This window comes from Microcoleus sp. AR_TQ3_B6, assembly GCF_036702785.1.
In the GTDB taxonomy this organism is placed as follows: Bacteria; Cyanobacteriota; Cyanobacteriia; order Cyanobacteriales; family Microcoleaceae; genus Microcoleus.
In genome coordinates, this window is the sequence record NZ_JAUBVJ010000003.1 from 40,737 (window position 1) to 211,922 (window position 171,186).

General features: G+C 46.5%; 149 protein-coding genes, 2 tRNA genes and 3 pseudogenes. 77 read left to right on the forward strand and 77 right to left on the reverse strand.

Annotated elements, in window-relative coordinates; translation table 11 throughout:
* Positions 1-705: hypothetical protein (locus QUB56_RS02490; protein WP_332952866.1), on the reverse strand; the 705-nt coding region annotated here is incomplete at its 3' end.
* Positions 706-820: 115 nt separating this feature from the next.
* Between QUB56_RS02490 and QUB56_RS02495 the strand changes: the two genes are divergently transcribed.
* Complete coding sequence (locus QUB56_RS02495; RefSeq protein WP_332952867.1) at positions 821-1,192, forward strand: hypothetical protein; 372 nt, start codon at positions 821-823, stop codon at positions 1,190-1,192.
* A gap of 239 nt (positions 1,193-1,431) precedes the next feature.
* A complete protein-coding gene (locus QUB56_RS02500; RefSeq protein ID WP_332952869.1) occupies positions 1,432-1,842 on the forward strand; it encodes a pre-16S rRNA-processing nuclease YqgF in 411 nt (136 codons plus the stop codon).
* 79 nt (positions 1,843-1,921) lie between these two features.
* On the opposite strand, the gene QUB56_RS02505 is transcribed toward QUB56_RS02500, so the two are convergent.
* The 3 genes from QUB56_RS02505 to QUB56_RS02515 all read right to left on the reverse strand — a co-directional run bounded on the left by QUB56_RS02505 (position 1,922) and on the right by QUB56_RS02515 (position 5,306).
* On the reverse strand, positions 1,922-2,521 hold the full coding sequence (locus QUB56_RS02505; RefSeq protein WP_332952871.1) for a hypothetical protein: 600 nt from the start codon (positions 2,519-2,521) through the stop codon (positions 1,922-1,924).
* A 139-nt stretch (positions 2,522-2,660) separates the two neighbouring features.
* A complete protein-coding gene (locus tag QUB56_RS02510; protein WP_332952874.1) occupies positions 2,661-3,131 on the reverse strand; it encodes a hypothetical protein in 471 nt (156 codons plus the stop codon).
* A gap of 594 nt (positions 3,132-3,725) precedes the next feature.
* Positions 3,726-5,306 (reverse strand): photosystem II high light acclimation radical SAM protein, encoded by a 1,581-nt coding sequence (locus tag QUB56_RS02515; RefSeq protein ID WP_332952875.1) that lies wholly within the window; start codon positions 5,304-5,306, stop codon positions 3,726-3,728.
* Between the two features lie 374 nt (positions 5,307-5,680).
* Here QUB56_RS02515 and QUB56_RS02520 point away from each other — a divergent pair, with 374 nt between their 5' ends.
* Together QUB56_RS02520 and QUB56_RS02525 are read left to right on the forward strand one after the other, a co-directional pair.
* On the forward strand, positions 5,681-6,070 hold the full coding sequence (locus tag QUB56_RS02520) for a DUF1830 domain-containing protein (RefSeq protein WP_332952876.1): 390 nt from the start codon (positions 5,681-5,683) through the stop codon (positions 6,068-6,070).
* A gap of 237 nt (positions 6,071-6,307) precedes the next feature.
* Positions 6,308-6,898, forward strand: coding sequence for a hypothetical protein (locus tag QUB56_RS02525; protein WP_332952878.1), 591 nt, complete (start codon positions 6,308-6,310; stop codon positions 6,896-6,898).
* Between the two features lie 139 nt (positions 6,899-7,037).
* Here the strand turns inward: QUB56_RS02525 and QUB56_RS02530 are convergent, their stop codons facing one another.
* The 7 genes from QUB56_RS02530 to purL all read right to left on the reverse strand — a co-directional run bounded on the left by QUB56_RS02530 (position 7,038) and on the right by purL (position 17,001).
* Positions 7,038-8,123: a DUF3474 domain-containing protein gene (locus QUB56_RS02530; protein WP_332952879.1), complete on the reverse strand. Its 1,086-nt coding sequence runs from the start codon at positions 8,121-8,123 to the stop codon at positions 7,038-7,040.
* Positions 8,124-8,851: 728 nt separating this feature from the next.
* Positions 8,852-10,318, reverse strand: a complete 1,467-nt coding sequence (gene purF / locus QUB56_RS02535; RefSeq protein WP_332952880.1) for an amidophosphoribosyltransferase — start codon at positions 10,316-10,318, stop codon at positions 8,852-8,854.
* 599 nt (positions 10,319-10,917) lie between these two features.
* A complete protein-coding gene (locus QUB56_RS02540) occupies positions 10,918-11,364 on the reverse strand; it encodes a hypothetical protein (protein ID WP_332952882.1) in 447 nt (148 codons plus the stop codon).
* A gap of 17 nt (positions 11,365-11,381) precedes the next feature.
* Positions 11,382-11,729, reverse strand: coding sequence for a DUF5615 family PIN-like protein (locus QUB56_RS02545; protein WP_332952884.1), 348 nt, complete (start codon positions 11,727-11,729; stop codon positions 11,382-11,384).
* A gap of 4 nt (positions 11,730-11,733) precedes the next feature.
* Positions 11,734-12,093: a DUF433 domain-containing protein gene (locus QUB56_RS02550; protein ID WP_332952886.1), complete on the reverse strand. Its 360-nt coding sequence runs from the start codon at positions 12,091-12,093 to the stop codon at positions 11,734-11,736.
* 379 nt (positions 12,094-12,472) lie between these two features.
* Positions 12,473-14,218, reverse strand: a complete 1,746-nt coding sequence (locus QUB56_RS02555) for a bifunctional serine/threonine-protein kinase/formylglycine-generating enzyme family protein (RefSeq protein WP_332952887.1) — start codon at positions 14,216-14,218, stop codon at positions 12,473-12,475.
* Positions 14,219-14,436: 218 nt separating this feature from the next.
* Complete coding sequence (purL, locus tag QUB56_RS02560; RefSeq protein ID WP_332952888.1) at positions 14,437-17,001, reverse strand: phosphoribosylformylglycinamidine synthase subunit PurL; 2,565 nt, start codon at positions 16,999-17,001, stop codon at positions 14,437-14,439.
* 178 nt (positions 17,002-17,179) lie between these two features.
* Here purL and QUB56_RS02565 point away from each other — a divergent pair, with 178 nt between their 5' ends.
* Positions 17,180-17,785: a pentapeptide repeat-containing protein gene (locus QUB56_RS02565; RefSeq protein ID WP_332952891.1), complete on the forward strand. Its 606-nt coding sequence runs from the start codon at positions 17,180-17,182 to the stop codon at positions 17,783-17,785.
* 9 nt (positions 17,786-17,794) lie between these two features.
* Here the strand turns inward: QUB56_RS02565 and QUB56_RS02570 are convergent, their stop codons facing one another.
* Positions 17,795-18,421 carry a Uma2 family endonuclease gene (locus tag QUB56_RS02570; RefSeq protein WP_332952892.1) on the reverse strand — a complete coding sequence of 209 codons (627 nt, stop codon included), beginning with the start codon at positions 18,419-18,421 and terminating at the stop codon, positions 17,795-17,797.
* A gap of 114 nt (positions 18,422-18,535) precedes the next feature.
* Between QUB56_RS02570 and QUB56_RS02575 the strand changes: the two genes are divergently transcribed.
* Positions 18,536-20,290 (forward strand): DUF3352 domain-containing protein, encoded by a 1,755-nt coding sequence (locus tag QUB56_RS02575; protein WP_332952893.1) that lies wholly within the window; start codon positions 18,536-18,538, stop codon positions 20,288-20,290.
* A 188-nt stretch (positions 20,291-20,478) separates the two neighbouring features.
* Here QUB56_RS02575 and mrdA read toward each other — a convergent pair whose 3' ends face one another.
* Positions 20,479-22,305 carry a penicillin-binding protein 2 gene (gene mrdA / locus QUB56_RS02580; protein WP_332952896.1) on the reverse strand — a complete coding sequence of 609 codons (1,827 nt, stop codon included), beginning with the start codon at positions 22,303-22,305 and terminating at the stop codon, positions 20,479-20,481.
* Between the two features lie 165 nt (positions 22,306-22,470).
* Positions 22,471-22,731: a hypothetical protein gene (locus QUB56_RS02585; protein WP_332952898.1), complete on the reverse strand. Its 261-nt coding sequence runs from the start codon at positions 22,729-22,731 to the stop codon at positions 22,471-22,473.
* Between the two features lie 130 nt (positions 22,732-22,861).
* Between QUB56_RS02585 and QUB56_RS02590 the strand changes: the two genes are divergently transcribed.
* Both QUB56_RS02590 and cysE read left to right on the forward strand, forming a co-directional pair.
* A complete protein-coding gene (locus QUB56_RS02590; protein WP_332952900.1) occupies positions 22,862-23,344 on the forward strand; it encodes a hypothetical protein in 483 nt (160 codons plus the stop codon).
* A gap of 209 nt (positions 23,345-23,553) precedes the next feature.
* A complete protein-coding gene (gene cysE / locus QUB56_RS02595; protein WP_332952901.1) occupies positions 23,554-24,360 on the forward strand; it encodes a serine O-acetyltransferase in 807 nt (268 codons plus the stop codon).
* A 98-nt stretch (positions 24,361-24,458) separates the two neighbouring features.
* On the opposite strand, the gene QUB56_RS02600 is transcribed toward cysE, so the two are convergent.
* Positions 24,459-25,040: an Npun_F5749 family FMN-dependent PPOX-type flavoprotein gene (locus QUB56_RS02600; RefSeq protein WP_332952902.1), complete on the reverse strand. Its 582-nt coding sequence runs from the start codon at positions 25,038-25,040 to the stop codon at positions 24,459-24,461.
* Between the two features lie 144 nt (positions 25,041-25,184).
* Here QUB56_RS02600 and QUB56_RS02605 point away from each other — a divergent pair, with 144 nt between their 5' ends.
* Positions 25,185-26,303 carry a tocopherol cyclase family protein gene (locus QUB56_RS02605; RefSeq protein WP_332952904.1) on the forward strand — a complete coding sequence of 373 codons (1,119 nt, stop codon included), beginning with the start codon at positions 25,185-25,187 and terminating at the stop codon, positions 26,301-26,303.
* Positions 26,304-26,350: 47 nt separating this feature from the next.
* Positions 26,351-26,851: a plastocyanin/azurin family copper-binding protein gene (locus QUB56_RS02610; protein WP_332952905.1), complete on the forward strand. Its 501-nt coding sequence runs from the start codon at positions 26,351-26,353 to the stop codon at positions 26,849-26,851.
* 88 nt (positions 26,852-26,939) lie between these two features.
* Here the strand turns inward: QUB56_RS02610 and clpS are convergent, their stop codons facing one another.
* From clpS to pflB, 4 genes are all read right to left on the reverse strand, one after another.
* A complete protein-coding gene (gene clpS / locus QUB56_RS02615) occupies positions 26,940-27,233 on the reverse strand; it encodes an ATP-dependent Clp protease adapter ClpS (RefSeq protein ID WP_006633998.1) in 294 nt (97 codons plus the stop codon).
* Between the two features lie 226 nt (positions 27,234-27,459).
* Entirely contained in the window at positions 27,460-30,090 is a 2,631-nt protein-coding gene (gene adhE / locus QUB56_RS02620; RefSeq protein WP_332952908.1) for a bifunctional acetaldehyde-CoA/alcohol dehydrogenase, read from the reverse strand.
* Positions 30,091-30,234: 144 nt separating this feature from the next.
* Complete coding sequence (gene pflA, locus QUB56_RS02625) at positions 30,235-30,975, reverse strand: pyruvate formate-lyase-activating protein (protein ID WP_332952909.1); 741 nt, start codon at positions 30,973-30,975, stop codon at positions 30,235-30,237.
* Positions 30,976-31,237: 262 nt separating this feature from the next.
* Positions 31,238-33,466 (reverse strand): formate C-acetyltransferase, encoded by a 2,229-nt coding sequence (gene pflB / locus QUB56_RS02630; RefSeq protein WP_332952911.1) that lies wholly within the window; start codon positions 33,464-33,466, stop codon positions 31,238-31,240.
* Positions 33,467-33,878: 412 nt separating this feature from the next.
* Between pflB and QUB56_RS02635 the strand changes: the two genes are divergently transcribed.
* Complete coding sequence (locus QUB56_RS02635; protein WP_332952912.1) at positions 33,879-36,614, forward strand: bifunctional acetate--CoA ligase family protein/GNAT family N-acetyltransferase; 2,736 nt, start codon at positions 33,879-33,881, stop codon at positions 36,612-36,614.
* A 431-nt stretch (positions 36,615-37,045) separates the two neighbouring features.
* Here QUB56_RS02635 and QUB56_RS02640 read toward each other — a convergent pair whose 3' ends face one another.
* Positions 37,046-37,648 (reverse strand): superoxide dismutase, encoded by a 603-nt coding sequence (locus QUB56_RS02640; protein WP_332952913.1) that lies wholly within the window; start codon positions 37,646-37,648, stop codon positions 37,046-37,048.
* 381 nt (positions 37,649-38,029) lie between these two features.
* Here QUB56_RS02640 and QUB56_RS02645 point away from each other — a divergent pair, with 381 nt between their 5' ends.
* A complete protein-coding gene (locus QUB56_RS02645; RefSeq protein ID WP_332952914.1) occupies positions 38,030-38,557 on the forward strand; it encodes a phosphate-starvation-inducible PsiE family protein in 528 nt (175 codons plus the stop codon).
* Positions 38,558-38,824: 267 nt separating this feature from the next.
* On the opposite strand, the pseudogene QUB56_RS02650 reads toward QUB56_RS02645, so the two are convergent.
* The 7 genes and pseudogenes from QUB56_RS02650 to QUB56_RS02680 all read right to left on the reverse strand — a co-directional run bounded on the left by QUB56_RS02650 (position 38,825) and on the right by QUB56_RS02680 (position 45,864).
* Positions 38,825-39,817, reverse strand: a pseudogene (locus tag QUB56_RS02650) (bestrophin family protein).
* Entirely contained in the window at positions 39,783-43,373 is a 3,591-nt protein-coding gene (locus tag QUB56_RS02655) for a nitric oxide synthase oxygenase (RefSeq protein WP_332952916.1), read from the reverse strand. Before QUB56_RS02655 ends, QUB56_RS02650 begins: the two are co-directional and overlap by 35 nt.
* 623 nt (positions 43,374-43,996) lie before the next feature.
* Positions 43,997-44,143 (reverse strand): TerD family protein, encoded by a 147-nt coding sequence (locus QUB56_RS02660; protein WP_332953112.1) that lies wholly within the window; start codon positions 44,141-44,143, stop codon positions 43,997-43,999.
* A pseudogene (locus QUB56_RS02665) lies at positions 44,121-44,243 on the reverse strand (TerD family protein); the annotation flags it as partial. The gene QUB56_RS02660 and the pseudogene QUB56_RS02665, both read right to left, overlap by 23 nt.
* Positions 44,244-44,788: 545 nt before the next feature.
* Complete coding sequence (locus tag QUB56_RS02670; protein ID WP_332952918.1) at positions 44,789-45,112, reverse strand: SpoIIE family protein phosphatase; 324 nt, start codon at positions 45,110-45,112, stop codon at positions 44,789-44,791.
* Positions 45,113-45,115: 3 nt separating this feature from the next.
* On the reverse strand, positions 45,116-45,313 hold the full coding sequence (locus QUB56_RS02675; RefSeq protein ID WP_332952920.1) for a hypothetical protein: 198 nt from the start codon (positions 45,311-45,313) through the stop codon (positions 45,116-45,118).
* Positions 45,313-45,864 carry a peroxiredoxin gene (locus QUB56_RS02680; protein ID WP_332952921.1) on the reverse strand — a complete coding sequence of 184 codons (552 nt, stop codon included), beginning with the start codon at positions 45,862-45,864 and terminating at the stop codon, positions 45,313-45,315. Before QUB56_RS02680 ends, QUB56_RS02675 begins: the two co-directional genes overlap by 1 nt.
* Positions 45,865-45,983: 119 nt before the next feature.
* Here QUB56_RS02680 and QUB56_RS02685 point away from each other — a divergent pair, with 119 nt between their 5' ends.
* Positions 45,984-47,321, forward strand: a complete 1,338-nt coding sequence (locus QUB56_RS02685) for a peptidylprolyl isomerase (RefSeq protein ID WP_332952923.1) — start codon at positions 45,984-45,986, stop codon at positions 47,319-47,321.
* Positions 47,322-47,430: 109 nt separating this feature from the next.
* Here QUB56_RS02685 and QUB56_RS02690 read toward each other — a convergent pair whose 3' ends face one another.
* Complete coding sequence (locus QUB56_RS02690) at positions 47,431-48,144, reverse strand: tetratricopeptide repeat protein (protein WP_332952925.1); 714 nt, start codon at positions 48,142-48,144, stop codon at positions 47,431-47,433.
* Positions 48,145-48,744: 600 nt separating this feature from the next.
* Here QUB56_RS02690 and QUB56_RS02695 point away from each other — a divergent pair.
* Positions 48,745-49,461, forward strand: a complete 717-nt coding sequence (locus tag QUB56_RS02695) for a pentapeptide repeat-containing protein (protein WP_332952926.1) — start codon at positions 48,745-48,747, stop codon at positions 49,459-49,461.
* 507 nt (positions 49,462-49,968) lie between these two features.
* Positions 49,969-50,700: a cytochrome c biogenesis protein CcdA gene (locus tag QUB56_RS02700; protein WP_445243300.1), complete on the forward strand. Its 732-nt coding sequence runs from the start codon at positions 49,969-49,971 to the stop codon at positions 50,698-50,700.
* Between the two features lie 130 nt (positions 50,701-50,830).
* Here QUB56_RS02700 and QUB56_RS02705 read toward each other — a convergent pair whose 3' ends face one another.
* A complete protein-coding gene (locus QUB56_RS02705; protein WP_332952927.1) occupies positions 50,831-50,959 on the reverse strand; it encodes a hypothetical protein in 129 nt (42 codons plus the stop codon).
* Between QUB56_RS02705 and QUB56_RS02710 the strand changes: the two genes are divergently transcribed.
* Complete coding sequence (locus QUB56_RS02710) at positions 50,953-52,365, forward strand: cytochrome c biogenesis protein (protein ID WP_332952928.1); 1,413 nt, start codon at positions 50,953-50,955, stop codon at positions 52,363-52,365. The genes QUB56_RS02705 and QUB56_RS02710 overlap by 7 nt on opposite strands.
* Positions 52,366-52,478: 113 nt before the next feature.
* Here the strand turns inward: QUB56_RS02710 and QUB56_RS02715 are convergent, their stop codons facing one another.
* Positions 52,479-53,708: a DUF4365 domain-containing protein gene (locus QUB56_RS02715; protein ID WP_332952929.1), complete on the reverse strand. Its 1,230-nt coding sequence runs from the start codon at positions 53,706-53,708 to the stop codon at positions 52,479-52,481.
* A 186-nt stretch (positions 53,709-53,894) separates the two neighbouring features.
* On the reverse strand, positions 53,895-54,314 hold the full coding sequence (queF, locus tag QUB56_RS02720; protein ID WP_332952930.1) for a preQ(1) synthase: 420 nt from the start codon (positions 54,312-54,314) through the stop codon (positions 53,895-53,897).
* Between the two features lie 144 nt (positions 54,315-54,458).
* Between queF and QUB56_RS02725 the strand changes: the two genes are divergently transcribed.
* Entirely contained in the window at positions 54,459-55,064 is a 606-nt protein-coding gene (locus QUB56_RS02725) for a hypothetical protein (RefSeq protein WP_332952931.1), read from the forward strand.
* Between the two features lie 84 nt (positions 55,065-55,148).
* On the opposite strand, the gene speD is transcribed toward QUB56_RS02725, so the two are convergent.
* A complete protein-coding gene (speD, locus tag QUB56_RS02730) occupies positions 55,149-55,571 on the reverse strand; it encodes an adenosylmethionine decarboxylase (RefSeq protein WP_332952932.1) in 423 nt (140 codons plus the stop codon).
* Positions 55,572-55,880: 309 nt separating this feature from the next.
* Here speD and QUB56_RS02735 point away from each other — a divergent pair, with 309 nt between their 5' ends.
* Positions 55,881-56,039: a hypothetical protein gene (locus QUB56_RS02735; protein ID WP_332952933.1), complete on the forward strand. Its 159-nt coding sequence runs from the start codon at positions 55,881-55,883 to the stop codon at positions 56,037-56,039.
* 69 nt (positions 56,040-56,108) lie between these two features.
* A complete protein-coding gene (locus tag QUB56_RS02740; RefSeq protein WP_332952934.1) occupies positions 56,109-61,031 on the forward strand; it encodes an ATP-binding protein in 4,923 nt (1,640 codons plus the stop codon).
* Positions 61,032-61,376: 345 nt separating this feature from the next.
* Here QUB56_RS02740 and QUB56_RS02745 read toward each other — a convergent pair whose 3' ends face one another.
* The 4 genes from QUB56_RS02745 to QUB56_RS02760 form a co-directional block, all read right to left on the reverse strand.
* Positions 61,377-62,438: a pentapeptide repeat-containing protein gene (locus tag QUB56_RS02745; protein WP_332952935.1), complete on the reverse strand. Its 1,062-nt coding sequence runs from the start codon at positions 62,436-62,438 to the stop codon at positions 61,377-61,379.
* Positions 62,439-63,915: 1,477 nt separating this feature from the next.
* On the reverse strand, positions 63,916-65,124 hold the full coding sequence (locus QUB56_RS02750; protein WP_332952936.1) for a histidine kinase: 1,209 nt from the start codon (positions 65,122-65,124) through the stop codon (positions 63,916-63,918).
* Positions 65,125-65,521: 397 nt separating this feature from the next.
* Positions 65,522-66,022, reverse strand: coding sequence for a BON domain-containing protein (locus tag QUB56_RS02755; protein ID WP_332952938.1), 501 nt, complete (start codon positions 66,020-66,022; stop codon positions 65,522-65,524).
* Positions 66,023-66,496: 474 nt separating this feature from the next.
* Positions 66,497-67,042, reverse strand: coding sequence for a hypothetical protein (locus tag QUB56_RS02760; protein WP_332952939.1), 546 nt, complete (start codon positions 67,040-67,042; stop codon positions 66,497-66,499).
* A 69-nt stretch (positions 67,043-67,111) separates the two neighbouring features.
* Between QUB56_RS02760 and QUB56_RS02765 the strand changes: the two genes are divergently transcribed.
* The 4 genes from QUB56_RS02765 to QUB56_RS02780 all read left to right on the forward strand — a co-directional run bounded on the left by QUB56_RS02765 (position 67,112) and on the right by QUB56_RS02780 (position 71,097).
* The gene (locus QUB56_RS02765) at positions 67,112-68,539 is read left to right on the forward strand and encodes an S-layer homology domain-containing protein (protein WP_332952941.1); all 1,428 of its coding nucleotides are present in this window, start codon (positions 67,112-67,114) and stop codon (positions 68,537-68,539) included.
* The gene (locus QUB56_RS02770) at positions 68,505-68,810 is read left to right on the forward strand and encodes a hypothetical protein (RefSeq protein ID WP_332952943.1); all 306 of its coding nucleotides are present in this window, start codon (positions 68,505-68,507) and stop codon (positions 68,808-68,810) included. Before QUB56_RS02765 ends, QUB56_RS02770 begins: the two co-directional genes overlap by 35 nt.
* Positions 68,811-69,218: 408 nt before the next feature.
* Positions 69,219-70,223 (forward strand): histidine kinase, encoded by a 1,005-nt coding sequence (locus tag QUB56_RS02775; RefSeq protein ID WP_332952944.1) that lies wholly within the window; start codon positions 69,219-69,221, stop codon positions 70,221-70,223.
* Between the two features lie 493 nt (positions 70,224-70,716).
* Positions 70,717-71,097: a hypothetical protein gene (locus tag QUB56_RS02780; protein ID WP_332952945.1), complete on the forward strand. Its 381-nt coding sequence runs from the start codon at positions 70,717-70,719 to the stop codon at positions 71,095-71,097.
* A gap of 446 nt (positions 71,098-71,543) precedes the next feature.
* Here the strand turns inward: QUB56_RS02780 and QUB56_RS02785 are convergent, their stop codons facing one another.
* Together QUB56_RS02785 and holA are read right to left on the reverse strand one after the other, a co-directional pair.
* Complete coding sequence (locus tag QUB56_RS02785) at positions 71,544-72,590, reverse strand: hypothetical protein (RefSeq protein ID WP_332952946.1); 1,047 nt, start codon at positions 72,588-72,590, stop codon at positions 71,544-71,546.
* A 229-nt stretch (positions 72,591-72,819) separates the two neighbouring features.
* On the reverse strand, positions 72,820-73,800 hold the full coding sequence (gene holA / locus QUB56_RS02790; RefSeq protein ID WP_332952948.1) for a DNA polymerase III subunit delta: 981 nt from the start codon (positions 73,798-73,800) through the stop codon (positions 72,820-72,822).
* Positions 73,801-73,976: 176 nt separating this feature from the next.
* Between holA and QUB56_RS02795 the strand changes: the two genes are divergently transcribed.
* Both QUB56_RS02795 and cbiE read left to right on the forward strand, forming a co-directional pair.
* Complete coding sequence (locus QUB56_RS02795) at positions 73,977-74,717, forward strand: DUF1868 domain-containing protein (RefSeq protein WP_332953118.1); 741 nt, start codon at positions 73,977-73,979, stop codon at positions 74,715-74,717.
* A gap of 233 nt (positions 74,718-74,950) precedes the next feature.
* Positions 74,951-76,267 (forward strand): precorrin-6y C5,15-methyltransferase (decarboxylating) subunit CbiE, encoded by a 1,317-nt coding sequence (gene cbiE, locus QUB56_RS02800; protein ID WP_332952951.1) that lies wholly within the window; start codon positions 74,951-74,953, stop codon positions 76,265-76,267.
* A 31-nt stretch (positions 76,268-76,298) separates the two neighbouring features.
* Here cbiE and QUB56_RS02805 read toward each other — a convergent pair whose 3' ends face one another.
* The 6 genes from QUB56_RS02805 to QUB56_RS02830 form a co-directional block, all read right to left on the reverse strand.
* Positions 76,299-77,183, reverse strand: coding sequence for a type II CAAX endopeptidase family protein (locus QUB56_RS02805; protein WP_332952954.1), 885 nt, complete (start codon positions 77,181-77,183; stop codon positions 76,299-76,301).
* Between the two features lie 99 nt (positions 77,184-77,282).
* Positions 77,283-78,323 carry a UDP-3-O-(3-hydroxymyristoyl)glucosamine N-acyltransferase gene (lpxD, locus tag QUB56_RS02810; RefSeq protein WP_332952956.1) on the reverse strand — a complete coding sequence of 347 codons (1,041 nt, stop codon included), beginning with the start codon at positions 78,321-78,323 and terminating at the stop codon, positions 77,283-77,285.
* Between the two features lie 566 nt (positions 78,324-78,889).
* Positions 78,890-79,204, reverse strand: a complete 315-nt coding sequence (locus QUB56_RS02815; protein ID WP_332952959.1) for a YkvA family protein — start codon at positions 79,202-79,204, stop codon at positions 78,890-78,892.
* A gap of 194 nt (positions 79,205-79,398) precedes the next feature.
* Entirely contained in the window at positions 79,399-79,557 is a 159-nt protein-coding gene (locus tag QUB56_RS02820) for a hypothetical protein (protein ID WP_332952961.1), read from the reverse strand.
* Complete coding sequence (locus QUB56_RS02825; RefSeq protein ID WP_332952962.1) at positions 79,554-79,919, reverse strand: Uma2 family endonuclease; 366 nt, start codon at positions 79,917-79,919, stop codon at positions 79,554-79,556. Before QUB56_RS02825 ends, QUB56_RS02820 begins: the two co-directional genes overlap by 4 nt.
* A gap of 960 nt (positions 79,920-80,879) precedes the next feature.
* Positions 80,880-81,995, reverse strand: a complete 1,116-nt coding sequence (locus tag QUB56_RS02830; protein ID WP_332952964.1) for an SPFH domain-containing protein — start codon at positions 81,993-81,995, stop codon at positions 80,880-80,882.
* A 316-nt stretch (positions 81,996-82,311) separates the two neighbouring features.
* Here QUB56_RS02830 and QUB56_RS02835 point away from each other — a divergent pair, with 316 nt between their 5' ends.
* The 5 genes from QUB56_RS02835 to QUB56_RS02855 all read left to right on the forward strand — a co-directional run bounded on the left by QUB56_RS02835 (position 82,312) and on the right by QUB56_RS02855 (position 88,166).
* Positions 82,312-82,632 carry a DUF433 domain-containing protein gene (locus QUB56_RS02835; protein ID WP_332952965.1) on the forward strand — a complete coding sequence of 107 codons (321 nt, stop codon included), beginning with the start codon at positions 82,312-82,314 and terminating at the stop codon, positions 82,630-82,632.
* The gene (locus QUB56_RS02840) at positions 82,625-82,960 is read left to right on the forward strand and encodes a DUF5615 family PIN-like protein (RefSeq protein WP_332952967.1); all 336 of its coding nucleotides are present in this window, start codon (positions 82,625-82,627) and stop codon (positions 82,958-82,960) included. Before QUB56_RS02835 ends, QUB56_RS02840 begins: the two co-directional genes overlap by 8 nt.
* 411 nt (positions 82,961-83,371) lie before the next feature.
* Entirely contained in the window at positions 83,372-83,572 is a 201-nt protein-coding gene (locus QUB56_RS02845) for a type II toxin-antitoxin system VapB family antitoxin (protein WP_332952969.1), read from the forward strand.
* A 147-nt stretch (positions 83,573-83,719) separates the two neighbouring features.
* Positions 83,720-83,968, forward strand: a complete 249-nt coding sequence (locus QUB56_RS02850) for a PIN domain-containing protein (RefSeq protein WP_332952971.1) — start codon at positions 83,720-83,722, stop codon at positions 83,966-83,968.
* A gap of 214 nt (positions 83,969-84,182) precedes the next feature.
* Positions 84,183-88,166 carry an SMEK domain-containing protein gene (locus QUB56_RS02855; RefSeq protein WP_332952972.1) on the forward strand — a complete coding sequence of 1,328 codons (3,984 nt, stop codon included), beginning with the start codon at positions 84,183-84,185 and terminating at the stop codon, positions 88,164-88,166.
* Between the two features lie 68 nt (positions 88,167-88,234).
* Here the strand turns inward: QUB56_RS02855 and QUB56_RS02860 are convergent, their stop codons facing one another.
* Positions 88,235-88,495: a helix-turn-helix domain-containing protein gene (locus QUB56_RS02860; RefSeq protein WP_332952974.1), complete on the reverse strand. Its 261-nt coding sequence runs from the start codon at positions 88,493-88,495 to the stop codon at positions 88,235-88,237.
* A 139-nt stretch (positions 88,496-88,634) separates the two neighbouring features.
* Here QUB56_RS02860 and QUB56_RS02865 point away from each other — a divergent pair, with 139 nt between their 5' ends.
* Both QUB56_RS02865 and QUB56_RS02870 read left to right on the forward strand, forming a co-directional pair.
* A complete protein-coding gene (locus tag QUB56_RS02865; RefSeq protein WP_332952976.1) occupies positions 88,635-88,856 on the forward strand; it encodes a hypothetical protein in 222 nt (73 codons plus the stop codon).
* Positions 88,849-89,301 carry a hypothetical protein gene (locus QUB56_RS02870; protein ID WP_332952977.1) on the forward strand — a complete coding sequence of 151 codons (453 nt, stop codon included), beginning with the start codon at positions 88,849-88,851 and terminating at the stop codon, positions 89,299-89,301. Before QUB56_RS02865 ends, QUB56_RS02870 begins: the two co-directional genes overlap by 8 nt.
* A 70-nt stretch (positions 89,302-89,371) precedes the next feature.
* Here the strand turns inward: QUB56_RS02870 and rlmD are convergent, their stop codons facing one another.
* Positions 89,372-90,784 carry a 23S rRNA (uracil(1939)-C(5))-methyltransferase RlmD gene (gene rlmD, locus QUB56_RS02875; RefSeq protein ID WP_332952979.1) on the reverse strand — a complete coding sequence of 471 codons (1,413 nt, stop codon included), beginning with the start codon at positions 90,782-90,784 and terminating at the stop codon, positions 89,372-89,374.
* A gap of 23 nt (positions 90,785-90,807) precedes the next feature.
* Here rlmD and QUB56_RS02880 point away from each other — a divergent pair, with 23 nt between their 5' ends.
* Together QUB56_RS02880 and QUB56_RS02885 are read left to right on the forward strand one after the other, a co-directional pair.
* On the forward strand, positions 90,808-91,170 hold the full coding sequence (locus tag QUB56_RS02880) for a hypothetical protein (protein ID WP_332952981.1): 363 nt from the start codon (positions 90,808-90,810) through the stop codon (positions 91,168-91,170).
* A 96-nt stretch (positions 91,171-91,266) separates the two neighbouring features.
* Positions 91,267-91,752, forward strand: coding sequence for an allophycocyanin subunit alpha-B (locus tag QUB56_RS02885; RefSeq protein ID WP_190746013.1), 486 nt, complete (start codon positions 91,267-91,269; stop codon positions 91,750-91,752).
* Between the two features lie 127 nt (positions 91,753-91,879).
* Here QUB56_RS02885 and QUB56_RS02890 read toward each other — a convergent pair whose 3' ends face one another.
* A complete protein-coding gene (locus QUB56_RS02890) occupies positions 91,880-92,263 on the reverse strand; it encodes a hypothetical protein (RefSeq protein WP_332952984.1) in 384 nt (127 codons plus the stop codon).
* A gap of 118 nt (positions 92,264-92,381) precedes the next feature.
* On the opposite strand from QUB56_RS02890, the gene QUB56_RS02895 reads away from it, so the two are divergent.
* The 3 genes from QUB56_RS02895 to QUB56_RS02905 are packed head-to-tail and all read left to right on the forward strand — an operon-like array spanning position 92,382 to position 93,442.
* On the forward strand, positions 92,382-92,762 hold the full coding sequence (locus QUB56_RS02895; protein WP_332952986.1) for a helix-turn-helix transcriptional regulator: 381 nt from the start codon (positions 92,382-92,384) through the stop codon (positions 92,760-92,762).
* A 32-nt stretch (positions 92,763-92,794) separates the two neighbouring features.
* Complete coding sequence (locus QUB56_RS02900) at positions 92,795-93,196, forward strand: helix-turn-helix transcriptional regulator (RefSeq protein WP_332952988.1); 402 nt, start codon at positions 92,795-92,797, stop codon at positions 93,194-93,196.
* Between the two features lie 18 nt (positions 93,197-93,214).
* A complete protein-coding gene (locus QUB56_RS02905; protein ID WP_332952990.1) occupies positions 93,215-93,442 on the forward strand; it encodes a hypothetical protein in 228 nt (75 codons plus the stop codon).
* Here QUB56_RS02905 and QUB56_RS02910 read toward each other — a convergent pair.
* The 3 genes from QUB56_RS02910 to QUB56_RS02920 all read right to left on the reverse strand — a co-directional run bounded on the left by QUB56_RS02910 (position 93,420) and on the right by QUB56_RS02920 (position 96,189).
* Positions 93,420-94,589: an RNA-guided endonuclease TnpB family protein gene (locus tag QUB56_RS02910; RefSeq protein ID WP_332952992.1), complete on the reverse strand. Its 1,170-nt coding sequence runs from the start codon at positions 94,587-94,589 to the stop codon at positions 93,420-93,422. The genes QUB56_RS02905 and QUB56_RS02910 overlap by 23 nt on opposite strands.
* A 71-nt stretch (positions 94,590-94,660) precedes the next feature.
* Positions 94,661-95,488: a nucleoside triphosphate pyrophosphohydrolase gene (gene mazG / locus QUB56_RS02915; protein WP_332952993.1), complete on the reverse strand. Its 828-nt coding sequence runs from the start codon at positions 95,486-95,488 to the stop codon at positions 94,661-94,663.
* Between the two features lie 71 nt (positions 95,489-95,559).
* A complete protein-coding gene (locus QUB56_RS02920; protein ID WP_332952995.1) occupies positions 95,560-96,189 on the reverse strand; it encodes a metal-binding protein in 630 nt (209 codons plus the stop codon).
* A gap of 72 nt (positions 96,190-96,261) precedes the next feature.
* On the opposite strand from QUB56_RS02920, the gene QUB56_RS02925 reads away from it, so the two are divergent.
* The 6 genes from QUB56_RS02925 (at position 96,262) to QUB56_RS02950 (ending at position 105,688) form a co-directional block, all read left to right on the forward strand.
* Positions 96,262-96,333, forward strand: a tRNA-Val gene (locus QUB56_RS02925).
* 192 nt (positions 96,334-96,525) lie between these two features.
* Positions 96,526-96,909, forward strand: a complete 384-nt coding sequence (locus QUB56_RS02930) for a hypothetical protein (RefSeq protein ID WP_332952997.1) — start codon at positions 96,526-96,528, stop codon at positions 96,907-96,909.
* A 136-nt stretch (positions 96,910-97,045) separates the two neighbouring features.
* Complete coding sequence (gene ygfZ / locus QUB56_RS02935; RefSeq protein WP_332953120.1) at positions 97,046-98,095, forward strand: CAF17-like 4Fe-4S cluster assembly/insertion protein YgfZ; 1,050 nt, start codon at positions 97,046-97,048, stop codon at positions 98,093-98,095.
* 108 nt (positions 98,096-98,203) lie between these two features.
* Complete coding sequence (locus QUB56_RS02940; protein ID WP_332952998.1) at positions 98,204-98,449, forward strand: hypothetical protein; 246 nt, start codon at positions 98,204-98,206, stop codon at positions 98,447-98,449.
* Between the two features lie 282 nt (positions 98,450-98,731).
* Entirely contained in the window at positions 98,732-104,665 is a 5,934-nt protein-coding gene (locus QUB56_RS02945) for a PAS domain S-box protein (RefSeq protein WP_445243302.1), read from the forward strand.
* 192 nt (positions 104,666-104,857) lie between these two features.
* The gene (locus QUB56_RS02950; RefSeq protein WP_332953000.1) at positions 104,858-105,688 is read left to right on the forward strand and encodes an alpha/beta hydrolase; all 831 of its coding nucleotides are present in this window, start codon (positions 104,858-104,860) and stop codon (positions 105,686-105,688) included.
* Positions 105,689-105,699: 11 nt separating this feature from the next.
* Here QUB56_RS02950 and QUB56_RS02955 read toward each other — a convergent pair whose 3' ends face one another.
* Positions 105,700-106,911: a transposase gene (locus QUB56_RS02955; RefSeq protein ID WP_332953002.1), complete on the reverse strand. Its 1,212-nt coding sequence runs from the start codon at positions 106,909-106,911 to the stop codon at positions 105,700-105,702.
* A gap of 148 nt (positions 106,912-107,059) precedes the next feature.
* On the opposite strand from QUB56_RS02955, the gene QUB56_RS02960 reads away from it, so the two are divergent.
* Both QUB56_RS02960 and xylB read left to right on the forward strand, forming a co-directional pair.
* The gene (locus QUB56_RS02960; protein WP_332953005.1) at positions 107,060-107,281 is read left to right on the forward strand and encodes a transposase; all 222 of its coding nucleotides are present in this window, start codon (positions 107,060-107,062) and stop codon (positions 107,279-107,281) included.
* Positions 107,282-107,320: 39 nt separating this feature from the next.
* Positions 107,321-108,766, forward strand: a complete 1,446-nt coding sequence (gene xylB / locus QUB56_RS02965) for a xylulokinase (protein WP_332953007.1) — start codon at positions 107,321-107,323, stop codon at positions 108,764-108,766.
* A gap of 582 nt (positions 108,767-109,348) precedes the next feature.
* Here the strand turns inward: xylB and QUB56_RS02970 are convergent.
* Both QUB56_RS02970 and QUB56_RS02975 read right to left on the reverse strand, forming a co-directional pair.
* Positions 109,349-110,131, reverse strand: a complete 783-nt coding sequence (locus tag QUB56_RS02970) for an FkbM family methyltransferase (protein ID WP_332953008.1) — start codon at positions 110,129-110,131, stop codon at positions 109,349-109,351.
* Between the two features lie 244 nt (positions 110,132-110,375).
* Positions 110,376-110,882, reverse strand: coding sequence for a hypothetical protein (locus QUB56_RS02975; protein ID WP_332953009.1), 507 nt, complete (start codon positions 110,880-110,882; stop codon positions 110,376-110,378).
* A gap of 137 nt (positions 110,883-111,019) precedes the next feature.
* On the opposite strand from QUB56_RS02975, the gene QUB56_RS02980 reads away from it, so the two are divergent.
* From QUB56_RS02980 to QUB56_RS03000, 5 genes are all read left to right on the forward strand, one after another.
* The gene (locus QUB56_RS02980; protein WP_332953011.1) at positions 111,020-111,262 is read left to right on the forward strand and encodes a hypothetical protein; all 243 of its coding nucleotides are present in this window, start codon (positions 111,020-111,022) and stop codon (positions 111,260-111,262) included.
* 314 nt (positions 111,263-111,576) lie between these two features.
* Positions 111,577-112,659, forward strand: a complete 1,083-nt coding sequence (locus QUB56_RS02985) for an ATP-dependent 6-phosphofructokinase (protein ID WP_332953013.1) — start codon at positions 111,577-111,579, stop codon at positions 112,657-112,659.
* 273 nt (positions 112,660-112,932) lie between these two features.
* On the forward strand, positions 112,933-113,355 hold the full coding sequence (locus QUB56_RS02990) for a thioesterase family protein (RefSeq protein ID WP_332953014.1): 423 nt from the start codon (positions 112,933-112,935) through the stop codon (positions 113,353-113,355).
* 250 nt (positions 113,356-113,605) lie between these two features.
* Complete coding sequence (locus QUB56_RS02995) at positions 113,606-115,054, forward strand: slr1306 family protein (RefSeq protein WP_332953015.1); 1,449 nt, start codon at positions 113,606-113,608, stop codon at positions 115,052-115,054.
* A 337-nt stretch (positions 115,055-115,391) separates the two neighbouring features.
* Positions 115,392-116,882, forward strand: a complete 1,491-nt coding sequence (locus QUB56_RS03000; protein WP_332953017.1) for a GTP-binding protein — start codon at positions 115,392-115,394, stop codon at positions 116,880-116,882.
* A 199-nt stretch (positions 116,883-117,081) separates the two neighbouring features.
* Here the strand turns inward: QUB56_RS03000 and QUB56_RS03005 are convergent, their stop codons facing one another.
* Both QUB56_RS03005 and QUB56_RS03010 read right to left on the reverse strand, forming a co-directional pair.
* Positions 117,082-117,771, reverse strand: coding sequence for a hypothetical protein (locus QUB56_RS03005; protein ID WP_332953020.1), 690 nt, complete (start codon positions 117,769-117,771; stop codon positions 117,082-117,084).
* A 143-nt stretch (positions 117,772-117,914) separates the two neighbouring features.
* Positions 117,915-118,757, reverse strand: a complete 843-nt coding sequence (locus QUB56_RS03010) for a TlyA family RNA methyltransferase (protein ID WP_332953022.1) — start codon at positions 118,755-118,757, stop codon at positions 117,915-117,917.
* Positions 118,758-119,021: 264 nt separating this feature from the next.
* Here QUB56_RS03010 and QUB56_RS03015 point away from each other — a divergent pair, with 264 nt between their 5' ends.
* Positions 119,022-119,219 carry a hypothetical protein gene (locus tag QUB56_RS03015; RefSeq protein WP_332953024.1) on the forward strand — a complete coding sequence of 66 codons (198 nt, stop codon included), beginning with the start codon at positions 119,022-119,024 and terminating at the stop codon, positions 119,217-119,219.
* 1,457 nt (positions 119,220-120,676) lie between these two features.
* On the opposite strand, the gene apcB is transcribed toward QUB56_RS03015, so the two are convergent.
* Positions 120,677-121,186 (reverse strand): allophycocyanin subunit beta, encoded by a 510-nt coding sequence (apcB, locus tag QUB56_RS03020; RefSeq protein ID WP_332953025.1) that lies wholly within the window; start codon positions 121,184-121,186, stop codon positions 120,677-120,679.
* Positions 121,187-121,525: 339 nt separating this feature from the next.
* Here apcB and glnA point away from each other — a divergent pair, with 339 nt between their 5' ends.
* Positions 121,526-122,947, forward strand: coding sequence for a type I glutamate--ammonia ligase (gene glnA / locus QUB56_RS03025; RefSeq protein WP_332953027.1), 1,422 nt, complete (start codon positions 121,526-121,528; stop codon positions 122,945-122,947).
* A 109-nt stretch (positions 122,948-123,056) separates the two neighbouring features.
* Here glnA and QUB56_RS03030 read toward each other — a convergent pair whose 3' ends face one another.
* A complete protein-coding gene (locus QUB56_RS03030; RefSeq protein WP_332953029.1) occupies positions 123,057-123,497 on the reverse strand; it encodes a hypothetical protein in 441 nt (146 codons plus the stop codon).
* A gap of 76 nt (positions 123,498-123,573) precedes the next feature.
* Between QUB56_RS03030 and QUB56_RS03035 the strand changes: the two genes are divergently transcribed.
* The 5 genes from QUB56_RS03035 to QUB56_RS03055 all read left to right on the forward strand — a co-directional run bounded on the left by QUB56_RS03035 (position 123,574) and on the right by QUB56_RS03055 (position 128,336).
* Positions 123,574-123,900, forward strand: a complete 327-nt coding sequence (locus QUB56_RS03035) for a hypothetical protein (protein ID WP_332953032.1) — start codon at positions 123,574-123,576, stop codon at positions 123,898-123,900.
* A 485-nt stretch (positions 123,901-124,385) separates the two neighbouring features.
* A complete protein-coding gene (locus tag QUB56_RS03040) occupies positions 124,386-124,568 on the forward strand; it encodes a hypothetical protein (protein ID WP_332953033.1) in 183 nt (60 codons plus the stop codon).
* Positions 124,569-124,794: 226 nt separating this feature from the next.
* Entirely contained in the window at positions 124,795-125,697 is a 903-nt protein-coding gene (locus QUB56_RS03045; protein ID WP_332953035.1) for a ferritin-like domain-containing protein, read from the forward strand.
* A gap of 880 nt (positions 125,698-126,577) precedes the next feature.
* Positions 126,578-127,783 (forward strand): transposase, encoded by a 1,206-nt coding sequence (locus QUB56_RS03050; protein ID WP_332953037.1) that lies wholly within the window; start codon positions 126,578-126,580, stop codon positions 127,781-127,783.
* 49 nt (positions 127,784-127,832) lie between these two features.
* Entirely contained in the window at positions 127,833-128,336 is a 504-nt protein-coding gene (locus QUB56_RS03055; RefSeq protein ID WP_332953038.1) for a YbjN domain-containing protein, read from the forward strand.
* A 60-nt stretch (positions 128,337-128,396) separates the two neighbouring features.
* Here the strand turns inward: QUB56_RS03055 and QUB56_RS03060 are convergent, their stop codons facing one another.
* From QUB56_RS03060 to QUB56_RS03070, 3 genes are all read right to left on the reverse strand, one after another.
* Positions 128,397-128,855: a divergent PAP2 family protein gene (locus QUB56_RS03060; RefSeq protein ID WP_332953040.1), complete on the reverse strand. Its 459-nt coding sequence runs from the start codon at positions 128,853-128,855 to the stop codon at positions 128,397-128,399.
* A gap of 14 nt (positions 128,856-128,869) precedes the next feature.
* A complete protein-coding gene (crtE, locus tag QUB56_RS03065) occupies positions 128,870-129,796 on the reverse strand; it encodes a geranylgeranyl diphosphate synthase CrtE (RefSeq protein WP_332953041.1) in 927 nt (308 codons plus the stop codon).
* A gap of 204 nt (positions 129,797-130,000) precedes the next feature.
* Complete coding sequence (locus QUB56_RS03070) at positions 130,001-130,561, reverse strand: LysR family substrate-binding domain-containing protein (protein ID WP_332953122.1); 561 nt, start codon at positions 130,559-130,561, stop codon at positions 130,001-130,003.
* 98 nt (positions 130,562-130,659) lie between these two features.
* On the opposite strand from QUB56_RS03070, the gene QUB56_RS03075 reads away from it, so the two are divergent.
* Positions 130,660-132,093 (forward strand): tyrosine-type recombinase/integrase, encoded by a 1,434-nt coding sequence (locus QUB56_RS03075; protein ID WP_332953043.1) that lies wholly within the window; start codon positions 130,660-130,662, stop codon positions 132,091-132,093.
* An 88-nt stretch (positions 132,094-132,181) separates the two neighbouring features.
* Here QUB56_RS03075 and QUB56_RS03080 read toward each other — a convergent pair whose 3' ends face one another.
* Positions 132,182-132,565 carry a LysR family transcriptional regulator gene (locus tag QUB56_RS03080; RefSeq protein ID WP_332953044.1) on the reverse strand — a complete coding sequence of 128 codons (384 nt, stop codon included), beginning with the start codon at positions 132,563-132,565 and terminating at the stop codon, positions 132,182-132,184.
* A gap of 110 nt (positions 132,566-132,675) precedes the next feature.
* On the opposite strand from QUB56_RS03080, the gene QUB56_RS03085 reads away from it, so the two are divergent.
* Together QUB56_RS03085 and QUB56_RS03090 are read left to right on the forward strand one after the other, a co-directional pair.
* Positions 132,676-133,164 carry a GNAT family N-acetyltransferase gene (locus QUB56_RS03085; RefSeq protein ID WP_332953046.1) on the forward strand — a complete coding sequence of 163 codons (489 nt, stop codon included), beginning with the start codon at positions 132,676-132,678 and terminating at the stop codon, positions 133,162-133,164.
* 93 nt (positions 133,165-133,257) lie between these two features.
* Positions 133,258-134,031 (forward strand): methyltransferase domain-containing protein, encoded by a 774-nt coding sequence (locus QUB56_RS03090; RefSeq protein ID WP_332953048.1) that lies wholly within the window; start codon positions 133,258-133,260, stop codon positions 134,029-134,031.
* Positions 134,032-134,287: 256 nt separating this feature from the next.
* On the opposite strand, the gene QUB56_RS03095 is transcribed toward QUB56_RS03090, so the two are convergent.
* The 4 genes and pseudogenes from QUB56_RS03095 to folD form a co-directional block, all read right to left on the reverse strand.
* Positions 134,288-135,049, reverse strand: coding sequence for a calcium-binding protein (locus tag QUB56_RS03095; protein WP_332953050.1), 762 nt, complete (start codon positions 135,047-135,049; stop codon positions 134,288-134,290).
* Positions 135,050-135,125: 76 nt separating this feature from the next.
* Positions 135,126-135,314, reverse strand: a pseudogene (locus QUB56_RS03100) (bifunctional 5,10-methylene-tetrahydrofolate dehydrogenase/5,10-methylene-tetrahydrofolate cyclohydrolase); the annotation flags it as partial.
* A gap of 148 nt (positions 135,315-135,462) precedes the next feature.
* Positions 135,463-136,224 (reverse strand): calcium-binding protein, encoded by a 762-nt coding sequence (locus QUB56_RS03105; RefSeq protein WP_332953052.1) that lies wholly within the window; start codon positions 136,222-136,224, stop codon positions 135,463-135,465.
* A gap of 76 nt (positions 136,225-136,300) precedes the next feature.
* Positions 136,301-137,179: a bifunctional methylenetetrahydrofolate dehydrogenase/methenyltetrahydrofolate cyclohydrolase FolD gene (gene folD, locus QUB56_RS03110; protein WP_332953055.1), complete on the reverse strand. Its 879-nt coding sequence runs from the start codon at positions 137,177-137,179 to the stop codon at positions 136,301-136,303.
* 144 nt (positions 137,180-137,323) lie between these two features.
* Between folD and QUB56_RS03115 the strand changes: the two genes are divergently transcribed.
* The 7 genes from QUB56_RS03115 to QUB56_RS03145 all read left to right on the forward strand — a co-directional run bounded on the left by QUB56_RS03115 (position 137,324) and on the right by QUB56_RS03145 (position 145,191).
* The gene (locus QUB56_RS03115; protein ID WP_332953056.1) at positions 137,324-137,749 is read left to right on the forward strand and encodes a DNA-binding protein; all 426 of its coding nucleotides are present in this window, start codon (positions 137,324-137,326) and stop codon (positions 137,747-137,749) included.
* 227 nt (positions 137,750-137,976) lie between these two features.
* Positions 137,977-138,417 carry an NUDIX hydrolase gene (locus QUB56_RS03120; protein ID WP_332953058.1) on the forward strand — a complete coding sequence of 147 codons (441 nt, stop codon included), beginning with the start codon at positions 137,977-137,979 and terminating at the stop codon, positions 138,415-138,417.
* Positions 138,418-138,553: 136 nt separating this feature from the next.
* Positions 138,554-140,818, forward strand: a complete 2,265-nt coding sequence (locus QUB56_RS03125; RefSeq protein WP_332953061.1) for a family 2 encapsulin nanocompartment cargo protein terpene cyclase — start codon at positions 138,554-138,556, stop codon at positions 140,816-140,818.
* Positions 140,819-140,946: 128 nt separating this feature from the next.
* Positions 140,947-142,353, forward strand: a complete 1,407-nt coding sequence (locus tag QUB56_RS03130; protein ID WP_332953063.1) for a family 2B encapsulin nanocompartment shell protein — start codon at positions 140,947-140,949, stop codon at positions 142,351-142,353.
* A 400-nt stretch (positions 142,354-142,753) separates the two neighbouring features.
* Positions 142,754-143,005, forward strand: coding sequence for a hypothetical protein (locus QUB56_RS03135; RefSeq protein ID WP_332953065.1), 252 nt, complete (start codon positions 142,754-142,756; stop codon positions 143,003-143,005).
* Positions 143,006-143,020: 15 nt separating this feature from the next.
* Positions 143,021-144,427 carry a family 2B encapsulin nanocompartment shell protein gene (locus tag QUB56_RS03140; RefSeq protein WP_332953067.1) on the forward strand — a complete coding sequence of 469 codons (1,407 nt, stop codon included), beginning with the start codon at positions 143,021-143,023 and terminating at the stop codon, positions 144,425-144,427.
* Positions 144,428-144,804: 377 nt separating this feature from the next.
* The gene (locus QUB56_RS03145; RefSeq protein ID WP_332953069.1) at positions 144,805-145,191 is read left to right on the forward strand and encodes a hypothetical protein; all 387 of its coding nucleotides are present in this window, start codon (positions 144,805-144,807) and stop codon (positions 145,189-145,191) included.
* A 453-nt stretch (positions 145,192-145,644) separates the two neighbouring features.
* Here QUB56_RS03145 and QUB56_RS03150 read toward each other — a convergent pair whose 3' ends face one another.
* Positions 145,645-146,190, reverse strand: a complete 546-nt coding sequence (locus QUB56_RS03150) for a LeuD/DmdB family oxidoreductase small subunit (protein ID WP_332953071.1) — start codon at positions 146,188-146,190, stop codon at positions 145,645-145,647.
* A 705-nt stretch (positions 146,191-146,895) separates the two neighbouring features.
* Here QUB56_RS03150 and QUB56_RS03155 point away from each other — a divergent pair.
* The 3 genes from QUB56_RS03155 (at position 146,896) to QUB56_RS03165 (ending at position 152,937) form a co-directional block, all read left to right on the forward strand.
* Positions 146,896-147,771 (forward strand): hypothetical protein, encoded by an 876-nt coding sequence (locus QUB56_RS03155; RefSeq protein WP_332953072.1) that lies wholly within the window; start codon positions 146,896-146,898, stop codon positions 147,769-147,771.
* Positions 147,772-148,712: 941 nt separating this feature from the next.
* The gene (locus QUB56_RS03160) at positions 148,713-150,806 is read left to right on the forward strand and encodes an ATP-binding protein (RefSeq protein ID WP_332953074.1); all 2,094 of its coding nucleotides are present in this window, start codon (positions 148,713-148,715) and stop codon (positions 150,804-150,806) included.
* A 454-nt stretch (positions 150,807-151,260) separates the two neighbouring features.
* Positions 151,261-152,937 carry an AarF/ABC1/UbiB kinase family protein gene (locus tag QUB56_RS03165; RefSeq protein ID WP_332953076.1) on the forward strand — a complete coding sequence of 559 codons (1,677 nt, stop codon included), beginning with the start codon at positions 151,261-151,263 and terminating at the stop codon, positions 152,935-152,937.
* Between the two features lie 309 nt (positions 152,938-153,246).
* On the opposite strand, the gene QUB56_RS03170 is transcribed toward QUB56_RS03165, so the two are convergent.
* Positions 153,247-153,762 (reverse strand): hypothetical protein, encoded by a 516-nt coding sequence (locus QUB56_RS03170; RefSeq protein ID WP_332953078.1) that lies wholly within the window; start codon positions 153,760-153,762, stop codon positions 153,247-153,249.
* A 182-nt stretch (positions 153,763-153,944) separates the two neighbouring features.
* On the opposite strand from QUB56_RS03170, the gene QUB56_RS03175 reads away from it, so the two are divergent.
* Positions 153,945-155,405, forward strand: a complete 1,461-nt coding sequence (locus QUB56_RS03175; protein ID WP_332953080.1) for a glycosyl hydrolase 108 family protein — start codon at positions 153,945-153,947, stop codon at positions 155,403-155,405.
* Positions 155,406-155,545: 140 nt separating this feature from the next.
* Entirely contained in the window at positions 155,546-156,619 is a 1,074-nt protein-coding gene (locus QUB56_RS03180; protein WP_332953082.1) for a hypothetical protein, read from the forward strand.
* 458 nt (positions 156,620-157,077) lie between these two features.
* On the opposite strand, the gene QUB56_RS03185 is transcribed toward QUB56_RS03180, so the two are convergent.
* Positions 157,078-157,150, reverse strand: a tRNA-Glu gene (locus tag QUB56_RS03185).
* A gap of 84 nt (positions 157,151-157,234) precedes the next feature.
* Positions 157,235-158,281, reverse strand: coding sequence for a M42 family peptidase (locus QUB56_RS03190; protein WP_332953084.1), 1,047 nt, complete (start codon positions 158,279-158,281; stop codon positions 157,235-157,237).
* Positions 158,282-158,456: 175 nt separating this feature from the next.
* Here QUB56_RS03190 and QUB56_RS03195 point away from each other — a divergent pair, with 175 nt between their 5' ends.
* Both QUB56_RS03195 and QUB56_RS03200 read left to right on the forward strand, forming a co-directional pair.
* Positions 158,457-158,846, forward strand: coding sequence for a hypothetical protein (locus tag QUB56_RS03195; RefSeq protein WP_332953086.1), 390 nt, complete (start codon positions 158,457-158,459; stop codon positions 158,844-158,846).
* A gap of 45 nt (positions 158,847-158,891) precedes the next feature.
* Positions 158,892-160,610: an ATP-binding protein gene (locus QUB56_RS03200; RefSeq protein ID WP_332953087.1), complete on the forward strand. Its 1,719-nt coding sequence runs from the start codon at positions 158,892-158,894 to the stop codon at positions 160,608-160,610.
* Positions 160,611-160,947: 337 nt separating this feature from the next.
* On the opposite strand, the gene QUB56_RS03205 is transcribed toward QUB56_RS03200, so the two are convergent.
* On the reverse strand, positions 160,948-161,187 hold the full coding sequence (locus QUB56_RS03205; protein WP_332953090.1) for a hypothetical protein: 240 nt from the start codon (positions 161,185-161,187) through the stop codon (positions 160,948-160,950).
* Positions 161,188-161,465: 278 nt separating this feature from the next.
* On the opposite strand from QUB56_RS03205, the gene QUB56_RS03210 reads away from it, so the two are divergent.
* Both QUB56_RS03210 and QUB56_RS03215 read left to right on the forward strand, forming a co-directional pair.
* Positions 161,466-162,227, forward strand: coding sequence for an FkbM family methyltransferase (locus QUB56_RS03210; protein WP_332953092.1), 762 nt, complete (start codon positions 161,466-161,468; stop codon positions 162,225-162,227).
* Positions 162,228-163,114: 887 nt separating this feature from the next.
* Positions 163,115-163,918 (forward strand): phytanoyl-CoA dioxygenase family protein, encoded by an 804-nt coding sequence (locus tag QUB56_RS03215; RefSeq protein ID WP_332953094.1) that lies wholly within the window; start codon positions 163,115-163,117, stop codon positions 163,916-163,918.
* A 620-nt stretch (positions 163,919-164,538) separates the two neighbouring features.
* Here the strand turns inward: QUB56_RS03215 and QUB56_RS03220 are convergent.
* The 7 genes from QUB56_RS03220 to QUB56_RS03250 all read right to left on the reverse strand — a co-directional run bounded on the left by QUB56_RS03220 (position 164,539) and on the right by QUB56_RS03250 (position 170,287).
* A complete protein-coding gene (locus QUB56_RS03220) occupies positions 164,539-166,734 on the reverse strand; it encodes a diguanylate cyclase domain-containing protein (protein WP_332953096.1) in 2,196 nt (731 codons plus the stop codon).
* Positions 166,731-167,339: a chemotaxis protein CheC gene (locus QUB56_RS03225; RefSeq protein WP_332953100.1), complete on the reverse strand. Its 609-nt coding sequence runs from the start codon at positions 167,337-167,339 to the stop codon at positions 166,731-166,733. Before QUB56_RS03225 ends, QUB56_RS03220 begins: the two co-directional genes overlap by 4 nt.
* Positions 167,336-167,713: a response regulator gene (locus QUB56_RS03230; protein WP_332953102.1), complete on the reverse strand. Its 378-nt coding sequence runs from the start codon at positions 167,711-167,713 to the stop codon at positions 167,336-167,338. Before QUB56_RS03230 ends, QUB56_RS03225 begins: the two co-directional genes overlap by 4 nt.
* A 237-nt stretch (positions 167,714-167,950) precedes the next feature.
* On the reverse strand, positions 167,951-168,481 hold the full coding sequence (locus QUB56_RS03235) for a tetratricopeptide repeat protein (RefSeq protein ID WP_332953103.1): 531 nt from the start codon (positions 168,479-168,481) through the stop codon (positions 167,951-167,953).
* Between the two features lie 272 nt (positions 168,482-168,753).
* Positions 168,754-169,110: a 50S ribosomal protein L20 gene (gene rplT, locus QUB56_RS03240; protein ID WP_015178606.1), complete on the reverse strand. Its 357-nt coding sequence runs from the start codon at positions 169,108-169,110 to the stop codon at positions 168,754-168,756.
* A gap of 19 nt (positions 169,111-169,129) precedes the next feature.
* A complete protein-coding gene (rpmI, locus tag QUB56_RS03245) occupies positions 169,130-169,327 on the reverse strand; it encodes a 50S ribosomal protein L35 (RefSeq protein ID WP_006634164.1) in 198 nt (65 codons plus the stop codon).
* Positions 169,328-169,684: 357 nt separating this feature from the next.
* Positions 169,685-170,287, reverse strand: coding sequence for a hypothetical protein (locus tag QUB56_RS03250; RefSeq protein ID WP_332953104.1), 603 nt, complete (start codon positions 170,285-170,287; stop codon positions 169,685-169,687).
* A 54-nt stretch (positions 170,288-170,341) separates the two neighbouring features.
* On the opposite strand from QUB56_RS03250, the gene QUB56_RS03255 reads away from it, so the two are divergent.
* Complete coding sequence (locus QUB56_RS03255) at positions 170,342-170,944, forward strand: hypothetical protein (protein WP_332953105.1); 603 nt, start codon at positions 170,342-170,344, stop codon at positions 170,942-170,944.
* The last annotated feature ends 242 nt before the right edge of the window (positions 170,945-171,186 follow it).

Consider the following 171,186-nt stretch of genomic DNA (forward strand, 5'->3'; position numbering starts at 1 on the left):
TACTTGTGCTGGAGCTTTGGAGAATTGAGTTGGATTGTTACTTCGCAGTGCCTGTTCATGTCGAGATTGTCTCTGTAGGGGTAACCCGTGCATCTCACTAGAGTAAATTCCCTTAAATATTCCTCTCTCAGTACGAAAACCCTCTGTAGCTGATGGAATTTGAATATTCTTTGCATCATCTAGATGTACTTGTGCTGGAGCTTTGGAGAATTGAGTTGGATTGTTACTTCGCAGTGCCTGTTCATGTCGAGATTGTCTCTGTATTTTTTCTTGCTCTTTTACTTTATTTCGCTTACGGATTTGTTCATCATAAAGTTTCTTCAACTCATCTTTGCGAACTTCTCCAACCACAGCAATTGTGATGGAATCTAGCCATTGAGGAAGGGCATTAATAGGATTGCACCATAGTTGTTCAATATGAGAAAATAAACTATCTCGTTGCTGATGAGGAATATCTTTTGGGTCTAGCCAGACTTTACCTACCTTTTCGCGATCGCTAGTATCAACTTCGTACCAAAAGTTAATATTTGCGAAGGAGCCAGCATCTAATTCTTTTGCCAAATTTGGGTAATCACACTTGATTTTTTTGATGTGAAACCAAACATTTTTTTTATGTCGTTGATTAGCATTCCTAAATGTGCGACTTACAAAGCCGAAACCTCTTTCTGTATTGTATTCCTGAACCTGACCAAATTCCACTTCCATTACTACAACTCCCTGTTAAATATTGTAGGTTATGTTGAGGGCACGAAACCCAATTACCACCTGTCAGTTAATTGATTATAGCCTAGTGGCATCCCGACCTCTGAACTAATCAACCTTGCCCAACTCCCCCAACTCCTGCTTTCCCCAACTTACGGAAACTAACCTCCACCAAACCCTCCAATTCCTCTGCATCGATCGCACCAAATTCGATAACCCCAACAACCCCGCCAACCATATCTACTGCATATCAAAAAATACCACTACACCAAATCCAGATAAGATAGTAGGGTGCGTCGCCATCTGCAATTTGCCGATCGAATCGACAATCTCACAGATCCGCACCGCCTGCACAGAGGTGAGAGAAACCGGGTTTTTGCGCGTTGCTGTGAGAAACCGGGTTTTTGAGTTCAATCAAAACTGGGAAGCCAATATTGTGGCAAAAACCCGGTTTCTGATTTGTGCGCGGGGGGTGAAAGAAACCTTCTGATTTGTGCGCGGGGCTTAAGCTGAGACAATACTATATGACATTATATGACCGCACGGATTCCCATGATGATATAATATGTCAATCCCACAAAAAAGTCAAGCAAAATAAGTGCGATCGCCCGCAAAAATTTTGAGACATTCAAGAATGTAAGTGTCAGATTAGATATAGGTTGGTGATGGCTTTCCTCGACTACAACAGCGCAACTACAAACTTATTAACTCAGAACTAATAAATATAATATGATTTTAGGTTTCGATCCGGGTAAAGACAAGTGCGGCATCGCCGTGATGGGTAGAGATAAGAACGTCTTCTATCATCAAGTTGTGCTGTCCGACGAAGCAATATCTACGATTCAATCTCTGTGCAAACAGTTTCCCATTGAGTTATTAGTCATGGGAGACCAAACAACTTCTAAAAGTTGGAAACAAAAACTCAGTCAGAGTTTGTCGCCGGAGATCGAAATTGTTCGGGTTGACGAGAGGTACAGCAGTTTGGAAGCGAAGGATCGTTACTGGGAAATGTACCCTCCGACGGGCCTTTCTCGCTTGATTCCCCAGGGGATGCGGACTCCGCCGCGGCCTGTAGATGATATAGTGGCGATCGTCCTAATTGAGAGATATTTGAACAAACAGTTGACAGTAGACAGTTGACAGCGAGGTTTTCAAGCAAGTTCTAAAAACTTTAGGTTTCGTGGGAAATCCTATTTTTTACTGAATCAGTTAAATCTAGCTAATCTTGTTGAACCATCCACACCAAGAATCCTAAAATGGTTTCCACGGGAAGCAGCGGATAATCGGTAAGGTCGATCGTCACAGTTGTTCCTGAAAGCTTGAGAAAACGCCATTGAGTGCCGCTGCTGATACAACCGTAAATAGTGGCGATCGGGTGTTCTGCTGCTTCGTTAAAGCGCTGTGCCGCTACCATTTCAGCAATACATTGACCGATACCTTCGTTCAGATCGGCTTTTTTTGCTTCCACAACTACGATCGCGGGCGCTTCTACGGTAAGCTGTTCGGGCGATCGACTAATTAAAAAATCGACGTATCCGGTGAGATCGCAACTGGGATCAACATTGAATTCCCGTCCCGAAAATAAACTGATTTGGCGGTTCATCAAGCGCCGGACTTCTTGCAAAACTGGGTAGACAATGGCTTCCGATCTGGCTTTTTCTGAACCAACTGCGATCGTCCAAGGCAAATCTTCTAATTCGCTACTCAATCTCGGACTGGGATTAATTGATTCTACCTCCGGAAAAAACCGAGTTCCCTCCACGATAGTTAACTGAAAGTCTTTTTTAGCTCTAGTAATTGTGAATTGACTGTAAGGCATAATCCGATAGCTTTTTTGATAATACAGACTTTTATTCTTATAATTATGCCTAAATTTGAAACAATCTGGAATTTGTTTGAGTTCAGCTAATAAAATGTACCCTAAATTAATCAGATCGCTCCTTGAATAACACTTAGTGCTACTTAATGACTGCTTCGGTCAAAATTACCTTACCATTCTGCCGCACTTGCAGGCGTTCGGGGTTAATCGAATAGATAATATTGCCGTTAGTCGCTTCATAAGTTCCGTCGTCACCTGTAGTTACTTGCATTACATTGATTTGGGTGCCATTTATTTTGCTGAGGCCCCGGTAAAAAATATCGCCTTCTTGGGTTTTGCAAATGTATATAGAAAAGTTGGGAGTTGCGAAAGATTGCACCATTTCGGCTCTCGGACATCCCTCAACTTGAGCAATTTGCAGCGGTTGATAATTCCGCAAACTGTTCGGTGCGATCGCCCGCACTTTGCCAATCGGTTGATTTAGTGCAGTTGCTTCTGCTGAGGCGGTCAAAAAGCCGTGAAGCGAAGCTATCCCGAAGGGAATCGCACTAATGCCAACCATAACTAGACTTACTCCTTTAATGCCCTTAACTCTATCTTTATAAAACATCTTCTCACCCCTGGCTTTAACTATATAATTACATCTTAAGCGATCTTTGCTGGATATTAATAATATTTAATGTCAGAGACCAGAGGCCCAGGGAGCACGGTAAACCCTAGGTTTAAGTAAGGTGCTGACGGATCGCCATACACCAGTGAAAATACATAACTATGTCAATGCGATCGCAGGACAGCAATCTCTTGCATTTATGACAATTCTACGCTCTTAGGGCTTGTGTACGCTGAGCCCAGAAACCCGGTTTTTTTATATATTTCTCCTTACTCAACCTTTTATTTTCGTAGGAACCGGGAATCAGCGCCCCCATGCGATCGCGAACCGACTCTGTTATATCATTTCCGGTTATACCGGAATGATGTTGACTGTTAACGGTTCACTGTCAACAGTCAACAGTGAACCGTTAACAGTCAAAAGTCAACAGTGAACTAGAATTTACTGTTCCGATGCTAACGGATTTGATATTACACCGTAATGTTTATTTGCGCTTACCTATTTATTGAATAATAAAAAGGGAAACAGAAAATACATTTTTTCTCCCATTTCCCCTTTTTTAAAGGACGGTCGTCCTGACGGCGAACCTAGTAATTAATTAACGGTCGCCAACTGTTTGTCTTTGATTTCCACAGGCGCAGATAATGCTTCTTCCAAATCGGCACAGCCGAGTTTTTCCTCCAAAATTGCCATCACTTCGCGGCCGAAATCCTTGGAATTCCGCTGCCAAGCTTCTAAACAAATCTCTCCGAAAAACGAACCCAAAGGCTCGGGATTCCACAGCAATTTGCGCGCTGTCCAAGGCATCAAACTCATCGGATCGTAACCCGGTTGCAGAATATCCTTTTTAAAGGCGTATTCTTCTAAAATAGTGTGCGGCTGCAACCCGATAAAGAAAATAGCAGGTTCTACTTTATCTGCTCCAAAAATCCGCTCTAGTTCTCGGTGATAAGCAATAGTTTGCCGGATGGTTTCAAAGGTTTCGTCAATGACGTTAAACGAGTAATTCACGGAAACCACATCGTTGTAACCGGCTGCTTTTAAATCGCGACAATTTTCCAAAACTACTCGCAAGTTGTAGCCCATCCGCATTTTACGAACCAGTTCCTGGGAACCGCTGGTGATGCCGATTTCAAAGTAATTCATCCCCGTTTTTACCATCAAATCGCACAATTCGGGTGTGAGATTGTCCGCACGGATGTAAGCGGCCCAGTGGATGTCTGTCATGCCGGCGGCGATGATTTTTTGCAATAATTCAACTGCATCATCGATGAATTTGCGTGCGGGGATAAATTGAGCGTCGGTAAACCAGAAATTGCGGATACCTCGATCGTACAATTGCCGAATCTCCGCCACCACCTCATCGGCCGGATTGATCCGCACTTGTTTCCCTTCAATCACCGTATAAATGCAGTAACAGCAATTATGAGGACAGCCGCGCTTGGTTTGGACTCCCACGTAGAAGTCCATATCCTGTAGATAATAGGAAAATTCCGGCCAAATCGTTTCGATGTAGTTATAATTGCAGGCTGTTTTCTCGATGTTGGCTGGCTTTTCGTGAATTAGCCTCGCGCGCGGCACGGTTTCTCCCACCACATAACATCTTTCCTCGGCCAAATCTTCGCCCTTAATCAACTTCTCCAGCAAAGCTTCGCCTTCCCCCACCGAAACCACAGTTCCCGCCGGCAAACTGCGGCCCAACTGCTCGTAAAACACGCTCACAGCACCACCCCCGACCACTGCACGAGCTTCGGGGCGGTATTTCCGGGCCCGCTTCAATCCGCGCTTAATCAGTCCCAAATTGCGCCAGAGTTCGGTGTAGTAAGACGCGGCTAAACGCAGTCCTCCGAGTGCTCCCCGGAACTTGATCAGCAGATTTTTGGCGTAGTAAAACTCGAAGGCATTTTGCAAGGGGTTGCCGCCCCGGCCGCCCACGGGCGCGTAAATTTGAATGTCCCGCCAAGAGAAAACTATCAGCGTCGGCTTAAACTCGTCTATGCTGGCATCTAAAGCTTTAGCGAAATCCAGGGGGGGCACCGCGCCTAAATCGAAAATGCGCTGTTCGACATCGGGAAACAGCTTGTGTACGTGATCCGAAAGATACACAACTCCGATCGGGAAAATCGGATTGCAAGGGAGGCGAACGTACAGGACTCGGTTTTCTCGGCTTTCCATGATTGCCATATCCTAAACTGGAACTTTTTCCGCTATGTTAATATTCTTTTAATATAACTTTACAATCTCTCTAATTCTCGCAATTTGACATTAAATATTCTTAAATTTTTCTATTGGGCTCAAGGCCGAGCCTGTTGGTGTCGATGGGCGACAGCAGCAGAAAAAAGCTAATTTTTAAGCAAATACAGCGTATATTGACCGAAGATCCAAGCTGGGAGTCAAAAAACAGATATTTATCCGGTTAAAATAAAAATGTGGTACGATCGGTCTCTAATGTATTAGGGAGTTGGTAGTCCGCTTTACAGTAGGTGGGATCGCCTAGTGTTAGCCTGATAATATAACTAAAACTTTTAGGCAAGGCTCCCTCACCATTTATGGCTCAAATTCTTGACCCCGTACCCTTAGACAGCGACAGCAAGATTCTGTGCTGCTACGTCAACGCCACCAGTCAAATTCAGATTGCTCGCATCACCAACATTCCTAACTGGTACTTTGAACGAGTAGTTTTTCCCGGACAGCGCTTAGTATTTGAAGCGATACGGACCTCCGCATTGGAAATACACACCGGGATGATGGCTAGTGCAATTTTGTCGGATACAATCCCTTGCGATCGCTTGCAGATTAACGAAGGTCCCTATTCAAACCTCAATCGTAACAGATCCCGACAGGAAGCTCAGGGCGATCGAACAGCAATGGCCGGCCGCCCCAAATCCCGAGAAAACTCAGAACCTTTGACTGTACCGGCACTAACCGCCGTCGATTAATCGGAGTTGTGAGTTTTGAGTTATAAATTATCAGTTAATTGATAGCTCCGCGCTCAAAATTCCAACTTCTGCAAAGCGGTAAAAAATCAAAACTTAAGAATCAAAGTTTCTGAAATGAATTTTAGCACCCAACTCACAACTGCAAATATTGGCTGGTTTTTCCTATTTCCCTGAGTTTTGTTGGCGGGCCGGAAAGCTGTGCAAAAATATCAATAAACAGCTTCTCGAAATTCAGCCATGTCAGCACAACCTCTTGCCTCTTCCCCATCTTCTGCCCCAGTATTTGAGCCGGCGGTATTCCGGCTTTCTCCCCTGATTAGAATCACGCTGTTGAGCTTGTACACAGCCCTGACAATTCCCTTGCCGTTTTTGTCGGAAGTAACGAAAGCACCGGTTCCCCCCGCCGTACTCTGGGCGGCAATTGTTGTCGGCGCTGTGGGCCTCTACGGCGTGCTCAGTGAAAGGGTAATTTTGAGCGAGGAAGGGATTGAAGTGACATATCCCAACTGGTTTCCGCGTTTTTTTCGCAAGGGTTGGTCCCTACCTTGGACTGAGGTAAAAGCTCTCAAACCTCGATCGACCGGTCAAGGAGGTTTAGTTTACTATTTTTTGAGTCATTCGGGAGAAGGTTATTTGCTACCCATGCGGGTGGCTGGATTTGCTAAATTAGTCGGTTTGGTGGAAGCAAAAACAGGTATTGATACTAGAGATGTCCGCCCTTTGTCGCAGCCTTGGATGTATCTTATTTTACTTTTATGTACGCTGCTGTTGCTGTTGGTGGATGCCTGGACTATTGTCACGGCGATCGGGCTTCAAGGGAATCTGTAAATTAATTGTGGGGTAGGTTTTCCTAGCCCGCCCCAAATATGCAGGTTAAATGTGGAACATCCGATCGAACACGCGCAAAAATGAAAAACCCGGTTTCTTTAAGCAGCCGGGTTTTTGCGTATTCTATTATTTATTTAAGCTACTTAACTTGGGCCGATCGCCGAGTGGTAGGCGATTCGTAGTAAACTCCCGAACCTGTATCCGAGACAAAATGACAATCCCAGTAAGAGCGAATAAAGCTCTTCCAAATAGGCTCGGTTGACTTGCGATAATAATCGCCCAACACTGGCTTGATGGCTTCGGTTGCTTCCTTCAAGTGATAGTGCGGCATCGTCGAGAAAATGTGGTGGGCTACGTGAGTCCCGATGTCGTGATGGATGGAATTGATAATTCCGTAGTCGCGATCGATCGTAGACAATGCACCTTTCAAGAAAGACCAATCTTTACCGCGATACCAAGGAATATCTGCTTCTGTGTGGTGCATGAATGTTACCAAATCCAGCCACATCACGAACACTACATAGGGAACCAAGTAGAACTTGAGCAAAAACAGCCAACCAAACTGATAGGTTAGGGCGCCTAAAAAGCCTACCATCAGTACCAAGGATGCGGAACTCGTCAACACATCCCATTTTTCGGACGGACGGAAAAGCTGGCTGCCGGGCATGAAGTGAGAACCTGCCCGAACGCCCGATCCGCGAAACAGATAAATTGGGTAGGCAAATAACATCAAATAGAAGCGTCCCAGCTTTTCGTACCAGCGCATTTCTTCGTAATGGCTCTCCGACACGGGATACCAGCTTTCATCGTTATCTAAGCTGCCTGTATTCGCGTGGTGGGTTCTGTGACTGATCCGCCAACCGTGGAAGGGCACGAGAATTGGAGCGTGGGAGAGGTGTCCGATCAGGTTGTTGAGCCATTTGCTCTTAGAAAATGAACCGTGTCCGCAGTCGTGGCCGACTACAAACAATGCCCAAAACATCGTTCCCTGCATCAACCAAAAGATTGGGTAAAAGAGCCAGGAATCCAGGGTGTAGGCGATCGCATACAAACCTGCGATAATTCCAAGATCTAAAAAGAAGTAAGCCAGAGATTTCCAGGCCGAGGGTTCAAAACAGTGAGCTGGAATGGCTGCCTTGATATCAGCAAGAGTAAAAGGTAACTCTGTTGTACGAGAGGATGAGCCTTGATTGCTCGGGGGGTTGAGAACAGTATTTGATTGCACAAAGTTTCCGATTTAAGCTGACTTGAGAAACCGCACTCCGCCTTCTTTCAACAGTCAATCGATTTTAGATTTTAGATTTTAGATTTTAGATTCACTCCACAGATGAATCTGGGGGCTTAAACTAAGATCTAAATTTTTTGGCTCTCCCCGACATGAGTCGGGGGGTTGTATCCCTCAGCAGGTGAGGTAACATTCAACCTGCAAGGAGCCATATTTTTTACTCTCCAAGGGTTTCTAAAGTTCTTTAGTTCGCATGAACAGCCCGTCCGCGATTCTCAAGCAACTTGGCTTGGGGAATACTTGTATGGGGAAAATTAGTGCGATCGACCCTGTTATCTGAAAAAATCTCATGTGCCCGTTGTTCGTGCGAAATGCGACTTCAATCTGAGAGTGGACATCTGGAGGAAATACCTCCAGTCTCCAGGTAGCATACAGCGATTGCAGCAGGAATTGTGAACGAGAGTGTAGGGAAAGACCCATCGATTTGAGATTGGTGATTTTAGATTGAGGGACAAATCTCAAATCTCAAATCTCCAATCAGAATCTTGGGTTTCACGCAAGTTCTACCCAAGCGACTGTTCACTATAGTTCACAAATTCTGCAATTATTGCTACAGCTAAGTTAATGTAACATTACTTCACACATTCTGGCAACGACTTACCAGAAAATTTTGAAAATCCATAAATCGCGGAAAATGAGGGGCGATCGCTTTCTCGCTTTTTGATTTTCTAGGTGCCAGCCTTTTCTAATAGGAGCTTAGACCGTTTTACCACTTCTGGAACGTCAATTGGATAATCACCCGTGAAACACGCCGAACAAAAACTCATCGGGTCTTCGTTAGTTGCCTTCAGCATGCCATCCCAACTCAAGAAAGCCAAGGAATCAACCCCAATTTGGACGCCGATTTCTGCGACTGACTTAGTAGCGGCAATCAACTGATCTTGATTGTCGGTGTCGATCCCGTAGAAACAAGGATGAGTCACCGGCGGCGAGGAAATTCTCATGTGAACTGCGGTCGCGCCCGCATCCCGCAAGGCTTTGACGATTTTGCGGCTGGTAGTACCGCGCACGATCGAATCGTCGATAATGATTACTCTTTTTCCTTCCAACACATCTTTGAGAGGGTTGAGTTTCATGCGGATTCCTGACTCCCGCATTGTCTGAGTCGGTTGAATAAAAGTGCGCCCGACGTAGCGGTTTTTAATCAATCCTTCGGCGTAAGGAATGCCGGAAGCTTGAGAAAAGCCGATCGCGGCCGGGATTCCAGAATCGGGAACGCCGATGACTATATCAGCATCAGTCGGAGATTCTGCTGCTAACAAACGCCCGATCCGCAGTCGGTAGCTGTACAAACTTTCACCTTCCATCTGGCTGTCGGGTCGAGCAAAATAGATCATTTCAAAGATGCAAAGTTTGCGCTTCTGCTGCTGGCTCCAGTGGAATGAAGCCATACCTTCCTCTGTAATCCAAACTAATTCCCCCGGTTCTACGTCGCGCAAAAATTCAGCTCCGATAATATCCAAGCCGCAAGTTTCCGATGCTAAAACGTACCGTACCGGAGTTGTGGGGAGGATGCCAATTACCAGCGGGCGAACTCCGTGGGGGTCGCGGACTCCCATCACGCCTTGGGGGGTGGCGATCGTCAAACTAAAGGCTCCTTGGCACATACCAAAGGCACTGATCGCTGCTTCCAGCCAGTCTTTGCCATTGTCTACCTCCCAGCCGATCGCCACTGCGATCGCCTCTGAATCCGTCGTGCTGACAAACTCGCACTTCCGAGACAGCAATTCTTCTCGCAATTCTTTGGTATTGACCAGATTCCCGTTATGTGCTAGAGCCAGACTTCCCAAACGAGTTTCGACAACCACAGGCTGAGCGTTGACCACGCGCGAGGAGCCCGTAGTAGAGTAGCGAGTGTGGCCTACGGCTAAGTTACCGGGCAAGTGACCTAAACTCGATTCGTTGAAGACTTGGGAAACCAGTCCCATATCTTTGTGCAGGTGGACTTTTTCACCGTCAAAAGTGGCAATCCCTGCGGATTCCTGACCCCGGTGCTGCAAAGCATACAAACCGAAGTAGGTCAACTTGGCGACATCTTCACCCGGTGCGTAGATACCAAAAACGCCGCAAGCTTCCTCGGGCTTGTCGGGTTTGCTAGAATGCTCGTCAGCCGCGAAAGAATGGTTGGGAATCATAGATAGGTGGGTTCCTAATGGGGACGGTATGTTAGGGGGACAATTTCACCGATTCGTTCTTTTGGGGAAGATGTCGCGTAACTTAACATTTCTTTAATCTTGCCACGGATCTGTCATTATTTCCAACTTGTGTAGCATTTCAGACAGAAGCGATGCGACGTTCAATCGCATTGTAGTATCGATCGCCCCCCGATCCTATATTAACCTTGATTAATGGTGGGCCCTCGGGCGATCGATGGGGCGCGATCGGTGGGGGGATCGATGGGGCGCGATCGATGGGGCGAGTGAAATCGCTTCTGTCGAAACTTTCGTCCGCGCAACGCCAGACCAAGAGATAGGCGATCGTGCAAGGGAAAATAAATTAAAAACTTGCTTGACGGGCTTTTTCAAATAGTAGAATTTAAGGCCGATCGATCTTGACTTCTTTAGGAAATTGACCTACTATATCATCATGGGAATCTGTGCGGCCATGTAAAGTCATTTTTGGCGCGATCGAGTATTAAGTAATGTCGTATTTTTTAGCTGCGTCGCTATGAGATTTGCATCTTACTTGGAGATTGTAGAGAGCGACGCACCCTAAAGCTTCAACCTGCGCCCCATCAGGTTTTCGTTGGTGTAGACGCGGTTTCAACCGCCGATTCCAATTCTTGAAAAATTTTGTAACTACCGCAAACTACTTCGATACAAATATCCCCTTTCAGTCGAAAGTAGAAAAGGGGCGACGAACCTGTCTCAATCAAACCTGCTTGATTTTGAAAAGGATAGGACAAGGTAGATAAAATTTGACTCTTATCTTCTGTCAATTGTCTTAATTCTGCGTTACCCACCCAGAAGCAAGACTCTTCTGAGTCGGAGTTGACTGGTTGAGAGATTACCTGATGAACGAGTTGATAGAATTCGATCGAAGTGTCATAAATCCCGGTTCCGAATGTAAAGTCTAAGCGCAAGGTTAAAGGTTGGGGGATTAGAGTAATGCCTGCGAGGTCGGCACTTTTCAAGTCTTCTATGCAAAAATGTTTTAAAGGGCGATCGGTTGTAGCACTCATAGAATTATTAAATTCAATTAAGATATGGACGGCGGCCCAGAACGATAGACACGAATCACTTTTCCCGTCAGAATCTCAGCAGTAGATATCGCATCATTGATATTCGCACTCAGTCTAGGCATACCGTCATCTCGCGTGCAGGCAACAATACCACAATGGTCAGGTTTCAGCTTGTGCAGTTGAAAGAAATCGCGCCGATTGACGGTCAAAACAGCCCGATTTTCACTGGTCGCAAATGCTAATACATCCTCATCAGGTAGTCCAGCATTTCCTGCTTCTTGAACAGTCTGGACATCATGCCCCAAAGACCGCAGATTTTGCACAACTTGTCGGGGAAATTGTTCGTCTGCATAGAGGCGTGCCATAGGTTTATTTAATATTTTCAGGTGTATCTAAGATTTCGTCAGCATCATCTTGCTGTCGAATTGCTGACTCAATTTCGTCAGGATAAGCTTCAGTATAAGCCCAAACATTTACCAAATCAGCAGCGCTGAGATGGGGGTAGCAGTCTAGGATAAAAGCATCGGTAGCGCCGTCATTGCGATAGCTGGCGAGCAACCAAACGGGAATGCGAGTTTTGTCAATACAAGCATCACCGCCCATCACGCCGGGAGTTTTGGTTATCGGGCGGCCGCTGTTTTTCAGGCTTTGAGTTAAGATGCTTATTGCCTCAGCTTTTTCGATCGCCGTTAAGGCCAGGAGTTGTATTTCTAATTCTTGGATTGTCATAGAAATTTTGGGATTTATGAATTGTGTAGCTATTTGATATTGTAAGGCGATATCTCTATCAGTTATCAAGCTCGGTAGGCTTAATTCTGCGGTAGGGGCGGGTTTTACCAATCATCTATGTCGGAACGAACAACATAATAAACCCGCCCCGGCCTAATCTCCGAATCCTCTTCACAAGCCCCCGGATTCATCCGTGGGGTCTATCTTTGAATTCTTTAATCTAAAATCTAAAATCTAAAATCTAAAATCGATTGACTGACTCTCGCGGTGTGTCGCTGCGAGATTGTCGATCGAACTTGCAGATTGTTTCGGGCGACGCACCCTACGGCTTCAACCCGCTAAAGGGCTAGAGAGCAGAGAAGAGTCCTCGCCGGGAAAACTAGGACGAGGAAGAAACCGACGCTACCGCAACGCGAAAACCCCTGTCCCTCCCCCTGCTGTCCGCCGAGCGGTAGCAAAGATCGGCACCACGGCAATAGACCGCATTGTTGCGCCAGGAACCACCACGCAGCACACGGTATTCAGATCCACCACCAGTTTCCCAAGAACTTCCATCAGTCGGTGCGCCATAGTAGTTATCATGCCAGCGATCGCTGCACCATTCCCAAACATTCCCGTGCATATCATACAAACCAAACGGATTCGGCCCAAAACTCCCCACATCCGTTGTTTGTTTGCGGTAAAGTCCCTTCGGCGCAGCACCGTAGGGATAATTGCCATCATAATTAACTAAATCCGGGGTAATTGTTTTGCCAAAATAGAAAGGCGTTGTAGTTCCGGCGCGACAAGCATATTCCCATTCGGCTTCCGATGGTAAACGATAAGTCTTCCCTGTTTTTTGAGAAAGTTTCCGGCAAAATTCCACAGCATCATCCCAGGTAACTTGTTCTACAGGGAGTTGTTTGCTTTTGAAAAAACCTTTGAAATGAGAAGGGTTATTCCCCATCAACGCTTGATATTGTGCTTGAGTGACTGGATATTTACCCATAAAAAAAGGAGAGATATTCACAGTACGCTGCGGCGTTTCATTGTCCCTTCGTTCTGCTTCGGTATTAGGAGAACCCATCACGAAACGGCCGCCAGGAATTGCTACTATGTCTAAGATTGCACCGCTACCTAAATTTTCCCGGAAAAATTGTGCTTGACGCTGTTGGCGGTTAGTTATATTACCCCGCACATCAACTGTCACCTTGTCAAAGTCAAACCTTTTTAAAGTATGTATAAAATTTGGCGTTGACTGACGTTGAAAATCTCTTAAAACTTCCTCTGCTGATTGATAGCGCTGCTGGATACCTTTTGCCAACAACTTAGATAAAATCAATGCCAGTCCCTTGTCTATAGGATTCTTCAAATGTTTCTGCCAATTGGCAGTCCAGCTATAACCGTGTTCCGTCCACAAACCATAAGGATGTACTCCCGTCAGTAGATGAAAAGCCGTCGCCCCCAAGCTAAACAAATCGCTGGCTGCATAAGCTTCACCTCCTTGCATTTGTTCAAGGGGCGCATAACCAAGCGTACCAATTTGCGTTCCCAGTCTCGACATCACTGTTCCCGACAACTGTTTGGAAACTCCGAAATCAATCAGCACTAACACACCGTCGCTGCGACGGCGCATAATATTCTCTGGCTTGATATCTCGGTGAATGATTTTTTGTTCGTGAACAAACTTGAGAACAGGTAGAAGTTCTAGTAATACTTGCTTAACTTGGCTTTCTTGCCAAATTCCCTGATTTTGGAAAAGCGTCAACAAATTATCACCATCGACAAACTGCTGTACGAGATACAAATATTTGTCTTGTTCAAAATAGGCATCTAGTGATGGAATTTGGGGATGTTGTCCTAGCTGTTGCAGTTGTCTGGCTTCTTGCTGAAATAACTCTACAGCTTTGTTAATCGCCCAAGTTCCCTGGACATTTGGTGCTAATTGTTTAACGACACAGCGTTGATTTAGTCTATCAATATCTTTAGCTAAATAGGTTCTACCGAAACTGCCTGCACCGAGGAATCCTATCATCCGGTAACGGTTTCGCAGGATGGGGACGAGTTCAAGGTGACAATCGATGCAATGTGTACGCCCGCCGGGGTTTTCAGGCTTTTTGCAGTTGGGATTGATACACCAAATCATTTATTTTACGAATGATATTGTTTATATTATATAGTGTCTAAGAACCCCGATTTATGTAATATGTTTTTGCAAGAATCGTGAATTTTGTAAGAAGTCGAGGTTCTAGGGTGTTTTTTAAACCCGGAGATCCCCCCTAGCCCCCCTTAAGAAGGGGGGGACAAGAGTATTCAAAGTCCCCCTTTTTAAGGGGGAGTTAGGGGGATCGAAACTTCACGTTGTCAGACAGATGCAATTCGACGCTCGATCGCATTATAGAATCGATCGCCCATCTCACCCATCGCCACCTCAATTAACACTTGATTATCAGCACTCACAACACGCAAAGGTGAGTCAGCGCAGCAAACTAAACCAATTTTCTGCCACATTTTGGTCAAATGTTCTTGCAGGTAAGCCTCCCAAATTTTTTGATGTTTCGGTGCGACTGAAACTACAATGCAGTTGCCCATTTCACCAAACAAAATTTCATCCCAGCGGCCGACCTTTTCCGAATTGAAACTGAGATGAATTTCCGCACCCATTTTAGCAGAGATACAGCATTCCGCGAGGGCGATCGCAATTCCACCTTCCGCACAATCATGGGCAGAACCTACCCAACCTTGCCGAATTCCCTCGCGGCAAACCGATTGCACTTTTCTTTCCAACTCAAAATCTATCCTTGGCGGTTTCCCAGCGACAATCCCGTGAATTGCCGCTAAATATTCCGAACCTCCCAAAGTAGGAGAAGTTTCGATTTTTGAGCTTTCAGATAAAAGTTCTGAGTTTGGGGATGATTCCCCCATTCCCAGCACATAAATTAAATCACCTTTCTTTAGCCAAGCTTGGCCAGAAATCTTCTTCAAATCGGGAATTAACCCCACCATTCCGATTACCGGAGTCGGATAAATTGGTTGAGGATTTCCCTCAGCATCAACCGTCTCATTGTAAAGAGAAACATTGCCGCCAGTAACAGGCGTTCCCAACTCCCGACAAGCATCAGCAATCCCCCGACAAGCTGACGCTAACTGCCAATATCCGATAGGCTTTTCAGGACTGCCAAAATTCAAATTATCAGTAACTGCCAGAGGTTCAGCACCCACGCAGCTTAAGTTTCTCGCTGCTTCCGCTACGACTGCTTTTGCACCTTCATAAGGATCGAGATAAACATAACGAGAATTGCAATCAACCGTTGCAGCAACTCCCGGTATAACCCCCGGCTGCGGCACTTCTTTCTTGCTAAGGGGGGGAGAAAGTTTGGGAGTTTCCCTACCTTGTGCCTTTTTAAATAGAGGAATTACCTCTTCTTCCTGTTTGCTTTCAGAAACTTCTTCCACAGCATCTTCTCTCTGTAGCCCCTCCTTAGCAAGGGGGGGTTCTTGCAGCCCGTTAGCAAGGGAAGATTGGCAGGGTTCTAGCGGACGCAATCTGACAACCGCAGCATCAGCACCTCCCGGCAAAACTACAGTATTGTTTTGCACTTGATGGTCGTATTGGCGATAAACCCAGCGTTTAGAAGCGATAGTGGGAGTATCTAAAAGCGTCAGCAAAATCTGATTCCAAGTTTGGAAATTACCTTTAACTTCGATACCCGCTGCGGTGGATTTTGGCAGCGAGTCCGCCGTCCATTCCCATGCTTTCTTAGCATATTCTGGCGGTTCTGTCAACAATTCTCGGTGATAAATGGGCGTGTTATCTGCCAAAGCAGTGGCGGTAATTTCGGCAGCGATTTCGCCTTTAAAGAGAATTCGGACGATCGGCTTTTCGATAACTGTCCCCGCTACTACGGCGTGCAATCCCCAGCGGTGGAAAATATCGATTAATTCTTGTTCGCGTCCTTTTTGGGCAACAAACAACATCCGTTCTTGGGATTCCGAAAGCAGGTATTCGTAGGGAATCATGCCGCTTTCTCGAACGGGAACTTTGTCTAAATCGAATTCAATGCCGACGCCGCCTTTGGCTGCCATTTCTGATGTGGAACAGGTGATTCCGGCGGCACCCATGTCTTGGGCGGCGACGACTGCACCGGTTTTGAATGCTTCTAAACAAGCTTCAATTAAGGATTTTTCTAAAAATGGATCTCCTACTTGGACTGCGGGGCGATCGTCCATTGATTTGTCTGTCAATTCGGCACTGGCAAAACTTGCTCCTCCCATGCCATCTCGCCCGGTAGTTGAACCGACATAAAGCACGGGATTTCCGATGCCGGATGCTCCGGATTTTACGATTTCTTGAGTTTCCATTAAACCCAAGGCCATGACGTTAACTAATGGGTTGCCGGAATAAGCAGGATCGAAGTAAACTTCGCCGCCAACTGTGGGTACTCCGATGCAATTTCCATAATGAGAAATTCCCGATACTACGCCTTTGAACAATCTCTGAGTTTTAGCATCGTCTAAGTTGCCGAAACGCAGGGAATTTAAAAGTGCGATGGGGCGGGCCCCCATTGTGAAGATATCGCGGAGAATCCCCCCGACACCGGTTGCTGCACCTTGGAAAGGTTCGACGGCTGAGGGGTGGTTGTGGGATTCAATTTTGAAGGCGAGTTGCAAGCCGTGTCCCAAGTCTACGACGCCGGCATTTTCTCCGGGTCCGACGAGAATTCGATCGCCCTCTGTGGGAAACTGTTTTAATAGCGGTCGCGAATTCTTGTAACAGCAGTGTTCGCTCCACATGACGCCGAACATTCCCAATTCAGCTTTATTGGGGTGGCGGCCAAGACGCTGAACGATTTCTTCATATTCTTCAGGTGTGAGTCTTTCACCGGCAATTTGTTGGGGGGAAAATGGGGATTCGGAGATGGGAGACATGGAAACTCGTTATAAACCACAGGCTTTATTCTAAATGCCCTTTGGTTGGTTAATCTAAAATCTATAATCTAAAATCTATAATCCTAGGTCTTTGGGTTGTGAATCTAAAATCTAAAATCTAAAATCTAAAATCTCAGCCCTGTGGTTGGTTAATCTAAAATCTATAATCTAAAATCGAATGACTTACCCTCGAAATCTCAATTTTGCTAACCAAGACTTGCGGAACCGTTCTTTTAAAGGTCTTGACTTGTCTGGGGCGAATTTCAGCGGTTGCGACATTCGAGGCTGCAATTTCACCGGGGCGATTTTGAGGGGGGCAAATTTTCAGGGTGTCAGAACCGGACAAAGCCGCAGGCGGGTGAAAAATTTGATTGCTAGGGCTGGGCTAGCTGCGGTGACAGTGACGACGGCTGGGGCTTTGACTGGACTCATTGGCGGGGCGGATGCGGGGGCTGTGGCGGTGACGGGAACGGCTGCTACGGCGATTGCTGTGACTAGGGGCGAGGCTGGAATTGTGGCGGGGTCTGTGGCTGGGGCTGCTGCTGCGATCGGCGCTAGCGGTATTGTGACATTTTTGGGCGGAGATACTCTCAGGGGAATTGTCTTATTTTTGGTTTCAGGGGTAATTCTTGGGTTAACTGCGATCGGCTTTTTTATCGCTGTTGAACAAATAGAAAAATTGTCGGTGACATCGTTTAGAAAAGCTGATTTGACTGATGCTGTATTCGATGCGGGGGCGATTATAGATGCAGATTTTTCCGATGCGCGAGGATTGCGGTGGTAGACTGCACAATTACTGATTTCTCACCCATTCCCGCAATTCTCGCACTGCTGCGGTTGCGCCTGTAGTTTGACACCGATCGATAAATTCGTCAACTTTTGCAGTCGGTAGCATTGGGAAAGCCCGGGAAAATTTGCACTCGGCATATTCGCCATTTTGCAATTGATAAAACTTGATGCTTCGTCCGTCGTACCGCCAAATTTCGGGGACTCCTAAATCTGCATATAAATCGAATTGATTTAAGGAACTGCTGGTAAGATCAATTTCTAGTGCTAAATCGGGCGGCGGATCTTCAGCAAAGTCTAATTCGGTTCTCCCTCTGACCAGTGCTTCATTCTGGATATAATAGCATGAATCTGGTTCTTTTCCCGCTGTTTTTTGGCGTTTTTTAATCGTCATTGAGCCAAAGGGATTGTATTCCAGATTGAGTTCTTCTATGAGAGTTACAATTAAGCGATCGATCAGCCTGTTGCGATTTTCATGTTCCGGTAGTGGCACCATAATTTCTAATTGACCTTGATGATAAGCAATTCTGGTGGAACGTTTTTGGCCCAGTTCGGCTAGCAGGCTTTCATATAACTGCCAACTGATATTGGGGAGTAAAACTCGCTGTTCGGGGGGGGTTGATATTGTTAGCATTTTACTTTGGTTTTAGAGCTTGAGAATATTTTAGTTTATCCTTTTTTTTGCGGACCGCCCAAAAAGTATCTGCCGACAGCTACGGTCCTGCGCTACTCTAGTTAATAATAGACTGTGGTCATTAGTCCTTGTTTTATGAAGCTGCGATCGTTCTTTTCTTTCCTCATTGCTGGCGTGTTGGCACTCTTAGGCTTGAGTGCCGGTGGTTTTTACTGGCTGACAACTCACACTCCCCTGAATTTGCTCGCTGGCGGGCCGACAACTACTCCGGCTGCGGCTGTGTTTGTCTCGAAACAAACACCTTTGTTAGCTTCAATGCTGGTAAATCCCGATCGCCTCGAAGCATTGCGACAAGTTTTTGCCACTCCCGAACAAAGAAGTCGATCGCACGCAGAATTTGAGCAAATCAAAAAAAGTCTCCTCGCCAATACTGGTCTGGATTACAGTCGAGATATCCAACCTTGGATCGGTGACGAAATCACCCTCGCCGTCACAACTCCAGATTTAGAACGCGACAGCAACAACGGGCAACAAACTGGGTTTTTGCTGGCGGTTTCCTCCCAAAATGTCGATCGCAGCCAACAATTTCTCGAATCTTACTGGCGAAAACAATCTCGGGCGGCTAAAACAGTGCAGTCGGAAATATATAAAGGCGTGCAAATTAATTATAAAAAAGTACCAACAGCTAACAAAAAAAACTCTGCGCTTTCGCCTTTCAACCCGCTTTCTCTGCCGAAGACAACTTTGCCGCCCAGCTTCGCAACAGCGGCAATCGGCGACAGTTCAGATTCAGGAAATAACCTTAGTTTTGTTTTATTTGCCAATAGCCCAAATGTGATTCGAGATGCAATTAACAATGTTGCAGCAGCTAACCTAAATCTCAACAATAGTCCTAACTATCAAAAAGCTTTCCAGCAGTTAAGTCAAGGCAGAATTGCTTTAGCATTTGTTAATCTGCCGCAGTCACAAACCGGGCAAAATCCCCAAGTTTCTCTTAATTCCCTCGCAGTTGCTGTCGGAGTCAACCGACGGGGATTGCTGGCTCAAACTGCTTTAGTGACATCGCGAGAAAACACAGCTTCTCCAACACTCTCAGAACCGGTGAAAGCCTTGCAATACATTCCCTCCGCCAGTCCTTTCGCGGTCGCCAGCACCGATTTAAGGAATTTTTGGGCTGATTTGTCATCGGCGGTGTCTACTAATGCAGAAGTCTCAAAATTAGTCGATCGCACCTTCGCAGATATTCAACAAGTTTGGGGGGTCAACCTGCAGCAGGATATATTTAACTGGGTACAAGGAGAATACGCTTTAGGAGTGCTTCCGAATTCGTCAAATAGTGCGGACTGGATTTTTGCCGCCGAAAAATCTGCTGATTCCCAAAAGGATCTCGACAAACTCGATGAAATTGCCCGCAGTAAAGAATACAGCATCGGCAGCTTCACTCTCAGAAACCAGAAAATTACCGCTTGGACCCAGTTGACAACGAGTCAAAATTTGGGTAAAAAAAATAAGAGAAAAAGTGCGATCGAAACCGAGGCAAAAGGAGTCCGAGCCACCGTCGGCAAATACGAAATTTTCACCACTTCAGTAGAAGCAATGGACGCAGCACTAGAAGCAGCAGAAACAGGCTCTTTAGTTGCCAATCAAGATTTTCAAACCAGCATTGAACCGCTACCACCATCTAACGACGGCTATTTTTATTTAGACTGGCCCTCCTGCAGGGCAATTTGGGAAAAACAAATCCCGCTGTTGAGGTTAATTGAACTTTCGGCAAGACCATTGTTCGACCACTTGCGATCGCTCACCGTCACCAGTACCGGGGAAATAACAGGAATTCGCAAAGCTACAATATTTATGCGGCTGAATTAGTTAGTAGTCAGTAGTCATTAGTCAGTAGTCAGAAGGAAGGAAGAACGAAGAAGGAAGAAGGAAGAAGGAAGAAGGAAGAACGAAGAAGGAAGAAGGAAGAAGGAAGAAGGAAGAAGGAAGAAGGAAGAACGAAGAAGGAAGAAGGAAGAAACTATGCCCTGCGCGGGCCAATGCCCGATTCCCAATAACTAAGGACTAATCACTACTGACTCATTCACCTTTTTGGGTTTCCCAAAATAAGCTTGAAAAACCTCTTTGGCGATCGGGGCTGCTGCAACAGAACCAAAACCGCCATTTTCGACAACCACGGCGATCGCAATTTCCGGCTTGTCAGCGGGCCCAAAGGCGACATACAAAGAGTGATCCTTCTGTCCGATGACCTCCGAAGTCCCTGTTTTGCCCCCCGTCAGCGGAATCGAACCGTCATTCATCCCCTGTCCCGTACCCTCGGCAACCACCGCGATCAGTCCTTCCTTAATCACCTGAATGGTTGAAGGTTTCATCCCTGTATGTACCCGTTGAGTCTGCGGCGTGCCGGTCATAGAAGCCAAAAGATGGGGCTTCACGCGATAGCCGCCGTTAGCGATCGAACTCACCATCACCGCCGCCTCCAAAGGAGTCATCAACACCAACCCCTGCCCGATCGACATCGTTACTGTATCACCCGCATACCAAGGTTCTTTATAGATTTTCTCCTTCTGGGCCGGCGTCGGGATTTGACCGTGATCGCCACCGCCTAGCCCCAAAAGATTCAAATCCGTCTCCTTGCCAATTCCCAAGCGGTGTCCCCACTTAGAAATTTGCTCGGGCCCGGTACTAATCCCCACTTGATAAAAAAACGTATTGCTGCTGAAAGCCAAGGCCTCCCGAAAGCCGATGTTGCCGTAACCGCCACTGTGTTCGTTAAAATCAATTCCCCCGACAGTAATGTAAGACGAAGTACCGAGAATTGAGTCCGGCGAAAACTTGCCCGACTCCAGGCCCGCCACGGAAGTCACAATTTTAAAAGTGCTACCGGGGGGATAGCCTTGCATGGCCCGATTCAAAAATGGATTTTCCGCCTCTTGAAGAGTTTCCCACTCCTCCTTACTGATTTTTCGCGTAAACAGATTGGGGTCAAAAGTCGGGTGGCTAGCCATAACTAATACCGCCCCGGTTTTGACATCCAGGGCCACTACTGCTCCCCGGCGGTTCCCCAGGGCTTGTTCGGCTGCTTTTTGCATGGACAAGTCTATGGTTAGCTGCACCGCCTCACCCGGTTTAGGCGGTGTCTCTCCGATCAGCCGCAACTCTTGATTTTGGGCATTTACCTCGATCAGCCGATCGCCCCAAACTCCTGCTATCTTCTCGTTTGAACTCGCTTCTATGCCCATCTGACCGACAATCATCCCCATCGGATATTCCGGGTGAGCTTCCAAGTCTGCTGCGGTAGCTTCGCCAATATATCCGAGAACATGAGCTGCCAGACTGGCTTCGGGATAATAGCGCTTCGCTTCAGGTCGCACTTCCACTCCGCGTATTTGTCCCACCTGTTCTGCTAGTGGCACAAACACCTCTGGCGGCATCGCTTGCTTGATCCGCACCGGTCTGTAGGATAGAGGATCGACCTGTTTTATTTTTTGTAAAATTTCTGCAGCCGGGATTTTAACCAGCGGACTCAACTTCTCTGCTGTAACTTTCCACTCTTCCGGCGTTTGTTCTTTCGGCCACAAATATACCGATCGAGCTAAATTGTTTGCCGCTAGCAGCTTGCCTTTGCGATCGATAATGTGTCCGCGATTCGCCGGCATTGGCACTAGGCGAACGCGATTGTTTTCGGCTCGTTCCCGGTTTTGCTTCCCTTGTACCAGTTGCAGTTCCACCAGCCGACTAGCGTGCAGGCTCAGCAAACTGGTTGCCACTAGCATTAACACGATCGCCCGGTGTATCGGACGATCCTGTTTCTTAGGAGTTGCCCCCAGGGTTTTGTCAGAAGAGTGAAATCCTGAGGTCGAATAAATTTGTCGTTGCATCATTCTATAGGTAGATGTCAAATCCTAGATTTTGTACTCCTGATGGTCAATTGTGAAGTATACATCATCAGACCGGGGGCGATCGGGAATTGGCCGTTGGGGGAAGCTGAATGATTAATAATTAGCTTTTGACTAATAATTAATCACTTCATGAATGCTGACTGCTGACTAATCCCCCAAGCACCAAGAAATAGCCAGCACAATCAAGGCCAGGCTCAGCCAATTAGGGAAGTGGAGCCAGCCGCCTAGACCTATAGGTAACAATACCAAAACCTGTGTCAATAGGGAACCGATAGCCAACAGCCAGGCTAGGAGTATCAAATTTATCATCTTGACACCGTACAATTGCGGATATGAGTCGATCGCCTGTGGCAGAAATCCGAGTGGCACAAGCGAGGGCGATCGCACAGGGATTGTCCTGATAGACATAAGGAAGAGAAGCCTGAAAGTTTTGAACAAATTTAACAAAAATTATTCTTCCTCCAGAGTTAGGAGGGTCGGGGCTGCGATGGGTAAATTCTGAGTTTTGATTTTAAGTTGTGACGCCAGGAGAATTGCCATGTTGTTTAATCGGGGAGCCAATTTCAAAAACGGTGCGATCGCCTCGGCGATCGTCGCGATCGTCGCCCTACCAGTTTTAGCAGAAACAGCCAATTTCGGCACTTTAACTTTATCACCAGGTTTTGAGTCCCCAACAGCAGTTTTGAGAGGTTCCACAGGGGGATCTTACTCTCTATCTGCCATAGCCAACGCCGATCGCCACAAAAACAAATGTTTGGGTTTTGCCACTCCAACTCCCGACCACATCATAGTCTTGCAGAAAAAATTTTCAAAACTCACACTCCAAGTCAACAGCGGAGGCAAGGACACAACCTTACTCGTACAAGGCCCCGGTAATGCAGTGCGCTGCGGAGACGATGCAGGTCAGAATAAAGATGCTGGCATTGTTGATTCAGACTGGCAAGCAGGGTCTTACAAGATTTGGGTCGGTACTCTCGAACCCGGAGTCAAGTCAGACTATACAATCTCAGTACAGGAATAGAACGCGGCGCTGTGGGATGAAAAAATAAAATATCATCGAATTCTCCCCCAATCTGCTCTCTTCCCACGGTGCCACTCCCCCAATCTCCCCCAATCGGCCAATTTGTTAATCTCACACTCAGCAATCTGCCGATCGACCGCTCACTTCCCCCATCCAGTAAAATGTAAAATCGAAAGTGGCGTGTTTAACCAAAATTGGTAACTCTGAAAGTGCTAAAGACCCTTAGAGCTGACTTCAGTATAATTTTCGACCGCGACCCAGCAGCTCGCAACTGGCTGGAAGTTTTGTTTTGCTACCCCGGTCTTCAAGCCCTAGTGCTGCACCGCCTCGCACACTGGCTTTACGTGCTGGGACTTCCCTTCATCCCCCGCTTGATTTCCCACCTAGCTCGCTTTTTGACCGGAATTGAAATTCACCCCGGGGCAACGATCGGCAAAAGCGTATTCATCGACCACGGTATGGGGGTTGTAATCGGCGAAACCGCAATTATCGGCGATTTTGCCCTAATTTACCAAGGTGTCACCCTCGGCGGCACAGGCAAAGAAAGCGGCAAGCGTCACCCTACCGTCGGCGAAAATGTAGTTGTCGGTGCCGGCGCCAAGGTACTCGGCAATCTTCAAATTGGCAACAACGTTCGCATCGGCGCCGGTTCCGTCGTGCTCAGGGACGTACCATCTGACTGTACGGTGGTAGGGATTCCCGGCCGCATCGTCTATCGATCGGGAGTGCGCGTCAATCCCCTAGAACACGGCAGTTTGCCGGATTCCGAAGCTGTGGTAATTCGCTCATTGCTCGATCGCATCGAGTCCCTCGAACAGCAAGTAAAAAGTTTGCTTCCTCAAGCATCTGTCTCCTTAACTTCTGTTCCCAATTCCCACAATTTCCACTCAGTATCAGAAGCTTTAAACCAAGCCAGCAATGTAGCCTTAGCCGAAAAAACACAGCTAGTTACAACCCCTAGCTGCAAGTTAAAAGATAAAGCAATTCAAGAATTTTTCGACGGCAGCGGCATCTAAAAATAGTTTTGACTGTTGAGTTTTTCATGGGGAATTTTTCAACTTAAAACTTTCCTACTGACAACAGTCAACAGTCAACAGCCAACAGTCAACTGACTTCAAGGATTAACCGCTCGCACAGACCAATTTCCCTCCCCGTCGCGCCGATAAAGCGATCGGTTCTGCGGTTCCCCCCGCAACTCCAACAAATCCACCGTTTCCGGTTCCAACAACAGCAAGCAAAAATTAGGCAGCGGCTCGATCGGATCTGGGGAAACAGAATCAAAAGCACCAGCCGGGGCTTTGTCATCTCCCGGATGCGGCCAAGCAAATTGCGATCGAGCCGCCTCAGAAAGCTCCTGCCAAGCTGTGCGGCGCGATGAGCACAACTGGGTCTCTGGATAATCTGCCCCTACCAAAATCAGTTGTCCAGCAATCCGAAATTGTTCGCGAGTTTGGGGGAAATACCAGCAAATTTCCCCCCAAGGATAGAGGTTAATTTCCTCTGCCTTTTGACTGCGAATATCTGTAATAAACTTTAACTGATTAGTATCTGCTAAAAAGCCTCGAAACACCACAGTGCGGTTAGCCGGACGCCCGGTGGCGCGAACAGTTGCTAGTTGCAAGTAGCGGGCAAAAGCAAGACTGCGGTTGCGGTGGAGCGCGCGAGCTAGGGGCGATCGCCAAAGTGCTAAAGACATAATTAATAACCTATCATATGGGTAATGGGTAATTGGTAATGGGTAATTGGTAATGGGTAATTAGTGACTTTTCCCTTCTGTCTCCTGCTTCTCTCCCCTAAACTCACAATTTACAACTCTTAAAATCTTGCTATTGGTAATTTTATGTCAAATTCACTCTCAAAACTCAAAACTATTGAAACTCCCCACAGTGGCTACCACTGGGACGGCAGTTCCCGCCGCTTTTTTGAAGGCTGGTACTATCGAATAACATTACCCGCTCGCGGACAATCTTTTGCATTCATGTATTCAATAGAAGACCCCAAAGGCGGTCAACCTTACAGTGGCGGTGCAGCTCAAATTCTCGGTCCGGAAGATAGCTATTTGTGCCGCACATTCCCCGATGTAAATAAGTTTTGGGCGCACCGAGAAAGCTTGGCTTTCGGACATTGGGGCAAAACAGATTTACAAATTCAACCCCAATATTTAGAACCCCCAGTATTCGACAGCCGCGTCGAAGAAGGCTATCAAGCTACTGCTACCTTGAATCAAGGTTATATCCACGATCCGGGAAGCGGCAGCCGCTGTTTTTGGCAATACCAAATTCAACCTGTTTACGGCTGGGGCAACTCTGACCAACTCCAGAAATCCACGGCGGGAATGGTATCTTTTCTACCCATATTTGAACCGGGATGGCAAATTTTAATGGCTCACGGTTTAGCCACGGGCTGGATCGATTGGAACGGCGAACGCTACCAATTTAAAGATGCTCCCGCTTACAGCGAAAAAAACTGGGGCGGTGCTTTTCCCCAAAAGTGGTTTTGGGTTAATTGCAATTGTTTTCAAGGCGAAAGCGATTTAGCTTTAACTGCTGGCGGCGGCAAGCGGGGCGTGCTGTGGTGGATGGAATCCGTAGCAATGATTTGTCTGCATTACCGAGGTAAATTTTACGAATTTGTGCCTTGGAATTCCCAAGTAAGTTGGAATATTGAACCTTGGGGAAGCTGGAAAATGCAGGCGAGAAACAGTCAGTTTGAAGTTGAGTTAATTGCCACTACAAACCGTTCTGGTACCGATCTGCGAGCTCCTACAGAAAAAGGTCTGGCTTTTTGCTGCCGGGATACGACGCAGGGCAAATTGCGCTTGCAACTGCGAGAATTGTTGGGGGGAAATGTTGACAAAAATGGCAAGCAGCGTTCTAGAATTATCTTAGAGGCTCAAAGTTCTTTCCCGGGTTTGGAAGTTGGGGGCGGACCTTGGGATGAAGTTTGGCGATCGAACTAAGTCCTTAGTCCTTAGTCCTTACTCAGTTAACAGTAGTCTGAACAGCCATGATCTATTTACTCGGTTGGCAATTAGGCAAATTCTACCGCAGCCAGCGGTTACAACAAGCTCTCAAGGTGATTTTGGGACTAATTTTATGTTTGGGGACAATCTTGATGCCGGCGGCAATTGCTAGTGCGGCCGGTGATTTGTCTCGCCAACCAGTCACCGAAATTACTGTTAGTTTGGGTAACGAAGCAGGGGAACTTAAGTTTTTTCCCAATCTGCTAGAATTTGAATCCGGCAAGCGCTATAAATTAGTGCTAAAAAATCCCAGTTCGCAGAAACATTATTTCACTGCCAAAAACTTTGCTGATGCGAGTTGGACTCAAAAAGTTGAAGCTGGTAATGTGGAAATTAAAGGAGCGGTTCACGAACTGGAACTTAAACCGGGCGCTATGGCAGAATGGGTGTTTGTGCCGATGAAATCGGGAAGTTACAACCTGCGCTGTACGGTAGCCGGACATACGGAAGCTGGGATGATTGGCAAAATTACGATCGCCTCTTAAGCCCCATCTCCGTCGCCTCACCGGACATCCTATCAATTTGAGATTAATTACCGAAACTCGATCGAACTTTCGACCCTCTAGACACTTTTCAAGTAGACTCTAGCGGAGCCATTGTCAGTCCAGCACGGCTCAATTGCATATGATAAAGTTCTGCTTGCTCTTGCGGGCCAACCCAGACAGTGGCTTGGCCTTCGTGGTGGATTTGGTTGGCAAGTTTCCAAGCTTGATCGCTTGTCATCCCTGGAATGTATTTCGTCAAACATTCCACAACGTGCTGAAATGTGTTGAAATCGTCGTTGAGAACTATTACCCGATAGTTGGGATAAGGTTTGCGGGTAACTTGACTCGATCGAACGGGTGCTATGGTTGGTGAAGAGGTCATCGCGCGAACAGCCACTGAAACTACAAAATTCGTAAAAGAGTTACCGACAAAGTTATAACACAATTTCAGAATTTTTTAACCCCTACTTGGTATTTCGATCCGCTTCGGGGTTTATTTTCACCGCCGGGCCCTGCGTTAGACTTTTCCAGAAACTGTGGGGAGTAGGGTTAAGCATCCTGCCCCCCATTGACAGGCTTTTGAGGAGAAATCTCTGGCACCGCGCCGATTAAACTACAGTTAACACTCGATCGACCTCAGAAGTGTCGCCGTCAGAATATGCTTGCAGCAGAAGTTGCTTTAAATCTTCAATCAGCGGATAGCGGGGGTTAGCGCCGGTACACTGATCGTCAAAAGCCCGATCGGCCATTTCCTCAACGCGAGCAAAAAAGAAATCATCACTCATTCCCTGACTGGCAAGAGCCTCCTGAATCGTGCTAGGAATATCTACCTGACGCTTCAGATCTTCCACCGCTGCGATCAACTTCTCAACTTTCTCCTCTTCTGTATCGCCGCCCAAATTCAGATAGTCCGCAATTCGAGCATAACGCCACTTGCTGTTAGGATACTTGTTTTGAGAAAAAATCGCTTGTTTGAAAGGAACATCCGTTGCATTGTAGCGAATTACGTGGGAAATCATCAGCGCATTCGCTAAACCGTGAGGGACGTGGCAAGTTGAACCTAATTGGTGAGCCATTGAGTGACAAACCCCCAGAAAAGCGTTGGCAAATGCCATCCCGGCGATCGTAGCAGCATAATGTACTTTCTCCCGCGCTTTCGGATCGTTAGCACCATTTTTGTAAGCGCTGGGCAGGTATTTAAACAGCAAACGAATCGCTTCTAAAGCCAAACCATTTGTATACTCAGAAGCCAACACAGAAACATAAGCTTCTAAAGCGTGGGTTAGCGCATCAATGCCGCCGTAAGCAGTCAGTTTCCGGGGCATATTCAGCGTAATTTCTGGATCGACGATCGCCATACTCGGAGTCAGAGCATAATCTGCAAGCGGATACTTAATCCCCGATCGTTCATCCGTAACAACCGCAAAAGGCGTGACTTCCGAACCCGTTCCCGAAGTAGTGGGAATTGCCACCATAATTGCCTTTGAACCCAAAGGCGGCAGTTCGTATACCCGCTTGCGAATATCCATAAACCGCATCGCCAATCCTTCAAACTCAATTTCTGGATGCTCGTACATCAGCCACATTACTTTAGCAGCATCCATCGGCGAGCCACCACCAAAGGCAATAATCGCATCTGGATGGAAACTATTGCAGATTTCTAAACCTTTGCGAACAGTAGCAAGGGAAGGATCGGGTTCCACATCGTAAAATGTGTAGTGATCGATGCCGATTTCTTCCAAACTCTCTGTGACTTCCTTAGTCAATCCCAATTCAAACAAAGGTTTATCCGTCACGATCAAAGCACGTTTCTTACCTGCCAGATCCCTCAAAGCTACAGGAAGACAACCCGACTTAAAATAAATCTTGGGAGGAATGCGGAACCAGAGCATATTCTCGCGCCTTTCTGCTACGGTTTTGATATTGAGCAGGTGATGGGGTGTCACGTTGACAGAAATGGAATTATCGCCCCAGCTACCGCAACCGAGGGTAAGGGATGGATCGAGGCGGAAATTGTACAAATCCCCGATCGCACCTTGAGAAGAAGGCGTATTAATCAGCACCCGCGAAGTCTCTAGTTTGCTTTCAAAATAACGAATGTGATTCTGATTGTGCGGAGCCGTGTAGAGTACAGAAGTATGTCCGTGTCCGCCAAAAATTATCAGCGCTTCAGCTTTGTCTACTGCTTCAGTAAAGTCCTTAGCGCGGTACATTGCCAGAATCGGCGAAAGTTTTTCACAAGCAAAGGGTTCTTCTTTACCAACCGCATCAACTTCTCCAATCAAAACCCTGATGTTTGACGGCACTGTAAAACCCGCAATCTGCGCCACCTTTTGCACCGATTGACCGACTATTTCGGCATTCAACCGCCCATCAATTAAGATTACCTGCCGCACTTTTTCCCGTTCTTCTGCATTGAGGAAATAAGCACCGCGCTTGATAAATTCCAGTTGCACTGCATCGTACACCTCATCCACAACAACCACCGATTGTTCCGAAGCACAAATCGTGCCGTTGTCGAAAGTTTTGCTGAGCAAAATTGAGCTGACAGCCATTTGGATGTGGGCGGTTTCATCGATGATGGCGGGAGTATTTCCCGCGCCGACACCGAGGGAGGGATGTCCTGAAGAGTAGGCAGCTTTTACCATTCCCGGCCCGCCAGTGGCCAAAATTAGTTTGATATCGGGGTGCTGCATCAAAGCTTGGGAAAGCGGCACAGTGGGCTCGTCAATCCACCCAATAATATCCGGCGGTGCTCCTGCTGCTACAGCAGCATCTAGGAGGATTTTTGCCGCCGCAGCCGTGCAGGATTTTGCCCGGGGATGGGGCGAAAATATAATGCCATTTCTCGTCTTGAGCACGATTAAAGATTTAAAAATGGTGGTGGAAGTCGGGTTAGTTACAGGAACGATTCCCGCCAGCACTCCCACGGGTTCGGCAATGCGTTCGTAGCCAAAATGCCGATCGGACTCGATGATACCGCAAGTCTTGTCGTTCTTGTATTTGTTGTAAATCATTTCCGAGGCAAAATGATTTTTGATTGCCTTATCTTCGATGACTCCCATTCCCGATTCTTTGACTGCTGCCTTCGCTAAGGGAATGCGGGCGGCATTAGCGGCTAAAGCTGCTTGCTTGAATATGCGATCGACTTGCTCTTGAGTGTAGGTGGCAAATTCTGCTTGGGCTGCTTTCACTTTTTGAATGAGCACTTCTAATTCTTCTACATTGGTAACTTTCATGTCTTTTCTCCTCGGGTGTTTTTCGAGATTTATTGCCTAGGTTTGTGAGGGGTAGGGGAACCGCAGATTAACCGCAGATTAACGCAGAGCTACGCAGATAATTTCAAGATTGTTTTTGATTTTTGTACGAGGTCTTTTAATTAATTATAGACCGCTAGCTCCGATCGCGTTTACCCCGCGACTGCGAAAAATCTCAACTGTTTGTTGGACGAGCTCCGGTGAAGCTGGAGGTGTATCCTTGAGCTCGTAATCCAGTTTTAATTGTTCCCATTTGTATTCTCCCATTTTATGGAATGGTAATACTTCGACTTTTTCCACATTGTTCAGATTGGCAATAAACTCTGCTAATTTTTCTACGTTTTCGAGGTCATCAGTGAGGTGAGGAACTAGAACGAAACGAATCCAGGTTGGCTTATGAATTTCGCTGAGATATTTGGCCATTGCTAAAGTAGGCTCGATGGAAACGTTCGTGACTTTGTAATACAGTTCGGGAATGTAGGATTTGATGTCCAATAAAACCAGATCGGTCATTTCCAGAACCGGTTTAGCAACTTCTAAAAGACAGAACCCTGATGTGTCCAGGGCTGTATGCAAGCCCATTTGATGGCAGCGGGTAAAGATTTCTCTGACAAAATCGGGCTGCATCAACGGTTCGCCGCCGCTGACGGTAACGCCTCCTTTCCGCAGGTAGGATTTACATTTTGTAATTTGATCGATTAAATAATCGACGGTTACTTCTTTACCGTCGTGGGAATTGCGGCAGTCGGGATTGTGACAGTAAAGACAGCGCAACGGACAGCCTTGGGTGAAGACGATAAACCGGATTCCAGGGCCGTCTACGGTACCAAAAGTTTCGATTGAATGAATGCGACCAATTCCAGACATTTAATTTGCTGTTGGTTATGTTCCGAGATAATGAATTAATCCGCTGCGATCGGAAAGTCTCTGAGGTCAAACGATCGGAAAAATAGATACTGTGATTGCTACATTCCTCGCGGCGGACAACCGCTAACTTACCCCCAATGAACTTATTGCATTCCCAAGCTCTCAATTCCCTCAATTATCTGCGTTAATCTGTGTTAATCTGCCTTACATCTGCGGTTTTGAGAGCAAAGATTCATGCAATAAGTCCAATCAATGCTGGGATTTAGACGCGTTCGTGGAAAGTCCGTTTAATCACATCTAATTGCTGTTCGCGGGTAAGTTTGATGAAGTTAACCGCATAACCGGAGACGCGAATTGTTAGCTGGGGATAGTTTTCCGGATGTTCCATCGCATCTAGTAATGTTTGCCGATCGAGGGCGTTAACATTGATGTGATGGCCGCCATCGTGGAAGTAGCCGTCTAGGAGACCAACTAGGTTGTTAGTCCGATCGTCCTCCATTCTGCCCAAGGCCTGCGGTAGAATCGAAAAAGTATTCGATATGCCATCTTGACAATCACTGTAGGGCAGTTTTGCTACAGAAGATAAGGATGCGATCGCCCCACAGGAATCTCGACCGTGCATCGGGTTAGCACCGGGAGCAAAGGGTTCGCCTGCTTTACGTCCGTCGGGAGTGCTACCAGTTTTTTTGCCGTACACTACGTTAGAGGTAATCGTCAGTACCGATTGAGTCGCTACAGCGCCGCGGTAGGTTTTGTGCTGGCGAATTTCGTTCATGAAGCTTTGCACGAGTTCGATGGCTAGACTGTCTGCGCGATCGTCATTATTGCCGTATTTGGGATATTCTCCTTCGATCGAGTAATCCACGGCCAAACCTTGCTCGTTGCGAATCACCTTAACTTTAGCGTGTTTAATCGCCGAGAGCGAGTCCGCCACCACAGACAGTCCCGCAATTCCGCAGGCCATGGTCCGGTAAACATCGCGATCGTGCAGTGCCATTTCCAGCCGTTCGTAGCAGTATTTGTCGTGCATGTAGTGAATGACATTCAGCGTATTGATATACGTTTTTGCCAACCACGCCATCATTTCTTGGAACCGCGCTCTTACCTCGTCATAATCGAGATATTCGGTAGTAATCCCTGGGAACTGCGGCGCGATTTGGTCGCCGGACTTCTCATCTTTACCGCCGTTAATCGCATAGAGCAAAGTCTTAGCCAAGTTAACTCGCGCGCCGAAGAACTGCATTTGCTTGCCAATTCGCATGGCGGAGACACAACAGGCGATCGCGTAATCATCGCCGTATTGAGGACGCATCAAGTCATCGTTTTCGTACTGAATCGAACTCGTCTCGCTGGATACCTTCGCACAGAATTCTTTGAAGTTTTCCGGCAAGTTTTCCGACCACAACACGGTGAGATTTGGTTCTGGTGCAGTACCGAGGTTTGAGAGGGTGTGCAAGAATCGGAAACTGTTACGAGTTACCAATGTTCTACCGTCATCGCTGATACCGCCGATCGCCTCTGTTACCCAAGTTGGATCGCCAGAAAATAGAGCGTTATAGTCGGGAGTTCGCAAAAACCGCACCATGCGGAGTTTCATTACAAAATGGTCGATCAGTTCTTGCAATTCTTGTTCGGAACTCGCGCCGCGAAGCAAATCGCGCTCGAAATAAATGTCTAAAAACGTCGATACGCGCCCGAGAGACATCGCTGCCCCGTTTTGTTCTTTCACTGCTCCCAAGTAGCCAAAATACACCCACTGGACAGCTTCTCGTGCGTTTGTCGCCGGACGGCCAATATCAAAGCCGTAGCTAGCAGCCATTTCTTTTAACTCAAACAAGGCCCGAATTTGCTCGGATAACTCTTCGCGCAAACGAATTGTTGCCTCGTCCATCGCCTCTAGTTCGAGTGATTCTTGCTGTATTTTTTTATCATCAATCAGGCGATCGACACCGTACAAAGCCACGCGCCGGTAGTCACCGATGATGCGCCCGCGTCCGTAGGCATCTGGCAAACCTGTGATGATACCCGAACGTCTTGCCAGACGCATCGAGCGCGTGTAAACATCGAATACACCATCGTTATGAGTTTTGCGATATTTCGTAAATATTTCTTCAGTTTGTCGATCGAGCTGATAGCCGTAAGCTTCTAAACCTGCTTTGACAACGCGAATCCCGCCAAAGGGCATAATCGCGCGTTTCAAAGGTCGATCGGTTTGCAAACCTACTATTTGTTCTAAGTCGCGATCGATGTATCCTGGTGCATGAGCCGTGATGGATGTGGGAACTTTTGTATCAACATCCAATACACCTTTTTCGCGCTCTTGCTTCATTAGTTCCAGGACTTTGTGCCAAAGCTGCTGGGTTTTTTCTGTTGGTGCTGTGAGAAATTCTGCATTCCCTTCGTAGGGGGTGTAATTCTTTTGGATGAAGTCTCTGACGTTGACTTCGTTTGTCCAGTTGCCTTCAGTAAAGCCGTGCCATTCTACTAACATAGCTTGCTTTCACCTCTATTTTATGTTAGCGATCGATCTTTTTTCCTCCGACCGCTATATCTACTATATATTTAATCTCAATATTTTAAATGCCCTGTTCGATCTTTGTTACAAAACTTTACTTCCTCATCGCCTGGGAAGAATTAAGATAGATAGTATCCAGAAATTCCTCTTGAATTTATGAGGAAGCTCTGACAAAATTGGATTCCGAACTAACAGTTAGACAACGGAAATGTTGTTTAAGTGCGGGTCGGTCGGGAACGCGCAATGATTTTTTTAGTCAGGAACCGCGAACACCAGAAGAAGATGAATAAAAAGCAGAAAAATAGCAGAAAAATAGTTCGGATTTGATTCGAGAATTGTTATCGAAAGCAGAGCCAGATTAATTGCTGATTAATTGAAGTAGGGTATTATGCAGATAAATTCAAGAACTCAAAGCACTGCGAGCGATCCGGCTCACGATATTTGGAAAGAACAGCGTCATCCGCTAGATGGGATTTTTAGACCTCGCTCCGTGGCTGTAATCGGCGCAACAGAGAGAGAAGGAAGCGTCGGACGTACTCTCCTGTGGAACTTGATTCGGAATCCGTTTGGCGGAACAGTTTTTCCAGTGAATCCACAGCGCCGCAGCGTCTTGGGGCTCAAGTCTTATCCTGACATTGCTAGCGTCCCGGAAGTAGTGGATCTAGCGGTGATTGCTACGCCGGCTGCTGGGGTGCCGCAAGTGATCCGCGAATGTATCGCTGCTGGGGTGAAAGGGGCAATTATTGTTTCTGCTGGCTTTAAAGAGATTGGTGCGGCTGGGGAGGCTTTAGAACAGCAAGTGATGGCCCAAGCGCGTCTGGGCGGAATGCGGATTGTCGGCCCAAATTGCCTCGGCGTGATGAATCCTGTGCTTGGACTCAATGCTACTTTTGCAGGTACGATCGCCCGTCCAGGTAATGTCGCCTTCATCAGTCAAAGCGGCGCCCTCTGTACTTCGATTCTCGACTGGAGTTTGGGGGAAAATGTCGGTTTTAGCGCCTTTGTATCGATCGGCTCTATGCTCGATGTCGGTTGGGGCGATCTGATCGAGTATTTCGGGGACGATCCTCATACTCACAGTATCGTTTTGTACATGGAATCTATGGGTGATGCTCGTTCGTTCCTGTCCGCCGCCCGCCCAGTGGCGATCGACAAACCGATCATCATTCTCAAGGTAGGACGTACCGCCGCCGCCGCCCAAGCCGCCGCTTCCCATACGGGAGCTTTGACCGGTAGCGATGACGTGCTTAATGCTGCTTTCCGCCGCTGTGGCGCGTTGCGGGTACATACGATTTCCGATTTGTTCGACATGGCAGAAATTCTGGCAAAGCAACCGCGACCGCAGGGAAACCGCCTGTCGATCGTCACCAATGCAGGAGGCCCGGGGGCGATCGCCACTGATGCCTTAATTAGCGACGGCGGTGCCCTGGCAGATCTGGCACCGGAGACGGTGCAGCAGCTTGATGAGTTTTTGCCGCCTCAGTGGAGTCATCACAACCCGATCGATATTTTGGGCGATGCTAGTAGCGATCGTTACGCCAAAACTCTAGAAGTGGTCGCTCCCGATCCCAATAGTGACGGATTGCTGGTCATCCTGACGCCACAAGCGATGACAAATCCCACCCAAACCGCAGAAAAACTCAAGTCTTACAGCAAACTCGGAAAGCCCTTATTAGCAAGCTGGATGGGCGGTGTGGAAGTGTCAGCGGGAACGCAAATTCTCAATCAGGCAAATATTCCGACTTTCCCCTATCCCGATACCGCCGTCAGGTTATTCAACTATATGTGGCGGTACACGTACAACCTGCGCGCTATCTACGAAACGCCTTCTCTCTCGGCTGATTGCGAGGTATGGTGTCCCGATCTATCGGCGGCAGCAAATATTGTGACTTCTGCACGCAAAAGCGATCGCACTTTGTTAACAGAATACGAATCGAAGCAGTTGCTCGCAGCTTATGGGATTCCCACCATCGCCACCTCCATAGCCACCAGCGATCGCCAAGCTGTAGAAATTGCCGAGATCCTCGGTTATCCAGTGGTGCTAAAACTCCATTCTGAGACGATTACTCACAAAACCGATGTGGGAGGCGTAAAACTAAATTTAGCCGATGCTAACGCTGTAATTAGTGCCTTTGAGGCGATCGCCCAGCGGGTACGGGCGATCGATCCGGCAGCCTTTCTCGGCGTGACAGTGCAGCCGATGGTGCACTTGGAAGGCTATGAACTAATTTTGGGTAGCAGTATCGACCCACAATTTGGACCGGTGATGCTGTTTGGTTCCGGCGGACAATTAGTGGAAGTCTTTCAGGATCGATCGCTGGCACTTCCGCCTTTAAATACCACCCTAGCGCGGCGGATGATGGAGCAAACGCGCATCTATAAAGCTTTGCAAGGAGTGCGCGGCCGATCGGCAATTGACCTGGTACAACTCGAACAGTTATTAGTTCGTTTCAGTCAACTGATTGTAGAGCAACCTCAAATTGCCGAGATTGATATTAATCCGCTGCTGGTTTCTCCTGAAGGTGCGATCGCTCTCGATGCCCGCGTTGTTCTCCAAACAACGGAAAACCCCATTTCACCCGCGATTCGCCCCTATCCTACGCAATACGTTCAAACATGGTCAAGGGAGGGCGATCGTCCCATCACCATCCGTCCGATTCGCCCAGAAGATGAGCCGCTGATGGTGCTGTTCCACCAAGAACTTTCCGAAGAGAGCGTGTATTTGCGCTACGCTCACATGGTAAAGTTAAAGCACCGCATCGCTCACGAACGTTTGGCCCGGATTTGTTTTATTGACTACGATCGGGAAATGGTGTTAGTAGCCCATCATCAACACCCGGAAACCTCAGAACACCGGATTTTGGGAATAGCGCGTCTGAGCAAACTCCACGGCACAAACCAAGCCGAATTTGCCCTGATCGTTAGCGATAGCTATCAGCAGCGCGGTTTGGGAACAGAATTATTGAGGCGGCTGCTGCAAATTGGTCAGGAAGAGAAATTAGAGGCGATCGTCGGCTACATTGTGACTAGCAACTACAAGATGCACAGCCTCTGTAAAAAACTAGGATTTGAACTCCAACCAGACCGAGGCGAAGGAATGTTGAAAGCTGTTTTTGTATGCTAATAGCAACTTGGGTTAAAAAATAATATCAATTCCGGCTTGGCCGGAATGATATCAAATCCGCGCTTCATCGTCGCGATCGAGTTGAATCAAACTGCCAACAAATATGAGCGCAATTTTCAGTTTTTTTGATTCACAGTCAACCGTCACCAGTCATTAGTCATATCATGTCCGGTCGATTACCCGACCTCAGGTAGGGGCGCGTTCACCAACAATATCTGCCAACAATTGACAATCTCAAAAACCCGCCCGGCCGGGATATTATGGTCAATCGATCGGACATGATATCATCAGTCAACAGTCAACAGTCAACCATCAACAATCACCGACGGTGCAACCGAAATCAATATAATTATCATTCATCACAACTAAAGTCCTAACTACAAACTTTATAGGTTTGTAGTCAGGACTTTAGTCCTCAAACTAAGATGTTACTAAGCCGCAGCCAAATTTGCTGCTGCGAAATCCCAGTTAGCCAAATTATCCAAGAAATTAGTAATGTAGTCGGGACGGCGGTTTTGGAAATCCAAATAATAAGCGTGTTCCCACACATCCAAAGTCAGCAACGGAGTTTGGCCGTGTGCTACCGGAGTGTCAGCGTTAGCAGTTTTGGTAACTTTCAAAGTGCCGTTGTCTAAAACTAGCCAAGCCCAGCCGCTACCGAACTGAGTTGTCGCAGCAGTCTTGAATTCTTCTTTGAATTTGTCGAAGCTGCCGAAGTCGGCGTTGATTTTCTCAGCTAAAGGTCCTGTCGGAGTACCACCGCCGCCCGGTTTGAGGGAATTCCAGAAAAAATTGTGGTTCCAAACTTGACCTGCATTGTTGAAAATGCCGGCTTTGGATGGATCGTTCGAGGATTCCTTGACAATTTCTTCAAGGGATTTGCTGGCCATTTCAGTCCCTTCAATCAGTTTATTCAGATTGGTCACGTAAGCAGCGTGGTGCTTGTCGTGGTGGAACGAAAACGTGTCGGCCGACATATGACCTGACTCCAGGGCGTCAGGGGCGAAGGGTAATGGTGCGAGTTCAAATGCCATTGTGTTCGATCCTCTCTGGATTACTTTTGGTTTTTGGGTTAACTTTCCGGCTTTTGTATGATTAAAGCCGAGATTCGCTAGCTTGAGTTTATCAAGCTGTGGTAAATAATTCTTTACAATTTTCATATTTTATAGCAGTTGTGGCATTTTAGGATTTTGACTTCTGCTTTTCACCAGTCAAATCTACTAATAGCCGGTCTTAAGTAGCACAATGTTTGGCAAAATGTCAACCCGCCTGCGCGGTAAATAAAAGTTGGTGGGAAATTGTCAACAGAGGGAAGTTTTATGATAGTTATAAATAAATTAAACCGATTTTTTGTCAAAGATAAGCTCACTTTAGCTTAAGCTGTAAGCAAGTCAAACAGATTGCAGGAGGTCTCAATGCAAAACAGTTCAAATGATCAGATTAATCACACTCCGCATTGGTTGAATCTGAAACTAATAGTCAGCGCTCTCGAAACAGTTCAAGACTTAATTGTAATTTCTTTGTGTATCGGTTTGTTCTGTTTCATGGTGATCGAACTGCGAGAAATGTTCTTCTCGCTGCTACCTCCTTTGGATTTCCAGCAAGTCACGGCAGATATTTTGTTTCTATTAGTTTTAGTGGAATTATTTCGGTTGCTAATTATTTACTTGCAAGAACAAAGAGTTTCTATCGGCGTAGCTGTGGAAGTTTGTATTGTATCAGTTTTGCGAGAAGTGATTGTGCGGGGAGTGCTGGAAACTCCCTGGGTTCAAATATTATCAACAGGCGCATTCTTGCTGGTTTTGGGAGTGTTGTTGGTAGTCCGAGTTTGGTTGCCGCCAACCTTCGAGGGAATTGACCCGGAACGCCGCATGGCTAGCAGAAAGAGAAAGTTTTCAGACAATCAATCAGCTTCAGAACCTCTGGAAGTCAATCGATTTTAGATTTTATATTACAGAATACCCAGAGCCCCGAATTCTTTAATAATTCGGGGCTCTAAAAGTTTTCTTTGATCTAAGTCTTACTTAGGATCGCGAATTAAATAACTTACAATTTTAATTTTTATTGTGGGATGAGCGTCCCGCCCGTCCAAAAAGGACGGGCGGGACGCCCATCCCACTTTCAAGAGTGGAAGTTATTTAATTCTCATTCCTTATCAAAAAATCCCAGTCTTTTTTATGTGCAGCCAAACTCCTACACAACGGATCTGCTCATTGAATATGCGTTTTCCCTGTTGATGTTTCAATGCTGTCTTGCTTTGTTCCAGCAGCAATTAATTCTTCGGTATCGTTGTGCAACTTTTTGCAAAGCCGATCCATGGGAATATCGTTAGCATCATATCCAAAGGGATTTTCAATTTCTAAACCTATCGCCTCAACGCCAAACAACCCAAAAGACACTACGCCAACAACGGGAATTGTCCACCAGTGCAAATCTTTCACCATCTGAAAAGGCAGTGCCAAACAATATAAAAGTAAGAGATGCCGTAGGTGAATCGAATAAGCTTTTGGCATCGGCGCAGCTAAAATACGTTCGCAGCGAGACAGACATTCTACTAATTGATCCAGCAAGCGATTGAGGGAGGCAAATTGAATACTATCGATGTGCTTTTGGGTATACTGTTTAGTTAGATAGCTCCCAATCCATTGCGTCACCTTCAATGGCATATTAGTGACATATTGCAACTCTAAGCATTGTTCAGGAGAAAGCACAGACTTTAATTATTCGTCAACTCCAGCATATCTTAAATGCTGTTTCATTGCCATAAAAAAAGCTGGTATTAAGCGCAAATAAGCTGCTTTTTCCTGAGAATCTGCTAAAGTTGGCTCGGGAATTGTCATCCATATTTGTCTTGAAAGATTGCGACCAGTAAATATAGTCATACCGGCAATTTGCCAGCCTTCCCAAAATCTTTCGTAGGCTGTATTAGTCCGAAAAACTAATAGTAATCCTAAAACAATTCCCGGGATTAATCCAGTTAAAATTGGTTGGCTCAGACCTGGATATCCATTTGTGTAAAGGATGGTAATGATCGAAGCCATTACCATACTCAAAAGCACTTGGTTTTTGATATCCCGAATGACGGAACTTTTTAAATCTAGAGCTAGCTTAAACCAATTATTCCGGTCAAAATTCATACAAATTGCCTCACTGAGAATGGAACCTTTTTTACGCCTGATGGTGGAATGGACATTTACCAGCATCAGATTTCTCCTTCCAAGGATCTGGTAGATAGAAATAATTGGGTTTGAGCAAGCGATTTTCAAACTCTAAGGGGTAAACTGGCACGGTTGAACCCGATAGGGGCGGGATCAGCCAACGCCAATCTCCGTAAACATGGCGATCGCACTGTTTCTCTTCATCCACAAACTGCATAAAGGAATCGCTCAGGGTATGGTGATCTAGCATCCGTATCCCATGCAGCTTGTAAGAATGCAGCACAGCTACATTGATTTCTACTAACGCTAAATCCTTCCAAAGGCTGATGTTGTCGCTGCAATCTAAACCCATTTTTTCGGCAACAATTGGCAGCATATTGTAGCGATAAGTGTCGCTGAAATTCCGCCCGCCAATTTCCGCGCCCATATAAAAACCGTTAAATGGTGTGGGGTATTGAATACCTCCCATATCCAACATCATGTTAGAAACAGCAGGGAGCCCAAACCATTTCAGAGCCAATTCTGCAAACCACTGATGGCGAGGGTGGGAAATGGGAACTTCTAAAATAATTTCTGGGGGAATTTCAAACCATTTGGGTTCCCTTTCGCCTATTTGGATAATCAAAGGCAATACATCAAAGCGGGTTTTAGACTCTTTCGACCACCCTAACTTGATTGCCTCCTCTGTTAACTCCACATTAGCCGGATCGCCGAGAATGCTGCCATCGGGTTGACGGTAGCCTGCATAACGCAGCATTAAACTGCTCCAAATTCGGATCTGCAAATTTGGATTCAAGATCGTAATTGTCGAGCGCAAATTGCCGTTATTAGTAGCAAACTTGATGTGTTCGACTAAGGTTTCAAAAATCTCCTCCTCTGTTTGGAGATGCCTCATATCCCGCAATTGCAAACTACGCCAAAAATTGCGTCCCAGACATCGGTTACTGTTACGCCATGACAGCTTTGTCCCGTAAGCTAGTTCATCATAAGTATGTTCGTAAGTACCTGTGCGCTCAATTGATTCCTTGACTTCTTGCCAACGGGGAAGGAAAACTTCTGCTAAACCTTGTTCGAGATAGCATTGTTTGAGGAAAACTTCTGCTTCTTTGGCGACTGAGTTAATCGGTTGGACGTAAATACTGATCTGTTCGATCGGTGTAATTCCTCCCGCCAGTTGCACCGCCGGACGCTGGGATGTGGGAGTTTGAGCGTTACCGTCCTCATTCAGCTTGGAGGAGAATAATTCTTGGCGAATGGCCCGATCCACCCAACCTGCGCTCTGTAAATAGCCTCGCACCGCATCCATAAAGGGTTGGGGTCCGCACATAAAAGCAACGGTTCCTTCGGTGTAGGGATACAAACGTTGCACAATTTCAGGGGTGAGTCTGCCTGTGGAACGAGTTGCCCGAACTGTAAAGCTTAAATTAGGGTGAGTTTTTACCAGTTGCTCTAGTTCTGGGTGAAAGACTAAATCTTCAGTATGGGGAGCAGAAACATCGAGGTGAAATTTGCGGGTATCTCCTCGGTTGGCTAAAGTTCTCATCATCGCGATCGCTGGAGTTATCCCAATGCCCCCAGCAAAAAACACTACAGGATTTTCATCTTCTAAGACAAACTCACCTCTGGGTTGAGAAATGCGTAACAACGCTTCTGAATCAGCGCGATCGCACAACCAACGCGAAAATAAACCCAATTCTTCACGTTTAACTGTTATTTCGTAGGATTCTGTTTGGTCAGCGGGCGAACTCAAAGTGTAAGCGCGAGTTACCCAAGAATTATCCACTCGTCCTTGAATCAGGATATGTTGTCCCGGTTTCGAGGCAAGAACTTCTTCGTAAACTGGGCGAAACTGGAAGCGCATCATTCCTCGTCCCAAATCTTCTTTAGCCACGAGTTCGGCAACAGCCAGATTAGCCGAACCTAGCATTTCTTCGACTAAAGGCTGACAGCTACCGCAGATCATTGTTACCTGTGTTTGTTCCACAATTCCCTCTAGGGAATCAACACCTGTATCTATCAGTTCTCGCACTTTGCCACAGGTTGTTTTAGTACAGTTGCAAACGATATCGCTATCCGCCCCAGATGTTGTTACCTCCTCAATTTGCAGTTCTCCTAACTCGCGGAATAATGCCGCTTGCCAACGAGGAAAGAGTCGATCTTCAAAAAATAACTGAATTGCTAATCGCCGTCCTGTCCAGCGTCCGCGTGCCGATAAACTGGCAATCTTGCCATCTTTTAATCTTAGGACTCGTTCTCCACCGCTTTCGGAAGTATAGCGAATTTCCTCTAAATTATTTGCATCTTCATCTGCCCAATACCACTCCAGCATTTCGCCATCTAGCGATCGCTCCCCAATCAACATCCGGTCATTTGCTTGTAGCAGCCGTGTAATTAGTGCTGGTCGTCCTCCTAAAAAGCCCTCACTAATCGTTAAAATACCGCGTCCCGGGAGAATATAGAGGTTAATTAGTTCCAGAATATGTTGAGCCATCCAATCTCTCAAACCCCGAGTTTTTCGCCCTAACCATTGGGCTGATGCTTCTCCTTGCTCGGTTAATCCAGATTTACTTAATCCCACCAGCCAATCTAGTTGAGATTGGGCTGCTTTTTCATTCATTCCCCCTGCCATTGCATCGTGCAGCGCGGCGGATGTTGGTACATCAAAATAGCGAATTTCTGTCGGCAGATCTCCTAGAATTCTGTTTAAATGGGCTTCTAAACCATAGACAAATTCGTCAAAATCAATCGTGCCGTTCTCGTCTGTATCAGCCTGGTCTAAAATAGACTGAGATTCATCGTTGCTATATCCCAAATCTAATAGGTAGGGAAACAACTCTTGAGCGTCAATTTGCCCACTTTTATCAACGTCGATCGCTTCAAATCGCAAGGGCGCAAATTCTTGACCAGACATCGTTTGCTCCAGTATTGCCGAGAATTCGAGGGCAATATCAGCACCACTAAGCAAATCTGAACCTGTCAAGATTTCTGGAGGTTGGTTGTTGATTTCCCCATGCAGCCATTTAGATAACCCTTCTGCGATCGCTTCTGGCTCTAACCAAGGTAAGGTGCTATTACCAAGCGGTAAGGACAAAGTACGGCGAAACCTCAATTCCTTTTTCTGCATCAGCAAATGGGAAAATAAAGGCGGGTGACGCAAGATCAGAGTTTCGATATTTAAGTCGCACACCAGACTTTCTGCTTTAGCCAAAAAATCGCCTAGCTTGGCCTGCGCACAAGCAGCAGGTGCCACCCAGGCTAAACGACGAATACCCTTTTCTTTAGCGATTTCTATAAAGGAACGAGCGATCGATACCACCTCAGATAAGTCCGTCGGCCTGATGAAAATTACTGCCGCTTCAGCACTATCAACTTCTTCTGGTAGAATCCTTGGAGAATCCAAGCTGAAATTCAACCATTCGCCACTAACTGAGGTGGTGGTAGTCCCGTGACTCGCAAGGCGTTTGCATCCATAAACTTGAAAGCGCTCGCTCGTTACCGCCAAATCAACAAATTGCTTTGTAGGTAAATAGTTAAAATCGGACGTAAAAACCAGAATAGTTGTGGTATGCCCTGCTGGATAATTGAATGTAGAGCTAGTCATTGTCGCGTTTTTTCTCTATATATGTTGTTTTAAAGCATCCGCTTTTTTGAAGAGAATTTCTTTCAAAAGCGTGACTATTCTCAAAAGGTTTTTACTAATCAAATAGACCCGTTAAATCTTTTTTGTCAGCATGAATACGAGCGCTGCATCCTTTATATTTGGGTCGGATTTGTGCCACCAATTACTAATTACTTTATCTATTCTTTTTCCTTAGTGTATTAATATCTGTCAATTGGAAAGTTACTGCTGTATAATACACTACACTTTAGTTCAAAATTTATACAAAGAGAATTTCCCAAGTAGATGTTAAACAGATAGTTCGTCTGAGTTTATGGTAAAAAAGTAGCTTTAGACAGAAAACATGGTAGTTGAGCAACTGGAAACCTCATATTTTAATTGATATAATTCTTACTTATCTCCTGATATCCAGAAGAACCAAACAGAGTCCATAGTGTTAACAATGTTTTACAAATACAGGTAAACGACCTTCTAGTCGCACGTCTATATTATTGCCCTGGCTGTTCTATTCGATACCGCCAGTTGATACGATTCGGATCGAGAGCTTGGCTCTTTTGATCGGGACTGTAGAATTCTAGTAATCCTTGTATGCCCTTCTTACATGGTTATTCCACAGCCTTAAGATTCCATCCCCGCTCTTGGCGCTCGAGTTCAGCCATGATTACTGTTGTCTCAACCGAGTAACTGTCTGGAAGATTGTACGGGAGAATTTCTCCGTTAGTCTTTTGATTAACTAAGCAGACAAAGGTTATTGTAAAAAATCAAATGGGATTCAGAAATTAGCTTGTCGTTAGCACCTAACAGGAATGCGAACACATCTAAATCAAAATCCTCATCGCTATCTGTACACCCATTATCCCATCGCCGAAAACAAACATTTGTGAAACACTTGGTGCTGCGTCGTTAAGTGAGACACCTTGTCGTTTAGCAAATAAAATTGCCAGGATATAATTTATACATAAAAATTAATACACAAAGATTTTAAGACCGATTCAGGACGATCGATAATCACCTACATAATTCCTGATAAATTTTAATTTTTATACATATTGCGATAACGCTTGCAGAGAAACGACTACATATATTTTTTAGCAAAAACTCCCAGCTTCCAGCTATAGGTGGGATGGGCCAGCTATATATAGCCTTTCTCAGATAGATGAGGTACAAGTTTAGATTTTAGATTTTAGATTTTAGATTTTAGATTGGGGAATTGGGGAATTGTTAATTAATTGGTGAATACCTCATCTTTCCGAGAACCGCTATAGCTATGGTAACTTTGAGTCATTATTGTTGCTTTCAATATTTTGTTGAAAGCTTTGAGGCATACATCCAAATCGGGAGAACTTGCAGCTTACCAGATGATGCCATACACAGTAGGTTTGGGTGTATTCCTGAATTTATTGGGTTATATGTATCTGCTTGAGGATCGGCAAGCTGATATGATCAAACTGCTTTTGTCCATTCATAAATTCGCGGAGATTTGCAATTACTGCTTGTTTGATTTCCTCTGCAGATTTGTGCCAAAGTTGACTCACGAGCGCGCAGAGTAGCTCCAATCCATACTGGGCCCTGTCCATGTTCTTGGCTTCTGTAATGCCATCGGTATAGAGGACAATGCCATTGCCTGGATGCAGATCGAGCACAGTGCGATCGATGAAATCGCTGATATTTTCATCCAGGGCAATGGGCAGTCCTAAATCGATCGTGTCGATCCGTTCCACCAGTCAACCGACGCGGACGAGTATGGTTTTTTCATGCTGTCGGCTGATGCTGACTTTGCCATCGGTGTAGTTGAGAGTTGCCAGAGTGAGGTTGCGGTCAATGTTCATCCGCAGCACGTTCTTGTAGAGGGTGCGATTCAGGGTATAGAGAAAGCGAACCGGCTCGGTTTCTCGCATTTCGTGCACTGTGAAACCTCGCATTACCCGTTAGCCTGTAATTCCCCCAAACGAGCCAACACTTCTTTAGAATGAATCGCCGGATTCACCTTCACAAAAGTTTCCCGCAAAATGCCTTCAGGGTCAATAATAAAACTGTGTCGCGCGGAAATAAAACTCATCCAAGAACCGTAAGCTTTACTCACTTTACCGTCGGTATCAGCTAACAGCGGAAACTTCAAACCTTCCGAATCGCAAAATTCCGCGTGGGAGTTGACATCATCAGCGCTAATGCCGATAATTTGAGTATTTTTTGCCAAGTATTTCGGCAAGTCTTGCTGAAATCGACGCGCTTCGATCGTACATCCCGAGGTAAAGTCTTTCGGATAAAAATAGACTACCAGCCACTTACCGCGAAAATCCGACAGGGAGACTTGTCCGTCGCCGCTGTTTGTCGGCAAACTAAAATCCGGTGCGGCTTGATTCACCTGCGGAAGCTTGCCGCCGAGGGCAAATGCAGGTGCGGCAAAATTGAAAGTTAGAAAAGCTAGACAAATTGCCAATAAAGTGCTAAACAACTGGCGGCGGGAGATCATAAATTTAGAAGTAGAACTGTACTTAACACAAGTTTACAGTTTTCTGATTAAATGGGTAGGGGCAATTTGTGGATTGTTCCTAAAACTCAAATATCACTCACTCAAATAGCAATTTATCTATGAGCGCTGCACTCCCGTTACCAGGCAAAGCTATAGTAGTTCAGGTAATTAACGGTCAACCCGTTACGATCGAAGTCGATGGTACTAATGCGCCTATTACTGCTGGCAATTTTGTTGACTTAGTTGAACGCGGCGTTTACGACGGGGTGATGTTTCACCGAGTTGTGCGCCAGCCCAGTCCTTTTGTGGTGCAAGGAGGCGATCCGCGCAGCAGAGATACGACAATTCCGGCAAGTCAATTGGGAGCGGGTAGTTTTATTGACCCGGATACCAATCAGGCGCGTTTGATTCCTTTGGAAATTAAGCCGCAAGGGGCCGCGCAACCTGTTTACAACCAAGTTGTAACTCAGACGCCGCAGTTGCAGCACACTCGCGGCGCCGTGGCAATGGCTCGTTCTAGTGCTTTGAATTCGGCTTCTTCGCAGTTTTATTTTGCTTTAGACAACTTGCCGTCTTTAAACGGCAATTATGCTGTTTTTGGCAACGTTATTCAAGGTTTTGAAACGGTTAATGCGGTGCAGCAGGGCGATCGCATTTCGACTGCAAAAGTCGTTGGAGGAATCGTCCCCAGCCGGGTTTCTAGCATAATTAGCGATGTTAATGTCCTCAACGATTTCGTTAACAGTACCAATTTCGTAAATCTATCTTTGCGATCGCTCAGATTGGCAAACACCCCCAACAACTATCAAGTCACTTCCCAAGACTCTCAGCAAAATCCCAGCGGTGTAGTGGGAGGTAGCGCAAACGATCGCATCCTGGGTTCACCCACGGATGATGCAATTAACGGCAGCCAAGGCAACGATACCCTCACGGGCGAAGCTGGCGACGACTTTCTCAGAGGTGGCAAAGGTAACGACTCCATTAGCGGAGGTGTTGGCAACGATATTATCAACGGAAATCTCGGCGACGATAATCTCAATGGCGATGCTGGTAACGACTTTTTGCGAGGCGGCAGAGGAAACGATGTTTTAATCGGCGGTGATGGTAACGATGTTTTAGTAGGCGATATTGGCAGCGATAGTCTCACTGGTGGCGCAGGTGCAGATACTTTTGTTCTGAGCACAGGCGAAAATCTGGCTTTAGATGCGGCGAGCGATATTATTGTTGATTTTAGGCCGTCCGAGGGCGATCGCATTGGCTTGACCAGCAATTTATCCAACACCTCATTCACCCAATCAGGCAGCAACACACTCATTCAATTTGGAGGAGTTACTTTGGCTGTCGTTCAAAATGCCGCCCCCGCAGCAGTTCAAAACGCCGCCTTTGCAATTACCTCTCCTGGTCCTTTCGTTGTCAATAACTTGCCCACCGGAGACGCCGCCTTGAGAATTGGCTAACTTTCACAAGACTGACGCAATAATTATAGGTGTAGGGTGCTCTTCGGTGCACCTTACCCGCTCGTCAATTGCCAAATGCCAATTCCCCATTCCCCATTCCCAAATTTAACTAATACCATAGCTGTCTAATTCTAGAAACCGCTTCTCGATACTCATCTATTTTCCCCTGCAGCTTAAAAAGCCCTGCCGCCTTCTGAAAATCCTCAAATGCTCCCTGAACCTTTCTCAATTTATATCTAGTCACTCCTCGGTTGAAATAAGCTTTAGCAAAATCGCGATCGAGGCGAATTGCTGACTCAAAGTCAGCCAGTGCTGCGAGGGAATTTTCCATTTGCAGGCGGATAGCACCTCGATTAAAGTAAGCTTGGGCTAAATTGGGGTTGAGCAGCAGTGCTGAGTTGTAATCCGCGATCGCCGCAGTATAATCTTTTAAACGAGTCAGCATAAACCCCCGATTGCTGTAATACTTGGCTCGGTAAGGATTGAGTTCGATGGCTTTAGTTAAATCTTCCAGCGCAGATTGTTTGTCGCCTAATTTGTAGCGGGCCACACCGCGATCGTTGTAAGCTGGCGCGAATTTCGGATTAATGTTAATTGTGGCAGTAAAATTTTTAATCGCACCGTGCAAGTCTTGTTGTTCAAGATTTTTTAAACCCTGAGCGTAAATTTTTTGGGTACTAACTTTTAAATTTGCCTCTTGTCGGGATTCCGCTTGCTCGCCCGAAAATACTTTGCCTACCATATTAGCAAATCCCAAAGATTCCATTGAATTGAAAAGAGTTGTCACAACTAATTGGCTCGGGAGAAGGGGAATAGTAGGCATGGCAGTAGTGGTGCTCAACTGTATGATGTTATTTTCGTCCATACTTGAGCTATTCAGAGTGATATCCGTGCTCTCAGGAATGTGATAAGTTTGATCGGATTTGGTGATACTGCGACCTTGACTTGTGTGATGAAACTTGGGCTTAGTTAGTGAGAACGATCGCAACTAAGAAAAATTGCCTCTACAACCAGCTAAATATAAGGTTTTCCGGCTATGTAGGGGGTTTCTTCCGAACCATATTGAGAAGTTCCTACCAGGATTGTTTGGAGGTAGGTCTTGCAGCCTCGTCAGCAACTGCCCGCCGCCAGTGTTACGCGGTAGGGATATTAGGGATATTGCACTGGCCGGGGGGGCGATCGAACTTGTGGCTATCTTGGACCCGGTTTTAACGAAAAATCTTAGTTTGGGAGCGAGGCATCTGTGAAGCTACCGGCTTTCTAGCTCAAAGCGCCTCTAAGACTGCCCGAGTTAAGTTGGTGCCGCAGCCAACCCCCGATGAACATTTAACTAATATTTTTAAGTGAATTTGCGGAGGAAAGTTGCATGTTGTTTGCTATGCTTTGATTATACATCAAAAATCTATTGTGCAAATTAGTGTCAATGAAAAGACTTCTGACATTGAAAACTTTCTTCGCGGCAGTGTTGGCGATCGTCCTGTTCACTCTTCACTTAACTCCTCCTGTGCTGGCAGCGAATACGGAGGATTTGAGTCAGCTCTTAAAAGAGAATTGGTGCGTCAGCTTTCTGTGGAAGCAGTGCGATTTGATCGCTGTCGATTTGCGGGGAGCTAATCTCCAAGAAGCCAATTTGAGCGGCGCTAATTTGTCCGGGGCCAATTTGTCTGGTGCTAATTTAAAGAATGCTGACCTTTCTGACGCCGATCTCAGAGGCGCTAATTTAGCAAATGCTGATATTTTGGGGACGGATCTCAGTCGAGCAAATTTGACAGGAGCTAATTTCAAGTCCACGAGATTGTGGGATGCTAATCTGACTTTGGCAAATCTGAGTCGCGCCAATTTACAAAATGCTAATTTGTTAGATTCTCGACTTTGGGGAAGCAATCTCGCAGAAGCTAATTTAACTGATGCGACGCTGCACGGTGCTGACTTGCAATATGCTAATTTGGCAGCCACTAATTTGACAAATGCTGACTTGGAGAGCTTCTTTTTTCGAGGTGCCAAACAAGTCACCAATTTGAGCAATGCTAATTTAGAAGGCGCTACTTTAACGGGAGCCAATCTCAGAGGTGCAGTGCTGACAGGGGCAATAATGCCAGACGGTTCTATTAATGAAGAAATTGGCTTTAATTTAAACTAAAGTTAAATTAAAGTCTGTCTGAATAAGGTCAATAACAGGCTTTCGGGCCAGCTTCACAATTAATGAATTATCTGGTGTAATAGGCTGGGCCCGTTGCAAACCGCTTGTTGAAAATGTTGTCAAGATATCAATTTAAACCGGGGTGCCATCTACCTTTCAACTCCCAACCAGTCAAGCTCGCTAAAATCTTAAATCTCAAACCGAACCTGCGCGGATCTGTTACAATTTTCAACAGAGCCAGAACAGCACCGAGCCTGACCTCATCGGTCTAGAGATACAAGCCCCCGACTCCTGTGGTCAAGAGCAAAAAAATTAGATATTTAGTTTAAGCTCCCAGATTCATCTGTAGAGTCAATTCTTTAATCTAAAATCGGCGGTGGAGAGAAAAAAATAGATATTTAGTTTAAACTCCCAGATTACTCGGTGCAGTCAATTCTTTAATCTAAAATCTCCAATCGACTGTGGAGTCAATTCTAAAATCTAAAATCTAAAATCTAAAATCGACTGATGGAAACCCTGCAAACCCAACTTTACGAACTCGCACAATTTGCTAATAATTTAGTAAATACTCAACTGACACACCTCAGTTTAGTCAGCGTCGGAGTCATCTTTCTGGCAGGCTTGCTAACGAGCTTAACGCCCTGTATGCTTTCAATGTTGCCGATCACGATCGGCTATATCGGCGGATACGAAGCAAAAAGCCGCGTGCAAGCCGCCGCCCAGTCGGCGTGGTTTTCCCTGGGATTGGCTACAACCCTTGCGGGTTTAGGTATTTTAGCATCATTTGCCGGACAAGTTTACGGCAAAATTGGGCTGGGTTTGCCGATTGTTGTCAGCATTATCGCTATTCTCATGGGGCTGAATTTACTCGAAGCTTTACCCTTGCAAATGCCCTCTTTCGACTCTGTGGGGTGGGTTCCGAAAGATTTACCTGCGGGGGTTCGATCGTACTTATTGGGCTTAACTTTTGGTTTAGTAGCCTCTCCCTGCAGCACGCCGGTTTTAGCTACACTCTTAGCTTGGGTTTCCAAAACGGGAGATACAGTTTTAGGTGGTTTATTGCTGCTGTTTTACGCTGCTGGGTACGTCGCTCCGCTAATAATAGCAGGTACTTTTACTGCCAGTATTAAAAAGTTGTTAGAGTTGCGTCGGTGGTCGAGTTGGATTACGCCTGTTAGTGGCGTTTTGCTAGTAGGATTTGGCGTTTTATCCCTGCTTTCCCGGATACTTCCCGCGTAAGTTTCGTGGTAAGAACTTCAGTCCTTATTTAGAGATATAGCAATCACTACGGAATGCGTGAATTAAGTTTTTTTTAAACGAACCGCGAAGACGCGAAAAACACGAAGGAAGAAAGAAAAGAGAAAGACTTCTAAATTGATTTAGACTTGCTCGAAAAAATAATATTTTCTTCATCTTTTTTTGTTGTTCCCTCTTCCTTCTTCCTTCTTCCCTCTTCCTTCTTCCTTCTGCCTTTTTTCTTCATAATTACCAATGACATCAAAAGACGTATTTCTCTCAAAGCTCTCAAACTGGGCGACTGCTCCTCAAAGGTTTTTTAAGCGAGAAATCTTGCCGATGCTAGCAGATTTGCGACTGGCAATTATCTTGCTGCTGGCGATCGCATTTTTCAGCATTTCCGGCACTGTCATCGAACAAGGCCAATCCGTACCCTTTTACCAATCTAACTATCCAGAACACCCCGCTTTGTTCGGCTTCCTAACTTGGAAAGTTGTCATAATTGCAGGACTAGACCACGTATACCGCACTTGGTGGTTTTTGTCAATCCTAATTTTGTTCGGCAGCAGCTTAACAGCTTGTACATTTACCAGACAATTTCCCGCATTAAAAGCCGCCCGCCGCTGGAAATTTTATGAAGAACCAAAGCAGTTTGAAAAATTAGCTCTCAGTGCGGAATTAGAAACAGTTGGTTTAACTTCGTTAGAACAACTTTTGCAGCAAAAAAACTACCGCATATTTCGAGAAGGCGAAAAAGTTTATGCTCGTAAGGGCATAATTGGCAAAGTCGGCCCGATTATTGTTCACGCCAGTATGCTAATTATTTTAGCTGGGTCGATGTGGGGCGCGATGACTGGGTTTCTCGCTCAAGAAATTGTTCCGAGTGGCGAAACATTTGAGGTGCAGAATATCCTGGATGCGGGACCTTGGGCCCGGCCGCAAATACCGAAGGATTGGTCGATGCGAGTTAATCGGTTCTGGATCGATTATAGTCCGAGCGGTGCGATCGACCAATTTTACTCTGACCTGTCAGTTTTGGACAAAACAGGCCAAGAGGTCGATCGCAAAACTATTCACGTTAACGAGCCCCTCAGATACCGGGGAGTTACTTTTTATCAAGCAGATTGGGCAATAGCTGCCGTGCGAGTTCGCCTCAACAAAAGCCCGGTTTTAGAATTGCCGATGGCTTTGTTAGACACTCAAGGTAAAGGCAGAATTTGGGGAGCTTGGATTCCGACAAAACCCGATTTGAGTGCAGGAGTTTCTCTGCTAGCAAAAGACTTGCAAGGCACAATGTTAATCTACGGTACCGATGGCAAATTGTTAACTACAGTGCGCGCCGGCACAGCGGCTGAAGTTAACGGAGTGATGCTGGCAATTGACGAAGTTGTAGGCGCTACGGGATTGCAAATTAAAGCCGATCCGGGTATTCCGATCGTTTATACTGGCTTCGGGTTGCTGATGCTCAGCGTGCTGATGAGCTATCTGTCTCACTCGCAAATTTGGGCTTTGGAAACAGATGGCAAACTCTACGTCGGCGGGCGCACGAATCGCGCTCAGGTGAGTTTTGAAAGAGAAGTTGTGGAGATTTTGGACAGGTTGGCAGAATCGAAAACAGCAGAGGAAAAAAGTGCGATTACTGAGACTTCTCTAGCTAATCAAAACTAATGATAGGGTGGGCAACGCCCACCTTACAAATTAGGCTACTGAGAAAGGCTATATAGTGAAATTATGACACACCGATCGCCGAGGCGTAGCTTTGTGTTATGCATCCTACAAGGCTAATTTATTTTTTCAAACTCGAAATCGAATTTCTGTAACTCTTTATGATAATCCCTCAAATACATCTGCACTAAGTTTTTTCTCGCTGCTTTGTCCCAAGTTTTTAAGCCATGATCGGAAAATGGTAAAACAAGGTTATGGGTAATTGCTGCCAAGTTTTGAAATTGCTGACTCAGATCTCTACATTCTAGAGGTGCTGAACCCATATCAGTTGCCTCAAAATAAAGTTTTGTGACTTGTGACTCAAAACTTGACATCAAACTCATGTATCTTGCCTCATCTATTTCTCCTGAGTTATATTGATTGATTACATTTTCGATCTGAGTGACAATCTCCCTAATTGGATCTGCAAGTTTCATCATTAAATCTAAGAATTTTTCCTTCGGTAACTCATACAATCTGCTTATCCTAGATCTTTCTTGACAGTCTTCATTCCATTTTACAACTATATCTCCATCAATTGTTTCTCCATCTAGCTGTATGGGGGCAGGAGATAATTTTTTACTAATCCATTGAGTCATGCAAATCCAATTTGCTCTGTGGCAATCTTCTGGCGACAAATACAAATAAATCCAGATTACATGAGCTTGTGTGTTGCGCCATCTTTCTTCACGTTGTTTGTTTATATAATATTCTCTGTTTTTTAATTTATTAGTAAGGTCTTTGATAACTTGAATAATATCATCCTTCGTGAATTCTCGGTTCAAAAGTATGTGCGCAGCATATCTTTTTGCTTGGCCATGACTCTTATCCTGTAAAGATAATTCCGTATATTCACGAGGAGAAATTATTTTTTGGCTCCACTTTTTGAGTTGTTCGAGAGCCTGAAAGTTGACTTTTCGATCCAGCGGTATTAATAATTTCCACCCTTGTTTAGTTCTTTGAACAGTATTATTGTTGACAGCTTGCCAATAGGCAGTCCTCTCACTGTGTTTATACAAGACAACAATCACAGGTAGAGAGTGATTTTGCCAATATTCTAAATGCTCGTTATTGCCACGAAAAATGATATTATTCCCATTCTTTTCTTTAAACCAGCTATCTCCTGATTTGATTTGCAAGGCAATTAGCTTTCCTGTTGCTTGCTCTTTTTCAATAAATTCAACATGGGCATCGATACCATAATCTTCTATCGGTTGTTCGCGAAAAATACAGCCTAAGTCTTCAAAAATTAGTTGTGTGCCAGCTATACCAATTCTTGCAGTTCTAGAGCTTAGAGGAGATTGCATTGTTCTAACTTTAAATGGCTTCTACAATACTTATTTTAGCCCGCTCGGATGATATGGTGGGCAAGTGACACGCTCTAGCTCAACTTAATCCTCTCCAAGCTAACGCTGCCCACCCTACGATAACGAACAAAAAACCCGGTTTCTGTGAGTGAGGTTAAAAATTCTAATTTGATTGGGCTCTGCCTGCTACTTGTGATGCGACACCTCAATCACAGTGTGCACGTTCCCCCGCGGCGAGAAATCGCCCTTAATTGTTGCTTCTAGGGGCGCGCAAGCTGCCACAAAATCGTCTAAAATTTGATTGATCGATTCTTCATGAGAAATGTAGCGATCGCGATAACTGTTAATATACAGTTTGAGCGCCTTCAACTCCACCACCCGCTCGTCGGGTACGTAAGTAACGTGAATTGTCGCAAAATCTGGATAGCCAGAAAACGGACACTTGCAAGTAAACTCCGGCAAAGTAATGTTAATCGAGTAGCGCCGCCCGACTCGCGGATTTGGGAAAGTAATTAACTCCCCCTCCAAAATCTGGCGTTCGCCGTATTTCATTTCCTCGGTGCTTGACTTTTGGGACATAGTTTCTTCGGCTGCGTAGTTGTTCATAGCGATCGACAAAAAAGTTGTAACATCTAATTAAATTTACTATAAATATCTGTAACAAATATCTTGACAAATTGTGTTGCGATCGATCTAATTGCAAATACTCTCAGGCTAAACTAAAAAAGTTCACCCTCTCCATCTACAATTATGCAAAATACTACCTTACCTGACAATACTTCCCCTGAAAACTCAAATACTTACTCTCCATCGGTACCGATTTCCCTCTATCGAGAAGTCACGGCCGAGCTGCAAGCAGCCCAAGCGATGCTCGACTCCCTCAAAACCCACAATCAGCAATTAGTCCAACAAAATCAACAACTGCGGCGAGAAGTAGAAACAGTAGTTCAAGTCTCCCAACAGCTACAGCAAGTAGTCAACTCGGCTCAGAGCGTCACCCAGACAGGAATGCCTCAAATGCCGTCAGTCAAATTCAATTTCAGTGTGGAACCCGAGCCAAGAGCACCTGCAACCTCAGAGACTAACTCTGCCTTACCTCCAGCACCCCCCGCCCCTCAGACAGTAGCCTTCCCTTTTCCCCTACCGGAACCGGAGCCAACAGCCCCCTCGATGCCGCAGCCACTTCCAGAACAATTATTTACAGAGGTGCCGTCCATTCCTTACCGTTTGCGCTCTAAACCAAAAAAAGCCTCAGACTTAAGCGGATTGTGGTTGGCCATCGCGATTTTTCTGATTGTCATTGCAGCTTTCGGCGCAGGTTATTTAGTTGTCCGCCCTTTATTAATCAAAAAGTAAATTCCAACAAGAATCCCACGGCTCGATCCGTGGGATTTTAAACAAAACCTAGCATAAAATGTTCAAAGTTACGCTAATTGGCTATCATCCTCTGGCGGCAATCGTTTCTACTGAACGAGGCGCATACTGCTCTTCACAAGCAGAACCTACGATGCCCACCCCTGGATCGAAACCGCGCGTGAACTCAGTGAGTTTTACCTGTTTAGCTTCCAAAGCTGTCTGTAGCACCTTCATGGCTCGGTGAGGGTCGCCGGCTCCGCAGAAAAATAAGTCTGCAGCAAAATAACCGTGTTCAGGCCAAGTATGGATTGCTATATGAGACTCGGCCAAAGTAGCAGTAGCCGTCACTCCGTGAGGACTAAACTGGTGGACGCACAAATCGATGAGAGTAGCTCCTCCGGCTTCGATCGCATCGAGTATGGCGCGGCGGATACGTTCAGGATCGTTGAGCACGTCTCCAGGAGACTGCCAAGCATCAGCGACCAGATGGGTTCCCAATTGTTTCATTCTGCGGGGTTTTACCTCTAACTCATAATGTCTCAAACCTTCTTACATTAGCACCCTGTCCAAAATTTTGCAAGTATCTTTCGCAAAGAAAGATGAAGATTACCAGAAGTACGTTTGACAACCGCTGGCGATCTGCTGGGGTAGAACATTCTCACAGGCAGATACCACTAATGGAAGAAGTGTTATTTCAGCGCTGCCTTGTTCTTCTCAAATAACCTTCTTTGATTAAAGCAATCTCTTGTTTTCATTGACGAGAAAAAAACCAAAGCTCGATCGTTCCGGCTGTGGCGGAATTGATATGATATCCAAATGCCACAGATGGACGGCTATGCTCTCATGCGTAAAATTCGCCAACTCCAAGGACGATCGCCCGGCGGGCAGATTCCGGCGATCGCTCTGGCAGCCTATGCTGGAAAAGTTGACCAGCAACGGGCGAGATCCGCTGGGTTTCTGGCGTCACCTAGCTAAACCGGCCCGACCAGCAGACCGAGTGAAGATCGTTGCCCGTTTCTGTGGGCCCAATGGAAAGACAAGCGCATGATCGAGCAGTATCAACTCGTTGAACAGATTTTTGCAGGCAATAGCGAGATGGCGAGGCTGATGCGATCGCACGATTGGTCGCTTTCGGCTCTTGGTGCCGTTGAAACCTGGCCTCAAAGCTTGAAAACCGCGATTCGGATCATCTTAGGCTCTCGCTACCCCATGTTTGTCTGGTGGGGACAGCAGATGACCAAGTTTTATAACGATGCTTACATTCCTGTCCTCGGCAAGCGACATCCGCAAGCACTAGGTCAGCCTGCCTCACGGGTATGGGCTGAAATCTGGGACACCCTAGGGCCCCAAGCAGAAGCGGTTTTGAACCAGGGACAATCGACGTGGAATCAAGAATTGCTTCTGGTAATGGAACGCAACGGGTACACAGAGGAAACCTACTTTACCTTTTCCTACAGTCCGGTGGCGAATGATGATGGTCCAGTGGGGGGCGTTTTCTGCGCCTGTAGCGAGGACACTCAGCGCGTGTTGAGCGATCGTCGGTTGGCAACGCTGCGCGAATTAGCAGCAGAAACAGTTACTGCCAAAACGCAAGAAGCAGCTTGCGAGATTTCCGCCACCGTATTGACCAATAACGCCTATGACATCCCGTTTGCGCTGTTTTATCTGCTCGATGGCGAAAGCGAGATCGCACGACTCGCGGGTACAACCAGGTTAGCAGCCGGAACCCTTGCTTCTTGTGAGGCGATCGAGCTTACATCCGCTCAAAAGTGTCAGTGGCAATTGAAGCTTGTCATCGAGACGGGCGAAAGCAGAATCATTGAAGATTTGGAGGCGCAATTTGGACTTTTACCGGGCGGCGCCTGGTCCCAATCTCCTCATCAAGCGGTAGTTCTACCACTAGCTCGATCGGGAGAAACCTTCGGGTTCCTGATTGCTGGAGTGAGTCCGCTGAGAACGTTTGATGATGATTACAAAGGTTTTTTTGACTTGATCGCAGGGCAGGTGACAACAGCGATCGCCAACGCGATCGCCTATGAAGCCGAACGCAAACGCGCCGAAGCACTGGCAGAACTCGATCGCGCCAAAACTACCTTTTTTAGCAATGTTTCGCACGAATTCCGCACGCCACTCACCTTGATGCTGTCGCCGTTGGAAGAAACGATCGCGAATTTGGATGGAACAATTCCACCTCAAGAACGCGAACAATTACAGTTGGTGCAGCGGAATGGAATGCGACTGCTCAAACTCGTCAATAGCTTGCTCGATTTCTCACGCATCGAAGCAGGTCGAGTCCAAGCAGCTTATGAACCTGTAGATTTGGCAACCTATACGGCAGAACTTGCCAGCACATTTCGATCGCTGATTGAACGGGCCCGAATGTCGCTGATAGTTGACTGTCCCACCTTGCCCGAAGCGATTTATGTCGATCGCGAAATGTGGGAAAAAATCGTTCTCAATCTCTTATCAAATGCTTTTAAGTTTACCTTAGCAGGGACAATTACTGTTCGATTGCAGTGCGTCGAAAATTGTGTTGAATTAACGGTTTCAGATACAGGAGTCGGTATTCCCTCCGAAGAACTGCCGCATTTATTTGAGCGGTTTCATCGAATCAAAAATTCTCAAGGGCGGAGTTTTGAAGGCTCCGGCATTGGGCTGTCGCTGGTGCAAGAACTCGTCAAAATACATGGGGGAGCGATCGATGTCAGCAGCACTTTTGGGCAGGGAAGTTGCTTTAGGGTGACGATTCCCACCGGAACAGCTCATCTGCCGCCGGAGCCCATTGGCGCCAGTCGCACTTTAGCATCAACGGCGTTAGGCGCGATGCCATATATCGAAGAAGCTCAACGCTGGTTGCCAGAAGGAAGAAGCTACCAATGCCCGATGCCCGATGCCCAATGCCCAATGCCCGATGCCCGATGCCCGATGCCCGATGCCCAATGCCCGATGCCCGATATCTTATTGGCCGATGATAACGCTGATATGCGCGATTATATTCGGCGACTCCTGAGCGGTTCTTATATTGTTCAAACCGTCGCCGATGGTCTTGCCGCATTGACTGCCATTGAGAAAAATCCACCCGATTTGGTATTGACAGATGTGATGATGCCGGGGATGGATGGGTTTGAGTTGTTGCGATCGCTGCGTTCTAATCCCGCCACCCAAGACATTCCGATCATTCTCTTATCAGCCCGCGCCGGCGAAGAAGCGCGTATTGAAGGACTCGCAGCCGGAGCCGATGACTATCTGATTAAACCATTCTCGGCGCGTGAACTGCTGGCAAGGGTAGAAGCAAGTTTGAAGCTGGCACGGCTGCGACAGGAAGCAACAATGCGAGAGCGAACCCTTCTGGGGCGCGTAACCGATGCGTTTATGGCAATGGATCTCGACTTTCGCTTCACCTACGCCAACCAAGCCGCACAACGAGTGTCGCGAACTCCCCTAGAAGCAATGCTGGGCAAAACGATGTGGGAAGCCTTCCCAGGCACGATCGGCACTCAGTTTGAATTCCAGTATCGCCGATCGCTCAGCGAGCAAATCGCGGTGGACTTTGAGGAATATTATGCTCCGTTTGATTTGTGGGTTGAGGTTCACGTTTATCCTTCACCGACGGGGCTGTCTCTTTTCTTCCGGGATATCAACGATCGCAAAAAAATTGAGCAGGAACGGGAACGGTTTCTTGCCGTCGGTTCAGATTTGCAAGCGATTGCGGGCATAAACGGGTATTTCCACTGGATCAGCCCCACCTTTGAACGAACCCTCGGCTGGACACCAGACGAAATGACATCCCGCCCCTGGACTGAGTTTTTACACCCGGACGACCTGGGAACCTCCACTGCAGAAGCCGACAGTCTGTTCTCCAGTAACGAAATCTTTACGTTTGAAAACCGTTTTCGGCACAAAGATGGCTCCTACCGCTGGTTTCTCTGGAACGCCCAGCCTTACCCAGAAGAACAAGTGATTTACGCCGCTGCAGTTGACATCACCGATCGCGTGCGCGTCGAAAACGAGCGCCAACGGGCGGAAGCAGCCTTGCGTGAAACCGAGGAGCACAGCCGGAATATTCTAGAGAGCATTGGTGAAGCATTCTTTGCCCTGGATGAGAACTGGCGGTTCACCTACGTCAATCAATTTGCCGAAAAACTGCTCGATCGCATTCCGGGTGATTTGATTGGCAAGAATTTATGGGAAGAATACTCAGGGTTCATTGGTAGCGAGTTTGAGCCGCTCTATTGGACCGCCATGGGCGATCGCGTGGCTGGGTCACTGACGGCGTTTTATCCCGACCACGATCGTTGGTACGAAGTCCGCACCTACCCTGCCGCACATGGAATCACCGTTTATTTTAAGAATGTCACCGAGCAAATTCAAGCCGAAGCAGCCCTGCGCCAAACGTCCGCCGAACTCGAACGGCAACTGCAAAAGTTCAACGCCTTTAAGTCTTCGGTGCCGGACTTTATTTATACATTCGATTTGTCGGGGCGGTTCATTGATGTCAACAAGCCGTTCCTCGACGTTTTGCAAAAATCCTTCGCTGAAGTCATTGGCAAAAACTTTTTTGAATTAGATTACCCCGTAGATTTAGCCGCCAAACTGCAAAATCAGATTCACAAAGTGATTCAGACGCGCCAACCGCTTAAGGATGAAACGCCATACACCAGCGCGTTGGCTACAAGAGCTTACGAGTATATTTTTGTGCCGGTTTTTGATGCAGAGGGTGCTGTGGAAATGGTAGCGGGTGTAACGCGCGACATCACCGATCGCAAGCAAGCCGAAGCTGAACGCGAGAAGCTTCTGCAACAAGAGCAAGCGGCACGAGAAGCCGCCGAAACCGCCAACCGCATCAAAGATGAGTTTTTGGCGGTGCTGTCTCACGAGTTGCGATCGCCCCTCAACCCCATTCTCGGCTGGTCGAAGCTGTTGCAGCAAAACAAACTCGGCGCTGCAAAAACCGCTAGCGCCCTTGCCTCGATCGAACGCAACGCCCTACTCCAGTCACAACTGATTGATGACCTGCTCGACATCTCCCGCATTCTGAGCGGCAAACTGAGCTTGAATCGGATGTCCGTTGATTTGAATATGGTGATTTCAGCCGCCTTGGAAACCGTTCGACTAGCAGCCGAAGCCAAGTCACTGCAAATGGAAACAACCTTTTCACCCGGCATCGGAATGGTAATGGGCGATTCCGGGCGTTTGCAGCAAGTAATCTGGAATCTTTTATCCAATGCCGTGAAATTCACCCCTGGTGGCGGGCAAATTAGCGTTAGGTTAACCCAAACTGGAAGTTATGCCCAGATTCTGGTCACCGATACAGGAAAAGGCATCAATCCTGAGTTTCTGCCTTATGTGTTTGAGCATTTTCGGCAAGAAGATGGAGCGATAACTCGTAAATTTGGGGGTTTGGGATTGGGGCTGGCAATCGCGCGTCAAATTGTGGAACTGCACGGCGGCAAAATTTGGGTTGAGAGTAGGGGTGAAGGACAGGGAGCCAGCTTCACTGTGGAAATTCCCCTCTTGCATACCGCGAATCCGGTGGCAGAAGTTGTCGGCCGGGCCCAAGCTCGATCGGACGAGATTCATCTGGCCTGTGTGCGGGTGTTGGTTGTGGATGATGAACGCGATTCACGGGAGTTTGTGGCGTTTGTAGCCCAACAAGCCGAAGCCGAAGTGACTGCAGTTGGATCTGCGATCGAGGCACTGCACCTGCTCTCAACCACACCCTTCGATATCCTCCTGTGCGACATCGGAATGCCAGATATGGATGGCTATATGCTACTGCGGCAAGTGAGAGGTCTACCACCAGAGCAGGGCGGGCAAATTCCGGCGATCGCCCTGACTGCCTATGCTGGAGAGTTTAATCAGAAACAAGCTCTTGCTGCTGGGTTTCAACGTCATCTTGCAAAACCTGTCGAACCCAATGAGTTAGTCAAAGCAATCGTGACATTGCTCAGCAGACTGCATCGCTGACTCCGAATTTTAATAGATTGTCGGCGATCGTCCATTATAGTTACTGAAACCCGCCCCTACCTTTACCCAGATTTTGTAGGGGCGGGTTTCACCAACAATATCTAACTCTCACCAAAAATCTATATAAACCCGCCCCCCACAACTCTTTAATCCTGAATTATATCAAATCCGTTAGCATCGGAATAGTAAATTTGAGTCACCAGTCAACAGTCAACAGTCAACAGTCAACAGTCAACATCATTCCGGTCTAACCGGAAATGATATTATTTCTTGTTAAAAGTTTTGAGTTTTGAATTAAAGATTCTTTAACTTAAAACTCAAAACTATTTTCTCTTAATCAAGTCATCAATCCCGGCTGTGAGTAGCTCCATTCGGCAAAATCGCCCCGCCCAAAGCTGCTTCATTCAAATTATCAACATTCAAGCTCGCCCCAATCAAATTAGCCTCTGACAAATTAGTTCCTGTCAAATTCGCCCCTGTCAGAGAACTCAGCAGCAAACCCGCTCCCGACAAATTGGCGTGACTCAAATTCGCCCCCCGCAAATCCGCTTCCAGCAAGCTAGCGCCTGACAAATTCGCACCGCTCAAATTAGCTCCCCGCAAAGAAGCTTTGTTCAAATTCGCACCCCTCAAATCAGCATTGTGCAGAATCAAACCATTTAAATTAGCTTTACTCAAATTAGCTCGACTCAAGTCAGCACCGCTCAAATTAGAGCCATTTAAATTAGCGGATTGCAAGTCAGCACCGCTCAAGTCAGCACCGCTCAAATTAGCAGCGCAAATAGAAGCCTCCCGCAGACTTGCTTCGCTCAAAGAAGCTCCAACCAAATTGACACCGCTGAGATTTCCGCGATTGAGATAAGCCCGAATTAGAGTGGCTCCGCTCATGTTCGCCCCGTTCAAATCTACCTCGCTGAGAATCGCTCTAGTCAGATTTGCTTTGCTTAAATCAACCCCGCTCATAATTGCTCGGCTCAGCGTCGCCCCGCTCAAATTAGCCTCAGTTAGTTTCGAGCCGCTTAGCAAACAAGCTCCTACTAAACTCGCTCCCGTCATCACCGCTTTGCTCAAGTCAACCTGAGACAATATTGCTCCGCTGAGATTTGCTCCGCTAAAATCTGCTGCGATCGCCACAGTTCCAGTTAAACTAGAACTCCCGAGGTTAGCTTCAATTAATTTCGCCTTAGACAAATTAGCCCCGCTCAAGTCGGCGCCGTTTAAATTAGCTCCAACCAGTTTGCTTTTAATTAAGTTGGCGCCTTTCAAATTAGCGCTGCTCAAATTTGTTCGACTGAGATTAGCTTCACTCAAATGAGCTGCAATGAGGTTAGCCCCTCGAAAATCTCGTTCCCCGTTTCTATGTCTAGTTAAAAGTTCATCGGCACTTAAAAGCTCAGTGAAATTCATAAAAAAATTGAGTGAGTTTCCTTAATTTCTCGATGTTCTATGTTGTCTGAAAATTTGTACTATCGTGTTTGCCAGTCAGTTTTTTAAACCAATACTGCCACAGTAACAATTGTCAAAGCTGCTTGATTCCTAGCATCACCCTCCTCACCTAGTTATAACTTACGAAAAGAAACCGGATTCGGGTAAAATCTGAGGTTGGCCAGCGCGGAAGTCATGAAGAAACCGAGTTTCTCGCCGCGTGTAAGTCCTGTAAGTCTTATTTGTCTAGTAATTAGTTAGCGGTTGATGTTAGCTGTTAATTGTTAGTTTTATTTATACTAACTGCTAATCACTAACTATTAACTGCTAACGATTTACCAAAATACCGAGAAGTTATCGATCGATCTTGTCAAGGTCAATCAAATATTTGGGGTATTGCTGGCGGCATGCGCGCCGCATTCTGACCGGAAAAATTGCTAGTACAGGCGATCGAATTTATTAATGCAATCAAGAAACAAGATATCCGAGCTTCAACCCCAAATGCCTTCTACATAAGTGCCTTCTATCTTCGATTGCCCATGAAAGCAGACCCCGGTCAGCTCAGCTAGTTTCACCTCCCCCCACTGTGCTGCGCGCCAGTGAAATCCAACAGGAAGGCGGTTTCCCTCGGAGTGCTGAGCGAGTCGCAGGCGAACCAAGCAATACGCTGCCAGTAGCCTGAGAATTCGCGAAAAAATGAGTCGCGAGCCATTGTGATCCCGCGCTGCTGTGCTTGCTGTCAATCTTGACTCGATCCATGAGCGCTTGCGGTTCTAATTAACAGAACACCCGACACCAGACGCGCTCCCGGACATAAAAGCTGTTCCTGGGCTTCTCAAATGCTTCGCTGAGGCCTTCCCAGAAAAACTGTATTCCTGTAGCAGGTTTTGCCAACGGCAATAGGGCTGCTACAGCCAACCAATGACCAGCCTAAGTCTTGCCCGAAGGGCCCGACAATATTATTATTCTAATAGTTGCCGACCACCCCAGGCTTTTCTGGGCGCGGGGGACTGGCTACTTCACCTGTATAAGTTGCTGAAATTAGCCGCCCCATAATTAAAGATAGTCGCTCTTTGACTAACCGAGCAATATCTGCTGTAATTTATGTCATCAAATTTGATAGTAGTGCGGGGTTGGCAATCGAGCTGTAGTGAGTGTTACAGACTAAAAAAACACTGCGAATTTAGGGTGTAAAAATAAAGTCCGCAGATCGAGCCGCCTACGGAAAGCCCACCTCGCCAATCAAAATTAAACTTTTGACTGGTCGCTTTTTTTTAAGTTGCCAGAACAAAACAAAAGCCGACTTTCAGAGAAAAAGCCGACTTTTGAGATAATTTTACCGACGAAGTGCAAAACCCCTAGCTCGCCCGTGTTGGTTGGATCGCTTTCCCCAATCCCAGTGGGCGACGGATACTACCCTGCAGTACGTAGAAACAATACCCAAACAAAGTCTGAAGAATTAAATCATAGGGCGGGGGGTAACGCCCTGATTGGGATCGTAAATATTAGGCGTAGTATCAACGCCCGGAGTACCAGCAGCGCCGTAATCAGCCCGAGAAGTATCGACGCTGGGATAGTCGTAGGTGTTCCAATGCTGAATACCTCCGCGGCTCAGAATAGTTTCAGCTTTAGCGACTTCTGCTTCGCTACCGTCAAGCAGTACCAAGTAATCTCCTCTCGCCACCCGATCGTTGTATGCTTTAGCTTCCTCTTCGGGAATTCCCATACCGACTAAAGCTCCGATCAAGCTGCCTGCTGCCGCACCCAAAGCCGTACCGGCGAGTGTAGTGGCGATAGCCGTAGCTGAGGCTCCTGCCAGCATAATCGGCCCAATTCCCGGAATTGCCACTAGGCCCAGACCTACCAACAAGCCTGTCAAACCGCCCAAAGTGCCGCCTGTGAGTGCGCCCTTAGTCGCCCCTTCATCGGCCTTGTTGTCCGCGCTTTCCTGCACGTCAAGGCCTGCGATCTCCCCTTTAGAGTCAGCATCCTTAGCGATGACCGAAACCCGATTCATGTCGAAACCGGCCGTTCTAAGTTCTCCCAGCGCGTGTTCCGTCTCCCGGCGGGTCGAAAATACGCCCACCGCGCGCTTGTGGTGGGCCGAAGCTCTGCGGCCGGTGTCTGTCGGCACATCGTAAATGCCCCAATCGTGAATGCCCCGCACGCTCATAATTCCTTCGGCTGTGGCAAGATCCGAATCTGTTCCTTCTACGAATACCAAATATTCTCCGCGCGAGACGCGATCGTTATAAGCTTTAGCTTTTCCTTCCGGAACTCCCAAACCGATCAAACCGCCGGTCAAACCGCCTGCTGCAGCCCCAATCGCGCCTCCGACCGCAGTATCTGCCAGCAAAGTTGCGATCGCGCCCCCCGCCATCACCGGGCCAACTCCCGGAATCGCCAGCGCCCCAATGCTTCCGAGCAACCCAATCAAACCACCCGTCACAGCTCCCGCTGTCGCGCCTGCTTTCGCGCCGCCACCGACTTTCTCGTCGGTACCCTTACCAGCGCTAGCGCCCGCAATTTCGCTGCTATCGAGATTTTCCCCAACTACCGAAACTTTATTCATCGGAAACCCGGTACTTTGCAGTTCCATCAGGGCTAGTTCCGTATCTCGGTAATTAGAAAATGCTCCTACAGCTCGCTTATGTTGACCTAAAGCCATTTTCTTTCTCCTACAAAATATACTACTTTTTCACAACTACAGAATTTAGGCTCTGCTTGCTGTCATCAATCACATTTAGTCCTTCTTTCCCAACATTTTTCATCGGTCGCTGGGAATAACCTCGGTCTCTATCTTCTGGCTGGTTTCTAACTAATTCTCAGGACTTGGAAAGCGTCCATTGGGAATTGGAAATTTCAGACAGCGCGCGAGTTTTGAGTGCGTAAATTTTAAACTTTTAAACTTAAAACCCCGCTACCCCGAGAGAGTCACGTAAGCGTTGCGATACGCTGCGAAAGCAATCTTAAAATGCAAAACTTTCCGTGTTCTCTATTGGCTGTTCCCTCTGTCTTCTCCTTCTGCCTTCTACCTTCTTTCCCTCTTCCTTTTTCCTTCTAATTTATTGCTTGCTGCTAGGCGATTCGGATGCACTAGGCGATTCGGATGCAGCGGGAGCGACAACAGCCGTAACATTCACCTGTTTTACACCCTTAATCTCTTTAGCTAGTGGCTCAATTTTAGCTAAATCTGTTTGATTGGGAACTGTGCCACCTACCGTGACAACCCCGTCTTTTGCATCAACAGTTAGCGTACCTTTTGTGATGTTTACTTCTAACTTGGAGCGCACTTCACTTTCGAGGTCGCCCTCAGCTCTTTTTTCATTACCGCCCGTCACATTGTTGCGCTGTTCTCTGGCCCTGATATCAGAATTTGCTTGTGCTTTGCGAATATCGCTAGTGGCGTCACCCTGAGTTTTTTGAACGGTCTCGGCTGAGGGCGGGCTGGCGGTCTTTTCTGTGGTAGAATTAGGAGAATCAGCGCTAGTTTTAGCCCCCTCGCTGCAAGCAGCAGCTCCAAATAATAGGATGCCGCTGAGGAGAATGGGTGTTAGTTTGTTCATAATATGTTAATACCCTCCGGGTAAGCTTTCGATGAGCCTGACTTCCCTGACTTCGTTGAGCCAGATGGGAGCCAGATGGAGCAAGAGAGCATCTTTGTTTGTGCTTTCTGCGATTTAAAAATCCTTATATCAAATATATAAACTTCATGGAGTATCTACATCGCTCCACGGGTGTAAAATTTATCTATGCCGTTAGATAGAGTACAAACAACAAAATAAAGTCTCAAGTCACATTTGACTTAATGAGTTCTGAGCGCATTATTCCTCAGAAACCCGGTAGATGGAGCCATTTTTCGTTGCCAAAGCCAATATTTTCCTATAAGCCAAGTTTAAAAGGGTAAGGTTTATTAATAAATTCGATCGCCGCTGCCAACTAATTTTTCCCTAGAACCTCGCACCTCTGACTTCATCGTTCAATATCCATCCATTAAATCCGTTACATCCCGTCCGGGGCTGCTTGCCCAACTTCCTGCTTCAAAACAAACGAAAAGAGTCGAGAAATTTTTGAGCATTTTCTGGTTCTGGGGTAGTGGCAAGCAGCCCGTAAACGCGCGTTTCCACCAAAAAAACTTGACCTACACCTACAGGTTGATTGGGGAAAAGCGGCTGAAACTCAAACTCTTTTCCCGGATAGCCTCCGAGGGAAATATCCCGCACTTGCAACAATTTAGCATTCGCCCCCACGACAAAGAAATCAACGGCATTATTTAAAGTAATTTTAATATTATTGTTGCTTGTCCGGAAATCTACGTCAAAGTATTGAAGTAAATAAGTTTCTTTGTTTTTTAAGATCGATCTGTATGTATGAGCAATAACTTGATTTGAAAAAACTTGGGTATTAATTTTGGGAGATCCCGGCATATCGATCGAAAACTGACCCATCGCCGAGCAAAATGGCTGCCACTCTGGCCTCTGAGGTGGTGCCGGCAGCGGGGCTCCTTGAGCTTTTGCGGGACTGGCAAACTTGACAGGCCAGACAAGTAATGTAGCAGTAACTAGGAGTAAATACAGAAATTTCATTTGGGTAAAAATTACATGAACCAGATCGATCTGCGCTAGCCTAGAAATATATCCGCAAAGGGGGGATTTATGCTGAATATTATATTTACTCCAGGGCGAGGCAACTCGATCGAGCGATCGCCCGCTAAAACCAATAAAACCAATAAAACCAATATACTCGCTGCTGTACATACTTGGCTGGCTGTGTGTCTGCTGGCTGCTGTCACAGCTTGTGCAAACAGCCCCAACAGCAAGGCCCTCGAAGAATCTTTAGCCGCCGATCCCAAATTAAAACAAAACCCAGTGGTTTTCTCTTCCCCGCCACCAGCGACAGCCGTTGACACAAACTCTACCGCCAAACTTCCTCCCGATTTCCCGACAGAGATTCCACTCTATCCTAATGCTCAGTTAATTGAAGTTAGTGGGCAAACAGATCCGTCGCCAAAAAATGTGCGGCTGCGCTGGCAGAGCACAGATCCGGTTAATTCCGTTGGGAACTTTTATTCCACAGAGTTTGGGCGCCGCAACTGGGAAATAGTCAGCCGCCCAACCGCCGAGGGACAAGGTTCTTTAGTAGCAACCCGAGATAATTTGCGTGTAACAGTGTCGCTTTCTCCTACTCAGAAAGTAGGGGGTTCTACAGAATTTGCGATCGACTACAGCAAAGACAGCCCAGAAATTGCCGCCACCCCTCAACCTAATAATTCCGAGTCTAGCGCATCTCCAACACCTTCACCAACTCCATCTAATTCAGAGGGAACTACTCCAGAACCATCCGGCTCGCCAAAATCAGCAAAAGTTAGCGAACAAGAGGGTCAAATTCCTCAACAGTTACGGCAGTATGTGGCAGATTTAACTCAGTTGGAAGTGCTGAAAGTACGATCCTCTCCGAGGGCTTCGCTAACGACAGACAGTGCTAATTTAGAAACGGCCAGCACTTTGCCCAAACCCAACAAAATTGTCACTCGTCGCGAATATGCCCGCTGGCTAGTAGCAGCTAACAATCAGATTTATGCTAGCCGTCAAGCCAAACAAATTAGATTAGCAGTAGACTCTAGCGAACCGGCTTTTTCTGACTTATCCAAAACTGACCCGGATTTTTCAGCGATTCAAGGCTTAGCAGAAGCTGGTGTAATTCCGAGTTCGCTTTCGGGAGAAACTAAAGATGTGAAATTTCGCCCGGATGCACCTTTAACTCGCGAAACAATGATTCTCTGGAAAGTGCCTTTAGATACTCGTCAAGTTTTGCCGACAGCTAACATTGAAGGAGTGAAAGAAAAGTGGGGTTTTCAAGATGCTTCTAAAATTGATTCCCAGGCGTCGCGGGCCGTTTTAGCGGATTTTAACAATGGAGACTTGGCGAATATTCGTCGCGTTTTTGGTTTTACTACTCTGTTTCAGCCGAAGAAATCCGTGACGCGCGCCGAAGCTGCTGCTAGTTTGTGGTATTTTGGCGTTCAAGATCAAGGATTGTCTGCTAAAGATGCTCTCCAAGCCAAGTCTCAACCTGCTGAGTAGAGTTGGTTTGGGGTGGTTAAAAGTTTTGAACACAGCATCTACTTACCCAAACCAAAGAAACCGACTTTTTTCTCCGTTAACAAACCCAGTTTCTGCCTCCAAAACGGCCGAAATTAAACCAATTTTTGACATCAGCGTGCGATCGCCCGCCAGAAAAACTGCCGCTTGGCTTTCTAGAATTTCGATGAATGTTACTTACCCAAAAACCGAGTTAGATGTACCACAAGTAGCAGTAAGTATAACGGCACGAAAAAACAATAATATCTTGTAGAGTTTTGTAGGGGCGCGAAAGCGCATATTATCTATACCAGAAGCGACTTTATGAGTGTAAAACCCGCCCTCCCGCGTTAGGTTTATTTTTACCCACTTACTTAAAACGCTAGGGATATCGGTTGAAAAGCCCTGTTTCTTTAATCTCCCTACGCCAGTCATCGTAGTAAAATCCTTGGAAACACTATACATCGGCTTTTCTGTCCTGGTGGCGCACCCTACGGGATAGATTTTTTTGGCTTTAATCTAAATTTCTGTATCCTTCCAGACAACCGCTGCATTTGGCGGGGCAATTTTCTACATATTTTAACTAACACTTTGTTCACAACTCTCAGTAGGATTCCGGATGCGGTAGCTGCCTTAACGATAAATGAAAAAGAGTGTTTGATCTCTGGGAGAGCGTTTTTTAATGTACGATATTACCCTATTTACCCCCCAAGACATGGCCAAATGCAGCTTAGTCCTGCGCCACTTAGGTAGAAATACTGCTAGTATGGAAGCCAGCAGCCAGAAGATAGTTAACTATATTTACCAACATTTTTGCGATTCGCAAACTGGAGAAAATAGCTGTGCCTTAGTGCGTTTGTTCAAAACTCATCCCTACGGGGAATTAGAAGACTCATTGCAACAATCCGCCCGCTGCTTGATGAACGGTCATCCCCCCGCCGCCGACATGAAATGTTGGACTCTGCTAGCAGCAGCAGGCACAGAACCGCAGTGGAATTCTCGGCACACAGCAGCAAAAAATACAGCTATTCCGTTAGTTAGTACACAATTAGTGGCTCAAATGCCGGCGATTTCGGAAATAATCCGGCAGTTCGGTTTAGACATTCCTACATGCCTCGGAATCGAGCCAGAAAGATTCCTGCAATTAGAACCCGCAGTATTAAATATTTTTCACGTACCAGAGGCAAAAGGCAGCCCGTTTATTCCGGAGCAAGATTCCTTAATTCTCCCCTACCAAATCAAGTCTGTCTTGGGATTTGGGGGACTTCTACGGTCTGGAAGTTTATTTGCTGTAGTGATGTTCCTGAAAGTTAAAATTCCCCAAAGTACGGCTGAAATGTTTAAAAGTTTGGCAGTTAGTGTCAAAAAATCCCTATCGGCTTACGACGAACAAAATGTTTTTGATAATCCAAGAAATGCAAACAATAGTGTTATGAATAACAATGTTATAGAAAGCCAGTTACTAGACTTTCAAGTTGCAAATCTGATTCAATTGCTAGAATTTTCTGAACAAAAAATGCTCAGACAAGCAGCTCGTTTTCAAAGGACGATAGACAAGTTGCAGCGCGAAATTGCCAATCGCAAAAAGAAGGAAGAAGCTTTTAAAGCAAGCCAAGAGCCATTCACAGGAATCGTCAATATTCCGCAAGATAATATTGTTCCTTTCGAGGAAAATCAAGGAATTTAGCGTTTTCATCAAGGGGAAGAACAGATTTAACCTAAGCGCTGTGTTGAGCAACCCAGTTTCTTTGATAAATCGGGTTGTTTGTGTATTTTTTGAGTTAGTTTTGTTTTTACAAGAGTGCGAGCGAAACTCTCGCTATATACAGATAAGTAGATCTGCCGAAAAAAATCAAGGTAAATAAAGGAATGTTATAGCCTTTCTCAGTAACATGAGGTACTATAGCAATCCTAAATGATTATACTCGTTACCAGGAAGAGTCTGGAAGTTAACCAGTTATTGAAACTGATGCGAGGATTGCTATATCTGGCATAAGGCATAGGGCATAGGGAATACCTAACCACGCTTGAGAACCGCTATAATACCAGTCAAAAAAAAATTGCTAGAGTGAAGCTGAGAGTTTGAGGAATATTTTATGAAAGTCAACTCTTAAGAAAGAATTGATTTAACGGCAGAGGAGTTAAAAATAATTGGGCCGCAGCCCCGTGAACTATAATTAATGGACAAAAAATTTAGATACCCAGATTCGTTAAAGGCTGGAGCGAGCCAAAGCCTTACAGATGTAGGTGAACGTCAGGTGTACATAAAATTAGTGTACATAGATGGTTCAAATGGAGATGTTGCACCATTGTCAATAAGCCTTTTATCAACTGGCTCTGGGGCCACTTCCAGAAGAAAATCTACTCTTTGTGAAGCCGGAAAGCCTGTTGTTGAGAATGGTGCAAGATGTGAATTCAAACAATATAGGGCTGGCGGTGTGCAAGAAATGTTAAAAATACGGCAAGCAACTGGTAGAACCCGAGTAATCCCCTCAGCCTTAATAGCCGGAATTTCCCAAAAATTAAGTGAAGAATCCTGTAATTTTAATAGTTACAAATAAAGTGGTAAATGGGTATAAAATAAATATTAATTTTCGGTGAGATTTCAAACATTACACAAGCAATTACTATTGCAGTCAAACCCAATTAAAAGTACCAAGATGTTTAATAAATAGAAAAGATGAGTTGGCATCTATCGAAATAAAAAAACTAAAAAATTGCTCCAAGTAGCTTGCTGGTTAGAGTCTACTACCCCAAAGCCAGAAAAAAATGGGGTCAAATATTGGTGTCAAGATGAAACTCTAATTGGCTTAAAAACGATTGAAAGGAAAAAAATACCGATTTTGGAGTTAAAGCAATAAGTAAAGTTAAATGAAATTTAAATAAAATTTAAAAAAGTCAAAAGGTAATAAAGCTTTCAGTAAAAACAAGATTTTTTACTGAAAGCTTTTGACTTTTGACTTTTAGCACATCGAGTATTCAACTCAAAACTCACAACTCAAAACTCTTAAGGCGCAGCCGCCGCCCTGCGGTTGGCAACAATCAGATTAGCCTGATACTCTGCCGCTTTTTGCTGAGCCTTTTGATAGTTCGGGCTGGTTGACGGCACGGCTCTGGCGAGCTTAACCGCTTGCTGCCACTCGCTTGCTACTGCGATCCACTCATTTTGAGACTGAGCCGTCTGGGCCAAATTTGCTGCCTTCTGAGCTTTGTTAACGGCTTCCCTCCAAGAGTCAGGCTTAGGCGCGGCGGCTTTTGGTGCAGGAGAGGCTGCCTTAGGCGCCCCAGAGGCTGGTGCAGCTTTGGGTGGTGGAGATGTTGGAGCTGGGCTTGCGGACTTCTCCGCAGTGGGAGTGGCTTTTGGTGCAGGAGATTCTGCCTGTGGGATACCCGGAGAGGGAGCCCGAGAGGGTGCGGTGGCGCCAGAAGCGGGAGATGAGGGTTTGGGGGAGGGGGAAGCAGCTTCGGGGGGGTTCGGTTCTGGGTTGGAGCCGCCACCGAAGGGGAAATTTCCCGTAAAGAAAAGCCCTGCGATCGCCGCCAGAGGCACTAAGATACCCACAGGTATTACCCATTTGGGGAATTGTTTTTTCGGAGGCGGGGCTTCCTCTTCGTCTTCGTCTTCGTCTTCGTCTTCCTCTTCCTCATCTCGATCGAATTCTCCATCTTGATAATAGTCTTCGCCTTCGGGCTCGACATCATCTAAACCTACAGAGTCGTCAGGCATTCCACTCTCCACGCCGTAAGGCATTGGGTCTTCAGGCATCAGATCGATTTCATCTTCCCACGCAGGCTCACCGTCACCTGTTCGACGCCCGTAAACCTTTACAGTGTGAATTGATTCGAGTCCCAGCTTCGTCATGCCGGTGCGGATGAAATCGACCAATACCATTTGATCGGGTACTTTGTCTGACTCCAGATTTATGTGGAGGCAGCCGTTGTCCCGCGTCACATCGGCGTTGATGCCTTTGGGTTTGAGTGTACGGTTGATGCTAGATGCGATCGCTTTTGGATCGCCGTGCTTGAGCAGTTCCCGCGGGTTCTGTTGTGTCATGGGTAGCGCTCTTTTTTTGGGGGGGGTGGAGAGCCGGCAAATAATATTAACCGATCGGCGTTCGGCGGACAATATTTATTTACCACATTAACTTCTACTTTGGCATTCTGAGAGTATTTCTAGTATCTATTGACCTTTTGGCCCGGGAGCCGGCATCAAGCACATAGCCGATATCGAAATTTGTTATAAAAATTTACAGTAAGGGACAGCTCCTGTGCCGTGTCGGACATCAGCGAAACAAGCTAGAAAGTTCTATAACTTTGGTTTGCAGGGTTGAGATTTCTTCTCGCCCCCGTTTTAAAGAAGCTTCTAACTCTAGCAGCAAGGGCAAACTTTTTTGCAATTTTTCTAAGCTGGCGGTCTTGACTTCTTGGCGAAAATAGTATACTCGTTTGGGATTGCCCAGGTCTAGAGCTTGAGCAATTTTATCATCGCGATCGCCGGCTTGGATCATCGCCTTTACCCACAGCCAAATCCGAAACTTACCAGTCAAACCAGCCACAATCCTCAAACCAGGCTCGTTGCGGGCCATTAAGCCGGCCAATAAATCCAAAGCGGCAGAGGTATTGCCGGAGCGAATCGCATCTGCTAGCTGGAAGGTATTTTGGGCGTGACAGTGCACCAGTGCTGCAACTTCCTCCGGGTTCAGAGGTTGGCTGCGGTTGCCCGCAAACAGCAGCAATTTTTCGAGTTCGCTGTATAGCTGGCGGGTATCGCTGCCGATGGATCGGGCCAAAAGTTCGATCGCTGTGGCGGTCAATTTTACGTTCATTTCGCCGGCGACTTGGCGCACCCGCTGGGCTAATTCTTTGTCATTCCAAGGCGGAATCGGTGAAAATTCCCGCACTTTGGCGGCGGAGTCGAAAATTAACTTGGTAGACTTGAGCCGGCTGTCGGGTTTTTTGACGGATGTCAGCAGGAGCACGGTGGTAGGGGGAATCACTGGCAGTGTTCGTTCCAATTGGGCCAATAGTTCTTGAGAACACTGCTGCGTTAAAGTTGTGTTTGCCAGCCAGACAAAACGGCTGCCGGTACCGAAGGGGGGCGTTAAGGCTCGATCGAGCCCTTCGACCACAGCTCCGGCGGAATCGGCAATAATCTTGTCATAGTTAAAACTAGCCCAGTTGGGGTCGAGGACAGTTTGGCGCAAACTTGTCACAGCTTGCGCGATGGCAAAGTCGTCTTCCCCCCAAAACAGGTAAATTTGCATGAAAAACGCTCAGTAGCAAAAAAAATCAGAGTTGCACGGGAGGTTTGTCCAACATATCCTGAATTGAACTGTTGGAAGCCCGCACCATAATATAAAATTTGGTTTGGGAGTATGTCACCGCGAGGAAATCAAGATTGGATGATACTTATCAAGCTTACGTAAATCGGGTGGCGCGAATGACGCTGCTGGACTCCTACAAGTCCCAGGTGGAACACATTCAGGAATCTCCAAAATTTAAGCCCGACGAAGCAGGCCGGAGAGCTCCTGTACCTTTTCCAGGTTATTCAGTGATTACGCCGCCTGCGGGGGAAGATGCAGAAAATGCTGCATTTTATAGTAATTTGCACTCGAGCCAACAACGGCTATTGCAGGAAATAGCAGAGGGTGCGCTCGTGGCACTGCCTCCTGATAGCTTCCATTTAACCGTAGCCGATTTGATTTGGAACAGCGCTTTTCGAGATGCCTCTGATAAAAATCCAGAATTTGAGGAGCAACTGCGCTCGCGCATGGCCGATCGTTTTGCCGCCTCCAAACCCTTGGCTGGGGGATCTCCCATTCGCTGGATAGTGCTGGGATTGATGGTGATGACTAGAGCTGTGGGTGTTTGTTTAGCACCGACGGACGAAAACTCTTACAAGCAAATTCTGGAGTTTCGCCGATCGATCTATCAAAATCCCGATTTAATTGCTTTGGGAATCGAACAGCAATATCATTTTACGGCACACATTACTCTGGCTTATTTTGGGGACACCGGGCCGAACCTAGACCGCGCTCGCTTGTGCGCTTTGCTGTCGGAGTTAAACGAGCAATGGCTGGACACGCCGCAAGAACTGTCCGTAAACCGAGTGGAACTGCGGAAGTTTGACGACATGACTAGCTACCTCCGGCAACCGGATTGGCCTGTTTTTGAGTTTTAACGAACTCAAGCTTGAAGAAGTCCGAGGGAAGAGGAAAGAGGGAAGAAGGAAGATTTTTTCCCATCTCCCACTCTCCCCATCTCCTACTCTCTCGCCCACTCTCCCCATCGGACTCTCTCCCCTGTGACAACAGTCAGGATATTGGCTATTAAATGCTTTAATTATTTGGGCTTGGCAACAAAGTCAAGCAAAAAACTTATGAAAAACCAGAAAAAAACAGCTTTGCTGAAAAAGTGACAGTACACGTTGTTGGTATAGGTTTAGATGGAGCTGCTGGGCTAAGCTCCTCGGCGCGGCAGGTTGTAGAAATGGCCGCTCTGCTAATAGGGAGCGAGATCCATTTGAGCTATTTCCCGCAGCACTCCTGCGAGATCTGGGTGTTGGAAGATTTGACGGCCGCAATTCTTGAAATTAAGCGCTGGTTGGCGGCTGAGGCGAATTTAGAGCCAGGTACTGAGACTTTTTCGCCCCTCTCCACCCCCTCGCCTCAACTCATTGTAATTTTGGTGGCGGGTGACCCGCTGTTCTACGGCTGGGGAAAGTTGTTAATTGCCCAATTGCCGGCAGAAAAATTGACTTTTCACCCGCACCTGTGTTCTGTGCAGTTGGCTTTTAATCGCTTGCACATCCCTTGGCAAGATGCTCATTTTGTTGGCTCTCAAGGACGTTATTTTGAGGAACTGACGGCAAAACTCAAACTCGGTGTCGAGAAAATTGCGGTGCTCTCCGACGAAACTCATACTCCGGCGGCCCTGGCAAATTTGGTGAAAGCTCTAGATTTGCCTACACGCTACGAGTTTTGGGTGTGCGAAAATTTGGGTTCTGCTGAGGAACGCGTGGGCCTCCGTTCTCGGGAAGCTTTGCTGGGAGAGTCTTTTTCACCGCTGAGCGTGGTTGTGATGCTGCGGGAGTCCCCGCCGAGGGCAGAACCTTTGGATTTGGAAAGGTTGCCTTTGTTGGGAATACCGGATGCAGCTTTTATCGGTTGTGGCGATAAGCCTGGTTTGACGGTTGAACGGGAGGTGCGGGTGTTGGTGCTGGCACAATTGGCTTTGCAACCGGGACAAGTTGTCTGGGATGTGGGTGCTGGTAACGGTTCTGTGTCGATCGAAATTGCTCGTTTATTCCCGCAGTCTGAGGTGTACGCGATCGAAAAAACGGTTTTTGGCACTTCTGCGATCGAGTTCAACTACGGCCGTTTTGGGCTGCAAAATGTGTTCTCGATTTACGGAACTGCCCCGGAAATCTTGCACCGCTTGCGTCCTCCGCACCGGATTTTTATTGGCGGTAGTGGGGGAGGGTTGACTAAAATTTTGGGCGTTTGCGCGCTGCGGCTGCTTCCTGGAGGCTCGATCGTCCTGGCTTTGGATGCTTTTGAAGATATTGCTACTGTTTTGAGCTGGATGGGCGATCGGGTGCGCCGGGAACCTCACTGGAGTTACCGAATCGTGCAAGTGCAGTTGTCGCGTTCTGTGGCTGGGGGAACTTCAACTCGTTTTGACGCGCTGAATCCGGTTTCGATTGTGACGATCGATCGACACTTGAATTAATGTCGGAATTTTTACCGCAGATTTAAGCTGATTAGCGCCCATTAACGCTGATTTGAGTCAGTCCGAGTAAGGTTGCGGTTGCTAGTAGCAATAAAATTCCGGCTGCACCTGCTAGCGGTTTCGCTGCTATTCCTGTAATCCATTCCGGTGCGCGGCCTGTTGGATTAATTGCGCCTTCTGTATCTACGGTGGTTATACCCCAAATCCAAGCTGCGTGAATGCCGATCGCCAATCCTAAACTGCCATTGTCGGCGATGCGGGCTAATGTTAAAACCATCCCCATCAACCACAATCCTGGCAGTTGCGGTAGAGTTTCTTTGGCTGCCCAAATTAGGTGGGCGATCGCGAAAATGAAACTGGCGATCGCTGCGGAGATTAGGATTGAGTAATCTTGCTGGAGGATTGTTTGCAAGCAGCCGCGAAAGATTAACTCTTCTGTGGCGCTAATCCACAGTGCTAATAACAGAGTCAGCAGACTAGCAGGGTTAAGGATTAAAGTCCAAAAATTAATTTTTTTTTCGCCTGTTTCGGTGGAAGTTTCACTTTTTTTTAGATCGAGCCAGCCTGCGGTTAATTGCAGACCGAATAAAATTACTAAGCTGATTATTCCTAATCCTAATCCCCGCATTAATGACATGAAAACTGCGGGTTGCCAAGCCCAACCCCAGTTGGTCAAAGATGTGTTTTCGATCCAAGTTGTCGCCCATAAAATGAAGGGGACAATCACGTAGAGGGAAGCTAGTAAAGGTAGTTTTTTGTTTCCCAGAGGTTGGGGCGGATGCCATTTGAGGGCGATCGCTAGGACGATCGCTGCGGGAAGCCACACCACAATCCAAGTCGAGAAAAACAAGATTATTTTGACAATTGCTGGTATTGACGGCCACAGCAGTCGCAGGTTGTTTATACTATTCCACATTTAAGGGGTTGCAACTATAATACTGTTGACTGTTGGCTGTTAACTGTTGACTGTTAACAGTTAACTAATGACTACTGACAACTGCCAACTCCCAATTGATTACCGATCGAGCTTGCGCTGAATTTGCCTCAGAGACTGGTACATTTCGGGCAAGCGGTTGTAGACGGCTGCGGCTTTGAGAAATAGTTTGTGGGGAATTGCTGGAATGCCAGTCACGATCGCACCTGCGGGCACGTCGCCGTGAATTCCGGCTTTAGCAGTGGCGATCGCCCCATCTCCGATTTTGGCTTGGTTCGCAATTCCCACTTGACCTGCCAAAATTACATTGTTGCCAATTTTTACCCCGCCGGCCATGCCGACTTGAGCAGCAAGCGCACAATTTTTTCCTACTTGACAGCCATGACCTACGTGTACTAAATTGTCGATTTTTGTATTTTGGCCGATGCGGGTTTCTCCGACAGCGGGCCTGTCGATCGTGCTGTTGCAGCCAACCTCAACGCCTTCTTCTAATACAGTGCAGCCAGACTGCTCCATTTTCACCCATCCTGTGGCTGTCGGCACGAACCCAAAACCTTCGCTGCCGATCGCCGCACCGCTGTGAATCACGCAATTTGCCCCGATGCGAGTACGTTCGTGAATGACGCAGTTAGCGTGTAAAACTGTGCCGGGACCTATTTCCGCATCGGGGTAAATTACGACATTTGGATGAATGCAAACGTTGCTGTCTATTTTGACTTTTGCTTGAATAACGACGTGGGGGCCGATATAGACATTTTCACCAATTTCTGCTGAGGGGTGAACCGTGGCTGAAGGATGAATTTCAGATGCTGGGCGAAAGGGTTGATAGAAAATGGCGATGGTTTGAGCAAACAGCAATCGCGGATCTGCTGCGGCAATCCAAGCAATGTTGCGATCGTCGCATTGAGCTTGGAGGCTTTCATCTAAGGGTAAAATTAAAGCCGAAGCATTTGTAGTGGCTGTATGAGCGGCAAATTTAGCACCTTCTATGTAACTGATTGTGCCGGATGCAGCTTCATCGACTGGGGCCGCGCCAGTAATTTCCGGATCGGCAGCAACCGACGCTGTGAGGCTGTGACTGGTGGCTAAGTTAAGTTTTTGTACTATTTCGCTAAACTTCATCTATAAAAATTTGTTGTTAATACGGATTTACCACTGTTAAAATTACCAGCTTTGGAGCACTATCTGAGCAGTTGGCCTTAAAAAAAAACAGTTCGCGATCGCACTCCGACTCCTCGAAACCAGGTTTTTCACCTCATCTGCGGGCTGCAACAGGTCTTTTCGTCCCTCAAACCCGGTTTTTGGGCCCTATGGGTAAGTCCTGACCAAAAATTTCAAAGGTGGTACCCGCCACGTGATTTATCCGTGGAATCAATCCAAAATCCAAAATCCAAAATCCAAAATCCTCAAGCCCCCGGATTTATCCGTGGAATCAATCCAAAATCCAAAATCCAAAATCGAAAATCCTCAAGAAAGAGCATTTATCCGTGGGGTCAATCTAAAATCTAAAATCTCAAATCTAAAATCGATAAGCCCCCGCATTTATCCGTGGGGTCAATCTAAAATCTAAAATCTCAAATCTCAAATCTAAAATCGATTGACTCAATTGGTAAGTAAGTCTATACAAAATTGGCAGAACCCCGACAACTTCTGCGAAGTCGGGGTTCTAACAAAGATTATTTTGGCAATTATTGTACAGAAACTGCATCTACGTCAACGGTGCTGCCTTTGGCTTCAGAAGGGCTGCCGGTGGCTTCGGATGCTGAAGCTGTCTCTGTTTGGCGGGATTTAAAGTAGTCGATCGCCATTTGGGAGACTTCGGAAATCAGCAAGACTGCGATCGCCACATCGTCAATTTGTCCGACGACGGGGAGAAAGTCTGGGGCTATGTCGATCGGGCTTACCAGATATGCCAGTGTTCCCAGAATAATCCACCAGCGGTACTTGGGGTTGCGGAGCGTTTCGCGGTACCAGTTGTAAACAGATTGTATAGAAAAGTTCATGGGGTGGTCCTCTACTTATATTTTCAATCTTGACAAATTGTCGCTCGAAATGCTTGTGGAGATATCCCCCCTAAGATTGGGAAGAGAATTCTACTCGGGAGTATAGGGAATTGGGTTGGGAGAATTTGTGGTAAGGGCGTGAGCAGAACATCTATCTGGTTGGGTATGCTCGCCGCACCTTAGATAATTTAATTTTAGTAAGGATCTAAATTTAAGCTAAATTCCGGCAATACCTCTTCACCCGATAATTCCGTTGGGAGATGGCGCGTTGCTGGTGTCTGTCGGAGCCTATCAATTTCTACTTGTTGCTGTTGGGGATTAATCAGCCCTGCCAATCTTAGGCCAGCATTCAAATACTCTTGCCTTTTTTCTTGTCGCATGGGCAAAGCATCAGTTGCCGCAATTTTATGACAAAATCTGGCGCAATCGGTGGAAACTTGCGTCTTTCTGCGGGAGTCAGGGCTTCCCAGCCTTGGCGCTGAATCAATGCTGCATCGAAAGAGCGATCTGCCCCGTTTGGTAACTTAAAAACCGTCGAAGCACTGAAAGTAGAACCGAGTCTTGTTTGGCGATTCCACAAACCTAAATCGATAATTAAATCTGCTTCTGGGTTGACGCTATCTCCTGCCACTGGGAACCGAATAATCAATACTCCCTTAGTGTTACCTTCAAACTTTAACTCGCTGTTTTTTTTTGCAAAGTTGAGATATCGCAATCCTTGCAGGAGTCGTAAATTTTTTACCCCACCCCAACCCTCCCCTTAGTAAGGGGAGGGAGTAAGAAATTCACAAATGATGCGAGGATTGCTGTAACGGCTCGTCACTTAGGTGAACTGTGTCTAGATTTAAGGTCAAAATATTCATAATTGTCCTGCACTTTTCGAGTAAAACTTAGCGATTCTTTACCATTTTATGAGCGACTTAACGAGACATCCTACCAAATCCGGGCTTTTTACCCCGTTTATTCTTTAGTCCGCCTAGGACGTTCGGCGAAGCTCACTCCAGCCGCGGACGAAAGTTTGTATAGTAGCGATTTTAATCGCCGAGTATTCTCAAGAATTTTTAACGCAGATTTGCTATGAATTTCTCATTTTTCCTGCCATCGCTGGCGCAGCCACCAATCAAAAACTACGCTAAAAAAGTTGTCGGCATTCAACGTATCTTTGGTTAGGGGCTGCTATTTTGAACAAACAAAACGGTTCTGCAGGGAACAGTTTTTTGGTATAAGTTTACACCTGTCTTTTTGAACTTGGCGAGGCGGTCGATCGCCCCAGTTACTGACATTTGTGTTGTTAAAAGTCAGTCAATCGATTTTAGATTTTAGATTTTAGATTTTAGATTGAAGCATTGACCCCACGGATAAATTCGGGGGGCAAGTTTCATCGGATACAGGTTTTTTATTTCTCCAGGGATGAATTCGGGGGCTTGTATCCTGGATGCTTTCGGTCAAAAGAAACATTCATTCTACAGCCCATATTCCCAAACCCTTGTATTTACTGAGTTACAGCCTCGTGTTACTCGCGGTCGGGGTGTCTGCATCCGATTTTAACAGCTACCATTCCCACCGATCACCCTACGGTAACTCTAAGTACAGAATAATAATTGCAGTATTATAAAATACCCGTACTCCAAGTTTGGTCAGGGCGTTAGGTTCAATGGGAAAAAACCCTCTTTCCTCACGGATTTTGAAAGATCCATTTTTGGTCGCCGATCGCAATTTCGCAACCATCTGGCAGCCAAAAAGGCTCGTTAGCAGCCAGCCTCTGCCCACCCACAAAAGTGCCGTTGGAACTGCCGCTATCGACAAGCTGATATCGCTGTTTGCCAATTTCGTCAGTGGCCCGGCGGATTTGAGCGTGGTAGCGCGAACTTTGCGGATCTTGCAATACTAAAGTGTTGGTTGGGTCGCGTCCAATTGTAAAAGGATTGGCCGTTAAAGCGATCGCCTCTCCAGAAAATTTGTAGATTAAAAATGCGGTTGTTTTGCGCTCGCTGCTTGCGAGTACCGTTGGTGCAAGTTGGGGAGGATTTCTCCCAGGAGGGAGGCTGTTTTGAGCAAGTTGTTCTGTCAGTTGTTGTAAATCTCGATCGAACCCGGCTGCTGTGTCTGAAGCTGGAAGACTCGCAGGAGAATTACCTGAAATTAAGTTTAACTGCTGTACGGGAGCTTGAGGAACAATGGGCCGGCCGGCTTCGGCAATTCTCATTTGCAGGGCGGCGGCATTTTCTGCTTCCTGTCGGGCACTCATTCCCTCAACTTGGCGAATAACTCCGTTTGTTTCGGGAAAGCTGACATCGCCAATTCGCACGTCTTCTAAGTTAAAACCTAGGGTATAAAAATCTTGGACGCGATCGAGCAAATTTTGGCGCAGCAACTGCCGTCCTTGACTGATAAGCTGTTGTAGGGGTATTTGCCCGATCGCTAATCCCATACAATCCTTAACTGCACTTGCTAAAGCACCTATAGGATCGGACAATTCCAAAGCTACCCGTTTCGGATCTATAACTTGATAAATAACAGTCAGAGTGGCATCAATTAAAAATCGATCCTTAGACAAAAAATCTCCGTGCGACTGCACCTCCAAATTGCGGAGTTTGGTGTCTACGAGGACAATTTGAGCCTGTTCCAGCAGGGGAAGGGCAAAGCTGAAATGTCGCCCGGATTTTAGGGTACGCACGGCGCGGCCGTTTTTGACCAACAAACCCGTGTAACCCGCCCCTATAAAGTCCATACTAAACCCGGCCCAGCGTTCTGGAGTTATCGTTTGAATCAGGGGAGAAGCGTTGTTCATGGGATGCAGTTGAGGGAGGAGATTCTATTTTTAGGGTAACAAATTGCTGGGGGCGAGCGATCGGGCGGTGTGCCGGTTTCGCAACCTCTATTCTATACTTCTAGACTCCCCGCGATTCCGGCCGGACTGGATCTAGCTTGCATCTACTTGATGGTGGGGACGATGGAAATACTGTCCGTAGGGTGCGTCCGATCCTTCAAACCTTTTGAAATCGAAAGAATTAATGTTTGACGCACCCTACAATTTGCTGTAACTGTGACTATTTGTGGTAATATTAAAGAAATTAAAAATTACCAATTAATAGCCTTTAACTAAAATGTCTAAGGAATCAATCATCACAGAACATATCGAAATCACGCCTGGGGTGCTTGGTGGTAAACCGTGCATTGCCGGTCATCGAATTGCTGTAGCACACATCGCCGAAATGTATCTCAAAATGGGGATTTCTATAGAAGAAATCGCGGGCAAGTATGATTTGCCACTGGCCTCGGTTCATGCAGCAATGACCTATTATTACGATCGTAGAGAAGAAATCGATCGTCGCACGGCTGAAAGTCGAGCTATTGTGGAAAAATTAAAGCGCAACAGTCCACCATCTCCATTACAAGAAAAATTGAGGGCCATTAGAGGTGAGTGAGCAAATTCGTTTTCATTTAGACGAACATATTGACTCTAACATTGCGCGCGGTTTGCGTCGTTACGGGATAGATGTGACGACAACAGTTGATGCGGGGTTGCGTACTAAAAGCGATGAGTCACATCTGGCATTTATTCGCGAACAGCAGCGCGTGATAGTAACTCACGATGACGATTTTTTAATTATGGCAAGCGATACCACAGATTATCCGGGGATTGTCTATTGTCCTCCTAATTCTCGTTCTGTGGGCGAGATTATCCGTAGTTTGATTTTAATTTATGAAGTCTATACACCTGAAGAAATGATCGGAAGGATTGAATATATTTGACATGATTGTAAGGCGATCGCAATGCAGGGAAAATAAGGGTGATTCCCTACGGGATAGCTTCGCACGCGCGTACTTTAAAAAAGCAACAATTGGGCTACACCCAAAACATTATGAGACTGCTTTGAGGTATTGCGTTACAGGCTTCAAATCGATGTCATCGTTGTTCGTCAGTATTTTGAATAAATGACAGGGGATGCCCGCTGCAATCAAAGCTTCCAAATCGCGATCGAGCTTTGAGCAGTCCTCATAAATGCCGGCTTGCCTGACTTACGCAAGCTAAACAGGCTTTTCATTCTCCCGCGAACTAAATGCAGAAAGCGATCGCCCATTGATAGAGTTTCAGTGCTACACTAAAATTACAGCATTGTTCGGTGGCAATTGCGTGATACCCTACTTGCACGAGGAAAATATATGGTAACTACGCTCGAAATTGACAGAACTCTCCTTCAAGAAGCCCTTGATTTGAGTAACCATCCAACACCTACTACATTAATAGAAGCAGCTTTACGCGAGTACATTCAACGTCGCAAACAACTAAAAGTAATGGAATTGTTTGGTACTATTGACTACGATGAAGATTATAACTACAAGCAACAGCGACAAACTTTATGAATGTTCTTGTTGATAGTTCCGTTTGGTCGTTGGCCTTGCGGCGCAACACAACAAATGATGCGATCTCTATTGTTAATGTACTGCGTGATTTGATTGCAGATGGACGAGTTGTTTTACTGGGGGCGATTCGTCAGGAGGTACTTTCTGGTGTACGCTACAAGGAACAGTTTGCAAGGGTTGCGAGAGTATCTTCGTGCTTTTCCTGATTTAGAGCTAACAACTGAAGATTATGAGTTAGCCGCAGAGTTTTTCAATACCTGTCGCAGTAATGGCGTTCAGGGTTCAAATACTGATTTTCTGTTATGTGCCGTTGCTCATCGTCGTGGCTACAGCATTTTCACTACTGATAAAGATTTTGAGAATTTCCGATCGCACATTCCGGTCGTATTACTATGAGGGTGATTTCTCAGTTTATATCTTAACTTAGGGATGCCGATCGCACTTTTGGATTTGAGATGTCCGAGGGACCATCGCAATGCAGGGAAAATAAGGGCGATCGCACTTTAAGATTGAGGATGAGAGAGGGGCGAGCGCAATGCAGGGAAAATAAGGGCGATTCCCTGTAAGGTACAATAATAACCAGAAGTAAATCAGTTTCTGAATATAGAGTATGAATCTTGAGCGAGTGCAAAAAAGAATTAGAGATTTGATGTCACTGTTTGTGATCCAGGTTAAGAGTGCAATACCCATGCAAAAAACAGACATTAATAAAGTTGCTCAAACTATATTAATTCCTCTCATTGCTGAAGTTTACGGCTATCAAAATCTGAAGGACTTGGATTTTACGGAAGGTCGTAACTTCCCCAGCGTTGATTTAGGTGATGAAACTGCAAGAGTGGCTTTTCAAATTACAGCCACGCGTGATATTGAAAAAGTTAAAGATACATTAACCAAGTTTGTGTTCCACAAACTTTACGAAAAATACGATCGGATAATTATTTATATAATCACAGACAGACAAAAAGACTACTCGGATACAGAAATTAACAAAATAATTCAGGGTAAGTTGAGTTTTGATGTGAAAAACGATATTTGGGATTATCGGAATATCCTTGGAGAGGTTGCTAAATTCCAAATTGAGAAAGCCCGTGAAGTTGAAAAAATTTTAGAGGCAAACTTTGGCGAAGAAAGAAAAGAACCTGACTGGGAAGTAGTTGATAAAGTTGAGCAAATCATCAACAAATCCACTGAGTTGTTTGTAGGAGGTTCAGAAAACTTCCAAAAACTGGACAATTTTTTAGCTGATAACTCCAGTGGTGTAATGCTCGTGACGGCTGGTGCTGGTTTTGGTAAAACATCACTTTTGGCTAACTGGGTCGATCGGGAACGGCAAGGTGAGAGATGTTTTATTGCCTATCATTTCTTCAGCCAACAACATGATAAAACCCGCTATGTTAAGAGTGCTTATTGGAATTTATTACGACAAATTTATAGGTATTACGAACTCTACCATGAGCAACTGCCAAACGAACTAGATGAGTTAAGGAAAAGGCTATACAACATATTAAAAGAGCGTGGCGCCAGCCAAGATAAGCCCTTAGTCATTGTTATAGATGCCTTAGATGAAATCGACGCAGCCGAAATGCCCTTCTCGCTACCATTTCTCACTCCTCTGCCTCAGAATGTATTTGTTATTGTTTCAGCGAGAGCAGAATCAGAGGAAGAGCCAAAATATCTAGAAAACTGGACAGAAAAATCGCAAAAGTTGCACCTTAAGAATTTGCCAAGAGAAGCGATCGCAGACTGGTTAAAACAAACTGGTGAAGGTGAGTTAGCAGTATTTGCCGAAGATATAAATTTCGTTACCCAATTAGATGAAATTACTCAAGGCTTTCCACTTTACCTGAGTTATCTAATTGATGAGTTGAGTCACGCTGCAAAACAGAAACAAGATATACGACAACTATTGGCACAAACGCCCAAGGGATTTGAGAACTATGTCAAGCAGCAGTTAAAGCGCTTAGATGAACTAAATTTGCCCGATGAAATGTGGCAGTTTTTTGCACTGTTGGCGGTAGCGAAAGGCGCACTTGAAAAACAAGATGTTAAGGCAATTACGGGAATGGGCGATCGCCCTTTACGCAAGTTGCATCAGTGTTGGCAAGTAACGCGCTGGATGAGGATTTCTGAAGACAACCTTTACGCTTTTGCTCACCCACTATTGGCAACAACATTTGCCGCTCAGTTAGGTGACGAAGCTGAAGATGCTTTACAGAATTTGATGAACTACTGTAGCCAATGGCAGGAACATCATAGTAGTTATGCCTTGAGATACTATGCAGAACATTTAAGCGAGGCGAAGCAGTGGGAGGCGTTGTATGCGATCGCACGTAACGAAGACTTTTACTCGCACTCTATTAAACAGTTTCCCGATGAGCCTGACTTGCCTTTGAAGACGGTGCAGACTGCCTTGTTAGCCGCCGCCGAGGAAGACAAAGCAGGAGAAATGGCAGAATTTATGCTGTTACACGCACGGCAACTGTTGCAGACAACAGCGCAAGATTCACCCCTAGATGCTTTGCGGAAAGGCTCTTTAGAACGAGCTTGGAGACTGACAGATTTATATGAAATTGAGCGGCGTATATTGTGGTATTTATTGCTGGCGTGGGAGTTGAAAGATACAGACAGATTTGAGGAAGCAGAGGAAACACTGAAGCGATTGCAGCAGCAGGAATTACCTCGTTTATCAACCAATCAGGCTATAGAGTGGCACAGCGAGTATGCTACTTACCTACTCGCCCAGGTTTTTGAAGTGAGTGAGAATATCTGTACTTCTTTAGAGCAAAAGCTTTTTGATAATAGCTACCGCTGTACTTTGTGCGCGCATCTTAGGAATTCTGGTAACTTTACTGCTGCCCTGAAAACTGTGGAGAGTATTAGACCGGAGTCAAAGCAAGTATTAGAGCTAATAAATATAGCAAAAGCGCAGGCGCAGAAAGGAGATATAGAATATTCGGCTACCTTTACCAACGCTCTTGAGATCGTAAACACACTTGTTTCCACCTCAGACTGGGAAACATTGATAAAGGAGATAGCAAAAGCCCAAATAGAAGTTGCCGACAGGGCATCAGCACAAGCCACTTTGACTGAAGCTCTTGAAACAGCAGATAATAAGATAGACAACCCATTGCATCTATCAAGAGCCAATGGTATTGCGAATGAAGAGAAACAAACTGATTTTTTACAAAAAATTGTAATAGAACAAGCTGAAGCAAGAGAGTTGGCGGATGCCCGTGAAACGGCTAAAAAAATTGACTATTTAGACAGACCAGATGCCTTAATGAGAATAGCAGAGGCATACGCAAAAGCAGGGGATTTTACTACCGCTTTAGAGATAGCTACAGAAATAGATATTCAATTAATGCGAGCGGAAACTCTAGGAGTAATAGCAGAGCTACAGGCACAAGCTGGACAAACTGAAGCAGCACGAGCTACTTTTGCTAATGTCCTTAAATCCGAACAAAAACCTAAAATTTTAATCTCATTTATGAGAGCTTCAGCCCTAGCAATAGTAGCAAAAGTACAGGTAAAAAATGCTCAAAAAGAAGTAGGAGCGGCTACGGCCTGTATGGTCGGTGAAATTGCACAAAGTATTGATAATCCGGTGGGAACAGCCAATTTACTAGCAGGAATATTAGTAGAAATACTCATTGAAGCCGAAAAAATACAAGAAGCAAAAATTATCTGCGATCGCGCTTATGAAATTGCACAACAGATTAGTGACAACCAAGAATACCATCGCTCGAAAACTTTGGGATTCGTAGCAGAAGCACAGGCAAAGTTAGGAGAGTTTGACGTTGCTCTTACAACTTTGGAAACAATCCGTATGCCATACTCTTACGTTAATGCACTCAGAAGTATAGTAGAGTTGCAGATAGAGGCAGATCCACAACAAATAGAAAAATGCAAGATTGCCCTCAATGATGCTGATGAATACTATAAAAATGCAGATTCTAACTCTCTGATTTTGGCAAACAAGGTTCGGCTTTTGACTATTATAGCAGTGGCACGATCGACTATAGGAGAAACCGAAGCAGCCTTAGCCACGTTGGCAGACCTTCTTGAAGCTGCAAAAACAAAAGAACAACGGAAACGCGATCAAGATTTCTCTATAATAGCCATAGGATATGCAGAAGTAGGCGAATTTTCCACTGCTATTAAAATTAGCACAGATATTGAAGATGGAGAGCATAAAATAAGCACATTTTTGGCAATTGCCGAGGAGCAGTTCCAAAAAGGAGAACAAGTTACAACTCTTGATATCGCCCTTGCAGCTCAAGAAAAAATTGAGGATGAACAAAAACGCTTGGAAGCGCTCAAGAGCATTGCTCAAATACAAGCAATTGCAGGAAAAGGTGAGGAGGCTCTAAGAACATTAGAGGCGATGCTTAGCGACCGTAACACGCACTTACGTGACATTGCCTTATTGTTTGCTGAAACTGGTGATCGAGTAAATTTTAAACGCTTGTTAATTCCCTGTGCATACTACTTAGATACTGCCTATCAAATGTGTGGATATTTAGCGCGGCTGTATCCAGAGCAAGCATCAGCAGTAGCAAAAGTTTTGAGCGAATTGAATGAAGGGGAGCAATAGTGTGCGATCGCCCCTCAACAAACCCATCTAACTGAAGGGCGATCGCCCCTAACCCAAAACACAAATACCTAATCTTCATCCCCTGTCGAATTAATCGGGCCAAAATCATCAGGAACCTCATCAAAAGATTGAATCTGCAATACCCGCATCATCACTTTCCACTGACGGGGTGTTGGCTTCGCTTCGGTTTCACCCGAAACCCAACGCTGATAAGTACGCAGCGGAATCCCGCAATGCACCGCAAATTCAGCCTGAGATAGCTTTGTTCGCTCAATCCTCAAAGCCTCGATCGGTGATGCACTCTCTTGGGGTCTTGTGTCTTTTTTCATTAAAATATTGGCGCGTCATATTGACGTATAGCCACAAACAAGTTTATCATCTCAGGTACGCTTTGATGCAGTGATTGCAGCACTGCACCAAAACGATTTCCCCAATGTTGTCAACTCAACACTCGGAGTAATAACAATAATGCCAAAAAACCCAGCTTGGTTGCGTTATGACCCAGACGAGAATATTTCTCGTCACGCAGCCACCGATGATGAATACTGCTACGAAATGGAAACTAAATATGGATGGACACTCAAGAGGATAGAAAAACTTAAGGGTGACACCTTGAAAGCCGATTGCGTGTTCGATGGTAAAACAGAATTTCCTAAGCCATATCACGAACAGGATGATGACGATGCGTAAATACATTGTTTTTAGAGCCGAAGGGCGACAACCGGGATGGGAAGATCGAATGCTATCCCACACTCATTCTCTGACTCGCATCCTTGCTGAATACTTCGATTCCTCCGATCGCCCGATCCCGCAACCAGGATACAGGCCAACCGAGTTTGTCAGGGTTGAAGCAGAACACGAACCCAATTTCCACGGTTGGAGTACCCATTACAAAACAGGTGATTGGGAAGTTGCTAGAGTCGAAACCTACACCCCCGATATCCTCAACCTTCCTGAAGGTGGTTCGAGCGAATTCGGCATGGTGGTTATCTGCTATTGTCGCTACAATCCGATCGATGCAGCGCTCAAACCAATGCCCGATCGTCAGGTTTCGATCGATGGATTCAGTGGCGACAGGGAAGCCTACGAACGTTGGCTAGAATCTCAAAAAGACCGACAAGCTGCTGAGGTATAGCGAGGTAAATTTAACGGCGATCGCTATTCGATAGACTTGCGAAAATCAAGCTTAGGGCGATCGCCTTAAGCTACCGCACCAAAAAAGCCGCACACTCAACATGAGAAGTCTGAGGAAAGAAATCCGCCGGCTGCACTCGCGCTAACTTATAATCCCCATTTTCGCACAAAATCTTCAGGTCGCGAGCCAAAGTAGCAGGCTTGCAGCTAACATAAACAATGCGATTTGGTTTGATTTCCTTGATAGCTTGCAAAACCGCGCGATCGCACCCTTTCCTCGGCGGATCTAGCAGCAGAATATCCGGTGTCAATCCCAAGGAAGGCAGCAAACTCTCTACAGTTCCCGCCTGAAACTCGACATTTCTCACGTCATTTAACTCAGCATTTAATTGGGCTTGTTCGATCGCCGCAGGTTGCACTTCTAAACCTATCGCTATTTTTACTTGTTTTGCCAGGGGTAAAGTAAAAGTACCAATTCCGCAGAAAGCGTCAACCAAAATCTCGTTTCCCTGCAAATTCAATTCCCCTACCATCACCTCTAACAACGCTTCAGCAGCCTCTGTATTAACCTGAAAAAAAGTATCGGCTCTTAGCTGAAATTTCAAACCAGCAAAGCTTTCTCGCAGATAAGAACGACCAGCAATGCAGCGAGTTTCGGTACCAAAAATCACATTAGTTTGAGCGGGATTTATATTCAAACAAACCCCTGCCAGTTGAGGATATTGTTTCAGCCACTCTGATGCTTGCTCTTCGAGTCCAGGCAACTCTCCAGTGCGAACTATTAAAGTTAGCAGCATCTCGCCAGTGCGCCGTCCGATCCGCAAGGACAAGTGACGCAATTCTCCTGTATGTTTCTTTTCGTCGTAGACTTGCCAATCCCGCCAGTGGATGTCTTCTTTAACTTCTTTTAACAAAGGATTGAGGCGCGGGTCTTGCACCGGACATTGATTGAGATTGACTAATTTGTGGGTGCTTTTTTGATAGTAACCTGCTTGGACTTGACCTGTTGCAGATATTGCCACCGGATAAGTCGCTTTGTTGCGGTATCCCAAAAATTGGGGAAATCCCTCGATTTTTCCCGTTAAAATTTCATCAACTTGGGGATTGCTAAATCCGCCAATCCGTTCTAAGGCTTGAATGATTTGATTTTGCTTGGCTGCAAGCTGATATTGATAATCTACGTGCTGCCACTGACAACCGCCGCACTTGTCGGCGACAATGCAGTTAGCTCGAATGCGGTGTTCGGAGGCTTCCAGAACTTTGTCCAGCTTGCCTGTAGCATAGGTGGATTTGACTTGCACGAGGCGGACAAGGACTCGATCGCCCGTCACGGTATCGGGCACAAACACCACTAACTCACCAAAACGACCAACTCCGTCGCCGGTGTCTGTCAAGTCGGTAATCTCTATCTCAATCAGTTGACCTTGCTGGCAAGGGTTTGCCAATTTCGTCGAGTTTGGGGTCGGGAATTTAGATTTGGTCACAAGTAGTCGTGGTAGGATTTAATATGGTAATGCAATATCGCTCTCTCTTTCCTGAGATAAGTCGTAGCGAAGCTCGGCTCCATCCATCGCACTCAAGCTCAATAGCAGGCTGTATTCCTGCTGCTGAACGTCTTGCTGCTAAAGCCAAGCTTCAACCTGCAAGTCAAGCCTGCCGTGAGTTGTCTCGATCGATCCTGTGCGATATGCTGTTGGGGCGAGGTAGCAAAAACTCGTTAAACAGTCAAAGTGTCTGCCGACATCAAAACTCTCACTCGCAGTTTTTGAGTTTTTCCCGCAGTACCCTGGAACACAGGGAAACTGGCTTGAACATCAAGCATAACGTTTGCGGAGATTTACCCGCTACTTCTAATGTTGATAAATGTTAGAAGCAAAGTAAATCGCCCCACCAAGAATCTCATCTTTAAGGGATGAGAATGTCAATTAATCTTACTCTCAAATATCCTCAATTCTTTTGAATAACAATGAGCGTAGTTAGCCAACTAATTCTCCAAGCCGACGACGAACTTCGCTATCCCAGTACCGGCGAACTTCAAAGCATCAAAGATTTTTTTAAAACCGGAGAACAGCGGGTGCGTATTGCTACTGCGCTGTCTGACAGTGAGAAAAAAATTGTTGAAGAAGCTAGCAAAAAACTTTGGAAAAAACGCCCTGACTTTATCTCCCCCGGAGGTAATGCTTACGGCCAACGCGAACGGGCTTTGTGTCTGCGCGACTACGGCTGGTACTTGCGCCTGATTACCTACGGTATCTTGGCGGGTGACAAGGAGCCGATCGAAAGCATCGGTTTGATTGGCGTTCGGGAAATGTATAATTCTCTCGGCGTTCCTGTTCCTGGCATGGTCGAAGCTATCCGCTGTTTGAAGGAAGCTTCTTTGGCTTTGCTCAATCAGGATGATGCTAAGGAAGCAGCTCCTTATTTTGATTATATCGCTCAGGCAATGTCTTAATTGCTTTGGTGATTGCTTTCATCAATGTGGCGGAGCATTCGCGGGTGATTTTTGGGGTGATTTTATCTCGCAATTGCTCGCAAATGTTTCGCTTCTGTTTTGGGACAGGAAATCTGCCTAATTTCTGCTAGGAAGCAATGCAGTTTAAGCTTTCCCAGATGTTGAGTTCGTCTTGTCTTTCACTGCACATTTGATTTAAAAAGTCAAGTGTTTTTGGCAAGGATTGTTTTTTGAATTTCCGGCTGTCGTAGTGAATGGATGTTTTGAGCTGCGAGAGTTCTCCAAGGGTGGGGCAGGTCTGGATGTGATGGGCGATCGCATTTTGCCATTCTTCCAGCCTGCGGTAGCTGACAAACAGGCCGCCTCTATCCCGATGGTGGACGAAAACCACGAAAGCCCAGGATTCGACTCGCTTAATCAGGTTTTGGCGGATTTTGAGCAGTTGGGCGATCGACCTGACGGTGATGCGGAGCTTTTTCGAGGGCTGGATCCGGCGAAATAGTGGTGTCATAGCTGTCTATTTATCTTGTTCCAAGATTGTAACACAATATTGTCAACTTTCAAACTTAAAAAGTGAAACTAGAAAGTCAGGCGTGATAGCTTAGCTTTATGCAGATAGGTGATGACTGATGGTTGTAGCAGAAGCTAGGCGAGAAAAAGAATACTTGAGACGGAGATTTACTGATACCGGGCTGCGGCGGTTGGGTAAATTCCTGCGATCGTGGCGGGAAGCTAGGGGGTGGAGCGTTCACGAACTGAGCGAAAAGACCAAGCAGCATGAGGCTCAATTTTATAATCTAGAGGGAGAGCCTTTGCCGAAAGTCTTGGGGGTCAGCATTGCAGGCATTTCGAGAATCGAAAATGGCTATTACAACAAGCCTGCACCCGATCTTTTGTGGCTGTTCCTCGATGTTCTCGAACCAGTTCACCCGGTTGAAAAGCGGTTGGTTACTCTAGAAGACTTACTGTTGATCGGAACTGAATTTTGGAACCCAAACGTCGAGGCGTAGGATTGACATAATAGTAAAATTGGATCTGTAAAATGCCGGGATTTCTTGACTTTAAGGCTGTCGTCGATCGGGAAAAACTGCGCCCTGTGCGATTTACGGATACGGGACGCGGTAGATTGGGCAAACTTCTGAAAGCAGCTAGAGAGATTCGGGGCTGGTCAATTATTGAAACAGAAATGGTCACCAAAGAATACGAGGCCGCTCTGTTTCGGACAGCCGGAGATCCTGTACCAAAAGATGTCGGTATTAGTAATGCAACTGTTAGTCGCTACGAACGCGGGAAGTTAGAAAGTTTGGATTGGCGATCGCTCTCTCTGTTATGCTTTGTGCTCAAACCGATCGATCCGGTGACTGGGGAAGCCCTGGAACCGACAAATGCTTTATATATCGCGTGCGAACATCCCCCATACAACGATGCGAAGCTCTATGACTAGATTATTTGCAGATAGGTAATGTCAGAACTCTCTAACAAGGCTGTGGTAGATAATCGGCAGGAATTGCGTCCCGTTCGCTTCACGGAAACGGGGCGGATGCGTTTGGGGAAGATTTTAAAAGTCGCAAGACAGACAACAGGTTGGTCTGTCAGCGAAACAGAGTTCAAAACAAAGGGATTTGACATCCACCCCGACCTGAAGGTACGGGGATTCCCAATCATTGCTAATTGGGTTTCTGCTTCATAGCACCAGCCTTCCGAGACTTGCTCTCTTCAGGTCTTACGGTCGCTCCACAGACTGAAACGGCTAGCCCAGCCGCCAAAATATTTTTTGCCGCATTGATATCGCGGTCGTGATTAGTCCCACACGTAGAACACTCCCATTCGCGAATGTTCAGCGACAACTTCTCAACAATATGACCGCAGTTTCCACAGCGCTTAGAACTAGGAAACCAGCGGTCTATTTTTATTAAATCCCGCCTGTACCACTCACACTTGTAGCTTAGTTGGCGAATTAATTCACCCCAACTAGCATCGCTGATGGCAAGAGCTAATTTATGGTTTTTCACCATATTCTTGATAGCTAAATCCTCAACTACAATCGTTTGGTTTTCACGAACGAGTCGAGTCGTTAGCTTGTGCAAGAAATCTTTACGCACATCAGTTATCTGCGCGTGGATTTTTGCTACTCGTTTCCGTGCTTTTTCTCGGTTGTTGCTTCCTTTTTGCTTGCGAGCCAAAGCTTTTTGCTTTCTTTTTAACTTCTTCCGTAGTTGTTTGAAAGGTTTGGGATTGGTGATTTTATCGCCGTCGCTGGTAGCAATCAGGCTGGTAATCCCCACATCCAATCCAATAGCTTTATCTGACTTGGGAAGTGGCTTGATTGTGTAGTCGTCCACGAGGATTGACACGAACCAGAGTCCAGCAGGTGTTAACTTCACCGTAATAGTTGACGGAGTACAACCTGCAGGAATTTGTTTGCTCCAACGAATAGGTAACGGCTCGTTACATTTAGCCAAGAATACCTGTCCGTTTTTCCAACGGAAGGCAGACTTGGTAAATTCAGCGCTACCACCGTTATGCTTCTTCTTGAAATTAGGATACTTGGCTCGTCCTGCAAAGAAATTGGTGAACGCTGCCTGAAGATGGCGGAGTCCTTGCTGAAGAGGTACGCAGCTAACATCATTCAAGAAATCCAGTTCTTCCTCTTTCTTCCAGTTCGTCAGCATAGAGGAAGTTTCGCCGTAGCCAACTCTTTCCTGGCGTTCGTACCAAGATTTTGTGCGGTAAGCCAAAGCCTTGTTGTACACTAGCCGAGTACAGCCCATTGTCCGTCGCAAGAGGTTTTCTTGCTCGGCGGTGGGGTAGAATCGGTAGCGGTAGGCTTTTTCCATCTTCACACTCTAGCACGTCTTTTGTGAAGTTGGTTTTATGTCGTATATTGTTGTTTATCTGCGGTGATTGATTACCGATCGCCCTTTTGTTTAGCAATTAAAGCTTTAGCTTGCTGCCACAGAGATTCTAACTCTTCTGGGGCATAATCTGACAAAGGTCGATCGCACGCAGCCTCTACCTTCGCAAACCGCTGCACAAAGCGATCGTTTGTTCCTTGCAAAGCAGCCGACGGATCTAAATCGTACCAGCGAGCTAATTGAATCAACACAAACATAATATCTCCCAATTCTGACTGCTGCGCAGCCTTATCCTCGTGTTTGAGAGCGTGTTCAAATTCGGCTATTTCTTCGTGAAATTTATCCCAAACGCCCTCTACGCTGTCCCAATCAAAACTCACTTCTGCAGCTTTTTGAGAGATTTTCATCCCGGCGGCGATCGGCGGCAAAGTGCTGGCATAACGGCTCATTTTCGAGGCTAAAGTTGCCGGCTTTTCCGAAGTTGTGCCTTTTTCTGCTGCTTTGATTTTTTCCCAGTTTTCGTTGACTTCATCGACGCTGTTGACTTCGATATCGCCGAAGACGTGGGGATGTCGCCGAATTAGTTTTTCTGTAATGCCCGCAGCGATTTCGGCGAAGGTAAACTGATTCGATTCGCTGGCAATTTGAGCTTGCAGAATTACCTGTAACAGTAAGTCGCCCAATTCTTCGACGATCGCATCTTTATCTCCTTTGCGAATCGCGTCGGCTGTTTCATAAGCTTCTTCGATTATGTGAGGAATTAGAGTTTGGGGAGTTTGGGCTAAATCCCAAGGACATCCGCCGTCTGGCGATCGCAATGAGGCCACAACTTCTATCAGTTCTTTGAGTGCCCTCAGCGATCGACTTTCAGAATTAGACATAATAATTTACCTTTTATATCAACCGCGCCCGACGGTTATAACGTTGTTAAGGGCTCCAACCCTTGATTCTATTACTTCTTCCTTCTTCCTTCTTCCTTCTTCCTTCTTCCTTCTGCTATGGATTTCCTAGATGTGCGAGTGGGAGCTTGGATTTTGGGCCTCTTAATTGTCTTAGGAGGGCGCCACCCGCTCAATCCTTTCTTTTTGAATCTTTTGTAAGCAGAGCCGCCCCAATCGCTCAGATAGTGGCTCATAGCGCCCAATTCTAGACCGATGTAAACGGCTAAAATTTCGATCGGGTGTTCCCAGAGCGATCGCCCGTAACTCAAAACCACATCCTGCCAATTCCAACCTAAGTTCCCGACTTTTTCGGCCACTGCCAATCCCAACACTCCGAAAACCGCGATCCAGATAGCGAGGTACAAGATTCGCAAAGCAGTTCCGATCAGAGGGCCGTGGGACAAAAAAGAGCGGTGGCGCAGGCTTTTTTGGTACGGGAGCCAAATCGCTTTGAACCATCCCCAGCGTTGATACTGGCAGGAGTAGATATCCAAGTCCGGGCCAAACATCAGCCCGCCAAATAAGAAACTGCCGGAAACGAGCAAAGTCAAGTTGCTGCTCTGAGTCTGGCCAAAGGTGAGACCTGCCACCAAGGGCAAACTCCACATGGTTATTCGATCGTGGGTGCGGCCAGAGGGCATTTAAAGTTTAGGAATTTTTTTACTTGATCTTTCTGAGTTACTGTGATATGATAAATCCCTGTGAGTGCAATTGGGCGATTAGCTCAACGGTAGAGCGCCTGCCTTACACGCAGGATGTTGTAGGTTCAAATCCTACATCGCCCATATGATAAGTCAATATCAACAGTTAAAGCCGTTTTTAGCCGTCAAGCCGAGAACGGCTTTAACTGTTGCTGTTGACGGTTGACTTTTGAATTTGGTGACGACTAAATTTAACATTCTGTGGCGGATGTCTCAAAAGTTGGCACTCAATGCTAGAAAATTAATTTATTGATTTTCTTTTTTAGAACCTTGTATATGAAGCCTAAAATAACCAGCCCGATCGCGTGGCAGCAAGCTGAACTACTCATGCAGCCAGCCATGATCCGAGTGATCGACAACATCCGCAAACAATTAGAAGAGTCAGTCTGGACGGGCACTTATCAAGAAGTGCAGATTCCCATTCCGGGCTATCAACTAATTTTAGAGCTTCAAGGCGAGCAAAGATGCATCGATATTTGGGAACTTTGCTATCGAGTCTGCTTTCTCAACTATCAGCCAGCCCACACTCAAATCCAAAGCCAAGAAGTTGTAATTGATACTAGCTTGATTGACGATGACACTGGCGATGTAGATTGGAATCGTCTTGATGCCAAAGCCAGCCAATTAATACAAGAAATATTCGCTAATTTGGACAAATAGTCAGTTGTCATTTGACAGGAAAGCAGTAGTTAACAGTCAACACTCAACAATTAACAGTTAACAGTAATCAGTCAACAGTCATCAGTCAACAGTCAACAGTCAACAGTCAACAGTCAACAGTCAACAAAATTTTATGCTGATTCAAGAATTGCACGACATTCAAGCAGGGGCCGGTGCTACATTTGCAGAGTTAACAACCAAAGAAATTGTGCCAGTGAGTTTTGGTAACGACGCAGAAGCGATCGCAGCAACTAAACAAGGTGCAGCTTTGTACGATCGCACTCACTGGGGACGCATTCAAATCTCAGACAGCGATCGCCTCCGGTTCTTGCACAATCAAAGTACCAATAACTTCAATATACTCAAACCCGGTCAAGGTTGCGACACTGTTTTCGTGACTTCCACCGCCCGGACGATCGACCTCGCCACCGCCTACGCTACAGAAGATGCCGTACTGCTGCTAGTCTCAGCCAACCGCCGCCACCAACTACTGGAATTGCTCGATCGCTATATTTTCCCAATGGATCGCGTCGAGTTAACAGATTTAACCGATACAACTGTTGCTTTCAGTTGCCTCGGCCCGCAAAGCACTCAACTACTAGAAAAAATCGGAGCTACCGAACTCGACAATCAACCTTACGCTACTCACAAATTGATAAATTTTGCAGGTATCGACGTCCGAGTTGCGGTTGGTAGCGGTTTAGCAACTCCCGGATACACGTTAATTGCGCAAGCTGGCGATGCAGCCAACTTGTGGAAGGAATTAGTCAAAGCTGGGGCCGTACCGATGGGCGATCGAGTTTGGGAACAACTCCGAATCGAACAAGGACGCCCCGCCCCCGATTTTGAACTCACAGATGATTACAACCCCCTAGAAGCCCGCCTTTTACACACGCTTACCTATGACAAAGGCTGCTACATCGGTCAAGAAACAATTGCCCGGTTGAACACCTACAAAGGAGTCAAACAGCAACTTTGGGGCGTGCATTTGAGCGGTGCTGTTGAACCCGGAACAGCAGTCACAATCGGAGAAGAAAAAGTCGGCAAACTCACCAGTTTTACGGAAACTGAATCCGGCTTTTTTGGTCTTGCTTACATCCGCACAAAAGCCGGCGGCGAAGGGCTGAAAGTGCAAGTCGGATCGGTGTCAGGGGAAGTAGTAAATGTACCTTTCTTGAGTTCGTAGTTGCGATCGGTCGCCTGTTGGCGCCGCAGCCCAAAACTTTTTTGTTGAGGTTGATTGGGGAAGGATATTAACACAATAAATGGGTCTAAAGTCGTATCTTTAGATAGATTGGCCAACCAACAACAGCAATTATTTTGTATATACGAAATTGCCCGTCCCGATCGACCGCTAACAACCGATATCGACAAGGGCGGGAATGATGCCGTTAACAATATCCGAGAAAAGCTAAATCTCGACCAACCCATTGGCTCCAGTACCAAAAAATTTATAGAATCGGTAAAAAATAACGTGGGCGAAGCAGTTATCCCAGCACGGGAAGCATTAGAAAAAGCTGCCGCTCTAGGTAGCTGGTAGCAGCAGCCGTACAGATAATCTTCAGTCGGCTGGCGTCCACCAAGTTATCGATCGGATGGACGATCTTATGGGTCTATTATCAGCAACCCCAGTGTCCCGTCTAGCCCAGCTCTATGTCTGCGAGTACAAAGGGAAATTCAGCAGCCAGTACAGCGCAATATTTATTGAGGTCATTCTTTCCTATCTTCCCTCTCGCCCCAGCATCTATCTTAAGGCGGATTCTCCTGAGTGAGTAACTGAGGTTCAATAGAGAAAACCGTGTATGCATACGGATGGATCTTCATGAAGCGCGATGCCACAGGCAAGTTTGTTAGCAATTGGAACTCGGAGACGAAACAACGAGTTAGCGTATCTCTTACCAATACAGCATGGCGATCGCTCGATAAAGAGGCTCACAGGCGAGGAATTTCTCGCTCTGAAGTCATTGAACGCTTTGCTCGCACTCTTGAAGGCCAACAGTTGTTCCCTGCCCAAGAAACTGAGCGCAAGGTGGCAACGATTCTTGAAAGCATTACGGATGCTTTTGTCGCCTTCGATCGCAACTGGCGCTACACCTACGTGAATCGGGCGGCGGCTAAAATCCTGCACAAAACGCCAGAAGAGTTACTGGGCAAGCACGTTTGGAATGAGGTTTTTCCCGAGTTGGTCGGTGGAATTGCCTCTAGGGAACTACATCGGGCAGTGATGGAACAGGTTCCTGTTTCCTGGGAAGAATTTGGAGAGCCGGTTCAGCGTTGGTTAGAGGCGAATGCCTATCCCTCTGCGGAGGGTGTAGCGGTTTATTTTCGAGATGTAACCGATCGCAAGCTTGCGCAGGCAGAACGAGAACGGTTGTTGCACGAGCTTGAAATTGAACGGGCCCGATTTGAAGCCGTTTTGCGACAAATGCCTGCTGGAGTAATGATTGCCGATGCGGCATCTGGTAAATTAGTTCTGGCGAACGAACAAACCAAGCAAATTGTTGGGTATGGCTACGAACAATTGCTTGAGCTTGAGGACTATGCACCCCTTATTCCATCTGAAATCTTTCACTTAGATGGTCAACTCTATTCGCCTCATGAGTATCCATTAGTGCGATCGCTAAAAACAGGTGAAGTCGTTACCAACGAAGAGATAGAAATTCATCGAAATGATGGTAGCCGCATTTTCATTAACGTCAACTCAGCACCAATTTTAGATAAGCAGGGGCAGATTGTTGCAGCCGTTGTTGTCTTCCAAGACGTGAGCGAACGCCAACGTGTAGAGCAAGCCTTACGCGAGAGTGAATCGCGGCTACGAGGTTTATTTGATGCAAATCTCATTGGCATTATTATTGGCGACTTTCAAGGCAATATTCTGGAAGTCAACGACGCTTGGCTTGCCACTTTAGGTTACACGCGAGAAGAAGTTTTATCGGGAGAGGTAAACTTCCTTGAGATTACTCCACCGGAGTTTCGGCATTTAGACGAGCAAGCAATGGCACAGATGAAACAAGTTGGTCGCCCTGCGCCGTTTGAAAAAGAATACATTCGTAAAGATGGTACTCGCGTTCCTGTTTTAATTGGGACTGCCTATTTAGGAGGACCCAAGAATTTAGGTGTAGGCTTCTCCATCGACTTAACAGAGCGCAAACGCTTGGAATCAGAACTGCGGCAGCAAGAGCAACAGTTCAAAATGGTGGCTGAAAATGCCCGAGACATTATTAGCCGACTTGATGCAGAATTTCGCCATATTTATGTCAGCCCTTCTGTAGAAGTGGCAACAGGTATTCCATCAGAGCAATTTGTTGGCAAGACCAATGTTGAGCTGGGAATGCCAGAAGACCTCTATCGTTTTTGGCATGATAGTTTACGGCAAGTCTTTGCAACCGGGCAGGAACAGACGATTGAATTTAAGTTTCCGACTCTAAATACTATTCGATGGTATCAGGCGCGTCTTGTCCCCGAATTTGCCAGTGATGATTCTGTGGCATCAGTTCTGAGTATTGCTCGTGATGTGACGGATTACAAACAAGTTGAACAGGCATTGCGAGAGAGCGAAGAACGCCTGCGATTGGCATTAACAGCGGCTCAGATGGTGGTCTGGGATATGGATTTGCAGAGCAATCGAGTGGTGTGTTCTGCTAATGCTCTAGACCTTTGGGGTTTTCATGAAGGGACGGGAGAAGAGTTTTTTGCGCTCATTCATCCAGACGATCGACAACAGGTGCTCCAAGCGACGGCACGGGCAATCGCTGGAGAACAGCCCTACGCACCGGAGTATCGGGTAATTAGTCCAGACGGCGTTGTGCGCTGGCTCAAGAGTCAGGGACAAGTTTATCTGGATGAAACCAAACCCAGAGTTCGCATGATTGGCGTTTCGGTTGACATCACCGAACGCAAACAGATCGAAGCAGAGCGCGATCGCCTTTTAAAACGAGAACAAGCTGCCAGACTCGAAGCAGAAAACGAACGCAAGCGGTTGCATGACATCCTGATGCAATTGCCTGCCATGATTGGTATTGTTAAAGGTGCCGATCTCGTGTATGAATTTGCCAATCCAACTTATCTAGAAGGGACTGGGCGCACTCCAGAAATTATTGGAAAATCAATACGAGACGTTTTCCCGGAGATTGAAGGACAAATTTACCTTGAAGCGCTCGATCGCGTTTACCGGACGGGAGAAACATTCATTGTGAATGAATCGCCTACTTACTGGGATCGGAACGGCGATGGGGTGTTGGAAGAAGCATTTTTCCACTGCATCTTTGTGGCTTGGCGGGATGCTGAGAGAACCATTCAGGGTGTGTTGATTTATAACATTGAAGTGACAGCCCAGGTGCGGGCAAGGCAACAAATTGAACAACTGCTCGAGAACCTCCAGCAGAAAGAAGAAATTCAGCAATTCCTAATCGAATTGAATGATGCGATTCGTGCCATTCAAGACCCCAAAGAAATTATGTGGCAGGTGGTTTGTGCCACAGGACAACACTTCCAAGTCACTCGCTGTACCTACGGTGAAATTGATTCTACTCAGGAATATGTAATTGTCGATCGCGACTATTGCAATGGTGTAATCAGCGTGGTGGGTAGACATCACATGGATTCCTTTGGCCCTAAACTCATTGCTGAATTAAAGCAGGGCAAAACTATCGTCGTGGATGATGTCGATCGCGATCCTCGGACTGCCGGATCGGGGGCTGCTACCTTTGACGCAATTCAAACCAAATCTCTCCTGTGTGTTCCCTTAGTGAAAGAGGGGCAATTTGTCGCATTGTTGGTGTTGCACCATGTCTCGGTTCGCTACTGGACCGAGGAAGATGTGGTGCGGATGGAGCGAATTGCTCAAAAAACCTGGCTAGCGGTGGAGCGAGCGCGGGCAGAAGAGAAATTGCGAGAAAGTGAAGCTCATCTGCAACTCGCGCTCAAGGTCGGACGGATGGGAACGTGGGACTGGGATATGCAGACCGATGCCTTGCTTTGGTCAGAAGGACACTTCATTGTGCTGGGTTTACAACCGAATGAGTGCAAACCGGGCTATGAAGTTTGGGCAAGTCGGGTTCATCCCGATGACTTAGCAGAAGCTGAGGCGAAACTTCAGCAAGCCATAGCTGACAACAAGGAGTATCACCATGAATATCGCCTGCGTTGGTCAGATGGCTCCATTCACTGGGTCGAAGCCAGAGGACAGTTTACTTATGATTCTCAGGGAAATCCCAAGCACTCGATCGGAGTTGTCATTGATATCACAGAACGCAAGCAAGCAGAAGAGGCGTTGCGTCAAGTCCTACAAAAGCTCAACTTCCATTTTGAAAACTCTCCCATGGCAGTCGTTGAATGGGATCGAGACTTTCGAGTCATTCGGTGGTCTGCTGGTGCAGAGCGCATTTTGGGCTGGAAAGCCGAAGAAATGCTGGGCAAATATTTAACAGAGATACCTTTTGTCTTTGAGGAAGACCTGGAAGCGGTTACTGAAGTCTGCCAACGGCTGGTCTGTGGTGAAGAACCCCATATTTTTTCATACAACCGCAATTACACAAAAGATCGCAGCGTTGTGCATTGCGAGTGGTATAACTCCAGTCTCAGGGACGAATCGGGACGGATGATTTCGGTGTTATCGCTGGTGCTGAATGTGACGGAGCGCAAGCAAGCAGAACAAGAACGGGAACAACTGTTAGAACGCGAGCGCGTTGCACGGTCCGAAGCGGAAGCCGCACAGCGCCAACTGGAAACCATCTTTGAAACATCACCGATTGGACTTGCCCTGCTAGATGCCCAGCAGCGATTTATTGCCATCAACGAAGCATTAGCAGAAATTAATGGATTAACCCGCGAGCAACACTTAGGCTACTCAATTCCAGATCTTTTTGGTCAGTCCGATCCCAAATTAGTTGAAGTCTTCCATCAGATTTACGCCACAGGGAATCCTTTCATTTCACCGAACTTTGCGGTGAATGTTCCCGGACGCAGCGATCGCCGTCCCGGTTACTACAATGTTTACTATCTTCCAACTGTTAACTCAAACGGTCAGGTCGAAGGCATTCTCGTGTATGTGGTAGATGTCACGGAACGGGTGCAGTTAGAATGTGCCCAACGCTTTCTCTCTGAGGCAAGTGCGGTGCTTGCATCCTCACTCGATTATCAAACAACTCTGGAGCGAGTCGCGCAGCTTACAGTGCCGGAATTAGCGGACTGGTGTACGGTTCACATGATAGAAGAGGATGGTGCGATCGAGCAGATTGCGGTTGCTCACATCGACCCTGCCAAGCTTTCATGGGCATATCAGATTAGAGACAAGTATCCTCTGAACCCGGATGACCCTCGCGGTGCTGCATACACGTTGCGAACTGGACAACCTGATTTAGTGCCGGAGATTCCCGATGAACTGTTGGTACAAGCAGCGCGCGATTCAGAGCATTTAGAGATTCTGCGGCAGGTTGGATTCAGATCCGTAATGACGGTGCCGCTGCGAACTCAGGCACGAATTCTAGGGGCCATTTCCTTTATCTCAGCCGAATCGGGACGGCGGTATACCTCAGCAGATTTGCAACTGGCAGAGGAATTGGCGCGCCGTGCTTCCTTGGCGATCGACAATGCTCAGCTATATCGGTTAGCTCAACGCGATCGCGCAAAAGCAGAAGCCGCTAACCGGATTAAAGACGAATTTTTAGCCGTATTGTCCCACGAGTTGCGATCGCCCCTCAATCCGATTCTGGGCTGGACAAAATTGCTGCGAACTGGGCGACTCAATGCCACAAAAAGCGAGCAAGCCCTAGAAACGATCGAACGCAACGCCAAGCTGCAAGCGCAATTAATTGAGGACTTGTTGGATGTCTCGCGCATTCTGCAGGGAAAAATGACGTTAAACGTCGCTCCTGTGAATCTAGCAGCAATGATTGAAGCCGCCCTGGAAACGGTACGGCTGGCAGCCGAAGCCAAACAAATTCAAATCCAGACTGCATTTAATCCTATTTCAGGAACGGTTTCAGGCGATACAAATCGCCTCCAACAGGTAGTCTGGAACCTCCTCTCCAATGCGGTGAAGTTCACCCCAACTGGAGGACGCATCGAGGTGGGACTAGAGCAGGTTGGCACCTATGCTCAGATTCAAGTCACAGATACAGGAAAAGGCATCACTCGAGACTTCTTACCCCATGTCTTTGACTACTTCCGTCAAGAAGATGGCACAATAACCAGAAAATTTGGCGGATTGGGATTGGGGCTGGCGATCGTCCGTCATTTTACCGAACTGCACGGAGGAACCGTTCAAGCAGACAGCTTAGGACAGAACTTAGGGGCTACATTTACCATCCGGCTACCGTTAAATATTGTCGAGGCAGAACCCTCTTCTGATGACAGACATTCAGAAAGTGCGACAGATTTAGCAGGGATTTATGTCTTGGTGGTGGATGACGATGCAGATATGCGGGAGTTGGCAGCATTCACCCTGATGCAATCTGGCGCAAAAGTTACGACAGCCGCTTCGGCTGCACAGGCGTTGACTCTCCTGAATCAATCTGTCCCCGATCTGCTGTTATGTGACATTGGGATGCCAGAGATGGATGGTTATGCCCTGATTCGGCAAATTAGAAAGCGGTCACCCCAACAGGGAGGCACGATTCCTGCGATCGCACTTACTGCCTATGCCGGAGAAATCAATCAGCAGCAAGCCTTAGCTGCCGGATTTGGGATGCATATCTCCAAGCCTGTGGAACCTGAAGAATTGGTAAAAGCGATCGCCCATTTGCTAAGACACTGAAGGACTTGAGTTTTGGGCACGTTGCAGGCACAGTAATGGCATTATCAACTTAAGCTGCGATTTTTAGCTTTATTAGGACATAGACTATACAGTAGTAGTTTCCCCGCAACCTTTCATGGCAAAACCTTACAGTTATCACTTGGGCCAGAAAGTGATGCAACCAATTGAAGTCCATAGTCTCCAGAAAAGCCTGTGTCAGTAATTCAGGTCAACGGAATTGATTTGTACTACAACATTCAAGGTTCCAGCGAAAACGAGTCATTACTGCTGATAGCGGGGTTTGACAGTGACAGTTCAACTTGGGCTGCAATGATGCGATCGCTAGTTAAGCAATATCAGGTGCTTCGCTTTGATAACCGAGGAGTTGGGCAAAGTGAAGCGCCAGACAGTCCTTACAGCATCAAACAAATGGCGGCTGATGCAGCGGCGCTGTTGGATTACTTGAGCATTTCTCAAGTCCATCTGGCCGGTCATTCAATGGGTGGACAGATTGCTCAAGAACTGGCTTTGGCATATCCAGAAAAAATCCAAAGTTTGATACTTCTGTCATCTTGGGCAAGGGGAGATGAAAAGTTTAATTCACTCATCAAATTGTTTGGCGACTTGACACAGAAATTAGAGGGAACGCTTTATCAGAGGGTTCTCTTGCCTTGGCTGTTTACCGATGCGTTTTACTCGATTCCAGGGGCAATGGAACAACTCATCACCTTGATTGAGAATCAACCATTTGGGCCGACACCTCATGGACTATATCACCAAAGCCGAGCTATTCTTGGCAGTGATACCACCGATCGCCTTGCAAACATTCATTGCCCTACACTCGTTATGGTTGGCAAAGAAGACCTTCTTAGTCCGGTCAGATTTTCGGAGCAACTAGCTCAAGGTATACCCAATGCTGAACTAGCTATCCTCGAGCAAGGAGGTCACGCCTTTGTGGTAGAGTCGGCGGATACTGTAGCGAAGGTCATGCTTGATTTTCTGGCGAAGCATAGACAACGCATCGTACAATCCACACAGGATTGACACTCCCCTGCCTAAAGGCGAGGGGATTCTTGATTCGCAGAATCGACTTGCCGATGCAGAATTACTTCAACATCGGTAGCGGTCAATTCTCCACAAGCGTTCGGATCTAAAATCCAAGTTCCGGTGTGCCCCACCGTACTCAATCCCCGACTTAGGATATTTTTAGCGGCATTCCAATCACGATCTAATACGCATCCACACCGACAAGCATGGGTTCGCGTTGATAGACTTTTCTTAACAATTGTTCCGCAGTTAGAGCATTCTTGACTTGTTCCATTGGCGGGCACGGCAATCGTAATTCTTCCGAATACTTTGCCGAAATATTCCAACCACACTCGGAACATATACCAAGATGCGTCGTTAATCGATTTCGCTAGACAGTGATTCTTCACCATATTTTTTATCCTCAAATCTTCGTAGGCTACACAGTCGCTAGACTGGAGCGCGCATCTTGCCAATTTCACGGCAAAATCTTTACGTTGCCTACTTATTTTGAGGTGGCGCTTTCCTAAAATCACTCTAGCCTTTTTTCTATTTTGCGAACCCTTGACTCGTTTGGCAACTCGTCTTTGGGCTTTTTTTAACCTGCGCTCGGACTTGCGGATAAATCGCGGATTTTCGACTGCAACACCATTGGAATCTGTGTAGAACTCTTTTAGTCCCACGTCTAATCCAATGGCGTTGCCAGTAATTTCAATCTTCTCAGAGCGGTCAACTTGAATGCAGAACTGGACGTAATATCCGTCTGCTCGCTTTACCAAACGCACTCGCTTTATCTGACTGCGCTGATAGAAATGCAAGTCGCGAGTTCCTTTTAATTTGAGTTTCCCGATTCCTTTCTTATCGGTAAAAGTGATAGATTTCCGGTCATCTGCCAGACGCCAGCCAGTAGTCTTGTATTCGACCGAGCGGTTGTCTTTCTGGAATTGCGGAAACCCTTTTTTTCCTGAGACTTTCTTTTTACAGTTGTCATAGAATCGGGAGATCGCCGACCACGCTCTTTCTGAGCTAGATTGGCGAGCCATGCTGTTTAAGTCATCGCAAAACGGGAATTCTTTAGCTAGAACAGCGCTGTACTTATTCAAGTCGTATTTATCGACTTTTGTGTTTTCCATCCAAAAGCGCAAGGCTTTGTTGCGGATGAACTGCACCGTTCTAATTGCTTCGTCTACAGCGTCAAATTGCTGTTTTTTACCGAATGCTTTGAACTCAAAAACTAGCATGACTTCGACCTCATCACGATATCTTTATGCTAGCAGTGTTGGCTTAATATTGCCTAATTCTTCACAAAAATCTACAAACACAAGTACGGGCGTATCCCTAAATTAAGACAAAGCCGTCCTAAAAGGATGGGGTTTTAAACCCAGTTTTGTGATAACTACTGCCGAGTTGCTTGAAGCCGATCGTGCCCAAGCGATCTATCTGCCCCCCTATTCGCCTGAGTTCAACCGCATAGAGAAATGCTCGGCTTGGTTGAAAAGTCGAATTCGCAAACAGCTACACCACTCCATACTTTGCGCGATGCGACAAAAGCCGTTCTTAAGACAGTGTCCTAATGTCTGTGGCGACGGCTATATTTGGCAACAAATCTAATTTTTAATTCTTAACTTTTAAGTATTTGAGGATAACTTAATGCTGCTTGGTATAGATTTAGGAACAGGCTCTGCTAAGGCATTGCTCCTAGCTGCAGACGGAACGGCTGCTGGTCAAGCATCAAGCTCTTATCCTGTTAGTGCACCCCACCCCGGATGGGCTGAGTCGGAACCAGAAGATTGGTGGTTAGCTGTTGCCTCGGCTGTGAGGAAGGCTGTAGGAAATCATGCTGACCAAGTAGGGGCGATCGCACTTTCAGGGCAAATGCACGGTGTTGTCCTAGCTTCGGAGTCTGGTCAGCCCCTGCGTCCTGCTATCCTCTGGGCAGATACTCGCTCTAGTGCCGCGCTTAACACTTATCATTCGCTCGATACCGCTATTCTAGAGCGCTTGGGCAACCCGGTTACGGCTGGAATGGCCGGCCCCACATTGTTGTGGCTGCGAGAACACGAGGCTACTGTCTACACCCAAGCGCGTTGGGCACTTCAGCCAAAAGATTGGCTGCGGTTGCGGATGACTGGAGAAGTCGCAACCGAACCATCTGATGCTAGCGGTACTTTGCTTTACGATGTTGTGTCGGACAACTGGGCCCTGGAAGCCATCTGGGCGCTGAATCTACGCGGTGATTGGTTACCAAAAATTATCCCCTCTAGTGCGATCGCAGGCTACCTAACAACTATTGCGTCAGAGCACCTTGGCTTAAGAGTTGGCTTACCTGTTATCGCCGGTGCTGCCGATACCGCAGCGGCAGCGCTTGGTAACGGACTACTAGAGCCTGGTTTGGTTCAACTAACCATCGGCACAGGCGCTCAAATCATTACACCTCGCACGCAACCAATTATCGATCCTCATGGTCGTACCCATCTCTATCGAACCGCCCTACCTAACCAGTGGTACAGCCTTGCAGCAATGCAAAATGCCGGGTTAGCGCTTGAGTGGGTGCGAGGTATGCTCGGCTTGAGCTGGCAGGAAGTCTATACTAAAGCGTTTTCTGTTCCCTCAGGATGTGAAGGATTGACATTTTTGCCCTACCTCACGGGTGAGCGAACTCCACACCTTGACCCCTATGTACGCGGGGCATGGGTAGGGCTGGGACTTCATCACACACAGGCGCACCTGATGCGGGCAGCTTTAGAGGGAGTTGCTTTTGCCTTGCGACAAGGTTTTGAGGCACTTGAGGCAACAGGTTTTAAAGCGAGAGAAATGCGTTTAGCAGGCGGTGGAACGGCAGAAATGCCTTGGAAACAATTACTGGCCGATGTCTTGAGAATACCCCTCTATGCAACTACAGTTGCTGCTGCTTCCGCGCGGGGTGCTGCTCTACTGGCGGGTATAGGAATTGGCATATACGCAGATGCTAATGACACCAGCAAACTGGCAGCCACACCAACGCTTGCTGCAACTCCCCAATCAGTTGATCCAACCCTAGAACAGGCTTGGATGCGATATCAATCGCTTTATCCACGACTTAAAAAAATCGGATAGGAGTAAGGGATCCAGTAAGACTGCTTAATATCAGTCAAATAAAAGAAGAAAATTTACTAACATAATAGGTACATATTACATCGATATAGTAAGTGGAATAAATCTCCCCAAATCAGCCGATGCTTCTGATTTATACATACAGTGTAATGAATCTGCATCTATAAACTACCAGGAAGATGAAAAAAAGTTGTCTTAAGTCAGGGCGGTATTGTCTCCTCAAATTCTTACTTCAATTCCTTTTACAAACTATTTTATACTAAAAATACCACTTTTAGCTCTATCTACTATGTGCTGAAAATTGAAGAAAATTTTAAAGTTTCTGTTTGCCGAGATGTTAACAAACACAACAAAAGATAAATTATTTTTGAACTGAACTTTGAGAAATGTCAATTTTCAGAGCCTGTAAAACTCATACCAATAAATTTCCTTGAAAATGAAAAAACTGGCAGAATATAAAGCAGATTGCCCGCTTATAGACGACAATATCAGAATTTATAAAACCAGTTTTTTAGATGTTGAGGATTAATTAAATAAGCGTGCGAAGTGTGACCCGAATTTGGTACCAGATGGAAAAAACTTGAGTTAAATGATGACATAATCTTCGCCCAAAACCGCTTGACTGAGCTGGGGTGCCGGCTCTACTGGGTCGCTGTAATGAGTGTCAATGTATTTGATGAAACTTTCCCGGTAAGCTTTGAGATGCGAGTTAAGTGCTTCGATATCTTGCTTTCCTGTTGCGAAACTGTTATCTCTTCTAAATTGACCCGATTCCTTAACAAAAGCCATGTCAAATTGCCACAAAGCTCTATCAGTCGGGCGATATGACAAATCAACAATATCGTAAGCTGCGAAGCCTTGGGACTTCATAAAGCTCATTACATCATACATCTGACCGAACAAAGTAACTTCTACAATTACATATTCTGTCTGTTGCAAAATTTCAGTTGCTCCCGCTAAAACATCTACTTCCTGTCCGTCTACATCCACTTTAATTAAATACGGACCTGACAAGTTTCTTTCCCTGCATATTCCATCCAGGGTAATTGCTGGTATGTTTCTCAAATAAGGATTGCTGCTGTCAGTAACGCGATTTTCAGAAAGTGAGGAATGCAGCATACCGGGACTGACGTTGAGGGTGAAAACTCCCGCTTCTTTGGTCGCTGCAGCAATAATGTATTCTGCACTTTTGAGCTGGCGGCAAATTTTGGCGAGATAAGGTTCATTTTCGGCGATGGGCTCAATTAGCAAATGCCGCGAATTGGGGAAAGTTTCGTAAAGGTTAAAAGTTCCCAATGCCGCACCGACATCAATCACAGTTTGTGGTTCAAAACCTAAGTTTTTCGCCAGCCGCAAGCTGCCTAACATCTAGTTTCTGGGAACTCCTGTTTGTTGGTTCACAATTTTTTCCTACTTTTTTGAATGTAGATAAACGTGAAAGGTGTGCGATGTTGGATTGGTTCCTCAATCTAAAATGTTCCACTATTATGTACATTTTTTTAGTAATAGGCTTTTGGGTCTGTTCCACAAGAGACAAGAGAATTGATTTGTAATGGAACAGGCCGAAAAGCTTCTGAGATTTTTGCTAGATGTGTGTCAACCCAACTTACTACTATTTCGCAGACTTCTGCGCTTTGTTTTCCGATTCGACAGATTGCAAAGCTTCGTCGAGAATTGCCCGCGCTTCTTCGGCTTTACTTCTAGCTTCTCGATAGCGGACGTTAGCTTGAGCAAAGTTTTTGAGAACCTTGAAACCGTCTTTGAGGCGGGCAATTTCCTCGGGAGTCACAGCCTCATCTGTAAACAAAATGTCGATCGCCGCCCGGATTTTGAGTGCTTCTTCGCGGGATTCCATGACTTTCAATTTGAGACTTGCCAAATTGCTCAAAATCTGCACGGCTTCAGTAATCGCGTCCTCGCCTTCAGACGCAGCATCCTCGATATCCTTAACTTCAACAAACTGCTTGGGCCCAAATCCCTCCAGGAGTTCCGTAGGCAGCTTGCCCTCATCCATGAGCTCCATCAGCCGATCCATCGCTTCTTCGCGGGCTTTGGCTGAATCTTTCCCTTTGACGGTTAAAATAATTTCGGGGCTTTGAGGAAGTGTATAGCGAACCATATTTTGACAGCCTGTGCGCGAAAACAATTGAATGATATTTTATCTTTATTCGATCGCCTGTTGCAGCTATCAATCTGCTCCCTTACCAACTGCTTGCCAAAACTTGACACATATACACTCAAAAGGAACCCTCGACAATGAAAGATAAATTTCTTAACTTGCTCAACTTGCTTTTAGTAGCTGATGTATTTTTCGTCTTTGCCATTTTTGGGTGGTTTGCGATCGCAGTAGCCGGTCGATCGACCGGGGTGAATCTCGGTTTTGATTTGTGGTACAGTCTCTGGCAGCCCGTATTTAATCCCGCCCTCGGAATTCTGATGGGCGGTGCTATTCTCAGCGGTATAATTAACCAAGTTTCTAAACGCCTCAATCCCAAGTAAAATTGATGTTTTGTTGGAGACGGTGATTGGCTATGCTACGATTGTTGGCGATCGAACTTGTGGAATGCGTCAGAGATGAGGCACTCAATTAGGTCAATGAAGCTTGAAAATACATAAGTAGTCAAAAATGAGTGAAGCGCTCCCCGAAGGAGCGAGATCTTATCAAAGCAATCACAAAAGTTATCATAGCTTTACATTCTGTTACAGAGTAAAGTTTATTTTCGCCTACCTATTTACGTCGAAAATCAGGATTGGACGATCGGGATCTAAAAATATCAATTCATGTTCTGAGTAACAAAAGTCGGGCATTAATTATGGGAGAACAAAAATGTATCGGTATCCTCACTAGCGGAGGTGACTGTGCAGGCTTAAACGCAGTTATTCGAGCCGTTGTCTACCGCGCAACGGGAACTTACAATTGGAAAGTGATGGGGATTCGTCAAGCCACCAACGGCTTGATGAGTCGTCCCCCTGAAGCAATTCCCTTGGATATTGAGAAAGTAGACTCGTGGCTCACTATTGGCGGTACGATGCTAGGCACGACAAATAAGGGCGACCCTTTTGCTTTCCTGATGCCTGACGGGACTCTACGCGATCGTGCTGAGGACATTATCGAAGGCTATCATCAACTAGGTCTGGATGCCTTAATTGGCATTGGTGGCGACGGAAGTCTGGCCATTCTCAGGAAGATTGCTCAACAAGGTAATTTGAATTTAGTTGCTATTCCTAAAACTATTGATAATGATGTCGGAATTACCGAGCGTTCCATCGGTTTTGATACTGCTGTCAATATTGCCACTGAAGCACTCGATCGCTTGCATTTTACTGCAGCCAGTCACAGTCGCGTCATGATTGTTGAAGTCATGGGACGCGACGCCGGACATATTGCGATCAGTGCCGGAATTTCTGGGGGAGCTGATATAATTCTGATTCCCGAAATCCCTTACAAAATTTCCAAAATCTGCGCCCAAATCCAAGAACGCCAAGACCGGGGAAAAAACTACTGTTTAATTATAGTAGCGGAGGCAGTTCGCACTGAAGAAGGCGAGTTAGTAATGCACACAAATCGCTTGGGTCAAAGTCGATTAGGCGGAATTGGTCAGTATTTAGCTGATACAATTTCTGACTGCAGCGGTGCAGAAACTCGCGTCACCGTTTTGGGACACATTCAACGCGGAGGAACTCCTTCATCCCTAGAAAGATTAATTGCTTCTGCTTTTGGCATCGCAGCAGTTGATTTAATCGCCGAAGAGAAATACGACTGCATGGTATCTTGGCAAAAGCGGGAAGTTGTGAGCGTTCCTCTGGAAGATGCGATCGCCAAATACAGACCTGTAGACTTCGATGGTACTCTGGTTAAAACGGCCCGCGGTTTAGGGATTTGTCTGGGAGATTAAACAATTACCCTTCCGACTTCTCAAAGGTTTAGTTGGGGACGCACTCAGAACCACGAAACTGGGTTAACCGAGACTGAGGGTTTTAAGCCAGCGTATTGTGGTTAAAAAACCAAGGTGCTCACCGGCCGTGCTTCTACGACTAATATTAACCTGGAAGTAGTGGCGTTTCAACTATGATTAGTGTAACTTGCAATCAGTTCCGAGCGAGTATCGACCCCGAGTGCGATCGCACTCGGAACTACAAAATACCGCAACAAGTGGAAAGGTGAGAAATTGACACCATTTACTGCACAAATTAGAGTGCGCCATTACGAAATGGACGCCCTCGGTCACGTCAATAATGCTGTCTACCAGCATTATTTAGAACACGCTGCGATCGAACATTTAGAACACTTGGGATTTACACTCGATCGCTACCGGGAACTGGGCGGCGTCTTTGTAATGCGGCGGATAGAGATTGACTATTTGCGATCGGCAGCTGCGGGCGATAGACTGGAGATATCAACTTGGATCGAACAACTGCGCGGCCCGCGCGCCGTCCGCCGCTACGAAATTCGCTTACTTGGAAGTGACGAAATATTGTTAAAAGCCGAGGCGCTTTGGGTTTGGGTTGAAGTTACCACCATGCGACCGCGAGCAATTCCCAAACAAATAATTGATATTTTTGAATCACAATCTCAAGCATTACCAACATAGATAAAAAATCAACTATTATATTTGCAAAATCCTGTAAAAATCTCTTGGTTTGTAGTGAGGACTTCACTCCCCTATTCCCCGTTTGTAGAAGTGCAAAAAGTTGATTGTCGCCGGGGTGGCAAATCCCGATGGCAAAAAGTCGGATCGCCCGCCTGCCAGTTTGGATGCCGCAGAGGTACGATGGAATATAGGGAGGGAGGCCAAGCCCGGTAAGGTTAAGCTTGGCGACAATACCCACAGGAAGGGAAAAATGACACTTAACTTGCGGCGACCGATTTTAATTGGCGGAATAGGACTTTCAGCGGCGCTGTGGCTGTTGGAAACTCTACAGCATTCGGGTTCAGAAATGGGCGAAACGGCACTCATCGGTTTGGCGGCTGCCGGTGCGGGGTATTGGTGGTGGAAACAACAATCCCCCAAACTAGAACTCGCACTCCCGCAACCCCTAGCGAACCGGGAAGCAGCCGAAAAAGCGATCGCGGCTTCAGAAACCGCTATTAAATTGCTAGCCTCAGAAGCTCAAAACTCTGCAGATCCTGCTAATCTAACAGCAAAGCTCGATCGCCTGAAAGCCGAATTAGACAGACAAGATTTGCGGATTACCGTCACGGGCGGCAAAGCTGTCGGCAAAACTGCTTTAATTCAAGTTTTAAATTCTAATTGGGCATCTCAACACCCGCAAAAGCTTAGTTTACAAGAAACAGCACCGCTGTTTGCTAATACAAATGCTTCGACCAAAATCTACGGTGATTTAGTGCTGTTTGTGACAGCGGGCGACATCACAGATTCCGAATTTAAAACATTATCTCAGCTAGCGTCCGTCGGTCAGCGCGTGCTGCTAGTCTGGAACAAACAAGACCAATATTTGCCAGCACAGCAGTCGCAAATTTTGCACTCTTTGCAGCAGAAAATGCAAGGAATATTGGGTACAGAAGATATAATTGCGATCGCAGCTTCTCCCAATTCTATTAAAGTGCGCCAACACCAAGCGGACGGCACATTTCAAGAACGGATCGAAACTCAAGTCTCTCAACTCGAGGCGCTGACGGAAAGATTGACTAAAATCTTAACTGAAGAACGGCAACAGTTGGTCTGGGCGAGTGCAGTGCGCGAGGCTGCAAGTATCAAGTTAGAGGCGAAAACCCTATTGAATGGAGTCAGGCGCGATCGGGCAATTCCCATTATCGAACAATATCAGTACATCGCCGCCGCCGCCGTTTTTACTAATCCGGTTCCAGCTTTAGACTTGCTAGCAACAACCGCCATCAGCACCCAACTCGTAATCGATCTCGGCGCTATCTACCAGCAAAAGTTTTCCTTAGAGCAAGCTAAGACAGTAGCGGCAACTTTGGCCAGTCAAATGTTTAAATTGGGATTAGTAGAACTGTCTACTCAAACTATTTCTGGACTGCTCAAAAGCAATGCTGTCACCTACGTAGCAGGAGGCGCGGTGCAGGGAATTAGTGCAGCATATTTTACCAGAATTGCGGGACTGAGTTTAATTGAATATTTCCAAAGTCGAGAAGTGGAAAATGCTGGAATAGGCTTTTTAAATATCGACCAGTTGACTAAAACTTTGCAAGCAGTATTTACCCAAAATCAGCAAGTTTCCTTCTTGCAATCTTTCGTCAACCAAGTGGCGAGTCGCCTTTCACCTCAGGTATCTGGATCCGAAACCGTTAAGTCGGCAGCCAATTAGAAGTAGTCCAGCATCTGATGTTAAATTCGGTTTATCGCCCATGATATGCGTAGGGACACGGCACTGCCGTGTCCTAGCTGCCATCCATTAAGAAACCATTAATTCAGCGGCCAATTAGAAGTAGTCCAGCATCCGATCTTAAATTCGGTCAATCGCCTAGGATATCTGATATTAAATCCGGTCGATTGCCCAGGATATGCGTAGGGACACGGCAGTGCCGTGTCCCTACCTAACTCCCAAATAAAAAGCTAGAAATTTCTCAAAAATTGTATTAACATAAGAAATAGAATTTATAGTTCGACGCTCAATTATACCTGCTTAAAAAAGCCGATCGCCAATGGCTGACAATTCCCTTCAAGAAAATCGCTTATCCCTAGCCCGCGCCAGTTTGCGCGAATCCCTGGCGCGCTATTCCCACCTGCGCCAAGGCAAAAAAAACTCGAATAATACAGAATTAGAAGCGGCACTGCAAAGTCAGTTAGATATCTTAACTTCTACCTCAGAAAAACTAGAACACAACGTCATTCGCATTGCTACTTTCGGCCTAGTCAGCCGCGGCAAATCAGCCGTCTTAAACGCGCTTTTAGGTCAAAAAATCTTGCAAACAGGCCCTCTCAACGGCGTGACTCAGTGGCCTCGTTCCGTGCGCTGGAGCGTGCCTTTATCCTTCCTTGACAGCGATGAATCCCCCCAACCGCCGCTTGGCAAGGGGGGGCAAGGAGGGGTGCAAGTTGAATTAATCGATACTCCCGGACTTGATGAAGTGGGCGGCGAAGTGCGCGGCGAAATGGCGAAACAAGTAACTCGCCAAGCTGACTTAATTCTGTTTGTCGTTGCAGGGGATATCACCCGCACAGAATATCAAGCACTGTGCGAATTGCAAACAGCTCAAAAACCGCTGATTTTAGTTTTTAATAAAATAGATCTTTATCCAGAATTAGACAGAAAAGCTATTTACCAAAGTCTGCAAGCGCTGGGAAATTCTGAACAGTTAGCAGCCGCTGCGGTAACAGATGAAACAGCACCCAAAAATTTGTCCGATCGCCCACACAACTCCTCTCATAAATCTACTGCAAAATCACCCGCTAAAATTGCCAAATCTTTAGAAATAGTCATGGTAGCGGCCGAACCAGCGCCGGTACAAGTGCGGGTGGAATGGCCAGACGGAAGAGTCAGTCACGAATGGGAGTCGCCGCCTGCACAGATAGAGGAACTCAAACATAAAATTTTGACAATTCTTAACAGAGAAGGTCGATCGCTCCTGGCTCTGAATGCTTTAGTTGAAGCTAGAGATGCCGAAGCAAATATTGCCCGTCAAATTCTCAAATTGCGGCAAACAGAAGCCGAAGATTTAATCTGGCAATTTGCCAAATATAAAGCTTTGGCTGTCGGTTTAAACCCGGTAGCTTTCCTGGATGTAATGGGAGCAACTGTGGCAGATTTAGCCTTAATTCGCTCTTTATCCAGACTTTACGGTTTACCCATGACTGGTTACGAAGCGGGGAAACTTTGGCAGACTATTTTCTCCAGCGCTGGCGGCGTACTTTTGGGAGAATTGGGTAGCAGTTTTCTGTTGGGATTTGGCAAAAGTGCGGCCGTTGCGGCCCCGCAAATCGGCTTTTCTACTTTTGCCGGAGTTGCTGTCACTCAAGCTAGTTTAGCAGCTTACGGAACCTACGCTGTCGGTCGCGCCGCCCAAGTTTATTTAGAAAAAGGCTGCACCTGGGGCCCCCTGGGACAAGATACGGTAATTCAAGAAATTCTTGCCACTATCGAGCGCAATACAATTATCGATCGCTTGCAGCAAGAGTTTAAAATTGGCAATTAAAAATTGCCCTAGTAGTTGAGTACGGTGCCTCTGCAGAGGGTTATTTGTGAATAATCGAAGAACTAGGATCTGAGGCACCCTACTGCTTTTATTCTTATACAATTGTCAAAAAAGAATGCAACTGTAGGTAAGCTCCAAACCACGATAGCGCTCAGTGATTCCCAATCCTTTAATCTAAAATCTAAAATCTAAAATCGTTTTACCGTCTCGCGATTCTAACGCCTTCCCTAAAATGAGCGATCGTCGCAATTACCGCTATAGAAAAGTAAAATATTCTAATCAGCCAAAAACAAACCCGCATTGACCACGAAACAATAGTCGGAGCAATACCTGTTAACTGTACAAATCTGGAATTAACTTTTTTTTCAAAGCTGTCGAGGTCTTTCATCTCAGATTGTTTCGTCGGAATCACCGGAAACTGACCAGTATATACGTAATAACCGATAAAACCCGGCAATCCTACTTTTCTATTCAAAAATGAGTTAGTTAATGTTGCAGTTTCCCGCGGCAATAAGTTATCCGATTCCCCTACTTTTTCCAGCCAAGAATTATATCTGATGGCTGGCGTAATCATGAAAACTAAGGGAACTATAACTATCAACAAAGCTGCACTAATTTTGCGACCGTATTTAGGGTGTAGAAGATTTGTGGCCACACCCACTCCCATACCGATAAAAGCAAATACCAATATATTTAACAGTTCAATAATTTCGATGCCTCTCAACAAATCGCCGATAATCAGAATTGTATATAATAATTTGTCTGCCAGTAGCAAAGCTGCCCATTTGATGACAATTGAAACGCCTACAATAGTAGCAACAATCGCCACATATCCGATGGCACCTAGAACGTACAGTAAAACCGAACCGGCTTGTTTTAATGATTGCATGGAATTATTCACTCTTGTGAAAGTTGAGGAGTCCGATTGACAAAACAACTTTAAAATTTAGATTAATCTGGAGTTCCAAATTAGACTTTTAAAATTGATTAGCTTGACATCAGGAAATTAATCTAAAATCTCAAATCTCAAATCTACACTCGATCGACAAGTTCCCGCGCGGCCGCTTTGGTGACTTCTGCGATCCGTTCCTTCACAACGCTCTCTTCGATCGCCCTCGGCTCTGGTTCCTGTTCGCGATCGATCCCCAACCATAAAAGATACTCGATATTACCGGCCGGGCCAAGTAAAGGCGACCACGTTAAGCCGCGTTGCTGCCATCCTAAAGCTGTGGCTGCCTTCCACACTTGAAAAATCGCATCAGCTTGAGTTGCTGAGTCTCGCACTACGCCTTTTTTCCCGACTCTCTCGCGCCCTACCTCAAACTGCGGCTTTACCAGCAACACCGCTTCTCGCGGTGGTGCCAACAATTCCCACAGCGCCGGTAAAATCTTATCCAGGGAAATAAACGACACATCTACTACCGCCAAATCTGCTCTCCCAGAGTCGCCGTAAAGCTCAGTAGCAGTCATGTACCGCAAATTGGTGCGTTCTTTCAAAATTACCCTCGGATCGTTACGCAAGCGCCAATCTGCTTGACCGTAGCCAACATCTACGCCGTAGACTAGGGCGGCGCCGGCTTGCAGCAAACAGTCGGTAAAACCGCCTGTGGAAATGCCGCCGTCGAGACAAATTCTGCCTGCAACGGGAATCGCAAAAACTTCTAAAGCTTTGGCTAATTTGTCGCCGCCTCTAGAAACATAGCGCGATCGCTCTTTAATCTGAATTTTTGCTGCAATGTCAACCTCAGTGCCCGGTTTGTCAACTATCTGTTGGTTGATGGAGACTTTCCCAGTCCGAATCAAGGCCTGAGCTTGCTGTCTGGAACTGCACAAATTTAGGCTGACCAATAAAGTGTCTAGTCGCTGTTTAGCCAAAGTTTTTAATCTGTACCTATAGGATTAATGACAGTACCAGATTAGCACTTACGTACCAGTCTGAGGGAGGATTTTTGGCGATTATTGTAATTTTTCGATCGTCGCGCGACGATCGCCCCCAGCTCACATTATGTGACTGAGATCGCTCTAAGTGTCTAGTTGGATCACAGATAAACATTCATAAAATCACACACAAATTTTGGAGGCTAGCGGATGATTTAAGGGCAGCTAAAAGGGCTACAAATACCATCAGGGCGATCGACCATGAAAACCATTAACTTTCCCATCAGGAATCCGGGCAACTATCAAGAAAATCCCCTCGCCTTCGTCAGCGGTGACATCATCCACATTCTTTACCCCAACGGCGAAGTAGAAGCAACAACCGCCGAACGAGTCGATCGGCGGCAAACCAAAAGTCCCCTCGACAAATGCCTTGTCTGGGGATATGTTGACGATTTTTAAGATTTGTTGCAAAAAAGAATGCAACTCTAGGGAAAGTCCAAACCCTTAATTCATCAGTCATTCCCAATTGTTCAAATCTTTAATCTAAAACTTTTAATCTAAAATCTTTAATCTAAAATCTTTAATAGTCCCGGACGCCACTGGCACACTCTCATCGAGTTGTAGGGTGCGTCATACCTTGATTCTGAACGGATTCTCAAGGGTGTAGGATAATAAAACACGTTACTAATTGTGACACTTGCCTCTAGGACTATTTAATCTAAAATTGTATAACTCTTGACACTCCTGCGCAATCAGGCATGAGGATTCTTAAGACATTTCGGTCTTAATATCCCTATTGCAGGGTTCCCTTACCTGACTGCGTTTGCTTTTGGAGCGTGGTGATATCTTTCGGGCGTTTAGGTGCATTGCACTCCCCTAACGGCAGAGTCCCCAGGTACCAATTCCCAAGCTCTATTTCTAATCGTTTGTGAGATTGACTTTAATCCCACATTCCGCCGGTCTTAATATTAATTGGGGATTTTTTGGTACGAAATGGCTGTAATTCTTTGTCTACGAGCATTCCGCTGATATGTAGAAATATGAGTTTTTATTAAGGAGTGTTTATTTGTTCTCAATAGTCATTATTTATCGAGAATATGTTGGCGATTAAATTCCTAGGATGACGTTTGATCGTCAACATATTTTTGAGTATGTTAAGAAGTGCGGAATGTGGGTTTAATTACGATTTTTCCCGGCTTGGCAGCCTGATACTCAATCTTTAAAATCCACATTTATTGTAGAATCTGTTTACTCCCAACTCAAGCACTGTTTTACATTAAGTAGAAGAGTATGAAAATACATAAGTAGTCAAAAGCGAGCTAAACCAAGTGAAGCCAAGCAATCGAGCGGGGTTACGCTCGCTTTACATTCTGTTACATGAAGAGGTGTATTTGCGCCTACCTACTTATATCAATTCCGGTAACACCGGAACGATCGTCCGTTGGGACTCGGGAGTCGTCCCTTGGGGAATAAGGAATTATTGACCTTGACTTTATAGCAGTTATCAAGAGTGGTGAGGTATGCCCTATGCCCGTGGACCCGTGGACCAGATAGTACCTCATGTTACTGAGAAGGTCTATATCATTCCCATCCAACCGGAAACGATATTACTTAACTATGGAAAAGCCGTCAATCGATTTTAGATTTGAGATTTTAGATTTTAGATTGACCCCACGGATTAATGCGGGGGCTTGAGGATTTTCGAAAATCGATTTGGGATTGATTCCACGGATAAATCACGTGGCGGGTACCACCTTTGAAATTCGCTTGTCAAGCTTATGACGGGGTTTTCCACCCAAAATTATGATAAAAAAAGATCGCTTGGAGGCTGTGATGCCAAAAAAAGCGATCGATCCAACTGGTGCTAACTGCCAGCTACAAGTGCAATTTGCTGCTAAAAGAAGTAGCAAATTGACTTAAATATCTTGTTCGCTCAATTCGCGAATCATGTAATCAAAAGGCTGCTCCAAAAAAGACCCCACAGCCAAGCCAGCAGCTTCCACTTGAGCTTTAACCATCTCCTTCATAATGCTAATCCCCATCACTGTCGGACCAATGGGAACGCCCAGAGAATTGTAAGTTTCCCGCAAACCTTGCAGCACGCGCTCGTCTAGTACATCGGTACTTCCAGCCACCAGAGCATAAGTAGCATAGCGCAAGTAGTAGTCCATATCCCGCAGACAAGCCGCGTAGCGGCGAGTCGTGTAGGCATTTCCGCCCGGACGGATCAATTCCGGCTGTTCGGCAAATAGCTGAATACCAGCTTGCTTGACAATTGTCGCAGCATTGCTGTTAATCGCCGCTGCCGCCTGTACCCGTGCCGTGCCTGTTGCAAAATAAGATTTCAACCGATCGATACCATCCCGGTCTAAATACCTACCAGCAACATCATAATTTTCAATCAGGCTCGTCACTGCATCGCGCATAAGTTTCTCTCCCAAAAATCTTTATCAATACTTTGCTATCTGAGACAGACCGCCTATTGTAGACTACTACAAATCGGCGTTTGATTAAGATTTGAGATGGGATTTTCACTCCTTGTTAGTCAATCCCCGGCAAACAATCGTAAAATTGGGCCGTTTGCCTTGTATCTTCAGCCCAAAAATCGACAGGGCAAGAATCACGAACTGCCCGACCCCACTGGGCCCCTATTTCTATATTTTGTAGCCATAGATACAAAATATTGGGTGCTGAAGGCCTACGATCGCGCAAACAGTATGAAATCGGCCGACCCCCAAGACACAACCAATATACAGGAGTAAGTCATGTTCCAGACGCCGCAAGAAGCCTTAAACTACATAAAAGAAAATCAAATCCAGATCGTTGACCTAAAGTTCATCGATATGCCGGGGATCTGGCAACACCTTTCCCTGTACCACGATCAAATCGACGAAACCGCATTCACAGACGGCGTACCCTTTGACGGTTCCAGCATTCGGGGCTGGAAAGCCATCAACGAATCAGACATGACGATGGTCATCGATCCGACCACGGCTTGGATGGACCCGTTCATGGCAGAACCGACCATCAGCTTCATTTGCAGCATCAAAGAACCCCGCACGGGGGAACCGTACAGCCGCTGTCCCCGCACAATTGCCCAAAAAGCCATAGACTACTTAATTTCCACCGGTCTGGGCGATACCGCCTTCTTTGGTCCGGAAGCAGAATTCTTCATTTTTGACGACGTTCGCTTCGACCAAACCCAAAACACGGGCTATTACTACGTGGATTCGATCGAAGGCCGCTGGAATTCCGGCAAAGAAGAAGCAGGTGGCAACCTCGGCTACAAACCGCGTTACAAAGAAGGTTATTTCCCAGTAGCACCAACCGATACCTCTCAAGACATGAGAACGGAAATGCTGCTGACAATGGCAAAATGCGGCGTACCCATCGAAAAGCACCACCACGAAGTCGCCACCGGCGGTCAATGCGAACTCGGTTTCCGATTTGCCACTTTAGTACAAGCCGCCGACTACTTGCTGACTTACAAATACGTCATCAAAAACGTCGGCAAAAAATACGGCAAAACCATCACCTTCATGCCCAAGCCGCTGTTTAATGACAACGGTTCCGGGATGCACGTTCACCAGTCGATTTGGAAAGACGGTCAACCTCTATTTGCAGGCGATAAATATGCAGGTTTCAGTCAAATGGGACTGCATTACATCGGCGGCATTCTCAAGCACGCACCGGCACTTTTGGCAATCACCAACCCCACGACCAATTCCTACAAGCGTTTGGTTCCGGGCTTTGAAGCGCCTGTAAACTTAGCTTACTCTCAAGGGAATCGATCGGCATCAGTGCGGATTCCGTTGTCGGGCACCAACCCCAAAGCCAAGCGGTTAGAATTCCGCTGTCCCGATGCCACATCCAACCCCTATTTAGCATTTGCAGCCATGCTGTGCGCCGGCATAGACGGCATCAAGAATCAAATCGATCCGGGCGAACCTTTGGACGTGGATATCTACGACCTTTCCCCTGAAGAATTGAGCAAAATTCCTTCAACTCCCGGTTCCTTGGAAGGCGCTTTAGAAGCTTTAGAAAAAGACCACAGTTTCTTAACTGAAACCGGCGTATTTACCGAAGACTTCATCGAAACCTGGATTTCCTACAAACTCGACAACGAAGTCAACCCGATGCGGCTGCGTCCTCACCCCTACGAGTTTGCTCTCTACTACGACTGTTAAAAAATTAAGGATTAAAAATTAAAAGTTAAAAATGGTATAATCACCCTTTTTAACTTTTGATTTTTAATTGATAAGAACGCCGCCCTTAAAAGCGGCGTTTTTTTCTAGTTTAGAACTTCTGGATCAGCGCCCAGACTCTCCCGTTACCCGACACTATCTGGGCAACGCTGTTAGTAGTAGCGCCCATTGTAGCCTCAGAGACATCCTCTACAGCCCATTTATTTGCTTTCTCATCAATAATAAACAAATCGTCAGGGGTAGTGCCTTCCTCAACCCGATATATCTTATTGAGAATGAAACCCCGCCGCGCCTCAGCTTTTGGTATGCCAACCACATCATCAGGATCGACAGAGATGGCACTGCCTTCTTTTAATGTACCTTTCGAGTTGCTTAAATTGCGATCGCCCCTTTGAGCAACCCGCCCGCGGTGAAGCTGCAAACAAGGCTGAGTCTCAGAGATATTCCACACAATAGCTAGCGCCCCACTTTTTCCCCAACCTAGAACCGCTGCACTCACAGCCAAACTTAGCAAAAATTTGAAATGATTCACCGTATTTATGCTCCTTTTTTTGTGAAATTCTGCACTCATTCTAAATTAGCAATTAGCAATTATCAATGACCAAACGATGTCCGATATTTTTGTGATGATCCGCAATCAGAGTAAGGTCGCCATGACTTCAGTTGACGGCATTGCGTTTGTGACTTTACTAACTCAAGAAGGACGAGTGCTGGCCGAGGAGACAGTTGACCTGTTTGAGGCAGATGTGAATTTTGATAACCTAAAGAAAGGAAAATATTCTGTAGTTGTCAGGCACGAAGGAGTTGAACCGCGATCGGCCACCTGTAGTGTTACAATCACCGATGAATATCAAGTAATCATGCTGACATTTGTTTACCTGGAGCTAGAACGGGTACTGCTGGGCATTCAAACTTCAACCGAAGAGAGACTCTAACTATGACAGTTAAAGTTCATCCGCCAAATTTCATTAAAATGTTCCGCTATCGAGGACATTTTTTAGCATAAAATATCTGAAAACAAAACATAATTGTCGGATAAATCAGGATTTACAGTTTTATTCGGGAGCCTCGCAGCATTGGTGTGTATCGGCTTCATATCTTTAGTCTGGGGAGTGATCTAGGTTTTTTTTGTGGGTTTTCCTGAGTCTTGGAAATTGTCTATAGACAAGTTGCTGTGTAGGGGTTTTAATCAGATCCTGACTCATCCCCACAGAGGGGAGAAATTAGTTGAATCAAAACCTGGTTGAAGGGATGTTTCCATTCAATTACTTTCCCCAGATCCCCACAGAGGCGGGAATTTAGTTTAAGGAAAACTAATGCAGATTATTGACCCCAAGTTTCGCTTTTATTTCTCACCCTAATTTTCGGCAAAAAGCCGATCGATCGAGCTTCATTTTGCCCTGACACTAAGGGGATATAAATGATAGTTTTAGCGATTTTAATTGGATTACTTATCGTAATTACTGGCGGGATGATTGTGGAAATTTATTTAATAGCATCAACCATGTTAGCAGGGTTGTCATGGGTAGGATTAATAACAGGGGAAATTTTTACTTTTCTTCAGCTAACACTAGATTTTCATACTTTGGGATTTTTTGGGTAATTTTGTTGTTTGTAGAAGGGGGTATCAAGTGGATGTTAGGATGTGGTTAATTAAAATTAACCTCGCTGGCAAAAAAAACCGCTTTCTGACCACCCGTGCGTCCACGACTAAATTTGCCCTAGGGTTCAATCCTCCGATACAAAAAACTTCTACCTTGCGAGTGAATTAGGAAGCCGAAAAACTGCGTTACACTTATACAAGTATCTTTACAAAACAACATAAAAGTATGACTGTTGCCTATCCCCGCAAGCTGCGCAACGCAATGGGAGCGCGCGAAATTTTATCTCAAATAGTGCGCGATCGCGAAATTCACCTGATCACCCTCAACCGCTACCGCTACAGCGAACAGCGCAGTTGCAAAGACCTCACCGACTTGATCGAACGGCTAGACGGCGAACCGGCCGAACTCGTGCGCGACCTCTCCCGGCACATTTCCGACGAAGCGCGACACGCTATGTGGCTCACCGACTTGCTGGTAGACATCGGCCAAAATGTGGGAACGCCGCCGGGAGTCTCCTACATTGACGAATTTGAAAGGTTGCTCGACAGCGAGCAAAAAGACCCCGCCACAGACCGCGAAGACTTTGTAATTTCTTCCCTCGCGGCGATTAACGTCACCGAGAAGCGGGGCTGCGAATACTTCTCAGCCCACATCCACGCCCTCAAACAGGCTCCCCAAACTGCAGAAAACGTCAAAATCCGCGAAACAATCGAAAAGATTTTTCCCGAAGAAGCTGGTCACGTCCGCTGGGGCAACCGCTGGCTGGCCCAAATCGCCGACAAAAGCCCGGAACACCGCCAGAAGGTGGAACAGGCAAAGCGCAAGTATGTGGCGATCGAACAAGCAGCTTTTGAATCGGGAATGGATATCATGCTGGGGGCAGAACTCCGCCGCGTCACCCGCCTCGTGGATATTGCCAACACCATGCCGATGTGGGAACGCCCGCAATACCTAATGGAACGCTTGCCCAGAACCCTGCTGGCCCCCGACCTGCAAATGACCAGAGTCGAGGTAGCTCAGCGGGCCTGGAACCGCGACCCGCAGGCATTTATGGAGAAATTTGTGCCCATGTTCCTCAACGGCTTGAATACCATTGAGAAGAAGCCGGCGACTAAGCCCAAGGCTTAAACAGAAGCGAGGCTGGGACTCTGGAGATGGGTTCCCAGGCTCTTGCCGGAAGTAAGCCCTCGCGCATTTAATTTGTCAGCTACTGTTTCTTAAACTCTTGTGGCGCGGGCAGGAGAACCCGCGATCGAGCTTCAATTTAAATGCCAAATAGCTTAACGAGTAGAAGACTTAATGGTATTCTACTCGTTACCATACTCTAGCCTTGGCAGCTCCGGAGGAAGAGCCTCCCGTGTTGCCACCGGAAACCAGCGACAAGCGAGACAGAGCCTCTGGACGTCGGTTCTCAGGCTCGGACTGGTAAGGCAGATCCAATGGCTCTGCCTCCGGTGTTCTACTCGTTCTCAGGGAACTTACCCATGAGGTATCCGAAACAGGGTTTTTGGCCTGGGAGGGGCTTTTTCACGATCGGTTTTTGCCAAGAAGCCCGGTTTATGAAGGTTTTTGTGGGTCCAGGACTATTTTTGACAGGGTTTTTTGTCTGGGAGGGGCTTTTTCACGATCGGTTTTTGCCAAGAAACCCGGTTTATGAAGGTTTTTGTGCGTCCAGGACTATTTTTGTAAGTCCTAAATAGGAAGTAAACTGATTATAAAAAAGTAGGCTGAAAACCCTGTGGCTTCAGGCCAGGGATGAAAGCCACTCCGCAGGGTTTACCCTGCCGTGAAGTTTTCTTTTTGTGGTTCATGCAAAGAATCTATCCATTCATCCACGAGACTGCTAATAGTTCTATCTGATTGAGCAGACAATAAGAGTAACTTATAGTAACGCTTTTGGGTCAGCCTAATATTTGATATTTTGTTCTTCATTAATGCCTCACAATGGCTATACAATCATGTTACTATAGCAGTTAACAGGATAAATTACCAAGGAGGTGATAATGCAATGCTGGTATTAGAGTACAAAGCAGTAGTTAGCAAAAAGCAAAAATTAGCTATTAATGAAGCTATTAGAACTACTCAGTTCATCAGAAACAAGGCTATACGCTATTGGATGGATGCGCCCAAAGAAGCCAAGATAAATAAGATAGCTTTGAATAATTACTCTACAGCATTGCGAAAAGAATTTAAGTTTGTAGAAGAACTCAATTCAATGGCGTGTCAGTCTGCCACTGAAAGAGCCTGGATAGCTATTGATAGGTTTTACAGCAATTGTCAATCCCAAAAACCAGGGAAAAAAGGTTTTCCGAGGTTTCAGAAAGATAACCGCTCAGTGGAATATAAAACTAGCGGTTGGTCGCTTCATTCAACCAAGCGGCGTATCACTTTTACCGACAAAAAAGGTATTGGTGAAGTTAAATTGTTGGGGAAATGGGATATTCATACATATTCCGTAAAATCTATCAAAAGAGTCCGAATCCTTAAACGGGCTGATGGTTTTTATGTTCAATTTTGCTTGGCTATAGAAGTTCAATCAGAACCTAGAATAGCTGACGGTGAAATTGGCTTAGACGTTGGACTAGAGTATTTCTATTCTGATTCTAATGGATACCACGAACCTAATCCACGGTTTTTAAAGAAAGCAGAAAAAGCGATTAAATACGCTCAAAAACAGATTTACAAAAAGGAGAAAGGTAGGAACCAACGACGAAAAGCACGGGCCAGATACGCTCGAAAACATTTAAGAGTAAATAGACAACGGAGTGAACACGCAAAAAGAGTTGCGCGTAACGTGTGCAAGGCTAACGCCTTAGTAGTCTATGAAGATTTAAATGTTAAGAACCTGGTAAAAAATCATTGCCTTGCCAAGTCTATAAATGATGTAGCTTGGGCTGCTTTCCGTCAATGGTTAGAATATTTTGCTGTTAAATTTGGTAGCTGGGCTGTTGCGGTTCCACCTCATTACACATCACAAAAATGCAGTGATTGTGGTGCAATAGTTAAGAAAACTTTGTCAACTCGCACCCATAAATGTAGTTGTGGATGTGAGTTACAGAGAGATACAAATGCAGCAATAAATATTTTCAATTTAGGTAAAAATAGGTTGGGACACAGCCGAATTAACGCTACAGGAGATGGAACCGCTACTCTACTTGGGGCAACCCTGGTTGAGCAAGTTTTGTCGATGAATGTAGAATCCCCGCGTCTTTAGACCGGGGAGTGTCAATGGAATAGTTTTCCGTCTAAATATAATCATAATCATGACTACCAGCGAGCCGAACATACAAACAGCTTCCACAGAAAGCCAATCGAGTGAAAGCGCGATCGCCTCCGAGCAGGTCGAAAAAGCTACAGCCGTCACCTATGCAGAAGAAATTGAAACTGTCATCGCCAGCATGGCTGTAGACCAAAAAGTGATGGTCGGTCAAAATGAAGCTGGCGGACATCTTTGGAAGTTTAAGTACGGCAGTGTTGAAGTGTTCGTGCAACTCAGCGGCGAAACCGAAGATGATACTTTGACAGTTTGGGCTTTTGTACTGCAGTTGCCCGCGAAGAATGAAGCTCAATTAATGCGGAAAATCCTAGAAATGAATTGGCTGTCTACTTTGGAATCTCATTTTGCCATTGTTGACAATCAAGTTGCGGTCATATCGACTCGGACGATCGCCGAAATCTCGGCCGGGGAAATTTCTCGAGTTATTACTATTGTCGCCACCATCGCCGATGACAACGACGACCTGCTGCAAGCAGAATTCGGTCAGTAGTCATTAGTTATTAGTTAACAGTTAACAGTCAACAATTAACAGTCAACAGTTAACTGTTAACTAATATGCAGGCCCTGCGATCCAAGCAATAGTAATTCCCAGCCCCAAACCGACAAGCACTTGAAAAGGAGTGTGTCCCAGCAACTCTTTTAGGCGAGCCTCATTAAGGTTGTGATCTTCCTCAAAAAACTCGTCAATAATTTGGTTGAGGATGCGAGCTTGCTTGCCTGCTGCTTGGCGGACCCCTGCTGCGTCGTACATCACAATAATTGCAAAGATCGCAGCGATCGCAAAGTCCGGACTTTCCCATCCCATCGTTTGTCCCACTCCAGCAGCCAAAGCGCCCACAAAAGACGAGTGAGCGCTGGGCATTCCCCCCGTTGTTACCAAATACCGAAGATTAAACTTGCGATTTTTGACCAACTCGATCGGCAGCTTCATGATCTGAGCCGCCAGACAAGCGATCAAAGCAACCACGAGTACATGATTGTTTAAGATGCCGCTGCAAATTTCCTGCATAGTGTTTGGTATTTCTAGTTACTGCGGCTGGTAATAAAATCGGCGATTGCCAGCAGCGGTAGAGCTTTGCTCCCAAACACTGCCAATTGAGCCTTAGCCTCAGCAACAAGCTGCGAAGCTTGGCGCCGAGACTCCTCTATTCCCCACAAACTCGGATAAGTTACTTTTCCGGCTTGAACATCTTTGCCAGCAGTTTTGCCCAGTTCTTCTTGGGTAGCAGTAATATCCAGAATGTCGTCAATTATCTGGAAAGCCAACCCAATATTTTTAGCGAAACGAGACAGCCGCTGCAAATCGGCCTCAGATGCAGATGCCAGAATTGCCCCACAAACTACGCAGGCTTCTAACAGCGCGCCTGTTTTGTGAGCGTGAATGTAATTCAAAGTTTCCAGAGAAACATCTGTCTTTCCTTCCGATTCCACGTCAACCACCTGACCGCCTATGAGTCCACCAGCCCCGGCAGCGCGACCCACATGGGCGATCGTCTGCAACACCTGCTGAGGAGGTACGTTCTCAGTTTTAGTGGCGATAAATTCAAAAGCATAGGTTAGCAAAGCATCGCCAGCCAAAATGGCGATATCCTCGCCGTAGACTTTGTGGTTCGTCAGTTTGCCGCGCCGGTAGTCGTCATTGTCCATTGCCGGCAAATCGTCGTGGATCAGCGACATGGTGTGAATCATTTCCAAAGCGCAAGCTGTGGGCATTGCCATAGATGTAGTGCCACCGGCGAGTTCGCAGCTAGCGAGACACAGGATCGGACGCAGGCGCTTGCCCCCCGCTAGCAGCGAGTAGCGCATTGCTTCGTAGATTTTCTCTGGGTAGATGACCGGCACTGCACTGTCGAGAGCTACCTCGATCGCCTCTTTTCGCTTGGCTAGATAAGTAGATAGGTCGAAAGAGGATTCCGGTTGGGACGAACCCATTTCTGTTGCCAATACCATCCCTTGCTCTCTTGTACTGAATAATTACGTGGGATATTCTGAGCCGTTGGGGTCGGATCGTGCCGACTTTTACGGCGGTAGTTGCTCGAACTCCGAGCATCAATTAATCATTCTACGGGTGTTGTTGCACAGAAAATCTTTGAGTTTTAATAACTTTGTCAAATTACCAGTCAATCTCAAATCTACAATCTCTTTTCTCTTTTCTCAAATCCCCTGCAGCAGTCTGGCGACTTCCAAAAACCGTTGCACCGCAGCCGTTGGATCGCTGCGCCAAATTAGAGCGATCGCCACAATGCAAGTTGATTCTGGTAACGCTTTGTAAACAACCCCGCTGCGCTGGAAATTTTGCATCGACGCCGGGACGATCGCCACTCCCATCTCGGCGGCTACCAGACTCACAATGGTTTGCATTTGAATTGCTTCTTGAGCCGCGATCGGGCTAAAACCTGCTTGCTGGCAAAGACTGACGATCGGATCGTACAACCCCGGAGCCAGGGAACGGGGAAATAGGATGAAGGGTTCCGTGGAAAGTTCGCGTAATTCAAGATGCGTGCGGGAGGCCAAATGATGCGTTACTGGCAGTGCCACGATCAGCGGTTCTCGAAAAATGATTTCAGAATTTATCCCGTCTTCCTCAACCGGAGGCCGCACGAAGCCGATATCAATTTGCCCGAACCGCAGCCGCTGCAACTGTTTGTTTGTCGTCAGTTGTTTGCTATTAACGACAAATATGCTAGACTGTTTCCAAACATAGGCGCCTATAATAGGTGGCTAAGCCAGGATATACAGGCTAGAGCAAAAGTCTAGAAAATGTCTAGAAAACCCAGAACCTTGATAAATCAATAGTTTCAGGAGAAACAACGATGAGAGCCGATAAGCGTCCCCAATCTTGTGATGTAACCGTGTATTCTGACAAAGGCTCCCTTGCCTTGCGCTTCCCTAAGCGTCATAACCCTTTGTGGGAACAGTTGGACGGTAAATCACTTAACGGTAAGCCCAAGTGCCTAGGGATAGGTAAATATGGCTACAAGGACAACCCCGAGGACTGGAAGCGAGCTGCCCAATTAGCGATCGCGCTTGAAGCCGACCTTGACCACCCAGAATGGGAAAAGTTGTTTGACCCAACCCTCGCTAAATATGGATTGGGGGGAGGTAAATATTCCAAACTCGCTGATGTACTCCAACTACCAGGTGCTAAACAACCAGAACCTGAAATCACTGCAGGGGAAATGTGGGAAGCTTACCTAGAATGGAAAAAAACTGTGGTCGAGGAAACTACGTTTAAGGATGCTTTCAAAATGATGTCTAATGCTTTACATGGTAAAGTTTGGCATCGAAAAACTGGTAAACACTTTCAATCAGAAGTAAATTTATCAACCATCCGATTAGACAATAAAGCCGAGATTTTGATAGCTGTAAAAGCGATAAAAATTTACCGTAAAACGTACTTTCTGAATGAATTAAATCGAGCTTTTGAGTTTTGTAAAACTAAGGGGATGCTGGTAAATCCGACTACCGAAAATCCTTTTGTCCTTGATAATTTCAGCACACCTGCTGTTACGACACAGCAAAAGTACGCTAGCAAAATAGTAAACGGAGAGGAAAAAGAATGGCACGAAGTGTTAGACGAGAAAGAACTTGAAAATGACCGACGTGCTTTCACTAAAGAGGAACGCGACATCATTGTCAAGGCTTTTTATGAGTCCAGTCAAACGGGAATAAATCAATATGCACCATTGATTGAGTTTTACTTTTTAACGGGATGCAGAACTTCTGAAGCTTTAGCACTTACGTGGAAGGATGTTGATTTTGAAAGAAACCTGATTCGCTTTAGCAAGTCACTGGGTGTGACAACAAAAAAAATCAAGGAAACCAAAACAGGAGAAGTGAGATTTTTTTACTTTAGTAACAATTCTCGGTTAAAAGATTTGTTACTAAACTTGAAAGACAAAAGTTCTAACAACCTAGTTTTTCCTAGCAAGACGGGTAAATATCACAGCCAATCTAGTATTGGTAAAAAATGGTTAGGTAGTAAACATCCTAGAATATTAAGTGACGGCACTGAGATTGAATATTACTATCCCGGTATTGTTCGACAACTAGCTGATGAAGGTAAAATATCAGGTTATCTACCCCAGTACCACACCCGTCACACTTACATTACCCTCACAGCACACGCAAACAAGCACGACAATAACGCATTGCTCTACATTGCTACCGCTTGCGGTAACAGTGTAGATGTGATTCTCAGACACTATCTAGGAGTAAGTGAGAAAACAGGAATCGTAGAAGTCTAACCACCCCCTCACCCTACCGACCGCCCCCTAAAAAGGGCGGTTTTTTTTTGTTGGCGATCGCCCAGCTCCTGAAGGAGAAGATTTTCGCTCACATCATCTGCAGTTCCAGCTTAACGGCGGGACACCGAGTGCGAAACGCCTGCAAAATCGCTGGAACCACGTTGTGGGCGGAGGAACTCACAAAGCCGATCGTCAGTTGGCCGAGTTCGCCCCGACTGGTTTGTCGGCCGAGTTGAATTGCTCGATCGACTTGCTGCAGAATTTTCCCGGCCTCCTCGAAAAAAACCTGTCCCGCTGCCGTTAAATGCACCGTCCGCTTGGTGCGGCGAAACAGTTGAAACCCCAACTCTGCCTCTAAATGCTGGATTTGTTGGCTCAGGGGAGGTTGGGCAATATGCAGTCTTTCGGCTGCGCGAGTGAAATTCAGTTCCTCTGCAACTGCAATGAAATAACGCAAATGCCGAAGTTCCATAAGTCCCCACGATTGATATTTTAAAAGTATAAGTGGTTAGTTAAACATATATTGGACATTGGTGATGATATTTCATACAGTGATTAATAGGCGAAGTTGAGGATTGAACAATGGCTAATGTGGATATCAAAATTAGAGAAGCAGAGCTGGCAGATTTGGAATTAATCCTAGATTTTATTTCGCAAAAAAGCGAGTTTGATGGATCTAAAGAATTGTTGACCGCCACAGCAGATAAATTGCAGCAAACGTTATTTTGCCAGCCTCTGCTAGTGCGGGCTTTGTTGGCGGAAGTTGGGGGGAAAGCGGTAGGATTTGCTCTTTTTTATTCCTCCTATTCAAGTTTATTGACGCAGCCGTGTCTTTGGCTTGATGATTTATTTGTGCAAGCTCCTCTGCGCGGTATGGGAGTCGGTACAGCGCTGTTAAAGTATTTGGCACAAATTGCTGAGTCAACAAATTGCGGGCGTATAGAATGGACTGTTAATACTGCTAATGCGCCGGGAATTGCTTTTTATGAAAAGCAGGGAGCGCGGATTTTGGAAAATATTAGGGTTTGCCGTATTGAGGGGGATGGAATTGGTCTGCTTGCTGGGAAATAATTTAATAACGAACTGCTTTCGGCGCGTTAGCGAAGCGGCGCGTTAGCGCTAAAACGCGAAGATATGAGAAAAGAAGAGAAAAGAGGAGAAGAGATGTCACAAGATTTTTGGAATTCTGCCCTTTATGAGAAAAATCATGCTTTTGTTTGGCAGTACGGTGAATCAATTGTGGAGTTACTCGCTCCGCAGGCTGATGAACAAATTCTGGATTTGGGCTGCGGTACCGGACAGTTAACTGAAAAGATTGCTCAAACGGGTGCTTTTGTGCAAGGTGTTGATTCCTCTTTGTCGATGATTTCTGCGGCAAAAGTTAACTATCCTCACATTAACTTTTCTGTCGCAGATGCGAGGACTTTTCAAGTAGAAGAGCCGTTAGATGCTGTGTTTTCTAATGCGGTTTTGCACTGGATTAAACCGCCGGAAGCTGTGATTAATTGTGTGGAAAAAGCCCTGAAGCCGGGAGGGCGTTTTGTGGCTGAGTTTGGCGGTAAGGGGAACGTGGGGGCGATCGTCCGCGCACTTTTGAGTGTTTTGTCAGAAATTAGTCCGCTTGAGCCTGAAGCGCTTAATCCTTGGTATTTTCCGAGTATTGGCGAGTATGCTGGGCTTTTGGAAAAGCAGGGATTTGATGTCGGTTATGCGGTTTTGTTCGATCGCCCGACTCCCCTAGAAGGTGGCAGCGCGGGTATGGTAAATTGGATTGAAATGTTTGCTGGCGGGTTTTTGTCGGGGCTGTCTGATAATGTGCGATCGCAGGTAATTAACTCCGTTGAAGAGCGTTTGCGATCGGCGCTGTACCGCGATGGTAATTGGATTGCAGATTATCGCCGAATTCGCGTTGTTGCTGTCAAAAATTCCTCACGCTAAATCTTAGTGATTAGTGATTGCGATCGGATCTTGAAAGCCCTACTACACCAACTTTCGTCCACTCCAAGCGGACTCAAAGAATAAATAATTTTACAGGACTTAGGCTGCACAGTCAATTTTTACACAACCCATAGTAGTAAGGTGCGAATTTCGCACCTTACTACTAGCGTTTCTGCGTAAGTCCTGTAAACATCAGGAGTTAATTTGTGGGTAACAAAATGATAATTTTGTCAGACCACCAGTGATTGCCGTGAACTTAGAAACCCTGAACGGAAACAATCCTGCTTTGTAGTTCATTAGGGGTTACATCCTCTACAAAACCTAAAATCGCATTAGAATTCCTGACTTTGATTACAGTTCCTGAAGAAAGTCCGCTAATTCCGCTGACCGCCTCTGGAGGGAATAATTGTAGAAAAGCTTGCGGCCCATCGAACCTATATGTGAATGTCACATCCTCTACCGACTCCAACACTATATCATTTACCGTTAAGCTACTCGCTAATCCAATGCGATCGAAATCAGGATCAAAACCTCCAATCGCCTCACTAGAATTGATATCTGTAGTACCAGGGTCTATTCCCAGAACGCATAAATTATTGCCCAACTCACAATATAAGAAGTCTCTGCCCAAGCCGCCAACCAGAGTGTTATTCCCATCTTCGCCGGCTAAAACATCATCGCCTCTACCCCCAAATAAAATATCATCGCCAGCTTCTCCAAAAAGGAAATCAGCCTCTAGACCACCGCTGAGGAAGTCATTTCCATCAGCTCCAGACAGCAAATCTCTTCCTTTTCCCCCAAATACAGAATCGTTGCCTGCAAAACCTCTGAGAAAATCTTCCCCTTCATTTCCCAGGATTAACTCGTTAGCCCCTGAGCCATCTACTGTATCGTTCCCATCGAGCGCCCAAGCTCCTAAAGGGAAGTTGGTTAGAGCTTCAGGAGAAAGTTGAATGAATTCCGAGGTGTTGTCGCCAATTAAGCGCACTATCCCTGACGGATCGGGTTTTAAAGCCATAGCTAAAATCTTTGTGTGTTGGTTGATTACTAACCCTACTAATTGAGCCAATACTGGCTCAAAAGTTGGTTCCTATTCAATTAGAACCGTATTCAATATAACTCGAAACCGTATTTTCCAAAAGCATAGCGACAGTCATCGGCCCGATTCCTCCCGGCACCGGCGCGATAAATTCGGCTACTTTTTTAACAGCATCAAAGTCCACCTCTCCCGTTAAACGACTCGTACCGTCTGGATTGACGACGCGGCTAATACCGACATCAATATAGTCAATTTTTACACAACCCATAGTATTAAGGTGCGAATTTTGCACCCTACTACTAGCGTTTTTGCGTAATTCCTGTAAACATCAGGAGTTAATTTGTGGCTAACAATATGATAAGTTTGTCAGGCAACCACTGATTGTCCTGAAATTAGAAACTCTGAACGGAAACAATCCTGCTTTGTAGTTCATTAGGCGTTACACCCTCTACAAAACCTAAAATCGCGTTAGAATTCCTAACTCTGATTAGAGTTCCTGAAGCAGAGCCGCTGAATTCGCTGACCTCATTTGGAGGGAGGGATTGTAGTATAACTTGTGGCAAATCTCGCCTCAATGTTAGTGTCACATCCTGTACCTGCTCCAACACTATATCATTGACCGTTAAGTCACTCGCTAATCCAATGCGATCTAAATCAAGATCAAAACCTCCGATCAGATCACTAGAATTGATATCTGTATTTGCAGGATCTATTCCCAGAACGCATAAATTATTGCCAAACTGACAACTTAAGAAGTCTCTGCCCAAGCCGCCAACTAGAGTGTTATTCCCCTCTCCACCGTCTAAAACATCATTGCCTCTACCCCCAAATAAAATATCATCGCCAGCTTGTCCACCAAGATAATCAGCATCTAGACCACCACTGAGGCAGTCATTTCCAAAAGTTCCATACAGGCCATCTCTTCCTTTTCCCCCAAATAAAGAATCATTGCCGTCAAAACCTACGAGAATATCTTCCCCTTCATTTCCCAGGATTAACTCGCTACCCCCTAAGCCATATACTGTATCGTCGCCATCGAGTAACCAAGCTCCTAAAGGGAAATTAGTTAGAGTTCCAGGAGAAAGTACAATTAATTCCGAGGTGTTGTCGCCAATTAAGCGCACTATCCCTGAGGGATCGGGTTTTAAAGCCATAGCTAAAATCTTTGTGTGTTGGTTGATTACTAACCCTACTAATTGAGCCAATACTAACTCACAAGTGGGTCATAATTCAATTAGAACCGTATTCAATATAACTCGAAACGGTATTTTCCAAAAGCATAGCAACAGTCATCGGCCCGATTCCTCCCGGCACCGGCGTGATAAATTCGGCTACTTTTTTAACAGCATCAAAGTCAACATCTCCGGCCAAACGGCTCGTACCGTCTGGATTGACGACGCGGTTAATACCGACATCAATTACTACCGATCCGGGTTTGACCATATTAGCTGTAATCATTTCTGTGCGGCCGACGGCGGCTATTAAAATATCGGCTTGATTGGTAATCGATTCTAAGTTTTGCGTCCGCGAATGAGCTACAGTAACAGTACAATCGGCTTCTAACAGCATCAGCGCCATCGGTTTACCTACCAAAATACTCCGGCCCAAAACTACGGCATTTTTTCCTTTTAAATCAATCTGGTATTCCTGCAATAACCGCATCACTCCGGCGGGAGTACAACTCCGCAAACCTTCCTCCCCGCGCACGAGACGGCCTAAATTTACAGGGTGAAGTCCGTCAGCATCTTTGTCGGGGGCAATTTGGTACAGCAACGAAATTGCATCTAAGTGTTCTGGTAGCGGTAATTGCACTAAAATGCCATCTACTCGATCGTCCTCGTTGAGTGCCCCAATTGCAAGTTCTAGTTCGGCTTGAGTAACGTTTGCGGGGTAATGCTGGCCGAAGGAAGCTATGCCAACCTTAGCGCAGGCTCGCTCTTTATTGCGAACATAGGCTGCGCTGGCCGGGTTGTCCCCTACCATCAGCACCGCAAGTCCCGGAGGACGCCCCTTTTGGGGTTGTAAGGCGCGGACTCGATCGCTCAGCTCGCTTTGAATTTTTGTCGCTAAAGCTTTGCCATCTAGTATTTGAGCAGTTTTGGCATCCATTGTAGACTCTGGGTTAGGGGCGGACGACTTTAGATTTTAGCTTAATCCCCGCCAAGGACTACACTAGAGAAATTTCTTACCTGCGATCGATTCTTTGGATTCTGTTAAAGTAAGTCGTATCTCAAATCTCTAATCATTTGACCAATGACTACTGCAATTAAGCAAGTTTGGTTTCAAAGATTCTGCACCGGCTCTTTGTCGCTAGTCCTCGCCAGCGGTTTTTTCAGTTGTGGCAATTTACCCATGTCTCAACTCAATCTTGGCTTTAATGTGGCTAGCATTGGCGACATTCAAAAAAAGCGGCAAGTCGATGGTGAAGTTTATCTCCGGGGAAAGGTGGAAAATCGCGCTCCGTTTGTGGGGAATGCGGCTTATCAACTTCAAGACGGTACGGGTGCTATTTGGGTTTTAACTAACCAAGCTTTGCCCCAGCTTGGCGATGAAGTGTTGCTCAAGGGAGAAGTCCGCTACAAGAGTATTACTCTGAAGGAATTGGCAGGAAAGGATTTAGGTGAAGTTTATGTTGAGGAAATGGAACAATTAAAACGCACTCCAGCGGTCAATAAATAAAAAATAGGAATCTGCTAATTTTTTCACTAATTAAGTACGTCAATTTCCTAAAAATCAAAGGTTTATACTTGCGCCAAAGCGCTGTGGTTGTGTTTATTTATTCGGAAAGTTTATAGACTATAATATCGCGGTCGGGGCTGGTTTATCGGCTCTTTTGTTTATATTACAGATGAGGGCAAACCTGCCCCTACTACACAAACTTCTCCCCTCTTTATTCTTCCTCCCTGATGACTAAAATTCACGTTGCGATCGCGATTTTGTACCGAGACGGCAAGTTTCTTTGCCAGTTGCGGGACGATATTCCTAATATCAGGTATCCCGGACATTGGGCTTTGTTTGGCGGACACTTGGAACCGGGAGAAACGCCGGAAGTGGCTGTTTTGCGCGAATTGAAAGAAGAAATTAGTTATGCTCCTGCAACGGTCTCTTTTTTTTGTTGCGATACAGAAGCAGATGTTGTTCGCCACGTTTTTTATGCACAACTTAGTGCGGATGTCAATGATTTAACTTTGCTGGAAGGTTGGGATATGAAGTTGTTGGCGCCGTCTGATATTCGGGCCGGCAAATGCTATTCAGAGGTCTCAAGAGATGTGCGACCTTTTGGTATTCCTCACCGACGTATTTTGTTAAGTTTTATTGACTCGATCGCTAGCGTCGATAGGAAATAGCGTAAAGTAGAGTCCGCCAACCAACTACATATCAAACCTGGCTAAAGTGGCGAGCATTCTCGCCACTTTAGCCACACCTCAGTCGTTGGTAGGCAAAAAATAGCAAGAAGAGTCAAAAGAAGGTGATGCGCAGATAATGCAACCCTTTAAACTGCCCGAATTTTATATGCCTTGGCCCGCGCGGCTCAACCCAAACCTGGAAGCCGCGCGAGTCCATTCCAAGGCGTGGGCCTACCAGATGGGGATACTTGACTCAGCAGAAGAAGCGCAAGGCGAGCCTATCTGGGATGAACACAAATTTGACTCCCACGACTACGCATTGCTTTGTTCCTATACCCATCCAGATGCACCAAGCCCAGAGCTTGACCTAATCACCGACTGGTATGTCTGGGTATTTTTCTTCGACGACCACTTCCTGGAAATCTATAAGCGAACCAAAGACATGAAGGGTGCCAAGCACTACCTTCACCGACTGCGGGCGTTTATGCCGATACACCCCACCGAAACCTTTCCCCCTCCCACCAACCCGGTGGAACGCGGCTTGGCCGACCTCTGGTCTCGGACTGCGTTTACTAAGTCGGTGGACTGGCGGCTTCGGTTTTCCCAGAGTACCAAGAACCTCCTGGAAGAGTCTTTGTGGGAACTCGCCAATATCAACCAGAATCGGGTCTCCAACCCCATTGAATACATCGAGATGCGCCGCAAGGTTGGCGGCGCACCGTGGTCAGCGGATCTCGTCGAACACGCGGTATTTGTAGAGGTTCCGGCTACAATTGCCGCCACACGGCCAATGCGCGTACTCAAAGACACATTTGCCGATGCAGTTCACCTTCGCAACGACCTGTTCTCCTACCAGAGAGAAGTGGAAGATGAAGGCGAGAACGCCAACTGCGTGTTGGTCTTGGAGCGCTTCCTGAAGGTGAGTACCCAAGAGGCGGCCAACCTCACCAACGAAATGCTCAGCTCGCGGTTGTACCAGTTTGATAACACTGCCATCACAGAGTTGCCTCCCCTGTTTGAGGAGCACGGACTAGACCCAGCGGCCCGCATGAGCGTGATGTTATACGTCAAAGGACTTCAGGACTGGCAGTCCGGCGGCCACGAGTGGCACATGAGGTCGAGCCGCTACATGAACAAGGAAGCGGACAATTCTCCGACAGCCACACTATTTTTGGGTGGGCCCACAGGGCTAGGCACATCGGCGGCGCGGATTGGATCGTTGTATACCACCTTGGGTTTGGGAAGGTTTAAGAGCTTCACTCACGTTCCATACCAGGCTGTAGGGCCGGTAAAACTACCAAAGTTTTATATGCCCTTCTCTACCAGTTTGAATCCCAATCTGGCTCAGGCCCGGAACCATTCCAAGGAATGGGCGCGCCGGATGGGGATGCTGGACTCGCTACCGGGCATTCCTGATGCCTTCATCTGGAATGACCACAAGTTCGATGCTGCCGACGTGGCATTATGCGGTGCGTTGATCCATCCCAAAGGGTCTGCTGATGAGCTGAATCTGACAGCGTGCTGGCTGGTGTGGGGAACCTATGCCGACGATTACTTCCCAGCAATCTACGGGAATAATCGCGATATGGCTGGTGCAAAAGTGTTCAACGCCAGACTAGGGGCGTTTATGCCTCTCGACGACTCCTCTCCCCCCGCCATACCGACTAATCCGGTGGAACGGGGCTTGGCAGATATTTGGTCTCGCACCGCTGGTCCGATGTCCCCCACAGCCCGGACTGAGTTCCGCCGCGCGATTCAGGATATGACTGACAGTTGGGTGTGGGAACTTGCTAACCAGACCCAAAATCGGATTCCTGACCCCATAGATTATATCGAGATGCGTCGAAAGACCTTTGGCTCGGATTTGACGATGAGTCTGTCTCGACTATCCCAGGGCGGCGAGATTCCGATGGAAATTTACTACAGCCGACCAATGCGATCGCTGGAGAATTCTGCTGCCGACTTTGCTTGTTTCACCAACGATATCTTTTCCTACCAGAAAGAAATCGAATTCGAGGGTGAAATCCATAACTGCGTGCTGGTTGTTCAGAATTTCCTCAACTGCGATATCCCCCAAGCTGTCGAGATTGTTAACAATCTAATGACCGCGCGGGCGCAACAATTTCAACAGATTGTTGCTACTGAATTGCCTGCCCTTTTCGACGATTTCAACCTGGATCAAAGTACCCGCGAGAAATTGCTCGGATACGTCGAGCAATTAGAAAATTGGATGTGCGGCATAGTCAGGTGGCATACAACGGTAGACCGCTATAAGGAATTTGAATTGCGTAGTAGTGCTTCGCCATTAGTGCGCCTACTCCGCGGTCCCACAGGGCTGGGAACCTCGGCTGCACGTATTAGCTCCTCGGTCAGTGCTGGAAGTCCTTTGGTCAATATTTGATCGAGCAATTGAGATCGCACTCTTAAGTGGTAGCAGAAGAGATTTTGCGGCTTTTGGTTCTTTTGTCAGCATTCAGTCAATCAAGAGCGGATTGTTTTTTGAATAACTAGAAATTGGAGGATTAAGTTGTGACCTATTCTAATGATTCCAGTGATGTTGAGCGGCACCAGCGCCACCTGAGTTTGGGTACAGCAGCGGCGCGTAATTTGGCGACGACGACCAAGTCTGCACCGCAGATGCAAGAGATTACATCGCGGTGGTTGTTGAAACTGTTGCCGTGGGTGGAGACGAAGGGTGGTGTGTTCCGAGTCAACCGTCGGTTGAGCTATACCGTCGGTGATGGACGAGTCAGCTTCACCAACACAGGAGCCGCGGTGCAGGTGATTCCCCAAGAACTTACGGAGTTGCCCTTGCTCAAAGGGTTTGAAAACACTAATCTGTTGACTGCGTTGGCAAACCAGTTTGTGCAGCGGGAGTACGCCGCCGGCGACACGATCGTCGAGATGGGTCAGCCGGCCGATCAGGTGATCTTGATTGCTCACGGTAAGGTGAACAAGATTGGTGCTGGGAAGTATGACGAGCAAATCGTGTTGGATGTGCTAGCCGACGGCGACCATTTCGGCGATGAAACTGTGGCGGAGGCCGAGGACACCTGGCAGTACACCCTCAAGGCGATTACCAGATGCACAGTTTTGACTCTGTCGCAACAAGTGTTTGAGGTGCTGATCGGCCAGTCCGAGGAGTTGCGAACTCATGTTGAGCAGTTCCGCGAGCGCCTGAGACAGCCACAAACAGCCGAAGGTGAAGCAGCCATTGAGGTAGCAACAGGTCATGCCGAAGAGTCTCCATTGGCAGGCACCTTCGTTGATTACGACATTGCACCCCGGGAATATGAATTGAGCCTCGCCCAAACCGTGTTGCGGATAAGTACCCGGGTAGCGGATCTGTACAACGACCCGATGAACCAGACCGAGCAACAACTGCGGCTGACCGTCGAGGCATTACGCGAACGTCAAGAAGACGAAATGATCAACAACCCCGATTTTGGGTTGTTGCACAACGCTGACCTCAAACAGCGCATCTACTCCCGCAGTGGCGCACCCACCCCCGACGACCTCGACGAACTGCTGGCTACGGTATGGAAGGAGCCATCGTTCTTCCTAGCTCACCCCCGCACGATCGCTGCCTTCGGTCGGGAGGCCAACCGCCTGGGCATCTATCCATCAAGCATAGATATCAACGGCGTTCAGGTTACGGCTTGGCGCGGCGTACCCATATTTCCCTGCAGCAAGATCCCCATCACCAAGGCCCGCACCAGTTCTATCCTCTTGATGCGCACTGGTCTGGAAAAACAAGGGGTGATCGGCTTACATCAAACGGGTATCCCCGACGAATACCAACCCAGCCTCTCTGTCCGCTTCATGGGCATTAGCGAACAGGCTATTATCTCCTACCTGGTCACCGCCTACTACTCCGCAGCCGTCCTCGTCCCCGACGCACTCGGCATTCTGGAAGATGTCGAAATCGGCCGCTAAGCATTTGTGAGAAGTTAAGGTAAACGGCTTTTGTCAATGAGGAATTACGCTCGAATTTAAGCGTAATTACTCATTGACAAAAGTGTTATGGCTTTAACCTCTTATATCAATTCCGGCAGTCCGCCCGGAATGATATCAAATCCTTGCTTCAAGAGTCGGGCGTCAAGTCGAATCCCCAGGCCAACAAATAATTCGCGCAATATTCATTTTTTTGACCCGCCCGTCATTCGATTTTAGATTTTAGATTTTGGATTTTGGATTGACCCCACGGATAAATTCGGGGGCTTGAGGATTTTAGATTTGAGATTGTGGATTGATTCCACGGATAAATCCGGGGGCTTGTACCACCTTTGAAATTCTTGGTCAACAGTCAATCGATTTGAGATTTGAGATTTGAGATTTGAGATTGTACTGGTTCCGAGGTCGAGCCAATACAGCGATATCAGCCAGGAAGAGCCTCAATTGCGGAGGAAAATGGGAGGCACAGCCTCCTTTCTCTGCGTTATCAGGTAGAGCCTGGAAGTCAACAGTCAACAGTCAACAGTCAACAGTCAACAGTCAACAGTCAACAGTCAACAGTCAACAGTCAACAAGCACTGACGGTGCAACCGGCATCGATATTAACTATTTGAGCAGGCATTTTTGTGAGTAACTAGAGGTTGAGGTAATGACGTATTCTAATGAGCCCGGTTTAGAGGTTGAGCGTCACCAGCGCCACCTGAGTTTGGGTACAGCCGCCGCCAGAAATTTGGCAACAACAACCAAATCTGCACCGCAGATGCAGGAAATTACATCGCGGTGGTTGTTGAAGATGTTGCCGTGGGTGGAGGCGAAGGGTGGTACTTATCGGGTGAACCGTCGATTGACCTATACGGTGGCTGATGGCAAACTAAGTTTCACCAATACCGGATCGGTAGTGGAGGTGATTCCCCAAGAACTTTGTCAGTTGCCATTGCTGCGAGGGTTTAACGACACTGGGGTGTTGAGCGCTTTGGCTAGTAGGTTTGTACAACAGGAGTTCGCGCCTGGTGACATCATAGTGCAGTCAGGTCAGGCAGCCGATCGGCTTTTCCTGATCGCTCATGGCAAGGTGAACAAGACTGCAGTTGGCAAGTATGGCGATGAACCTTTGCTGGATATGCTGGCAGATGGCGACCATTTCGGCGATCGAGTGTTGGTGGAGTCAGAAAGCACTTGGAAGTTCACAATCAAGGCTGTTACCCGATGCACGGTATTGGCGCTACCACAACAGGCGTTTCGGGAATTGCTCAACCAGTCGGGGGCGTTGCAGGCTCAGGTTGAACAGTTTAGGACTCGTGCCCAACAACCACAAAACAAGTACGGCGAAGCTTCCATCGCGTTGTCTGCCGGTCATCTTGCGGAAACCCAGTTGCCAGGGACTTTCGTTGATTACGAACTCTCGCCCCGCGAATATCCATTGAGCATTGCCCAGACTGTGTTGCGGGTGAATACTCGGGTTGCGGATCTGTACAATAAACCGATGGATCAGACTGAACAACAATTGCGTCTGACTATTGAGGCTTTGCGGGAACGTCAAGAACACGATTTGATCAATAACCCGGAATTCGGGTTGCTGCACAATGCTGACCTGAAACAGCGTATCTACACCCGCAGCGGTCCTCCCACCCCCGACGATCTGGATGAATTGATTACTCGTCGGAGGAAGTCGAAGTTTTTCCTAGCTCATCCCCGAACTATAGCCGCCTTCGGTCGGGAGTGCAACCGCCGGGGCATCTATCCGCCAAGCATTGACATGGATGGAACCAAGGTAATCACTTGGCGCAATGTACCCATTTTTCCCTGTAACAAGATCCCAATTACCAAGAACCAGACCAGTTCTATCTTGGTGATGCGGACTGGTGAGGAAGATCAGGGCGTGATTGGCCTGCACCAAACTGGTATCCCAGACGAGTACCAACCTGGCCTGTCTGTCCGATTCATGGGCATCAACGAAAAGGCCATTATTTCCTATCTGGTGAGCGCCTACTACTCGGCAGCCGTCCTTGTTCCCGACGCCCTCGGTATCCTTGAAGATGTTGCAATCGGCCGGTAGGAGGATTTTAGATTTTTTGACCCTGAAAGACGATCGCAAATATTAACGATCGAGGGCAGAAAAGTCCTTGCATTTTGGTAAAAATCCTGAAACCATAATAGACGTGGCGTGCGCTGATGAGATACATCCAAAGCAACTTCTAGCCTCGTTCCATAAGAGTTTAGACTAGGCGTGGTGGCTAGTTACAGAGTGGCTACTTTTATGCCTACAAAGGCGAAATATATTTTCCTTTTCTAAGTAGACACTAAATATCCACTCTTAAGCATGGATGTGTCTTTGTTCGTGCATCGCTACCGTTAATTTTTTTGGTCTAAATGTAAGAACCATACTTGCAGACCAACAAGTCAAGTCAATTTAAAGTTAGGAGAATTTGCACAATGAGAAAGATGCTCGTTGGATTGCTATTAGTGCTGGCTTTGACTCTATCACTAGGTCAGGAAAAAGCGTTAGCTGACTGTAGCAACGAAACAATAAATACGGGTTCAGCAACCGTTGTTACTCAATTGTACGAAAACCAGTGTGTGATTCTTGGTTGGAGTAGTGGTGTGATCACAAAAGATATGACGGCTAACTGCTGCGGTCCATCTGCCGTAATCAGAATTAACGGCAATGACTGGAATAAACTGATTGGTGAGGGAAAACTAGATGGTCTTCGCTATATACGTGTGTCCAAGAATGATAATGGTGCGTATGTGATCGAGCCAAGAAAAGTGGAAACTGGCGGTAAACCTGTGACGATAGCAGGAGCGGATTTTTTCAAGTAAAGAAAACATCGAACTTAGAAAGTTCTAGCAAGTGAGTATAGTTGCGTTAGCCGATCGGGTACAGCTAGGGAGCAGGTTCTGTTCCAAAAATTGTCTAATTCGAGACCCCGATTGCTTCCCCTAAATCCCGATCGCTGCTAGCCAAGAAAACCTTCAGTCAGTAACGCCAGAGTTCCCACAAAACTCTAGTAAGTATCATTACTTTAGGAATTACGGAAGTCTCACAAGTATTAATGTACTCTACTATTTCCAACTCTCGACCGTCGCCCTATAACGAAAGTAGTAGAGTACCCTACAAGTCAATAGAAATGAGCCACTTGCATAATTCTTAGACTTGTTAGGCACTACTAACTTTCAAAATTAAAGTAGGCGGACATCAATAAAAACAAAATCAAGAAACCCGGTTTTTGTAGCCAATACCCTCGTGGTTGCCCTCGGGTTTCTTTGCAGTCTTTACCTAGCCGCAATCATTCCCGTTTGGCGCGCGTAGTCAAACAACCCTCCGGCATCTATTACCGGGCCTACTTCTCCTAAAGGTTTGAGCGAGAAAGTTCGATCGAGAGTGTGGTTGACAATTACCTCTGCTGTAAAGTCGATCGTCACTTCTTGGCCGGTTACAAACAAGTCGCAGAGCCGATCGACTGATTCGATCGGGTACAATTCGCCAGTAGCCGAGCAATTGCGAAAGAAAATGCGTGCGTAAGACAAAGCCACCACTGCTGTGACGCCGGCGGCCCCCAGAGCGATCGGAGCGTGCTCCCGCGAAGAACCGCAGCCAAAATTTTCGCCCGCTATTATAATCGGATACCGGGTTTTGAGTTCACCGGATTCGATAAACTTACCGTAGCGATCGGGCAACCCAATCATAGCGTAACTGCCTAGTTTCTCGTACTCGTCCGGCTTCGAGGGAACCAGGGTCAGGTATTCGGCAGGGATAATTTGATCTGTGTCGATGTTGTCGTCTACAACAAAAATTTGACCGCTAATTACTTTTCCCATAGTTTATTTCTTGTTAGCCTCGCTCGATGCTGTGGCGATAATTTTTAAGTGGATCAGTATGCAAGATTTGCATCTGTTCATTTTAACCTGGCAGTGTCAGTGATAACCTGTATGAGTGAAGTACCCATCACTAATCGGAGTACCGATATAGTTAGGGCTTCCCGTCTCGTCTGCCGTTGGCCTTTTAAACCCGTGCTTAAATTGGTCTTACAGAGCATAAGAAGGTGTTTCAACCTTTATCCTCCCGACAGAGAGGAACCGGCAGCCGCTCGCCTTCGGTAAGCAGTTTAATTGTTTTTTCGTACATTCCTGTTTGGATTATGTTTTATCGCCTTGTTCTTCGAGCAAGACGAACCAGTGACCGGAATCTTCCTGCCTTTCTCTCGCTAGTTACTTTCGCAAGCATATGACTGCTTCGGAGTGTTGCGGTCAGCCGAGTGGACGGGTCGCAACCCCTAGTATATTACATCACAGACTGAACAATTGGGGGAAATCAAGGAATGCTTTGGTGATTCTTCGGACATCCACGCTGGGCGTTACCCTGCCGTTAGCAATTGTCGGGGATGCCCTCACAAATCACCCGCCTTACATCTGGCCACTAATCGGATTAACGATATAGTCGGAGCATTACGGCGGTGTAGGTAAAAATTAGATCCGAGACTTTCGGTTAACAGTTAACAGTTTGCTAAGCGTCAAGATAGTTTTATGACCAATCCAATAGATGACATTGCTCGACAAGCTCGCCAGGGCTCAGTTGCATCGATTATTCAAATCCTTAATGACGAACTCGCACAGCTAGGGGTGAGGGCCCGAGCCGTTTTTGCAGAGGGTGTGCTGCAACTGCTGTGCGAAGCCGCCACACCCCAACTACTGGAACAGTCTAGCTTGGTCGATCGAGTCCAAGAAATTTTGGAGAGCATTTCGCCCTACAATATTCGCCGAGTCAACATCAACAGCCGGCTTGTCCGAGAACACCAACTGCTGTGGCTCGAAGAAATTACTCGCGATCCCCAGAATCAACTGCTGTGGTCTCAAGAAATTAAACTCAGAAAGCCGAATTTGTTTAAGCGTTTAGCCACCGCCTATTACGAACGCCAAGCTCAAGCAGGTAAGCGGGCTTTGCCGAGAATGGCTGTACCTCGCTCGATGCAGGAACCGCGGCAATTTCAGCGCGGTATCGTCGGCGGCATCAGCTTGACCGTGCTGTTGCTCGCGGCAGCGGCCGCCATCTACAAAGGACTCAATTCCCCAGAGATCAACAGCACACAAGCCACCACCCAAGCAGTTGCCAATGCCGCTCCCTCGGAGGCAAAACCTGCTTTGAAAATTTCTAAGGAGACTGTTAATTCTGCTGTTGACTCTTTTGCACAAGCAGTGCGAGTCGCCTCGCAAGCAGCCAACGACAGCAAAACCGCTCAATCTAGCGAGGATTGGTTAGTCGTAGCTGCTAAGTGGCAGCAAGCTTCGGATTTGATGGCCGCCGTACCCTCCAAGCATCCCCGCTACACAACAGCTCTGAACCGGACGGCACTTTACCGCCAAAATAGCGCTAAAGCCCAAGAGGAAGCACAAAATAAGTAAGCAGGTAAGTCGGTTGACACTCCCCGGCCTCAAGGCACGGGGATTCTTAAGACATTTCAGTCTTAATATCCCTATCGCGCTTAGTTCCTAGGCTGACTGCTCTGGGCACTACCGGTGCTGAGTCATATCTGGTCAAAAATGTTTTGGGCGTAGACTTTCCCCCAGTCCGGGGGTAGGTTTTTACATCTTGTCTGATTTGGTTATTCGACCATATTCATTTGTTAAGATGGATTTGTTATTTTACTTAAAAAGGGAAAAAAGCCGTCCTACAAGGACAGGGTTTTCAACCCAATTTTCTGATAAATCTCACAAGAGAGTTTGCCCTGCTGCTCTGGCAAGTTGTGAAAAATGAGTTTTTGAGCAAAAACTCGCTTTCCTCTCAGCTATGTTATGAGTGATAATTTGGGGATTTTGAATTTTTGCGATCGGCATCACTCGATCGGCAGATTTGTATCACAATAAAAATTTGTTAGGATCACAAACTAAAATAGGAAACATCACAGAGTGAGGATAGGGGTATCATTAAGCAGTCTCTAGAAAAGCTTCATGCTACCAACAACGGTCAAAATTAGCGGGGATGGGATTTATTCTCATCCGGTAAAGGATGGTAAAGTTCATCCCGTACAGATCGAAGTGTAGAAAACACGAAAATAGAACTCAGTCAGATCGGGGTATATTTTCACTTATCTAGTGACAGGCCTACCGGGTATGCAAACACAAAAAGTAGGCTCATAACACTCACGCCGACAGTTATGCACAGGTTCTATATTTGCAGGGTGAGCAGGCTCAAACATCTTAGAATAAAGGCTTGGTTGCCACGAGCGATCGCCAAAGAAATCAAAAGTTTACGATCGATCGACCGCTCGCCGTCAGAGTCTTGCACTTTGCATTGACGGCAAATCCCAGAACCAGTATCAGTCCAAAAATTTCTGGATCGTCTTATGCAGTACCCGGTCGATCCTGCCCTCCTCGGGCAACAAATTTGCCAAATTCTCGCGACCAACTTCGATCGAGAAATCCTGCTGCAAATAGCAAATACTTTGGGGGTTGCTTGTCAGGCAGATTTGTGTTTTGTTGCTGCTGTGGTTGACCAGAAAGTAGTAAATCCGAATGCTTGCTGGCAACTTTGGAGCGATCGCCAAAATGCCGCCGGTGCTGCTGCGGGTTCAACTCAAACACCGGAACACTCCCAAACCACAAAATTAAAATCGCCTAGCATATCACTAGAACATCCCATCTGGGCAAACGTGCTAGCAAACGGCGAGAGAGTAGCGATATCCGACTATCAAGATAGTCTGGCAGCTTCATCGCCCAATTTCCCTGTGACACCGCTGCCTTTTCGGGCAATTTTGGCAGGGCCTGCGCGATTTGGAGGGGCTGTAAATGGCATGATGATTCTTGGTAAGTCGCACCCTCACGAGTGGTCGGTTACCGACCTGCAGCACCTAGAAGCAGCATCGAACCCGATCGGTTTGGCAATTTCTCACATTCAAAAAACTCAAGAAATTGCCAACTTAAACGAACAGTTACAGCGGCAAGCTAAATACAAAAATCTACTCATGTCAGTTGCTGCATCGATCGACACCAATTCAGAAGCCGATCGAATATTGCAGCAAGTTATTGAAAATACCGTCGATACCCTGGAAGTAGATAGAGGTCAAATCCTGCTATTGAAATATACAGATCCTCTATTTAAAACTCGCTCCCCCCATCAAACGCCCAAAGTCAAAGTCGAATTAGTAGGCGAATCCGCTCTGAAAAAAAATCCCAAAAAACAGGCAATAGCACCAAGCGATGCCGGAAAAAAAAGCTCGACATCCAAAACAAAAAACAAGGACAAAGCTGCTAATTCCAAATCCAAAATCTCCAACTCAAAACCAAATAACTCTCCCGCTTTTTTGCTGTCGGAATCTAATTTGTGCGACAAAGCATTCCACAGCGCACCCAAACCCCTCGCCCTCGCTGACGCAGGCGAATTAATCGGCAACGAACAAGAGGGCGCCGCAGCAATCTTGAAACTCCAAGGCATTCGCGGCTTGCTGCTGGTTCCCCTGACCGGCGGTGCCGGCCAGGAAACAGTCTTGGGGTTCTTGGTTTTGCAGCACTCCGAGCCGCGCGCTTGGAGCCCTGAAGAATTAGAAGTTCTCGCATCAGTCAGCGCTCAAGCGAGCAGGGCGATTATCCAAACTCAGAGGCTCAAGGAAGCGCAAACCCTAATCTTCGACAGAACCGCTCAGTTGCAGCAAAGTCTCGACGTGCAGGCGAAACTGTACGAACAATCTGCCCTTCAACTAGAGCAATTGCGCAAATTGAAGCTGATTAAAGACGAGTTTCTCAGCACTATGAGTCACGAGTTGCGCACCCCTTTAACCATCATGAAGCTGGCGATTCTGATGCTCAAACAAGCTGAACAGGCGTCAGCGAGTCGGGCTAAGTATCTCGACATTCTAGAGCAGCAGTGTTCTAAGGAAACCGATCTGGTTAACGATTTGCTGACCCTCAAGCAGTTTGAGCCTCAGCAAGTCCCGATTTCTCTAATCAAAATCGATCTCAAGGGTTTAATTCAAGATTTAGCTGGGGATTTTGAGAAACAATGGGCGGATAAGCAATTGACTCTGAAGGTGGATTTGCCCAAGTTGACCCCTTGCTGGGAAACCGACCCGGACAGTCTCAAGCGGGTGCTGCTGGAACTGCTGACGAATGCTGGAAAATACTCGGCTTCTGGAACGGCGGTTGTTTTCCAGGCGTCTGAGGCGGCTGGCTATATTGTCCTGACCATTTCTAATTTGGGGTCCGGCATTTCTGCTGCTGATTTGCCGCACATTTTTGACAAGTTCCGCCGCGGCAGTGGCATTACAGACCAAGCTATCCCGGGTACGGGTTTGGGTCTGGCTCTGGTAAAGTGTTTAGTACAGCACTTGAATGGTACTATTGATGTGTCTAGCAGTCCGGCAAAAAGTTCTGAAACTGATGAGTTGTGGCGCACCTCTTTTACTCTGACTCTGCCGCAATCTCCAGCGGACTCTCTAATCTAGGAGAATAGTTGGGAAAAAAAGTGGCTCTTAATTGGTAGCGAACAGGCGAAACGACAAGACTTGCCTTTATAGGGAGATTTGGAAATATGGCAAACGCTACCAAATTCTCCTTTTTGAATTGTTTGTCTGGTTGCCCGCCTAAATTGTCGGTTCTCCATGGCTGATTCTCCCTAGAACTTATGATGTCTGGTTATTTGCCCGTAATTAGCGGGTGTTTGTAGTGAGTACGACCGTCTTCTGTTGATAGATAAATCAGGACTCTTCGTCCGGGCGTGCGAACTTAATTATGGTTGTATAACCGGAGATGATATTACGCAGTCGTGACCAAAGAAACCGGGTTTTTTAACTCTTTCCAAGGCCGGCAACGAAGTATTTTTGTACATCGAAGCCGATTTCTGCGTCCGAGACTGTCCTCTAAAAATCGCGCGGTGCATAGAACTCGATCGCCAATATTATGCTCACAAAAGCTGCACCTAAAACCCTGCGTTGGCAACGTTCTAAATATTCGCCGCTGGCACGACAAATAGACGTTTTTGCAGCGGCGGGAAAGTTTATGTTTTTTTTGTGGTGGGATGGACTGCTGCAAAATAATTCTCCTCATACTAGAAGAATTCGCGCTCATTGGTTGGTCAATACTTTGCTGGATTTAGGCCCAACTTTTATTAAAATCGGGCAGTCTCTCTCGACTCGGGCGGATTTGCTGCCGCTTGAGTATGTCAAGGAACTCGAACAGTTGCAGGATCGGGTTCCTGAGTTTAGTTCCGAAGAAGCGATCGCTCTTGTAGAATCAGAGTTAGGCAATGATATTTATGCTTTGTACCGCGATTTTGACCCCTTGCCGCTCGCTGCTGCGAGTCTGGGACAGGTGCACAAAGCGAGGCTGCACACCGGGGAAGATGTGATTGTAAAGGTGCAACGTCCGGGTTTGGAAAGTTTATTTGATTTGGATGTCAAGGCCGTGCGCCAAGTCATGCGTTTTTGCGATCGCTATTTACCTGGGACGCGCAAGTACGACCTGGAATCTATTTATCACGAGTTTTTTAAGATTTTATATCAAGAAATTGACTACGTGCAAGAAGGTAAAAATTCCGACCGCTTTAGCCATAATTTTCGAGAATATCCTCAGGTTATTGTCCCGAAAGTCTACTGGCAATATACTACTAAAAAAGTGCTGACTCTAGAATACGTACCAGGCATTAAGGTGGACGACCGCATTAGTTTAGAGGCGATTGGAGTAGATATTCCGAAGCTCAATCAACTCGGAATTTGCTGTTACTTGAAGCAGTTGTTAATTGACGGGTTTTTTCAAGCTGACCCGCATCCGGGAAATTTGGCGGTGACAGAAGATGGTAGCTTGATTTTTTACGATTTTGGGATGATGGCTGAGGTGAAGTCTCTGGCTAAAGACGAAATGGTCAAGACTTTTTTTGCTGTGATGAGAAAGGATACTGACGAGGTACTCCATACTTTAATTAGGATCGGCTTAGTTGAGCCGATGCCGGATATGATGCCGGTACGCAGGCTGATTGCTTTTCTGTTGGATAAGTTTATTGATAAGCCGATCGACTTTCAAGCTTTTAATGAAATTAAGAACGAACTTTACATGATGTTCGAGCAGCAACCGTTTCGCTTGCCCGCAGAAATGATGTTTATTGTCAAGTCGGTGACGACTCTCGACGGCATTGCTAGAACTCTCGACCCTAACTACAATTTCCTAGCATCCGCTCAGCCTTTTGTCAAGAGTATTGCGGTGAGCAAGGGGCGGGGAAATGCGATCGGAGAATTGGCAAGGCAAGCGCGAAGTTTTATTACATATAAGTTACGGCAGCCGAGCAAATCGCAAGTTTTTCTCAAGCGTTTGGAGCAGCGAATTGAAGAGGGCGAACTGCAAATTAGAGTGCGAAATATCGAGAGCGAAAGAGCCTTGAAACGCATTAATTTAGCCCTAAAAACTCTAGTTTTTGCTTGTCTGACTGGTTTTGTGTTTCTGTCGGGTGCAGTGCTGCTGGTGGGAGGATATAAAACGGGGGCGATCGCAGCTTTTGCTGTTTCGGGATTCGGCGGCTTGTTTCTGTTGCGCTCGCTGTTAGATTTGTTGGTTAAGGAAAAGCTCGATCGAATGGTCGAGTGATAAATATACTTGGTAATTGGGAATTGCGATCGCAGTCAATCGATTTGAGATTTGAGATTTTAGATTTTAGATTGACCCCACGGATAAATGCTCTTTCTTGAGGATTTTCGAAAATCGATTTGGGATTGATTCCACGGATCAATCACGTGGCGGGTACCACCTTTGAAATTTTTGGTCAGGACTTTAGTACTCATTAAAAAGACTGAAGTCCTGACTACAAACTGTCGGAAATTCGAGCGGCGGGGGCTCTCGCGAAAACAGTTTTTGAAAGTGCCTGGATGCTCTACAATCGGGAAAAGTTCAGCGAGGCTACACAACTGTTTGAGGATTGTGTGCGTTTAAATTCGGCGGATGGGGTAGCTGCAATTTATCTCGATCGCTGCCGACAACAATTATAAAAGTAAAATAGCCGAAAGCTTTACCGATGCCACCGAGTCCAAACATACCAATTAAAGGATAGGGATCTTCAATTATCGAACTTTCTAGCGTTTGCAGTTCGTCTTGACGATCGTAAAACCGGGACAAGTCGATCGCTTCACCGTCATCTTGCTTAGCTTTTTGCAATTCTTCGTAGCGACGCAAAACAGCTTGAATATTGCGCTTGGACACTGTTTCGCCCAAGATTTGGGAGAGACTTCGCCACAAGTGCGAACCCACTTGTTTGATGTAGTCGTATTCGTAACCTAGCTGCTGGGCAATTTCCGAGTAGGAATGTTCCGCCCAAGTTTCCAGAAATACAGCAGATTGCAGATCGTTAAGTTTTTGTCCGTGGTTAGCAGCTTGTAAAAGCCCATCGACTATTGTCAGCGCTTCTTGTCCTCTCATCCCCACTACCTTGACTTATTATTTTAAGTTTAGTGGCTTCTCCACCGCTTGCCACTAGCGTTTCAGGAAACCGTATAAAAACTTTACAAAAGTAACTCACTTTTTCTCACCGACAGAGCGATCGGGCGTGGGTTATCAATTTAATAGCTTTTAAAACAAGCTGAACTTACTAGAGGTAAATTATGGCTATTAATCATAACGTTCCGTATTTCAATCAAGAAGATAACCAGATTGAAGGTTGGCGCACCTGCGGTGCTACGAGTGCAGCAATGTGCTTAAAGTATTTTAATGTTCCAGATTTAGGTTCCTTCCCACAGTACGAAGATGACGTTAAAGCACGTTTTGATAGACTTGGCATAGATCACGGTTCTCCCGATGGAATCAGGAGGTTGTTAGAAGGTTTAGGGTTAAGAGATGATTTGACCATGAAGGGAAGTCTATCAGACATTACTCGCTCTCTTGATTCTGGTGAAATATGTATCTTGCATGGCTTTTGGACGAACTCAGGTCACATCTTGGTTATTCGTGGTTATAACGGCAACGGTGACTTTTTTGTGAACGATCCACATGGAGAATGGTTCTACGGTGGGTATAGTGTAAATTCACGAATTTCACCAGATAACAAAGGTGAAAATAAACTATACAGCCGCAGGTTGATATCCTCTGCTGCTAATGCCCTTAGCTGGCGCCAAGCTTTGGAATTTTATGACACTTGGGATAGTAACAAGATCGACTCTACTGCAACAATGTGGCTACATAGAGTTTCTCTTCAGCAAAGAGGCGGTTCTAAGCCAGGCGATATTCCAGAAGCAAAAGAGGAGCCATCAAAAATTGGGGAAATCTTGAAAAATAACCGAGTAATTAATTTGAACGAACTCACTGCTGACCAAGAATTAGTTCGGGAAATCCAAAGCCGACTTAATGCTATTGGTCTGCTGAACTTGTCTGATGTAAATGGAATTTTGGGGAATGTTACTAAGAATGCGCTAACTCGTTTTACCGATTCAGTATTCCTCAACAACATGAATACTGGCTTATTTGGGAAGACATTCTTCCAAAAACTTATGGAACTCCGGGGTACGCCTCTTGTAACTACTTTTCCGACAGATCCGCCAGGTTCTTTGCCGGAAAAACTTGCGACCGCACTTAAATTCACCTTGAAATGGGAAGGAGGCTTTGTCGATAACCCATTTGATTTAGGCGGGCGGACAAAAAAAGGAATTACCCAGAGAAATTATGACAGCTACAGGATGGACAAACGACTGCCCACCAAGGATGTGAAGGATATTGAGGACGCCGAAGTGATGGAAATCTACTCCGAGAGGTATTGGAAACCATCCCAGGCTGATTCAATGATATTGCCTCTAGCTATAGTGCATTTTGATACTGCTGTCCTTTTTGGAGTAAGGGGTGCTGTCCAGTTTTTACAGGAAGCATTAGGAATTGCTGCTGATGGAATTTTTGGACCGCAAACTGAAAGTGAGCTGCAAGCTAAAAATAACAAAAAAACAGCCTTGAATATTATCGATGGAAGAATTGCTTACCATCACAGCAGAGTTAGGCAGAACTCTTCCCAGGAAGTCTTTTTGGATGGTTGGGTGAACCGTGCTAATAACTTGAGAGAGTTTATCGCAAACCTGTAGAGAAAAACTGAACTAAATTCGGCAAAAGGTTTTTCCGTTATATTGAGCCGCGATCGCATCTGCTTTTAAAGGCAAGGTGCGATCGCTCTCCCACTAGATTGTCAATCCTAATTTTTTCTTTGTGTAAATACTTTTAAAATATGAACTTCCCGGCGATATTGGATGTGGTTATTAGCTTGTTTTTCATTTACTTAATTCTCAGCCTTTTAGCTTCAGGTTTTCAAGAATTCATTGCTACAGTTTTTGAATGGAGAGCTAAACATTTGAAGTCAGCCATCGAAATTCTACTTGGTGACAATGAAGCAAATGATCCGTCCGCTCTACAAGCCCAAGAAATTGCTGATAAGCTGTGGAATCATCCTCTAATTCTATCTCTGAATCAAAGAAAAAAAAGAAAAATTCTTCCACGTTCTGTCGGTCCTTCCTATATTCCTTCAAAAATGTTTGCGACCACCTTGCTGGAAATTTTGAAAAAAGATTACGATTTTAACGCTTCAGAAACAATTGGTGAGCTCGTAGAATCAATCAATAAAAATGAAAAACTAGAGCCACAACTACAACAGCGGATTTCTTCTATCGCTTTAATAGCTCAAAGAACAGCTAGTGCTAGTGAGAATGGAATTAACGCTTTAGAAAAAGAGATAATAATTTGGTTCGATCAGTCGATGGAGCGAGCATCGGGTGTCTACAATCGAAATGTTAAGGGGTTTGCTGTTTTGATTGGCTTATTAGTTACACTGGCGCTCAATGCGGATACATTTCACATCCTTGAAAGCTTAAACAAAGATGCTGCTTTGCGATCTGGTATCAATCTAGTTGCCAGTAATGTTATTAGCAATAACAAGAAGCAGATAGACGACTGTTTGATAGAGACAAAAAAAATGGATGATCCCAGGCAAAAAATCAGGAAACAAAACCAATGCTTTGAGGACATTTATACAGGTTTGGATAATATAATTATGCCTCTTGGCTGGGATACTTCTAATTTCCCCGTCTCTATACAGGAACAATTGGCAAAGCAAGTAAATCCGCTATTTTTTACCAACAGAATGCCTTCGATATTAGGAACCATCAAACTTATCTTTGGTTGGCTGTTGAGTGCTGCAGCCATAGGGATGGGTGCGCCCTTTTGGTTCGATCTGCTCGGTAAAGTTATTAATGTCCGTAATGCTGGTAAAGTACCTGAATCAACATCTAATGATCGGTCTAGTTGAGCCAGGTTTGGTGAAAACCTTTAGCGATCGCTCTCCTGTCGCTACTCAAGTCAGCAAAGCCTTTGATTAGCTGTTAAATAGCGATCGCCCCTTGCTTCATTAACCGGTCATGCGATCGCACCCCGTCACCTATCCATCGTTTCACCCAACAACAGGAGATGAGAGTGAAAGGTGCGATCGGCTTTTATGAAATAGTTGCTTAGAAAACGGAATACATTAGAAACCGGGTTTTTGCCGTTGCTGCTGGTCCTCACCCAGTAATCTCGCCAACAACCCGGTTTCTGGCCACCCGTAAACCCAAGAAACCGGGTTTTTTGCCGTTTCTACTGACCCTGACGCAGTATTCTCGCAAAAAAACCCGGTTTCTGACCACCCGTAAGTCCTAATAGCAATAGGGGCAGGCAAGATGCCTACCCCACACACTTGATATCACTTTGATATCAGACTTAAATTTTCAATACCCCCAGGGGAATTCGAATCCCCGTCGCATCCGTGAAAGGGATGTGTCCTAGGCCTCTAGACGATGGGGGCGCGTTGCGTTTGCTTGTGTTCCGCACCTTTATTACCTTAACTAATCTTTCCCAATCTGTCAACTACTTTGCGAAAGTTTTTTTTCTACTCGTCCCAAAGCTCGTCACAGTAGGCTTTGAGGATGGCGGCGCAATTGCCGATCGCCCCTATATGAGCAATTTCAAAGCCGTGGGTATTTTGGGTGGGGAAAGCCAAACAAGCGGCGCGGGCTACGTGGCCGAACTTCATGGCGATCGAAGCATCGCTCCCAAAACCGCTAATTACCGCCAACTGCACCTCTACATCGGCTGCTGCGGCTGCTGCGCGCAATTGGGCGTTCAATCCTTCATCGTAGACTCCGTAGCCGTCCTGAACCAGCAAAACCGGGTTTTCGCCGTCAAGAATCGGGTATTCCGGCGCCAGAGGGCAAATTTCCAAAGCGATCAGCGCGTCCAACGGCTGGCGCTGGGTGAAATACAAAGCTCCGATCGCCCCAACCTCCTCCTTCGCCGACGCTACCAAATAAACATTCACCGCAGGCTCTTTCAAACATTGGGCCAGAGCCAGCAAAATCGCCACTGAAGCCTTGTTGTCCAGAGTGTAGCTCGCGATCCAGTCCTTCAACCGCAGCGGGCGCTTGCGGTGCTTTCCCACCACCATCCGCGTGCCCGGTCGTATTCCGGCCTCGGCTAATTCCTCGGCGGTACACTTAGTTTCGATCCAGGCATTTTCCCACTTTAAAGAAACATCTTCCTGCTGAGCTTTCTGAGGAGATTCGTGAGAAACATGGCGGGAACCGAAGCTGAGAATGCCGCTAATTGTTTGCTTGTCTCCGAGCAAATCCACCACGCCTTCGCCGTAAACCCAAGGAAACGCGCCGCCCAATCTGCGGACTTCCACGCGGCCACTCTTGCCTATTGTTTTAACTAGGGCGCCAATTTCGTCTTTGTGGGCGGTAATGGCGATCGACTTTTCGGGATTGCGACCCTTAATTAGGGCGATCGCATTGTCCGCGCGATCGACCCAAGCATTCACTCCCAGGGCGGCGAATTTTTCCATCAACCGCTGGTTAATTTCCGATTCCGCACCGCTGGGTGAGTGCAGCATTACTAATTCTTCGATTGTTTGGAACAGGCCATCGAAGTCTAACATTTTTGTTTTTCGTTTTTAGGAGCGAATTTTGACATATATTAAAGCACATTTACCCTCTATTTCCCGGCGGTACACTTAGTTTTAATTCAGGCCTTTTCCCACTTGAAAGAAACATCTTCCTGCTGAGCTTTTTGAGGAGCGTAGGAATGAGGCAATTGGAGGCAGCAAAGGGCGATTGAGTAACAAGATTCATGCGAGCGCGTGGATGCGTTGGGCAATCCGTTGGGGTTTCACCTCGCCCCCGGACAAGTTGGTGACGCCAGAAGGAGCCGACCAACTGCAGCCGTTACTGATGGGGGATACAGTGCTGGCCAACAAGGGCTATGATGCAGATCGGGGCGTAATTGACCCCCTCAATGCCGAGGGGAAGAGCGCCATGATTTCACCTCGGCACCACCGCAAGATGCTGGGAACTTACCATACGGAATTGTACAAAGCCCGTCATTTGATTGAAAACATTGCCGCCAAGCGGCTGCTGTATCCGGCAATCGCGACGCCCTATCACCCGTCAGGCGGTGAACTTTCCGGCGTGCGATTCTTCTGGCTGCTGGGGTCATCTGGTTGAATTGATGACACGCTCTAAATTAACTTGACAGTGCCGTAAACTAATATGCCTGACCTCTTGAGTAACTTCTTTGCGAATAATTTCATTCCTCACGGGCATTGTTACCTCTGGAAACCCGGGTTAGTCTGGCTGCACTTAACGTCAGATGCACTGACTACCCTCGCTTATTACTTGGTGGCGGTTGCCATCGTTTACTTTACGAATCAGCGTAAGGATCTGCCTGCCCAGACGGTGGTGTTGCTGGTGGGTTTCTTTTTTATCTTTGCCTTATGTGGCACAACCCACCTGATGGAAGTAGTGACACTTTGGCACCCCATCTACTGGGTTTCAGGACTGATCAAAGCGGTCACTGGTGCTTGGTCTTTCTATACGTTCACCTTTTTACTGATTCCCTTAATTCCAGTGGCGCTCGATGCGCCAAGTCCAGCCCAACTCGCCCTTACAAACCAGGAACTAGAGGAGAGCCGCCGCCGTATCCAGGCGATTAATGTCGAGCTAGAGCAACGGGTGCAGGAACGCACCGCCCAATTGGAAGCTTCTAATCGCACCAAAGACGAATTATTGATGCGCGAACAAATAATTCGGGCAGAGGCAGAGGCTGCCAACCGTGCCAAGGATGAGTTTCTCTCGATTCTTTCTCATGAACTCAGAACTCCTCTCAACGCCATCTTAGGATGGTCAGCGATGTTACGGCAGCGAACCCTGAGTCAGGATAAGGTTCTGCGGGCTTTGGAGACGATCGAGCGAAACGCCAAGTCTCAAGCCCAGCTAATCGAAGACATCCTCGATGTTTCTCGCATCATTACGGGTAAACTGCGCCTCCAAGTCCGTCCAGTCAACCTGGTTACCGTGATTGAATCTGCGATTGAGTCTGTACGCTTGGCGGCTGAGGCAAAATCAATTCGCCTGCAAAGCGTGCTCGATTCTCAAGCGGGTTTGCTCTTGGGTGATGCCAATCGGTTGCAGCAAGTTGTGTGGAATCTACTTTCTAACGCCCTCAAATTCACCCCTAAAGGCGGGCGAGTCGAGATTCGTTTGGAGCGGGTTAATTCTCATGCTGAAATTACTGTCAGCGACACTGGACCCGGCATCAGCTCGGAGTTTCTACCGTTTGTCTTCGATCGCTTCCGCCAGCACGACAGCAGCACCACTCGCAGTTATGGGGGGTTGGGTTTAGGGTTAGCCATTGTGCGTCAATTAGTTGAATTGCATGGCGGGACTGTAACGGTAGTGAGTCCAGGGATAGGACAGGGGACGACCTTTACAGTCACACTGCCCGCGATGATTATCCCTCTACCACCGAGCGATCCAGAGCCATTAAACTCGATCGTCGAGACGAAGCCGAGGGTTGACGCGTCGCCGAGCCTTGAAGGCTTACAAATCTTAGTGGTAGATGACGAGGCTGACGCGCTAGAGTTGCTGAACACGATTCTGCAAAATAATGGTGCTGAGGTCATCGCTGTTGCGTCGGTCAAGCAGGCGTTGACCATTATCGAAACCGCAACGGATCGCAGCCCCGATGTTTTAGTGAGCGATATTGGGATGCCGGATGAGGATGGCTACTCCCTGATCCGCAAGTTGCGACAACTTGAAGCGCAGCGGGGCGGTAAGCTACCCGCGATCGCGCTGACGGCTTATGCCCGGAATGACGATCGTCGGCAGGCACTATTAGCAGGTTTTCAGATGCATTTGACCAAACCCGTAGATGCTGCCGAGTTAGTGGCCGTGGTTGCCAGCCTCACCGGACGTACAAGCAGGTGCTAAAACCCTGGTGTATTGAACTCGTCCTTTTACTGCTTCTGTTGCAAAAACTGTTCAAGAACCAATGTCGCCTTTGAAAATAATTAATAATTGGGTTCTTCTCACCTTGGGGAGAAGGCTAGCGCTTGTGCCGAACCAAGCTTGTGAGTGTCGTCTCCAGCACAAACCTCTGTTAACTTGATTCAGGCAACAGGTCTACTGTGTCAAGGATAGGAAGCACTCTTCCTTCATTATCGAGTAGAGCCTGCATGAGTTCTATAGCGGTTCGATCGCGTGGTGAGGTATGCCCGTGGGCCCGTGGGCATGATGCCAGATAGTACCTCATGTTACGCTCGAAAGGCTATACATTCTCTAGGGCGCCAATTTCATATTTTTTGTGAGCGGTAAAGCCGATCGACTTTTGGGGATTGCGGCCCTTAATTAGGGATCGCGCATTGTTCGCACGATCGACCCAAGCATTCACTCCCAGGGCGGCGAATTTTTCCATCAACCGCTGGTTAATTTCCGACTCCGCACCGCTGGGAAAGTCGAGCATGACTAACTCTTCAATTTTTGGGAACAGTCGATCGAACTCTAACATTTTTTATTCCCGTGTTTTGGAGCTCATTTTGACATATATTAAAGCATATTTACTATAAATTTAGTATTTTAATTAACAAAAAAATCACTCTATGTACTGATATCTTGCGCCCGAGCTACCCAATATAATAAGCCTAGTTTGTTGACTAAAAATCTCGCCTTTTATGTTTAAACCACCGCCAGAAACCCAGTTTTTAAGCGGTGCAAAATGTGAGTGCCGAGAGGTTTTTCCATCCGCTAACGTTATTATAAACTTTAAAAGTTTCTCAACTTTTTGCTATGGTTTTCCATAAAATTCAGCAACTCGTGCATCGCAAAATTAGAGCCAAAAAGTTAGGGATAAAATTTAACAGAGTTGCTAGCTTTCAATTGCCCGAACAATTAATTGTGCAAGGAAAACGCCATCAAGTAAACTTGCCTTCAGAGAGAGGCATGAACGGAGAATTTATAGAAGTGCTTTTAGACGACTGCTACGGAGTCGAGCAATTATCTGAATCCCTGATGACAATTATTGATGTTGGAGCCAATGTAGGGTTATTTCCGATTGCTGCGAGGAACAGGTTTCCCCAGGCCGTAATTCACGCCTACGAAGCTAATCCCTACCTAGAAAATTACCTCAAACATCAATCTAAAATCGCAAATTTTACCTATTTTATGGAAGCACTAGGAGACCGAGATGGTAAAGTAGTCCTTGACATTCGGGAAGTCTCGGGAAAAACCCGCTCGACCGTGACCGAAAGCGGCGACATACCGATGGTATCATTTCGCAGGGCGATCGAGCGAATTGGTGGCAGCGTTGATTTAGCAAAAGTAGACTGTGAAGGTGCAGAATGGCTGTTATTTAAAGATACAGAGATTTGGCAATTTGTGGAAAACCTTTCTTTAGAATATCACTTGTGGTCTGGTCACACTCACGCCGAAACCCGACAAGTTATTCAAAACTTAGGATTTCGGATCAGAAAGCAAATACCAATAGATAAATGGTACGGCTCGATATTAGCATCCCGAACCCGCAACCCTCAAAAATATAGCAGATGTTGAAGGAATAAGAAAGTTCGGCAACGGATTCGCTTTTTGAGGATTTAACGGAGGTCAGTCAGAAAGTTTTAGTTATCTCTGGGTGGGTGACAAATATAGCTATAAACCATGCCTTAGGCTGGTGGCAGCTCCCTCGTCCATGTCGATAAAAGTGACCCTTATTACGACTTAACTTCATTAACTATTCTATTCGGCTGGGCTCATCCCGATGCGTGCAAATATGCTGCCAGCAGGTAAAATAAAGAGAGTAGATCGGGTAAAAAAATCAGCATAACTCCCGAAGAACAATTACGCCGATCGGCTTGTATTCAGGAAATAGCGCCAATCAAGAACAAAAATACAGATTCAGAAGATAGGGCGACCTGAGAAGGGCTTGAGAAAATAATGTAAACGTTTTAGGCAAGCTCGATCGACCCTGCGGGCTATTTCAATTCTTCCGCGTGAAACACTACTTAGAAAATAAGCTGTTAAGCCTCTAAATAGCTTGTTTGGTAATCGTGAATTCCTTGTAGTTCAAGCGTCCTCGCTTGCTAGAATATACAGTTTAAATGCGTAACAGCTTATCCTAGGCTGTCCTGTGAATTTGGGAACGGAGAAAGCTGAGAAAGCGTAATTACAATCGCCGGTTCTCCAGCAAGCACTCCGCAGCTTCTAAAGATTGGCGACTTAGCATTTAATATAGCTCTGGTCGCTGTTAAGCTCATCAGCATTTTTATCTAATTTGAATAAAATAAGCACGAATACCGGCACCCTCGGTTTAAAAATTACAATCAGGGATAATACTTAGCAATAAAATGCTGAGTTAGCTGTTCCGTAACAATTTATTAAAATTAGCAATTTTAGCTTTCTACGCCAGCACAAAAGCCGAATGAAATGCTAAAAATTGAAATATGAAGCAACAACGGTATAATCAACAACAAATTGAATCGTTCGCCCAAGCGGTGTTGAACGATGGCTATTGTGTGTTGCGCGATCATTTTTCCACCGCAACACTGAACGTTTGGCGCGAAGCTTTTGCGCCCTTGCTACACGATCATATCGAGCGCGAAGGTAAACTTCGCAATCGCGGCCCAGCTCGTTATTATGTTACCCTTCCTTTCAACGCTCCCTTTGCCGATCCCAGTATTTATGAAGATGAGGATGTGCTAGCGCTGGTTGAGCGTTTGGTGGGCGAAGATGCGGTGATGTGCCAGTTGGCGACAGACACGCCGTTGCTGGGTTCTGACTATCAAGAGGTGCACCGGGATGCGCCGCCACTTTTCCCGGAAACTGGGAGAGAAACGCCGCCATTCCAACTAGCGGTTAACTTCCCACTCGTCGATATGACGCTGGAAAATGGCCCGTTTGAGGTGGTGCGGGGCACGCACATGAGTTCGAAGGCGGAAGGGTTGCAGCGCATGGAGTCGGGTGAGATAAAGTTAGAGCCGGTTTTGATGAAAGTGGGAGATGTGATGATCCGCGATGTGCGGGGGCTTCACCGAGGCACTCCTAACCGCACGGAAATACCGCGCCCGATGGTGGTGATTGGCTACAGCCGGCGCTGGTTAAATCGCCCGGAGGTTTGCATTCACATTCCCCGTGCTTCCTTCGATACTCTTTCGGAACGCGCCCGCCATTTATTGCGCTTTAATCCGATTGTTGAATCCCTGGAAGAGAAGCCGGAAGTTGAGGTTTATCAAGCGTTTGCTTACTAAAAAATAATGTGATAGGCGTTCGCTCTGTGACATAAAAGGGCGATCGCTTTTGCTTTTTTTTGAGATTCAACCGCTTGCAAAAGTCTCGAATTGGTAATTGGTCTTGAACACAAGCCGTTAACTCATATCAGGTCTGGGTACTTACCCAGAATTAAGCAGCAACTGGAACTTGAGGCCACCAGTGAAAGTTTGTTAAACCCAGAATTAAATCTTGCTGTTGGAGTAATTGTTGGCAGCGATCAAATAAAACCTCTTCTAATTCATCAAGATTTTCAAAATTTAAAAATATTCTCCGTTCTATCAAAACGCCAAATTATCAAGAATTAGGAAAGGCGATCGAGTTTGCATTCGGTCAAGTTTCTAATATCTATTCCGGTTGCATTGGAATGATTAAACCGCAGAGAACGCTCCAGAACGCAGAGTTCGAGAACAGAGAGATGAATAATTTCGATGAAGGGCGGATTTGATATAACAAGATCTTTGGAACTGGTTTGCACACTGCTGCTATGGTACCTCATCTATCTGAGAAACCCTAAATCGGGATTTGGAGCACGGGGCTACAGTGGCATTCTTTTTGCGGGCTGGTATAACTATTCGGAATTCACAAATATTGCAATTCCTCAAGCGCTTGTGGGAGAGGGCAAATTAGTATTGGGTATAGAAAAATCTACAGGAAGCATGGAAGCGGCTGTCCCGTTCGGCTTGCCAGTTGCAGGGTCGGGCTGGTAAAGTTGGATACGATCGCGCCCAAGTCGTTTAGCTTGATACAGCGCTTGGTCGGCTGCGGCAATCAGAATTTCCGGTCCCGATTCAGATGCAGGAACAATACTCGCTACGCCCAGACTCAGAGTGACATAGGGGCTCACCAGAGAACCAGCGTGAGGAAGCTGCAAAGCGGAGATTTTGAGCTGTATGTGTTCGGCTACCATCACGGCGCCTTGAATCGCGGTATTTGGCAAAATAACGGCAAATTCTTCGCCTCCGTAGCGAGCTACTAAATCGGCGGGGCGATTGACTGCAAGGCCGATCGCCCCGGCGACTTGCCGCAAACATTCGTCTCCCCCTGGGTGCCCGTAGGTATCGTTGTAACTTTTAAAAGAATCAATATCGCAGAGAATCAGGGACAGAGGCGTTTGTTCCCGCGCTTGTCTGCGCCACTCCGTTTCTAAATACTGATCGAATCGGCGGCGGTTTGCTAGCTGCGTGAGTTCATCTAAAGTGGCCAAGCGCTCTAACTTGAGGTTGGCCGCTTGCAACTGCTGGTAGAGTTCTGCTTGCTTGATGGCGATCGCCAGCTGGGTGGCCAGAGAAGACAGCAACTCTACTTCCAACTGCATCCACTGCCGGGGACTGCACTGGTGGGCCATCAGCAGCCCCCACAACTCGTCTCCTTGCACTAAAGGCACTACCAAATAAGCTCTCACGGCGAATTGTGCGAGCAAGTCAATTTGATATTGCGGCAAATCTGCGGCCAAGACATCGGCGATGGGTCGGATCGCCCGATGTTGGTACGCTTCGTGATAGAATTCGTCAAAACAGAAATTTTCCAGGGTTTCGCCCAACATCGGCTTGCAGTTGGGAGCTACAGATTCCACTGTTACCGCCCCCGTCGCCGGGGAAAGGCAGAAAGTGCCGGTACAGGGGTTGAAGCGGACGATCATCACTCGATCGGCCTGAAGGAAGTGGCGCACTTCTGTCACTGTCGTCCTGAGCACTTCGCCCAAATCCAGAGACTGGCGGATGTGCTGAGTAATCGTCGCCATCAGCAGTTCTCGTTCGTTCTGCTGTCGCAGCGCCTCTTCTGCCCGCTTGTACTCGGTGATATCTTGAGCGGTGCCGAAAATTTGTTTGGGCCAGCCGTCGGCTGTGCGGGCGAACACTTGATCGCGGCCGCGGAACCAGCGCCATTCGCCCGATCGATGTTTGAGCCGATAGTCCAACTCCAAAATATGCCCGTCTTGGACCGAGGGAAATTTTTGCTGGTGGGCTTTGAGCCTCGGCAAATCTTCTGGGTACACCAAACTGGAGTACAAAGCAGTTTGCATCTGTAAAATTTCTTGGGGAGTGTAGCCGAGCAAATTAGAAGCTTGACCGTTGACGTAGACGTTCCGCTGTTCGGTCAAATCGTAGATGTAGAGCAAATAAGGCGCCGCGTCAGCAATCTGCTGGATGAAATGCTGGCTCGATCGCAATTCTTCCTCGATCCGCTGACGCACTTGCACTTCTTCCAAAGCTTGATCCCGCATGGTGCGGTAAGCTTGGATGCGGTGGGTGAGGTCGGTCACGTCTTGAATCACCAACAGGGCGTAAAACGATTGGCAGTTTGATGGCACAAAGCCGTAAGGCGAAGCTGAAGTCCTCAAGTTTGAGGGGGATGGGTCATCAACAGCTTCTGCTTCTGGCACCATACCTCCTGGTTCCAACTCAAGAGTCGATCGAACCAAGTCAGGAATATCCTGTTGAGCACAGCCCGTTGAGAGTGCAGGAACAGCAGTCACAGTAGTTTGCTGGATGCGCTGCAGGCTGTCTTGCCAAGTGGCCGGAATCAGGTATTTGTGAATTTGAGAAGAAAAAATTGTTGGCGGGCCTCCTGCAAAGATTTGCTGGAAGCGATTTGCGTACTTTAGCTGGCTCAGGTGAGGAAAAAAAGTTGTGATTTTTGTTCCCAAAATTTCGTCGCGGGGAATTTTCGTCCAGTCTTCGAGACAGGTATTCCAAAACAGCACCACAAAATCATCTCGCAGCAGGCAAGCGCCGACTGGTACGCTGTCAAGAACTCCAAACTTTTCCTCAATTGTTTTCTTCTCCTCGATCATAGACCCCCGGCAAGTTGATTGATAGCAGCCAACAAGGTATCAAAGGAACTGACATTGAAAATGAGGATGATATCTCCTTCAATCTGAAGCCTTTCAATCATGAAAGTCGTCTGGGCTAATAAAACAACTGTATCAGTACCTAAACCGCCAGATGTCAGCAAAGTAGCAATCGTCCCTTCGGTGTAATTGGGAATTGAGTAGTTCAGGCGCTGCTGAAGTAAGTTGCTGATTGCACCCATAACCCCATTAATTACAATATTTCCCACTTCACTGAGGGTACCTATTTTGACTGAATCGAGATCGTGAGTTCCAGCTTCTTCCCCTGTGAGCATCGTCACGAGCATAGCCGCGCTGTCGGTGGGAAAGACTAGCTGTGCAAGGCCTCCAAAGGATCCTGTGAATTTTAGCTGCACGGCGGCGATTTGCTCGCCGTTGAGGTGCTCCTCTAAAACTTCTTTCACGTCGTGAGGAGTCAGGATTTGAACGTAGGGAATTTGCAAGCGAATCGGGGAGTCGATCATGTCGTTCAAAATCCCTGCCGCTTGACCTATACCGATGTTGACGAGTTCCTGCAGAGCATCGAGCTGTCGAGCGGTTAATTTCATTGGGTGCTCTCCTGGCTGGCACTGAGAGCTTTTTTGATCCACCCGATCAGTTCGTCTGAGTTCGGCATTTTGTGAATGACTGCCAGGGCTCCGAGTTCCATGCACTCGGAGTGGGTAGTTGCTTGGATGTCTGCGGTAATTACTATGACTGGAATTTTATATCCTCTATCGCGGATGGCTTGCAGGACTTCCCGACCTTCCATTTCCGGCATCAGCAGATCTAAGAGCATACAATTTGGGGCTTTAGTGCCGAGCAGTTCTAGAGCTTGTGGGCCGCTGGATGCTTCCAAAGTTTCGTATCCTTCAGCTCGCAGCATTTTGCAGATTACTTTGCGAGTCAACCACGAATCTTCGACAACGAGAATTGATGTCACTACGTTCTCCTCCTTCTATTGTTTAGGACTGACCGGCGTTGCAGGTACTACTTTTATCTTGACAGTAATTTAAAGTGCTGGGACGGTGTGCGATCGAGATTGACTCGGAATTCCTGTTCTTAAAAACTAACGCATTAATGTGTTGGATAGTTTAGTATCTTAAACTATGGGAAGAAAAAACCCGGTTTCTGAATGAAACCAGGTTTGCGGGATCTGTATTGCTCCTAACATGGGCGCTCAATTATAGATTACCAAACGCTTCCGGAGGGACTCTACTCGCTGTTTGGCAGTGGCATTGTCTGGATCGCAGGCGAGAGCTTGTTCGTACATTTCCAAGGCTTGAGCTGTTAATTTCTTGCGCTCGTAGGCGTGGCCCAGATTGTTGAGACAGGTAACGTATTCTGGCTGCAACTTCAGGGCTTCTTTGTACTGGCGGATCGCGATGTCGTACTGTTCTTGCCCGAAGTGTGCAAAACCGAGGGCGTTGTAAATAACGGCTTGATTTTCTTCGCCTTCTAAGTCTTTGGCTTTCAGGGCTTTTTGAAACAGTACGATCGCCTGGGAGTAAAGCTTCTTATCTAAATAGATACTTCCTAATTCGTAGTATTCCTGTGCTGTTCCTTTTTCTATGGTCAGCTTATTTTCTAAGCGTTCCAGAGACATTTCCAGCTTCCGAGTTTTAAGAATCTGGCGCACCACAAACCAGGAAGTGCTGCCGAGTATAGCGAGCAGGACTGACAGGTAAACAATGAGCAAATTACTATCCATGTTTTTCTTAAAATTAGGTAGGTCTGGGGAAGGTTTTATTTATTTTAATGCGCTAGCAATCTCAAAGATTTGCTTGGGCCACTGTATAAAAAACAAGGAAAGAGCGATCTATCGGCCCGATCGCGATTTCTGAAAAAGCCAGAATCCAGAAGTAAGAACAAAGAAGGAAATTTTGTCTCAACCTCCTAGATTTATCAGGAGTTTTCCTTCTCTGGCAGACAGTTAAATCTTTCTTACTTCTGCTTTCTGCATTCGGAAAATAAACCGAACTTTCACGCTCCGGCTCGATTGGCCATTTCCACAACTTTACCGAATGTTGCTGGGTCAACGATCGCCATTTGTGCCAGCATTTTGCGGTTGATTTCGATGTTGGCTTTCTTCATGTTGCCGATCAGTCTGCTGTAGCTCGTGCCGTGCTGGCGCGATGCGGCATTGATCCGAGCAATCCACAGGCGGCGGAAATCGCGTTTGCGTTTTTTGCGATCGCGATAACCGTTACGCAGGGCTTGCATCACCCGTTGGTTAGCTGTGCGGAACTGTTTCGACTGTGCGCCTCGGAAACCCTTGGCTAATTTGAGAATTTTTTTGCGGCGCGCTCTGGCGACATTACCGCGTTTTACCCGTGTCATCTTTAATTTCCGTTAAACTTTACAAGTATGGAAGCATTAACCGCACGTTAGCATCGTTGGTCTCGTCGATGACGACCAGCTTAGAGAGACGGCTTTTGCGAGCTGAACTTTTGTGCTGTAGCAAGTGGCTTTTGTAAGCTTTACGGCGCACAATTTTACCGCTGCCGGTCGCTCTAAAGCGCTTTGCGGCTGCTTTGCGAGTTTTGAGTTTTGGCATGAACTGGTGTTATTTGGACACAAGGTTCTACCGTATCACGTTTGTGCTACTTTCTGCAAGGGAGATTTGGGGGTGGGGAGTTGGAGACAGAGTCCGATGGGGAGATTTGGGGGTGGGGAGTTGGGGAGAGGGTCCGATGGGGAGAGAATTTGACGATTTTTTCTATTTAATACCTGTTTCAAAAAAGAATGCAACTGTAGGCCCGTACTCCAAACTCTGGTAGTCATCAGTCATTCCCAATTCTTCAATTCTTTAATCTAAAATCTCAAATGGTATAACCTCACATAGCGGCACCAATGTTATCACCTTGGTTTCTTGCCACTTAGGTTTTAAAATTTTAGTTAACAGCCGATCGCCCTAACCGTCGCGAACCATCCAAACCAACATCCCCAGCAACGGTTCCACCGGGGGCACAGCATAGTCATTGAGGTCAATTGTCAGAGTTTTTGACTCCAACTTCAGAAATCTCCAAACTGTACCGCTGCTGACACTTCCGTAAATTGTGGCGATCGGGATATTGTTAATTTCATTAAACTTTTGAGCCGCCACCATTTCGGCCGCACACTGTCCCAAACCAACTTTTAAATCAGCTTTTTTCGCTTCAACTATGACAACAGCAGGCGCTTCAATCAATATTTGTTCGGGAGAGCGACTGATTAAAAAATCGCAAACTCCGCTCAATCCTAATTCCGGTTCAACGGTAAAATCTTCTCCCGAAAATAGGCTCACTTGCCGTTGCAAAATTTTTCTGACTTCGACTAAAATAGGACTAATAATCAGTTCCGATCGCGCTTTTTCAGAACCTGTAGCTGTAGCCAAGGGCAGTCCTTCAATTAGCGATTCCGTCAAATATAAACTCGGAGCGATTGGCTCGGTTTGCGGCAGGAATCGCCCTGCTTCTACGGTTGTTAAGCCAAAATCGCGTTTAGCCTTTCTGAGCGTAAATTCACTGTAGGACATTGAAAAGCACCAATTTTATTGATTTAGCAGTTTATTAAATTTCAAATCAAAATTATGGCATACAGCGATTTTACACTGCGAAAGGTTAAGCAAAGCTTCGGATTGACCGCAGTTGAAGGCGGCCGCTTTTTGCCGGAAGTCGAGCCGATTGCCCCCAGTCCCATTTTAGCAGGTTTGTTGGAAGATACTGTTCCCTGGGCGATCGCAGTAGGAACGGAAAAAGCCAAATCAGAAGTAATTATCGCTCCCGCGCTTTTGGAAGTCAAACGGTTGCTGAACCACCAAATCAGCGTATTTTCAGGTACTGATTTCACAGTCGATATCGCGGCGGGATTAAATGGAGTTTGCGACTTTTTAATCAGCCGGTCTCCTGAACAATTTGAGATAGAAGCACCTGCAGTTGTGCTGGTAGAAGCTAAGCGAGATAACATCAACAGCGGTTTGGGGCAGTGCATCGCTGAAATGGTGGCGGCTCAAAGATTTAATGAAGCCAACAATAACTCAATTCCGACTATTTACGGTTCAGTAACTAGCGGCACTGCTTGGAGATTTATGAAACTCGAAGGGCAAATTGTTACTATTGATGTCAGGGATTATCCGTTTCCGCCTGTCGAGACAATTTTGTCCATGCTTGTCTGGATGGTACGGGAAGGTTAAGAAGAAGTCATTAGTCATTAGTCATTAGTTATTAGTCATTAGTCAGCAGTTAGCATTGAGTAGTCAGTAGTCAGCAGTTATTTGCGCTCGAAACTGATAATCAGTAATCAATAACCAATAACCAATTTCCAATGGCTCTCCTGAACTTATGGTTATAAGTTTATCTAATCAAAAAAGCAAGCTAATACGCGATTCCTAAAATTATTAAAATTAGAAAAGCCATACCCTTGCCGCATTATCAA

What these genes read in the sequence shown, in the direction of transcription:
- QUB56_RS03235 (WP_332953103.1), bottom strand. Translation starts at nt 168,481, where the DNA reads ATGGATAGTAATTTGCTCATTGTTTACCTGTCAGTCCTGCTCGCTATA.
- QUB56_RS02725 (WP_332952931.1), top strand. Translation starts at nt 54,459, where the DNA reads ATGCAAAATACTACCTTACCTGACAATACTTCCCCTGAAAACTCAAAT.
- QUB56_RS02890 (WP_332952984.1), bottom strand. Translation starts at nt 92,263, where the DNA reads ATGACACCACTATTTCGCCGGATCCAGCCCTCGAAAAAGCTCCGCATC.
- purL (WP_332952888.1), bottom strand. Translation starts at nt 17,001, where the DNA reads ATGTCTCCCATCTCCGAATCCCCATTTTCCCCCCAACAAATTGCCGGT.
- QUB56_RS02680 (WP_332952921.1), bottom strand. Translation starts at nt 45,864, where the DNA reads ATGATCTCCCGCCGCCAGTTGTTTAGCACTTTATTGGCAATTTGTCTA.
- QUB56_RS03075 (WP_332953043.1), top strand. Translation starts at nt 130,660, where the DNA reads ATGAGAGCCGATAAGCGTCCCCAATCTTGTGATGTAACCGTGTATTCT.
- QUB56_RS02860 (WP_332952974.1), bottom strand. Translation starts at nt 88,495, where the DNA reads ATGAAAAAAGACACAAGACCCCAAGAGAGTGCATCACCGATCGAGGCT.
- purF (WP_332952880.1), bottom strand. Translation starts at nt 10,318, where the DNA reads ATGATTCCCAACCATTCTTTCGCGGCTGACGAGCATTCTAGCAAACCC.
- QUB56_RS02885 (WP_190746013.1), top strand. Translation starts at nt 91,267, where the DNA reads ATGAGCGTAGTTAGCCAACTAATTCTCCAAGCCGACGACGAACTTCGC.
- xylB (WP_332953007.1), top strand. Translation starts at nt 107,321, where the DNA reads ATGCTGCTTGGTATAGATTTAGGAACAGGCTCTGCTAAGGCATTGCTC.
- QUB56_RS02830 (WP_332952964.1), bottom strand. Translation starts at nt 81,995, where the DNA reads ATGAACAACGCTTCTCCCCTGATTCAAACGATAACTCCAGAACGCTGG.
- QUB56_RS02640 (WP_332952913.1), bottom strand. Translation starts at nt 37,648, where the DNA reads ATGGCATTTGAACTCGCACCATTACCCTTCGCCCCTGACGCCCTGGAG.
- QUB56_RS03040 (WP_332953033.1), top strand. Translation starts at nt 124,386, where the DNA reads ATGATAGTTTTAGCGATTTTAATTGGATTACTTATCGTAATTACTGGC.
- QUB56_RS02970 (WP_332953008.1), bottom strand. Translation starts at nt 110,131, where the DNA reads ATGTTAGGCAGCTTGCGGCTGGCGAAAAACTTAGGTTTTGAACCACAA.
- QUB56_RS02920 (WP_332952995.1), bottom strand. Translation starts at nt 96,189, where the DNA reads ATGCCCTCTGGCCGCACCCACGATCGAATAACCATGTGGAGTTTGCCC.
- QUB56_RS03190 (WP_332953084.1), bottom strand. Translation starts at nt 158,281, where the DNA reads ATGTTAGACTTCGATGGCCTGTTCCAAACAATCGAAGAATTAGTAATG.
- QUB56_RS02880 (WP_332952981.1), top strand. Translation starts at nt 90,808, where the DNA reads ATGGTAATGCAATATCGCTCTCTCTTTCCTGAGATAAGTCGTAGCGAA.
- QUB56_RS03045 (WP_332953035.1), top strand. Translation starts at nt 124,795, where the DNA reads ATGACTGTTGCCTATCCCCGCAAGCTGCGCAACGCAATGGGAGCGCGC.
- QUB56_RS02740 (WP_332952934.1), top strand. Translation starts at nt 56,109, where the DNA reads ATGATCGAGCAGTATCAACTCGTTGAACAGATTTTTGCAGGCAATAGC.
- QUB56_RS03090 (WP_332953048.1), top strand. Translation starts at nt 133,258, where the DNA reads ATGTCACAAGATTTTTGGAATTCTGCCCTTTATGAGAAAAATCATGCT.
- QUB56_RS02765 (WP_332952941.1), top strand. Translation starts at nt 67,112, where the DNA reads ATGCTGAATATTATATTTACTCCAGGGCGAGGCAACTCGATCGAGCGA.
- QUB56_RS02905 (WP_332952990.1), top strand. Translation starts at nt 93,215, where the DNA reads ATGTCAGAACTCTCTAACAAGGCTGTGGTAGATAATCGGCAGGAATTG.
- queF (WP_332952930.1), bottom strand. Translation starts at nt 54,314, where the DNA reads ATGAACAACTACGCAGCCGAAGAAACTATGTCCCAAAAGTCAAGCACC.
- QUB56_RS03035 (WP_332953032.1), top strand. Translation starts at nt 123,574, where the DNA reads ATGTCCGATATTTTTGTGATGATCCGCAATCAGAGTAAGGTCGCCATG.
- QUB56_RS02805 (WP_332952954.1), bottom strand. Translation starts at nt 77,183, where the DNA reads ATGTGGAATAGTATAAACAACCTGCGACTGCTGTGGCCGTCAATACCA.
- QUB56_RS02690 (WP_332952925.1), bottom strand. Translation starts at nt 48,144, where the DNA reads ATGCCTACTATTCCCCTTCTCCCGAGCCAATTAGTTGTGACAACTCTT.
- QUB56_RS02865 (WP_332952976.1), top strand. Translation starts at nt 88,635, where the DNA reads ATGCCAAAAAACCCAGCTTGGTTGCGTTATGACCCAGACGAGAATATT.
- QUB56_RS02545 (WP_332952884.1), bottom strand. Translation starts at nt 11,729, where the DNA reads ATGGCACGCCTCTATGCAGACGAACAATTTCCCCGACAAGTTGTGCAA.
- QUB56_RS02675 (WP_332952920.1), bottom strand. Translation starts at nt 45,313, where the DNA reads ATGCGAGGTTTCACAGTGCACGAAATGCGAGAAACCGAGCCGGTTCGC.
- QUB56_RS02870 (WP_332952977.1), top strand. Translation starts at nt 88,849, where the DNA reads ATGCGTAAATACATTGTTTTTAGAGCCGAAGGGCGACAACCGGGATGG.
- QUB56_RS02945 (WP_445243302.1), top strand. Translation starts at nt 98,732, where the DNA reads ATGAAGCGCGATGCCACAGGCAAGTTTGTTAGCAATTGGAACTCGGAG.
- mrdA (WP_332952896.1), bottom strand. Translation starts at nt 22,305, where the DNA reads ATGATGCAACGACAAATTTATTCGACCTCAGGATTTCACTCTTCTGAC.
- QUB56_RS02780 (WP_332952945.1), top strand. Translation starts at nt 70,717, where the DNA reads ATGGACAAAAAATTTAGATACCCAGATTCGTTAAAGGCTGGAGCGAGC.
- QUB56_RS03205 (WP_332953090.1), bottom strand. Translation starts at nt 161,187, where the DNA reads ATGTTAGAGTTCGATCGACTGTTCCCAAAAATTGAAGAGTTAGTCATG.
- QUB56_RS03175 (WP_332953080.1), top strand. Translation starts at nt 153,945, where the DNA reads ATGGCTATTAATCATAACGTTCCGTATTTCAATCAAGAAGATAACCAG.
- QUB56_RS03055 (WP_332953038.1), top strand. Translation starts at nt 127,833, where the DNA reads ATGACTACCAGCGAGCCGAACATACAAACAGCTTCCACAGAAAGCCAA.
- QUB56_RS02855 (WP_332952972.1), top strand. Translation starts at nt 84,183, where the DNA reads ATGAATCTTGAGCGAGTGCAAAAAAGAATTAGAGATTTGATGTCACTG.
- QUB56_RS03165 (WP_332953076.1), top strand. Translation starts at nt 151,261, where the DNA reads ATGCTCACAAAAGCTGCACCTAAAACCCTGCGTTGGCAACGTTCTAAA.
- QUB56_RS02770 (WP_332952943.1), top strand. Translation starts at nt 68,505, where the DNA reads ATGCTCTCCAAGCCAAGTCTCAACCTGCTGAGTAGAGTTGGTTTGGGG.
- QUB56_RS02635 (WP_332952912.1), top strand. Translation starts at nt 33,879, where the DNA reads ATGCAGATAAATTCAAGAACTCAAAGCACTGCGAGCGATCCGGCTCAC.
- pflB (WP_332952911.1), bottom strand. Translation starts at nt 33,466, where the DNA reads ATGTTAGTAGAATGGCACGGCTTTACTGAAGGCAACTGGACAAACGAA.
- QUB56_RS02755 (WP_332952938.1), bottom strand. Translation starts at nt 66,022, where the DNA reads ATGAACAAACTAACACCCATTCTCCTCAGCGGCATCCTATTATTTGGA.
- QUB56_RS02760 (WP_332952939.1), bottom strand. Translation starts at nt 67,042, where the DNA reads ATGAAATTTCTGTATTTACTCCTAGTTACTGCTACATTACTTGTCTGG.
- QUB56_RS03155 (WP_332953072.1), top strand. Translation starts at nt 146,896, where the DNA reads ATGACCAATCCAATAGATGACATTGCTCGACAAGCTCGCCAGGGCTCA.
- QUB56_RS03200 (WP_332953087.1), top strand. Translation starts at nt 158,892, where the DNA reads ATGCCTGACCTCTTGAGTAACTTCTTTGCGAATAATTTCATTCCTCAC.
- QUB56_RS02685 (WP_332952923.1), top strand. Translation starts at nt 45,984, where the DNA reads ATGAGCGCTGCACTCCCGTTACCAGGCAAAGCTATAGTAGTTCAGGTA.
- QUB56_RS03105 (WP_332953052.1), bottom strand. Translation starts at nt 136,224, where the DNA reads ATGGCTTTAAAACCCGATCCCTCAGGGATAGTGCGCTTAATTGGCGAC.
- QUB56_RS02525 (WP_332952878.1), top strand. Translation starts at nt 6,308, where the DNA reads ATGTCAGCACAACCTCTTGCCTCTTCCCCATCTTCTGCCCCAGTATTT.
- lpxD (WP_332952956.1), bottom strand. Translation starts at nt 78,323, where the DNA reads ATGAAGTTTAGCGAAATAGTACAAAAACTTAACTTAGCCACCAGTCAC.
- QUB56_RS02845 (WP_332952969.1), top strand. Translation starts at nt 83,372, where the DNA reads ATGGTAACTACGCTCGAAATTGACAGAACTCTCCTTCAAGAAGCCCTT.
- QUB56_RS03170 (WP_332953078.1), bottom strand. Translation starts at nt 153,762, where the DNA reads ATGAGAGGACAAGAAGCGCTGACAATAGTCGATGGGCTTTTACAAGCT.
- QUB56_RS02985 (WP_332953013.1), top strand. Translation starts at nt 111,577, where the DNA reads ATGGGAGAACAAAAATGTATCGGTATCCTCACTAGCGGAGGTGACTGT.
- QUB56_RS03000 (WP_332953017.1), top strand. Translation starts at nt 115,392, where the DNA reads ATGGCTGACAATTCCCTTCAAGAAAATCGCTTATCCCTAGCCCGCGCC.
- QUB56_RS02795 (WP_332953118.1), top strand. Translation starts at nt 73,977, where the DNA reads ATGACGCTGCTGGACTCCTACAAGTCCCAGGTGGAACACATTCAGGAA.
- QUB56_RS02590 (WP_332952900.1), top strand. Translation starts at nt 22,862, where the DNA reads ATGTTGTTTAATCGGGGAGCCAATTTCAAAAACGGTGCGATCGCCTCG.
- QUB56_RS02550 (WP_332952886.1), bottom strand. Translation starts at nt 12,093, where the DNA reads ATGACAATCCAAGAATTAGAAATACAACTCCTGGCCTTAACGGCGATC.
- QUB56_RS02505 (WP_332952871.1), bottom strand. Translation starts at nt 2,521, where the DNA reads ATGCCTTACAGTCAATTCACAATTACTAGAGCTAAAAAAGACTTTCAG.
- QUB56_RS03160 (WP_332953074.1), top strand. Translation starts at nt 148,713, where the DNA reads ATGCAGTACCCGGTCGATCCTGCCCTCCTCGGGCAACAAATTTGCCAA.
- QUB56_RS02995 (WP_332953015.1), top strand. Translation starts at nt 113,606, where the DNA reads ATGACACTTAACTTGCGGCGACCGATTTTAATTGGCGGAATAGGACTT.
- apcB (WP_332953025.1), bottom strand. Translation starts at nt 121,186, where the DNA reads ATGCGCGATGCAGTGACGAGCCTGATTGAAAATTATGATGTTGCTGGT.
- QUB56_RS02750 (WP_332952936.1), bottom strand. Translation starts at nt 65,124, where the DNA reads ATGGCTTTAGGTCAACATAAGCGAGCTGTAGGAGCATTTTCTAATTAC.
- QUB56_RS03060 (WP_332953040.1), bottom strand. Translation starts at nt 128,855, where the DNA reads ATGCAGGAAATTTGCAGCGGCATCTTAAACAATCATGTACTCGTGGTT.
- QUB56_RS02610 (WP_332952905.1), top strand. Translation starts at nt 26,351, where the DNA reads ATGATCTATTTACTCGGTTGGCAATTAGGCAAATTCTACCGCAGCCAG.
- QUB56_RS02900 (WP_332952988.1), top strand. Translation starts at nt 92,795, where the DNA reads ATGCCGGGATTTCTTGACTTTAAGGCTGTCGTCGATCGGGAAAAACTG.
- QUB56_RS02520 (WP_332952876.1), top strand. Translation starts at nt 5,681, where the DNA reads ATGGCTCAAATTCTTGACCCCGTACCCTTAGACAGCGACAGCAAGATT.
- QUB56_RS02555 (WP_332952887.1), bottom strand. Translation starts at nt 14,218, where the DNA reads ATGATTTGGTGTATCAATCCCAACTGCAAAAAGCCTGAAAACCCCGGC.
- QUB56_RS03115 (WP_332953056.1), top strand. Translation starts at nt 137,324, where the DNA reads ATGACTACTGCAATTAAGCAAGTTTGGTTTCAAAGATTCTGCACCGGC.
- QUB56_RS02515 (WP_332952875.1), bottom strand. Translation starts at nt 5,306, where the DNA reads ATGGAAAGCCGAGAAAACCGAGTCCTGTACGTTCGCCTCCCTTGCAAT.
- QUB56_RS03225 (WP_332953100.1), bottom strand. Translation starts at nt 167,339, where the DNA reads ATGAAATTAACCGCTCGACAGCTCGATGCTCTGCAGGAACTCGTCAAC.
- QUB56_RS03255 (WP_332953105.1), top strand. Translation starts at nt 170,342, where the DNA reads ATGGCATACAGCGATTTTACACTGCGAAAGGTTAAGCAAAGCTTCGGA.
- glnA (WP_332953027.1), top strand. Translation starts at nt 121,526, where the DNA reads ATGTTCCAGACGCCGCAAGAAGCCTTAAACTACATAAAAGAAAATCAA.
- QUB56_RS03050 (WP_332953037.1), top strand. Translation starts at nt 126,578, where the DNA reads ATGCTGGTATTAGAGTACAAAGCAGTAGTTAGCAAAAAGCAAAAATTA.
- QUB56_RS02895 (WP_332952986.1), top strand. Translation starts at nt 92,382, where the DNA reads ATGGTTGTAGCAGAAGCTAGGCGAGAAAAAGAATACTTGAGACGGAGA.
- rplT (WP_015178606.1), bottom strand. Translation starts at nt 169,110, where the DNA reads ATGACACGGGTAAAACGCGGTAATGTCGCCAGAGCGCGCCGCAAAAAA.
- QUB56_RS02600 (WP_332952902.1), bottom strand. Translation starts at nt 25,040, where the DNA reads ATGTCTTTAGCACTTTGGCGATCGCCCCTAGCTCGCGCGCTCCACCGC.
- QUB56_RS02715 (WP_332952929.1), bottom strand. Translation starts at nt 53,708, where the DNA reads ATGCAATCTCCTCTAAGCTCTAGAACTGCAAGAATTGGTATAGCTGGC.
- QUB56_RS03215 (WP_332953094.1), top strand. Translation starts at nt 163,115, where the DNA reads ATGAAGCAACAACGGTATAATCAACAACAAATTGAATCGTTCGCCCAA.
- QUB56_RS02735 (WP_332952933.1), top strand. Translation starts at nt 55,881, where the DNA reads ATGCCACAGATGGACGGCTATGCTCTCATGCGTAAAATTCGCCAACTC.
- QUB56_RS02540 (WP_332952882.1), bottom strand. Translation starts at nt 11,364, where the DNA reads ATGAGTGCTACAACCGATCGCCCTTTAAAACATTTTTGCATAGAAGAC.
- rpmI (WP_006634164.1), bottom strand. Translation starts at nt 169,327, where the DNA reads ATGCCAAAACTCAAAACTCGCAAAGCAGCCGCAAAGCGCTTTAGAGCG.
- crtE (WP_332953041.1), bottom strand. Translation starts at nt 129,796, where the DNA reads ATGGTATTGGCAACAGAAATGGGTTCGTCCCAACCGGAATCCTCTTTC.
- QUB56_RS02775 (WP_332952944.1), top strand. Translation starts at nt 69,219, where the DNA reads ATGTACGATATTACCCTATTTACCCCCCAAGACATGGCCAAATGCAGC.
- QUB56_RS03210 (WP_332953092.1), top strand. Translation starts at nt 161,466, where the DNA reads ATGGTTTTCCATAAAATTCAGCAACTCGTGCATCGCAAAATTAGAGCC.
- QUB56_RS03095 (WP_332953050.1), bottom strand. Translation starts at nt 135,049, where the DNA reads ATGGCTTTAAAACCCGATCCGTCAGGGATAGTGCGCTTAATTGGCGAC.
- QUB56_RS03220 (WP_332953096.1), bottom strand. Translation starts at nt 166,734, where the DNA reads ATGATCGAGGAGAAGAAAACAATTGAGGAAAAGTTTGGAGTTCTTGAC.
- QUB56_RS03125 (WP_332953061.1), top strand. Translation starts at nt 138,554, where the DNA reads ATGCAACCCTTTAAACTGCCCGAATTTTATATGCCTTGGCCCGCGCGG.
- QUB56_RS02695 (WP_332952926.1), top strand. Translation starts at nt 48,745, where the DNA reads ATGAAAAGACTTCTGACATTGAAAACTTTCTTCGCGGCAGTGTTGGCG.
- QUB56_RS02570 (WP_332952892.1), bottom strand. Translation starts at nt 18,421, where the DNA reads ATGCTAACAATATCAACCCCCCCCGAACAGCGAGTTTTACTCCCCAAT.
- QUB56_RS02565 (WP_332952891.1), top strand. Translation starts at nt 17,180, where the DNA reads ATGACTTACCCTCGAAATCTCAATTTTGCTAACCAAGACTTGCGGAAC.
- QUB56_RS02980 (WP_332953011.1), top strand. Translation starts at nt 111,020, where the DNA reads ATGAAAGATAAATTTCTTAACTTGCTCAACTTGCTTTTAGTAGCTGAT.
- QUB56_RS03005 (WP_332953020.1), bottom strand. Translation starts at nt 117,771, where the DNA reads ATGCAATCATTAAAACAAGCCGGTTCGGTTTTACTGTACGTTCTAGGT.
- QUB56_RS02745 (WP_332952935.1), bottom strand. Translation starts at nt 62,438, where the DNA reads ATGAATTTCACTGAGCTTTTAAGTGCCGATGAACTTTTAACTAGACAT.
- clpS (WP_006633998.1), bottom strand. Translation starts at nt 27,233, where the DNA reads ATGACCTCTTCACCAACCATAGCACCCGTTCGATCGAGTCAAGTTACC.
- QUB56_RS03250 (WP_332953104.1), bottom strand. Translation starts at nt 170,287, where the DNA reads ATGTCCTACAGTGAATTTACGCTCAGAAAGGCTAAACGCGATTTTGGC.
- QUB56_RS03085 (WP_332953046.1), top strand. Translation starts at nt 132,676, where the DNA reads ATGGCTAATGTGGATATCAAAATTAGAGAAGCAGAGCTGGCAGATTTG.
- QUB56_RS02705 (WP_332952927.1), bottom strand. Translation starts at nt 50,959, where the DNA reads ATGTCATTGGTAATTATGAAGAAAAAAGGCAGAAGGAAGAAGGAAGAG.
- QUB56_RS02910 (WP_332952992.1), bottom strand. Translation starts at nt 94,589, where the DNA reads ATGGAAAAAGCCTACCGCTACCGATTCTACCCCACCGCCGAGCAAGAA.
- QUB56_RS02645 (WP_332952914.1), top strand. Translation starts at nt 38,030, where the DNA reads ATGCAAAACAGTTCAAATGATCAGATTAATCACACTCCGCATTGGTTG.
- QUB56_RS02835 (WP_332952965.1), top strand. Translation starts at nt 82,312, where the DNA reads ATGTCTAAGGAATCAATCATCACAGAACATATCGAAATCACGCCTGGG.
- QUB56_RS03180 (WP_332953082.1), top strand. Translation starts at nt 155,546, where the DNA reads ATGAACTTCCCGGCGATATTGGATGTGGTTATTAGCTTGTTTTTCATT.
- QUB56_RS03140 (WP_332953067.1), top strand. Translation starts at nt 143,021, where the DNA reads ATGACGTATTCTAATGAGCCCGGTTTAGAGGTTGAGCGTCACCAGCGC.
- mazG (WP_332952993.1), bottom strand. Translation starts at nt 95,488, where the DNA reads ATGTCTAATTCTGAAAGTCGATCGCTGAGGGCACTCAAAGAACTGATA.
- holA (WP_332952948.1), bottom strand. Translation starts at nt 73,800, where the DNA reads ATGCAAATTTACCTGTTTTGGGGGGAAGACGACTTTGCCATCGCGCAA.
- folD (WP_332953055.1), bottom strand. Translation starts at nt 137,179, where the DNA reads ATGGATGCCAAAACTGCTCAAATACTAGATGGCAAAGCTTTAGCGACA.
- QUB56_RS02655 (WP_332952916.1), bottom strand. Translation starts at nt 43,373, where the DNA reads ATGACTAGCTCTACATTCAATTATCCAGCAGGGCATACCACAACTATT.
- QUB56_RS02955 (WP_332953002.1), bottom strand. Translation starts at nt 106,911, where the DNA reads ATGCTAGTTTTTGAGTTCAAAGCATTCGGTAAAAAACAGCAATTTGAC.
- QUB56_RS03080 (WP_332953044.1), bottom strand. Translation starts at nt 132,565, where the DNA reads ATGGAACTTCGGCATTTGCGTTATTTCATTGCAGTTGCAGAGGAACTG.
- adhE (WP_332952908.1), bottom strand. Translation starts at nt 30,090, where the DNA reads ATGAAAGTTACCAATGTAGAAGAATTAGAAGTGCTCATTCAAAAAGTG.
- QUB56_RS03120 (WP_332953058.1), top strand. Translation starts at nt 137,977, where the DNA reads ATGACTAAAATTCACGTTGCGATCGCGATTTTGTACCGAGACGGCAAG.
- QUB56_RS02815 (WP_332952959.1), bottom strand. Translation starts at nt 79,204, where the DNA reads ATGAACTTTTCTATACAATCTGTTTACAACTGGTACCGCGAAACGCTC.
- QUB56_RS02510 (WP_332952874.1), bottom strand. Translation starts at nt 3,131, where the DNA reads ATGTTTTATAAAGATAGAGTTAAGGGCATTAAAGGAGTAAGTCTAGTT.
- speD (WP_332952932.1), bottom strand. Translation starts at nt 55,571, where the DNA reads ATGAAACAATTGGGAACCCATCTGGTCGCTGATGCTTGGCAGTCTCCT.
- QUB56_RS02700 (WP_445243300.1), top strand. Translation starts at nt 49,969, where the DNA reads ATGGAAACCCTGCAAACCCAACTTTACGAACTCGCACAATTTGCTAAT.
- QUB56_RS02500 (WP_332952869.1), top strand. Translation starts at nt 1,432, where the DNA reads ATGATTTTAGGTTTCGATCCGGGTAAAGACAAGTGCGGCATCGCCGTG.
- QUB56_RS02605 (WP_332952904.1), top strand. Translation starts at nt 25,185, where the DNA reads ATGTCAAATTCACTCTCAAAACTCAAAACTATTGAAACTCCCCACAGT.
- QUB56_RS02710 (WP_332952928.1), top strand. Translation starts at nt 50,953, where the DNA reads ATGACATCAAAAGACGTATTTCTCTCAAAGCTCTCAAACTGGGCGACT.
- pflA (WP_332952909.1), bottom strand. Translation starts at nt 30,975, where the DNA reads ATGTCTGGAATTGGTCGCATTCATTCAATCGAAACTTTTGGTACCGTA.
- QUB56_RS02930 (WP_332952997.1), top strand. Translation starts at nt 96,526, where the DNA reads ATGAAGCCTAAAATAACCAGCCCGATCGCGTGGCAGCAAGCTGAACTA.
- QUB56_RS02785 (WP_332952946.1), bottom strand. Translation starts at nt 72,590, where the DNA reads ATGACACAACAGAACCCGCGGGAACTGCTCAAGCACGGCGATCCAAAA.
- QUB56_RS02585 (WP_332952898.1), bottom strand. Translation starts at nt 22,731, where the DNA reads ATGTCTATCAGGACAATCCCTGTGCGATCGCCCTCGCTTGTGCCACTC.
- QUB56_RS03015 (WP_332953024.1), top strand. Translation starts at nt 119,022, where the DNA reads ATGAAAACCATTAACTTTCCCATCAGGAATCCGGGCAACTATCAAGAA.
- QUB56_RS02975 (WP_332953009.1), bottom strand. Translation starts at nt 110,882, where the DNA reads ATGGTTCGCTATACACTTCCTCAAAGCCCCGAAATTATTTTAACCGTC.
- QUB56_RS03145 (WP_332953069.1), top strand. Translation starts at nt 144,805, where the DNA reads ATGAGAAAGATGCTCGTTGGATTGCTATTAGTGCTGGCTTTGACTCTA.
- QUB56_RS03150 (WP_332953071.1), bottom strand. Translation starts at nt 146,190, where the DNA reads ATGGGAAAAGTAATTAGCGGTCAAATTTTTGTTGTAGACGACAACATC.